156 protein-coding genes and 13 pseudogenes are annotated in these 180,265 nt (G+C 55.1%); 78 read left to right on the top strand and 91 right to left on the bottom strand.

Annotation, left to right across the window (positions count from 1 at the left end):
- The first annotated feature begins 70 nt into the window (after positions 1–70).
- The 3 genes from repA (at position 71) to repC (ending at position 3,614) form a co-directional block, all read left to right on the top strand.
- Positions 71–1,249 carry a plasmid partitioning protein RepA gene (gene repA / locus ACZ5FM_RS26720; protein WP_464041614.1) on the top strand — a complete coding sequence of 393 codons (1,179 nt, stop codon included), beginning with the start codon at positions 71–73 and terminating at the stop codon, positions 1,247–1,249.
- The gene (gene repB / locus ACZ5FM_RS26725) at positions 1,246–2,241 is read left to right on the top strand and encodes a plasmid partitioning protein RepB (RefSeq protein WP_464041615.1); all 996 of its coding nucleotides are present in this window, start codon (positions 1,246–1,248) and stop codon (positions 2,239–2,241) included. Before repA ends, repB begins: the two co-directional genes overlap by 4 nt.
- A gap of 158 nt (positions 2,242–2,399) precedes the next feature.
- Positions 2,400–3,614 carry a plasmid replication protein RepC gene (gene repC, locus ACZ5FM_RS26730; RefSeq protein WP_464041616.1) on the top strand — a complete coding sequence of 405 codons (1,215 nt, stop codon included), beginning with the start codon at positions 2,400–2,402 and terminating at the stop codon, positions 3,612–3,614.
- A 184-nt stretch (positions 3,615–3,798) separates the two neighbouring features.
- On the opposite strand, the gene ACZ5FM_RS26735 is transcribed toward repC, so the two are convergent.
- From ACZ5FM_RS26735 to ACZ5FM_RS26745, 3 genes are all read right to left on the bottom strand, one after another.
- Entirely contained in the window at positions 3,799–4,272 is a 474-nt protein-coding gene (locus ACZ5FM_RS26735; protein ID WP_464041617.1) for a hypothetical protein, read from the bottom strand.
- 25 nt (positions 4,273–4,297) lie between these two features.
- Positions 4,298–5,779, bottom strand: a complete 1,482-nt coding sequence (locus ACZ5FM_RS26740) for a helix-turn-helix domain-containing protein (protein WP_464041618.1) — start codon at positions 5,777–5,779, stop codon at positions 4,298–4,300.
- Positions 5,780–5,854: 75 nt separating this feature from the next.
- Positions 5,855–6,040: a hypothetical protein gene (locus tag ACZ5FM_RS26745; protein WP_464041619.1), complete on the bottom strand. Its 186-nt coding sequence runs from the start codon at positions 6,038–6,040 to the stop codon at positions 5,855–5,857.
- 280 nt (positions 6,041–6,320) lie between these two features.
- Between ACZ5FM_RS26745 and ACZ5FM_RS26750 the strand changes: the two are divergent.
- From ACZ5FM_RS26750 to ACZ5FM_RS26765, 4 genes and pseudogenes are all read left to right on the top strand, one after another.
- A pseudogene (locus ACZ5FM_RS26750) lies at positions 6,321–6,539 on the top strand (type IV secretory system conjugative DNA transfer family protein); the annotation flags it as partial.
- Between the two features lie 85 nt (positions 6,540–6,624).
- Positions 6,625–7,566, top strand: coding sequence for a HamA C-terminal domain-containing protein (locus ACZ5FM_RS26755; RefSeq protein ID WP_464041694.1), 942 nt, complete (start codon positions 6,625–6,627; stop codon positions 7,564–7,566).
- The gene (locus ACZ5FM_RS26760) at positions 7,566–10,169 is read left to right on the top strand and encodes a DEAD/DEAH box helicase (protein ID WP_464041620.1); all 2,604 of its coding nucleotides are present in this window, start codon (positions 7,566–7,568) and stop codon (positions 10,167–10,169) included. Before ACZ5FM_RS26755 ends, ACZ5FM_RS26760 begins: the two co-directional genes overlap by 1 nt.
- A 2-nt stretch (positions 10,170–10,171) precedes the next feature.
- Positions 10,172–10,906, top strand: a complete 735-nt coding sequence (locus ACZ5FM_RS26765; RefSeq protein ID WP_464041621.1) for a DCL family protein — start codon at positions 10,172–10,174, stop codon at positions 10,904–10,906.
- Between the two features lie 140 nt (positions 10,907–11,046).
- On the opposite strand, the gene ACZ5FM_RS26770 is transcribed toward ACZ5FM_RS26765, so the two are convergent.
- Positions 11,047–11,394, bottom strand: coding sequence for a ribonuclease E inhibitor RraB (locus ACZ5FM_RS26770; RefSeq protein WP_464041622.1), 348 nt, complete (start codon positions 11,392–11,394; stop codon positions 11,047–11,049).
- A gap of 251 nt (positions 11,395–11,645) precedes the next feature.
- Between ACZ5FM_RS26770 and ACZ5FM_RS26775 the strand changes: the two genes are divergently transcribed.
- From ACZ5FM_RS26775 to ACZ5FM_RS26815, 9 genes are all read left to right on the top strand, one after another.
- Positions 11,646–12,218, top strand: a complete 573-nt coding sequence (locus tag ACZ5FM_RS26775; RefSeq protein WP_464041623.1) for a hypothetical protein — start codon at positions 11,646–11,648, stop codon at positions 12,216–12,218.
- Between the two features lie 405 nt (positions 12,219–12,623).
- Entirely contained in the window at positions 12,624–12,956 is a 333-nt protein-coding gene (locus ACZ5FM_RS26780) for a type II toxin-antitoxin system PrlF family antitoxin (RefSeq protein ID WP_464041624.1), read from the top strand.
- Between the two features lie 2 nt (positions 12,957–12,958).
- A complete protein-coding gene (locus ACZ5FM_RS26785) occupies positions 12,959–13,441 on the top strand; it encodes a type II toxin-antitoxin system YhaV family toxin (protein WP_464041625.1) in 483 nt (160 codons plus the stop codon).
- A gap of 654 nt (positions 13,442–14,095) precedes the next feature.
- Positions 14,096–14,515, top strand: coding sequence for a hypothetical protein (locus tag ACZ5FM_RS26790; protein ID WP_464041626.1), 420 nt, complete (start codon positions 14,096–14,098; stop codon positions 14,513–14,515).
- Positions 14,512–16,686, top strand: coding sequence for a relaxase/mobilization nuclease domain-containing protein (locus tag ACZ5FM_RS26795; RefSeq protein WP_464041627.1), 2,175 nt, complete (start codon positions 14,512–14,514; stop codon positions 16,684–16,686). Before ACZ5FM_RS26790 ends, ACZ5FM_RS26795 begins: the two co-directional genes overlap by 4 nt.
- Before the next feature lie 134 nt (positions 16,687–16,820).
- Positions 16,821–17,075, top strand: a complete 255-nt coding sequence (locus ACZ5FM_RS26800) for a type II toxin-antitoxin system VapB family antitoxin (RefSeq protein ID WP_464041628.1) — start codon at positions 16,821–16,823, stop codon at positions 17,073–17,075.
- Positions 17,076–17,419: 344 nt separating this feature from the next.
- Complete coding sequence (locus ACZ5FM_RS26805; protein WP_464041629.1) at positions 17,420–17,827, top strand: DUF805 domain-containing protein; 408 nt, start codon at positions 17,420–17,422, stop codon at positions 17,825–17,827.
- A gap of 134 nt (positions 17,828–17,961) precedes the next feature.
- Positions 17,962–18,708: a hypothetical protein gene (locus tag ACZ5FM_RS26810; RefSeq protein ID WP_464041630.1), complete on the top strand. Its 747-nt coding sequence runs from the start codon at positions 17,962–17,964 to the stop codon at positions 18,706–18,708.
- Between the two features lie 388 nt (positions 18,709–19,096).
- Entirely contained in the window at positions 19,097–22,072 is a 2,976-nt protein-coding gene (locus ACZ5FM_RS26815) for a Tn3 family transposase (protein ID WP_464041631.1), read from the top strand.
- A 317-nt stretch (positions 22,073–22,389) separates the two neighbouring features.
- On the opposite strand, the gene ACZ5FM_RS26820 is transcribed toward ACZ5FM_RS26815, so the two are convergent.
- The 7 genes from ACZ5FM_RS26820 to ACZ5FM_RS26850 all read right to left on the bottom strand — a co-directional run bounded on the left by ACZ5FM_RS26820 (position 22,390) and on the right by ACZ5FM_RS26850 (position 29,843).
- Entirely contained in the window at positions 22,390–22,995 is a 606-nt protein-coding gene (locus ACZ5FM_RS26820; protein WP_464041632.1) for a DUF1419 domain-containing protein, read from the bottom strand.
- A gap of 75 nt (positions 22,996–23,070) precedes the next feature.
- Positions 23,071–24,096 (bottom strand): DUF3991 and toprim domain-containing protein, encoded by a 1,026-nt coding sequence (locus ACZ5FM_RS26825; protein ID WP_464041633.1) that lies wholly within the window; start codon positions 24,094–24,096, stop codon positions 23,071–23,073.
- A gap of 596 nt (positions 24,097–24,692) precedes the next feature.
- The gene (locus ACZ5FM_RS26830; RefSeq protein ID WP_464041634.1) at positions 24,693–25,352 is read right to left on the bottom strand and encodes an acyl-homoserine-lactone synthase; all 660 of its coding nucleotides are present in this window, start codon (positions 25,350–25,352) and stop codon (positions 24,693–24,695) included.
- A gap of 75 nt (positions 25,353–25,427) precedes the next feature.
- On the bottom strand, positions 25,428–26,162 hold the full coding sequence (locus tag ACZ5FM_RS26835; RefSeq protein WP_464041635.1) for a helix-turn-helix transcriptional regulator: 735 nt from the start codon (positions 26,160–26,162) through the stop codon (positions 25,428–25,430).
- A 275-nt stretch (positions 26,163–26,437) separates the two neighbouring features.
- Positions 26,438–27,811, bottom strand: coding sequence for an ISNCY family transposase (locus ACZ5FM_RS26840; RefSeq protein WP_312951373.1), 1,374 nt, complete (start codon positions 27,809–27,811; stop codon positions 26,438–26,440).
- Between the two features lie 206 nt (positions 27,812–28,017).
- Positions 28,018–28,440 (bottom strand): ArsR/SmtB family transcription factor, encoded by a 423-nt coding sequence (locus ACZ5FM_RS26845; protein ID WP_464041636.1) that lies wholly within the window; start codon positions 28,438–28,440, stop codon positions 28,018–28,020.
- Positions 28,441–28,865: 425 nt separating this feature from the next.
- A complete protein-coding gene (locus ACZ5FM_RS26850) occupies positions 28,866–29,843 on the bottom strand; it encodes a GlxA family transcriptional regulator (protein WP_464041637.1) in 978 nt (325 codons plus the stop codon).
- Positions 29,844–30,006: 163 nt separating this feature from the next.
- On the opposite strand from ACZ5FM_RS26850, the gene ACZ5FM_RS26855 reads away from it, so the two are divergent.
- Positions 30,007–30,435 (top strand): RidA family protein, encoded by a 429-nt coding sequence (locus tag ACZ5FM_RS26855; protein WP_464041638.1) that lies wholly within the window; start codon positions 30,007–30,009, stop codon positions 30,433–30,435.
- A gap of 667 nt (positions 30,436–31,102) precedes the next feature.
- Here the strand turns inward: ACZ5FM_RS26855 and ACZ5FM_RS26860 are convergent.
- Together ACZ5FM_RS26860 and ACZ5FM_RS26865 are read right to left on the bottom strand one after the other, a co-directional pair.
- The gene (locus ACZ5FM_RS26860) at positions 31,103–31,876 is read right to left on the bottom strand and encodes an MBL fold metallo-hydrolase (RefSeq protein WP_464041695.1); all 774 of its coding nucleotides are present in this window, start codon (positions 31,874–31,876) and stop codon (positions 31,103–31,105) included.
- A gap of 122 nt (positions 31,877–31,998) precedes the next feature.
- Positions 31,999–32,541 (bottom strand): cysteine hydrolase family protein, encoded by a 543-nt coding sequence (locus ACZ5FM_RS26865; protein WP_464041639.1) that lies wholly within the window; start codon positions 32,539–32,541, stop codon positions 31,999–32,001.
- 102 nt (positions 32,542–32,643) lie between these two features.
- Here ACZ5FM_RS26865 and ACZ5FM_RS26870 point away from each other — a divergent pair, with 102 nt between their 5' ends.
- Positions 32,644–33,612, top strand: coding sequence for a GlxA family transcriptional regulator (locus ACZ5FM_RS26870; protein ID WP_464041640.1), 969 nt, complete (start codon positions 32,644–32,646; stop codon positions 33,610–33,612).
- Between the two features lie 105 nt (positions 33,613–33,717).
- On the opposite strand, the gene ACZ5FM_RS26875 is transcribed toward ACZ5FM_RS26870, so the two are convergent.
- A complete protein-coding gene (locus ACZ5FM_RS26875; RefSeq protein WP_464041641.1) occupies positions 33,718–34,095 on the bottom strand; it encodes a winged helix-turn-helix transcriptional regulator in 378 nt (125 codons plus the stop codon).
- An 87-nt stretch (positions 34,096–34,182) separates the two neighbouring features.
- On the opposite strand from ACZ5FM_RS26875, the gene ACZ5FM_RS26880 reads away from it, so the two are divergent.
- Positions 34,183–35,040 (top strand): NAD(P)H-binding protein, encoded by an 858-nt coding sequence (locus ACZ5FM_RS26880; RefSeq protein ID WP_464041642.1) that lies wholly within the window; start codon positions 34,183–34,185, stop codon positions 35,038–35,040.
- A gap of 132 nt (positions 35,041–35,172) precedes the next feature.
- Here the strand turns inward: ACZ5FM_RS26880 and ACZ5FM_RS26885 are convergent.
- From ACZ5FM_RS26885 to ccoN, 11 genes are all read right to left on the bottom strand, one after another.
- Positions 35,173–35,945 (bottom strand): IS5 family transposase gene (locus tag ACZ5FM_RS26885; protein WP_432292971.1). Its coding sequence is split into 2 segments (ribosomal slippage): positions 35,173–35,622 and positions 35,625–35,945, totalling 771 coding nucleotides; the frame shifts between segments, so codons are not numbered across the junction.
- A 122-nt stretch (positions 35,946–36,067) separates the two neighbouring features.
- A complete protein-coding gene (locus ACZ5FM_RS26890) occupies positions 36,068–36,772 on the bottom strand; it encodes a sulfite exporter TauE/SafE family protein (protein WP_464041643.1) in 705 nt (234 codons plus the stop codon).
- Positions 36,773–36,775: 3 nt separating this feature from the next.
- Positions 36,776–37,354 carry a hypothetical protein gene (locus ACZ5FM_RS26895; RefSeq protein WP_464041644.1) on the bottom strand — a complete coding sequence of 193 codons (579 nt, stop codon included), beginning with the start codon at positions 37,352–37,354 and terminating at the stop codon, positions 36,776–36,778.
- Complete coding sequence (ccoS, locus tag ACZ5FM_RS26900; protein ID WP_464041645.1) at positions 37,347–37,508, bottom strand: cbb3-type cytochrome oxidase assembly protein CcoS; 162 nt, start codon at positions 37,506–37,508, stop codon at positions 37,347–37,349. Before ccoS ends, ACZ5FM_RS26895 begins: the two co-directional genes overlap by 8 nt.
- Complete coding sequence (locus ACZ5FM_RS26905) at positions 37,508–39,733, bottom strand: heavy metal translocating P-type ATPase (RefSeq protein ID WP_464041646.1); 2,226 nt, start codon at positions 39,731–39,733, stop codon at positions 37,508–37,510. The genes ccoS and ACZ5FM_RS26905 overlap by 1 nt, the downstream gene beginning before the upstream one ends.
- The gene (locus tag ACZ5FM_RS26910) at positions 39,730–40,221 is read right to left on the bottom strand and encodes a FixH family protein (protein ID WP_464041647.1); all 492 of its coding nucleotides are present in this window, start codon (positions 40,219–40,221) and stop codon (positions 39,730–39,732) included. The genes ACZ5FM_RS26905 and ACZ5FM_RS26910 overlap by 4 nt, the downstream gene beginning before the upstream one ends.
- Positions 40,218–41,690, bottom strand: coding sequence for a cytochrome c oxidase accessory protein CcoG (gene ccoG, locus ACZ5FM_RS26915; RefSeq protein WP_464041648.1), 1,473 nt, complete (start codon positions 41,688–41,690; stop codon positions 40,218–40,220). The genes ACZ5FM_RS26910 and ccoG overlap by 4 nt, the downstream gene beginning before the upstream one ends.
- Positions 41,690–42,559: a cytochrome-c oxidase, cbb3-type subunit III gene (ccoP, locus tag ACZ5FM_RS26920; protein ID WP_464041649.1), complete on the bottom strand. Its 870-nt coding sequence runs from the start codon at positions 42,557–42,559 to the stop codon at positions 41,690–41,692. The genes ccoG and ccoP overlap by 1 nt, the downstream gene beginning before the upstream one ends.
- On the bottom strand, positions 42,546–42,710 hold the full coding sequence (locus tag ACZ5FM_RS26925) for a cbb3-type cytochrome c oxidase subunit 3 (protein ID WP_464041650.1): 165 nt from the start codon (positions 42,708–42,710) through the stop codon (positions 42,546–42,548). The genes ccoP and ACZ5FM_RS26925 overlap by 14 nt, the downstream gene beginning before the upstream one ends.
- Before the next feature lie 3 nt (positions 42,711–42,713).
- A complete protein-coding gene (gene ccoO / locus ACZ5FM_RS26930; RefSeq protein ID WP_464041651.1) occupies positions 42,714–43,454 on the bottom strand; it encodes a cytochrome-c oxidase, cbb3-type subunit II in 741 nt (246 codons plus the stop codon).
- A 10-nt stretch (positions 43,455–43,464) separates the two neighbouring features.
- The gene (gene ccoN, locus ACZ5FM_RS26935; RefSeq protein WP_464041653.1) at positions 43,465–44,931 is read right to left on the bottom strand and encodes a cytochrome-c oxidase, cbb3-type subunit I; all 1,467 of its coding nucleotides are present in this window, start codon (positions 44,929–44,931) and stop codon (positions 43,465–43,467) included.
- A 149-nt stretch (positions 44,932–45,080) separates the two neighbouring features.
- On the opposite strand from ccoN, the gene ACZ5FM_RS26940 reads away from it, so the two are divergent.
- Complete coding sequence (locus tag ACZ5FM_RS26940; protein ID WP_464041654.1) at positions 45,081–45,338, top strand: hypothetical protein; 258 nt, start codon at positions 45,081–45,083, stop codon at positions 45,336–45,338.
- A 15-nt stretch (positions 45,339–45,353) separates the two neighbouring features.
- Positions 45,354–45,656 (top strand): hypothetical protein, encoded by a 303-nt coding sequence (locus ACZ5FM_RS26945; protein ID WP_464041655.1) that lies wholly within the window; start codon positions 45,354–45,356, stop codon positions 45,654–45,656.
- A gap of 147 nt (positions 45,657–45,803) precedes the next feature.
- Here the strand turns inward: ACZ5FM_RS26945 and cydX are convergent, their stop codons facing one another.
- From cydX to cydD, 5 genes are all read right to left on the bottom strand, one after another.
- A complete protein-coding gene (cydX, locus tag ACZ5FM_RS26950) occupies positions 45,804–45,932 on the bottom strand; it encodes a cytochrome bd-I oxidase subunit CydX (protein WP_464041656.1) in 129 nt (42 codons plus the stop codon).
- Positions 45,933–46,008: 76 nt separating this feature from the next.
- Complete coding sequence (gene cydB / locus ACZ5FM_RS26955; protein ID WP_464041657.1) at positions 46,009–47,163, bottom strand: cytochrome d ubiquinol oxidase subunit II; 1,155 nt, start codon at positions 47,161–47,163, stop codon at positions 46,009–46,011.
- 6 nt (positions 47,164–47,169) lie between these two features.
- Positions 47,170–48,747, bottom strand: coding sequence for a cytochrome ubiquinol oxidase subunit I (locus tag ACZ5FM_RS26960; RefSeq protein WP_464041658.1), 1,578 nt, complete (start codon positions 48,745–48,747; stop codon positions 47,170–47,172).
- A gap of 85 nt (positions 48,748–48,832) precedes the next feature.
- On the bottom strand, positions 48,833–50,527 hold the full coding sequence (locus tag ACZ5FM_RS26965) for an amino acid ABC transporter ATP-binding/permease protein (protein ID WP_464041659.1): 1,695 nt from the start codon (positions 50,525–50,527) through the stop codon (positions 48,833–48,835).
- Positions 50,524–52,320 (bottom strand): thiol reductant ABC exporter subunit CydD, encoded by a 1,797-nt coding sequence (cydD, locus tag ACZ5FM_RS26970; RefSeq protein ID WP_464041697.1) that lies wholly within the window; start codon positions 52,318–52,320, stop codon positions 50,524–50,526. The genes ACZ5FM_RS26965 and cydD overlap by 4 nt, the downstream gene beginning before the upstream one ends.
- A gap of 237 nt (positions 52,321–52,557) precedes the next feature.
- On the opposite strand from cydD, the gene ACZ5FM_RS26975 reads away from it, so the two are divergent.
- From ACZ5FM_RS26975 to ACZ5FM_RS27010, 8 genes are all read left to right on the top strand, one after another.
- Positions 52,558–53,853, top strand: coding sequence for an ATP-binding protein (locus tag ACZ5FM_RS26975; protein ID WP_464041698.1), 1,296 nt, complete (start codon positions 52,558–52,560; stop codon positions 53,851–53,853).
- A complete protein-coding gene (locus tag ACZ5FM_RS26980) occupies positions 53,853–54,380 on the top strand; it encodes a response regulator transcription factor (RefSeq protein ID WP_464041660.1) in 528 nt (175 codons plus the stop codon). Before ACZ5FM_RS26975 ends, ACZ5FM_RS26980 begins: the two co-directional genes overlap by 1 nt.
- A gap of 176 nt (positions 54,381–54,556) precedes the next feature.
- On the top strand, positions 54,557–55,000 hold the full coding sequence (locus ACZ5FM_RS26985; RefSeq protein ID WP_464041661.1) for a hypothetical protein: 444 nt from the start codon (positions 54,557–54,559) through the stop codon (positions 54,998–55,000).
- A 57-nt stretch (positions 55,001–55,057) separates the two neighbouring features.
- Positions 55,058–55,798: a Crp/Fnr family transcriptional regulator gene (locus tag ACZ5FM_RS26990; protein ID WP_464041662.1), complete on the top strand. Its 741-nt coding sequence runs from the start codon at positions 55,058–55,060 to the stop codon at positions 55,796–55,798.
- Between the two features lie 220 nt (positions 55,799–56,018).
- Complete coding sequence (locus tag ACZ5FM_RS26995) at positions 56,019–57,122, top strand: ABC transporter substrate-binding protein (protein ID WP_464041663.1); 1,104 nt, start codon at positions 56,019–56,021, stop codon at positions 57,120–57,122.
- Complete coding sequence (locus tag ACZ5FM_RS27000; protein ID WP_464041664.1) at positions 57,119–58,180, top strand: FecCD family ABC transporter permease; 1,062 nt, start codon at positions 57,119–57,121, stop codon at positions 58,178–58,180. The genes ACZ5FM_RS26995 and ACZ5FM_RS27000 overlap by 4 nt, the downstream gene beginning before the upstream one ends.
- A complete protein-coding gene (locus ACZ5FM_RS27005; RefSeq protein WP_464041665.1) occupies positions 58,177–58,929 on the top strand; it encodes an ABC transporter ATP-binding protein in 753 nt (250 codons plus the stop codon). The genes ACZ5FM_RS27000 and ACZ5FM_RS27005 overlap by 4 nt, the downstream gene beginning before the upstream one ends.
- 233 nt (positions 58,930–59,162) lie before the next feature.
- Positions 59,163–59,867 carry a DJ-1/PfpI family protein gene (locus ACZ5FM_RS27010; protein ID WP_464041666.1) on the top strand — a complete coding sequence of 235 codons (705 nt, stop codon included), beginning with the start codon at positions 59,163–59,165 and terminating at the stop codon, positions 59,865–59,867.
- A 247-nt stretch (positions 59,868–60,114) separates the two neighbouring features.
- Here the strand turns inward: ACZ5FM_RS27010 and ACZ5FM_RS27015 are convergent, their stop codons facing one another.
- The 5 genes from ACZ5FM_RS27015 to ACZ5FM_RS27035 are packed head-to-tail and all read right to left on the bottom strand — an operon-like array spanning position 60,115 to position 64,788.
- Positions 60,115–61,011, bottom strand: coding sequence for a phosphorylase family protein (locus ACZ5FM_RS27015; RefSeq protein ID WP_464041667.1), 897 nt, complete (start codon positions 61,009–61,011; stop codon positions 60,115–60,117).
- Positions 61,012–61,026: 15 nt separating this feature from the next.
- A complete protein-coding gene (locus ACZ5FM_RS27020; RefSeq protein WP_464041668.1) occupies positions 61,027–61,821 on the bottom strand; it encodes an ABC transporter permease in 795 nt (264 codons plus the stop codon).
- Complete coding sequence (locus ACZ5FM_RS27025) at positions 61,814–62,683, bottom strand: ABC transporter permease (protein ID WP_464041669.1); 870 nt, start codon at positions 62,681–62,683, stop codon at positions 61,814–61,816. Before ACZ5FM_RS27025 ends, ACZ5FM_RS27020 begins: the two co-directional genes overlap by 8 nt.
- Positions 62,680–63,729, bottom strand: coding sequence for an ABC transporter ATP-binding protein (locus tag ACZ5FM_RS27030; protein WP_464041670.1), 1,050 nt, complete (start codon positions 63,727–63,729; stop codon positions 62,680–62,682). Before ACZ5FM_RS27030 ends, ACZ5FM_RS27025 begins: the two co-directional genes overlap by 4 nt.
- A 15-nt stretch (positions 63,730–63,744) precedes the next feature.
- Positions 63,745–64,788: an ABC transporter substrate-binding protein gene (locus ACZ5FM_RS27035; protein WP_464041671.1), complete on the bottom strand. Its 1,044-nt coding sequence runs from the start codon at positions 64,786–64,788 to the stop codon at positions 63,745–63,747.
- A gap of 181 nt (positions 64,789–64,969) precedes the next feature.
- On the opposite strand from ACZ5FM_RS27035, the gene ACZ5FM_RS27040 reads away from it, so the two are divergent.
- On the top strand, positions 64,970–65,992 hold the full coding sequence (locus ACZ5FM_RS27040; RefSeq protein WP_464041672.1) for a LacI family DNA-binding transcriptional regulator: 1,023 nt from the start codon (positions 64,970–64,972) through the stop codon (positions 65,990–65,992).
- A 130-nt stretch (positions 65,993–66,122) separates the two neighbouring features.
- Here ACZ5FM_RS27040 and ACZ5FM_RS27045 read toward each other — a convergent pair.
- The 7 genes and pseudogenes from ACZ5FM_RS27045 to ACZ5FM_RS27075 all read right to left on the bottom strand — a co-directional run.
- Positions 66,123–66,663: pseudogene (locus ACZ5FM_RS27045) on the bottom strand (transposase); the annotation flags it as partial.
- 604 nt (positions 66,664–67,267) lie between these two features.
- The gene (locus tag ACZ5FM_RS27050) at positions 67,268–67,741 is read right to left on the bottom strand and encodes a MarR family winged helix-turn-helix transcriptional regulator (protein WP_464041673.1); all 474 of its coding nucleotides are present in this window, start codon (positions 67,739–67,741) and stop codon (positions 67,268–67,270) included.
- Between the two features lie 380 nt (positions 67,742–68,121).
- Positions 68,122–69,153: a M29 family metallopeptidase gene (locus ACZ5FM_RS27055; protein ID WP_464041674.1), complete on the bottom strand. Its 1,032-nt coding sequence runs from the start codon at positions 69,151–69,153 to the stop codon at positions 68,122–68,124.
- Between the two features lie 43 nt (positions 69,154–69,196).
- Entirely contained in the window at positions 69,197–69,838 is a 642-nt protein-coding gene (locus tag ACZ5FM_RS27060) for an N-carbamoylsarcosine amidohydrolase (protein ID WP_464041676.1), read from the bottom strand.
- Positions 69,839–69,849: 11 nt separating this feature from the next.
- The gene (locus ACZ5FM_RS27065; protein ID WP_464041677.1) at positions 69,850–70,602 is read right to left on the bottom strand and encodes a maleate cis-trans isomerase family protein; all 753 of its coding nucleotides are present in this window, start codon (positions 70,600–70,602) and stop codon (positions 69,850–69,852) included.
- Positions 70,603–70,677: 75 nt separating this feature from the next.
- Positions 70,678–71,478, bottom strand: coding sequence for an alpha/beta fold hydrolase (locus ACZ5FM_RS27070; RefSeq protein WP_464041678.1), 801 nt, complete (start codon positions 71,476–71,478; stop codon positions 70,678–70,680).
- A pseudogene (locus ACZ5FM_RS27075) lies at positions 71,475–72,143 on the bottom strand (FAD-dependent monooxygenase); the annotation flags it as partial. The pseudogene ACZ5FM_RS27075 and the gene ACZ5FM_RS27070, both read right to left, overlap by 4 nt.
- Before the next feature lie 433 nt (positions 72,144–72,576).
- Here ACZ5FM_RS27075 and ACZ5FM_RS27080 point away from each other — a divergent pair.
- Positions 72,577–73,149, top strand: coding sequence for a hypothetical protein (locus ACZ5FM_RS27080; protein ID WP_464041679.1), 573 nt, complete (start codon positions 72,577–72,579; stop codon positions 73,147–73,149).
- Between the two features lie 626 nt (positions 73,150–73,775).
- Here the strand turns inward: ACZ5FM_RS27080 and ACZ5FM_RS27085 are convergent.
- Positions 73,776–73,939, bottom strand: a pseudogene (locus ACZ5FM_RS27085) (transposase); the annotation flags it as partial.
- 173 nt (positions 73,940–74,112) lie between these two features.
- Here ACZ5FM_RS27085 and ACZ5FM_RS27090 point away from each other — a divergent pair.
- The 5 genes and pseudogenes from ACZ5FM_RS27090 to ACZ5FM_RS27110 form a co-directional block, all read left to right on the top strand.
- Positions 74,113–74,449, top strand: a pseudogene (locus ACZ5FM_RS27090) (IS110 family transposase); the annotation flags it as partial.
- 1,228 nt (positions 74,450–75,677) lie between these two features.
- Positions 75,678–76,409, top strand: a complete 732-nt coding sequence (locus tag ACZ5FM_RS27095; RefSeq protein WP_464041680.1) for a Crp/Fnr family transcriptional regulator — start codon at positions 75,678–75,680, stop codon at positions 76,407–76,409.
- A gap of 1 nt (position 76,410) precedes the next feature.
- Entirely contained in the window at positions 76,411–77,310 is a 900-nt protein-coding gene (locus ACZ5FM_RS27100) for a copper uptake system-associated protein (RefSeq protein ID WP_464041681.1), read from the top strand.
- Entirely contained in the window at positions 77,307–77,903 is a 597-nt protein-coding gene (locus ACZ5FM_RS27105; protein ID WP_464041682.1) for an SCO family protein, read from the top strand. The genes ACZ5FM_RS27100 and ACZ5FM_RS27105 overlap by 4 nt, the downstream gene beginning before the upstream one ends.
- Before the next feature lie 135 nt (positions 77,904–78,038).
- Positions 78,039–79,196, top strand: coding sequence for an ABC transporter substrate-binding protein (locus ACZ5FM_RS27110; protein WP_464041683.1), 1,158 nt, complete (start codon positions 78,039–78,041; stop codon positions 79,194–79,196).
- A 450-nt stretch (positions 79,197–79,646) separates the two neighbouring features.
- Here ACZ5FM_RS27110 and ACZ5FM_RS27115 read toward each other — a convergent pair whose 3' ends face one another.
- The 3 genes from ACZ5FM_RS27115 to ACZ5FM_RS27125 form a co-directional block, all read right to left on the bottom strand.
- A complete protein-coding gene (locus tag ACZ5FM_RS27115) occupies positions 79,647–80,588 on the bottom strand; it encodes a GlxA family transcriptional regulator (RefSeq protein WP_464041684.1) in 942 nt (313 codons plus the stop codon).
- A gap of 134 nt (positions 80,589–80,722) precedes the next feature.
- The gene (locus ACZ5FM_RS27120) at positions 80,723–81,865 is read right to left on the bottom strand and encodes a DJ-1/PfpI family protein (RefSeq protein ID WP_464041685.1); all 1,143 of its coding nucleotides are present in this window, start codon (positions 81,863–81,865) and stop codon (positions 80,723–80,725) included.
- 273 nt (positions 81,866–82,138) lie between these two features.
- The gene (locus tag ACZ5FM_RS27125) at positions 82,139–82,900 is read right to left on the bottom strand and encodes an IclR family transcriptional regulator (RefSeq protein WP_464041686.1); all 762 of its coding nucleotides are present in this window, start codon (positions 82,898–82,900) and stop codon (positions 82,139–82,141) included.
- A 122-nt stretch (positions 82,901–83,022) separates the two neighbouring features.
- On the opposite strand from ACZ5FM_RS27125, the gene ACZ5FM_RS27130 reads away from it, so the two are divergent.
- From ACZ5FM_RS27130 to ACZ5FM_RS27155, 6 genes are all read left to right on the top strand, one after another.
- Positions 83,023–84,000, top strand: a complete 978-nt coding sequence (locus ACZ5FM_RS27130) for a mannonate dehydratase (RefSeq protein ID WP_464041687.1) — start codon at positions 83,023–83,025, stop codon at positions 83,998–84,000.
- A 5-nt stretch (positions 84,001–84,005) separates the two neighbouring features.
- On the top strand, positions 84,006–84,938 hold the full coding sequence (locus ACZ5FM_RS27135; RefSeq protein WP_464041688.1) for a carbohydrate ABC transporter permease: 933 nt from the start codon (positions 84,006–84,008) through the stop codon (positions 84,936–84,938).
- A 4-nt stretch (positions 84,939–84,942) separates the two neighbouring features.
- Positions 84,943–85,785: a carbohydrate ABC transporter permease gene (locus ACZ5FM_RS27140; RefSeq protein WP_464041689.1), complete on the top strand. Its 843-nt coding sequence runs from the start codon at positions 84,943–84,945 to the stop codon at positions 85,783–85,785.
- A gap of 30 nt (positions 85,786–85,815) precedes the next feature.
- Complete coding sequence (locus tag ACZ5FM_RS27145; RefSeq protein ID WP_464041690.1) at positions 85,816–87,099, top strand: ABC transporter substrate-binding protein; 1,284 nt, start codon at positions 85,816–85,818, stop codon at positions 87,097–87,099.
- A gap of 69 nt (positions 87,100–87,168) precedes the next feature.
- Positions 87,169–87,912, top strand: coding sequence for a ribonuclease activity regulator RraA (locus ACZ5FM_RS27150; RefSeq protein ID WP_464041691.1), 744 nt, complete (start codon positions 87,169–87,171; stop codon positions 87,910–87,912).
- A gap of 19 nt (positions 87,913–87,931) precedes the next feature.
- On the top strand, positions 87,932–89,014 hold the full coding sequence (locus ACZ5FM_RS27155) for an ABC transporter ATP-binding protein (RefSeq protein WP_464041692.1): 1,083 nt from the start codon (positions 87,932–87,934) through the stop codon (positions 89,012–89,014).
- Between the two features lie 323 nt (positions 89,015–89,337).
- Here the strand turns inward: ACZ5FM_RS27155 and ACZ5FM_RS27160 are convergent, their stop codons facing one another.
- The 13 genes from ACZ5FM_RS27160 to ACZ5FM_RS27220 all read right to left on the bottom strand — a co-directional run bounded on the left by ACZ5FM_RS27160 (position 89,338) and on the right by ACZ5FM_RS27220 (position 106,463).
- On the bottom strand, positions 89,338–90,060 hold the full coding sequence (locus ACZ5FM_RS27160; protein WP_464041693.1) for an MFS transporter: 723 nt from the start codon (positions 90,058–90,060) through the stop codon (positions 89,338–89,340).
- 188 nt (positions 90,061–90,248) lie between these two features.
- Positions 90,249–93,506, bottom strand: coding sequence for an error-prone DNA polymerase (locus ACZ5FM_RS27165; protein WP_464041555.1), 3,258 nt, complete (start codon positions 93,504–93,506; stop codon positions 90,249–90,251).
- Positions 93,503–95,014 (bottom strand): Y-family DNA polymerase, encoded by a 1,512-nt coding sequence (locus ACZ5FM_RS27170; RefSeq protein ID WP_464041556.1) that lies wholly within the window; start codon positions 95,012–95,014, stop codon positions 93,503–93,505. The genes ACZ5FM_RS27165 and ACZ5FM_RS27170 overlap by 4 nt, the downstream gene beginning before the upstream one ends.
- Positions 94,935–95,702 carry an ImuA family protein gene (locus ACZ5FM_RS27175; RefSeq protein WP_464041557.1) on the bottom strand — a complete coding sequence of 256 codons (768 nt, stop codon included), beginning with the start codon at positions 95,700–95,702 and terminating at the stop codon, positions 94,935–94,937. The genes ACZ5FM_RS27170 and ACZ5FM_RS27175 overlap by 80 nt, the downstream gene beginning before the upstream one ends.
- Positions 95,703–96,435: 733 nt before the next feature.
- Positions 96,436–97,875, bottom strand: coding sequence for an NAD(P)(+) transhydrogenase (Re/Si-specific) subunit beta (locus ACZ5FM_RS27180; RefSeq protein WP_464041558.1), 1,440 nt, complete (start codon positions 97,873–97,875; stop codon positions 96,436–96,438).
- A gap of 19 nt (positions 97,876–97,894) precedes the next feature.
- Positions 97,895–99,466, bottom strand: coding sequence for a Re/Si-specific NAD(P)(+) transhydrogenase subunit alpha (locus tag ACZ5FM_RS27185; RefSeq protein WP_464041559.1), 1,572 nt, complete (start codon positions 99,464–99,466; stop codon positions 97,895–97,897).
- A gap of 118 nt (positions 99,467–99,584) precedes the next feature.
- A complete protein-coding gene (mcpU, locus tag ACZ5FM_RS27190; RefSeq protein WP_464041560.1) occupies positions 99,585–101,672 on the bottom strand; it encodes a methyl-accepting chemotaxis protein McpU in 2,088 nt (695 codons plus the stop codon).
- Positions 101,673–101,836: 164 nt separating this feature from the next.
- The gene (locus ACZ5FM_RS27195) at positions 101,837–103,078 is read right to left on the bottom strand and encodes an NAD(P)/FAD-dependent oxidoreductase (protein WP_464041561.1); all 1,242 of its coding nucleotides are present in this window, start codon (positions 103,076–103,078) and stop codon (positions 101,837–101,839) included.
- A gap of 6 nt (positions 103,079–103,084) precedes the next feature.
- Positions 103,085–103,438: a RidA family protein gene (locus tag ACZ5FM_RS27200; RefSeq protein WP_112403143.1), complete on the bottom strand. Its 354-nt coding sequence runs from the start codon at positions 103,436–103,438 to the stop codon at positions 103,085–103,087.
- A 64-nt stretch (positions 103,439–103,502) separates the two neighbouring features.
- Complete coding sequence (locus tag ACZ5FM_RS27205; RefSeq protein WP_112403145.1) at positions 103,503–104,276, bottom strand: amino acid ABC transporter ATP-binding protein; 774 nt, start codon at positions 104,274–104,276, stop codon at positions 103,503–103,505.
- Between the two features lie 8 nt (positions 104,277–104,284).
- Positions 104,285–104,941 (bottom strand): amino acid ABC transporter permease, encoded by a 657-nt coding sequence (locus ACZ5FM_RS27210; protein WP_112403147.1) that lies wholly within the window; start codon positions 104,939–104,941, stop codon positions 104,285–104,287.
- The gene (locus tag ACZ5FM_RS27215) at positions 104,941–105,588 is read right to left on the bottom strand and encodes an amino acid ABC transporter permease (RefSeq protein ID WP_464041562.1); all 648 of its coding nucleotides are present in this window, start codon (positions 105,586–105,588) and stop codon (positions 104,941–104,943) included. The genes ACZ5FM_RS27210 and ACZ5FM_RS27215 overlap by 1 nt, the downstream gene beginning before the upstream one ends.
- 53 nt (positions 105,589–105,641) lie before the next feature.
- Positions 105,642–106,463: a transporter substrate-binding domain-containing protein gene (locus tag ACZ5FM_RS27220; protein WP_112403151.1), complete on the bottom strand. Its 822-nt coding sequence runs from the start codon at positions 106,461–106,463 to the stop codon at positions 105,642–105,644.
- A 310-nt stretch (positions 106,464–106,773) separates the two neighbouring features.
- Between ACZ5FM_RS27220 and hisC the strand changes: the two genes are divergently transcribed.
- Together hisC and ACZ5FM_RS27230 are read left to right on the top strand one after the other, a co-directional pair.
- Positions 106,774–107,889 (top strand): histidinol-phosphate transaminase, encoded by a 1,116-nt coding sequence (gene hisC, locus ACZ5FM_RS27225; RefSeq protein ID WP_464041563.1) that lies wholly within the window; start codon positions 106,774–106,776, stop codon positions 107,887–107,889.
- A 36-nt stretch (positions 107,890–107,925) separates the two neighbouring features.
- Positions 107,926–108,666 carry a TetR/AcrR family transcriptional regulator C-terminal domain-containing protein gene (locus tag ACZ5FM_RS27230; protein WP_464041564.1) on the top strand — a complete coding sequence of 247 codons (741 nt, stop codon included), beginning with the start codon at positions 107,926–107,928 and terminating at the stop codon, positions 108,664–108,666.
- A 38-nt stretch (positions 108,667–108,704) separates the two neighbouring features.
- On the opposite strand, the gene ACZ5FM_RS27235 is transcribed toward ACZ5FM_RS27230, so the two are convergent.
- The 5 genes from ACZ5FM_RS27235 to hutI form a co-directional block, all read right to left on the bottom strand.
- The gene (locus ACZ5FM_RS27235) at positions 108,705–109,271 is read right to left on the bottom strand and encodes a HutD/Ves family protein (protein ID WP_464041565.1); all 567 of its coding nucleotides are present in this window, start codon (positions 109,269–109,271) and stop codon (positions 108,705–108,707) included.
- 69 nt (positions 109,272–109,340) lie between these two features.
- Positions 109,341–111,014 carry a urocanate hydratase gene (gene hutU / locus ACZ5FM_RS27240; RefSeq protein ID WP_464041566.1) on the bottom strand — a complete coding sequence of 558 codons (1,674 nt, stop codon included), beginning with the start codon at positions 111,012–111,014 and terminating at the stop codon, positions 109,341–109,343.
- The gene (hutG, locus tag ACZ5FM_RS27245; protein ID WP_464041567.1) at positions 111,011–111,829 is read right to left on the bottom strand and encodes an N-formylglutamate deformylase; all 819 of its coding nucleotides are present in this window, start codon (positions 111,827–111,829) and stop codon (positions 111,011–111,013) included. The genes hutU and hutG overlap by 4 nt, the downstream gene beginning before the upstream one ends.
- Position 111,830: 1 nt before the next feature.
- The gene (gene hutH, locus ACZ5FM_RS27250) at positions 111,831–113,366 is read right to left on the bottom strand and encodes a histidine ammonia-lyase (RefSeq protein ID WP_464041568.1); all 1,536 of its coding nucleotides are present in this window, start codon (positions 113,364–113,366) and stop codon (positions 111,831–111,833) included.
- A 47-nt stretch (positions 113,367–113,413) separates the two neighbouring features.
- Positions 113,414–114,664, bottom strand: coding sequence for an imidazolonepropionase (gene hutI, locus ACZ5FM_RS27255; protein WP_464041569.1), 1,251 nt, complete (start codon positions 114,662–114,664; stop codon positions 113,414–113,416).
- A 98-nt stretch (positions 114,665–114,762) separates the two neighbouring features.
- Between hutI and ACZ5FM_RS27260 the strand changes: the two genes are divergently transcribed.
- The 4 genes from ACZ5FM_RS27260 (at position 114,763) to ACZ5FM_RS27275 (ending at position 117,961) form a co-directional block, all read left to right on the top strand.
- Positions 114,763–116,103, top strand: coding sequence for a formimidoylglutamate deiminase (locus ACZ5FM_RS27260; protein ID WP_464041570.1), 1,341 nt, complete (start codon positions 114,763–114,765; stop codon positions 116,101–116,103).
- A 96-nt stretch (positions 116,104–116,199) separates the two neighbouring features.
- Complete coding sequence (gene hutC / locus ACZ5FM_RS27265; protein WP_464041699.1) at positions 116,200–116,961, top strand: histidine utilization repressor; 762 nt, start codon at positions 116,200–116,202, stop codon at positions 116,959–116,961.
- 287 nt (positions 116,962–117,248) lie between these two features.
- Positions 117,249–117,515 (top strand): alpha/beta fold hydrolase, encoded by a 267-nt coding sequence (locus ACZ5FM_RS27270; RefSeq protein WP_464041571.1) that lies wholly within the window; start codon positions 117,249–117,251, stop codon positions 117,513–117,515.
- Positions 117,516–117,571: 56 nt separating this feature from the next.
- The gene (locus ACZ5FM_RS27275) at positions 117,572–117,961 is read left to right on the top strand and encodes a hypothetical protein (RefSeq protein WP_464041572.1); all 390 of its coding nucleotides are present in this window, start codon (positions 117,572–117,574) and stop codon (positions 117,959–117,961) included.
- A gap of 471 nt (positions 117,962–118,432) precedes the next feature.
- Here the strand turns inward: ACZ5FM_RS27275 and istB are convergent, their stop codons facing one another.
- Positions 118,433–119,245 (bottom strand): IS21-like element helper ATPase IstB, encoded by an 813-nt coding sequence (gene istB, locus ACZ5FM_RS27280; protein WP_464041573.1) that lies wholly within the window; start codon positions 119,243–119,245, stop codon positions 118,433–118,435.
- Positions 119,235–120,764 (bottom strand): IS21 family transposase, encoded by a 1,530-nt coding sequence (istA, locus tag ACZ5FM_RS27285; RefSeq protein ID WP_464041701.1) that lies wholly within the window; start codon positions 120,762–120,764, stop codon positions 119,235–119,237. Before istA ends, istB begins: the two co-directional genes overlap by 11 nt.
- Positions 120,765–120,876: 112 nt before the next feature.
- Here istA and ACZ5FM_RS27290 point away from each other — a divergent pair.
- Positions 120,877–122,271: pseudogene (locus tag ACZ5FM_RS27290) on the top strand (IS3 family transposase); the annotation flags it as partial.
- Positions 122,272–122,322: 51 nt separating this feature from the next.
- Positions 122,323–122,805, top strand: coding sequence for a LysR substrate-binding domain-containing protein (locus ACZ5FM_RS27295; protein ID WP_464041702.1), 483 nt, complete (start codon positions 122,323–122,325; stop codon positions 122,803–122,805).
- Between the two features lie 36 nt (positions 122,806–122,841).
- Here ACZ5FM_RS27295 and ACZ5FM_RS27300 read toward each other — a convergent pair whose 3' ends face one another.
- Positions 122,842–123,030 (bottom strand): hypothetical protein, encoded by a 189-nt coding sequence (locus ACZ5FM_RS27300; protein WP_464041574.1) that lies wholly within the window; start codon positions 123,028–123,030, stop codon positions 122,842–122,844.
- A 152-nt stretch (positions 123,031–123,182) separates the two neighbouring features.
- Between ACZ5FM_RS27300 and ACZ5FM_RS27305 the strand changes: the two are divergent.
- The 3 genes and pseudogenes from ACZ5FM_RS27305 to ACZ5FM_RS27315 form a co-directional block, all read left to right on the top strand.
- Positions 123,183–123,815: pseudogene (locus ACZ5FM_RS27305) on the top strand (IS5 family transposase); the annotation flags it as partial.
- A 148-nt stretch (positions 123,816–123,963) separates the two neighbouring features.
- Positions 123,964–125,523, top strand: coding sequence for an ABC transporter substrate-binding protein (locus ACZ5FM_RS27310; RefSeq protein WP_464041575.1), 1,560 nt, complete (start codon positions 123,964–123,966; stop codon positions 125,521–125,523).
- A gap of 128 nt (positions 125,524–125,651) precedes the next feature.
- Positions 125,652–127,007 (top strand): MmgE/PrpD family protein, encoded by a 1,356-nt coding sequence (locus ACZ5FM_RS27315; protein WP_464041576.1) that lies wholly within the window; start codon positions 125,652–125,654, stop codon positions 127,005–127,007.
- A gap of 7 nt (positions 127,008–127,014) precedes the next feature.
- Here ACZ5FM_RS27315 and ACZ5FM_RS27320 read toward each other — a convergent pair whose 3' ends face one another.
- Positions 127,015–127,938 (bottom strand): LysR substrate-binding domain-containing protein, encoded by a 924-nt coding sequence (locus tag ACZ5FM_RS27320; RefSeq protein WP_464041577.1) that lies wholly within the window; start codon positions 127,936–127,938, stop codon positions 127,015–127,017.
- A gap of 89 nt (positions 127,939–128,027) precedes the next feature.
- Here ACZ5FM_RS27320 and ACZ5FM_RS27325 point away from each other — a divergent pair, with 89 nt between their 5' ends.
- The 8 genes from ACZ5FM_RS27325 to ACZ5FM_RS27360 are packed head-to-tail and all read left to right on the top strand — an operon-like array spanning position 128,028 to position 136,678.
- The gene (locus ACZ5FM_RS27325) at positions 128,028–129,137 is read left to right on the top strand and encodes an NAD(P)/FAD-dependent oxidoreductase (RefSeq protein ID WP_464041578.1); all 1,110 of its coding nucleotides are present in this window, start codon (positions 128,028–128,030) and stop codon (positions 129,135–129,137) included.
- Positions 129,118–129,417 carry a (2Fe-2S)-binding protein gene (locus ACZ5FM_RS27330; RefSeq protein WP_464041579.1) on the top strand — a complete coding sequence of 100 codons (300 nt, stop codon included), beginning with the start codon at positions 129,118–129,120 and terminating at the stop codon, positions 129,415–129,417. Before ACZ5FM_RS27325 ends, ACZ5FM_RS27330 begins: the two co-directional genes overlap by 20 nt.
- Positions 129,414–130,787, top strand: coding sequence for an FAD-dependent oxidoreductase (locus ACZ5FM_RS27335; protein ID WP_464041580.1), 1,374 nt, complete (start codon positions 129,414–129,416; stop codon positions 130,785–130,787). The genes ACZ5FM_RS27330 and ACZ5FM_RS27335 overlap by 4 nt, the downstream gene beginning before the upstream one ends.
- The gene (locus ACZ5FM_RS27340; protein WP_464041581.1) at positions 130,784–131,905 is read left to right on the top strand and encodes an NAD(P)/FAD-dependent oxidoreductase; all 1,122 of its coding nucleotides are present in this window, start codon (positions 130,784–130,786) and stop codon (positions 131,903–131,905) included. Before ACZ5FM_RS27335 ends, ACZ5FM_RS27340 begins: the two co-directional genes overlap by 4 nt.
- Positions 131,902–132,843, top strand: coding sequence for an ABC transporter permease (locus tag ACZ5FM_RS27345; protein WP_464041582.1), 942 nt, complete (start codon positions 131,902–131,904; stop codon positions 132,841–132,843). The genes ACZ5FM_RS27340 and ACZ5FM_RS27345 overlap by 4 nt, the downstream gene beginning before the upstream one ends.
- A complete protein-coding gene (locus tag ACZ5FM_RS27350) occupies positions 132,840–133,718 on the top strand; it encodes an ABC transporter permease (protein WP_464041583.1) in 879 nt (292 codons plus the stop codon). Before ACZ5FM_RS27345 ends, ACZ5FM_RS27350 begins: the two co-directional genes overlap by 4 nt.
- 35 nt (positions 133,719–133,753) lie before the next feature.
- Positions 133,754–135,586 carry an ABC transporter ATP-binding protein gene (locus ACZ5FM_RS27355; RefSeq protein ID WP_464041703.1) on the top strand — a complete coding sequence of 611 codons (1,833 nt, stop codon included), beginning with the start codon at positions 133,754–133,756 and terminating at the stop codon, positions 135,584–135,586.
- A 45-nt stretch (positions 135,587–135,631) separates the two neighbouring features.
- On the top strand, positions 135,632–136,678 hold the full coding sequence (locus ACZ5FM_RS27360; protein ID WP_464041584.1) for an NAD/NADP octopine/nopaline dehydrogenase family protein: 1,047 nt from the start codon (positions 135,632–135,634) through the stop codon (positions 136,676–136,678).
- Positions 136,679–136,714: 36 nt separating this feature from the next.
- Here ACZ5FM_RS27360 and ACZ5FM_RS27365 read toward each other — a convergent pair.
- A pseudogene (locus ACZ5FM_RS27365) lies at positions 136,715–136,804 on the bottom strand (ATP-binding protein); the annotation flags it as partial.
- Here ACZ5FM_RS27365 and ACZ5FM_RS27370 point away from each other — a divergent pair.
- Positions 136,800–137,618, top strand: a pseudogene (locus ACZ5FM_RS27370) (IS110 family RNA-guided transposase); the annotation flags it as partial. The pseudogenes ACZ5FM_RS27365 and ACZ5FM_RS27370 sit on opposite strands and share 5 nt — an antisense overlap.
- 461 nt (positions 137,619–138,079) lie before the next feature.
- On the opposite strand, the gene ACZ5FM_RS27375 reads toward ACZ5FM_RS27370, so the two are convergent.
- Both ACZ5FM_RS27375 and ACZ5FM_RS27380 read right to left on the bottom strand, forming a co-directional pair.
- Positions 138,080–139,318, bottom strand: coding sequence for a Fic family protein (locus ACZ5FM_RS27375; protein WP_464041585.1), 1,239 nt, complete (start codon positions 139,316–139,318; stop codon positions 138,080–138,082).
- A 656-nt stretch (positions 139,319–139,974) separates the two neighbouring features.
- The gene (locus tag ACZ5FM_RS27380) at positions 139,975–140,382 is read right to left on the bottom strand and encodes a winged helix-turn-helix transcriptional regulator (RefSeq protein ID WP_464041704.1); all 408 of its coding nucleotides are present in this window, start codon (positions 140,380–140,382) and stop codon (positions 139,975–139,977) included.
- 153 nt (positions 140,383–140,535) lie between these two features.
- Between ACZ5FM_RS27380 and ACZ5FM_RS27385 the strand changes: the two genes are divergently transcribed.
- The 4 genes and pseudogenes from ACZ5FM_RS27385 (at position 140,536) to ACZ5FM_RS27400 (ending at position 143,146) form a co-directional block, all read left to right on the top strand.
- Positions 140,536–140,925 (top strand): DoxX family protein, encoded by a 390-nt coding sequence (locus ACZ5FM_RS27385; protein ID WP_464041586.1) that lies wholly within the window; start codon positions 140,536–140,538, stop codon positions 140,923–140,925.
- A gap of 37 nt (positions 140,926–140,962) precedes the next feature.
- Positions 140,963–141,709, top strand: a complete 747-nt coding sequence (locus tag ACZ5FM_RS27390; RefSeq protein ID WP_464041587.1) for an SDR family NAD(P)-dependent oxidoreductase — start codon at positions 140,963–140,965, stop codon at positions 141,707–141,709.
- 191 nt (positions 141,710–141,900) lie between these two features.
- Positions 141,901–142,302 (top strand): hypothetical protein, encoded by a 402-nt coding sequence (locus ACZ5FM_RS27395; protein ID WP_464041705.1) that lies wholly within the window; start codon positions 141,901–141,903, stop codon positions 142,300–142,302.
- A 62-nt stretch (positions 142,303–142,364) separates the two neighbouring features.
- A pseudogene (locus tag ACZ5FM_RS27400) lies at positions 142,365–143,146 on the top strand (IS5 family transposase).
- A gap of 199 nt (positions 143,147–143,345) precedes the next feature.
- Here the strand turns inward: ACZ5FM_RS27400 and ACZ5FM_RS27405 are convergent.
- Both ACZ5FM_RS27405 and ACZ5FM_RS27410 read right to left on the bottom strand, forming a co-directional pair.
- A complete protein-coding gene (locus ACZ5FM_RS27405; protein ID WP_464041588.1) occupies positions 143,346–143,897 on the bottom strand; it encodes an invasion associated locus B family protein in 552 nt (183 codons plus the stop codon).
- 49 nt (positions 143,898–143,946) lie between these two features.
- On the bottom strand, positions 143,947–146,877 hold the full coding sequence (locus tag ACZ5FM_RS27410; RefSeq protein ID WP_464041589.1) for an autotransporter outer membrane beta-barrel domain-containing protein: 2,931 nt from the start codon (positions 146,875–146,877) through the stop codon (positions 143,947–143,949).
- Positions 146,878–147,353: 476 nt separating this feature from the next.
- On the opposite strand from ACZ5FM_RS27410, the gene ACZ5FM_RS27415 reads away from it, so the two are divergent.
- Positions 147,354–148,076: a Crp/Fnr family transcriptional regulator gene (locus ACZ5FM_RS27415; protein WP_464041590.1), complete on the top strand. Its 723-nt coding sequence runs from the start codon at positions 147,354–147,356 to the stop codon at positions 148,074–148,076.
- Between the two features lie 293 nt (positions 148,077–148,369).
- Positions 148,370–148,687, top strand: a complete 318-nt coding sequence (locus tag ACZ5FM_RS27420) for a hypothetical protein (protein WP_464041591.1) — start codon at positions 148,370–148,372, stop codon at positions 148,685–148,687.
- Between the two features lie 374 nt (positions 148,688–149,061).
- On the opposite strand, the gene ACZ5FM_RS27425 is transcribed toward ACZ5FM_RS27420, so the two are convergent.
- The 6 genes from ACZ5FM_RS27425 to ACZ5FM_RS27450 form a co-directional block, all read right to left on the bottom strand.
- Positions 149,062–149,892 (bottom strand): carbohydrate ABC transporter permease, encoded by an 831-nt coding sequence (locus tag ACZ5FM_RS27425; protein ID WP_464041592.1) that lies wholly within the window; start codon positions 149,890–149,892, stop codon positions 149,062–149,064.
- Positions 149,889–150,767, bottom strand: coding sequence for a carbohydrate ABC transporter permease (locus ACZ5FM_RS27430; protein ID WP_464041706.1), 879 nt, complete (start codon positions 150,765–150,767; stop codon positions 149,889–149,891). The genes ACZ5FM_RS27425 and ACZ5FM_RS27430 overlap by 4 nt, the downstream gene beginning before the upstream one ends.
- 63 nt (positions 150,768–150,830) lie before the next feature.
- Complete coding sequence (locus tag ACZ5FM_RS27435) at positions 150,831–152,099, bottom strand: extracellular solute-binding protein (RefSeq protein ID WP_464041593.1); 1,269 nt, start codon at positions 152,097–152,099, stop codon at positions 150,831–150,833.
- 68 nt (positions 152,100–152,167) lie between these two features.
- A complete protein-coding gene (locus ACZ5FM_RS27440; RefSeq protein WP_464041594.1) occupies positions 152,168–153,238 on the bottom strand; it encodes an ABC transporter ATP-binding protein in 1,071 nt (356 codons plus the stop codon).
- Between the two features lie 10 nt (positions 153,239–153,248).
- Complete coding sequence (gene arfA, locus ACZ5FM_RS27445) at positions 153,249–154,760, bottom strand: arabinosylfuranosidase ArfA (protein ID WP_464041595.1); 1,512 nt, start codon at positions 154,758–154,760, stop codon at positions 153,249–153,251.
- Between the two features lie 135 nt (positions 154,761–154,895).
- Positions 154,896–155,828 (bottom strand): ArsR/SmtB family transcription factor, encoded by a 933-nt coding sequence (locus ACZ5FM_RS27450; protein WP_464041596.1) that lies wholly within the window; start codon positions 155,826–155,828, stop codon positions 154,896–154,898.
- 387 nt (positions 155,829–156,215) lie between these two features.
- On the opposite strand from ACZ5FM_RS27450, the gene ACZ5FM_RS27455 reads away from it, so the two are divergent.
- Complete coding sequence (locus ACZ5FM_RS27455) at positions 156,216–157,124, top strand: nucleotidyltransferase and HEPN domain-containing protein (protein WP_464041597.1); 909 nt, start codon at positions 156,216–156,218, stop codon at positions 157,122–157,124.
- Positions 157,125–157,324: 200 nt separating this feature from the next.
- Here ACZ5FM_RS27455 and ACZ5FM_RS27460 read toward each other — a convergent pair whose 3' ends face one another.
- The 3 genes from ACZ5FM_RS27460 to ACZ5FM_RS27470 form a co-directional block, all read right to left on the bottom strand.
- On the bottom strand, positions 157,325–157,639 hold the full coding sequence (locus ACZ5FM_RS27460) for a hypothetical protein (RefSeq protein ID WP_464041598.1): 315 nt from the start codon (positions 157,637–157,639) through the stop codon (positions 157,325–157,327).
- A gap of 94 nt (positions 157,640–157,733) precedes the next feature.
- The gene (locus ACZ5FM_RS27465; protein ID WP_464041599.1) at positions 157,734–161,033 is read right to left on the bottom strand and encodes a DEAD/DEAH box helicase; all 3,300 of its coding nucleotides are present in this window, start codon (positions 161,031–161,033) and stop codon (positions 157,734–157,736) included.
- Positions 161,034–161,232: 199 nt separating this feature from the next.
- Positions 161,233–161,790, bottom strand: a complete 558-nt coding sequence (locus ACZ5FM_RS27470; RefSeq protein ID WP_464041600.1) for a hypothetical protein — start codon at positions 161,788–161,790, stop codon at positions 161,233–161,235.
- A gap of 228 nt (positions 161,791–162,018) precedes the next feature.
- Between ACZ5FM_RS27470 and ACZ5FM_RS27475 the strand changes: the two genes are divergently transcribed.
- The 8 genes and pseudogenes from ACZ5FM_RS27475 to ACZ5FM_RS27510 all read left to right on the top strand — a co-directional run bounded on the left by ACZ5FM_RS27475 (position 162,019) and on the right by ACZ5FM_RS27510 (position 173,448).
- Positions 162,019–163,092 carry a hypothetical protein gene (locus ACZ5FM_RS27475; protein WP_464041601.1) on the top strand — a complete coding sequence of 358 codons (1,074 nt, stop codon included), beginning with the start codon at positions 162,019–162,021 and terminating at the stop codon, positions 163,090–163,092.
- 127 nt (positions 163,093–163,219) lie between these two features.
- A complete protein-coding gene (locus ACZ5FM_RS27480; RefSeq protein ID WP_464041602.1) occupies positions 163,220–163,987 on the top strand; it encodes a helix-turn-helix transcriptional regulator in 768 nt (255 codons plus the stop codon).
- Positions 163,987–166,617: an AAA family ATPase gene (locus ACZ5FM_RS27485; RefSeq protein WP_464041603.1), complete on the top strand. Its 2,631-nt coding sequence runs from the start codon at positions 163,987–163,989 to the stop codon at positions 166,615–166,617. Before ACZ5FM_RS27480 ends, ACZ5FM_RS27485 begins: the two co-directional genes overlap by 1 nt.
- A 648-nt stretch (positions 166,618–167,265) precedes the next feature.
- Positions 167,266–170,244: a hypothetical protein gene (locus ACZ5FM_RS27490; protein ID WP_464041604.1), complete on the top strand. Its 2,979-nt coding sequence runs from the start codon at positions 167,266–167,268 to the stop codon at positions 170,242–170,244.
- A complete protein-coding gene (locus ACZ5FM_RS27495) occupies positions 170,244–171,266 on the top strand; it encodes a hypothetical protein (RefSeq protein ID WP_464041605.1) in 1,023 nt (340 codons plus the stop codon). The genes ACZ5FM_RS27490 and ACZ5FM_RS27495 overlap by 1 nt, the downstream gene beginning before the upstream one ends.
- Before the next feature lie 587 nt (positions 171,267–171,853).
- Positions 171,854–172,218 (top strand): annotated as a pseudogene (locus ACZ5FM_RS27500) (type II toxin-antitoxin system RelE/ParE family toxin).
- 4 nt (positions 172,219–172,222) lie between these two features.
- Positions 172,223–172,600, top strand: a complete 378-nt coding sequence (locus ACZ5FM_RS27505) for an XRE family transcriptional regulator (RefSeq protein WP_464041606.1) — start codon at positions 172,223–172,225, stop codon at positions 172,598–172,600.
- Positions 172,600–173,448, top strand: coding sequence for a hypothetical protein (locus tag ACZ5FM_RS27510; RefSeq protein ID WP_464041607.1), 849 nt, complete (start codon positions 172,600–172,602; stop codon positions 173,446–173,448). The genes ACZ5FM_RS27505 and ACZ5FM_RS27510 overlap by 1 nt, the downstream gene beginning before the upstream one ends.
- 130 nt (positions 173,449–173,578) lie before the next feature.
- Here ACZ5FM_RS27510 and ACZ5FM_RS27515 read toward each other — a convergent pair.
- The 9 genes and pseudogenes from ACZ5FM_RS27515 to ACZ5FM_RS27555 all read right to left on the bottom strand — a co-directional run.
- Positions 173,579–173,809, bottom strand: a pseudogene (locus ACZ5FM_RS27515) (TetR/AcrR family transcriptional regulator); the annotation flags it as partial.
- Positions 173,770–174,822, bottom strand: coding sequence for an RHE_PE00001 family protein (locus tag ACZ5FM_RS27520; protein WP_464041608.1), 1,053 nt, complete (start codon positions 174,820–174,822; stop codon positions 173,770–173,772). The gene ACZ5FM_RS27520 and the pseudogene ACZ5FM_RS27515, both read right to left, overlap by 40 nt.
- A 112-nt stretch (positions 174,823–174,934) precedes the next feature.
- Complete coding sequence (locus ACZ5FM_RS27525; RefSeq protein WP_464041609.1) at positions 174,935–175,234, bottom strand: hypothetical protein; 300 nt, start codon at positions 175,232–175,234, stop codon at positions 174,935–174,937.
- Positions 175,235–175,317: 83 nt separating this feature from the next.
- On the bottom strand, positions 175,318–175,935 hold the full coding sequence (locus tag ACZ5FM_RS27530) for a hypothetical protein (protein WP_464041610.1): 618 nt from the start codon (positions 175,933–175,935) through the stop codon (positions 175,318–175,320).
- A 474-nt stretch (positions 175,936–176,409) separates the two neighbouring features.
- A complete protein-coding gene (locus ACZ5FM_RS27535) occupies positions 176,410–176,604 on the bottom strand; it encodes an autotransporter outer membrane beta-barrel domain-containing protein (protein WP_464041707.1) in 195 nt (64 codons plus the stop codon).
- On the bottom strand, positions 176,562–177,143 hold the full coding sequence (locus tag ACZ5FM_RS27540; protein WP_464041611.1) for an autotransporter outer membrane beta-barrel domain-containing protein: 582 nt from the start codon (positions 177,141–177,143) through the stop codon (positions 176,562–176,564). Before ACZ5FM_RS27540 ends, ACZ5FM_RS27535 begins: the two co-directional genes overlap by 43 nt.
- Positions 177,125–177,604, bottom strand: a complete 480-nt coding sequence (locus tag ACZ5FM_RS27545) for a hypothetical protein (RefSeq protein WP_464041612.1) — start codon at positions 177,602–177,604, stop codon at positions 177,125–177,127. Before ACZ5FM_RS27545 ends, ACZ5FM_RS27540 begins: the two co-directional genes overlap by 19 nt.
- A 101-nt stretch (positions 177,605–177,705) precedes the next feature.
- The gene (locus tag ACZ5FM_RS27550) at positions 177,706–178,317 is read right to left on the bottom strand and encodes a hypothetical protein (RefSeq protein ID WP_464041708.1); all 612 of its coding nucleotides are present in this window, start codon (positions 178,315–178,317) and stop codon (positions 177,706–177,708) included.
- 41 nt (positions 178,318–178,358) lie between these two features.
- Positions 178,359–178,520, bottom strand: a pseudogene (locus ACZ5FM_RS27555) (hypothetical protein); the annotation flags it as partial.
- A 496-nt stretch (positions 178,521–179,016) separates the two neighbouring features.
- Between ACZ5FM_RS27555 and ACZ5FM_RS27560 the strand changes: the two are divergent.
- Positions 179,017–179,943 (top strand): GAF domain-containing DNA-binding protein, encoded by a 927-nt coding sequence (locus tag ACZ5FM_RS27560; RefSeq protein ID WP_464041613.1) that lies wholly within the window; start codon positions 179,017–179,019, stop codon positions 179,941–179,943.
- Positions 179,944–180,265 lie beyond the last annotated feature (322 nt).

Below are 180,265 nucleotides of genomic sequence, written 5' to 3' on the forward strand. Positions count from 1 at the left end.
ACAACACCCCAGTTAAGGGTTTGTTAACCATGCAGGCGCTTAGTTAGATGAAAGAGATGAGGAAAGAATCGTGAACCGACATCTAAGCAGCCTGGATTTTATGCAGGAATTTTCCAGCAAGCTTGAGCTTGCTCTGCAAAATCTATCGATCGCTCAGTATCCGCCAGACGCAAGACGTGAGATGAGGAAATTCTCCTCGTCAGAGGTTGCGTCCCTTCTTGACGTGTCCGAGGCTTACATTCGCCAGATCGTGTTGAAAGACAAGGGGCCTTCACCCGAAGTCACATCCAACGGGCGTCGGATGTACTCGCTTGAGCAGATCCTTGAGTTGAGAATGGCTCTGGCTGAAAAAGGCCGCAAGAAATGGATGAACCCTCGGCGTACCGGCGATGAGGAATGTCAGATCATTGCTGTGACAAACTTCAAGGGTGGTTCGAGCAAAACATCGACCACCATTCATTTGGGACATTATCTTGCTTTGAAAGGCTATCGCGTATTGGCGGTTGACCTTGACCCTCAGGCGTCCCTGACAAGCCTCCATGGTAACCTTCCGGATTTCGACCCCAGACAAGATGACACATTGTATGCGGCAATTCGATTTGACGAGCCGCGTCCAACCGCTGAGCTGATTCACAAGACGCATATTCCAGGATTTGACGTTATCTGTGCGGGACTTGAGTTGACGGAATTTGAAACCGCTGTTGCGCTGGAAATGCGTAACAACGGCGGGACGAGCTTTCTATTGCGGGTTTCGCAAGCACTGGAACAGGTCGCCGAAAATTATGATGTCATTCTGATGGATTCTGCGCCATCGCTGAACTTCCTGACCCTATCTTCTCTCACTGCTGCTACGGGTGTGATTATTCCGGTTCCAGCACATATGCTTGATGTGGATTCCACAGGTAAGTTCTTGGAACTGGCCGGATCATACATGCAGATTCTGAATGATATGGGCGCTGCTTCGCGTTGGGACTTTGCCAAATTTATCGTCACCAAGTTCGAGCCCAACGATCATCCACAAGCTAACATGACCGCATTGATGAGGCAGGTGTTCGGAGAAGACTTGCTCCTGAACATGGTAATGAAATCGGCCGCAGTCGCTGACGCGCTGACCTGGAAGCAAAGTCTCTATGAAGTTCAGAGGTCGCGGTTCTCTGCACCAAAGACCTACGACCGTGCGATGGAATCGCTGAATGCCGCTAACGACGAAATTGAGAAACTCCTTTGGACCGCATGGGGGCGTGAATGAGTAGAAAAGATTCCCGGGGATTGTTTGCAAATGTCTTGAACCAGCAAACGACAGCTGCCCCTCAGACTTCTAAAACCTCCTCACCGCACCTTTTGAAGGTAGCTGCCGGAGTACGCCAGATACAGGAGAGGGGAGAAGCCCTCGACAAGCTATTGGCTGAAGGCGACAGGATTGTTGAGATTGATGCAGATGATGTCGCCCCGTCTTCGCTGCAGGATCGTTTTGACGGCTCCTATTCTGATGTAGCTATCGATGAAATAGCACAGTCGATGATGGAACGCGGACAGATTGTACCTGGTATGGTGCGTCCAACGAAGTCTGGCGACAAGCCTTACCAAATCGTGTTCGGTCGCCGCCGGTTGGCCGCGGCAAAGAGGCTTGGACTGAAGTTCCGTGCGATTGTACGTGAACTGACGGATGAGCAGGCAGTCATATTCCAGGGCGAAGAAAACACGAACCGGAATGATTTGTCCTACATTGAAAAATGTGTATTCGCCTTGCTCCAAGAGCAGGCTGGGTACGGTAGGGATACGATCATTGCATCTCTGGCCACGGGCAAATCTCACGTATCTGAGATGCTGCGCCTTGCCACCACGATACCTCGCGAGACACTGACGCTCATTGGTCGATCCCCTGATATTGGCCGGCGTCGGTGGATGGAATTCAGTGAATTATGGGTATCACGAAGCGACGCACAGGATGTCGTCCGGGACGCCTTGGAAAAGGTGAGCGGTAACGACAACGAGCGCTTTGGATTGGCGTTGACAGCACTCAAGTCCGCAGTTGTTTCGACACGCAGTCCAAACTCGTCAGAGCGTCGCGAGATTTCGTCGAATGGTCTTGTTCTGGCAACCATCGATCATGCAAAGGCAGGAGCGAAGCTGAACTTTACGAAAGCGATTTCCAGGGATTTCGTTGACTTCTTGGGTGGCCGTTTGCCTGAGTTGCATGCCGAGTTCCAGGAACAAATCAAATCAGGCTTGAAAGGATAACGAGCAAAAGAAAAAGGCCCCCAAACGTTTCCGTCGTGGAAGCCCTTCTCATATCCTTAAGCAAGACAGAGAATCGCATTTTCACGAATCACAGTCAAGAGTCTTTGGCATCGTTTTGGTGAGTAGATTTCTTTTGCCTTTTAGAAGGTGAAACGAAAATGCAGATAGGACATGTGACGACGCCTTTCGGGCGACGGCCAACTTCGCTTGCGCTCGTGAGACGGCAGTTGGCTGCGAAAGACATCAAAGCCGGTAAGTCAGTCGAGAAATGGAAAGTCTTCCGTGACGTTGCGGAAGCAAGAGAAGAGCTTGGCCTGCAGTCTAACAGTCTCGCTGTTTTGGATGCTTTGCTCAGTTTCTATCCAGAAAACACGTTGAGTCAGGATGCGCAGTTGGTGGTCTTCCCATCGAATGTCCAATTGATCCTGCGTGCGCACGGCATGGCGGGCGCTACGCTTCGGCGCCATCTGGCGATGCTGGTCGAAAGCGGTCTGATCGTTCGAAAGGACAGTGCAAACGGAAAACGATATGCGCGAAAGAACAATCAGGGAGAGATTGAAAACGCCTTTGGTTTCGACTTAGCACCCTTGCTGGCCCGGTCGGAAGAATTGGCGCAAGTCGCTCAAAAGGTTGTTGCTGCGCGATCCGAATTTCGCAAGGCCAAAGAGAACCTCACCATTTGCCGGCGCGATGTCCGCAAACTGATCTCTGCGGCTGTAGAGGAGGGGGCTGACGGCAATTGGGCAGCCATTGAAGCTGTCTATATCGAGCTCGTTGCACGCATTCCTCGCTCGCCGACACTCATCGACTTGAACAATATCCTCGATGAAATGGAGCTTTTGCGCGAAGAGGTCCTTAATCAGTTGGATCTCAAGACAAATTCAGCATTTAATAGCACCAATGCTGCTCGTATTGAGCAGCACATACAGAATTCAAATCCCGAATCCATGGATGAATTTGAACCTAGCTCTGAAAAGGAGCAGGGCGCAAAGTTAGTGAAACCCAACGTGCCAAAGAGTCAAACAGTTCGTGCCTTTCCTCTTGCTGTCGTCTTGAAGGCATGCCCGCAGATAATCGACTATGGGCCAGGTGGCTCCGTCGCAAGCTGGCGTGACCTCATGTCGGCGGCCGTCGTCGTAAGATCTATGCTCGGGGTAAGTCCGTCCGCTTATCAGGACGCCTGTGAAACCATGGGGCCTGAAAATTCGGCGATTGCGATTGCGTGTATTTTGGAGAGGGCAGGGCACATTTCGTCGGCCGGCGGATATCTGCGCGATTTGACCAGACGAACCGAACGCGGCGATTTCTCACTTGGGCCGATGGTCATGGCGTTGCTGCGCACGAACGGTCATCCAACGGTGAGGGCCGTATAGTGTTGGTTTGTGAGGGAAGTGGAGCGCATACCAAAGGGCTCGACATCAACTGCTACTTTGTTTTCCGTGGACTCGGTTGCGCTCGAAGTCGGTGGAATTGAACTTTGCATTTAGATCTAAGGGTGAGGGTGATTTTGGGACCTACCAATATTGGGTCGATTCGGGCTGGGGGCGGGATGATATTTTAAGCCGTTGCCGCTGTGGCATGGAGGTACTTAGCATTGAGGAGCGGGTCAAGCGTGCGGAACCCAAAAGTGCCCCCGATCGGGTTGACGAGATAATGCTCACCGGACGTCAGGGTCTTCGACAAAACAATCCTGCTCTTGCTGCCGTCCGCCCACTGAACGGTGTACTGTTTGTCACTCACATTGTGGCTACCGATACCGAGGACTAGAATAGTCGTCTCCGCGAGACGACGATAGAATACTGTGAAATTTCGATGGGGTTGCGTCCTGTGCATGCAGGTAAGCCGACGGGCGTTTGGACCAGAACCGATTCTTATATCGGCGATCCGCCCATCGAGGGCCTGGCTTGCCTGAGCGACATTTTTAATCCACATCCAGTCAGCGCGTTCGAACCTGGGCGGGTGCCACAATAATGGTACGACGACCTCACTGTTGAACTCTTTGGCAATCGACTCTGGTGTGTGGATTTTCATTTGATGGCCCCCCGGAGCCGCTGCTTCAAAGGCTGCGTGGTTTGAACACTAAGGTTGGTGCGAGAGTGACTTCTGCCTCAGAAGAGAGATCAACAAACGTCCACTGGCCCGCCATGTCGTAGTGCTTGAACGTCTCGCGAAACTCCTGCGTATCAAAAAAGCCCACAAGATTGCCGGTATCGCGCTGGGAGAATGGAATCGCGAAAACAATCATGTAAGGACCCAACTGGAACTGTCCGACAATGTGCGGCAATGCCGAAGTGACGTCCTTGCGACGGTAGAGGGTCATCACCGCAGATGGCCCTGTTGGTAAATTGATGAGCGCGGTCGCAATCTGAGGAAGCGGCACATCAGAATGCTCGTCGTAACGAAGCCAGAGCCGCGTCTTCTCAAGGACAGGCAGCTCACTCTCATCGACGATGGAAAGTGCCATCTTGACCAAAGCCTTATAGACCGCCACCGGCTTTAGGCTTGCTCGCCTTGCACCAAGGTTGACGGCGAGGTGACCGTCACCATGGTCCACTACAACATCGGTTGTTTGGATGTTAAGCTTCTCTCCGTCATGGAAGATCTTACCTTGGGTAAATTGTAACTCCGGTCGCCCGTCATATTTTCCGCGGCCCTTAGTTCCCAGGTAAGCCAAATGCAGGTCGAGAAACGCGATAAGCGACGGTTCAATCTCACGACCGAAGTACGAATTGCAGCCATCGCATTCTTCCGCAAGGATCAAAGTGTCATTGCCGAATGCAGTAGGGATCGCGTGAGCTTCGGTTTTGAATGTGACGCCTTTAAGCTTCGACTTCCTGCAAAAGCGGCAAACTTTCAAGTCGGGATCCTGCGTTCCGATGACTACCCGTTTATCCATCCTCGGCGAATCCATGTCGTACCGTTCAAGCAAGCGCCCGAAGAGTGCCTGGATGCCATCTGACCTGCCCGCCTCCTGCGGGTGATTCAGTTCATGCACAATTTCTTCGTAATGTAGCTGCTCCGCTGTTGAAGCCGGCTGCTCGGGGAGCAGAATAAAAAACTCATTGTCAGGGAGGGCCTGAACGTATTTCCGAAGCCGGTGCAGCTGTGGCACCTGATTTGACTTGCGATGAGCTATCGCGGCAAGAGCGGTCTTGAGTTCTGGCGTTGCCTTCTGTTCGGCAGCAAGCGTGTGTTTGACGCCGTCGAAGCTCCCAAACAGTCCGAGAAGCTCATCGACGTTTCCTTTGGCTTCAGGTGTGTATTGAAAACGGAGCTCCGCACCGCCTGCCGAACTGAGGAAGTACAAGCTTAGGACGAACACTCCTGCCCCTTCTCGACCAAATTCTATACCGGCCTGTTCCAGCGCTTCCCTGATTGAGCGGAGGTTGTTTGCGATCGGGATGCGCTCGCCCTTTTCGAACTCGGCTAGCGTCGATACCGCGACGCCAGCTCTCCGGGCAAGTTCAGCTTGTGACCACTGCAACAAGGCCCTCGCCGAGCGGACAGCCATTGCTTCTATAATCGGATCATCACGCATTTAAATCAACCTCAGTTATTTTCAATGACATTGGCATAATAACATGACTTTAGACTTTGACAAGGTGACTCGAAATTAGCGTCTGTTAATTCGAGATAGATCGATGCGCATTTCAGCCTCCGCAGGCTTTTCCTGCTCTAATGCGGGCAGAGCATCGTTGTCGCTTTCGGGATCATGAAGTGCGGACGCTGGCTCGACTTTTGCTTTGTCCGTGGCGGCCCCAAAAAACATCGGGCCACCTGGGTCCACGGCCAAAAACACGTTGTCCCCCTCAAATCTCTAGGTTTTCAAATTTTCATAGGCATCGAACATGGTCGACTGAAGGTGTAAGACCTGCGGCATCGTCATCGGCGAGCGATATCTCGTCGACAGGGATGATCCGGCGATCTGGGGTACGGGAGGCGCCGGGCCGGCTTTGTGTTTTGACGGTTCTTTTGGCTCGTTGCACGGGATCGTTTTCGCCGGTTCTGGCTTAAACGCGTTCGACTGGATCGGTCGTCATAGCGGCAAAAAGGAAGAAGATGTCGCCGCCTTTGCGCCACGGACCCGTTTGAAACAACTTGTCTCGAACAGTCGATCCAGCTGCACGAAGTCCTGCGCACGCGCGGCGGAGATCGTCTTTACGGCCAACAATGCCCCTTTGCGATGCGGTCCTGCTATCTGGTTCCGCCGACCGGACATGACGTCGTGCGTCAGGCAGAACAGGTTTCAGGCCACCTATCGTGAACCGACGGAAAAAGAGGAACATATACAAGGATAACCTTATACCACGCCGCCGATCTGCTTGCAGCGCTACACAGGGATTCGCAATATAGTTGAAAATGATTCTGTGGGAACACGTCAATATGGCGGAGATAAGCAGTGTAGACCTCGACGCAATTCTATCGGGCGATCCCGAGGAGTTGGGCGTCCATCTCCATCTGGTTGAACGCGATGTCGAAATCGATGGCCATAAGGTTTCTGTATACTGTCATTGTCTAACCACGGATGCGAATGCCAAGGTAAAAGTTAAGCGCCTGGTGGAGTTCATGCGCCATGCGGCAGCCGACTATGCAATTCCGCGGAGCCGGATCGAAGAGGCGCGGAAGCGCGATATCAAGTTTAAGTCCACGGCGGCGGTAGCAGCGTTGCACGATAAAGCCAGAGCTGTGTTCACAGATCTAGCTCAAACGGGGGAGGGCGGAGAGATGCTGCTCTTTCTTCTCGCAGAGAGGTTTCTCAAACTCCCTCATGTGCTTTGCAAGATGGATCTGAAAACAGACAGTCGGATGCATTATCACGGTGCGGACGGCGTTTATGCGGCTGTTGCCGACGATGGTCGTCTGAAGCTCTACTGGGGAGAGTCAAAAGTTTATCAGGATCCCACCGATGCGATTCGTGACTGCCTGAAATCGCTGGCACCATTTCTTGCTGAAGAAGATCATAAGGGTGCCTCCCGAGAACGGGATCTCGTTCTGTTGAGTGACAAGGCCGACTTGGGTGATCCACGGTTGTCGGATGCCTTTCGTCGTTACTTCGACACAACTTCGCCACTCTCGAACAGGGTGGAGTACTGTGGGATCGCGCTTGTCGGATTCGACGCGGATTTCTATGGTCCTGGTGATGGTCGCGTTGTCCTGGACGACATGGTCAAGGCAGCGAAATCTGGGATGGAAAACTGGCTCAAGTCGGTCGGCCGGCGGTTGGCTGCCGAAAAGCTCGAACACTTCGACATTCACTTTTTTTGTCTTCCCCTTCCATCGGTGGACGACTTCCGCAAGGCATTTCTAGAAGTCATGGGGCACTGATGTCTGAAACAGAACTTCAGGATTGGCTCTTCGACGTTTCGTTGCGGGATGAACTGAAACAGCTCGGTCTCGTGACCACTTTGCTCGAACTCGACAACGTGACGCGAGAAGTCAGTCTTGATGCCGTTGTTTTCGACTGGCCAAGACTGCTTTTCGCAGCAAGCATACTGGCGCGATCAAAAAAACGACCTCATCGGGAAGCGAGCTTGCGCATTGCCACTGGGGCGATGTTGCTGCCGACCCCTGAGCCAATCAGGGACGCCGCAGCCGTAGTTTTTGACAAGCTTTCCAATCATCGTTCTGTACTTTTAGCAGAACAACGAGGGCGCTTGCGCCCCAATGTCGCCTCCCGACTGGGTGTTGCCTTGCGTATCGAGGACGAACGCAAGCAACTAGAGAATTCGATCTTGCTCGAGGCGAGCGGGGAACGCGTTGCGGTCAACGATTTCCAGTTGGCGTTCTGGCGCGCGGCGGGTGAAGAAGGATCATGGTTGTCAGCGTCGGCACCCACAGCATCAGGCAAAACGTTCCTCGTTCTCAAATGGCTCGTCGACTGCCTGGCCAGCGACAAATGCAAACGGGCTGTATATCTTGCTCCGACCCGTTCGCTCGTATCCGAAATCGAAGCGTCACTAGCGGAGATCGTCAAAGGTTCGGGTGTCGACATTGAGATCACCTCCCTGCCATCTGCCCAAAAGTATGGTGCCGTCGAAAAGAGTGCCAAGAAGTGCGTTTTCGTTTTCACACAGGAGCGGCTGCACCTGCTTGCGAATCTGACGGAAGAGCGCCTCGATATCGATCTCGTGGTAGTCGACGAAGCACACAAGATCGGCGATCCGCAGAGAGGAGTCATCCTACAGGATGCAATCGAGCGTCTCCTGAGGTCGAGCCCGCACATGCGGGTCGCCTTCGTTAGCCCGGCGACGCAAAATCCAGAGGTTCTCCTTGACGATGCGCCGGACAGCACACCAAAGATACCCATCGACAGTGATGTTGCGACTGTCTTGCAGAATGTTATCACGGCACATCAAATGCCAGCGAAGCCGACAAAGTGGAAGCTACAATTTCAATATGGCGAGGAGTATCTGACGCTCGGCATCCTGACTTTGCCGAACAAGCCAAACACTCTTCGCAAACGGCTTGCATTCATCGCAGCTGCAGTCGGCGAACGCGGTGGGACCCTTGTATACGCAAATGGCGCAGCAGAAGCCGAAGAGATCGCAGGCCTGATCAGTCAGCTTGTAAAGAAAGCAGACGGGATCGAGCAGGAGTTGGCTGATCTAGCCGATCTAGCTCGAAAGTGCGTTCACAAAAGCTACTCTCTCGCACCGCTGGTCGAAGCCGGCGTGGCGTTTCACTATGGTAACATGCCGTCCTTAGTGAGGCTCGAAGTCGAGCGGCTGTTCAAAAACGGGAAACTGAAGTTCCTGGTTTGCACATCGACGCTGATAGAGGGTGTGAACCTTTCCTGCCGGACGATCGTCGTTCGTGGCCCAAGGAAGGGTAAGAACAACCCCATGGAGCCCCAAGACTTCTGGAATCTGGCAGGCCGCGCCGGTCGTTGGGGTGACGAATTTCAGGGCAACATCATATGCATCGACGCCGCAGACGAAAAGGCATGGCCTTCAGGCGTTCCGCAACGGACACGTTACCCGATCCGTCGAGAAACCGACGCGGCCTTGTCGAGAATCGACGATCTCGCGACATACATCGAACGCCGACCGCTGGGCGTCGAAATGGAGCCTGCCCAGGTGCGGGCCTTTGAACAGGTCAGCGCCTATCTCACGACGACCTACATGCGTGATAAATCGCTGGTAGTTGCACCTTGGGCGAAGCGACAGCCCGCTGAGAGTTTGGACCGTTTGGAGGCCTCGCTAGCAGTGGTGACAGACGGATTGTCGGTGGGTGCGGATATCGGAGCACGCAATCCCGGTGTGAGTTTGATCGGTCTGCAAAGCCTCCTAACCTACTTCCGCAACTATGACGGGGATCTCGAAGACCTTCTCCCTGCACCTTCAGAGAGTGATGATTCCTACGATCGGTTTTCGGACATGATGGAGCGGATCAACGAAAATGTCCTCTCAGTCTTTCTTCCCAAGACCTTGATCCCGCTTCATGCCCTTACCGTGTTGCAGTGGCTTAAGGGTTTCTCGCTTCCAACAATTATTCGCAAGCGGATTGATTACCTGCAGCGCCGAGACGGTGAAGTTGACACGGCGAGCGTTATTCGTAGTACGCTGGAAATGATCGAGACGACCGCGCGGTTTCTCGCACCACGCTACTTCTCGGCGTATGTCGATGTCTTGAACCAGCACCTCAGAGCGGTCAATCGAGAGGATCTGATCGACGAAGACCTCGACATTGGCGTCGCACTGGAGTTCGGTGTTACAGCGATCACGCTGCGATCGCTGATGGAACTTGGGATGTCGCGCATCGGCGCTGTCGCTCTCTATGAAGTCATCGCAGACGACAGCCTTGACGAATCCGCTTGCGTCCAGTGGGTCGTCGATCGACGCAATCAACTTGACGGAATGAGTCTACCGTCAATCGTGGTTCGGGAAGTGCGCGAAAAAGTCCTGACAAGAGCTGAACAAGGAGTGTAGTCATGGCGAAACCGGTAGAATTGTCTAACGGCAGGAGCTGGAAGACGAAGACAGCGGCTAAAGAGCATTTCAAGGAGATGCTCGGACGTTATAAGGATGGCGAAGTAGTTGGAGATGAAGACGACCATAGCGATTTGTCTGCGATGCTTGAGCGTTTCGACCTTCTCGTGACCGATGGTCCGACGAAGATCGGTCCGGGGATCAAACATTTTGAACGCCGTCTCAACAAAGGCGACGGTTGGTCTAGCCCAGGCTTTTGGGTCGTACGAACAGATAACGTCGACACGGATTTCAGTTATATAAAGGCTGTGGATGCTCTCCCGAAGCGCGATGCGCAGGAGTTCTCGGTTGCTTGCCATAACGCGGTATCGGCCGACTTGGTGAAAATGAAGCAGAGGCAGTTCGATCATTTTTCTGATTCCGAGGGCAAAATCTCCTGCGATATAACCGGCGCCTTTGTAAGTTATTCAGAAGCACAGCTGAGCCATGCTCACCCGTCTTTCGACTTAATCGTCAAAGAGTTCCGCAGATCGAAAGGTTGGGATGAAAATATTCCCTCCGGCACATTGACAGAATCGGCCGATGCTCAGATTTCAACCCATTTCGTGGACGGTAATCTGGCAAGAGAATTCTCTAAATTCCATCATGACATGGCAATTCTTCGGATTATTGCAAAGGCAAGGCCAGCGGGAAGCACCACGACAACTGCGCCCGTAACGAAGCCAATTCGGTTCTGATGACCGTTGGTGACGCTTTGTTTTTATCGCGCTGCGATCTACAAAATCCTCAACTCGGTGATTTATGCCAATGAAGCTCAAACTATCGAAAGCGATACTATAGCTGATCAATCAACTGCCTGTGCACAATTCGAAACAGTTCAATTTTCTATTGAAAAACATCCCCAACCGTCATTCTCACCTCCGTAAGGATTGGCTGAAGTTTCGAGAAAGTCTTCTATTTCGGAGAGATCTTTATGGCTGGGAACCATCACAACACAAGCGGTAACGTTCCAGTCAAGTCCATGCGTTCTGAATTCCTCATCACGCAACCTTATCCGAACCTCATCAAACTTTTCTTCGATGTCGTCTATAAATTGCCTCGCGGATCTCTCGTTTGGGAATACCACTTCGAAATCAATGTTTCGTGCGACAGAAAGGTCGTCACCTGATGCCAATAATCGCCGAAGCACATCTCTAGACGCGTCATTTGGAATTTCTGGCTGCATTTTGCCTCTCTTCGATCCATTTCAGCTTGCCAATATGCTTTTAGGTTCTATCGCTACGGACTTTTTGTGACCACTCAAATAGTGGAGGAACTTCGCGGGCTTTGCCGAGAGACAACTCTGCGTGTTTCTATTTTGTTGTGTATTGATGATTAATACAATTATAAGTGGTGTTTGTCGCGTAGTTTGTATTATGGAACTCATGCGAAGCCACTTTACTCAAACTTATCGAATTCGCTGTAAAGCGGGAGCCGATGCGTAGGGTAACATTCATTTTCGCTTCTTTGATTCATTTGACCTGGCCGGTAGAGTCCTTTGCTCAGGACCGTGCGCCTATCTTTTCCCAACTTTCTCCGGAATCAACGGCACAAACACATCTAGGAATGGGACTGCTCGACTACGGAAAGTTGATATTGCTCGATGCGGAAGACTTAGCGGAGCAAGGCATCGCCGACGCCTATCAACGCCTTCTTCCGGATCTCACCAAGTACGTGGCACACCCTGCAGATGTAATGGAACTCTTGGATGGAGATGTTCCAAGCTACAAAATCCGATACGGAGGTCAAGAATTTCTCATTTACTCCTTGCAGGAACGTGGCACTGAAAGTGAGAGTTGGGGAAGAGCCACATACTTTTTCTTCCATATTATAAATGAGCAACTCACCGGTACTGGCATACAACTTTACGCGATAGACAGTGGTAACGAACTAGGTGCCCTTTTTCTGACACCGGAGGAAGCGAAGGAAGCTCAAAGTGCTCTGCCGCATAAGACCGATTGGCCTTACATTCCTACGCTTGACGAAGGGTGGTACGGTCAATTTCATTGAGGTAAGTGGCCTCGAGACGCAGTTTGTCTAATCGGAGATTTCCCGGAGTTTGCTCGTCAAGTCATCGTTGATTTCGGATTTTCGGAGACCGTTTACGATGACATGTGCAGCGCGATTCAAGGTAGCTCTAAAGAGTGTAGACCTCGACAGTTCGGGTCTACTCGACAAACTAAGCTGCAATCGATCTCAATCGTCATTAAGACGGTTAAGCTGCGTTGGAATTACGGCAGATGCGACGTGTTCTCCTTATAGCGGTACTCCGAGGACGTTTAAAACTCAAGAAAACGCCGTAACCTATACCCCAGTCTGCAGAGTGCTTCAGCTGCTACTGCCTACGAAAGATGATTTCTTGACAGTGTAAGGAATATTCCTTACCTTTCTCATAGTTTAATATGGAGCGAACAGATGGGTGCGCTGGTTAAAGAAGAGAGTACAATCACAGCAAAGGGACAGACGACCGTGCCGAAGGCGGTGAGGCAGGCGTTGGGAGTTGATTACGGAGATCGCATCGCATTCGTCGTTGATGACCACAGGCGCGTCTATGTCGAGCGAGTGGATCAAAAGGAAAGCGATCCGGTGGTCGAGGGGTTCCTTGAATTGTTGGCACGGGACATGCTCTTGCGTCCCGCCGACTCTATTGTCGAACTTTCGGCACCGCTTCGGGATCGCGTGCAGGGCCTGGTAGGTAGCTTGGACATCGACCTTGATGCCGATATCGAAGGGGATGTAGCGCTCTAGTCATGCCTATTGTAAATGGTTGGACCATCTTAGCGCACCCTCTTTTTCTCGACCAACTGGAGAAGCTGACCTCCGCGGTTGAGGATTTAAAGTTCAAAAAACCAGGGGATTACCAAAGCCACGCGAATACCAAACTGCTTGCCGCTCTAAACAAGCTTGTGTTTGAGACAATCCCTACAGACCCAACTTTGAGCGTTTACAGACAGGGTGCGACTCTTGGTCCCGGATACAGGCACTGGTTCCGAGCAAAGTTTGGAAATGGTCGTTTTCGACTTTTCTTTCGGTATGACTCAAGCTCCAAAGTCATCATATTTGCTTGGGTTAACGACGATAAGACTTTACGAACATACGGTTCAAAAACTGATGCCTACGCGGTGTTCAAGGCAATGCTTGAGGACGGAAATCCTCCAGATAGTTGGGAAGATTTGCGTAAGATTGCATCAAACCCTGATGAAATCGATAGGATCTCAAAAGCCCGCCGTTAGCATAGTGATATCGGAAGCTGTGTGACCCCACATTCACGCCTTGGGATGCAGATTACGCGGCTCCCTCGCCCCACCACTTCGGATCCGCCCACGTGCTCGGCGGCCGTACGAACGCTTGTCGATTGCTTCTCTGCTGCTTAGTAAGCACTATGCCTCAATATTTTTTCGCCAAAAATCAGCGGCTAAAATGGGCTGGCGACGCGCGCACGGCTGGCTCTTAACGCATTGTCGCGTCAGAGGTAAAGCGGTGTGCCCTCACACCGCTTTACCCATTTACCCCTAGACCGGTGTGGCGGTGTACCACTTTGAAGGTAAAGGCCTAAAGAGTTGTGACGCCATATCGCCGAACCCGCATAACGCTAAACCGTTTATGCGGTAATAGGTTTTTAATGCAAACCCTCAAGCCCCTAGACCTGCATTATGGCCCCTCTACTGTGCAGGTTCAATGTTACACCCGTTTTGGGGTATCCTTCTCCCCTTTTTGAGTTTGGTATCTTAGGGCCGTATCACAGCCATATCTCAACTATTTTTAATGGCAGGATAGTACATTTTGTGATACAAAATTGTACGGGCGGTCCAGTCGGACCTTTGCGCGGCTTTCAGCCTTAGCGTGGCGTTCGCCACTAGGAGGCCTGATGGCCTCAGCGCCCAAGGATGGGCTTGATGAAAAAGACAAAAGCGGCGGAAAAACTTGCGCCGAAACGAGCGGGAAGATTGTCAGAGACGAAGCATATTCGCTTTGCTGCTGGCGAACTTGCGTTCATTGAGGCCATCGCGGAGCGCGAAAATTCGACGTTAAGCGACGTGGTACGCCGCATCATCCGTTCTGAAGCAGACCTTATTCCGATGGTAGACAGCGCACTGCGCCCTGAAATTCAGGCGATGAATGAGCAGCTGCGGAAAGTCGGTATCAACCTTAATCAGGCTGTCCGTGCAATGAACGAGGGTCGCGTAAACTATCAAGAGGATCTGGAGCGCGCATTGATCGCGGTTGGACGGTTGGTTGTTGAGCAGCGCAACGATTTGCGAGAGGCTTTGAAGCGGCCGAAAAAGCCGAAGGTGTCTCGTAAATGAGCACTCGTCTCGCGACATTTGCTGAGGAGATTGAACGGTATCTCGGTGTCAAACGAGAGCCTGAGAATGAGCGTGAGGAAAATCGCGTAGCTTCAGGACGTGAGCGTGGTGGCGTGGCGCAAGCCAGAAGATCTGGGCATACAAGTAACGCAGGAAAGTTCGAGCCGAAAATTATTAGAAGGCGTAGAGTTTCGTCGCCACAAAATAGTGGGCAGGGTGCTGTCAGCGGCGTCACCGCGAACATTCGTCAATCGGGTGGTGGGGCTAGTGCTTCAGCTGCGATTAATGGTTTACCTGCGCGCACGAAGCCGTCGGCTCAAATGGCGATCGGTGTATTCAACTCGGTCCTTGCTGCGCAGGAAAAAGACGACGAGGCAATGATGCGTGTGCGGGGCGGGTCGCGCCGGTCTGCTGAGGTTGCCATGTCTGGTAGTGGTTTCGCTGCGCCTCGACAGGTTGCGGCTCGTGCTGCGTATTCTGCTGGCGCGCAAGAGGCTGTGTTCAAGGTTATTTCGTCCACACCATCTAAGGTTCGTGCGGCCGCGCTGCTCGAATACGTTGGTACGCGCAAAGACGAGGATGGAAAAAAGCAGGATATCGCGGTCTACACCAATGACGGCCATGTGTTGAACAACGCCCAGGAGCGGAAAGACTTCTTGGAAGGCTTTGCGGAGAGCTTCGAAGCGGCGCTTCAGAACACAAATTTCATTGAAGTGAAATTCGTGCTGCAGGACCAGGTGAAAGATGATGAGCTGAATGACGCCCTCGCTCGGGTCTTTGGTAACAAGCCGTTTGTTTACGCCCGTTCCGGCCAGACGGTGAAGGCTTATGCCCTGACTGATAAAAAAGCAGCCGCAATCTCAAAGGTTCTGTCCGAGGGTCGTGAAAACTCGCGCAGCAAAATTGTTACGAAGATTGAGGCAGGGTTCGAAGATAGCCTCTCGCGTTCTAACATCGCTGCGTCGGCCGAGATCGTTGGCGCAGTCGGAAATGAGCGCCAGGCAGTGTATTTCCTGCAAAAGTTCATTCGCACCAACCGAAATGTCAAAACCGCTAACGGCGATCCGGCGAAGGTTGCCGGCAACCCACAGTGCGCAGCAACCAAGCTGTTCGATAGCTGGAAAAACGACATGGCCGGCAACGAGCGTCGCAATGCGTTCCATTTGCTGTTTTCCGCGAAGGCGGGGACATATCCGGAAGCCGTGAAGGCGGCGGCGAGGGCGGTTCTGGAAGAAAAAGCTCACGGCCATAAGTTTGCTTTTGCCCATCATGGCGACACGCAGCATGTGCATGTTCACGTCATGGTGCAGGCAGTCAGTGATATTGGTGAACGGCTGAACTTCAAAAAAGCTGACCTTTATGAATGGCGCGAGGCATTCGCTGAAAAGGCGCGGGAGAACGGTATTGCCATGGTTGCCACGCGGCGCCAGGAGCACGCTAAACCACGCCCATATACCAAGGAGCATGCTGGTGCGCTTAAAAGGGCGCAGCAGGACACAGGCTACAGTGTTTCATCTGCCACAGAAAACCGAGTGTTGGACAAGCGCTCTGGCATGATCGATCCGGAGACTTCGCGCCGTGATGGATCCTTGATCGGTGCGGTTTGGACACAAACAGCGCGTGCTATGGAGGCTGCCGGTGTGGAGCCACGCTTTGTCGCCAACGCTGACCGTTTTGCAGATAACGTCGTTCGGTTTGTGCCGAAAGAAAACAGGCCGCAAACGGAGACCTCTCTCGAGGACTTGGACATGGCCCCAACTGCCAAGTTGCTCAGGGAGATGGAGACCGCTTCTACCCCACACGCGATGGCTCGAATAATCAGTATGATCGATGAAACGTTGGACGCGCTTTATACAACACTCCGCGTATCGGACAGAGTGCGTTTCAACGAGATTCGTGCTGAGCTTTTCGAGGTTCTAAACGCACGTCGAGCAAACCTCGAGCAACGGCTTCAACTTCGTTCCGATGGCTCAGATAGTGGAGATGAAGGAGATCTAGATGATGTCCGTTCTGAGGACCAGAGCGTTGCAGCACCACTACCTGATATTGAAGCGCAGGTCGTTGATGCGACTGTTAAAAAAGATGATGAGAAAAAGCTTGAGGTCAAGAAGCACAGCGAGACTATCAAAACCCGGAGTCAAAGAGAGCGCGATAACGATAAGGGTCGGTAATTGGAGTGTTTGAGTAGCTGGTTCAGTTTTTTGACACCGGGGAGTAATGCGTGACGATTACCCGTATGGTAATGTTTTCAAAGTGTCATGAGATAGATGCAGGACTGTTCATAAGGTGATTGGGAGTAGCTAGGATGTCAGGACTTCACATCAGAGACGAGACTGTCAACGATCTCGCGATAGCGGTCATGAAAGCTACCAATGCGCCGAATAAGACTGAAGCCGTGCGACGCGCCTTGCAGAATGAGCTCGAGCGGCTGAGGAAAGAAGTTCCTTTGAGGGAGCGTATAAAAGAAATTCAGGATCGCGTACAAAACCACATAGGGCCAAATCCGCGAGCTGAGCCGTTCGACATGAAAGCTTTTTTGGACGAACAATGGGAAATATAGTTCTATTGAATAAGCTCGCTTGGCGGCATTTTCAGCATCTAGAGCCATCCGTGGTCGAGTATAACGTGCCGGGGGCAAACCTCAAAACGAGGGGTCTTCTGATCTCGGTCTGCACTTACGGATCTACGGCGGCAAGCCATGCTCACACCTTGCTGCCAAGGATACGTGAAAGTAGATGTCGGTCGGTATGTCATCCAGTGCCGTCGGTGCTGCAAACTGAAGTATTCGCCGTCCGTCTTGATAGGTGACTATTAGCTGCGGCGGATACATTGAGTTTCCTTGATTTCAAAGACAGAAATAAATAGCGCATTATTAGAAAAACTGATGCAGTGCAGAGGTGAGGATTGGTACAGATCTTTTCAGTTCGAGGCAGGCTCGATCGACTGCCTTATTTTTGGATAATTGTCGGCACCACCGTCTTTATATTGTTTGTCATTCTTTCGCTAAACGCGGTGGAATATATCTTCGGTGACGCTGCGGTTGTGCGAGTATCCGACGGCATAAGAATTGCGGCCTGCTTCGTAGCACTCATCGTGGTCACGTGCGCAACGATCAGGCGTTTACACGATTTTGATCAAAGCGGATGGTGGGTACCCTCGCTGTTCGTGATCGACCTCTTACGAGGCTACTTCGAAGTCATTGGCAACCGGTTCGCCAATGGTTTGACGGTCACGCTATTGATCGGGATTCTTGCGGTAATCGCAATGACCCCGGGCAGCAGACGATCGAACAGGTTCGGGGAATGTGCCTAGTGATGCTCTGATGGCTCTCACAACCCGCAAATGCATATTCCCGAAAATGCGGCAATTCACATGAAATGGCGCTAAACGGATCTGCTTCTTATACTCTGGATCTACGCCACTCGTCTGAAATGCATTGGTGAACCTTGAAAAACCTGCTGCTGAAAGTCGCTTTTTTCGCCGCTCCGTTGCTGGTGTTTGTGATCAATTCTCTTTTCACTCCCAGTAGTAATCCGAGGTCATTGGGCATGACTTTGGAGCGACACCAAGTCATTCGCTCTTGCGCTGGAAGTTCAAGTGCTGAGTGTTCTTATCCGGTGTTTTTCAGTTTCAGTGCAATGAGAGAAGCCACGGGAATATCCGAGAAATTACCAAAGTCAGTGGCAGCCCTTCCCGCCGGACTTGTGTCTGTTTTGACCTCAATTCAAAACACTGATGCCCAACAGAAATGTGTGCTTGAAGACCTTGATAAGTTTCTTGGAACCGCACGGGAGATATCTCAAACGGGAGAATCGGGAAGCATTGTGATAGGCTCGTTTCCGGGCAACTTGGATTGGTGCTTCAAAGCTGGCCCCAGTGACAAGACAGAAACCCATCTCTTCATCAGAAACGGTGAGATTCCTGGCTACATGATCTGTGCGCCTGACTCCGATGGAATTGATCTGTGCAACATCAATTTTTCCCGGGCGTCATACCCATCAGAAGGCAACAGCGAAGCTCTTATCGAACGGCTTTCCATTGGCGCGTTTAGCGCAAACCAAATTGAAGAGTTCTTTGCGCATTTTCCAAAGTTCAGTCCGCAGAGTGATACCGTCATCGAGACGCAGTTTTTGAATACCTTGTCTTGGGCCCGCGATTTGCTTTCAGACGGTATGAAACGGGTAGAATGGTAGTCAATAATCGAAATGGTCCCCGCAATCATCGATTCAATGACGGAACCACCGCAGTCAACTTGGCCCCACTTAGATCGGCTGTGAGCTTCACTCATCATCGTTGGTGAATCAACGCGAAAAATATCTGCAAGATCTTGATATTCGATAGCCTTCAGCGGCGATGATGTTTTACTGCGGAATGCACTCCCCTAAGCGATGCAAAAAGGGGTCGGAACAAGAGCAGTCCGAAATCGTACGCTAAGGTCGAACGAAACCGGAACGATGCCGTAGATCCGATGTGCAACATCCGATCTCTGTGGATTGCCACCGACATGCGCCAATTTTGATTTCTCTGTCCGGCCCGACTCGACAACGCTTCGAGCAGATTGCTCATCAATGGAGTCGGGCGATGGCAAAGCGCAAGCTTCTTAAAGATCAAGATCGCCGGAAGCTTGTCGACATACCAGTCGACGAGGATAACCTAATCCGACACTATTCGTTGTCATTGGCAGATCGCCTGGAGATTGAACTGCGGAGACGTAATCACAATCGGCTCGGCTTCGCCATCCAGCTATGTCTAATGCGATACCCGGGTCGAGTGCTTGGAGCAGAAGAAACTCCGCCTCGCGCCATGCTGAAGTATGTTGCTGATCAGATCGGCGCCGCTCCAGACGAATTTGCCCTCTATGCACGCCGCGAAGAAACCCGTCGGGATCATATGGCGCGGCTAATGGTGTATCTGGATACGAGAAGCGCGACGCTGCAAGATCGCCGCGCCGCGCTATTGGCGGCAATTCAAGCGGCGACCATGTCCGACGACGGTGCTGCGATAGCCAGTTCGACTGTCGCCGCGTTTCGCGAACGCGGCGCTCTTCTGCCGGCGATCGACACGATCGAACGCATCGGCCTTGCCGGCCGTGCCATAGCCCGGCGGCGAGCAGAAAGAACCCTGATTCAAGACATCCCACTCGATAGGCTTCAATCACTGGATAGGCTGTTAGAGGTTGACCCGTCGATCGGCCAGACCCGCTTTCATTGGCTGCGTTCGGCACCAGAAGCGCCGGCCGCGTCGAACCTCGTCGGGCTGACCGAGCGGATAGCCTTTCTGCGGCGGCTGGAGATCGATCCGGAACTGCAGGCGCGCGTGTCATCCGGACGGTGGGACCAGATGATCCGGGAGGGCAACGCAACGCCGGCCTGGCTTGCCAACGACTTCAACGCCAGCCGTCGCCACGCTCTGATCGTGGCCCAAGTCATCAAGCTTTGCCAGAAGCTCACGGACGATGCGGTGACGATGTTCATCAAGCTGATGGGTAAATTGTTCTCGCAAGCCAACAATCGAAAGAAGCAGCGACAGATGGACTGCAGAGCGAATACCGCCAAAGCGCTGCGCATGTTTCTAGATACGATCACCGCACTGCAGTCCGCCAACGACTATGGTCGGAACGCATTGGATGTTCTCGACCAAAAAGTCGGTTGGGACCGGTTGCTTCGGATGAAGCCTGAGCTTGAGACGATGGTCGACGACAACGAGGCACCGCCGTTGACCGTGGCAGCCGAACAATACGCGACCGTCCACAAATACATTGGTGCATTTCTTCAGGCCTTCACGTTTCGCTCGACGCATCGCCACGACCCGCTTCTGGCGGCAATTGCGCTGCTGAACCGGCTTTATGCCGAGAAGCGGCGGACACTCCCTGATCGCGTGCCGCTCACCCATCTCAGCCAAACTGATCGACGGCTTATCTTCGAACAAGTGAAACCTGATCGCCGTCTCTACGAGATCGCCACGCTAGCGGCTTTGCGAGACCGGCTTAGATCTGCGGACATTTGGGTCGACGGCAGCCGATCTTTCCGGCCGATTGACGAGCATCTGATGCCGCGGTCGACATTCATCACGATGAAGGAAGAAGATCGTCTCGGTTTGGGGGTCCAAGGCGACGGCGCGCAGTGGCTTGCTGAAGCGTGCCAGATGCTCGAGTTCAACCTGCAGCGTCTTGCGCACAGAGCACGATCCGGAAAGCTCGAAGGAGTTCGTCTTGAGGCCGGAACGTTGATCGTCACACCAACCGTCGGCGAAGTCCCCGTGGCAGCAGAGGAACTGAATGCCGAGATCAGCGATATGTATCCGTTGGTCGAGGTTCCCGACTTGTTAAGGGAAGTGCATGAATGGACCGGCTTTGCGGATCACTTCACGCATGTTCGCACCGGCGACATCCCGAAAAATGTCTCTGCCATGCTCGCTGGTGTACTGGCCGATGCGACGAACCTCGGCCCAAAGCGAATGGCGGGCGCCTCCAAGGGGATCAGCGCTCACCAGATTGGGTGGATGCGCACATTCCATGCCCGATCGGAGACCTACCGCGCGGCGCAAGCGTGCATCACCGATGTCCACACCCAGCATCCGCATTCGCGCCTTTGGGGCAATGGCACAACGTCGTCGTCCGATGGCCAATTCTTCCGTACGAGCGACCGGGCTGCAAAGCGCGGCGACATCAATTTGCATTACGGCAGCGAGCCCGGATCGAAATTCTATAGCCATCTGTCAGATCAGTACGGCTACTTCGGCATTTTGCCCATCAGTCCGACCGAAAGCGAGGCGGCCTATGTGCTCGATGGGCTCTTCGACCAGGACACGGTGCTCGACATTCAGGAACACTTTACCGACACGGGCGGTGCCAGTGATCATATCTTCGGGCTGTTCGCCTTGATCGGAAAGCGGTTCTCACCGCGACTGCGCAATCTCAAAGACCGGAAGTTCCACACGCTAGAAAAGAGCGGTGCATATCCGGCGCTGTCGAACCATATCGGGGCGCCGATCAACACCGCCCTGATTCTCGACCATTGGGACGATCTGCTCCATCTCGCGGCGTCGATCACGACGCGGTCCGTGGTACCGTCTACGATCCTGAAGAAGCTTTCTGCGTCTCCGAAGCAAAGCCATCTCGCGAAGGCGCTCCGCGAACTCGGTCGGATTGAGCGTTCGCTCTTCATGATCGAATGGTACTCAAGCCCGGCACTACGGCGGAGATGCCAAGCCGGTCTCAACAAAGGCGAGGCCGCCCATAAGCTGAAGCGCGCTGTCTTTTTCCACGAGCGAGGCGAGATCCGTGACCGGTCGTTCGAAGGCCAAGCTTTCCGCGCCTCGGGGCTCAATCTCGTCGTCAGTGCGATCGTGCACTGGAATACGGTTTATCTTGATCGCGCGGTCACACAGCTGAAACGAGCGGGGCGAGACATTCCTGATACTCTATTGAAACACATATCGCCGCTCAGTTGGGAACATATCAACCTTACCGGCATCTACACATGGGATGCCGAACATCAGATGCCGAACGGATTTCGATCGCTCCGCCTTCCGGCTAGGCTAAGGAACGCCGCGTAAGTTCTCATTCCGTTCGTCCTTAGCGTACGATTTCGGACTGCTCTTGTTCTGACCCCAGGGAGGAAAGCGCCTGGCAAGGCGGGTGCTGGCGCCGGTGGCATGGGATCCGGGTCGTCGTCATTTGCAGCATCAGGCGAGAAAGCGCCAAACGCGGTGACGCCGAACCCGATGCCGGAGGACAGGGCCGAGCTGCCGAACATGTCGAAGGTAAAAGGGTCATTACTCATGGGAAGCTCCTTTGAAATGATGGCGCGCGCCATCGCCCGGTCGGAAACTCGACCGGCTAAGGCGTCGGAGTTGTGAAGGCTGGTACTGGCTCAGGCAGCCAGGGGTGAGGGGAGGTGACGCAGATGCACCGGCAGCTTGGCAGCGATCTCGTCGTCGGTCAGCGTGTCGAGTAGCTTCAGGAACGTGCCTTCCTTTCCGCCATAGAGCATGACAGTGCGATGGCTTTGCATTGCCTTCGGCCAGCGGGTGCCAGCATAACCTCGATAATCGTCTGCGGTGGTGCTCCAGATGTGCTCGAGCCGTTCTTCGCGGCTCATCGCCCGAACGGGTCGGGTCTCGCGGTCGAGGATCGCAGACCGCATTGTCTCAACCGAATTCGGATCGGAGAGGTCGCAATAGGTATGGAAGTATCGGACCACATCATCGATGCGCATCGCGTAGAAAACAGAGGTCACAGACCCGGTCATGAACTCACGCATCGCAAAGATCGGTCCGCGCATCCAGAGCGGTGGCAGGATGTCGAGCATATAGGAGTAGGAGGTCTCATCGATCTCGAACCATTCGCCGGCGTAGACGGCAGACTGGTCATCATTAAAACGATCTGGGCGCTTCGCGTGCCGGTCGAACATACGGAACATGTCGCTACGCCTGGCAACGCCCTGAAACACTTTGCGGGGGAGGGATATCGAAGTCATCAGCTTGATCCTTTCGGGGTTTGAGACCGAAGCTGGTGCAGTCGTTTCGACCTCACTGTCCTCTTCAGTCCTTGATCACCCCTCCCGCGTTGCTGCGTCCGTGTCCGGACGGGTCAAGGGCCGGCGGATGCCGGGCGAAGCTTCCCTTGATGCGCCCGGCGCAGATGCGGCAGGCCTCTGCATTCTCTCCCCCTTTCTTTCCCGTTTTTCCCTTTCCTTATTCTGGAGGAACTGGTTCCAATCCTCTGCCGGTGGCCGGAGACGTTGCCAGTTGCAGCCCACGCTCTCCGCGATGATACGAAGTCGTTCCGCATAGGCGTCGCCTTGGGAGTTGGCATCGGTTGCGGCGACAAGATTGCTGCCCGGTCGGGCTGCCAGAGTTGCAAGAGCGGCATCTGTCGCTGGAGACCAACCGCCACCTGTGCTGAGATAGAGTGTTTCCGCGCGCGACCCCTCGAGCGCTGCAAGGCTCATCGCGTCGATCGCTGCCTCGGTGACGCAAAGCCGGGAAGCATCGCCTGGACCGAAGCGGAAAAGAACCTTCGAGCCTCCAGTAGAAAATCCCCGCCACTCGGACCCTCGCTCCTCCCAACCGACCACCCGACTATTGCTATCGACATGAGCCGCCCACATGCTGCCGAACGGTCCTTCGCGAAGGACCTCCTGCCGAACCGCCTGCCGTACGACAGCCGTCGGGACACAGCGCGCCCAAGACAAATAGGACCAGGCGCGGGAACCGGGCGAGGGCGCGCGCCGGGTTCGCCAGCGCTCGACAACGTCTTGCACCGGTCCAGACGTCCGCAGAGATTTCCATTCCGGCCGGGAAAGTTGAAATCCGATCAGCGATGCGACGGCTTGAGCTGCGGGCGGGAATGGTATGCTTTCGAGAAACATGGCCAGAGCGAAGACATCACCTTTTCCGTCGCTGAGGGGATCGAACCACCCACGCCCGTCGTGTGTCACTATAATTATGTTGCTGCCAAGCCGATATTTCACGGCACGGCGCGTGCTTTCTTTCAGGTCTATCTCAAAGCCGGACTTCTCGAGCACAGCTTCGCAGCTGACTTTGGCGCGCAGCGCCTCCAATTCTTCTCGTTTCATTTTTTCTTCGGCCGCAGCGCGGCCGTCCCTATTGCTTCCCGCAAATTGCGGGTCATCTTCAACCCGCCGCGAAGAGCGGAAGGGGCAAGGGCGCGGCAATCAAGGTGCAAATTTGCACCTGCCGCGGCGCAGCTTCCCTTGCGGCTGACGGGTCGCCAGCGGCAGGGACTAGCGGGTCTCAATGAGACCCGCGCGGGAGGTACTCATGCACGATCTCCAGATCGTCTTCGTCATCGAGTTCGTCGGACGGAAGGACGCCGAACTCGTCACCTGACCTGAAGAGTGTGATTGGGACCATCAGGTCATTGCAAAGGTGGAAGGCGTGGGACTGAGCGAGGGAAAGATCATGTGCCATGTTCGGATGCTCCATCGGAAGCGGGCCAATTCCCGCTGATGGCTCCTCAAAGGAACAGGTACGGTCGCGATCACCGCGAAGGCAAAGACGAAGCGGCGGCAGCTTGCTAGCCGACCCCTTGCGGGTTGATCGACGGAGATCCGGACCTGCTCCAGGACGCCATCAAATCAAAGCGGGTTTGGTCCGCCTCCGAGGTGATTTCGCAGTTCACATGTTCTGCCACCAGCGGCAGTAACTGGGCTCAAGCGCAAATGCTTTCCAGGCGCGTTTCGCGTGCGTTTTGGTGTCTGTTATAAAGTTCTTGGGAGACATCGAGTTTCCGTCGCATGTTGGTCAGGATTTGCGCTGATACTTCGAAAGCGCCACAGCAAACAGGGAAACGACCGTAGCCGACAGCTCTGCCCAGTTCGTCTGGCTTCGCGCCCGCCCGTTCATAAACCCTCTTTATATGTGGTTCGTAGTTCGAGATCAGCGTATCTATGCCGTTGTCGAGCGCAACTTCACAAAGCGCCAATAGTAGAAGGCCAAACGCTCTATCTGGACGCAAATCAGGCACCTTTTTCATCAAGGCTTCATCGTCGATGCACATTCGGGTTCCTTCCCAGATCGATGGCGCAACCAAGTCGCACGAGCTCGGAAATGTCTCCCGAAAGACGTCAAAGAGAAGGGTAGGGCCTGTGGTTGGCATCAAGCGAACGGACCCGTAAAGCTGAGACGCAGTTTCGTCGCACCAAATAAGGTAAACCGGGTTCAGCTCATCGTAAACGTCCCTTTCGTAAGCGCCCGACACACTCACTTTCCAGCCAAGCTGATCTGCAAAGACGCGCTTTCTCAAGCGGAACATCTGATCGAGAAGGGCTCCATATCGCGGGTACTGGTGAGCTTGAACAAGAAGATACATGTCGGTCTCCAACGTCTAAAGCGTTGCAACATGCAGATGTCACCGGTGAGCTGATATTCCCTCAGATCGGCACCCTCATTTCGGGGTATTGGAATAGGGATTAATAAGGCGGAGTTGGATTGCACGGGCCGTGGCGGCAGCCTTCGTCAGACAACCCAGTTTGAAACGGGCTGATTTCAAGTAGGAGGCGATGGTGTGTTCTGATAATCCCAAAATCACAGAAATGCCTTTCGCATCGTTGCCCAGCGCAGTCCAGTGAAGGCATTGCAGCTCACGCGGGCTCAGTTCTGGCATCGGCTCTGCGTCGCCGAAAACCTCAAAAACTGCCCGCTGGTGAATAAGATGGGCCAACTCGATCCATTCGGCACGATGTTCGTGTACGATATTCGACCATTCGTTCGCAAATACGAATGAATTCAGGGATAGAAGCGCGCGACGAGACTTATCGAAAATCGGAATGGAGAAACCGCTGGGTCCTACTCCATGTCGCATGGCATCTGCGAGGAACTCAGACGCCTCTGGCGAGGCTTCGATCTCTTGCCAGTCGAATGGCAACAACCGCGAGAACCCATGTTGGACAATTGGATCGACGAGCACGTATCCCCGCAGCAGATACCGCGAGACCCAGGCATCGTTATAGGTGGTTCGGACGAATGGAGCATCGACAAGATGCGCGGTTGTTTGGGATAGGTGATACGTCACGAAGTCGATCTTATAAGCAGATTGAAATGCTCGGATTGCTGCCGCGGTATCGGAGGCAGCGCGTATATCCTCAAAGGTCTGCAACAACCGACGTGACTTTATTTCCAATCTATTTGGGCTCCGTTGGTGGAACAGTCAATTAGGTGTGGCAACCTGCAGAAAGTAGCACCCAGTCATGCTTACTGTGTTATGTTATAACTGTGGCAGAGGAGTTGAAATGTCCGCCGCTGTGCAAAGTAGAAATGTCCAATTGAGGCGTCTCAGCCGTTCAGACATGCCACACTGACACCGCAGATCAGCCCCCGACCGAACCAGCTCTCCGATTGCAAGGAGAGGGCGGGGGCGGGTGATGAAACACCCTTTCGGCTGAGCTCTAGAACTCTTCACTCCGCCGCTTGCTGCTGCGACAACGCTTTCCGTCGCCGTGCAATGACGGCCGGATCGTTCGTGAAGTCTTTCCGACGACCGGGTCCACGAGCGCGTTTGATGTAGCCATTTTTATCGCTGCTGCTCTTGACCTCAGGCGCGGGGCGCTCGTCCTGGCGTTCTTTGATATAGGCCAGAATATCTCCAAGCCGCTTGTTCTCGGTGATCGCCGCATGCGTCACGCGTTGATCCTTGTCGAACACCGTGTAGGGCAGGGAATACCCTTTCCAGCGCACGTCCAGTCGACCATCCGTATAGGCATAGGTCTCAACATATTTGCCAACAAGGCCGCGCGTGACGTCAGTCTCCTCAAGCATGATGCGTTTGCGTTCATAGGAGAATGTCAGCTGTGATCCAACATAACGCTGTTCACGCTTGCAAAGGATATCGGATAAGCGATCCGGTGCGAGATTAACCGGTCGGTGCAGGTCATCAGATCGGGCAGGGACGACCGCAAATCGTGCGTTATAATCGTCCATGAAGTCAGGCAAAAATGCATTACCGGCGTCCATCGTGTCGATGCCAGCCAATCGCAACTCCTTGACCAGCCGATCCTGCAATGTCCGGTTCATCCGTTCCACACGGCCTTTCGCCTGGCTGGAATTTGCACAGAGAATCTCGATATTTAACTCACACAGCGCCCGCCCGAACTGGGTCATTCCCTGGCCACCTTTGGCGTCCTTCTTTGCCACCCGGAACACCGAATGCTTGTCGGAATAGAAAGCAATCGGCGCACCGTGACGCTTGAGATAAAGCGCCAGCGCCTCGAAGTAGGTGAAGGCGCTCTCGGAACGCACAAAACGCAGCTGCATCAACCTGCCGGTCGCGTCGTCGACGAACACCAGCAACGAACACGCTGGCCCGCGATCCTCAAACCAACGGTGCTCAGAACCATCAATCTGCACCAGCTCGCCATAGGCCTCACGTCGAAGTCGCGGCTGGTGAAACCTCCGCCGCTGCTTGCGCGACAACCAAAGTCCAGCATCGACCATCCAGTGGCGAACCGTCTCACGCGAAACCTGCAGGCCATCACGCTCGGCAAGCTTCTCGGTCGCCAGGGTCGGTCCGAAATCCGCATAACTCTCCCGAACGAGCGCCACAGCGTAGTCGCGAATACCATCATTGATCCGGTTGTTCGACGGTCGACCAATGGCCTTGTGCCGGATCGACGCCGCACCACCAGTTCGGATCCGATCAAGCAGCCGGCGAACCTGACGCTCACTCAGGGCAAGTACATGTGCCGCTGATACCATCGTCATTCGACCGGCGATGACTTTCGACAAAACCTCGATCCGCCGCAAATCGCGCTCGCTCATCGTAATCAGTCCCATCTGCAATCTCCCAGGTGTCAATCAGACCCGGGGAGTGTGACATTCCAACTTTGCAGAAACAGGACACTTTAACTTTGCGGCTACAATAACATATCGCATAATCAGCATTATGGAACTTTGTTAGCTTGCGAGGCGGATATGGAGCTTTGCGATGTCGGTCTAGGTTCGCGCGGATATTGCGCTCATCTGCAAATTCAACAATCCGCTTACACAGCGCGATCCGCTGGCTCGTTGCTCATCAGATCAGAGCGATGAACAGTGTGCACGGGATGGGATATATTTTTCTCAAGTCTGTCGCACTCCAACTCGAGAGTTTCCTTCGTTCCCAATATTCCAGCTATCGCCAAAACTTGCTTAACGTCTTCGGAACAACAGGTGTAGAATACTTGTTGAGCTATCTTTCGGCTCGAGACCAGCTTCATGTCCCTCATTTTCGCCAGGTGCTGAGAGGTCGCGGATTGGGTCAAGCCTATTGAATCAGCGAGAGAGTTAACGTCGGACTCCTGATCTATTAGTATCTTGAAAATTTCTATTCTCATTGAGTTCGATAGGATCAAAAGCAGATTAGCTGCCTTTTCCACGTCGAATGAAAACTTAGACGTTCGTTCCGGACTATCTACTTCAGTCATCAGCTCGTTACCCACATCCGGTGGTAAATTTCCACTAAATTTGCGTATTCAGTGTTTTGAACAAGCAAGACTGGCACAAGCATAGCATTCTCACTATTGGAGAGAACGACGCGCTCTTCTTAACTTCCTCATAATTATCATACTCGGTTGGGTTACGGCGAATATGACAATGAACTGACGATTTCCGCCAACTTCGCTGTTTAGGAACATGCGATGACGAACAGATATGATTGCTGCCAGAACGTGCTGCCTAGCCTTTCAGGCTGATCCTTTTGGTATCCTCCAGAAAACAAATTCGGTTCGAGTAGCCATACTCTGGGGTCTCTCTCCATCAAATAGAGGTTCCGGGCCTATCACAAAACTTCTGCAGGTCGCGATTGCATGCTGACGTTCTGGATTTGCGCGGTTTTCGACCATTGCACTGCTCAAGCGCGCCTTGCCGTTGGCGTTCCGAAATGTAGTCGATATTGACCAGGGCTCGTCCCAAACATATTGGAGAAACGTCGGATAAACGTCTCTTCGTTCAAAAAGCCACATTGGTGAGCAATCTCTTTGACTGAGCGATGGCTATCCACAATGAGATTGCGCCCGGCTTCCAGTCGCAGTGTCTCTACTACTTTGCTTGGGGTGAGACCCAACTGTGCCCTATATTGCCTCATGAAGGTCCGCTCGCTCATGTTCACCTGTCTAGCCAGCACTGGCACCGAAAGGTCTTGTGCGAGGTTGTCACTGATCCATACATGGAGTTCTGAGAAGCGGTCGCTTTTTGACTGCAGATTTAGCGGGCCACTGAACTGTGCCTGATCGCCCGGACGTCTTAGAAACATGACAAGCTGACGAGCTACCTGTAGTGCTATTGATTGACCAAGGTCTTGTTGAACCAGTGCTAGAGCCAGGTCGATACCCGCTGTGACCCCTGCTGAGGTCCAAACCGGGCCATCATTGATAAAGATCGGCCCACGCTCAACAAGTACGTTGGGAAACCGGCGCTCTAAATCGTCGTAGTGTGACCAGTGTGTCGTTGCTCGCCGCCCATCCAGTTGCCCAGCGGCCGCCAGTACAAAGGCCCCACTGCACACAGATGCCAATCGGCGCGCCTTTAGAGCATGAGATCGGAATGCTGACTGGAACTGGTTGTCTTCGACATCGTATGCCGTCGTAGGTCCACCTGGAACGATGAGCGTATGTGGCACAGACTTGGTTTCTTCAACTCTGAGCGTTTGTAAAGACATGCCAGGCGAAACTTTGACATTTCCGTCAAACGACACAACGGTAACATCGTAGGGTAGATCTGCACCCCTGCTAAGGTAATTGGCGGTTTGGAACACATCAAGAGGCCCGGAAAAATCCAATAGGCTCATGCCTGTGTAGGCAAAGAGATGAACTGAAATCTGCTTTGTCATTAGTTCCTACATGACCATACTATTGTGAGCGACTATGGCGGGAATCGTCAAGTTATTGTCATAACCGCCGAATTGCAATCAACTATGCTGAAATCGAAAACTGTAAGTCGGGTGGGCCAAAGCACACACCTGAACTCGTCCGGTCCAGCCAAAGGAAAATCATATGGTCAACGACAAATCGCAGAGAAAGCCATTCGAGTTAATTAACCCAGTGGAATTGTATGACCCTTCCGCACATGGTTATTCTCATGTCGCTCTAATTGCTCCGAATTCGCGCATAGCAATGCTCGCGGGACAAGGCGGCGAGACCCGCGATGGCGGCCTCTCCGCTGACTTCACCGAACAGGTCAGGCAGGCGCTTATGAACCTGGCATCTGCCGCTAAAGCCGCTGGCGGCAGTATGCAACACATTGTGAAGCATACCATGCTGGTCGTTGATTTTGATGATAGCAAGCTGCAAATATTGGCTCAGGAGCTTGAACGCGCATATTCAGGCCACAAGCCCACCGGGACATTAATCCCTGTTCCCCGACTCGCTTTGTCATCGATGTTGTTTGAGATTGATGCGGTTCTGGCCGTGCCATCCGCATAATAAAAATGCGAGAGTACGACAATTTTTCGGGTTCTGACAAGTGGCTTTCATTATATGGAGTAGGGCCACTCCTCTTCTAGCTCTCGATGCTGGGGTCTGACTATTTTTTCAGCCAGTTATTCCTGTGAAGCCCGTGTTTCGCCTCAATTCTGATAGCGTTTTCGGAATAATGTCGTGCAGGTGCAAGATGCCTCAACTGGATAAAAAGGTAGATAGGATTTGCGTTCGATTGGCCCGCGCAAAGATGTAATTTGATGCTCCGTGCGAGCTTGTCAGTATCTCCCCCAGTCCAGTATTGATGACCTCGTCAGCGGCACTGCGCATCCTTAGCGTCAACGCACAACGGTTCAAAGTCCTGGGAAACGCGCAGCCTAAGTTGACCAATGTAACGTTTGGCGTATTCATCCGCTAATTGCAGCGTTTTTCCACGCAAAAATTGAATTCCAAGTTGTCCGGCAGGTGGCATAGTATGCAATGCTCGGCCGCAAGGTTATCATTTACGGACCGCCTGCGACTGAGAAGGTCTTTTAGTGTGGCACCGAGTGGGACGGAAAGCGCCTCCGATCAGGAAACGCTATCAGTGTGCGGAGAAGTTCGAGCGAAAAGTACTGTGTGGTTGGGCTGAGCCTCGCCACAACCAAGCCCTGTACCACTGACACGACCAGGGTCAGACTACAATTGTCTCTCCATCGGCCGGAGTGCGAAGCTTATCGACGAAACCGTTGGCACGAGCAAACGCCCGAAGGTCAGCCCGGCTAACGGTGCAGTGGTTCACCGCTTCCATATGGCTGCCAATGAGGAGAGTGTCCGGAGCGGCTTTGTGGAACGAAAGTACATCTTGCGTTCCCATAATGATGCTCCCCTCAATTCCGACAATCATCGCATAGCCGGTGTTAAGTATCGCCACATCTGGACGATGGGCCTCCAGAGCGGCCGCCACATCTTTCTGCCAGATCGTATCGCCGACAACGTAGATCGTCTTTGCTCCGGCCTTCTTGAACACGACTCCACACGCCTCACCCAGAATATTGCCGATTGCAGCATAGTGCGCCTCAGTCCCATGGCGACCACCTGTTTTGATGAGTTGCACACCATTGAAACTGGACGTATCGGAGAGTACGCGCACATCGGAGAAGCCCTGTCCCCGGATCGCCTGGGCATCGGCACTGTTCTGCGCAAATATCGGCAGAGTCCTGGGCAATACCTTACGGGCTTCTTCATCCCAGTGATCTTCGTGCAAATGGGTGACGATTATTGCGTCAACGTCGATGATTTCTTCCTTTGTGATAGGAAGATGTACGAGCGGATTGCGCTCTTCGCTGTTCACCGTACCTTCAAAGCCCGGCCAGCTATGGCGATCCGAGAGCATGGGGTCGACAAGGAAGCGAACGCCGCCATATACTACATGAAGTGTGGCGTTGCGTATCTGGGTGATCGCTATGCCGCCTTGGGACACAGCTGCATTCTGCGCGCTTGCGGCAATGGCACTGGCTGCAAGTGCAGCGCCTGATAAAGCAAAAAGCTCTCTGCGGGTAGTCATGTCTTCTCCTCTTGTAAAGGTCGTTAGCGAGCGATGAAATCGTCTGTGGAGATCACCTCTCCATAAGCGAAGGAGAGCGCAGACATCAGCGTGGCATGAACCTGCGACGCCGGGGCGGCGACGCCGTTGAAGTCCAGATCGCGCGTGGCGCAAGCATCATGTATCGTGGTGGTGGTGTAGCCTAGATCATTGGCCGCACGTACGGTCGCATCAACGCACATATGGCTCATAGCTCCAACCACCACGACTTGCTCGATACCTCTTTCCTTGAGGAGATCGCTCAGCCCTGTATCGCGGAAAGAGTTCGGGAAGTTCTTGGTGATGACCGGCTCGCCAGTCGCCGGGCACACGGCTTCATTGATTTCGGCCCCTACACTACCGGGAACGAAAAGCGGACCGCCAGGCATTTCATGGCGGATATTCACGACGAGATCGCCTTTTGCCCGGGCATGAGCGATGACGCGGGCAGCATTGGCTGCGGCGGCCTCGATCCCATACAGGGAGAAATTACCTGATGGCCAGTATTCGTTCTGCAGGTCCACGACGATAACGGCTCGGTTCGACATGGAGATTCCTTTCGTGGTTTTTGTTTGATTGCATTTAGTATGGCTTTGCGTGATGGTCTCGACCAATGGCGCAATCGACAAAGTCAGGGGCAATATCGCCAAATGACGGACATCCAAATCGGTATCGTTCTCTACACAGATGTGCAGCTTTCGGCAGCCATGGGACTGACCGACCTTTTCAAGGTCGCCGGTCGAACGGCAGAGGGACTAGAAACTTCATCCACCCGCTTGCGGGTGCGACATCTGCGTGCTGAGGGTGAAGCCGAGCCAGTTGTCGTCTTCGATAGCGATCCGGATTCTATCGGGGAAGGCGTAGGTCCCTGTGATGTTCTGATCTTACCGCCCTCACTCGAGCCACCGATATCGGCTGTTTCGGCCATGCCGGTGGCGCGCTGGCTGCGAGCACGGCATAGCGAGGGTTCCGTATTGGCTTCCGTTTGCGCCGGGGCCTTCCTACTTGCGGAGACAGGTCTTCTCGCAGGTCGAGCGGTCACGACCCATTGGGGATCTGCCGATGCTTTCCGCAACCGCTTTCCCGATGTCGTGCTCGATACCGATCGGCTCATTATAGACGGCGGTGATATCATCTCTGTAGGTGGGCTGATGGCGTGGACCGATCTCGGTCTGAAACTGGTGGAGCGCTTTCTCGGTCCTGTCGTTATGGCCCAGACCGCGCGCATGTTGCTGGTCGATCCGCCGGGACGTGAACAGCGCTATTATAGCGGATTCGCCCCGCGACTGACCCATGGGGATGCGTCCATCCTCCGGGCCCAGCATTTTCTTCAGTCAAATGGAGGCAAAGAAGCCGGACTTGGAAACTTGGCCGAACAGGCAGGGTTGGAAGAACGCACCTTTCTGCGCCGCTTTCACAAGGCTACGGGCATGACTGCGACCGACTACGCTCAACGCTTGCGAGTCGCCAAGGCGCAGGAGTTCTTGCAGTTTGGGCTTTTGCCGATAGAACGCATTGCCTGGGAGGTCGGCTATGGCGATCCAGGCGCCTTTCGCAAGATATTCTTTAGGATTGTTGGCTTGACGCCAGGAGAATATCGCCAGCGATTCCGGGCCTAGCCAGAGCATGCGGAAGAGAAACGGCAGCAATAGTTGCTCGACAAGTGCAGGGTTTCTATGATCACGCCGGTCAATTTGCACCACGGCAAGCTGAGGTTTATTCCTTCACTTAGAGTTTTGATTTTGCTCGTTGTTGCGGACCAGAGAGATGGTGTGGCGCTTCAGGGTCTCGTCAGGAAGCGATTCGCCCCAGTCTTTCATGGCGTAAAGTATGTCGTGCAATGACATTCCGAGTTCGGTCAGTTCGTAGATCACACGCGGAGGCGTTTCTGCGTATGCCACTCGCGTCACCAGACCATGATCTTCAAAGCGCCTCAGGCGATGGGTAAGTGTGTGTGCGCTAATGCCGGGCAGCATGCTGCGTAGTTCGGTAAAGCGCCGCGGTCCGCCGAGCAATTCACGGACAATCAAGGTGGCCCAAGGGCCATCGAGTAAAAGGAGAAATCGCTCAACTCCACAACACGGTAGTTTCTTCGCAACCATCGAATTTTCTTCCATTAGTGCATTTGACGTAACTGATGCCCATAATGCACCAATGCACTCCGATCTTCAACGACAACGGAGCGAACAATGCCTTTCATCATTCACGGCGCGACCGGCGCACAAGGCGGTCCACTTTTTCACCTCTTGCTGGCCAAAGGGAAAACCGCACTTGCAGCGGTTCGCGACCCGGCCAAGTCCGAGGGAAAGCCTTCTATCGTCGTGGACAATAGTTCGATAGATTCCCTTGTCTCTGCCTATACAGGCGCGGATGGGGTCTTCTTCCATCTACCGCAGGCCCCTGAGCCTTTGCGCGTGGAGTATGCGCGCAACTTCCTGCAAGCGATCAAACAAGCAAATCCAGCGCGAGTGGTGATTTCGACCAGCGGTGCAGTCATCGATCAGCCCGCATCATCTGTTCAGGTGCCTGAAGACAGCGCCATGGGAGTGCTCGTAAGCGGTATCCGCGACAGCAACATATCCCACGCCATCGTGGCTCCCCGCCTTTACCTGGAAAATCTGCTTCTGCCGATGGTGGTAGGCGGGGTGAACCAAGATGGCATTCTTTTGTATCCGATCCGCGCGGATCTCCCCGTATCCTGGAGCTCGCATCTCGATATTGCTGACGTCGCTGAAAGATTGCTGGAAGACCATGCAGTCACCGGCATTGTAGGTGTAGGGCACTTACCCGGAATGAAAGGTGCTGTTCTAGCGGATGGTTTCTCAGCGCGGTTTAGTCGGCCAGTCCGATTTGAAGCGCAATCGCCAGACGAGTTCCGAAAGTTGCTGGAACCGATGTTCGGCCCAGCCGCTGCTAATGTTGCGGCATTCTATCAAGCTCTTTCAACGCTCGACGAAAATGTGATCACTGCGGACACAAGCGCCCAAGAGCTTCTTGGCCTCGCGCCACGAAGCGTCGAAAAATGGCTGAATGACGTTTCCGCCTGATCGCTGTTTGAACGACAACTAACGAAATCGTCCCGGTTTTAGTCGGGGCGATCGCATCTTCAGGTTCGTCAACTCCATAATCATTTTTTACATTCGTTTGGCGCCGGCCAACAACCTCAGATGCAAACAGACCTAGGACGCGGACTCATTAGCTGACGCAATCCATATCCTCGTCGCGGCAAGCTTGAGGGCGGCGAGATAGTTGTCGGCACGCCGGTCGTATCTCGTTGCAAGGCCACGCATCTGCTTGATACGGTTGAAGAACCGTTCCACAAGATTGCGCTGACGGTAGACCCAGCGGCTGAAGCTGAATGTCTGCTTTCGATTGGCCTTTGCAGGGATATTCGCCCAGCATTTACGTTGTTTGGCAAAGTTTCGAATTGCGTCGGTGTCATATGCCTTGTCGGCAAGGATAGTCGCGCCGGGCTGCAGGTCGCTCAACAGCTTCTCAGCCATCGGTGCATCGGCGGATTGGCCGGCGGTGAGTTCCAGCCGAACCGGTCTGCCATCTGCATCGACAAGAGCATGGATTTTTGTCGTTAGGCCGCCGCGAGAACGTCCCATGCAAGGATCGGCAGAGCCCCCTTTTTAGCGTTGGCACCATGCTGGTGAACGCGAACACAAGAACTGTCGATCATCACGATGTCTCCATCGTAACGCTTTGAAACGGCGTCCAGAAGACGATCCCATACGCCCGCCTTGCGCCAGCGGGAGAACCGATTGTAAAGCGTCGTGCGTGGACCATAACGCTCCGGCACATCTCGCCAGGACGAGCCAGTCCTGAAACGCCACAGGATGCCGTTGATCACCCGGCGGTCGTCGACGCGTTCAATTCCACGGCTATTGGTCGGCAAGAGAGGTGCGATGACAGCCCATTCTTCGTCGCTCAATTCGTGACGGCGCATGGCAAACTCCTTTCAAGGAGATTGAATCACACACCGCCAATAAGATGAACCCCGTTTATGAGGACACTGCCTAGTTCCTTGCCGTGGATACCCCATCGCTTCGAAGCAAAACTCTCGACAGTTCAAGCACACAAGGCCTCCCAACTAGTGGCAGGTATCAGAGCAGTAATGAGCGCTACCGATATGATGGCGATCCCTGCCATAACCCGTATCTTGGGGACCACTGACATCCTGCGAAGGGCTGAGATGCCAAGTGCTGTTCCAGCGACTGAAGGGATCGTGCCAAGCCCGAAGCCCGTCATCACCAGTGCGCCGTTTGATCCGGAGCCAGCCAGCATGGCGTAAAAAAGCGCGCCATAAACCATGCCACAAGGTAGAAATCCCCAGACGAAGCCCGACACGATGTGACTCAAGGCACCGCCTCCATATGCAATACCCGCGGGCCGCACCAGAATACGGGAGAGAGGAGCGATGAAGCGGTCCATTAGCGACAGCGACGGTGCTAGCCCGACCATAGAAAAGCCAATCCATCCGAGAGAAACAGCTGCAGCCCAGCGCATCACGCCATGAGCTTCAACATGGTTGAATGCACCATAAAACTCAGAACCGAGGGCACCGAGAAATGCCCCGGCCGTGATATAGGCAAAAACGCGGGCGAGCTGCATGGTCAGCAACACTTTCACCTGCGACCAACGTGAACCTTGCCGATCGAATGCTAGCATCAGGCTCGAAGCTATACCTCCGCACATCCTTGCACAGTGGAGGCTGCTTGCGAAGCCGAGCAGCAAGCCACCAATAAGGGTCAGATCACTTACATCGATAGACATCCACTATTTCTCTTCCGGTTCGTTGGTCGATTCTACCGCAACCATTAGCAGCACGCAGATAACGATCGGAACTGCCACTAGAGCGGCATAGAAAGCGACCTGGATACCGGCAGCTACAGTCCCTATAATAAGCAGGAGAAGGAAATTGACTGCAGTCCGTGGCAGCTCCGCGGGCTTGAAGAAGCCAGCCATGAACCGTCCTGAGCTCTGAATTCCTCCCACCAACGGTTGAGATAGAGAGACGGCAGGTATGGTTATGCGCCCGAAACTTCTCTCCCAGAGCCAAAGCGTCGCCATGGTTATCAAAGCAAGGAGGATCGTTGGTGGTAGGAGCACTAGTCCCGCGCAAGGTCTCAGAATTTTCAGCACGCGTGTTAGCAACTTTTGGATCAAAGATCGGTTGGCATAGGCCCTGCCAATGGACCAGACTATTGCTAGAAAGGTGACCAGCAACACGATGCCGATGCAGAGGCCTTGCGCTCCTGCGATGATCCAGCCCAGTGCGCCAGAAAGTAATGCGTTTAAAAGGAAGGGTAACGGAGCCGGGAGCGCAACCGGGCGTTCGGTGGAAATTTCACTCATGGCGTTTCTCCGGATTGTCATCTTCGATAAATATGCGCTCTGCTGCACCGTCGAGATCGTCGTACTGTCCGGTTCTCAACGTCCAAAAAAAAGCTAGCAGTCCCAGGGCGCCAAGCGCCAGTGCAATGGGAACGAGGAAAAGCAGCGGTCCCATTAAGCCCCCACATTGCGCAATGGAACGCCTGCCCTGAGGGCATTGAGCGTCACCGTGATCGAGCTAGCGGCCATGGCGACCGCCGCGCCGAGCGGTGTGACGAATCCCAGCATTGCAATCGGGATCAACGCAATGTTGTAGATTGCTGCCAGTACGAGGTTCTGCTTGATGATGCCTAGCGCCCGTCGGCTGAGACGCCAGGCCGTGACCAGCGCCGAGAGCCTATCACCGGGCAAAACGATGTCCGCGGTGCTCTGACTCGCGGGAGCGCCGTGGGTAAAACTCGCCGAAACATAGGCAGCAGCCAGCGCAGGTGCATCGTTGAGACCGTCGCCGACCATCAGCACGTGACGCCCCTCCTGCTTTAGCTTATCGAGATGGAGTAGCTTTTCACCTGGCAACAGTTCGCCCCAGAAATCCCTAACCCCTACTTGCGTGGCCACCTGCTGAACGGCGGACCGTCGGTCCCCGGAGAGAATCGAGATTGATGTGCCCGATTTCCTGAATTCTGCGACCACCGCCGCCGCATCATGACGAAGGGGATCCTCGAACAAAAACCGCGCTGGCTGGCGCCCTGAACCGACAAGCCAGACCTCACTGCTATCGTCCTGCCTGTTCGCATTTAGTCCGCAGAACGACGCTCGGCCGAGTCTCATTTCGCCATCTGGTCCGACGAAAGATACCCCCTCACCCGGATGTTCCACAGCATTTGCGGGGGGAATTCCAGGAGAGTGAGCTGCCTGAATGGCCTTTGCGGCAGGATGTGTGCTGGCCGCGGCAAGCGATGCAGCAATCCGGATGCTCTCGGAATCATCCGGCCAGGTGGTGATGCGTGGTTGGCCTGTTGTCAGCGTCCCGGTCTTGTCGAAAACAACATGATCGATACTGCCCAGACGTTCGATGGCATCGCCTGAACGCAAGAGTATGCCGCGCTTGAGGAGTGTGCCGGTGGCAACAACCTGTACCGCCGGCACAGCAAGACCGATGGCGCAGGGGCAAGCGATAATCAGAACGCTGACTGCGTGCAAAAGCGCTGCAGCGAAACCGATATCACTCATAAGCCACCAGCCCAATAGCGTCAGCAGTGCTAGCCCATGCACCAGTGGTGTCCAGATACCCGCAACGCGGTCAGCGAGAGTGACAGCCGGGCCCTTTCTCAATTCGGCCTGCTCGACCAGCCTGACAATCTCGGCGAGATGGCTGCACTCGACAGTTTCGAGTGCGCGAATGCGTAACGGGGATGTACCGTTGGTACTGCCAGCAAGGACCTTTATACCGGGCATAACCGCAAACGGTGTGCTTTCACCTGTCACGATCGCCACGTCGAGCGCAGATTGACCCTCAACAACAACACCATCAACCGGAACCCGTTCGCCGGCGCGCACCAGTACGATCATGCCAGGCTTCACAGCTTCGATCGGTAGGGTTTCTATACGTCCGTCTTCAAGGCAGACGGCGGCACCATGGGCCTTAAGCATCAGGAGCCGTTCTACAGCGCCCCGCGCCCGCGCCCGAACGCGAAAATCAAGATAGCGCCCGATGAGCAAGACAAAAAGGAGCGCCGCCGCACTGTCGAAATAGACGTCCCTGCCTTGGCGAACCAGTTCCACAAAACTGATAGCCGTTGTGAGAATAAGTCCTGCAGCGATCGGAACGTCGATGTTGGTGCGCCCGGCGCGCAGCGCTTGTAAAGCTGACCGGAAGAAGGGTTTACCTGCAAAGGCGATGGCAGGAAGCGTCACGAGTGCGGCGAGCCACTGGAAAAGGTGCTGGGTTGCGACTGCCATGTCCTGGGCCTGGCCTGCCCAGACGGCCACAGACAGCATCATGACGTTCGACGATGCAAAACCTGCGATGGCAAGTGCGCGCAAAAGTTCTTTTCCGCCGCGGTCGTCAACCCGTGTCAGATCCACCGGATCAAAGGGAGCAACCTGAAATCCCAGCGCTTCTACCGCAGTTGCGATCTGATCGGCATGTTGACGGTCACCTCGCCATTCGACACTCAACCGCCGGAGGCTGAGATTCAGGCGAGCGTTTATGACTGCAGGATCCTGAAGTAGGCGGGTCTCGATCCGGGAGATACATGCAGCGCAATGAACACCGTCCACCAGCAAATGCAAGCTTTGGCTATCACCATTGGATTTCACAAAACCGGAGACGGACCGCGTTGTCTTGTCCGTGAGCGCCTTGCCCTCGTTCAAACGAGTTGTTGCAGGTATCTTCATGGGTCAACCTCGATAGCATCTATTCGTTCGATTTCATCTCCGCCTGCCATCAACACCGTTCTGACTGTCCATTTGCCAGCCAGTGGCAAGTTCAGTTCCGCCCGGTAGTGTCCTGGAGCGACTGCACGGAACACAACCGGGACAACCTGCGGAAATTTCGTTGCCCTTTCAGCTGTCGCACGGACCAGTTCCATAATCAGCGGCTGGCCAGCTGTGTCTTTCAGATCGAGATGCAACGTAATTGTGAGGGGACCTTTGGGCTCATAGATCAGGTTCACTTTCCAGCCGAGTGCAGCATTCCGGGCGTTTGTATCACCCTCGTGAGCACGCCGGAGGCCGTAAGGCTGATCGGTCACAACGCCGGTGAAGGTGCTTTGTGCGAGCATGACGAACCACGCCTGTAGGCCTGCCAGAGCGATGAAGAAAAGCACAAATGCCGCAGGTATCCACAAATTCCTTCGTGTCTCCCTATCCTGTCCCTCGGTCATAATTCGGGCCCCCAGAAATAGCTCTTTAAACGGGCAAGCTCTGTACCATCGACGGCATCCTTCACCACAAATTCAAAGACCTTCCGGCCATCCGGGACCGCATCGCGGTCGAGCATGACCAGAATGCGTTCATCCAGTGTCCGGTCCTCGCCGACGGCCACGCGCAGGTTATCTGCCATTTTGTTCTCTTGAGACGCGAGCCTCAGACGAGCATTTTCCAGACCTTCCGCGTGGATGACTATGCCGTTCAGCCGAGCTTTCCGGTGGGCCAACCGCAAGTCATAGTCGTTTCTCACACTGCCGTCCGAGAGCTGCACGAAGGGCGAGTTGCGCTGTGGCTCGATATCGACGGTCGCCTCCGGCATGGTCATTGCGCCGTAGCCCGAAACGGCCAGCGCTATCGCTGCGGTTCCCGCAAATGTCATTGCCTTAGCCCGCCACCAGGCGATCTTTACAGGCTCGAAGCTACGTGCGCGCTCGGACGTTTCGTTGTCGAACCGGATGAGTCCTTTGGGACGTTCCAGCCGCGTCATGACATCGTCGCAGGCGTCGATGCAAAGGCCGCAGCCGATGCAGCCCATTTGTAGGCCATTGCGGATATCGACGCCGGTCGGGCAGACGTTGACGCATCGCGTGCAGTCAATACAGTCGCCGCGCACCTGATCCTCCACGTCACTGGCCTGACGCACAAGTGCCATGAGTCCTGTGCCGGAACAGGTCGGATCGGCAATGTCCCGCCTGAGGGGTACCCGTTTACGCGCCCGTGGTTCACCGCGCCACTCCTGATAAGTGACGACAAGACTCTGTCGGTCGAGAAGAGCGGACTGAAAACGGGGCCAAGGGCACATATGCAGGCAGACGCGCTCTCGTGCATAAGCGGCAAGCAGCCAGGTCGTACCGGTTAGCAAGAGGATTGTAACATAGGCAGCAGGCGGCGCCGATCCGGATAGCAGTCGAGCAGGCAGCGTGAACGCATTGGTAAAAAATGCTGTGAAGCCGAAAGCTGTGAGCAGCGCAATGCCGATCCAGGTGATATTGCGTATGAATCGCTCTCGGCTGCCATGGCCATAGAGCCGCACGATCAGGCGATCCACAGCAAAAAAAAGGTCTGACCAAACCGTCTGCGGGCAGGCAAAGCCACACCAGACGCGTCCCGCGAGCGTTGTGGCATAAAATAGAGCCAGCGCGGAAAATACCATGACCCCGACCGCGATCGGAAGGTCTTGCGGCCAGAACTCCCACCCGAACAGGAAGAGGCGTCGGCCTGGCAGATCGAAGAGAATTGCCTGATCGGGCAAGACCGGCCCACGATGCCAGCGCAACCAGGGTGCCGCAAAAAAAATTGTCAGGAGAACTGCTGTCGTTAGCGTCTTGATGTTGCGATAGCGGCCTTTCACGCCATGTGGTATTTCGGGCCTCTTAAAGGTCCGCCCCTTAACACGGCTTCCGAGCTGGTCTGTCAACGACATCAGCGTTCGCCCCCGCCAAGCGTGTGGACATAGACACCCAGCATCCGGATCGTTTCCTGATCGAGTTTGGTCGCAAATGACGGCATCACACCCATGCGGGGGGCAGCAACCTGCCGCTTGATGGCGTCTTTGGAGCCACCGTAAAGCCAGATTGCATCGGAAAGCCGCGGGGCGCCGAGATCTCGCCCACCCTGCCCTTTATCCCCGTGACAGGATGCGCAGTTCTGGACATAAACGGGTGCGCCTGGCAACGCCCCTCTTGTTGCGTCGGCGGCCGCCTCGGACAATGTCATGACATATGCAGCGACCGCGTCGATTTCGTCTGCCGACAGCATCTCTGCGAAGGCTGGCATCATGCTATCGCGCGTTTCCTCATGGCCGCTGCGTATCCCGTAGCTCACGGTCTGGACAATGTCGTCAATCTTGCCGCCCCATAGCCAGTCATCATCGATGAGAGCGGGAAACTGGCCAACCTGACCACCTGCGCCCACGCCGTGACAGGCCGCGCAGTTCTCGTTGAACGCTGCACGTCCGCCTGCTATCGCGAAGCGTCTGAGATCATCGTTATTTTCAATATCTTCCAGTGGCGTGGCTGCAAGGCCTGTACGCCATTCATGCTGTGCCTCGCGACCGACGGCCACATCATCTGCAAGTTGCCCTGCGCTCGTCCAGCCGAGCGTGCCTTTGTAGTATCCGACAGTCGTGGGAATGGATGGATAGAGCCAGAGATAGATCACGGCCACCAGGCAGGAGACGAGGAAGACCGTCACCCACCATCCCGGGATCGGCGTGGTGAGTTCCTTTATTCCGTCCCATTCGTGGCCGGTCGTGTTGTATCCTGTCAGCGGATCTCGCTCAGGCTTTGCCATCGACGTCCTCCTCCAGAAAAGGAATCCGCGCGTTGTCATCCATCTGTCGGCGTGTGCCGGGCAGGAAAGTCACGACGATGATGGCGGCAAAGAGTATGAAGGCTGCAACCAGCCAGCCCTTGAAAGCGACATTAATGATCCATTCGGGCATTGGTCACTCCTCCTTCGACTGAAGTTTGACATCGGAGAAGTCGACCATGGTGCCGAGCAATTGTAGGTAAGCGATGAGCGCGTCCATTTCGGTGATACGGTCTGGCTGACCGTCGAAATCCCCTACCCGGGCCTTCGGATAGCGCTCAAGCAATGCATCCGCGTCTTCACCGGATGCCTGCGCACGGATGTCCGCCGCAGAAAGATCGATCATTTCCTGAGTGTACGGGACCCCGACCTCGCGCAAAGCCTGCATATGCGGTGCGAATCCATCGATATTGACGTCCTTGTCTTTCAGGAAGGGGTAAGCTGGCATGATGGACACCGACACGACGCTTCGCGGGTCATCAAGATGCGCGAGCTGCCAGGCGTTGGAATACTTCGACCCTACGCGGGCGAGATCGGGACCGGTGCGCTTGGAACCCCACAGGAAGGGATGATCGTACATGCTCTCTGCAGCAACAGAATAATGACCGTAGCGCTCGACTTCATCCCGGAACGGCCGGATCTGCTGACTATGACAGGTGTAGCAGCCTTCTCGTGTATAGACGTTCCTGCCAATCTGTTCGAGCGGGGAGTAGGGACGAACACCGGCAACAGGTGTCACGGTTTCCTCGATCCTGAACAGCGGTACGATTTCGACGAGACCTCCAATGAGAACTGTCAACAATGTCAACACGAACAGCAGCGTGGTTGACCGCTCGATAATGGCATGCCCCTTGGGCGGATTTTGATCTTGGGCCATGTCCGGCTCCTCAGGATACAACGGCCGACGCTTGCGGCGAGGCAACCACGACGCCTGCAGGCTGGCGGATCGTCATGATAAAATTGATGGCCATGAGCACGCCGCCGGTAAGATAGAGAAGGCCGCCGACCAGTCGGATGACATAATAGGGGTGCAGCATGGCGACGCTGTCAGCGAATGAATATTGCAGGAACCCAAACTGATCGTAGGCTCTCCACATCAGGCCCTGAGCAACACCTGCAACCCACATGGCAGTGATGTAGAGGACGATTGCGATTGAGGCGATCCAGAAATGCCACTCAACGAGTTGAACCGACCAGAGCGGACGCTTCCAAAGCCGTGGGACCATGTAATATAGCGCGCCGAAACAGATAAAGGCCACCCAGCCGAGCGCTCCGGAGTGCACATGCCCGACTGTCCAGTCTGTGTAATGGCTGAGCGAGTTCACCGATTTCAGGGCCATCAGGGGACCTTCGAACGTGGCCATGCCATAGAAGGCAACCGCCACAACAAGGAAGCGCAGGATGGGATCTGTCCGAAGCTTTCCCCATGCACCGGACAGCGTCATGATGCCATTGATCATTCCGCCCCAGGACGGCATCCACAACATGATGGAGAACGCAACACCGACTGTTTGTGCCCAGTCAGGAAGTGAGGTGTAGTGGAGATGGTGTGGTCCGGCCCAGATGTAGAGGAAAATCAGCGCCCAGAAATGCACGATTGAGAGTCGGTAGGAATAGATCGGTCTCTCGGCCTGCTTTGGTACGAAATAGTACATGATGCCGATGAACCCGGCAGTGAGAAAGAAGCCTACCATGTTATGGCCGTACCACCACTGGATCAGTGCATCCTGGACGCCCGAAAACGCGGAATAGCTCTTGGTCCCGACAAAGGACACGGGGATCGCCAGATTGTTGACGACGTGCAAAACCGTGACGGTGATGATGAAAGCCAGAAAGAACCAGTTGGCGACATAGATGTGCGGTTCGCGGCGGCGCACGAGCGTGCCGACGAAAATTGCCAGATAGGTTAGCCAGACGATGGCAAGCCAGATATCCGCGTACCATTCCGGTTCCGCGTATTCACGACTTTGGGTGATGCCCAGAACATAGCCAGACATCGCGATCAAAAGGAAAGCCTGATAACCCCAGAACAGAAAGTTCACAAGCCTGGGGCCACCCCACAAGGTGACCTGGCAGGTCCTTTGTACAACGTAAAGCGAGGTGGCGATGAGCGCATTGCCGCCGAAGGCCAGAATGACACCAGATGTATGAACTGGCCGTAGCCTGCCGAAGGTGAAATGCTCACCCAGATTAAGAAGGGGAAAGGCGAGCTGTGCCGCCACAACAACGCCCGCCGAGAACCCGAAAATGGCCCAGACCACTGTCGCTATCGTAAAGCGGCGGACTATATCATCGTTATAGTCAGGAATGGCAGCAGCGCGCGCCACACCGCCGGTCATCGATACCGCGCTCATGCTTTTACCTTCGTGGATATATTGTACTGATCGATGTATAAATCGCCTATTATTGTTTCTAATAACAATAATATCAGTTTTAACATGGGTTTGTATTGATAATATACTGACGATATGCTTCGATTGAAAAATCGAAAAGGAGAAAAATAATGGGCTCTCTCGTCTTCTACACCTGCGCCTTTGCGACAACGCTTGTCGTTTTCCTTACATTGAAAAGACGAGGCGATACTGTCGGCTGGTGGCTGGGTGTCACACATGGTGTGCTTTGCTTGTTGGCTCTTGCCGGATGGACAGAGACAACAGATGCGGATTTTGCTGTCTCCATGGCCTTGTTGGCCATCTATGCCGGGGCGATGTGCATCAACGAGGTCGTGGCGCAATTGCGCGCAACAGGCACAGGGGCCTGAAGGGAGTAGAGAACCATGCCAGACCTTGTGCGATTTCTTGGTCTTCACGCGCTGATAGGCTTTTCGATAGCGATTGCTCTCGTCATCGCGTTGATCGTGATGGATATTGGGGGACTGCGTGGACTTGCTATGGCCTCGGCAAGCGGTCCTATTACGGTTGGCTCGCTTGCTCTGGTGCTCGGCCTCACGTTTGCAAGTGTACAGATGGGATTTGCTGTCATGCTGCTTGGTCGAGGTGCCAAACACAATGGCGGATTGAGGGACACCACGGCCAAACCTGTATCTGTCGAGCCCGTGCAACCTGTTACGCAGAAATGATGTGGCGTTCAGCGTCAATTGCATTGAGTTCCCCAAACCAAGCTCACCAGCTACGGCCAGCGTTGTGGATTTAGGACTCTCAATACCAGTGCCAGATAGTGAGCGCCCTTGGACATTTTGTCCAAGGGCGCTGGTCACCGGTGTGGATCAGTTGTGATGCCGCCGCGCCAGCTCGCCAGAGCGGGCGGCATCGTCCATGAGTTCGTACCACATGGCATTGAGTATGGCGAAGGCGGCTGCCAGCGGCAGTCCTAGAAGCCAGGCGAAGTACCACATAGATTTTCTCCTTTTCAGACACTGACGGGGCTCTAGAGGCCTGCTTTAGCCTTGGTCCCTCCCCCGTATTGAACATTTAATATGCGTGGCCGCCCTTCCTTGCGACGGAGGTCTCGTCCACCTTGCCCCACAGGACATGGTAAACCCAAGTTGTATAGGCGACGATGATCGGTACGAAAATGAGGGTGACGATGAGCATTATAAACAGGGTGATGTGGCTCGAAGAAGCATCCCACACAGTCAGGCTTGCTCGCGGAGCTATCGACGACGGCAGAATGAACGGGAACATCGATACCCCGACCGTGGAGATTATACCGATGACTGACAAGGCACTTAACAGGATCGTACTCTTCTCGCGCCGCGACCGAAGCCCGATAAGTGCCAGCGCGGCTCCGATAAAGCCGAGAGCAGGTGCTGCCATCAGCCAGGTATGGCTACGGTAATTCTCGAACCAGGCGCCAGTTGCCAGATCCACAGTCTTCAGCAGCGGATTGGACGGGCCCGTCGGATCGGTAACGCTGGTGATCTTGTAGCCGTCAATGCCTGCCCACAGAAGGATGCCGCCGAGCGCAAACAGGGAGATTGTGACGACTGCCGCGACGCTGCCATAGATCCGGGCTCTGTCGGCGATCGGGCCGGAGGTCTTCAGTAGCAGCCAGGCGGCACCATGCATGATGAGCATTGAAACAGACAGTAGCCCGCAGAGCAAAGCGTACGGGTTGAGCAGTCCAAAAGACGACCCGTCATAGAAAATGCGCAGGTCTTCATCAAGGCGGAATGGCACACCCTGCAGAACGTTGCCGACAGCAACGCCGAAAATCAGCGCTGGGACGAAGCCGCCGATGAACAGCGCCCAATCCCAGCACGCCCGCCAGAGACCGCTTTCACGCTTTGAACGGTATTTGAAACCTACGGGCCTTAAAATAAGCGCAACCAGGACCGCGAACATGGCGAGATAGAAGCCGGAGAACGAAACCGCATAGAGCGGTGGCCACGCGGCAAAGAGCGCTCCCCCTCCCAAGATAAGCCATACCTGATTGCCCTCCCAAACGGGGCCGATCGTATTTATCACAACACGACGCTCCATATCGGTTCGTGCCACGAAGGGCAGTAGCGTACCGACGCCGAGATCAAAACCGTCGGTAACGGCAAAGCCAATCAGGAGGACGCCGATCAGCAACCACCAGATCATGCGAAGGATATCATAGCTGATAAGTTCGTGAAGGATCATCTGTTCTTACTCCGCAGGGACAAAGGTTTCGGAAATCAGTTCGGCTTGAGGTTCGTTGTCCGGTTCCGGGCCTTTCCTGATGGCGCGGATCATCAGCCCCATCTCGACGACGAAAAGGACCGTGTAAATTGCAACATAACCGAATATTGTGATCAGAAGTGTTGTTGCCCCGAGACTGGAGACGGCCGCAGCCGTGGGCAGGACACCTTCGATCACCCAGGGTTGTCTGCCGACTTCCGCCACAATCCACCCGGCTTCGATTGCGACCCAGGGAAGTGGTATGGCAAAAACCGCGACCTTCAGGAGCAGCGGATAACGGTCAAGCTGGCGCCGGGCCGAAAGGAAGAAGAATGTCGCTGTCAACGCGATAAAGAACATGCCAAGACCGACCATGATGCGGAACGACCAGAACAGCGTCGGTACATGGGGGACGGTGTCCTCTGCCGCCTGCGCGATTTGCACTTCAGTCGCCTGGCGCGGATCATCGACATAGCGCTTCAAAAGCAACGCGTAACCGAGGTGGTGTCCATTTTCCTCGAAGGTTTCCTTCATCTCCGGTGTAATTTTTCCGCTGGGGCCGGCCTGGCGTATCTGAATCATGGCGTCGTAGGCCTTGATGCCATCCCGGATGCGGGTCTTGGCATGCTCGACAAGTTCTGCGATGCCCGGAATTTCCGTGTTCAGCGATCGCGTTCCGATAAGGCCCATGACCCATGGAATATGAACGGCATAGTGTGTCTCACGGGTGTCCTGGTCGGGAAAGCCGAATGCGGTAAAGGCCGCCGGTGCGGGTTCCGTTTTCCACATGCCCTCAATGGCTGCGAGCTTCATTTTCTGGTGTTCGGTGGAAAGGTAGCCGCTTTCGTCACCCAGAACGACAACGGACAATGACGCTGCGAGACCGAATGAGGCGGCAACCGTCATTGAACGTCTTGCGATCTCGATATGGCGACCCTTGAGAAGGTACCATGCCGAAACACCAAGCACAAAGATCGAGGCTGCGACATAACCGGCCGAGACCGTATGGACGAATTTGGCCTGTGCTACGGGGTTGAATAGGACAGCGAAGAAATCGGTTACCTCCATGCGCATGGTTTGCGGGTTGAAGGCGGAGCCAGCCGGATTTTGCATCCAGCCATTGGCGATGAGGATCCATAGTGCTGAAAAGTTCGAGCCGAGCGCAACGCACCACGTCGCAACCAGATGACCCACTTTCGAGAGCTTGTCCCAGCCAAAGAAGAAAAGGCCAACAAAGGTGGCTTCAAGGAAAAAAGCCATCAACCCTTCGATTGCCAGGGGCGCTCCAAAAATATCGCCAACATAATGACTGTAATAGCTCCAGTTCATGCCGAACTGAAACTCCATGACAATACCAGTAGACACACCGAGCACGAAATTGATGCCAAACAGCGTCCCCCAGAATTTTGTCATCTGCCGCCATATGGTTCGGCCAGTCATGACATAAACTGTCTCCATAATGGCGAGCAGGACCGATAGACCAAGTGTCAAAGGTACAAACAGAAAATGATATAGAGCCGTGATAGCGAATTGCAGACGTGAAAGATCGACTATGTCGAGTTCCATGGTCCCATCCTTTGAAATTGACGTTACTGATATTTATGGCGTTCAGAACGAGCGAACGCCGGTTAAACGACCGCAAGCCGGAGCATCAGTCCGGTTTGAGCCTGGAAAGCACGGCTTCGAAACTTGTTTCGCCACGCCTATGCGATGCAACGAGGCATCCGTGCTCAAGAACCAGCAGGCGATCTGCGATCATCGCTTCCCGTCGGATGTGGGTAGCGATTACGAGGGTCCGCCGCCTGCCAACGACATTGAGGCGAGCAATGACGTCGCGGGCAATGTCGCCGTCGAGGCCCTCCGTCGGCTCGTCAAGCAGCCAGACCGGCGTGTCACGCAGGAAGAGACGGGCGAGCGCCAGTCGTCGTGACTGGCCACCGGAGAGGCCAATCCCGCCCTCGCCTAGCATTGTGTCAAGGCCGTGCGGCAGGGTATCTACGTGCTCACGAAGGCCCGCGGCGGAAAGCGCTGCCATGAAGCGACTATCGTCGGCTACCGGATCGGCGAGTCTCAGATTGTCGCGTAAGTTATCGTGAAAAAGTTCAGTCCGCTGCGTCATCAATGTGCTTGCAAGGCATGAGATCGAACCGGAGGCCGGTTCAATCTCGCCAGCGACGATCGCCAGCAGTGTTGATTTACCCGCGCCACTTGCGCCGACCACGGCCAGTCGTTCGCCGCGGGCTACCCGCACCGTGATGTCGGACAACGCCGCCGTCCTGCCCGAGCCTTCATGCCGGACCGTCAGTCCATTCAACTCAATCGCGAGAGTGCTGGACGGACAGCTGTTCTGCTTCGCTTGCGATATTGGTCCTAGCCGTGGGGTTATGCGACGCGCCGCAAGAATCGACCGACCGAGTTCCAGTGCCCCACGGCGAAGGCCTGCGAAAGGTTCGATGGCGGCGAAAGCGACGAGCACGCCGAGGGCTGCAACCGGTGCACTGATTGCGCCAGCTTCAGCAAGTGCTGCCACGGAAACAAGTGTGCCAGATAGCAACAATGAGGTTGTTACGCCGAAGCCGAACGTAACACCGGTCTCGATTCGGTTGAACTCGTTGTCAGCTTGCGAAAGCCTGCTTTCGGCAAGTAATACTGCCGCCCGCGCGGCGACAAGGCGGCCTGTCATGATCAGATCGGTCTGTCCGGCAACCAGATCGATTGTTCGTGCGCGCAACGCTTCGAGCGTATGTGTGCGGCGGCGGGCTGGACGTCTGCCACGGCTCGCGGCGAACACGGGAATCCCGAAGCCGGCAAACACCAGAAGCAGGCCAACGCCAAGGCCTAGCGGCAGATACATCAGCCCGAGAACAATGGCCGCGACAATGGAGGTGCCGAGCGCTACGGCAGCGGGAACCAGCACGCGCAAGTAGAGCGCGTCGAGTGCGTCAATGTCGGCCGTTAGCCTGAACAGAAGCCTTGCCGGACGGAGAAGCAGAGTGCGCGCGGCGTTGGGCGCAGCCCATCCGCGAAACAGCCGCTCACGCAGCGCGGCCAAGACGTACAGCGTTGCATCATGAGTGATAAGTCGTTCACCATACCGCGATGCGGTGCGTGACAACGCCAGAAAGCGAATGCCCGCCGAAGGCGCAAAGACGTCGAAGACCAGAGCTGTTACCGACGACAGCCCGGCAACCGCCGTGGCGGTGATGAACCAACCGGCCAAGCCGAGCAGAGCTATGCCGGCGAATCCTGTGACAGCTGCAAGCAGCGCTCCTGTCAACAGCAAGCGGCGACGCTCTGTCAAAAAGAGGCCTAGAACGGGGCGAAGATCGCGATAGAGCCTGCTCATGCTCGCACCTTGGATTGGCTAGAGGCAGTGAGGCGAAGATCAATAGTACGGTCGAGTCTCGATGCGAAAGCCGGGTCGTGAGTAGCGACAATCATCGTGCGGCCCTTCGCCAACGCCAGCAGGCTCCCGGTGATTTCATCAGCGGTCTCACGATCGAGGTGGGCAGTCGGTTCGTCTGCGAGAATCAGATCCGACGAGGGGTCGACTGCTGCACGTGCAAGGATCAGGCGAAGTGCCTCGCCGCCAGAAAGACCTGAACCGTTTTCCCCGACCAATGCATTGCCATGTCTGTCGGCAACTGCCTGCAGCAAGGTAACACCCAGAACAGAGGCGATCTCCTCAGAGCCGATACCAACGCGTCCGACACTGATGTTGCTCGCGATGCTGCCAGCAAACAGATATGGCGTTTGACCAACCCAGGCCATGCGCTTGCGCAGGGCATTGGCTGTGTCATCGTCAAGGGGAGTATCTCCGATGACGACGCGCCCTCTATCGGCTGGCGCAAGACCAGCCAGAAGCGCCAGAATGGTCGATTTTCCGCATCCACTTGGGCCAAGCAAGGCGACGTGCTCACCCGCTGCCACAGACAGGGTGAAGTTATCAAGGACGGGGGCACGACTTCCAGGATAGCAAAATCTCAGACCATCGATATCTATCGATGGCGGCGCTTTCACGATGGATGCCTGCGCAACGCCATCGTTCGTTGCTCCCGGTAGCTCGGTTCCCTTGATGTCAAAATCTTCGAGCGCTTTCAGGGCAGCCTCGCCACTGGCACGGTCGTGCCAAACGGCCGAAAGTTCCCGCAAAGGTTCGAACATCGCAGGTGCCAGAAGCAGAATAAACAGGCCTTCGGCGAGGGTGAGCTTGTTACCCCAAGTGCCGAAGCCAATTTGGCCGAGCAGGTGAAAGCCGACATAGACGGCCGTCATTGCGACGCCGAGCGCTGCAAAGAGTTCGAGAACGGCAGATGAAAGGAAAGCAATTCGCAGCACCGTCATCGTTCGCAGACGCAGCGATTGAGCTTCTGACCGCAGCCGCAGAGCGGTGAAATCAACTGCACCGAGCGCGCGAAGTGTGGAAAGGCCCCGCAGCCGGTCGAGCAGAAATCCATTCATTCCACCGATCTCCGCAAGGTGCTTTTCGCTTGCGGCTTTGGCCCGCCAACCGATCAGGGCCATGAACACCGGGATCAAGGGTGCAGCCACGAGCAACACGAATGCAGCTGCCCAGGAAAGCGACAGCACACACATCAATATTGCCAACGGCACGAGCGTTGCCTTTAATCGTGCGGGCTTGAAACGGGCGAGATAGGGGACAATCATTTCCGCCTGCTCGGCAACTGTGCTGGCAGCGAGACCCGAGGCCGGGCGGGCGACATCGAGCGGTGAGCGTGCCGCCAGCGCCGTGATTGCCCGTTCTCTTATACGGGAGAGGGAAATGCGGGCGCTTTTGAAGGCGAGCCGCGTCCCTGCGGCGTCCAGTCCGGCCTTCAGAAACCCCAGAAACAATACCGCAATGGCTGGCAGGATCACCGCGCCCAACGGTGCACCTTCGGCGATGCCACCGATTGCGTAGCTGAGTGCTGCTGCCTGTGGCAACCAGACCAGAGTCGCTGTTGCCTGCAAAAGGGGAGGCAGGAGCCCGAGATGCGTGGACGCATTTGCAACTGCCGGATCCACTTCAAAACCATCGCCAGTCGTTACCCTCCTGGAACGATGCAGGGAGGAGGCTACCTTAACTTCGGACGAAGTAAATCTCCCGATGACTTTCGGTCTGCCTGCTATGTTGCTCATCATTTTTCCAACCTTGCTTCGCCGCGCCCAAGTGGGGTGCGACGCTTTTGGTCGTCTGAAGTATCAGAGCTGCAACGGTATTGCCCTTGGACAGAATGCCCAATGGCAGCATATGCCATATACTAGTATTGCGGTGCAGGAGGACATTGGAAGCGAATTGGTCGCATTGATAAAAAAGCCGGAAGCTGAAAGTGATATCCAGGAAAAATGTATAACGAAGGCCAATTAGCAGATGCCATGCCTCTGACCTCACCGTCACAAATTCGTTCCGTTGGAAACGTCACTAACAAAAAGAACCTGCTGCTACTAATCCAGCTACGCTGGATAGCGGTTACAGGACAGGTCGTCACGATCGCGTTTGTTCATTGGTGGCTGGCTATAAGTCTACCAGTTGCACACATGTTGGCGGTAGTGGCTTTTCTGGTCGGGCTAAATCTTGTCAGTCTGCTACGCCATCATCGACAGGAGAGCGTCACCAACACCGAGCTCATGCTGGAGCTTCTTCTTGATGTCGCTGCACTGACGGTACAGCTCTATCTCAGCGGTGGGCCTTCCAATCCCTTCGTGTCCCTGTTTCTGCTTCAGGTCATTCTCAGCTCGATTCTTTTGGAACCATGGTCAACGTGGATTCTGGTTGCGATAACCGCAGCTTGTTTCATCCTGCTCGGTTTTTATTACAGGCCTATTGAAATGCCGCATGCACACGGCAGCGATTTCTTCAACTTACATATACAGGGCATGTTTATCTGCTTCCTTCTCGCTGCTTTTCTTCTGGTGCTTTTCATAACGAGAATAAGTTCGAACCTGCGCGATCGTGATGCGCGTCTTGCGGAGCTTCGCCAGCAATCTGTGGAAGAGGATCATATCGTACGGATGGGCCTGCTGGCGTCCGGTGCTGCCCACGAATTAAGTACGCCGCTCTCTACGCTATCCGTTATACTCAATGATTGGCAGAGGATGCCAAAACTGAAAGACGATAGTGAACTGTCACAGGAAATCATTGAGATGGTCGCGCAGCTTGAACGCTGCAAGACTATCGTATCGGGTATTCTGATGTCTTCAGGAGAAGCCCGCGCGGAAGGCACGGTTCACACAACTCTGAACCAGTTTATGAATGATACAATAAGTGAATGGCAGTCACTGAAGCAGCCTGTATCATTTGACTACACGAATGTTATCCGACCTGACGAAAAGATTGTTCTGGACCTGGCGTTGCGGCAGATCATTTTCAACGTACTCGACAATGCATTCGAGGCGTCGCCCGAATGGATCGGGGTTGCGACAGGTAAAAAGAATGGTGATCTGGTAATTTCCGTCAGCGACGGAGGCTCCGGTTTTCGGAAGGACCTCCTCGACGATTTCGGCAAACCTTATCGAACCACCAAGAAGCGTACAGGCGCAGGGCTTGGTCTTTTCCTCGTGGTAAACGTCATCCGGAAACTCGGCGGAAGTGTCGCAGCAAAGAACGGCGATGAGGGCGGTGCGTGCGTCACATTAACACTGCCACTTTCCGCTTTGAAAGGCACGCCTTGATGGCAGGGTCCTTGTTTGTTGTCGAAGATGATGCATCGTTTGCAACGGCACTCAAACGATCTTTTGAACGCCGTGGCTACAAAGTAAACCAGTGTGCAAGCCTCAACGAATTGCAGAGACTGTTGGAGCTTAACTGTCCGGAATTTGCCGTCGTTGATCTGAAACTGGCCGGCGAGTCCGGGCTCGAGTGTGTGAAGGCAATTCATGAGCGACACCGCGAGACGAAAATTGTCGTTCTTACCGGCTTTGCCAGCATCTCAACTGCAGTTGAGGCCATCAAACTCGGCGCGTGCCACTATCTTCCAAAGCCCTCTAATGCAGATGATATCGAAAAGGCCTTTCGTCGGGTGGAGGGCGACACATCAGTGCCGCTAGAAGGGCGCCGCACATCCCTGAAGAACCTTGAATGGGAGAGGATACACGAAACGCTTGTTGATACCGGTTTCAATATCTCGGAAGCGGCCCGACGTCTGGGTATGCATAGGCGCACGCTCGCCCGAAAGCTTGAGAAACGCCGCGTACCGTAGGCCACACCAATCCCGATCCGGATGCTGCTGTTGAGAAAGTCCCCTCCACGGACTAACTGATAGAAAGAACAACCATGCTGCCCGTTTCGGACGCAAATTCTTGTAAATCCAGGAAGCACCATTTTCAGCAATTGCGCGAATTTTGAGAAAGCTTTATTGAGCGTGTGGGGGTGTGAATGATGAGAGATACTACGGGCATCATGGCAAGATTTGTGCGTATTATTTGCGCGCTTGCGTTGATGTGCGTTGCCTTCTCGCACAGGGCACCGGCAGGGTTTGTCACCCAATCTTCATTGCCAATAGAAGAACTAGCGCAGTATGTGCTTCCAGATGGTACGCTGCCGGTCCTTTGTGTGACGGGCGAAGATAAAGATCCGAAGCAGCAGCACCACCTTGGCGGAACAGACTGTGAAGCCTGCCGCCTGAATGGTTCTACCACTATCCCCTCCCCCGTAGATTTGACGGGAGTACTTGTATTGCGCGAACGGGACACCATCGTCGCGTCGCGGGTCGAAGCGCATTATCGTCAGACTTTTCCTCCTAACTCATTTCCACGTGGGCCTCCACCGGCTTTGTCGCCAGAACTTCCACTGCCAATGGCAGTGGCCTGTTTAGCCTGAGCCGGTATCTGTCCGATTTAAATGGATGATAGCCGGCGCCATAGCCGGACTATTTTCATGTTTAACACAACTGCGGTGAGCGAAAGCTCGCATTCTCTGCCTGTAAATTATCTGGGCTCGTACCCTCACAGTAATCCTGGCCCGACAGTGAGGCTCGCCGGACCTGGAGAGACCATTTTCTCTCGCAACACCCAGCAGGATGCGACATTCAGGCTCGTTGATGGGTGCATTTGTCTCTTCCAGACGCTTGCCGATGGCCGACGGCAGATTCTGGATGTGCTTGGCCCGGAGAGGTTTTTCGGGAAAGCACTCGCAGACGTAAGCCCATACAGTGCGGCGGCTCTGACATTCACGCAAATCGAAACTGTTGATCCCAACGCCGAACGGGCCAATGTCGAAAAAGCCCTTCGACTGATGCTGCATCGCTCCCATGCGCACGCTTTGCTTCTAGGCCGCAAGACGGCTCAGGAAAAAGTCGCAACTGCCTTGCTCGACCTTTCCCGGCAATTTGCGCGACCTTATTCTGATGCACAGTCTGAACAGATAACGTTTACCCTTTACCTGACGAGAGCCGACCTTGCCGATTGGCTCGGGCTAACTTTCGAGACTGTCAGCCGGTGCGTAGGCAAACTTAGGAACAGTGGTCTCATTGCGTTCAGTCATCCTGAAATCATTACAATCATAGATAAGAAAAAGCTTGGCCTTCTGGCAAGCGGACAAGGCTTTTCCACAAACACCGCCACTTTAGTCCGCCAAGGACCTCGCCAATCTTCTGACATGGTTGAACAGATGACATGATGATCATCAACGTCAGATCCCGTGCACGAGTTCGAACGGATTTTTCTCGAACATATCTTTCTGTCGCATGGCGTTGTGCTGGTGAGCTTGACCGCAATCAACGCTCTCATCTTTCCGCGTGTCGAGCCGCCTTGGCCGCACGCTCAGACGACTCCTTTCACCCCACCCAACTATGGCCGGCACGACTTCAGCGCCTGCCAAGTCTACTTTGAGGAAAACAATGAAAAAAAGTCTAGTATCCGCCTTCATCGGGCTGCTGGCCGTGACGGGCACGGCATTTGCCGATATCACAGTCACGGATGTGAAGGGACGCACCGTCACGGTGCCCAAAGTTCCGGAACGCATTGTTCTCAGCTTCTATTACGAAGATTATCTGGCCATTGCCGGGCCTGATGCACTCGATAAGGTCGTGGCCCTGTCGCTGTCTACCTGGAAGGACTGGAGGCCAAACCAGTTCGCGGCCTACGAAAAGGCGCTGCCCAGGCTCGCCTCTATGCCCGATGTCGGGAATACCGAAGACAATACGTTCTCTATCGAAAAGGTGATTGCGGCCAGGCCCGACCTGCTCATTCTGGCGGCGTGGTCCTATGATTCGCTGGGTGAAGGCGTAAAGCAGATCGAGGCTGCAGGCATTCCGATCGTGACGCTCGACTACAATGCCCAGACAGTGGAAAAGCATGTTGCATCCACGTTGGCGCTCGGCAAACTGATGGGGACGGAAGACCGTGCCGAAAAGCTCGCCAAAAACTATGAAGGCGCGATGGCCGACATTCACGCCCGTATCAAGGCTTCCGGTCCGACAAACAAGAAGGTCTATGTCGAGCTGGCTCAAAAAGGGCCGGACGAGGTCGGAAATTCCTATGGCGATACGATGTGGGGCGCGCTGATCGATAGATTGGGTGGCCATAACATCGCCAAGGGCCAGATCGGCAACTGGGGACCGCTTAGCCCGGAATATGTGCTGGCGCAAAAGCCCGACCTGATCTTTCTTGGCGGCTCCGAGTGGCTTAACAGGCCGCAATCAGTTCCTGTCGGTTTCGGCGCTGATCAGGCGGTCACACGCGAACGCATGAAGGCCTATCTCGGTCGCCCTGGCTGGTCGGATCTTCCGGCGGTGAAAGACGGCGACGTGCATGCGATCTACCATGGCGGCGCACGCACGCTGTCCGACTATGTTTATGCGCAGTACATTGCCAAACAGCTCTATCCGGATGCCTTCAAGGAAGTCGATCCGGCACGCAACATTGCCGATTATTACGATACCTGGCTGCCGATCAAGGCCGAAGGCGTTTTCGTGCTGCCCTATAAAGCCAACGGCCAATGACGTCGTTTACAGAGATTGACGGGATGCGCGACGATTATCGCCGCGCATCCGCGCGCCGGACTTTCATGCTCATCGTCGCGCTCATCTTTCTTGTTATGCTGATGGTGCTCGATCTCACGACTGGCCCATCAGGGATGCCGCTGGCCGATGTCTGGCAGGGGCTTGTTGCCGGCCCGCATGGTGAGGACCGCATGGTGGCAACCATCTTATGGCAATTGCGCATGCCGCAAACCGTTATGGGTATTCTGGTCGGTGCGTGTCTCGGGCTTGCTGGCCTCCAGATGCAGACAATTCTCGGAAATCCGCTTGCCAGCCCCTTTACGTTGGGATTCTCCGCAGCCGCTGGTTTCGGTGCAGCACTGGCGATTATGTTCGGATCGGTTATTCCATTACCGTCCTTTATCGTGATCCCGGCCTGCGCGTTTGCGATGACGCTTGTGGCGTGTGGGCTGGTTTACATCATCGCCCGTCTGCGTGGCGCCAGCCCGGAAATTCTGGTTCTTGGGGGCATTGCCGTTCTGTTTTTCTTTCAGTCGTTGCAATCGCTGCTGCAATTCCTGGCGTCACCAGAAGTTCTCCAGCAAATCGTTTTCTGGCTGTTCGGAAGTCTTCTGAAGTCAACCTGGACGAGCGTTACAGTCACAGGTGTAATTGCCATAGGGTGTCTGCCCTTCATTGCTCGCAGCACTTGGGCGTTGACCACACTACGGCTAGGGGATGCCAATGCGCGTAGCCTTGGCCTTTCTGTCGAAAAAATTCGACGTCATACCTTCCTGAACGTGGCTCTTTTGACGGCGGCGGCGGTGTCATTTGTCGGAACGATCGGTTTTGTCGGACTGATTGCGCCGCATCTTTCCCGCACGCTGGTTGGCGAAGATCATCGCTTTTCCCTTCCGCTTGCAGCCTTAACCGGCTCGATCATCCTGATCGGCGCATCCGTGTTCGGAAAGTTCATTTCACCCGCGGCGGTCATTCCCGTCGGCATAATCACGGCCGTTGCCGGTGTGCCCATGCTTTTTGTGGTCATCGCAAGGCGCGGCCAGAAAGGCATGTCATGACGGGCAGGCTCGTTTTGGAAAACGTGGGCGTCAAGCATGGCGGAACCCAAATATTGACCGGAATTTCGGCCTCTTTACCGTCTGGCCAGATTGTCGGGTTGATTGGCCCCAATGGCGCTGGCAAGTCGACGCTTCTGAATTCGATTGCCGGCCAGATCGGTTTATCGGGCATGTGCTCCTGGAACGGCAACCCTGTCGCCATGAGCGACATCGGCTTTATGCCGCAGCAGTGCCAGGTACGCGCGGACCTTTCTGTACTAGAAGTCATTCTGCTTGGTCAGCACGAAAAGCTCGGTTGGCGGTTAAGCGACGACACCCTCGACCTCGCAAGGAACATTCTGCAGTTTTTCAGCATTGCAGATTTGGCTGCACGGAGCATGCAGACCCTTTCAGGAGGACAACAGCAACTGGTGCTTTTGGCGCAACGCCTTTTGCGCAAGCCTCAACTTCTATTGCTTGATGAATCCACCAGTGCACTCGATATCAGGCATCAGATGCGTGTGCTCAAACTTCTCAACGATTATGTCGCTGAGACTGGGGCACTGGTTATGGCTGCCGTTCACGACTTGAATCTCGCAACCCGTCACTGCGATACTGTCATGTTGCTGAATAACGGTAAAATTGTAGGGTGTGGCGCCTTCGAAGAAGTGGTAACGCCTGATATCCTTAGATCCGTCTATGGAATTGAGGCGGAATTTATACGAAGCCAGTCGGGCATACCTGTCATTTTTCCTCTTTCACCTGTTTGATTGACGCCACGCGCGGTGAGATAACACCATGATTTTATCAGCCGCCAGAACCAGACCTCTTAGACCTTGAAGTCGTTCCTTTTCTTGTCGGCGGACGTTGCCAGTCAGACGAAATTCTCGAATATCGCGTGGTTCATGTCGAACGCAATGTGGCAGGATCCGTCAGTAGAATGTCATCTTTGCTCACCAAAGATAGGATACAGTGAGGCATATTTGACTACAGGAAAATGACTATGACAGAGACAACAAGTCGGCCTTTGAAGGTTGGTATTTTAATTGAGCCATCGGTCGTCTTGATGGACGTTGTCGGCGTGCAATCCGTGTTCGGCATGAATCCAGATGTCGAGCTTTATCACATTGGGAAGACGTTGGACGCAACTCCTGCGTTCGGAGGCCTCAACGTCAGTCCATCGACTACCTATGCCGATTGCCCTGTCCTTGATGTCCTTGCAGTTGGAGCGATGGCGCCAAACGTTTACTCTGATCCGGAGACAATTGCTTTCGTTCAGGCTCAAGCAGAACACGACCCCTACCTGATTGGCATCTGTGCTGGCGTTCTTCTTTTCGGTGCAGCCGGTCTTCTAAAAGGCAAGCGTGCGACAACAAATTTGCAGTGCATCGATCGTCTTGCTGAACTTGGTTGCGAGGTTATCGAAGGGGGCTCAGTCGTTGAGGATGGCAAGCTCTTCACGGCGGGTCCGGCAACGGGTGGGTTTGAAGCTGCCCTCGTCGCACTTTCACGCCTGAGAGGTGTGCATGCTGCAAAGTTACAAGAACTTAATGTGGAATATCACCCTAAACCTGTGTTTGGCGTGGGCACAGTGGAATTGGCAGGGCCCGAATTAACAAACGAAGTCAAAGAATTCGGAAGAGCGGTATTCACAGCCAGCGCGGACGAAGCGGCCTTGGCGTTCAGCCGACTGCCGTCCAGCTGTTGATTGCCCACTGATGGGTTCGATGCCTCCTCTGTTTTAGGTGACGTAAAGCATCACCATCATGGCACCGTGCGATGCCGGTGGGAGGGGCACCCAACCTATCATTGGCAATCAACAGTCAACGATTTTCACCTACGCTTTGATGCACCAAGTGCAATCATCCTCTAGAGAAGCCTCGGGATGCCACATTATCATCACGCCAGAACTTTGCCGAACACCCGAGTAACCCGTTCTTAAGCTTGAGGTGGTGTTAGAAACGAGCGTAGTTTTCTACGGGACGGGGGGATTTCAACGCGTGGCATTCACAATCCTGGTTTTCGGGAAAACGAGCGACAGTCTCTAATGCTACACGCGAAGCGATCATCGATAGTGTGGGCAGCACGTCGTCCTGCAGAAGCTTCCCCTGACTGCGGTCCATGTAATCGTTGAATTCAGCCGTGACAAAAGCACACGGAGTGAAGCAAGCGCCTATCTCACGCGATAGGGTCGCTTCCGGTGCAATTGAATGGTTGATCACGTCAGCGCCCAGGGAACGAAAAGCGATTGCTTCCGCAGGACTGGTCAGCCGTGGTCCATAGGTATGTCCCGCGACGAGGCCAAGCTCCACGCCATGGATGCGACGCGACGCTGGCCAGTGCTGTTGTGCGGTTTCCATTAACTGTTTCGCGCAATGTGGGCAGACCAGCTGCTTTCCGGAGCAGTCGAACTGCTGCCGACCCTCGAGGAGGGAATAGGGCGTCTGTGTGAGTTCTATTATGTCTGCGTTGATCACCATGTCGCCAGCCTGGATCGCCTTGTTAACGGCACCAATCATCGAGCAAGCCAGCACGCGGCGCACGCCAGCCTGTCTAAGGACCCAGAAGGCTCGTCGATGACAAGAATGATCGATGTAGTCACGTGGGTTTCCATGCGAGTACATGCAGAGGACCTGCTTCGTACGCCCCTCGAGTGTCAACGACGCATCAAACTCAAGGAGCTTCCAATTCTCCGTCAAACCATAAGGAGTATCAAAGACTAGATCTCGCGCCACTACACGGACGCCAGCCATCCCTACGTCTTCGGGAAAGGCAAGGCCCCAATTGGCTGACCCTGTAATCACAGCGGTTAGGACGGAGGGGATAGCAGAGATTTTCTGTTTATCGCTCATTGTGGGAATTCACTTTCAATAATCTTTTGAACGCGCGTTGAGAATCAGGATGACGACTCCGACGAAGACCGTCCAGAGTGTTGAAATGGCCGCGATGGTGGGGTCGATCTGATCACGAAGAGATATGAACATAAGCTTGGGTAGCGTCGTGTTCGGCCCATTAGCGATGAATATGGAGATAACCGCTTCGTCGAGAGAAGCCAGGAATGCCATCAAGCTCGCTGCGACGAGGCTCAGAGCAAGTTGTGGTGCAATGACCCCTCCGATCACCCGTGGCCAGCCAGCGCCCAAGCTTCGGGCCGCCTGCGCCTGCTGCCAATCGAAACGATTCATTGCTGGCTGTAGAACGACGACGGCCACCGGTATGGCGAGCGTCACGTGTCCAATGAGTACACCGGAAAAAGACCCTAGCAAACCCAGTTTTGCCAGGACGATGAAAAGTCCGATGGCAAGCAGAATGCCTGGTGTTACAGATGGCGTGAGCAGGAAGCCGTAGACCCCTGCAGCCAGCGGATGAGTCAGCCGGTTGACAGCGACTGCAGCCAGGAAGGCGACGGGAACAGCGATCAACGCGGTTAGAGCCCCTAGCATGACGCTCGTCTTCAGCGCTCCCATCCATGCGGCCGAGGTAAAGAAGGTTTCATACCAGCGAAGAGACCATTCCCTCGGTGGAAACTCCAGCAAGTCGGAGGCGGAGAACGACAGCGGCACGACGATCAAGGTTGGCAAGATTAGGAACAGGAGGACAATGCTCGCGACGGTCCAAAGCAGGCCGCGTGAAATCGAGCTGTCGTGATAGGCGTCAAGCATGGTGCATCCTTTCACTAGTCAACCGGCGGATCGCGACGAACATGGCTCCGGCTATAACGACGAGCAGTAAAAGTAAGACGCCGAGAGCGCTTGCACTTCCCCAATCCTGAAATGTCGACAATGTCCGTTCAATGCGGATCGCAATGGGGTTGACCTTGCCGCCACCAAGAACAGCGGGTGTAATAAAAAAGCCGAGCGTGTAGATGAAGACGATTGTGGCGCCTGATGCGATGCCACTTGACGAGAGAGGCAATATAACCGTCCTCACGCAACGCCAGAAGCCCGCGCCCAGGCTCGCCGCAGCTCGAACTACGTTAACGTCGATGTCGCGCATAGCGGCATAGACCGGCAACACGAAGAGCGGCAACATGTAGTGAACCATGCCGATCAGCGTACCTGTGAAATTATACACCAGCGGCAAGGGCTGGTCCGTCAATCCAATCGACTCCAGGGTGGTATTGATCAGGCCCTCGCGCCTCAAGAGGACGAGCCATCCATAGGTTCGCACAAGAATAGACGTCCAAAGTGGTAGCATGACCAGGACCAGGACGCGGTTTGCGACGCGACGCTTGGTGCTGGCCAGCGCGAGAGCCAGCGGAACGCCCAGTATTACGCACAGACCAAGGGTCGATAGCGACAGTGCTAGTGTGACACCGAGTGCCGACCAAGTGAGATTGCTCAAAAGTACCTTTTCGTAGTTACTGAGCGTTACCTCACCAGCCATACTCAAGAACGATTGACCGATAATCCACAGCACTGGGGCCATGGCAGACAGGCCGACCAAGACGATGGCCGGCCCGGCTAGGGCGATAAAGAAGTAGCGTTCGCGTCTTTGTTCGCTTAGGACCCCTGAACGGTTCATCGAGCATCCACCTCGTCCAGCAGGTGAACGTGGACCAGTTCCGCGTGTGCACGAATCTCTGCCCCGATCTCAAGCTTGCCACAGATGCCGCTTTGGTTAGCGGCAATGCTCAGCATGAACTGGTCTCGGGTGGAGGTTTCAATATTCAGAAGCCAGTTTTCACCTCGGAATGCTTTCGAGGTGAGGCGGCCGACAACCTCAACTCGGCCATCGCCGACTTCGCTGGGATCAAGCACAAAATTTTCGGCCCTCACCATCGCTAAACGGTCGCGTGGCAGGGCCGCCGCCCCCGGCCCTTGGAATTTTCCGGCTAGGGCGATATTCGCTTCGCCCATGAACTCTGCCACGAAGCGATTTCTGGGTAACCGGTAGATTTCCTGGGGCGCGCCGATCTGTTGGATGCGGCCGGCGTTCATCACTGCGATACGGTCGGACATGGTCAACGCTTCGCGCTGATCGTGCGTCACATAGATTGTGGTAACACCAAGGTCGTCATGCAATTTCCGGATTTCGAATTGCATGTGCTCGCGCAGGTTCTTGTCGAGTGCCGAAAGTGGTTCGTCCATGAGCATCACCCTTGGCTCGAAGACGATAGCTCTCGCAAGGGCAACGCGCTGGCGTTGGCCGCCTGACAACGCAGCGATGTCGCGCGCACCAAATCCAGAGAGTTTCACGCGCGCAAGCGCGGCCTCAGCCTTTTCGCGCGCCTCGGCCTTCGAAAGCCCGCGTAGCCTCAGAGGGTATTCCACGTTCCCCGACACGCTCATATGCGGAAACAGCGCGTAGTTTTGGAACACGACGCCAATGTTACGTCTATTAGGCGGCAGGGGGGTGACCTCCTGCACGCCAATGGTCAGGGTGCCTTGTTCCGGCCGCACGAAACCTGCAAGCGCCATCAGAAGGGTTGTCTTGCCGGACCCAGATGGGCCCAGCAAGGTCAGGAACTCTCCGGCGGCTATATCCAGCGAAACATTGTCCAGGGCGACATAGTTCCCGTAGCTCTTCCTGATGTCTTTAATTGATATTGGTAGGGACGTGGCCGACATTGTGGACATCCGGCTTCAACGATTCATCATATCATCGAACGCACGCTGAGCTACTTCTCCATTTTTTACCCACCATTCGGCATTGGAGAACAAAGCGCCATCGACATTACCCGGTGCCGTAGCAAGAAGCTTCATCTTGTCGGGCGTGATGAGTCCCAGTTCATAGGCCTTCGGGTTGACTGGTCCATAGGCGATATAGTCAGTTAGTTTGGCTTCGCGCTCTGGCTTAGTCATCGCCGCGATAAGCTTCATCGCACCATCAATATTGGCCGCACCTTTCGGCACTGCGAGACAGTCGGTGCCAATCACCGAGCCTTGAAACTTGAAATCCACTGGGCCACCGTCGGCTCTTACATTTTCGGCACGACCGTTCCATGTAACTACCAGATCGGCTTCGCCGTCCTTCAGGATTTGGGCTGATTGCGCGCCCGATGTCCACCAGACCGCGACATTGGGCTTGAGAAGCTCTAGCCGAGCAATCGCGCGCTCGATGCCACCGGGTGCGCTCAGTTCTTTGTAAATGTCGGCTGGCGCTACGCTTTCGGAAAGAAGTGCAATTTCGATCAGGTCCTGCGCGTTTGAGCGTAGTGCCCGTTTACCAGGAAATTTCTCGGTGTTCCAGAACTCTGCCCAACTGGCCGGAGGGTTCGTTCCGATCGCCTTGGTGTTCCACGCCATCACCGTGCCGTAGGAGCTAAACGGGTAGCAAAATTTCGACTCAGCGCCCGGGGGAAGTGCCTTTGCATCAATTATCGTGTAGTCCAGTGGCTCCAAGAGACCTTGTTCGGCAGCTTGCGCGCCCTCCGGCGAACCGAGGTGGATTATATCGGTCAACACTGCCCCAGAGGTGACCTGCATCTTTAGCGACGCCAAAGTGTCGCTCTGGGTCTCCTCGCGGACATTATATCCCAACTCGGCTGCTGCGGGCGACCACATTGCCTTCTTGATCGCATCGCCATAGTCACCGCCAGCAGTCGTAATGGTTACATCCTGAGCAAGCGCGGGAACGGTTGCGACGAGTGCTATCGCAGCAACAGAATAACTAAAAATCTGCATCATCGGTTTATCTCCTCAGTTCACCTTTAGATGACAATTTCCCGGGCATAGCCGTTTTTTGCGAAATCGTAACGTTACGATTATGCTAAATGTTGACTCAGTCAAGCTGATTCTTGCTCGCACGTCCTTTGCGAGCAGAGAATGCCGACTTATAAGAGAATAAATTAGGACGAGCGGAAGCGATATGACTGCAAAAGCAAGACCCAACCTCCGCATGCTGGCGGACAAGCTTGGTCTTTCCGTTACGACGGTGTCGAGGGCACTTAAGGACGGACCTGAGGTTCGTCCAAATACCATTAGCCGCGTGAAGGCGGCTGCGGAGGCGGCCGGATATATACCCAACTTGCATGGCAGGGCGCTCCGAACAGGTCTGACCCGCAATCTGACCGCCATTCTTCCTATGGAGACAAGGGACTATCTGTCAGACATCTTGAAGCTTCCTTTGATGGAAGGCATGACGATGGCGGCGAGGCAGCTCGGTTATACGCTGACGATCTTTTCTACCACCCCTGACGAGAATCCACAGGAGAACCTAGAGCAAGTTCTCCGCTCAGGCGCAGCCGACGGAATTGTCATTACCCGAATGCTGGCGGAAGACCCTCGAGTTCCGTACCTTCTCGAGCGCCGCGTCCCGTTCATCGCATTCGGGCGCAGCAGCGTCGCTTCCAACTATGCCTATGTCGACATCGACAACAAACGCATTACTTATGAAGCGACGTCATTATTGATCGAAGGCGGGTGCACCCGCATCGCAATGCAATTACTGATCCGCGAAGATCAGTACAGCGCTACGCGTTTCGAAGGCTATCGCAAGGCGATGGAAGACCATGCTTTGAATGTGGATCCCGCGCTGATCGGGCAGGAAGATTTTACAATGGAGGCGAGCGAGCGGTGGGTTGGGCGGTTGCTTGACAGCGCCGATCCCCCAACCGGGCTCGTTTGCGCCAACGAATTGGGGTTACTCGGCGCAATAAGCGCACTACGAAAGCGCGGGCTCGCAGTTGGCACTGACTTCAGTATCGCGACCCGAGACACGACCCGGATTGCCCATTACCTTTCAACGCCACTCGTGACGCATTCGGTGGACATGGTCAGCGTTGGCCGTTCCCTGGTCGATGGGCTCGTACGCCAGATTGAGCGACCGGTCGATCCGCTAACGCAAGAAGTATTCGGAGGCGAGATGGCTATAATCGGACGTGATCGATGATTATGACTCCACCCGATGGGATCATCAGTGAGCGCTTCGGCGCTGATGTCCGGGCCGTTATCAAAACGAATATGCCTCGTAACTTCTGGCACGATGAACACCTTGTTATCTCCTGAACATGAAGTCCGACTCAATGTTTCTGGCAGAGCCGTCTCACAGAGACGAGTATTTGGTCAGCGGATTTCACCCATTTGTATGGCTTGAATTCTTGTTGTGCATTTGAATGAAGGCTTCAATATCGGCGTGAGGCCCACAACTGCTTGCGCGTTAGCTCTGGCAAACCATCGCTCGAAATGACTTATCCAAGAGGCGGAAGTTGGCGTGAAGTGAACGTACCAATGCGCGCGGCGTACGAGCCGGGCGCTGAGCCGCGTCGTCTTGTGAGTGGCACAATCATCCACCACCAGATTCGAGTCCTGCTTGGGTATATCCGCGTGAAATCCGCTTCGCAAAGTCGAGAAACTCGCAAGCTCTGTGACATTTGTGGAACTGGTAGCGCAGAGAACCTGCCGCGACGTCGAGGGTGCGAACAGGTACGTCGTACCGTTACGGACATAGGTGTGGGTGTGTCTATCAGCCATGCCCGGCGCCATAGGCAGAACCGGTTGCTCGCGATCCAGCGCCTGGATTTGCAATTGTTGATCCACGCAGAGCACGACCGCTCGGTTTGGAAAGTAGGTTTTTACCTGATCCGCAGATCACCATACCGACCAGCGGCCTTTCGAAATGCCGCAACGTTTAGATGGACAAGGGCATCTTGCATCGCGTTCGGCAACCACTGCGGTGCTTTTGATATCGACAGCTTTCAACTCCGTTCGACCTTAACGGCATGTGATTCGTGAATTCATCGCATATAGAGCATTTGGTTTTCCCCACCATTGCGATACTCGAAGCATTCGTAAGACCAGACTGTTTGGGTAATTCCGGAAGAAGCCGCATGAAGAAGGTGTCGGCCGCCGTAGCGGGCGTTTGATCTCGAACTTTTAAGGCCCTTAACCTGTTAGACATTCAGGCCACCGTTTTCTTCGTCCATGCAGCTGGATTTGCCAGCTGCCAAAAGGATGACCGCGGCCGCTGCCTTATGCTCACGCGGTTCAATCTATAGGAAATCCTATAGTGGTTTTTGTATTACCGTGCCCTTTCAGCTTCCTGCTTCGTTTTCCCGTTTGCTCCGATCACCATCAGTTTAAGTCATCAGCCGAGATAGTCGGCATTCATCAGCCAAAACCGCTAGCCATGGAAAGTTGTAGAACCTACCTAATACTGTCTTGGCTCTTATGTGCCATGTTCGTCATCCTCTGCGATCTTGCGCAGAAGGAAGAGTAGTGCCACACGTTCGGCGGGATTGAGACGCCGCATGGTCTCGTCACTGATTAAATAGCCCTTTGGATACATCTGCTGTAGTACTGCTTCGCCCTTTGGCAATAGCGAAATCACTACCTTGCGGCCGTCAGATTCATCTCTGTTGAGATCGATCAGACCGCGAATTTTCAGCCTTTCGACGATGCCGCGTATCGTTGCCTGGTCGACAGAGGTGGCCTTAACGAGTTCGACCTGCGAACTTGGTCCGAGGTCGTGTAGGGCGCAGAGCGTCACGAACTGCACCGATGTAAGGTCGGGATCACTCGTGTTGCTCTGGAAGATGGCGAGATGCCTCTGATAAGCCTTGCGTAGTAGATGGCCCACTTGCTCGGTGACCAAGTAAGGGTCCCGCAGCCCTGCATCTTTTATGTCCTCGTCCTCAGTCATTCTTGTGACGCTTCCTCCTATCTTAGATCTGTATTCTTCTAAAACGCTGCAAATCGCAAGCAGATCGATCCACACTATCGGGTAGACATGAGCAGTAACTGACGAGTGAGGCACCCGCAGCACACCTTTTACGGGTGCCGCGAGATATCAGAAGATCGTAGGCGTCGAAAAAAGCGACTAGAGATTTTTTGAAAAGCGCCTACACTGGCCATTCTGCGACCGTCTTCGACTGTGACGGCGAATGCATAGTACACCTCCGCTTGTCGAATGCTGTGGTTCACAAGCAGTGGTGTTTGCCGCGTCCTGGTCTCCACGCACGGCGGCCAGAGTTTCTGAATTACTCCGTTTCTTCGATTACAATCCGGCTGGAGGCCAAAGGATCAGCCGAATTTATATTGCATTTCCTTGACGGCGATATCGCCATTGAGAACCATCGGTTCGTCATCAAGGAAGAGCGAGCAATTGCGCATCGGGATATCCAGATGGCATGCGGTGTCATTTGGGCCGCCGAGTTCGTTGTTCGGGCCGGTGGAGAACATGACGTTGCCGTAGAACGAACGCGCCTCCATTCCCATGCCGCCGGGGAACTCGCCAGGCACCATACGATGCCACTTGGCGTTCTGATTAAGGCCCCAGCCAACATGGCTCATGCCCAGACCACGGGGGTCATTGAACCCCGCCATATAAGACTTGACCAGTTCTGCATCGAGACCACCACGAATGTCGGTGATCCAACCGTTTTCGATTGTATAGATGATCGGATCACGCACGTAGATGTTCTGCGGCAGAAGGATATCGCCCGGAGCAACAACAATCGTACCATCAACGCCATCGTCATCACCACCTGTGAACACAAAGCCAGATGGCCAATGGTCCCAGCGGCCAGGCTCGTCGGTGCATGCATATTCCGTGACGGCGGGGTAAGTGTTGAGCTTATACGTCACATCGGTGCCGTGCTCTGAGGTGATCCGCATCATCTTAGCCTTGGACAGCAAGTCACCAGCAAATTCGACGCGCTCGCGCAGTTCCTTGGTCGGCAACATGCGTGCGAGAATCTCTGGCGGTTCAACGGCAGTCAGGATGCGTGTGCCAGCTGCCTGGATTGCCATCTGCTCCGGGCTGAAAAGCAGGAAAATGCAATCGATCAGCATGTCGGCGGCTTTCAGGGCCTCCACGGCTTCCGGCATGGCTGCCAGTCCGGTCTGACCAACCGCCCAAGCACCTGCTGGTGGCACCGGCGGCAGGCGCATGTGATACATACTTGCGCCAAGACGCATGCCAGCCGCCATGAAGGCGTCGGCGTAATCAAGGCGCTCATTGCCTTGGGTAAGGACAATGAGTTTTTCGCCCTCGTGAACGCCCGACATCTTCAACTGATGCAGGCAGATTTCCGTGAAGCTAAATTGGTCCATGTTCGTTCCCTTTATTGCTTGAAGGCTTAGGTTTTTCCTACAGTTACGGACAGTCTGATTTCACGCTTGAGATTGCGGCGATGGTTTCCTCCCGGGAAATAACGTCGCCGTATTTGCTATCGATATCGAAGAGATTGGCATTATGCGGATCAGGATGGCGGTCCCCTACACAGTCACGCACGACAATGGCCCGGAAACCATGTTGTACAGCATCAACCGCACTTGCCCGGATGCAACCGCTTGTCGAGCAACCCGCCATCACCACAGTGTCGACACCTAGTGCATGCAGGTGCGATGCGAGACTGGTGCCGAAAAAAGCGCTTGCATATTGCTTGACGATGACAAGCTCGTTCTTGGCGGGCTCCACTTCATCGCAAAACTCGGCAAGTACATTGCCTTGCACCATGGCCTTCATGACGGGGGACTTTTTCACCCACATGCCACCGTCAGCGCAATCTTCGGCCAGATAAAGAATGCGCGTGTGTATGACAGGAATTCCAGCCTCGCGTGCCGCCACAATCAACTCAGGCGTATTGGCAACAGCTTCAACAACACCCGGTGCATAAAGTGGAGCACCCTCGATAGTGTAGGCTTTCAGAAAATCAATGACGACGAGGGCGGGACGCTGGCCGAAACCAATGCGGTTGCCCCAGACACCCTGATAATTGGCTTCAGCGCTTTGCATGTCAGCTCTCCTTAATAAGCGCCAGACAAAAGCGCACCCGCGCCGGGCGAAACGGCTTCCAGACCCAACGATTTCAACATGCAATAAGTCGTGGCAACGGCAGCGGTTAGAACTGGCTTGCCAGTCATAGCTTCTACCTTGGCGATGACCGGAAGCGACGGCATTTGTACGCAGGCAGAAAGCACGATCACGTCCACATCGCTTAGATCAAGCGTTTGTACAATCGCTGGCAGGTTTTCCGGATCATGACGCGCAACATCAAGATTGTCGGGAATTTCAAGCGCCCGCCAATCCATCACTTCAAAGCCTTCCTCGCGGATGTAGTTCACCACCAGCTCGGTCAGCGGCTTCATATAGGGGGCAACAACGGCAATCTTTTTCGCTTTCATCACCTTCAGGCCCTCTATGAGAGCACCAGCGCTGGTGACAACAGGAATATTGGTACCCTCGTCAATCGTGCGGCCTGTCAACCGCTTTTCCGATTCACGGTGGTATCCCAGCCCCATTGCCATGATTGCGACGAGGCAAGCATAGCCAAGCACATCAACACGGGCATCAGAAAGTTCGATAGCGCAACGGTCAGACTCAGCGTCCATTGCCGCAAGTTCTTCCTTCACCACTTTTTTCATGCGCATACGGCTGGAATGGAATGTGAAACGCTCAGGACGGATGGATTGACGCGCCGTCAACATGGCGGGAATTTCAGTTTCCATTGTCGTGTTGGAGCTCGGAACAATCTGGCCGATACGATAAATTTTCTGCACTGGTGTAGTCCTCTGCAAGATAAACCTGACATCAAACAAAAACGGCGAGTTCAAAACCCGCCGCAGTCTTCATTTTCAACGGGAGAGGAAATCTCCGAGAGCGACAAAAAAGCCGTCAAAATCGTCCCATGGGATCATATGTCCAGCATTGGCGACATGAGTGATTTCCAAAGCGGGGCAAAGCGCTTGCGCTTCATCCTGATCGACTTTTTCAATCACGCCGCCGCGTGCCGCCACCATAAGCATGGATGGTACAGACAATTTGGCGATATCTGGAAAAATGTCGTCCTTGTGGAAATCCTCAAAAGCCGTGACGATGGCAGGCTCATAGCAGGTGTGCAGCCATTCGGCCCGCAGCTTGAGTTGCTCATCAGTCCATGTCGGGCAGAACGCCTTCATGTCTTCAGCGGTCATGCCTTTCAGCGACTGGCGAATAGAGTCCACGTACCAAGGCAATTTACTCGGATAGGGACGACGTTCAGGACCTGACACTGGCGGATCAACCAGAACCAATCGCGAAAACGCACCGGGCGCTGATACGGAGGCGCGCATTGCGATGCGCGCACCCATGGAGTGTCCTAGAAGAGCAGGTTTAGACAGGCCAAGCGCCTCTGCCAAACCAACGACATCGGCTGCCATGGCATCAAGACCGTAATCGAGGTCCGGCCCCGTGGATGATAGTCCACGACCGCGAACATCGAGAACATAGACGTCATATCGTTCGGCAAGCTTTTCAGCAACAAAACCCCAAGTGATGGCAGGGCTGGTTATGCCGGGGATAAGGACAACGGGTTGCCCTTTGCCACCATAACGCAGGTAGTGCTGGCGAATGCCATTGGCGAAGATATTGGCACCATAGAGAAACGCGCTGCTCATGCCGCGGACTCGCTTTTCAGCGGTTCGGCGTAAACGTCATAGCCATAAACCCAGGATGGATCTTCCTGTTGCAGAAGGAACGTGTTGGCGTTGGAAACGGTCTGAACGCGGGTTGAGCGGTCGCGACGGTTGATTTCATAAAGTTTGAAAGCCGTCTGGAAATCGCTGAGACCAGTTTCCTGCAGGCAACGTGTCAGCATCGCACCGTCTTCGATCGCCATGGCGGCACCCTGTGCCATATGTGGCTTCATCGGGTGACATGCATCACCAAGCAGAACCAGCCGTCCCTTGCTCCACAACGGCAATGGATTGCGGTTGAACAGCGGCCATTTGGTAACTTCGTCGGTGCTTTCGATAAGCGCCTGAATAATCGGGTGATAATCGGGGAAGGCTTCGGCCATTTCCTCGCGGCTGCTTTCGACGAATGCGGAATCAAACTCCCAAGCGGGGTGCGGAACGCCGGTAACGTAATAGTATTCGTCCTTACGAGCTGTCGTGAAATAGGCCATCATGTGGCGGTCGGGACCCCACCATTTGACGCAATCTTCAAATTCAAGATTGAATTTTTTCAGCTTTTCAGCCGGAATGAGTGCACGATGCCCGACCCAACCGCTGTAATTGGGTTTTTCCACACCCAGAAGGGTTTCGCGTACACGGGAATTGATCAAGATGGGATCAATTTTTTCGACCATGTATAAAACCAAGACCTGGAACTTTCTGAGCCAACGTTTCTGCATATTATCTTCGAGGGCAACCACCGCGGCCATGTATAGCCGCATGATGTCCGAGCCGCCCTGTTTTACGATCACGCCGACAATGCGGAAATCGTTGATGAAGCTGGCTTCCTCAACGGAAAATTCCATAAGCGAATTATAGATGTGACCAAGCCTCATCGTGGCGTTGCAGTGACGAAAGCACGCCATCTGCTCGGCTTGGTCCCGAACAGAAGAAAGAAGCGAAGCCGGATAAATTGCCCTCGCGCGTAGGTCGTGGTGTTGTTTACGAGAAAGGCAATTAGGCTAGCGACACAGCCATCTGCACCGACCATCATGGTAAGGCGATCTCGGCCCACTTCGTAGCCTTCGGCTGTATGCCACCATGGTTCACAAGAGAAAGGGCGCCACCGTCGATCGGGCGAAGGTTCTGGCATCGAGCACTCTGGATCGACATCTCGCCTATGTCGCCATGACCCGCCATCGCGAGACGGCCGAGCTATATGTCCGGCTGGAAGAATTAGCCCAACGACGCGGCGGCGTGCTGACCGCTCATGGTGAAGCACCCTATGAGAACAAGCCGGGCAACCGGGCCAGTTACTACGTCACGCTCGGCTTCGTCGATGGCCGGGAGCGCACCGTGTGGGGCGTCGATCTTGCCGGTGCATTGGCGGCGGCGGATGCCAGCATCGGTGATCGCATCGGGCTCCAGCATGCCAGTTTCGAGCGCGTCACTCTGCCGGATGGCACCGAAGCCGATCGCAATTCGTGGAAGGTCGTCGCCGTCGAGGAACTGGCAATAGCGCGACTGCATGAGCGGATGTCGCGCGACGGATCGAAGGAGACGAAGCTCGACTATCAGAACGCGTCTTCTTATCGCGGAGCGCTGCGGTTCGCGGAATCACCCGGCCTGCATCACTTCATTTGTAAAATCCAGCAAACAATCGCCCGACCATAGGTCAAGGAATTCAGAGACCTAAAGGCGAGCACCAAACCGGTGTTCTTGGGGTTACAAAGCCCGGAGATGGCGCGCACTGCCTCGCAGCCGCCTATAACGGGTGACTTTCGAGTCTTCCACTAAAGTTTTGCACATTGTCCGCATTCGCCCCCGATGCGAGTTCTGGCTCGTTCATTCATGGAGCGGAGAGAGGCCAATGGGGAAGATGGAAGCAAGGTCGTCGATCGACGATATGCTGAGGAGTATTCTCTCCCGGGCAGACGATGGTTTATGAATAATGCCGGGCACTGACGGCATTACGACCTATCTTGCGCGGTCCGCAGATCCAGCTTATCCACCCCTTCGGCAGGCCCACACGTCGATCGATGGGGAGGTGCTTGTTTCGGTGAGTGTGCCCGACGTGTTTGTTATCGCGCAGAACAAGCACCTATTGCTACCCCCCGCCAAACCACTAATAACGGCACTCCCATGAGATCACTTCTGGGAGTGCTAGTTTACAGCCTTTCCAATTGCTTGCCGCTCTGCCAGTTCGCCGTGCAGCGTTGCGTAAATCTCGCCGCGCCCCGGCCGCGCGATGCCTCCGCCGCTTTCTGTCGGTTTTCCCTGCTGTTGAGCGCTTAGGTCGACTGCCGCATCTCATGAGGTAGCAGGCCTGCATACTTATTGCGCCAATTGAAATAGGTCGCCGGGCTGATCCCCGTCTTGCGCAAGATCTCGCCACCGGCACGCCATCGACAACCTCCTTGAGAATGGACGCCTTTTGGGTATCCGAAAAAATCGATGCTTTCATGGTTCCAGCTCTTGTCCTAAGCCGGGAATCTAGTGCGAGAAACTCTAATCAAAAACGGTCCAGTTTTTGCGGGATCAGAGCAACAAGCTGAAACTTGGGCTAATCGTTGAAACCGAATCCGTCAGGGTGACAATAGAGCAGGCGCGGACGCTCCCACTGCAATCTCGTCGCATATTGCCGAAGCGGCATTTCGACCGACGATGCGGTTTGTCGAACTGAAGAGCCAGGAGCAGTTGGAAATCCAGACGTCGCATCGGATTCGATCACGGCTGGTTGCGGAGCGAACGACCTTGATCAAGCAGTTGCGTGCCGTTCTTCTTGAGAGAGGTGTCATATTCGCCGCAGGCCGCGTGAAGTTCGAGCGCGCTCTGGGCGGTCTCCTTGCCGAAGCTGATGAGGTTTGTCAGCTTGGTCATCGAATTGCGGGACGAATGGCGAATGCTTGACAGGAAGATCGAGGCGTTGACCGCGGAGTTCTTAGCACTCACCAGGCAAAACAGCGCGATGCGGGTCAATCAGCACCGAACATTCACCCCTACAGGATGACACCAAATGGAACTGAAGCAATCGTTGGGATTATGACGAAAGGCCAAAGTCTCGGTGAGCCAGTCGCTCTGCGGAATGCAAACTATTTGGTCTCGGCTGAAGCTGTGACAGACTGTTAGATCGTTGGCATCCCATCAGAGACGTTGCTTTGCCTCATAAAAACTCACCCCGAACTGGCAATATCGGTTCCCGAATCTACTATGTTGCATCAGCAAGGTTTGGTGGAGCACATAGAGCAACTCAAGGCACGTTCAGGTGCGCAACTCGTGGCGGAATTTTTTCTCGAACTGTGTCTCTGTGGCGTTGATACTTCCACAGTTCCGTTTGCCCTACCATAAAGCTCTTATCGAGGGTCGACTGGGGAATGAAGCCAGCGAGTTTGAGCAGGACATTTGCACGCTTCTATGAATACGGCGTAAGTATCAGGCATACTGATGCCGTCATCAGATCTGTCGCAATGTTGCGCGGCCTGGCAAGATCCGATCCGGCAGAGCTCTGGGCACCAGCGATGTAGCTAAGTGGGTAGACACAGATTCAAAGGGTTTCCCGAAAGGTGAAAGCGTTGAAACCCTGTCGTCTGTAATCAGCTTTACATCACAGAATGACGGGTTGCGGTATCATGGCGCGATCAGATGACACATGGCCAAAGGCGGTAAATATGCTATTCTTATTTTGCCTTGGGGAGCACTACATGAAATATTCGACGCAAAGATGGGGCTGGTGGTTGCGCTTTGTGTGCGCCGTTGCCCTGGTTTGCACAGCATTTACGCATCGAGCCCCGGTCCTTGCATCTGGTTCCGTTTCGACAATGGAGCTCGCGGAATATGTCCTGCCGGATGGTACGATACCGGTACTTTGCCTACCCGATGATGACAATAAAGGAAAACCCCACGACGGCATGCCCGCATCAGGGTGCGAAGTTTGCCGTCTGACAACATCTATAATCTTGCCTCCTCCTGCACATGCGGGGGGCTGGCCAACACAATTTACACGGATGATGGCTTTGCCGCCCCTTGTTGAAGAGGCGTATTACCGTCAACTTTTTCCTCCCAATGCCAGTCCACGTGGACCACCAGGTCCCGATTTGATTGCCTGAACCGCGGCCGTGTCTTTCACGGCTGCACCCTTCAGCATGTGACGGAACATGTCGCTTTAGAGTGATGTGTTGCGCTGCAAATCTGGACTATTCCCCATGCCTGTCATGTCGTTTTCCGACCCGTCCTGGGCGGAACAATCCACTGTTCCCGAAACTATGTTTGGTTATACCGGACCTCTGAAAGGTCGCGGTTATAACCTTCCACCACGCACCGAAGTTCCCTTTTTGGGAGATTCGACCTTGTTCGAAATCCAGGAAGGCTGCGTTGCGCTATTTTCGAGGCTGCACAACGGACGACGCCAGATTTTAGATGTTCTTGGCCCAGGACGTGTATTTGGATCAATGATCACAGATTGGAGCAGTTGTTCCGCCATAGTATTGTCGCGGACACGGCTGACGAGTGTCGTTGCGGATGAGAACAGAGCGATCATTCTATCTGCTGAAACAAGGACAATGTTACGCAGAGCTCAAGATCATGCGTTGCGGCTCGGCCAAAAGACGGCCTACGAGCGGGTTGCATCTGCTCTTTACGAGCTTTCTAAGGAGTTCTCCAGTCGTGTGGACCGTCCAAAACGAAAGAACGTAACGTTTACACTTTATCTGACACGCGGCGATCTGGCGGACTGGCTTGGCTTGACGCTTGAGACTGTGAGCCGTTGCATAGGCGGATTGAAACGTTCAGGCATTATTGACTTTCGATCCCCGGAATTCGTGACGATCACTGATCGGGAGCGCCTGATATCGCTTGCAGCAGGCGATACACGATTAGCTGACACATGCAAATCTCGCGGTCTTCAGGAGGCACGCGGACACAATAAGGGGAAATAAAATGAAGAAATTTGCCACAGGAATTGCCGCAACCACTTTCTTCACCTTGTCTTTTGCCCTTGCCACCTTCGGTCATGACTACAGACTTGGGGAAATGGAAATCAATCACCCATATGCCCGGGCAATGCTGCCAGGAGCTAAAGTGGGGGCTGGTTACCTGAAAATCACCAATCATGGCAAAGTCAAAGACCGGCTGGTAAGTGCTACCGCATCTCGCGCTGGCGACGTCCAGCTTCATGAAATGGCCATTGTAAATGAGGTCATGAAGATGCGCGAACTTGAGAATGGTATCGCTATACCAGATGAAGGGGCGGTGGAACTCAAACCCGGCGGTCTTCACATCATGTTTATGGATGTGAAAGAGCCGTTCAAGGAGGGCGAGAAGATAAAAGCTACGCTTGCATTCGAAAGAGCCGGATCGATTGACGTAGAATTCAATGTGAGCACCGCAGCAGGTAAGAGCAGTGCCCATTCTACCCATCAGCACACCGACGCGACACAATCAGATGCTCAACAGGCAATTCCGTCTGTCCTGAAAGGTATTTTTGAAACCGCTGACAACCGCCTAGATGTCGCGCCGGTCATAGCCTCCGACAATTGGGCCGTAGCTGGATGGGTGCAAGGAGAACGTGGCGGGCGTGCTCTTTTGAAGAGGTCAGATGATGGCTGGACGGTATATCTGTGCAGTGGTGACAGTCTAAAGGATGTAGACGCCCTGAAGAAAATCGGTGTGCCCGACGATGAGGCGAACCAGATTGCCTCTGATCTCGCAGTTGCTGAGGGCAAACTGGAAAGCCGAACGCTTAAACTCTTCTCCAGTTTTGAGGGCACAGTGTTGGTCAACGGAGAGAGTGATCAACATGGTCATGGTCACGGGACGCACAAGGGGCACAAAAAGTGACGCATAATCGGCGGATCGTTTTTTTTACAACTTTGTTAGGAACCGTAATTCTTGGACTTTTGGTCGGGATAGTGTGGCTGTGGCTGAACCAGCCGGTCATGAACATGGGGCGTCTTGGCGCCCCATTCACCCTTATCGACGGCCGCGGTGAGCCCATCACCGATAAGGCATTAGAGGCGCACCCTTCCCTGCTATATTTTGGCTTTACGCGTTGTCCTGAGGTGTGCCCGACTACACTTTATGAAATGGCTGGCTGGTTTAAGACACTTGGAGCCGAGGCTGATCCTCTCAAGGCATTTTTCTTTTCGGTCGACCCCGAGCGTGACAACCCTGAACTTATGCACAGCTACACGTCTGCCTTCACCGACAGGATTACAGGCATTACCGGTAGTCCAGATGAAATGCAGAAAGTCATCAGGGGATGGCGGGTGTATGCGGCAAAAGTACCGACGGGGGACGGTGACTACACCATGGATCATACAGCCTCTGTCTTTCTTGTGGGGGCTGACGGCGCGTTGAAGGGCACGATCGCCTACGGTGAAGAGGCCTCTCTGGCCGTTTCAAGGATTCAAAAGCTTCTCAGGGAGCCGTGATGCTGAAGGGGATAGTCTGTGGCATTCCAGTGAGCGGCTGGGTGTTGATGATTATCCCGTTTGGTCATCTGGCAATCACAAATGTGGCTCTGTGCACTGAACAAACCGTCTTAGTCATTCTGATTATGGTTGCCGATGGTCGGCGTATTCATTCAGCCGCCAGTCATTCCAAAAAGGATAGTAATTATGATTTGCAAATTGAGAGAAGCAGTGATGATCATCTGCTTGCTGTTCGGTTTTGTGTCGCCAGCGTTGGCAGAGATCAGGGTCACGGATCTTTACGATCGCCATGTCACTCTGGAGAAGCCGGCCAATCGCGTTTTGCTTGGCTTCCACTTCGAAGATTTTATGGCCATTGTTGGTCCGGACGCTATGAACAGGGTTGTGGCCGTCTCGCTTGAGCCATGGAAGGACTGGCGTCCTGCACAATATGCTGCCTACATCAAGGCGATGCCCGCGATTTCAGATCTGGTTGACGTTGGGAGTACATCAACGCAAACGTTTTCTATCGAAAAAGCTCTCACTGCGAGGCCTGATCTGGTGATCCTCGCAAACTGGCAATTCAAAGCGTTGGGTGAATCGGTCACACAGTTTGACCAGGCCGGAATTCCCATCGTCGTCGTTGATTTCCAGTCGCAAACACTTGAAAAACACTTGGCGTCAATTCTGTTGATCGGTCAGGTTATGGGAGCTGATGGGCGGGCAAAAAGAATTGCTGATAATTATCGTCGTGCCGTTGAGGACGTTCTCGAAAGGATCGGAAAAGCCGGACCATCCAGTAAAAGGATTTACGTCGAGTTAGCGCGCGGCGGACCATCCGAAATTGGCAACAGCTATGGCAAGGCAATGTGGGGCGGGATTATCGCGCAACTCAGAAGTATTAACATAGCAAGCGACTATATTGAAAACTGGGGGCCATTGCGCGCCGAGTTCATTCTGCGCAGGCAGCCTGACGTCATATTCCTCTCCAGTGCTGAATGGGCCAGCTATCCTGAGGCCGTTATCATCGGATTTGATACCGGGCATAAGCTGGCAAATGAACGCATTGATGCATATCTGCAGCGGCCCGGCTGGAGGGATTTGCCCGCAGTAAAGACAGGGGACATCCACGTTGTCTATCATGGAGGTTTGGGGACAGTGTTTGACTATACGTATATTCAATATCTCGCCAAAGCGATCTACCCTGAAGTGTTTACGGATATGGACCCGGCCGGGGAACTCAGCAAATTTTATGAAGATTGGATGCCGATAAAGGCGCGTGGTGTCTTCATGATGAAGTATCGTGATAATTGATCTGGAAACGATGGCACCGAAGGTTTGCGCCGGCCAGAAGAAGCGATAACTATAGCGCGATCTCGGAGGGTCATGCCGATACGACAGACGCAGGAAGGATAGGATTGATCTGCCGTGCCTGCATTCCAGCGGCTGAGCTTTGCTACAAGCAACCTTCACTTCGATTGATTTGTCCATCAGCATCTGATCACAACGGTTTCGGTCATGTCATCGCTCCCCGACTTCCAGCACAGAGCCACTACACGCCCTCATCGCTGACGACTTTGGGTCAATCGCGCAGGTCAAAAGCAATCCGGCAGCGCAATCTCGCTCCAGATCATGCGCAGTTTCAAAAAGGCTCGCTATAAGACCAAGCGCTGCTGAAAAAAGCTCACGGGCTTCGCTATGGCATGTTGCATATTGAGTTTGGCCATTTCTGAGGAAAATGACATGAAAACACCACCAGTAGGATCACTCTGATCTAGAGACGCGCCGAATAGCCTGTGGCGGATGTCCGAAAATCCGGATGAAGCTCTGTCGCATCCGGCTCGCATCACTGAAGCCCACCGCACGGGCGACTTCCTCCAGCGACTCTCGGCCTTCCTCTATTCGGGGTCGAGCGGCTTCGGCTCTCAATCGCTCTATAGCCTTGGCTGGCGTTACGCCTGTCGCAGCATGAAAGGCCCTTCCAAATTGCCGTGCGCTCAGGTGGGCGACTTCGGCCAGTCGCTCCACCGGCAAGGGATCACTGAGATGAGTTCGCACGTAGGCGAGCACCAATCGGATTCTATCGGAGTCTGGATTTAGATGGAGCAGCGAGGAATACTGCTGCTGACCTCCGGCTCGACGATGGTAAACTACCAACATTCTGGCTATTGCCAAGGAGGCTTCCCTCCCGAGATCCTCTTCTACAAGCGCCAGAGCCATATCGATACCGGCGGTGACGCCGGCCGAGGTCCAGATATTGTCGGCTTTTATAAAGATCCGATCTGCCTCGACGCGCACGGCGGGGTGCATGGCCTGCAGTTTCGCGGCATCCATCCAATGAGTTGTAGCGCTGACCCCGTCCAGAACACCTGCGGCCGCCAAGACGAACGCGCCAGTGCAGACGCTTGTCGTACGTCGAGCGAGAGCGGAAGCTTCTCGCACATAGTTGATTATGTCTGGCGCCAGGGCGCCCTCAACCAAAGTTCCACCAACAACAAGCAGGGTATCCAGGGGTGTTTGGATCAACGGTTTGGCGTTGATAGTCAGCGCTGATTCACTCACAACCTCGCCACCATTTAAAGACATCACTGTCAAATGATAAGCGCCAGGATTCTGGCGTTCTGCCCACAGAAACACTTCAAGCGGGCCGCTCAGATCAAGCAGGTTAAAGCCGGGGAATACAAGAAAACCTATTTGCCGCGTCATGATTGAACTCGAACGATTATTTCAACTCCAATCTTCACCAAGTCAGTCACCGGAACTCTAGTCAACACGTATATGCCTCGCTCGACGGTTCGCCAGCGAGGCATAGGAATACAAACCTTTGGCGAGTTTCCGAGTTAACCCTCGAAACCAGGATACTCCATAAAGAGCGCAACGTGCCGCGCGGCCTTCCGACCATACGTCTTGGAGATATCGCTCAGCGCGATGTCGAGCGCACGGGTCGCCTGATCTGCATCGAGCGGTGCGAGTGTGCGGTCAACGGACTCCGGGCCACCTGCAACGAGGTCAGGGAGGACAACTAGGCCGTGCGCCAATTGGAAAGGTGCGGTACTCTCTGCAACCGTGACGGCCGTGGTTATGCCCGTCGTGCTATAGGCTTCCGCAGTCAGCGAGAGTGCAATTTCGTCGTCACCAGCTTTTACCGGAATGCCAATTGTGAATTGGGGCTTTGTATCGCCATTCGGCATGTCTGCATTGTCTGGATCGGATTTGAAGACGTCGCTGTTGTGCCTAGAGTCCCACCTGTCGATGCCGACATCACGGGCCACCTGAGCGGCCTTTTCCGGACCAGCGATTGCTTCGACAAGTGCGATAGAGGTCGGCATGGACGCGGTGACGCCTGCGCTGGAAACGAGCCTACCGTCGGCAACATAACGAATATTTTTCTCCCATTTCACCTTCGGGAAAAGCTTCGCGCGCATCTCCTCATTACTGTAGTGTGAGGTTGCCCGATGGCCATCAAAAAGACCTGTGTTGGCGACTGGCAATGCACCATAACAAATGCTGATGATGGTACCCCCCTTCTCGCTCTGCGCCTTGACCCATTGCAAGAGGGTGGTGTCATTAAAGTCTGAGACCGCTGGTACAAACAGATAATCGGCGCCCTGCGGATAACGTTTGTCGAAATCATCGATAGTCGATTGCAGTTCAAAGGTGAGAGGGTGCATTTTAACGGGACCGGGTCTCACAGAGACCGAGACGACATCTGCCACGTCCGCGCGCGCCATTACGCCAAACGGGATACAAAAGTCGCTGATCACAGTGCCCTCATTGAGACCGACCACCGCTATCAATGGCTTTGTGCGGCCAAATCGCGCTTTATATGGCGCGATTTTTTCCAGATTTGGATTATTGGAGGCGTCGATTGCTGGAGATACTTTTGAGCCCTCCTGCGCGGTCGCGGCTCTGGCGCCGAGGGCCAAGCCTCCAATTGCCACGATCCCGGAAACGATTGCTGTCCTTCGAGTCACATATTGCATAGGAAATCCTTCTCATCACTGCCTGGTGCAAGTATTTATCTTGCACCCTGCCGATGTCGTAAAGGACGTAAATCGGTGGTTTTCAGACATTTTAGCTCCCACTCAATTAAGACTGGTGTCGTCGATCCGACGCTGCTATTTTTGGCCAAATCGAACCACATTGTGTATCAGGTAGAGTGTGACGGAACGCCTTGGCTGTCCAAAGCGAAGTGGACGGCTTACTAGAAATGTTCACACAAAGAGCGACGGCGGTACGGTGGTAATGATCTTCATTCACCCGAACCGGCAAAATTCCTCGGAGAGCTTGCAGGCTCCGATAATAGTGCCTCGGAGAATTTCTGCTCTGTCATCGTCGCTTGTGCCTGATATGAATGGAACGCTCAAAGCGGCGATCACTTCGGTGCCGGTGCCACGGATCGGCGCGGCATAGGAGCATACACTCAGGCTGTATTCGCCAGGATCTTCGGCCCACTCCCGCTCCCGCACCAAGGCCATCTCACGTTCGAAGTCATCCATGTTGACAATCGTCCGCTCGGTGAGCGGTGGCCTGTTGCTGCCCAGAAGCCGCTGGCGTTGCCCGTTTTCGAGATAGGCCATCAGCACCTTACTCGCACCACCGGCATGAAGCGGCAAATATTCGCCGATTGTGTAGCTCATTGCATGCGGCGTGCGGGCGCTGGCTCCCGCGACCACCATGATTGCGCCTCTCTCGAACACTGAAATCTTGCATGTCTGGCCGATATCCAGCGCCAGTTTGTCGAGGACGGGTTGCAGGAACCGCAGCCGTGAAATGAAATCGGACCCGGGCGTGACCTTTTCAGCAAGCTGCAGCAGCCTGCCACCAAAAGCGAACCGGCCCGCCGAAACCTCACGAAGCATTCCGCACTCGCTCAGGGAATTCAGCAGCCGGTAAACCGTCGAGCGCGCAAGCCCTGTCCTTTCAACGAGTGCAGCCTGCGAAACGGCATCGCCGACGCTCTCGATGACCTCGAAAATCTGCATCATTCTTTCAATCGTCGGATTGCTGTTCGGCATCGGGCCTCCTGCGTCTTGACGGACGGGCAAATTTTGCGCTATTGTTCATATAAGAAGCATTTAGGTTCATATATGAACTTTTGTTGCGTGTCCAGCGGAAAATGCTGGTTTGGGAGGAAGTCATGAGAATTGCAATGTGCCTTGAGCCCGAGGTCAACTCCAAGTGGCATTACGGCCGTGAAATGGGCGTCGTCGATGGCGTAACGATCCGAGACGTCACGCTGGACATCCCCATCTGGGACCTGCCGACATTGGCAAAGGTACAGCAGTCCTACGAAGATTTCGGCTTCAAGATCGGTGTTATCGAAGGCTGGGTGCCGATGAACAACATCAAGCTCGGTCTTCCCGAAGGTGAGGAAGAGATCGAGCGCGTCATTCGTGTGATCGAAAACATGGGTGCGCTGGGCATCGAGGTGTTTTGCTATAGCTGGATGGCGATCCATGGCTGGATGCGGACCTCGACGACGACCCGCCTGCCAGGCGGCGCGCTGACCACCAGCTACGATCACTCGATTATTGAGAAAGACCAGCGCTCGAAAGGCGAGGTTACGGTTTCGGAAGAGCTGCTCTGGGGTACGCTCGAATCCTTCATCAAGCGCGTCTCGCCAATCGCTGAAAAGGCTGGCGTCAAGCTGGCAATGCACCCCGACGATCCGCCACTCTCGCCCCTGCTGGGTGTCGGTCGCATCATGCGCAGCGTCGACGCTTTCGAGCGGCTTTTGTCGATTTCCGACAGCCCGGCAAACGGCATCACCTTCTGCCAGGCGAATTTTGCCGCCATGAACGTCGATGTTCCTGCAACGATCCGGCAGCTTGGCCGCGATGGGCGTATCCATTTCGTTCATTTCCGCGACATCGATGGCGACGCGAAGCACATCACCGAGACCTTCCACGGTCAGGGCAAGACCGACATGTACGCGACCATCAAGGCCTATCGCGACATCGGCTTCAAGGGCGTGATGCGACCTGACCACGCCCCGGTGATGTGGGGCGAACCCAATGCCAATCCGGGATACGAGGGATTGGGGCGCATCTACGCTGTCGGCTACATGCGCGGCTTGATGCAGGCGGCAGAAGCCGAAGCAGCAAGCACGAGGTAATGGCCATGGCTACGTCATCGGTTCCAGCGGGCTTTTCCAGCCCGCCACTCCCCTCGCGCAAGCGTCGTCACAAGCCGGACTGGCTGGTTGCGTATCTCTTCCTCGCACCGGCTGCCGCAATCTTTGCAGCCTTCGTCGCCTATCCGCTGATCGATGGTATCTCGACGGCATTCACCAGTCGTGCCGTCGCCCAGCCGGGCGTCTTCGTCGGTCTGGAGAATTTCGCAAAACTGTTCGCCGACCCGCAGTTCCGTCTCGCCGCCTGGAATTCACTGGTGCTGACACTGGGTACGGTCGCGGTCAAGCTGGTTCTCGGCCTGACTTTTGCGGTGCTTTTATCGCAGCCGATGCCCATGCGCGGTGTTATCCGTGCTCTGGCGTTCCTGCCCTGGGCCGTGCCGGGCATGATCGCCAGCCTTTCATGGAAATGGATATTCGACGAACAGAGCGGCGTGCTTCAATATCTGGTCTTTTTGCTCGGCGTGTCTGACAAGCCGGTCTACTGGCTGTCCGATCCCTCCGTTGCACTCTTTGCAGTGGCGATCGCCATGGTCTGGCAGGGCCTGCCTTTCTTCACCATGATGTTTGTGGCAGCACTGGCGTCCATTCCATCCGATCTCAACGAAGCGGCGGCCATTGACGGTGCCGGTGTCGTTCGCCGCTTCTTCTCTGTCACGCTACCGCAAATGCGCGGTGTCATGGCGGTGACGGTCATGCTGTCCACCATCTGGACATTCAATTCATTCGAAATGGTCTTCGTGCTGACGGGCGGCGGTCCGGCCGGACGAACGCATATCATGCCGACGCTGGCCTATGACTTCGCCATCGCCCAGAGCCAGCTTGGCCTCGGTTCGGCCGTCATCGTGTCGGTCGTGCCGGTATTCGTCATCCTGATCTTCCTGCTGACCAAACGAATGCTCAACCGGGACGGAGAATAAGACCATGGTGGAGAGAAAAAGAACAAGACTCATCCGCAACATCGTGACCGCAATCGGCATCATTATCGCCCTGTTCTGGTCGCTTGCTCCGGTCTATTGGGTTGTCGTCACCTCGTTCAAGATCCCGCGGGAAATCTACGCCCTGCCGCCGACGCTGTTCCCGTACGAGCCGACGCTGGACAATTATCGCGAAGCGCTGTTCGGTTCACCGTTCCTGCGATACCTGTTCAACAGCTTCGTGGTTGCCGTGGGTGTAACCCTGATATCGGTGTGCCTCGGTGCACTGACGGCCTATCCGATTGCCCGCATGAAGTTCAAGGGTCGCGTCAATGCCGCGCGCCTTATCGTGGCCGCTTACCTTCTGCCGCCATCGCTTCTGTTCATCCCGTTGTTTCTGGTCTTGCAGAACCTTGGTCTGATCGACACCCGCCCCGGCCTGATCGTCGCCTATCTGACATTCACCGTGCCGTTCTGCACATGGATGATGATCGGCTACTTCCACACGATCCCGATGGAGCTGGACGAGGCAGCGCAAATGGATGGCGCGACACGTTTGCAAACGCTGGTCCGCGTGGTGTTGCCGATTGCCACGCCAGGGCTCGCCGTCGTTGCGCTCTTTGCCTTCACCCACGCCTGGAACGAGTTCCTGTTCGCGCTGGTCTACGTTTACTCCGACCAGGCAAAAACCTTCACCGCCGGTCTTTCGGGACTGGTGATGGGCGACACGTTCATCTGGGGCCAGCTCATGGCCAGCTCGGTTCTGGCGATCATCCCCATACTCGTTATCTACCTTGGTGCCCAACGCTACATCGTCGAAGGACTGGCAGCGGGAAGTGTCAAGGGCTGAGATTTTTTATCACCCTGAGGAGGACATGACATGATAAAATTCAGAACAACCCTGATGGCATCTGTGCTGGCGCTATGCGCCGCAACTGCCGCAAGTGCTGCAGATCTCACCGTGTGGGGCCTGCAGGCGTTCAACAAGGATGCCGATGCACTTATCGGCCAGATGGCCAAAGACTTCGGCAAATCGAAGGGCATTGACGTTCAATATGTCGTCGTTCCCGCAAACGTTCTGACCGAACGCCTGGCCTCGGCATTTGAAGGCAAGGCTGCGCCGGACGCCTTCATGCAACTCGGCCAGAATTCGCAATATTACGCGCAGAGCGGTCTCACAAAGCCGGTCGATGACATTCTTGCCGCCATGCGTGCGCGTGACGGCGGCGTTTACGAGAGCATGGTGCCGCAGGCCATCTATGAAGGCCATGCCCATTCCGTTCCGATCGAAATCGACCTCGTGCCGATGTTCGCCCGCAAGGACCTGATCGCCGAAACCGGCCTGCCGGTTCCTGAAACATGGGAAGACCTTCGCAAGGTCAGCCAGGCCATCATAAGGAAGAACCCGCAATATGTCGGCCTTGGCATACCGCTGTCCAATGCCAACGACGCTGAATCGCAGTTGCGCATGCTGTTCTGGTCGTTTGGCGCTGCGATGTTCTCCGAAGACAGCAAAACAGTCACCTGGAATACCCCGGAAACGGTGGCAGCATACCAGTTCATCAAGGACATGTATGAAGAAGGCACCATTCCGCGCAATGTCGTGACCTGGGACGATGGCGGCAACAACACCGCATACCAGACCGGCCGCGCAGCTTTCATCATGAACCCGCCGAGCGTTTATTCCTGGATGCTGGAAAACGACAAGAAGCTGCTGGAAAACTCCGTTCTGATCAATATTCCGAAGGGTCCCGGCGAAAAGGGGCGCTCCGCAACGTTGCTCGGCTCCTTCTCGTGGCTGGTCAGCAGCCAGACGCAGCAGGAAGCGCTTGCCAAGGAATGGATTCAGTATTTCTTCCAGCCGGAAAACTATGAAAAGCTGATCCAGACCACCGGTGGCCGCTGGTATCCGATCTTCCCGGCTGTGGCGAAGAGCATGCCGCTCTTCAAGGACAACCCATCCTTCGCAAACTTCGACAAGCTGGCGACAGACGGCCTGACGATCGGCTTCAAGGGCGCTCCGACACCCCTCGCATCGCAGGTTTATACCGCCAAGATCCTCTCTACATCCGTGCAGCAGATGATCGTTGATGGCAAGTCCGCACAGGATGCCGCCGCCTGGGCGCAGGCCGAGGTCGAAAAGCTGGCTTCTGCAAAGAAGTAATCATTGATCGCCGGGCGGAGACATCAGCCCGCCCGGCTCCCCACCCTCTTTAAAGATGCAGGATCTTCCATGCAGATACCCACGATTGTCCGCCCTCCCAAAGACCTGATCCGGGCGCTTGCCGAAATCGGCACCGCCACGCTGAGCGGCGAAATGAGTAAAATCGGCATAAGAGATGCGCATATTTGCGGACCTGTTTCCGTCTCTCCCGGCAAGACCATTGCCGGCCCGGCGCTGACCTTGCAGTTTCTTCCCAAGCGCGAAGACGTCTACGACATCGATGAATACGGCAACCCCGAAGCCCAGATGCACCGCCAGGTTCTCTACCAGGTCGAGGAAGGCGATGTCGTGGTGGTCGATGCGCGTGGCGATATGCGCAGCGGCGTTTTCGGCGAGATGATGATTACCTATCTTCAGGGCCGCGGCGGCGCCGGTGTCATTGTCGATGGCTGTATTCGCGACTCCCGCAAGGCGCGTGAAATCGGCCTGCCGATATGGAGCCGTGGCACGACCCCTAATTTCCATACGCAGACCGGCCTGTTTCCCCATGCCGTGAACGTTCCCATCGCCTGTGGGGGCACGCTCGTCATGCCAGGCGATATCATCGTGGCCGATGATGACGGCGCCATCGTCGTTCCCGTCAAGGTGGCCGAGCAAGCGTTGAAAATATCCAGTGAACACGCGGAATGGGAAGACTTCTCCCGCCTTCGCCTCTCGCAGGGCGGCGATCTGCGCAAATATTATCCCCTCAAGGACGAAGCACGCGCCGAATACGAAGAATGGCGCGCCGCCCAGGCCACTACCGGTCTGTAAAGGGTAACGGGAGGAAATCATGTCTGGAATTTCGTTACAGCAGATCAAAAAGTCGTTCGGGGCCGTACCGGTGCTGCATGGCATCGATCTCGATATTGCCAAAGGCGAATTCGTCGTGTTCGTTGGGCCTTCCGGTTGCGGAAAATCGACGATGCTGCGCATCATTGCGGGTCTCGAAGAAATTACCTCCGGCACGTTGAAGATCGGTGAAGCCGTCGTCAACGAGGTGCCGCCCGGAGAGCGCGGCATCGCAATGGTCTTCCAGTCCTACGCGCTGTATCCGCATATGTCGGTCTATGACAACATGGCCTTCGGGCTGAAGGTCAGCGGCATGGCGAAAAACGAAATCGATACCCGCGTCCGTCGCGCCGCCGATATGTTGCAATTGACGCCTTATCTGGAACGGCGCCCGAAGAACCTTTCGGGTGGCCAGCGCCAGCGCGTTGCCATTGGTCGCGCCGTTACGCGCGACCCCGAGGTTTTCCTGTTCGACGAACCCTTGTCGAACCTCGACGCCGCATTGCGGGTTGCGACCCGCATGGAAATCGCCAACCTGCACGAGGCGATGCCGGATACGACGATGATTTACGTCACCCATGATCAGGTTGAGGCCATGACGCTGGCCGACCGCATCGTGGTGTTCAATGCAGGCCGTATCGAGCAGATCGGCACACCGATGGAGCTTTACGACACTCCCCAGAACCTCTTTGTCGCCCGCTTCATCGGATCACCTGAGATGAACATCGTTCCGGCAAAACTGCAGAAGAAGGACGGTCGCGCCGAAATCGTAACCGCCGGCAATATCATCGACGTAACCGACAGGAGCGATCTGGCAGCAATCGCAGACAATTCGGATATCAGCGCCGGTATCCGGGCGGAACATCTCTTTCCCGCGACTGCAGAGACGGCCAGAATCAACGGCAAGGTCGTCCATAGCGAAAAGCTGGGCGAAGTCACCATTGTCTATTTCCATGTCGGCGGCTCCACATCTGTGGCGGCCAAACTCCCCGGCGTCGCCTCTCCTCGCAAGGGGGATGAAATCATGTTGACCTTCGATAACGCCAACTTGCATTTCTTCGGCAGCGACGGCTTGAGGATATGAATGAAATGACGTTTTAAGTGCAACTACGCCTTGGTGGGAGTCCAGGTTCTTGCTTTTATCAAATGAGTTGCATGCCCCTCACAGTGGCTTTTTTAGTAGCGCTTCAAATTCTTGGCAAAGGAGGAAACATCCACCGGTGAAGTCAACTGTGAGACCAAAATCAATGTAGCGGCTGTTCGGTAACCTGACGGCCAAGAATTTTACTGACTAGAGTTACTGCCTGCCATACGAATATCTGCTCGGCAAGCTTGCCGCCGCACCCGGCCAGTCTTGTTGACGCTTGCGCAGAAGTTTTACGTGAAAATACAATAGCATTGGTGTTCTTATTCAGAGACGCCAGTGCTTTTTGACGCGCTTTGGGTGGAGAATTGTCGTGTGGTGCGAAAACATATAGCCAACGCAGAACTAGCAAAACAAATTATGCCGCAAGCGATCAAAACTGCATCGCGGCCGTACGTACTCACGAGTGAGGTCATCAGCGTCAGCCCTGCCGGGGCCAGTCCATAGGAGAAGAGAAAATCGAGCGATGAAACACGCGATAGCCTATCCCGTGGAATTTCCTTCTGGATCGCCGTAAACCACGACACGTTGAATATCTCGATACCAACCCCTGCGAAAAAGAAGGCAGTGACCGGTACGGCCAAGTGCTCTGCAAACATCAGGCTGAAAGGGACACACCCGTATAGCGAGAGGCCAACAAGAGCCGCCCAACTTTTATTTATCGGGTGCCAGCGTGTGACAATCACCGCTCCAACAAGCGCACCGACCATGTAGGCGGTCGCTGTCGTGGTCATTAGGGTTGCTCCTCCCGAAACCTCTCTGCTGATACCGGGGACAAGTATTGCGGTTACAGAGTAGCCTGTTGCGATGACGACCGTTAGCGCGGCAAGCCCTGCAATAAACCAGAGATGCCGCTTCGCTTCATGCACGCCCGCAAAAAAGTCGTGAAAAAAAGAGAAAGCAAGGTTCTCTGCAACTGCCTTCCTTGGCAATAAATTTCCAGATGGCGGGATCGTGGCACTGACGAACCAAAGGAGTGCGATCATGCTATTAGTCGAAGAGATCGATCGGAATATGGCTTTGCTGGGGGTGAGCAATCTCGGCGATCTGGACGGGCGATTCTTGCGAGGAGTTGGATAGAATACGCATTGACGTCCGCGGATGCCAATTCTTTAAAGTCCTATAAGCTCTTGATACCAATCGAACCTCCGACCGCTGGCTCTCAAGGTGTAGGTCACTGAAAATTCCGACTTTTCACCTTCAGCGTATCGATGTGTAGGTCACGGACATACATATCTCGAGGAGTCACTACCGGCTTTGGCCTGTCTCTTGAATCTGGCCCACCACCATGGGCAAACTCATCGCCTCGTCCGGTCGGCAGCTTGAAGTCGACATCCCTATCAGCGAGACCAACGAGGTCTGCTGATAAGTCGAACAGTTGTTGTGCGACCAGATGGACAACTTCACCCTCCCGCTGGATCCGGCCATTGATCGCCATCATGCTTGATCCAAGCACAACGCGCCGGCGCTTCTCGAACAGGCTGGGCCAGACAACGATGTTGGCCGGCCCTGTTTCATCCTCAATGGTAATGAACATGACGCCTTTGGCAGAACCCGGCTTCTGGCGAACGAGAACCAGGCCGGACGTGTAAACCCATCTGCCGTCACGCGCCGTCATCGCCTCATTGCAGGTAATGATATTTCTGTGCTGAAGGTCCTTGCGCAAAAATGCCATCGGGTGCTGTCGCAGCGTCAGCCCTGTATGCCCATAGTCTTCGATGACATTGTGCCCCTCGGTCATTTGCCTGAGCGCAACCTCTGGCTCTTGCTGCTCGGCGATCGTCGCCATCTCGCGTTCTGCCGCTGCGGCAAAAAGGGGTAGAGGTTCATCGCGCAACGCTTTGATAGCCCAGAGCGCATCACGGCGCTCAAGCCTCAGGCTTGGACCATAGGCGTCAGCTTGGGCGAGTTGGACGAGCGCTTCCGTTGGCACGCCGGAGCGGCGCCACATATCGTCAACTGAGATGAAATTGCTGTTCATACGTGCGGCGACGATGCGCGCCGCGTCAGCGATCGCCAGTCCTTTTACCTGCCGAAACCCGAGACGGACAGCATGCCGACCGGTGTCGCCGATCGGCTCAAGTGTGCAGTCCCAACGGGACCGGTTGATACAGACGGGCCGAACTTCGACGCCGTGGACCCTGGCATCGCCGACGATCTGGGCTGGCGCATAAAAGCCCATAGGCTGTGAGTTGATCAGCGCCGCGCAGAAGACGTCCGGATAGTGGCACTTGATGAAGTTGGAAGCATAGGCGATCAGCGCGAACGACGCTGCATGGCTTTCGGGAAATCCATAAGAGCCGAAACCTTCGAGTTGGCTGAATGTCTTTTCTGCGAATTCTGCCGTGTAGCCGTTCTTCACCATACCGGACACCAGCTTGTCCTTGAACCTGCTGACACCGCCGGTGAATTTAAAGGTCGCCATGCTCTTTCTAAGCTGATCGGCCTCACCGCCTGTAAAGCCGGCACAGACCATGGCGACGCGCATGGCGCTTTCCTGAAACAGCGGTACGCCGAGCGTCTTTCCAAGGACCGCCTCCAGTTCGGGCGTAGGATACTCGACCGGCTCTTTTCCCTCGCGGCGCCGCAGATAGGGATGGACCATATCTCCCTGGATCGGCCCGGGGCGAACAATAGCCACCTGAACAACGAGATCGTAAAACGTCCGCGGTTTCAGGCGCGGCAACATGGCCATTTGCGCTCTGGACTCGATCTGGAAGGTACCGAGCGTGTCAGCCTTGCGGATCATCGCATAGGTCGCGGCATCCTCCTGCTCGATCTTCGACAGATCGAGATCGTGATCCTTGTGTTCGCGGATGAGCTCGAAGGATTTGGCCATGCAGGTCAGCATACCAAGTGCCAGCACGTCGACCTTCATGAACTTCAGCGCTTCGACATCATCCTTGTCCCATTCGATGATCTGGCGGTCCTTCATGGTCGCCGGTTCGATCGGGACCAGATCATCGAGCCGATCATGGGTCAGCACAAAGCCGCCGGGATGCTGGCCGAGATGGCGCGGCGCTCCCATCAACTGCTGGGCCAGTTTCAGGGTCAGGACGAGCCGGCGATCATCTGGATTGAGATTGAGCTCGCGGACATTGCGGTCAGGGACTTCCTCTGACCATGACCACATGCCCGATGACAACGCCTTGATGACATCCTCTGGAAGACCAAGCGCCTTGCCGACATCACGGATCGCGCCCTTTGCCCTATACCGGGTGACGGTAGCGCAGAGAGCTGCCTTTTCTCGCGTATAGGTCTTGTAGATCCATTGAATAACCTCCTCACGCCGCTCGTGCTCGAAATCCACATCGATGTCCGGCGGCTCATCGCGCTCCTGGCTGACGAAACGCTCGAATAGGAGATCATTGGTGGATGGATCGATGCTGGTCACACCGAGAATATAACAGACGGCGCTGTTGGCAGCAGAACCGCGGCCCTGACACAGGATCCCTTCAGACCGCGCAAAGCGCACGATCGAAAACACCGTCAGGAAATACGGCGCGTATTTCATGGTGCGGATGAGATCGAGCTCATGGCGGACGGTTTTCAGCACATCTGGAGGCAGACCTTCCGGATATCGCGATGGCACACATTCCCAGACATAATGTTCCAGCGAGGCCTGGGCATCCTTGCCGGGCACAATCGCTTCCTCCGGATATTGATAGGTCAGTTCCTCAAGCGAGAACTTGCACCGATGCACGATTTCCATGGTCCGCGCCAAGGCTTCTGGATAACGCGGAAACAGCCGCTCCATCTCCTCCGGTGGTTTCAGGTAGCGGTCGGCATGGCGCTCGCGCTCGAACCCGACATCGTCAATGGTCGTTCCGGTTCGAATACAGGTGACAATGTCCTGAAGCTGCCGCCTGCCCGGTTCATGAAACAGCACGTCATTGGTGACCACCGTCTTCACCTTGAACCGCGTCGCCAGATTGGAAATCTCATGGAGCCGCATCTGGTCATTCGGCCGACGGCGCAGGCAGAGCGAAACATAGGCGCGATCAGCAAATACATCGGCCATTTTCCGCAGGCGCACGGCGCAGATATCGTCGGCAAGATCGGGCACCAGTATGCCGATCATCCCATCGCCATAGGCAATCACATCATCCCAGTGCAGGATGCAATTGTTCTTGCCGCCGCGCGATTTGCCGAGTGTGATGAGCCGGGTCAGCCGGGAGTAAGCGGCGCGATCTGTGGGATAGACCAGGACGGACATGCCCTCAGTGAGATCCAGGCGACAGCCGACGACCAGCCGCACACCTGTTCCGCGAGACGCCTCAAGCGCTCGAACGATGCCCGCCAGACTGTTGCGATCAACAACGCCGACAGCATCGATACCAAGGATCTTGGCGGTTTCGAACAGTTCCTGCGCCGAGCTTGCCCCGCGTAGAAAGGAGAACTGCGTCGTGACCTGAAGCTCGGCATATCTCATGCGAATATCCCGTGTACGAACCACCGGTGGTTTCCGGTCTCGGGATCGACGCCGTCGCCTGATCGGAACACCCACAGGCGCTCGCCGCTCTCATCCTCGACAACGAAATAATCGCGCACCGCGTCCATTTCGCTGTCGCGTTGCCACCATTCACCAAATATGCGCTCAGGCCCATCTGCCCGTTTCACCTTGCGGCGCTTGCCGCGCCAGGTGACCGAAACGGGCGGATGGTCCGGCATAAGGGCGATCACCTCGATCAGTTCTGGTCGCACAAGCAACCTGACCGGTCGTCGCCAGTGATGGACCCACGACACTCCGACCGGGTCGGCCGCCGCACTGATACGCTGGACTGAACGCTCGGGAACGTCCGAGGCCACCGGCGCCACCCGGAAAACCCTGTGGCCGCGGTTGCCGTAAATGTCGATCAGCGGTGAAACGTCGGTGACGTCCTCATCCACCAGGCCAGACGATTTCTGCTCGTCTTCCAGTGGTTCGGTCATAACGGCGACCAGTGTCAGTTTCTCGATACCGAAGCCCGGTTCGATCTTTTCCGTGCGATCGCGAAACAGCTTGGTCAGCCAGGCGACATCACGAGCCGGTTTGACCGTACCAGCGCGGATCGCCTGCCTGACGCCGTCGACCTTGTCGACGATCAGGTCCGCACGTCGCACACCAAGCCCCTTTTTCTGAAGCTCGTCGATCAGTTGGATGACAAGCCGACCGACATATTTGTCGATCGTCTCAGCAGCACCGATCGGCTCGGCAAACGCGCGGGCAACCTCGATCAGATCGACGGTCCGGATCGGCTCGATCGGCTCGGGGGCCCGTCCGAACATCTGATCAAGGCGGCGGCCGATCTCCGGACCGAAGCGTAGGGTCAATGGCGCGCGGGCGGTATTTGCCAGCTCTCCGATGGACTGGAATCCAAGCGTGTGCAGGTCACTGACGATCTTCGGCGGCAAACGCATGAGCGAAATCGGCAGTTTTTCGACAGCACGCATGGTCTCTCCGATCGGCACGATAACGGTTTCCCGGCTGATGGCACGCGCGCAGGCATGCGCGGCACCCCAGCTATCGGCGACGGCCACCCGGGCTGTCAGCTTTTTTGCCATGAACTGGTTTGCGATCTTCGTCACCATCGGCAGTTCACCACCCTGCAAGTGATCGGCACCCTCGGTGTCCATGACAATCCCATCTGCACCGTCGACTGCGACGATCGGGGAATAGAGCGTCAAAGCCCAAAGCGTGATCCGCTCCAGCGCCGCGGCGTCCGTACTCAAATCTGCATCGACCATCATCAGTCCGCGAAATAGCGCCTGCGCTTTGGCTGCCGACATGCCGACACGAACCCCTGCCCTTTTTGCAGCCGCATCGGCGGCCGACACCCAGCGTTTCGAGCCGCTTCTGGCAATCACGGCGATGGCCTGTTCAGGCGGAATAGCCGGATCGTCGCGGCGAATGCGATCGGTCGGCAGATCGGGTAGATAGATCGAGACGACCCTTGTCATCACACGCCCTCACGAGAAACTCAGCACACTCACCCGCTTTCACGCGCATCAACTCCACAAACCAACGCGGCCTGCCAACACCTGGAACCGGCAGTTCGTCCGACGGCATCACGCTCACCCTCCACCGGGTGGTCGAGGCCGTCGGCTGCCCGAAATCACTGGCTTCCGTCTGTCGCCTCCAGCGGCGAACAGCCAGTGCCATCGTGCCGGTACGCTCGGCCGCGAGCTGCAGTCGGCGCGAGCCGACCATCGGCAAACGGACGAGTTCACCGACAACGGCGCCGAGGCCTCCGAAGGAAAGCCCCTCCTCCATATTGGCAAGCACGTCCTCCTCCTTGTCGGACTCGACAAAGATCACCCGATCGGCATGCAGGTCGACCTGCGCCAGCGCCGGGAAAAACAGATCCGGTCGTGTCAGGCACCAGACGATCGGTCCCTTCGTGCGTGCCGCGATGCCCGCCACGAAAAGAGCAGCGGCCGCACCATCGACAGTCCCCGATCCACCTCCGGCAAACTCATGAAGCGCACCATAAGCCAAGCCGCCGCCCGGCAGGGCAGCATCCATTTCGGGCAGGCCAAAAGACAGGCAGCCGGCTTTTTTCTCCGTCGTGGTTTCGAGCGACGCGATGCGCTCACGCAGATCAGCAATCACACCGTCTGACACCCTTGGGGCGCGGGCAGCAGTCATCGTTCACGGCTCCCTTCAAGGTCGTGTTGGCAGGCCGACATCATGTCGTGCAAGTGTAGATGTTCTGTTTTTGTTCCTGCGCAAGAAAAGAGTCAAGGCAGCGAATTTGCTTAAAGGCTATTCCAAACACTACAAATTAGAGAATCTGCATGAGAATCAGCTGCGTAGCGACAACAAAGAAATTTTGACCCTTCCGGCGCTGCCCGGTGGATAGCGGGGACAACATGTAGATCGTCACAATGTCCTTAAGGTTTTTCTGTTGAACTGGTGGCATGACGAAGCCTCCGAGATCCAAACCGCTCCTTCGTGATACCGAAGGAACTGCTCGCTCGATGCGCGAAAATCCAAGACAAGGCCAATGCCAACGGCTGAGAAAAGCGTCCATGATCGCGGGAAGCCAACTGAGATGACAATTCACGCGATGGCCGACCCGTGATTTTCAATCGCTACACCACCTATCGGCCCGGCCTTTTCGCCCGCCTGCTTCCTTCCGGCAGATGGAAGCTCCGGCTAGACGTACTGATACTGACAGCATTCTCCCATCCGTTCGATCTCACAAAGCTTTGCGTAAGGCACCATTCCCTGCCCTATTCACTGGGACGTACGACTAGTGAGATCTCACCAGCTTCGATTTCAACCTGTGCGGCGAGCCCACAAAATCTCCCGAACGAATTTAGCTTGGGGCATGCCTCCTCCGGGGCATCGGGTCCCCCCAAGGCTTGGCGTCCCCAATCTACTCAATTGCCGTCAACAGCCGGTCGAGGCTGTTTCTCGCATCGCCATAGAACATGCGCGTATTGTCCTTGTAGAATAGCGGGTTCTCGATGCCGGAATAGCCGGTGCCCTGGCCACGCTTCGATACGAAGACCTGCTTTGCCTTCCACACCTGCAGAACCGGCATGCCAGCGATCGGCGAGTTCGGGTCCTCTTCGGCGGCTGGATTGACGATATCGTTGGAGCCGATGACGATAACAACGTCGGTATTGGGGAAATCGTCGTTGATCTCATCCATCTCCATGACGATGTCATAAGGCACCTTGGCTTCCGCCAGCAGCACGTTCATATGGCCCGGCAGACGGCCGGCGACCGGGTGGATGGCAAAACGCACCTGCTTGCCGGCGGCCCTCAGCTTGCGCGTGAGCTCCGAGACGACCTGCTGCGCCTGGGCCACCGCCATGCCGTAGCCGGGCACGATGATGACGCTGTCGGCTTCGTTCAGGGCGTTGGCGACACCTTCAGCATCGATGGCGATCTGCTCGCCTTCGATTTCCATCGCCGGACCCGTCGTGCCGCCGAAACCGCCGAGGATGACAGAGACGAAGGAGCGGTTCATCGCCTTGCACATGATGTAGGAGAGGATCGCACCCGAAGAGCCGACCAGCGCGCCGGTGACGATCAAAAGATCGTTGCCGAGCGAGAAACCGATAGCGGCGGCAGCCCAGCCCGAATAGCTGTTCAGCATCGACACGACCACCGGCATGTCGGCGCCGCCGATGCCCATGATCAGGTGATAGCCTATGAAGAAGGCGAGAAGCGTCATCAGGACCAGCGTCCAGATGCCGGCACCGTTGAAGAACATCACCATGAGGATCAGCGAAGCGATGGCCGCGCCTGCATTGAGGAAGTGGCCGCCGGGCAGTTTCTTCGCCTTGCCATCGACCTTGCCGGCAAGCTTGCCGAAGGCGATGACCGAACCGGTGAAGGTCACGGCGCCGATGAACACGCCAAGGAAAACCTCGACCTTGAGGATGGCGATTTCCACCAGATCCTTGTGTGCCAGCTTATCGGCAAAGCCCGCCAGTGTCGAAAGATCACCGCCTGCGCCCTTCAGGGCTAGAACCGTGCCGAGTTCCAGTTCGGCATTATAGCCGATGAACACGGCGGCCAGACCGACGAAGGAATGCAGCGCCGCGACAAGCTGCGGCATGTCCGTCATCTGCACGCGGGCAGCGACGTAATACCCCATGACCGCGCCACCGGCGATCATCAGAACGATGATGAACCAGTTGCCGACACCCGGGCCGAAGACCGTGGCCGCAGCCGCCAGCGCCATGCCGACAATACCGTATAGGACGGCGCGCTTAGCGCTTTCCTGGCCGGACAGGCCGCCGAGGGAAAGGATGAAGAGAACAGCAGCGGCGATGTAAGCCGCAGATACTATACCGATAGTCATTGTCTTTTCCCTTCCCCGATCACGACTTCTGGAACATGGCGAGCATGCGCCGTGTTACGAGGAAGCCGCCGACGATGTTGATCGTCGCGATCAGCACGGACAGAGACGCCAGAATCACCACCAGCCAGTTGCTGGAGCCGATCTGCAAAAGCGCGCCCAGGATGACGATGCCGGAAATGGCATTCGTCACCGCCATCAGCGGGGTATGCAGCGAATGGCTGACATTCCAGATCACCGAGAAGCCGATGAAGCAGGAAAGGACGAAGACGATCAAATGGCTCATGAAGCTTTCCGGCGCATAGGCACCGACGACCAGCAGCAGCGCCGTGGACACGACCAGCAGGCCGGCCTGGTTGCGGGTTTGCGCCTTGAACGCGGCAATTTCCTTGGCGCGTTTTTCTTCCGGTGTTGGCTCCTTCACCTTTTCCTTCGGCTTGGCAGCTGCGATCGCCTGGATCTTCGGCGGTGGCGGCGGGAAGGTGATCTCGCCCTGATAGGCGACCGTTGCACCACGGATGACGTCGTCTTCCATGTTGTGCACGATCGCACCGTCCTTGGCCGGTGTCAGGTCGGTCATCATATGGCGGATATTTGTCGAATACAGCGTCGAGGCCTGAGCGGCCATGCGGCTCTGGAAGTCGGTATAGCCGACGACGGTCACGCCATTTTCCGACACGATCTTCTGATCGGCAACCGTCAGGTCGCAATTGCCGCCGCGCTCGGCGGCAAGGTCGATCACGACCGAACCCGGCTTCATCGCGGCAACCATATCGGCGAGCCACAGCTTCGGCGCATCACGACCTGGGATAAGCGCCGTGGTGATGACGATGTCGATTTCGGGCGCCAGCTCGCGGAACTTCGCCAGCTGCTTTTCGCGGAACTCCGGCGACGAGGGAGCCGCATATCCACCGGCGGCAGCGCCGTCCTGGCTTGCCTCAAACTCGAGATAGACGAATTGTGCACCCATCGATTCGATCTGCTCGGCCACTTCCGGGCGAACGTCGAACGCATAGGTGATTGCGCCAAGCGAGGTTGCCGTGCCGATGGCGGCAAGGCCGGCTACGCCGGCACCGATCACCAGAACCTTGGCCGGCGGCACTTTGCCCGCAGCCGTCACCTGGCCGGTAAAGAAGCGACCGAAATTGTTGCCCGCCTCGATAACGGCGCGGTAACCGGCGATATTGGCCATCGACGACAGTGCATCCATTTTCTGGGCGCGGCTGATGCGCGGCACCATGTCCATGGCGATGACATTGGCGCCGGTTCCCTTGGCCTGTTCAAGCAGGTCCTTGTTCTGCGCGGGATAGAAGAAGGAGATCAGCGTCTTGCCGGCAGACAGATGCCCGACTTCCGAGGTTTCCGGTGGCCGCACCTTGGCAATAACATCAGCCGCCGAAAACAGCGCCTTGGCGTCATCGACAACGGTGACACCCGCTGCACGATAGGCATCATCCGAAAAGCCCGCTGCTCTGCCAGCACCAGTCTCGATCAAGCAATGGTAGCCGAGCTTTTGCATCTGGACAGCGCTGTCCGGCGTCATCGCGACCCGCGCCTCCCCTGGATGAACCTCCCGGGGTGATCCAAACTTCATGACTTATCCTCCAAAGTTGAGTGGATGGAGACGGGGGAATGCCAGCTACCCTTCTCGCGATTTAAACGAAAGCGCTCCCTCTCGAGACGCGCCCTTTTTTTGGCCAGACCTGAGACATTCAGGCAGCACGACCCCATGTCTTTTCCGCAACCGCCGTAGTTTCTAAAAGAAACTGGTCGAGCAATGCTTTGAGCGCACTTGCTTCTGTTGCTAAGCCATGGCTGGCAGCAGTCTGCTCTTCCACCATAGCCGCGTTCTGTTGTGTATTCTGATCCATCGTATTGATCGCAGTGTTGATCTCGGTCAGGCCTGTCGATTGCTCGCGGGTGGACGTAACAATGGCGCTGACATGGGCGTTGATTTCCTGCACCTCGGCTACGATTGTCTCCAACGCACGCCCGGTCTGGCCGACAAGCGCCACGCCGGACTGAACCTGGGCACCAGAAGAGGTTATCAACGTCTTGATCTCGCGAGCCGCATTCGCGGAACGCTGGGCAAGTTCACGCACTTCCTGCGCCACCACAGCGAAACCCTTGCCTGCTTCACCGGCACGGGCCGCCTCCACACCAGCATTAAGCGCCAGAAGGTTGGTCTGGAAGGCGATATCGTCGATCACACCGATGATGTTTTCGATCTCACTTGAGGATTTCTCGATCCCTTCCATTGCATTCACCGCTTGGCGTACAACGTTGCCCGAATTTTCGGCATTGCATCTGGCCCGGCTCACCAACTTGCCCACTTCCTCGGCGCGCTGTGCGGAATCGCGCACAGTTATGGTTATCTGTTCAAGGGCGGCGGCGGTTTCTTCGACCGATGCAGCCTGCTGTTCCGTGCGGTGAGCCAGATCGTCGGCCGCATTGCGGATTTCATTGGCCCCGGAATCGATGGCTGTGGCATTTTCGCCTACCGCCAACAGCGTGCTGTTGAGATTCGCAATGGAGTCGTTAAAGTCGCTGCGAAGACGGTCGAGATGAGGAACAAAAGGTGTGACAATGCGGTGTCGCAAATTTCCCTGCGAGAGCTGGGCCAACCCTTCGGCCAGAGCATCGACTGCCTGTTGCGTAGTGGCCGCATCACGGGCGGCGGCTGCCTCGCGCTCGTGGCGTTCCTGCTCGGAGAGCGAACGGGTATGTTCTGCAGCACCCTCAAGCCGCATACGTTCCTGTGCATTGGTACGGAAAACCGCCACTGCTGCGGCCATCGAGCCAATCTGATCGGAACGCTTTTCACCTGGAATGGCGACATCGAGCTTGCCCCGAGCCAGCTTTTCCATCGCAGCAGTCATCTGGGTGACTGGATTGATGACCAGACGACCAAGAAGAAACGTCAGGAAGGCAATCATTGCTGCCACGGCCAGCACGGTCGCAAGTGTCGCGGCAACGCGGAACTCGTTGATAGACGCATAGGCCTTGTCGGCATCAACAACAAAGCCGATATACCATTCGACGCTCGGCAGTCCGCTGACTGGCACAAAACTTACCAGCGCACGTTTGCCTGCCATTTCGGTAAAGATCACATCTTGCGACACAATAGGTTCGTCAAATGGCAGCATGCTGCTCATGGGTTTGTTTGCAAGTGCCGCATCGGGATGGATCAGGATCTGGCCACCTTTGTTGACGAGAAAAGCAAAGCTCCCATCACCAAGATTGATAGAGTTGATGATTTCAATCAGTGTGGTCAGAGTAACATCTGTTGCGGCCATGCCAGCCAGCTTGCCATCACGCTTGACAGGAACGGCAACGCTGACAACCAGATCGCCGGTCGCGGCATCGATATAGGGCTCCGTCAGCACGGTCGTGTCGGCTTTTGCCGTGGTCTGGTACCATGGACGCTTGCGCGGGTCATAGCCGTCGGGCATCGGGGTTTCGGGCCAGTTGGTAAAGCGGCCATTTTCATCGCCGAAAGCAGTCGATCTGAATTCCTTCAGAAGCCTGTCATTGAACAGCGCGGCCTCCATGGCGGCCTGATCGGGTGCCTTGGCAATGGCCGCAGCCACAAATTCTGTGAGAATGACGCGGCCGTTCAGCCAGTTGGCGATGCTGTGGGCAGCTTGCTTGCCAGAGGACTGGATATTGCTCTCCACTGCTTGCGTTGTTGCGCTGTATTGCAGACTATCAATGTAGCTAGAGAAACCGGCAAAAGCCGCCACAACGACAAGCGAGGCGGCAACCAGTATACGTGTCATGAGATTTGATTTACGAGACATGGAAAGCCCTTCAGATGCGCGGCAGCGAGCACAGCAGCGCCCGGTCATTACCGGTAAGATAACGGGACATGCCCCCAGGGGCGTCGTAATCCACACGCATCATGCGGCTTCTTCATAGTCACTTCTAAAACTGGCAGGAATTTCAAACGCGGTGAGAGACGCGCTTACTGGAAGCGCGCCGGAGAAAATCTTGAAGACAGCGCGTTTGAAGGCTTACCAGATATCTCGCCCACCAAGACCTGTGCCGTGGACGGCCCTAGTGTAAAGCCGTGATGACCATGGCCAAAGTTGCACCAGATGCCGTCTGTGCCATGCAACTTGCCAATGACGGGCAACATGTCAGGCATGCAGGGTCTCCAGCCCGCCCAGGGTTCATGTTCGACCGGGCTTCCCAGATCCAGCACTTCACGTGCCGACTTCTCACCCCGTTCCAGTTGCTTCGAGGTTTTGGGTGCATTCGGAAAACGCGCAATTTCCGCACCCGTTGTCAGCCGCAGGCCCTGCCTCATGGGGCAATACAGAACCGCCGCTGCCACATCGAAAAGCGGACGGGTGGGGAGAGAAGGAGCATCATAATGACGGTGATAACCGCGCTTGTATATCATCGGGAAGACATGCCCGAAGCGGCGCAACAAGTTTGGCGACCAGCTTCCGAGAGCTACCACAACCTGCTCGCCGCTCGCCATACCGCCATCGTTCAACGTCACCTGCCAGCCTGCCCCCGATGAGACGAGCGTTGTGGCATCTCCCTGTACGAGGCTACCGCCCCGGCTCTGAAAGAGATCGGCATAAGCCCGCACCAACGCCGCAGGGTCGACGCAACTGCGGCTTGCACGCCAATGAATAGCTCCGGCGAAATCCCGTTGCAGCACGGGTTCTTCTTTCCGCAAGTCTGCGTTGTCGAGGATTGTGGTCTGTATTCCATACTCGCTCGTTAAACGCTCTGCGTTCCGTGCGTCCTTGTCGAACGCTGACGCACCCCGATGCATCTGGATGTATCCTGTTCGTCTGATGAGCGCCTCGGCTCCGGACGCCTGGATGAGTTGATCGTGGGTTATGCCGGAGGGTTCGATGATGGTGCGGTAGACAGATGAAATCTCCCGATGCCGACGAGGTGCCGAGTTCAGAAAATACCCTGCCAGCGAGCTGGCAGCAGCGGGAAGAGCAGCCAACTGGTAGTTTACGGAGTTATCCAGCCCGAAGGCCAGACGGATCAGGCCCAAGGGATCGCGTGGAAAGCCGTAGGGTTCTGTGGCTTCAACCTGGATAATTCCTGCGTTCCCGTAACTGGCCTCACAGGCTGAGGGATTACGGTCCACTACAGTGACGTGATGCCCGCATTCCTGCAAAGCCAACGCGGTCGTCACGCCAACCATGCCCGCGCCGAGAACGATAAAGTCAGTCATGTGCGATCACAATTCCTGCGCCTGGGCGATAACCGTAATTTCGATCAGTGCATCAAGCACCAGATCAGTGACGATCGTGGTTCTTGTCGGTAGTTCACCTTCTGCGAAAAATGTCCGGTATGCCTGGTTGAAGCCTGCAAAATCATGTTTGTGAACCAGATAGCAGGCGCAAGAAACGATATCCCGGCGCGAAAGGCCAATGTTGGCAAGCGTGGTTTCTATCCGGTTCAGGGTGGTCTCTGTTTGCTGGACAATATCGCCGCCGATCTGGCCTGACGCGTCAAAGCCAAGCTCTCCCGACAGATACACCGTATTGCCGACACGGCGGAGCGGCGAAAATGGCAGTGTTGATGTTGTCATTCTGATTTGTCTTTCTTGTCTATGTCTTCACGAAATCTGCCGTTGCGGTGACTTCGAACCGCGTTCAGATGTCATTACGTTCATGATAGCTGTGAAGGAACGCTTCCAGACGAGGGTCCGAAGGGTTTCTGAAAATCTCGGACGGACTTCCGGTGGCAACCATTTTTCCTGAGACCATGAAGGCCACCTGATCGGCGACATGCGAGGCGAAACCCATTTCATGGGTGACGACAACCATGGTCATACCTTCCGCTGCAAGTGTCTTCATCACCTGCAGAACTTCACCGATGAGTTCAGGGTCAAGCGCGGATGTAGGCTCATCAAACAGCATCAGCCGAGGCTGGATTGCAATGGCGCGTGCGATTGCCACCCGCTGCTGCTGTCCGCCCGACAGGCGGCTCGGATAGTTCTCACCTTTGTCTGAGAGACCGACCTTGGTCAGGGCCTCCATGGCCTTTTCCTTCGCCTCGCGAGCGGACAGGCCACGCACTTGCACAAGCGGTTCCGCAACATTCTGCAGCGCCGTCATGTGGGGCCACAGATTGAATTGCTGGAAGACCATTCCGATCTTGCGGCGCATTTCGCGCAGTCTCGCAGTGGACATTTTAGGACCACCGGGGCTGTCATAGCCTATCAGTTCGCCATCGATACGCACTTCACCGGAGTCATATTGCTCCAGAAAATTGATACAGCGGAGCAACGTGGATTTGCCCGATCCGGATGGACCGATAAGGCAGGTCACCTTGCCGGGCGGAACATGAAGCGAGACTTCATGCAGCGCCCTAAAGGTGCCGAAGCTTTTTGAGACCTTCAAAAGGTTAGCAGAAGACATGGACATAAGGGTTCTCACTTAATCAGATAATGGGTGACACGGTTTTCGAGCATCCGCCCGAAACGCGATATGGCCTCAACGAAAATCCAGAAAAAGAGCGCCAGTGCGAGGTTCGCTTCAACGAAAGCGAAAGTCTCTGCTGACATGGTCTGCACCTGGTACAGGAGTTCCGGCACGGTAACGACCGACAGGATGACGGTTTCCTTTGTGAGGATAATCGCAAAGTTGGTCAAAGCCGGTAGTGTCGAAACTAGCAGGATCGGGATCATGATGCGGCGAATGATGCTTGCTTCCGAAAAACTCATCGCCCTGGCGGCCTCGATCTGTCCATGAGGGACCGACTGAAAACCGGCACGGAATATTTCTGCGAAATATGGGCTTCCATAGATGATCAGGCCAACGAGACCTGCTTCAAGACTTCCCAGCCGCAAGCCCAAATGGGGACCACCATAATATAGCAAAAAGAGCTGTACGAGAAACGGTGTACCTCGAATAACCTCGATATAGGTCTGCAAGAGTGCCCGAACAAAGCCGTTCGAGTAGCGTTGTATGATGGCGATCGTGAACCCTACAACTGCGCCGCCGACTGTGCCTATTGCCCAACACAGGATCGTCATTCCGAAACCAGACAAGAGCGCCGGACCGTATTCAATGAAGAGGTTGATATCCATCAGATCGCGCTCCTTTTTTCAAGAAAACGCCCAAGTAGCGCGAGGGAGAGATTGATAAAGAGATAGACCGCAGCGGCCGAACTGAAGATTTCAAGCGGACGATAGGTTGCGGAAGACAAGGCCTGGCTCGTTCGGGTCAACTCTGTGATGCCGACAAGCGAAACCAGGGACGAGGCTTTCACCAGCAAGATCAGTTCATTGATGAGTGCTGGGAGGGAAATCCTAAACGCCTGCGGTAGAATGATCCGTGTCCAGATCCGCGTTGGCGCAAACCCGAGCGTGACCGCCGCTTCGCGCTGTCCCGGCGGAATCGCGTTGATCGCACCACGCAGGTATTCTGCGACATAGGCTGACGAACATAAACCGACTGTGCCGACGGCAGCCACCATCGCTGGAACGTTTAAACCGATTACCGGGAGCATATAGTAGAATAGAAGAAGCTGAACGAGCAGCGGTACGCCGCGGAAGAAGCTCGTGTAGATAGCGCTCGCCGTACGGATACTACGGATCGGCGATATTCTGGCCGCACAGAGCACAGCGCCAAGAACAAGCCCGATGGCCACTCCAAGGACTGAAACCAGAAGTGTCAGCCGCGCAGCCCAGAGCAACTGGGGTAGATTGTCGATGATGACCTGAAATGAGAACATTGTCGCCTCCCGACTGACGGGCAGCTATAAAGCTGCCCGTGACGAAGTCTCTATTACTTGACGTCCGGAAAAGTCTTCGGCAGCTCGATGACCTGTCCGAACCACTTCTTTTGAATCTCGCCAAGTCGTCCGTCGTCCTGCAGCTTGATCAGAATGGCGTTGATTTCCGTGACCAGAGTGGCGCTCTTTTCTCCCTTGCGTGCTGCCCAGGCGTAGTAGGATTTTTCACCGAACGGTGGGCTGACGGTTGAGAAAAGTTCTGGACGCTTGGAGGCGGCGTAAGCACCAAGCGGCGCGCCGTTGGCAACAGCATCAATCCGCCCTGCGGCGAGATCGGCATAGGCATCTTCGGTAGAGGCATATTCCTTGACCGTCACATCTTTGAGCTTGGCTGCAAACGCCTTCAACTCGCCAAGTTCTGCCGAGCCCTTCTGCGCAGCAATCGTCTTGCCTGTGATGTCTTCAGGCTTTTTGATCGTATCATCGCCAGTGCGCTTGACCAGCCCAACGGTCGCGTCGGAAATCGGAAGAGTAAAGGTATAGCGCTCCATACGCTCATGCGTGATCGTGACCGGAGCATTCGTCATGTCGAATTTGCCAGCTTCCAGGCCTGGAAGCACAGCCGTCCATGGAAGGTCCTGGTATTCAGGCTTAACACCCAGTTCTGAAGTTACGAGATCCGCCAGATCGCGGCAGAAGCCTTCGTACTTGCCATTCACAAGCATATCGAAAGGTGGGTAAAGCATTTCGGTTGCGAAATGGATTTTACCGCTCGCCTTGATGTCGGCGAGTTGGTCGGCATGCGCGGATGAAAAACCGATGGCGACCCCGGCAAGGCAGATTGCCGCAGTTTTCACGAATGTTGAAATGCCCATTATGGCGCTCCCTATTGTTGTGAGGGCACTGATGCATCACTTCGCGCGCCCTTATTCGCGAAATGGTCTTTCTCAAAAAAATCACTTTCCTTTTCCCAGAATGATTTTTTTGTTCACTGGCCAATTGATATTATGTATATACCTATTATTCTGTCAATGATGTATTTCTGACTTCGCAATTTTCCCCGGTACCCGGCAGGGGCGACCGCTTGAATGGCGAAACCAGATGTTGTGGCAGGCAAAACTCCTGCTTGGCATGGGAGTGCATCGGAATGAACAACCGGAACGTCATCTTGTGGAAGGTCCAGACATGTCACTAATCGAGGAAAATGCCCTCAAGTCCCGCCCGGAAGTCGCGGCACTTCCTGCATACAATGCCGGAATAACGGCATCTGTCGCCAGGCGGGTCAGCGGGCGGCAGGATGTTGCAGCACTTGCAAGCAATGAGAATCCATACGGTGTTTCACCTGCCGTCACGGCAGCGCTTAGTGGCGTAGACCCTTCCCGCTACAGTGATTCAGCCGCATCGACATTGCGCCATGCCCTGTCAGATAAGCTGGGCGTCGGTATTGAGCGGATCACCTGCGGCAACGGGTCCGAGGAACTGATCGCAGCACTCTCCCGAGCCTATCTGCAAAAGGGTGATGTCGTCCTGACCGTATCCCCCAGCTTCGGGCTTCATGAGATAGAGCCGATGGCAGCGGGTGCACGGGTCGTAAAAGTGCCTATGACGGATAAGCTTGAATTCAATATCGACGCTCTGGAAGAGCAGCTTGCCCGGCGACCGAAGATCGTCTTTATCTCTTCTCCCTCCAATCCTGTCGGTGTAGCCCTTGCACTGCCAGAACTTGAACGACTTCTAGACGCAACGTTGCCCGGAACCCTTTTCGTTCTGGACGAGGCTTACTTCGAACTCATCGATTCCGACTATCCCGATGGTCTGAAGGTGCTGCAAAACCGCACGGGCCTTTCCTGGGTCGTGCTGCGCACCTTCTCCAAGGCCTATGGTCTGGCCGGTCTGCGTGTGGGGTATGGTGTTGCCTCGGATGCCGGCATTGCCCGCGCCATGCGCTCGACACTCACGCCATTTAACGTCAACTCCGTTGCACAGGCGGCGGCGACTGCTGCCTTGCAGGATGAAGAGTGGATGCAAAATGTCACTGCAAGAATCAAGGCCGATAGGGTCATTCTCACAGAACGCTTGCGTAAAATGGGCGTTCGCGTCGTTCCATCCCAGACCAATTTCCTGTTTCTCGATCTGGGAAAAGATGCCGCAACCGTGGCGAAAGCCTTGCTTCAGAAGGGAATCATCGTCAAACCCTGGATGGAGGCGAATTACACCAACTTCCTGAGAGTCAGTATTGGAACGGCAAAAGACAATGACAGATTTGCTCAGGAACTCGAACTGCTCCTCGCACTCACATAGTCACAACGGATGACAGTGTCGAAGAAGGATTCTATCTTGAAAAAACGTCCCCTTGGCCGCGCTGCGGCCATCGGGCTCACCCGCGAGCGTATCGTCGAGGAAGCCATTGCCCTCATCGATGATGAGGGTCTGACAGGATTTTCAGTGCGTGCGCTTGCGCGCCGCCTGCAGGTTTATCCAACCGCTCTATATTGGCATGTCGGTGGCGCGAAGGCGGATCTTTTCGCTGAAATTTCCGGCTCACTGATCGCAACTCTGGTCATGCCGGACGAAATTTCGGACGACTGGCGTGAAACGATCAGGATACTGTTCAGGCGCTTTCGCGCGCGCATTCATGAGCACCCACGGGCAGCACCTCTATTGGGACCGCATATCCGCTCCAATGGAGCACCAAACGCTCCGTGGGTTGAGGTCATCCTGCACGCACTGACCAAAGCAGGTTTTGACGGACAGGGTCTGATCAACGCGTTCAACGCTATAGTCGGCGCGCTTGAAGGTTACGTCACCATCGAGCTCGCCGCAGACAGTGCAGTTCCGGGCTCGGAGTGGATTACAGCCTTTGACAAGGGGCTGGAAGACCTCGACCGGAAGGAATTTCCGCTTGTTACGCAGCACCTGCCGCAGATGTACAACCGGGCATTCGTCATGCGCTGGCAAAATGGCGAAGCCGCCCCTCTCGATGATGGATATGACTTTTTGCTCGAAACCCTCATTCTGGGTCTTGAGGCACAGGTCAGGAATAACCGGGAAACGCAGCCACAAATCCGGAGTCTGTGAGGTTCATACAGAACCAGGCAGACTCCGGCGTCTCGCGCTCAGACCGGGGTGATGCGGATCAGGAAGGAATCCACCGGCATATCGGAGGTGATCGTCATGGTGCCGTCCAGTATGGCGCAATCGAGCGCGTCAAGTTCCTCTGCATGATCTCCATGGCCGATCCGCAGATGGCCGAGAACGAGAAGCAGCGTGACACCACCATCGGCATAAAGGTCATGCTGGCCCTCGAATGTCCGCCGCTCCACCTTATGCGTCCATTGTCCGCGCCGGGTCATGATGTTGAGATCGGTGATGGTGCCCGCTACAAGGCGAGCGGATGTTGCAGCATCGGCGGGAAAGGCCAGTGGCTCCGATGCCCGGGTTAACACGACAGGCTGGCGCCCGGCAATATCGAGTTCCATCCCCTCGCCTTCAAGGATCGACAGGGTGCGATCTATCCCGGAAAATACAGAGAAAGGCCCGTCGCTTGCGACCGTTGCCATGCTGACGCGCCAGCCAAATTCAGACAGATCGGCATCCGGTGGAAAAACTGCGATCTCTGTTGTCTCACCGCCACCATTCTTCCATGGCATGCGTCGATGGTCATTGTTGCGCAGTATCTTCATGGTAGCGGCCCAAATGTTTTGACACGGTCGGCCGGGCTTCAAACCATAGCTCGAAGCCCGGGTTTTTGTTTACTTACCGAGAATGCCCGGCAGACGCAGGCCCTTTTCCTTCGCGCAATCGAGCGCGATATCATAGCCCGCATCGGCATGGCGCATGACGCCGGTTGCTGGGTCGTTCCAGAGAACGCGGTCGAGACGGCGCGCTGCATCATCCGTGCCATCGGCGCAGATGACAACACCGGAATGCTGACTGAAGCCCATGCCGACACCGCCGCCGTGATGCAACGAAACCCATGTTGCGCCGGATGCTGTGTTGAGTAGCGCATTTAGCAATGGCCAGTCGGACACGGCATCAGAGCCGTCCTTCATCGCCTCGGTTTCGCGGTTCGGCGAGGCGACAGACCCGCTATCGAGATGGTCACGACCGATGACGACCGGAGCAGAGAGCTCACCACTCCTGACCATTTCGTTGAATGCCAGGCCGAGGCGGTGACGATCGCCGAGACCGACCCAGCAAATGCGTGCCGGAAGACCCTGAAACGCAATGCGTTCCGCAGCCATGTCAAGCCAGTTGTGAAGATGCTTGTTGCCCGGTGTCAGTTCCTTCACCTTGGCATCTGTCTTGCGGATATCTTCCGGATCGCCAGACAGCGCCGCCCAGCGGAATGGACCGATGCCACGGCAAAACAGCGGACGGATATAGGCTGGCACGAAGCCAGGGAATGCAAAGGCGTTTTCGAGACCTTCTTCCTTGGCGACTTGGCGGATGTTGTTGCCATAATCGAAGGTGGGGATGCCCATGTCCTGGAACGCGATCATCGCCTCGACATGTTCGCGCATCGAGGCGCGGGCAGCCTTTTCGACAGCTTTCGGATCGCTTACGCGCTTTTCTTTCCACTCGGCCATTGTCCAGCCCTTTGGCAGGTAGCCGTTGATCGGGTCGTGCGCCGAGGTCTGGTCGGTGACCATATCGGGGCGAATACCACGGCGAACCATTTCGGGAAGGATTTCTGCAGCATTGCCCAGCAGACCAACGGATTTGGCTTCACCAGCCTTAGTCCAGCGGTCGATCATCGCCAGCGCTTCATCGAGCGTTTCGGCCTTTTCGTCGATGTAGCGGGTGCGCAGACGGAAATCGATCGAATCGGGATTGCATTCAATGGCAAGGCAGCAGGCACCGGCCATCACGGCGGCAAGTGGCTGGGCGCCGCCCATGCCGCCAAGGCCGCCGGTCAGAACCCATTTGCCTGTGAGATCGCCGTTATAGTGCTGACGACCGGCCTCGACGAAGGTTTCGTAGGTGCCCTGCACGATGCCCTGGCTGCCGATATAGATCCACGAACCGGCGGTCATCTGGCCATACATTGCCAGACCCTTCTTATCCAGTTCGTTGAAATGGTCCCAGGTTGCCCAGTGTGGCACGAGGTTGGAATTGGCGATCAGCACGCGTGGTGCATCCTTGTGGGTGCGGAACACGCCGACAGGCTTGCCGGACTGCACCATCAAGGTTTCGTCTTCGTTGAGGTCGCGCAGCGTGTCGACGATCTTGTCGAAATCCGCCCATGTGCGGGCAGCGCGGCCAATGCCGCCGTAGACCACCAGCTCATGCGGGTTTTCTGCGACCTCCGGATCGAGATTGTTCATCAGCATCCGAAGCGGTGCTTCGGTCATCCAGGATTTTGCGGTCAGTTCTGTCCCGCGAGCGGCGCGGACGTCGCGGATATTGTGACGAGGATTGGTCATTTTGTTCCCTTTTTCGTATTTGCCAATGTCAGCGCTGCTGTTTCGATGCGCGTGAGAATGTCTTTGAGGTGAATGCGAAGCTGTTCCGCCTTGCTTTCGTCGTACGCGAAGGGCGGTGTCTCAGTGATCAGATGGGTGGCTTGCGCCAGTTCCATCTGGATTGCATGAACTCTGGTTTCGGGCTGACCATAATGCCGCGTCGTCCAGCCGCCCTTGAAGCGGCCGTTCAGAATGCTGGTATATCCCTGTGCATTCGAAACGACATCGATAGTTGCATCCTGAATTGTGAGGTCGCAGGTTTTGCCCGAATCTGTGCCAATGTTGAAATCGGGCAATGTGCCTTCGAACAGGAACGGGATGCCCGACCGGATCGAATGGCAATCATAGAGCACCGCAACGCCGTGGATTGCCTTCACCCGCTCGATCTCGGCAGCAAGTGCTGCGTGATAAGGCGCATGGAACCCGGCCAGGCGGGATGCGATGTCCGTTTCGGTCGGCTCCTCGCCATCCTTCCAGATTGCGACGCCATCGAAATCCGTATCAGGCACAAGCCCGGTCGTATTCTGACCGGGATAGAGACTGTTCCCGGCGGGGTCACGATTGGCATCGATGACATAGCGATGGAATGTGGCGCGCACCGTCGTCACATCCGGCAACAGGCCATCGTAGAGATGATGGATATGCCAGTCGGTGTCGGCGAGAACCCGTCCGTTGTCGTTCAGCCGCTCCCATATCGCGGGCGGAACATCCGTACCGGTGTGGGGAAAGCCAAGAATAACGGGGGAACTACCCCGTCTGACTTCAAAGACGCTCACCTCACGCCTCCAGAACCGGAAGAATACCGCCGGAAACCGCAGCGTTCAGAGCACCGGTCGCAACAAGCTCGCTTGCTGCTTTGAGGTCGGTTGCCATGTAGCGGTCGACGTCCAGTGTCGGTACGACCTTACGGATCGCTGCGATGGCATTAGTCAGTTCCGGGCTGGTGGCGAGGGGGCTGCGGAAATCGATGCCCTGGGCAGCAGTCAGCGCCTCGATGCCGATGATCGCAAACAGGTTGTCGGTCATCTGCAGCAGACGACGCGCACCGTGGCAGGCCATGGAAACGTGGTCTTCCTGGTTGGCCGAGGTCGGGGTAGAGTCAACCGAGGCCGGATGCGACATCTGCTTGTTTTCCGACATCAGCGCTGCCGATGTCACTTCGGCGATCATGAGACCGGAGTTGAGGCCTGGTGTTTTGGCAAGGAATGCCGGCAGGCCGTAGGAGAGCGCCGGATCGACCAGCAACGCGATGCGCCGCTGAGCAATGGCACCGATTTCGCAGATGGCAAGCGCGATCTGGTCCGCCGCAAAAGCCACAGGCTCGGCATGGAAGTTGCCGCCGGAAACCACCGAGTTATCAGACAAAACCAGCGGATTGTCTGTCACCGCATTGGCTTCGATTTCGAGTGTACGGGCCACAGAGCGCAGGAGATCGAGGCATGCGCCGTCAACCTGCGGCTGGCAGCGGATGCAATAAGGGTCCTGAACCCGCTCGTCGCCTTCGATATGGCTATCGCGGATTACCGATCCCTTGAGCAGGCCGCGGAGCGCCGATGCCGCATCGATCTGACCCTTATGGCCGCGCAGAGTGTGAATATCGGGATGGAACGGCGCCGAAGAACCCATGGCGGCATCCGTCGAAAGCGCACCGGTAACAAGCGCCGATTGTGCAGCACGATGAGCGCGGAACAGGCCAGCCAATGCGAGAGCTGTGGAGACCTGCGTACCGTTGATCAGTGCGAGGCCTTCCTTGGCTGCCAGCACGACCGGCTTGAGGCCCGCGCGTTCAAGGGCTGTACGTCCGTCAAGCTGTTCGCCGTTGAAGAAGGCTTCACCTTCGCCCATCATCACCGCTGCCATATGAGCCAGTGGCGCGAGGTCGCCCGAAGCACCAACGGAACCTTTTTCAGGGATAACCGGGATGACACCCTTTTCGAGCATGCTTTCAATCAGCCGGATGAGTTCGAGCCGCGTGCCCGATGCGCCACGACCGAGCGAAACAAGCTTCAGCGCCATGATCAGGCGAACGATGTTCTCGGCAAGGGGCTGGCCCACGCCACAGCAGTGCGAGAGGATAAGGTTACGCTGAAGGATGGCCACATCGGCGGCGTCAATCTTGATGCTCGCCAGTTTGCCGAAGCCGGTATTGATGCCATAGACGGGCGCGTTTCCGGCGGCGATCTCGGCGATACGGGCCGCGGCCTTTTCGATGCTCTTGTCGAACGAGGGATCAAGCCGGGCCGGCTCTCCGGTCCAGTAAATTGTTTCAAGGGTCGAAAGCGGGACAGAGCCCGGCTGAAGAATTAGCGTCATTTTGAAGTCCTCACCAATACACGGGATCTAGACCGTGTGCCTCAAATTCAGTGTCCGTTGCGTATGCGCGCATGCAGCGGGTTAAAGCCCATGCGGTAGACGAGTTCTGCCGGTCGCCCGATATTCCAGATGGCGAAGTCGGCCCGTTTTCCGGCCTCCAGCGTCCCCACTTCATCGACCAGACCCAATGCACGCGCCGCTTCCCGCGTCACGCCGGCAATACATTCGTTCACCGTCATGCCGAACAGGGTCGCCGCCATGTTCATGGTCAGCAGCAGCGAGGTCAGCGGTGAGGTGCCAGGATTGCTGTCGGTGGCAATTGCCATGGCAACGCCCGCCTTGCGGAACAGATCGACCGGCGGCTTCATCGTTTCGCGAATGAAATAGAAAGCACCAGGCAGAATGACGGCAACTGTACCGCTCCTTGCCATCGCCTCTGCGCCTGCTTCATCGGTATATTCCAGGTGATCCGCCGACAGTGCGCCATATTCTGCCGCAAGCGCTGCGCCATGCAGATTGGAAAGCTGGTCGGCATGCAGCTTGACCGGCAGACTGTGGGCCATTGCAGCCTCAAACACCAGCCGCATCTCATCAGTCGAAAAAGCAATACCTTCACAGAAACCGTCAACCGCATCGGCCAGGCCTTCCGCCGCTATGGCGGGCATCATCTCGTTGATGACTTTTTCGATGTAACCTGCCTTGTTATCCCTGAATTCAGGCGGCAAAGCGTGAGCGCCGAGGAAGGTCGTGCGGACGGTAACGTCGCGCTCTTCACTCAATCGTCGCGCGGCGCGCAAGGCCTTGGCTTCGTTTTCAAGGTCAAGCCCATAGCCGGATTTGACTTCTACAGTGGTCACACCCTCAGCGATCAGCGCATCCAGCCGTGGCAGCGTCTGCGCTACCAGTTCGTCTTCGCTGGCTTCGCGCAGTGAGCGGACGGAAGAGACGATGCCGCCTCCCGCGCGGGCAACCTCTTCATAGGTAGCACCGGCAAGGCGCATTTCAAACTCGTTGGCACGATTCCCGGCATGGACCAGATGCGTGTGGCAATCGATCAGACCAGGTGTGATCCAGCGTCCGCCGCAATCGATAATTTCCGCAGCGTTATCAATCGGGAAAGGCAGATATTCTTCAGCGCCGACATAGAGAATGCAACCGTCCCGAACGGCAATGACACCGTTTTCGATGAGGCCAAGCCCCGGCAAAGAAGGGTTTAGCGTTGCAAGCCGGGCGTTTCGCCACAGGCAATCACAGTCGCTTGATGGCTGGCTGTTCGGTGCCGAATTTATGGAAGACATCGTTTTCTGGCCTTTCCTTTTCGTGCCATTATGTATAGACATAAAGAAAATGAGCGCAAGTGTTTTTTTAAGAGAAGCAGTCAGGAAGGGATGAGGTCATGACCAGCATTCATGTGAAATCGGCTCTGACGCCAGCGGGATGGCAGAAGAATGTGCGGCTGAAGATTGAGGATGGCTGCATCGTTTCCGTCGAGGCGAGCATTGCGGCGCAGCCGGGTGACGAGCGCCATGATATCCTCGTGCCGGGCATGCCAAACCTGCATAGCCACGCATTTCAGCGCGGCATGGCAGGCCTTGCCGAAACCCGGGGTCCCGGTGCTGACAGCTTCTGGAGCTGGCGCAATGTGATGTACCGTTTTGCGCTATCGATGACGCCGGATCATGCCGAAGCCGTTGCCAGCCAGCTCTATATGGAAATGCTGGAAGCAGGTTTTTCGCGTGTTGGCGAATTCCATTATCTGCACCACGATATTGATGGCCGCCCTTACGCCGACATTTCTGAAATGTCTCAGCGGATTGCGGCAGCAGCGTCCCATACGGGGATCGGTCTGACGCTGCTTCCGGTTTTCTATGCCCACTCGACTTTCGGCGGTGCGGCACCCAATGAAGGCCAGCGCCGGTTTATCAACACTGTCGAGAGCTTCGAGCGGCTGCTTGATGGCTGCCGTTCTGCGGTAAAAACTCTGCCGGATGGCCGTGTCGGCGTTGCTCCGCACAGTCTGCGAGCAGTCACACCGGACGAGCTTGCTGCGGTCGTTGCAATGACCAAAGACGGGCCTATCCATATTCACGTGGCCGAACAGGTCAAGGAAGTCGAGGATTGCATCGCCTGGTCCGGCGCGCGCCCAGTTGAATGGCTGCTCGAAAATGCCAGTCTTGATGGCCGCTGGTGCCTGATCCATGCAACCCATATGACCGACAATGAAACCCAGCGCATGGCTGAAAGTAAAGCGATCGCCGGCCTCTGCCCGATCACCGAAGCCAATCTTGGTGATGGCACGTTCAACGCGGTGGTGTTTGGCGAAGCAGGTGGCAAGTTCGGCATCGGTTCGGATTCCAACGTTCTGATCGCTTTGCGTGACGAGTTGCGTCAGCTGGAATATTCGCAGCGCCTGGAGCATCGCTCCCGCAACGTTATGGCGGCACCCGGTCAGTCGACAGGACGTGCGCTGTTTGACGGTGCGATCGAGGGCGGTTCGATTTCCATGGCGATCGAAACCGGTATCGCCGCCGGTAAACCTGCCGATTTTGTCAGCCTGCGCGCACCGGACGGCGATCTCACCGACGATGCGGCTCTGGATTCCTGGCTGTTTGCCAATGGCACGAAGCCTGACAGCGTCTGGGTAGCGGGCCGCAAACAGGTCGAAGGCGGCAGGCATCACAAGCGCGACGAGATATCAGCCCGGTTCCGCAGTGTGATGCATGAGCTTCTTGCGTGAGCCGCTCAACTTCAGGCACTACATTTTTTACCGACAAAAGTTGCTGAATAATGTCTAAAGACTGAAGCGATTCGTAGAGGTGGTCATGTGGTGAAAATGCAGGATGATGATGCGGTCGTTGATGTAGCGCTTGCCGAGAGCGCCGGCGACATGTCGCTGCATCAGCGTATCCTCGGCGATATAGAGCAACGCATTTTATCCGGAGAATGGCCACCCGGTTTTCGCATTCCGTTCGAAATTGATCTGGCCGAGCAATATAAGTGCTCACGCATGACTGTGAACAAGGCTTTGACGCAGCTGGCAAAAACCGGGTTGATCGAACGTCGGCGCAAGTCAGGCAGCTACGTCACACATCCACAGGCGCAATCAGCGGTGCTGGAGATCCGCGACATCAAGCTTGAAGTCGAGTCGCTCGGTTTACCCTATCGTTACAAACTGGCGACACGGACCAGGCGTCGGAGTTCAGCCGAGGACCGGCGGCGCCTTGGCCTTGAGGTTGCAGCACCTGTGCTCGATATTCAATGTACGCATTTTGCCGGTCACAGACCATTTTGCGTCGAGCACCGTCTCATCAACCTGGCCGCGGTCCCTGATGTTGCAGCCGAGACATTTGAACAGGAAGCGCCCGGTCAATGGCTGCTGAACAGGGTTCCCTGGAGCGCGGCCGAGCATACGATACGGGCAGTTTCCGCTGACGAAGGCATTGCATTGGCTTTGGGCGTTGCGATTGGAACTGCATGCCTTACAGTGGAGCGGCGGACATCAAGCAATGGCGCCTACATAACGCATGTTCGCTTTATCTACCCCGGCGAGCGGCATGCGCTTGTTGCAAACTTCATGCCCTCACAGCCGAAATGAGAGTCCACCGACAGCGTACGCGTCCAGGCGCAGGCTTATTCTCACGCCTTCGCCGGAGACTCTCTGGTTATACCGAATGTACAATCGAGAATGGAGGTAGGTCGCGACTGGGTTGATGGACATCCCGCGATGATGAAACTCCCAGACGATGCTACTGTCCGCCGCCGACATACCGCCACATCCGAATTGCAACAAACCGCTGCGGCTTGCATGACGGAAAACGCGAAATGCAAGACTAGAACGCAACCTCACGACGCGGCCATGCAGAAGAAGGAGCGCGGGGCATAGTGGATATAGTTTTGGTTCATGGAGCTTGGCACGGCGGCTTGTTCTGGGACCGGGTTTTTCCGCTACTCGAAAAGGTCGGACACAGTGTTTCAGCCCCTACCCTAACAGGATTGGGCGAACGATCTGATCTGCTATCACGCGAGGTGAACCTGTCTACTCATATCGAGGACATCGTACACTGTGTTAAAACGAGCAGAACCGCGGACATTGTTCTGGTGGTCACAGCTATGGTGGATTTCCTGCGACTGCCGCGGCGCACCGACTAGGGTCCTCGATACAGCACCTTTTCTTACTCGATGCATTTTTGCCTTTTGACGGGGAGATGTTGCTGGATCATGCACCGTCGATACGCGAAAAATACAGGGAGAAGGCGAATGCTGATCCCAACTGGCACATTCCACCGCTCTCGTCTGCCGCCTTCGGGGTTAAAGAGCAAGATCAGCATTGTGTGGATGCGGATGCGGAATTGACGCCCCATCCTGTCGAAAGCTATTTCGAACGTGTGATGCTGTCCGATGAGCCATCAGCAGTCCGCAAAACTTATCTACGATGCTCGCAGGCGCCAGGTGCCTTGCTTCTGAAATCGATCGACCGCGTAAGAGCGGACGATCGTTCGGAATGCCTGGAGATCGACGCTCCTCACGATGCAATGATCAGTCATCCAGATCTCTTGAGCGATACATTGCTTAGGCTTTTGAACGTGGGAAAATAGCAAAACGCTTCCGGCTAATCACCGATCCCCTGTCCAGAGCAGACTTCAATCAGCGCTGGCGGAAGATGTATTGCTCTTGGAAGGTAGCTGAAGCAGCGTTCACAAACCGATTGATGATCAGTCAATAACTGTAAGCCCACGGCAGCATTGCACCATTTGCGGACGCCCTCGTTGTCAGGCAGTAGGTCTTCACAGCCACGCAGCGGCTGGTAGAGATGTAGTCCTTCGCCTTCGAATAAAAAACGGCGGTATCGAGCGCCCCCTTGTCCATAACGGACCCCAATTTTCAAAATTACGCGAAAGTGCTGCCTCAATTTCCAGATTTCCGTAGGGTGTACCCTTCCGCCAACTAAGCGGAAATAATCTCATATTAGCAAGGGCATTTTCCCGCGATAATTCGTGTTGTGATAAACGTCTGTTGATTTTCACTGAGAAGTGACCCGGTATTTCCACCGAGATTTGACCCGCCTTTTAGATATGTTTCGGGTCTTGTGATTTGGTCAAGTCGCTGTTTTTCTCCTTTGTATTTTTCGGTTCGTGGGCGGAGCTGTTCTTGAAGCGGAAGCTGTCGTTTCCGGTTTCGAGAATGTGGCAATGATGAGTGAGCCGGTCGAGCAACGCGGTCGTCATCTTGGCGTCGCCGAAGACGCTGGCCCATTCACTGAAGCTGAGGTTTGTGGTTATAACGACACTGGTGCGCTCGTAGAGTTTGCTCAGAAGATGGAAGAGCAACGCGCCACCTGATGCACTGAACGGCAGGTAGCCAAGCTCATCGAGGATCACCAGGTCGGAATGGACAAGTCGATTGGCGATCTGGCCTGAGCGACCTTGCGTCTTCTCCTGTTCAAGCGCGTTGACCAACTCGACGGTCGAGAAGAACCGGACGCGTTTGTGGTGATGCTCGATTGCCTGGATGCCGAGAGCGGTCGCGATATGGGTTTTGCCTGTGCCTGGTCCGCCGACCAACACGATGTTGTTGGCATCATCGAGAAAGTCGCAACGATGGAGCTGTCGCACGAGGGCTTCGTTGATCTCGCTGCTGAAGAAATCGAAGCCGTTGAGATCGCGATAGGCTGGAAAGCGAGCAGTCTTCAGCTGATAAGCGGTTGAACGAACTTCACGTTCTGCTGTCTCGGCTTTGAGAAGTTGTGACAGGATTGGAATGGCAGCTTCAAAGGCAGGTGACCCCTGTTCGGTGAGCTCACCGATTGCCTGAGCCATGCCGTGCATCTTCAGTTGTCGCAGCATGATGACGATTGCGCCGCTGGCTGGATTATGACGCATGGCGTACCTCCTTTGTCTTTCTCAGGGAATCGTAGCGTTCGACATTGGCCTTTGGCTCGTTGGCAAGTGTGAGAGCTTGGGGCGCAGCTATCGTCGGTGGCGTAGAAGATTTACCGTCGACCAAACGATGCAGCAGGTTCAAAACATGGGTCTTGGTCGGAACCCCGGACTTCAAGGCCATATCGACAGCCGAGAGCACAGCCTGCTCGTCGTGCTGGAGGACGAGCGCCAGAATGTCGACCATCTCGCGATCCCCGCCCGGCTTTTTGAGCAGGTGCTGCTGCAGTATTCTGAAGGCTTCCGGAAGCTCGATAAACGGCGCACCATTGCGAAGAGCGCCTGGTTTGCGTTGAACGACGGCGAGATAGTGCCGCCAATCGTAAATCGTTTGCCCAGGACCATCATGCGAACGGCTGATGATGCGACGATGCTCGCATATGATCAGACCTTCTGCTGCAACAGCGATACGATCTGGGTAAACCCGAACACTGACAGGCCGATTGGCGAAGGATGCCGGAACACTGTAGCGATTACGATCAAAGTGGACGAGACAGGTCGGGGAAACCCGCTTGGTATGTTCGACAAATCCATCGAAGACACGTGCTGTTGGCATGAGAGCCTGCGCTTCCTCGGCCCATAGCTCAGCGATGGTCCCACGCATCTTTCCATGCGGGGTCTGCTGCCAAAACTCCTTGCATCGAAGTTCCAGCCAGTCGTTCAGGGCTTCCAGCGATGGAAAGCGTGGTGTTGGTTGAAAGAACCGATGGCGTGAATCCTGAACATTCTTCTCGACCTGGCCTTTCTCCCAGCCCGACGCTGGATTGCAGAATTCTGGCTCATAGAGATAGTGGCTGGCCATTGCCATGAAGCGGACATTGACGTCGCGCTCTTTGCCGCGACCTATTTTGTCGATTGCCGTGGGCATGTTGTCATAAATGCCACGTCGAGGAACGCCGCCAAAGACACGGAATGCGTGGTTATGGGCATCAAACAGCATCTCGTGTGTTTGGAGAAGATATGCCCGAACGATGAACGCGCGGCTGTAGCTCAGCTTCGTATGGGCCACCTGCAGTTTGGTACGTTCATTGCCGATGATTGCCCAGTCTTCCGACCAGTCGAACTGAAAGGCTTCACCCGGATCGAAAGCCAGCGGAACGTATGTCCCACGTCCCGAGGTCTGCAGTTCTCGCTGAAGATCGGCCTTCCATTCCCGAGCAAATGCAGCAACACGACCATACGACCCATCGTAGCCGAGGCTCATCAGGTCGGCATGCAACTGCTTCATCGTCCGCTTCTGCTTGCGGTTCTTCTTCGCTTCCGTCCTCAGCCAGGCCGTTAATCGATCAGCAAAAGGGTCAAGCGTACTCGGTCGCTCTGGAACTTTGAACTTCGGTTCCACACTCCCCAGACGCAGGTATTTGCGGACGGTATTCCGAGACAGACCGGTCCTGCGACCAATCTCCCGGATCGATAAATGCTCTCGAAAATGCCAGCGTCGGATCACGCTCAATAACGCCATGTCGATCACTCCATAGCCCTCGCTGAAAACACGCAGGGCAAAGTTCAAACATGGGTCAATTCTCGATGGAAATATCCTGTGCTACCGGGTCACTTCTCAGTGGCAATCAACACTGCGTACTCAGGCGGTAGCGCGAGCGCCAAAATATTCCGAGGCCGAGAAACAGGCTGCACTTGAGCACTATCGCACCCATGATCGTTGCATCTCTGCGACGATGAGGGCGCTTGGCTACCCTGGTCGAGGAACTCTCACCGCATGGGTCCGGGAGGACTTTCCGGAGGCGCGCTCATCCATGGTGGGTCGATCGTGGCACCCTGGCTATTCCGACAAGGTCCGGCAAGCGGGGGTCATCGGACTATGCAGTGGAGATGAAAGCGCTCAACAGGTCGCTGACCGGCTGGGCGTCTCGCGGCCGACATTGTACAGCTGGAAGGACCAGCTTCTCGGTCATGAGGCCCCATCATCCATGAAACGCCGCAAAGCCAACTCCAAAGCGCCAGAACGTGAGGAACTCGAGCGACAGCTTGAAACCCTCCAACGCGATGTCCGCCAGTTGCAACTCGAACATGATCTCCTGAAGAAGGCCAACGAACTCATAAAAAAAGGCCTGGGCGTCGATCTGCAGATCCTGAGTAATCGGGAGAAGACACAGCTGATTGACGCCCTCAAGGAAGTTTACCGCTTGCCAGAACTGCTCGCCGAGCTGCAAATTGCGCGAAGCTCGTACTTCTACCATCGCGCCCGTATGTGCCTGGCAGACAAGCATGCCGCCGTCCGCCTCTGTCTTTCAGAAATATTTGAAGCGAACCGTCGTTGCTACGGCTATCGGAGACTACAGGCGTTGCTGGCCAGGCAAAGCGTGATGATCTCGGAAAAGGTTGTTCAGCGCTTGATGAAGCAAGAACAACTGGTCGTTGCCAGACCGCGTCGACGGCGGTTTGGATCATATCTGGGAGAAATCAGTCCGGCACCCGAGAACCTGATCAACCGCGACTTCCATGCGAAAGCGCCGAACGTGAAATGGCTGACAGATATCACCGAATTCCAGATCCCGGCTGGCAAGGTGTACCTTTCGCCCATCATCGATTGCTTTGACTTCATGGTCATCAGCTGGTCGATTGGAACGCAGCCAGATGCGGGCCTGGTGAATACCATGCTGGATGCAGCCATCGGGACCGTGACCGATGGCGAAGAACGGCCAATCATCCATTCTGATCGCGGAGCCCATTATCGCTGGCCCGGCTGGCTAACCCGTATCAGCGAAGCAAAACTGGTTCGCTCAATGTCCCGCAAGGGTTGCTCGCAAGACAACGCCGCGTGCGAAGGCTTCTTCGGTCGGCTGAAAACCGAACTCTTCTATCCACGAGATTGGAAAACCATTACGATCGAACAGTTCGTCGCCGAGGTGGATGCATATATTCGATGGTACAATGAGAAGCGTATCAAATTATCACTGGGATCGCTCAGCCCGGTTGAGTATCGTCAGAGCCTCGGCCTGAACTTATGAAGCAGTCCAACTTTTTATCCGCACCCCCTTATCTGCCTAACCGGCTCAGTTCTGCGTGGAAACCAACAGCTTGGGGTTTTTCCAGACCTCTCGCCAGAGATAGACCAGACGCCGTTATTTGAAGAACGATTTTCCTGTCTGGCGTCGGCGGATACCCTTCAACATAAGACGTCTCTTAGTCTGGATCAGTATTTGAAGCACCCTCACATTCTGGTGACGATGGAAGATGGCTCTCCAAGCGAGATCGACAGTGCACTTTCCAAAATCGGCAATGTACGGCGTATCGCGACGACCCTGCCACACTGGGGTCTGGCTGCGCGCCTTGTTGCAGGCACGGATCTCGTCCTGACGGTTGCCCGTCGGGCATTGGAAGCACATGCGCCAGGGCCGGACGTCCGTATGTTCGAGCCACCGTTCGATATTCCGCCATTTACCTTCACCCAGATCTGGCACAGCCGACGAACACAAGACCCCGCGCACCAGTGGCTCAGAAACGTGGTTTTGCGCGCAGCTGGCAATGATCAGCCAAGCTGATTTCAGTTTCTGGACAATTTTGCGCTCAGGATGAGACTACTGTCCGTCCGTTGCAAGTCGCTGCACCTCGCGTATGAGCGCTTCAAACTCCTGAAGGATATTGTCATGTTCTGCCCTGTTGGACCATTCGTATCCGTCGTCAGACCCGGACTGATAAGCGCGCTGGACAAGATTGGTCCCCCGGTCATCATCCCGGATGCCTGCATTCGCGTTATCGGAGTCCATAACCTCAGTCACTGAGGGAGCCACAGAGACAGATTGCGGCTCGGCAGCACTGGTTGAACCCTCAACAGCAATAGCTTGCGCATATTGGGCGGCTGCAGATCGCAGTTGCCCAACCAGTCGCGAGGCAAAATTCGCGATCACATCCGATGGAAAACCGCAGCGGCTTGCGCTGGCGGGATGCCCCACGGGAATACGGGCCACACAAGACGCTCTACAACAGATGGAAACGATGGAGCGAGATGGGTGTGTTTGGCCGGATGATGGAGGGACTTGCCTCCGAAAGTGCCGATCCGAAGACCGTCATGATTGATGCGACCTATCTGAAAGCGCACCGCACGGCCTCAAGCCTGCGGGTAAAAAGGGGGACCTTGGGCGGCTGATCGGACGCACCAAAGGCGGTATGAACACAAAGCTCCGCGCCTGGACCGATGCCAATGGCCGGCCGCTCAGCTTCTTCATGACAGCCGGTCAGATCAGCGACTATACGTGTGCGGCAGCCTTGCTCAATGAACTGCCAAAAGCACAATGAATGCTTGCCGACCGCGGATATGATGCCGACTGGTTCAGAGCGGCTTTGCAACGAAAAGGAATAAAAACCTGCGTTCCGGGCCGAAAATCCCGAACCACAACGGTAAAATACGACAAGAAAAGATACAGACGTCGCAACCGTATTGAGATCATGTTTGGCCGCCTCAAGGACTGGCGTGCGTGGTCGCGCGATATGATCATCAGCAACCGTCATTTTCTCTGCGATTGCCTTGGCTGCAACCGTTATCTTCTGGCTTCGATCAACGAGACCTGACCCTAACTGGTGCGAGGATTACCGTGCCACGTCGACAATTATAACATAACTGTATACCCCACCGAAAAATTCGACTTTGACGGATGTGATTTTTCATAACTAGAACTATTAAAACTATAATGGAGTGGAACATGAAAAAAGCCTCGAAATTTGCTACTTTATCTGCCCTCACCCTGTGTATTGCCGGCGTCGCCGTGTCGCCCGGAATATCCTACGCCAATAGTTTGCGGGTAGGTGTGGCGGCCCCTGATATTTCAAATATGGATCCCGCGCGCGCGACAACCACTCAGGATCTTGCGGTCGTATCCTGGATGTTCAACGGCCTTGTCCGTTTCGCCCCGGGCAGTGCTGATCCGGGTAACATCGAGCCAGATATCGCGGAGAGCTGGACGAACTCTTCCGATGGTCTCGTCTGGACATTCAAGCTGCGCTCAGGCGTGAAGTTCCACGGCGATTACGGCACAGTGACCGCCGACGACGTCGTTTATTCGCTTCAGCGCGCAAAGGACTCGAAGACTTCGGCCTATGCAAGCGACTATGCAGCTTTCAAATCAATCGAGGCAGTCGATCCCGCCACCGTGCGAATTACACTCAGCGAACCGGTTCCCGGGTTCCTGGGCCTTGTGTCCAATTATCACGGTGGCAATATTGTCAGCAAAAGCGCTGCGGAGAAACTTGGCGCAGACTTCAAAAGCAACCCTATCGGAACCGGACCGTTCTTTTTCGAAAAATCGGTCACGCAACAATCGGTGTTTCTGAAAGGGTTTCCTGAATATTTCCGTGGTGCACCCAAGATCAACGATATCCGGGTCGATCTGATCCCATCGGATTCAAGCCGCGAACTCGCGTTCCGTTCGGGAGAGCTTGATCTGATCTATGGCAAGCGCGAACAGCGTTGGGTCGATCAGGCCAAGACGTGGGACGATGCGTCGGTCGATATCTTTGCGCCAGGCGAATATCGCACGGTTTTCATCAACCGGAATCACAAGCCGCTCGACAATGTGAAAGTTCGTCAGGCTGTCGCCCACGCAATCAATGTTGATCAGATCATCGAGCTCGTCGGGTCGAATGTTGGCCTGAAGGGATGTTCTGTAGTGCCTACAGGTTATCTCGGCGAAGAATGCACATCGCCCTATAAATATGATCTTGAGCTCGCCAAAAAGCTTTTGAAAGAAGCTGGCCTGGAGACTGGTCTCAAACTGACTTCAATTTCGTCGTCCAATTCGGCCCAGCTCCCTATCATGGAAGTATTGCAGGCACAGTTGGCTGAAGCGGGGATTACACTGGAGCTCAAGGTTGTCGACCATCCGACATATCATGAGCAAATCCGGAAAGACCTGAGTGACCTCGTCTTCTACGGCGCCGCACGCTATCCTGTTGCCGACAGCTACCTGAGCCAGTTCTATCACTCGGATGCTGCAATCGGCAAACCGACTGCGGTTACGAATTTTGCTCATTGTGACGCCGGAGATGCTGATATCACAGCTGCACGCAAAGCCGCGACAGATGAAGAGCGGATGAAGTTCTGGTCAGCGGCCCAAACGAAGATTCATGAGCAGGTATGCGGTGTACCGCTCTTTAGTCTCATGCAGGTCTGGGTCCGTAATAATTCTCTCAACTACGGGTATGAGCTTAAAGGTTCTCTGAACCTGGCACCGCCGATTACCGAACTGACCACTATTGATAAGTGATATTGATTGTTATTTTGCCCCGGGTGACAGCGATGCTGTTGCCCGGGGACTATAGCTTGCCCAACTAACGGCGTCGTCTGGTGTGACTGACAGGCGGTGTTAGCCAATAAGAAAAAGCAGGACGCGCCATGACGACACATCATGTTCCAGGCTACCAAAGTGGAAATGTTGGAAAAATATGTTCTTATATCGTTCAGAATCGCGAGCAGGTGTCTAACCAGAGCGTTCGGGACGCCGCACTCAAATGCATCTTTGATCTTGTTGGCGCGACTGCAGTGGGTATCGAAGACGTTGGTCCTGCAGCTATCCGCTCGGTGGCAGACGGCGTATTCGGGGGTGGCGATGTGCCTATATGGTTCACGGGGGAAACGAGTTCAGTAATCGGTGCTGCCTGGGCAAATAGTTCGGCGGCAGCCGCACTTGATCTTGATGACGGAAATCGCTTCGCACGAGGTCATCCAGGGGCCGCTATCATTCCTGCAGCCCTGGCCGTGGCCAAAGACATGGGCTCGTCGTTGGAGGAAATACTGACCGCAATCATAATTGGTTATGAGGTCGGGGTAGCTGTCGGGGCCGCTCGCACAACCTACGGAAGTTCAGGAACCTGGACCCCGTTCGGAGTCGTTGCCGCAGTGTCAGCCTTGCGTCGGACACCCTGGCAGGCAATTGAACACGCGCTGGCAATCGCTGGAGAAAGTGCTCCCAGCCAGTCTTTCGCAGGAGGACCTGCACCACGCATTCCGGCCCCGGAGGGAGCGGCGGTAAAAGAAGGTATCCCATGGTCAGTGGTAACTGGCATGACAGCCGTTCTCCTTGCCGAAGCAGGGCATACAGGTCCGCGTAATATCCTGGACAGCGTCAGGCATTATAACTTTCCTGACAATTATGTTCCAGGTTCAGCAGAGCACATTTGCGCAACATACTTCAAACCCTATGCATGCTGCCGGCACATACATGCTCCGCTTGCGGCACTGGAGACGCTCCTCGCGCAACATTCAATCGCTGGTAAAGATATCGAGCGAATTGACGTGGAGATACACTCCGCTGGCTTACGGATTTCTAACCGGGCCGACCCGGAGAATCTGATTGACGTCCAGTATAGTATCCCGTTTTGCATGGCGTTATTCAGTCTGTACGGTGGTCAGAGCCTTGTTCCTGTTACGCCAGAATTTATTGGTCGCCCGGAAGTCGTTAATCTTGCAGGCAAGGTTCATCTTCTTTTGAGTGAAGAATTTGACGCGGTATATCCAGACCAGATTCTTGCGCGAGTTATAGTCACCGCAAATGGTCAGCGATTTGTGTCGGATCCGACACCGCCTCAGGGTGAGCCGCTGATGACATGGGGCGAGCTTGACACCAAATTCAGGATGGCGACAAGACTGACGATGACACCAGAAAAGGCGGATGCAGTTTTAAATGCCGTCTCGACATTACGCTCTGGCAAGTTGACAGCGTTTATGGACTGCCTCTCCCAACCAATTTAACCTGGTTTTATGACCTTGCTTGAATATCACCCGGGAGCATTGTGCTGCTTCTTGCGGCAGAATGCAGTTCCTCCACGAATGCCTCAGCCAGTTTGCTGTTCCGTGCCCTGACCGGCCTGAGTATCTGGTTGTCGATCGAGAGCGAAGGCTCGAAGGGACGTGTCACGACACGATTAACAACGGACTCCATCGATAACGGGTCGGCGATAGTAATTCCCAGTCCTGCAGCAACAAATTCTGCAACATTGGGCGCAGTCGTCGCCTCGACTACTATGTTCGGTCGCAAACCGTACTCCTCGAACGCCGCATCGACCTTGCGGCGCGAGATGCCCGACGGGCCAAAACCAACGAAAGCCTCATCCGCAAGATCGTGCGGAGTTATGATCGCTTTCTCGGACAGCCTGTGCCCTATGGGCATAACGACCACGGCGCTTGGGCTTTTCAGGACATCAACGAGGAGAGAGGTGTGTTCGAGGCCGCTTATGACGAGTGCAATGTCAATCCTGCGTAGCAATACCGCCTCGGCGAGGTACTGCGAACTCCGCGATTCCACAGAAACGAAAACGTCCGGATGTCTGGCTCTGAAGCCGGCCAGAACGCGCCCCATGTAACGCCCGGACAAAGCAGGGAGTGTGCCAACGACCAGGTGGCCATGTTCCTCACGACGGATAGACTCTACCGCGCGTGCCATCTGCCTGACTCCACCAAAGATGCGCTCAACCTCTTCATAAAGGCGCATTCCCCGACCGGTTGGCACAAGCCTTCCACTCTCCCGCTCGAATAATTGCAGGCCGGTATCCGCCTCCAGATCCTGAATGAGCTTGCTCGCTGCCGGCTGGGATATGCGCAGGATTTCAGCGGCCCGGCTGACTGTGCCTGCTTCCACCACAGCCATTAAAGCTTCGAGTTGTCTTAGGCTTGGGTCTCTCATTATAACCTGGCTGAATACATGCGAAAAGAAAACGACTTTGACTATCTAGCCCCTTGCCTCAAAAATGGCAAGGTACAAGGGAGATCAAGGTGGACGCAGATGTCATCATCGTCGGAGCGGGTGTCGTTGGGGCAGCATTGGCTTATGGAATTGCGCGTCGCGGAAGCCGGGTCATCATGCTCGACGGAAATGATCGTGATTTCCGCGCGGCTCGCGCAAATTTTGGACTTATCTGGGTTCAGGGCAAAGGAAGCGACAATCCTGAATACGCAGAACTGAGCAGGAACAGCGCGGATATCTGGCCGACGTTCCGGAATGAACTTGTAAACGTCAGCGAAGCAGGCATCGACTATGAGCGCCGCGGGGGGCTGGTATTCAGTCTTGGCGAAAGTGATTTCGTAGCGAGGTCCAGGCTTGTCGAAAGGTCGCACAACCAACGATCAGACGTTCATACCGAAATGGTCGAGCGCGCCGCCCTCGAACGGATGCTGCCGGCCATAAAACTGGGGCCGGATGTTGTCGGTGCGAGCTACTGCAAGCTTGATGGGCATGCAAACCCACTTCATCTCTATTCGGCTCTGCTGCGCGCAGTTCCTCATCTTGGTGGCGTGGTACGTTTTCGCTACCCTGTTACAAAGATTACCCCTGTGAGTGGCGGGTATAGTGTTGGAACGAATGGGGATGAACTCTCGGCGCCTCGCGTGATTGTTGCTGCCGGTCTTGCAACCCAGGCTCTGACCGAACCGCTTGGGTTCAATGTACCGGTCCATTCCGAGCGTGGGCAAATCCTCGTAACCGAGCGGCTTGCACCGATGCTGCCGTTCCCGGCGAGCGGACTTCGCCAGACCGCGGATGGAACTTTCATGATCGGTGCGACCAACGAAAAAATCAGAAATACTGCGGTGTCTGTTGATGCTGCCGTAAATCTCGCAAGGCGAGCCCAAAGGATTATTCCGGCGCTCGGCTCTGTGCGTCTGGTCCGCCAATGGGGAGGGCTGCGAGTGCTATCCCCTGACAAGGCACCTGTTTATGCTGAGTCGGAGCGACACCCGGGTCTGTTTGCGGCGGTGTGTCATTCCGGTGTGACGCTGGCAGCGGTGCATGCGGAGATTGTCGGGCCTGCCATGGCTCAAGGTCACCTGCCGCCAACACTGGCAGCGTTTTCAAATGGAAGATTCGATGTTCAAAAGTGTGCTTGAAGGGGCGGCGGGGTTCACTGGAATGACCGTTGTCGTAAATGGAGTCGACACGCCTGCCTGGCAAGGTGAGACTGTTGCGAGCGTACTGTTGCGCATTCCTGATGCCGGTCGCTCGACACCGGTTAGTGGAGCGCCGCGGCTTCCTTACTGCCAGATGGGCGTGTGTTTCGAGTGTCTGGCGATTGTCGATGGAGAGGCGTCTGTACAGGGCTGTCTTGTCCCGGTTAAGCCGGGCATGCGGATTGATAGCCAGCGCGGTGCGCGAGGAGCCGCACGATGACTTTCTGTGATGTCGTTATTGTAGGTTCCGGGCCCGCAGGCATGTCGGCTGCAATACGGTTGCGAAACTTTGGCTACTCGGTCACCGTTGTCGACGAACAACCTTCTCCGGGCGGGCAAATCTGGCGAGGTATCGAGCGCAATCGGAATGATATCCTGCTTGGCGCATTGGGCGAAGACTATCGCAAGGGAGAGGCGCTGGTTGCAAGCTTTCGGGCATCCGGCGCGGTTTACGTTCCGGAGACCCAGGTCTGGCAGATCGAAGATGGCTGGAAAGTCTTTCTGACGTCGAACGGCCAGGCGCGTTGCGTCCGGACTCGCGCCGTATTGCTTGCCAATGGTGCGCAGGAGCGTCCGGTTCCCTTTTCAGGCTGGACGCTTCCCGGCGTCATGACGGTAGGGGCTGCGCAGATACTCCTGAAATCGGGCGGTATGCTACCGCAGGGACGTGTATTTATCGCAGGGGCCGGGCCACTGCCATTGCTATATTCGATCCAGAACCTCCACCTTGGGGCAAACCTGGCAGGCTATCTCGATACTTCAAAACGCCCGTCGCTTTCAGCTCTTTTCAGGCTTGCTGCCGGATGGCGCGATCTGGGCAGTCTTGTGAAAGGTCTGAAATGGCTTGGGAAACTCGGACGCAAAGTACGTATCGTAAAGAACTTCAGTGGCCTCAAGGCTGGAGGCGAGGGACGACTTGAATATGTTGAATGGAATGCTGGCGGCAAGACCATACGCGAGAGCGCGGACGTCCTTCTGGTCCATGAGGGCGTAGTTCCACGTGTACATGAGACACTGGCACTGGGATGCGAGCACGAATGGCACGAGGCTCAAGGCTACTTCCGTCCTACACTCGACATCTGGGGTGAGACAACCCGACGGACGTTGTTCGTTGCGGGAGATGCAGGTGGTATCGGGGGATGGGTAGCAGCAGCAGTATCTGGAGAGATTGCGGCTCTGGGTATTGCAAAGTGCCTCGGTTCGGAATCGGACATGGAGGAGATACGTCGCGAGGATAAACTCGATGAGCGCCGCAGCAAGGCGCTTTCTCTCCGCCCATTTCTGGATACTGCCTATCCGCCACCACGGGAGCGTCTGGACGATGACGTTATTGTTTGTCGATGTGAGGAGGTTACTGCAGGAACGATCCGCAAAGTCACCCGAGGTGGAGTTGCTGATCCGAATGCCGTCAAGGCGGCAACCCGCTGTGGTATGGGTCCATGCCAGGGGCGCCAGTGCGGGTATACCGTGCAGGCGATCCTTGCCGAAGCTCACGACGTCCCTGTCGGTGATGTAGCCTTCTTCAACATCCGACCGCCGTTCAAACCTGTCACGCTCGGCGAGATTGCCTCGCTGGAGGAAGAGGCATGACATCGGACGTTGTGGTTATTGGTGGTGGATTGCATGGATTGTCGGCCGCTCTCAATTGCGCGCGGCGCGGCGCATCCGTTACGGTGCTGGAAAGACATTTTGTTGGCCGGCATGCATCCGGATCGACAGCAGCTGGCGTGCGCACACTGGGCCGCGACATCGCCGAGCTACAGCTCAGTCTTGAGGCAGCTGCTCTCTGGCATGAAATGGAGGCAATAGTTGGCGACGATTGCGGATTTGTTGCTTGTGGCCAATTGCAACTGGCAGAAGACGAGGCCGCGCTATCATCCATGACTGCGCGCGTATCGAGGTTGAAGGATATGGGCCACAACCATGAGCAGGTCATCGGTAGAGACGATGTACGCGAACTGCTCCCGGATGTTTCCGATCACTGTCTGGGCGGCGTCTGGGTTCAGAATGATGGCTCTGCCGACCCGCATCAGACGATCCGGGCGTTTCGAACGGCGGCAGAGAAGGCGGGCGTCACAATTTATGAGCAGTGCGATGTCAAGGGGCTGCGGCGTACCGCAACCGAATGGCATTGTGAAACAACAAAAGGCACTTTTGAAGCCAGAACTCTTGTCAACGCAGGGGGCGCCTGGGCAGAACAGATATGTGCACTGGCTGCCGATCCGGTGCGCCATGCAATTCGCACTTCCATGATGGTCGTGACTGAACGGACCTCCACACATATCGGCCCTGTCGTAAGTTCGCTGGGCCGAAAACTGTCCTTCAAGCAAACTGGTCAAGGCACGCTCCTGATCGGCGGCGGCTCACAGGGAAAGCTATCGGCAGACAGGCAGTCTGCAAGTGTGGATGTTGCTTCACTGGCCGCATCGGTCAAGGCAGCGTTACGGCTTTTCCCGGCAACCCATAGTCTTCGTATCATCCGTACGTGGGCTGGCATGGAAGCAATGACTGCGGACCATTTGCCGGTTATAGGCTTCTCGCGTGTTGCCGAGGGGCTAGTCCACGTGTTCGGCTTTTCCGGACATGGTTTCCAGCTCGTTCCTTCTGTTGGAAAAGTGCTGGCCGATCTCGTCTGTGAGGGTAGAACTACGAAAGATCTCAGTGCGTTTGAACCGCAGCGCACTGCTACAAAAGGGGTTGCGGCATGATCAATTATACTATCCGAAGGTTGCTATTGGCGATACCGACGCTACTGGCAATGTTGACCGTCGTCTTCATTCTGGTCCGGCTTGTGCCGGGCGACGCGGCAATTGCCATATTGGGAGACAGGGCGAGTGGTGAGGCACTGGCTTCCCTGCGTGCAGAACTGGGGCTCGATCAACCGCTTACCGTTCAGTACTTCCGCTTTATAACGGATATTCTGAGTGGTGATTTTGGCCGCTCTTCTGTGACAGGCAAGTCGGTGTTGCATGAAGTGGCGATTGTCATTCCTTATACACTTGAACTGGCGCTTGCAGCGGTCGTAATTGGTGCTGCTTTTGGTATACCTCTGGGGGTTCTCGCTGCTGTCAGACGCAATCAGTGGCCGGATTACGTAAGCCGCTTCCTTTCCCTCGTGGGCCTCTCTTTTCCAGGTTTTGTGTCGGCAATCCTTCTGCTGCTGGCCTTTGCAATCTGGTTACGCTGGCTGCCCGTCATGAGCCGTGCCAGTACCGACCCTATCGATCATCTACGCAGCCTGGCACTGCCGGCATTCAATCTTGGCCTGATCATGACGGCTTACATCGCACGAGTAACCCGATCCTCGATGCTGGAAGTCCTCGGAGAGGATTACATTCGTACAGCACGCGCCAAGGGCGTCAAGCCAATGAAACTGGTTACCCGGCATGCTTTGGGCAATGCATTGATCCCGATCGTTACGGTTATCGGCCTCTATTTCGGAACGTTGATCGGCAACTCGGTCCTGACAGAGATCGTCTTCACGCGACCAGGTCTGGGCAAGCTTATTCTCGGCGCTCTTCAGTCACGAGATTACACGATGCTACAGGGGCTCATGGTGGTCTTCGCCACTTTTGTCATCATCGTGAACACGATTACAGATCTGATTTACGGCCTTGTCGATCCAAGAGTGAGTTACGCAAAATGACAAATGCAATCGTGACCGCAAGCACAGCGGAAAGCCGAACCAGTCCGGTATGGGAGGCACTCCGTCGCAATCGACTTTTCTGGCTTGGAACGGGGCTTCTCTCTGCGATAGTGTTGGCAGCTGTGCTGGCGCCACTCATCGCTCCGTACGATCCGCTGCAACAGAATATTGTGCATCGTCTCAGCGGTCCGTCTGCGCAGTTCTGGCTCGGGACCGACAGCTACGGCCGAGACGTACTATCGCGCCTTCTCTATGGAGCGCAGATTTCGCTTTCGATCGGCTTTCTGGCCGTTATGATCGCCATGATCGTCGGTTCTACACTCGGTATCATCGCCGGTTATGTGGGGGGCATTTTTGACCAGATCGTAATGGGCCTGGTTGATGTCATGCTGTCGTTTCCAACCCTTCTGCTTGGCCTGATGGTTGCCGCCATGCTTGGAGCGAGTTACGAAAACCTTATCATTGCGATTGCAATTACCGAGACTGCACCCTTTGTGCGCGTTGCGAGAGCGCCGACGATTGCAATGAAGCAGCGCGAATTCATTGAAGCCGGTCGCTCCATGGGTTTCAGGCCACGCCGCATCATGACCAAACATATTCTGCCGAACATCTCGTCAGATATTGTCGTGGTTACCTCGCTGTGGATGGCATCGGCGATCCGCACCGAGGCATCACTTGCATTTATCGGACTTGGCGTGCTGCCCCCAACCGCCACCTGGGGCGGCATGATCAGAGAGGGGTTCGAAAATATTCTCAGTGCGTGGTGGCTGGTTGTCTTCCCATCTCTGGCGATCCTTCTGACCGTTCTGGCGCTGAATATCCTCGGGGATGCGTTGCGTGATGCGATTGATCCTAAAACAAGGGGCGAAAGTTGAGCATGACCGCCAACGAGAAAAACGGGTACCAGATCATGACTTCTGAAAGCGCTTTATCCAAACCATCACCAGTATTGTCGGTCGAAAACCTCACTGCGTCATTTCGAGTGAACAATGAGTGGAAATCGGTAATCCGTAACATCTCGTTCGACGTTGCGCCTCGCGAAACCGTTGCGATCGTTGGTGAGAGCGGCTCGGGAAAATCTGTCACGTCGCTGTCAATCATGCGGCTATTGCCTAAAGCAAATAGCAAGATCGAGGGCAAGGTGACGCTCGGCGGCAAGGAGCTTCTCTGTTTGTCTGAGGAACAGATGCGGCGGGTTCGGGGTAACGACGTCTCGATGATTTTTCAGGAGCCGATGACGTCGCTCAACCCGATATTTCCAATCGGCCATCAAATCGCGGAAGCGCTGATGGTGCACAGCGATATTTCGAGGACGGCTGCCAAGGCGGAAGTGATCAGGCTCCTGGAAAAGGTGCGCATCCCGAACGCCGCGAGACGTTTCGATGAGTATCCGCACCAGTTTTCGGGAGGAATGCGCCAGCGAGTGATGATTGCAATGGCGCTGGCAACGAAACCGAAGCTCTTGATCGCCGATGAACCGACGACTGCGCTTGATGTGACAATCCAGGGCCAGATCCTGGACCTGATCAAAATTTTGCAAGACGAAGAGGACATGTCCGTACTGTTTATCACCCACGACATGGGTGTTGTGGCCGAAGTCGCAGACCGTACGATCGTGATGTTTAGAGGTGAGCAGGTGGAAACGGGCGCCACCGAGGACATTTTTCACCGCGGGCAACATCCATATACCCGCGCGCTCCTTTCCGCGGTGCCTAAACTGGGCTCAATGAGCAGTCAGAAGCTGCCGCGGAGGTTCCCGATAATTGACATCAAAACCGGTGAACAGGTGCCGATGGCTGATGTGGTGGACACTGTAGCCAGGGGTAGTTCGCCAATCCTCGATGTGAAGGATCTCACGACGCGTTTCGACGTCCGCTCCGGCCTGTTGTCGCGCAAATCAGGAGCCGTGCACGCGGTTGAGAAAGTCTCGTTTCAACTTTTTGCCGGGGAGACGCTTTCTCTGGTTGGGGAGTCCGGTTGTGGCAAGTCGACAACTGGCCGTTCGATAACCAGACTGATCGAGCCAATGAGCGGGGAAGTGACACTTGACGGTCAAAAGATCAGGCAACTTGATCGATCTGCATTGCGTACAATGCGTCGCTCGATCCAGATGATATTTCAGGACCCGTTCGCATCACTTAACCCGCGCATGAGTGTGGGTGCGGCTATCATGGAGCCATTCCTTGAACATGAACTGGGCACAAAGCAACAGGCACGAGACAAAGCCGCGGACCTGATGTTGAAGGTGGGGCTTTCGCCGGAGGTCATGCGACGTTTCCCGCACGAGTTTTCTGGTGGCCAGCGCCAACGCGTTGCCATTGCCCGTGCACTGATGCTCGATCCGAAAGTAATTGTTGCAGATGAGGCAGTGTCGGCGCTCGACGTCTCGATCAAGGCGCAGGTTTGCAACCTCCTCCTGGACCTGCAGCAGAGCTTAAAACTGGCGTTTTTGTTTATCAGCCACGACATGGCTGTAGTGGAACGCGTCAGCCATCGGGTGGCGGTAATGTATCTGGGTGAAATAGTCGAGATCGGTCCACGCGCAGCGGTTTTCGAGAATCCACAGCATCCTTACACGCAAAAACTGATTGCTGCTGTTCCCGTGCCGGATCCGTCGCGTCGATCGATAAAACGCAACATAGTGACAGACGAACTCAAGAGCCCGATCCGTGGTGTCAATTATTTGCCGCCAGTGCGGCAATACCGGGAGGTTACCGATGGTCACCTTGTGCAGATTGCGTGAGCTAAGGATATGTCTGGCACTCCGGTCACGAAAAGGGTCATTTGAATGAGAGTTGGTATCGCAGGTGCCGGAGCAATCGCTATGGGCTATTCGGCCATGCTTCTGGGTAGAGGGCACTCGGCTGGAGTCTGGTCGCCATCGGGGGGCAGAACGGGCGATCTGCTTGCGGGTAAGCCGTTGACTGTAGCCGGTGCGATAGAAGGAGAGTTTCACCCCGACGTTTATGTGAGTGTAACGGACCTTGCGCGTGTGGATGTTATTATCCTTGCGCTGCCCGCCAACGGCCATCGCGATGTCATCGATGCGATTGTACCTTTCATCGAACCGAGGCATACAGTCATCTTCAGTGGCCATCTGTCATTCGCCGGGCTCTATCTCAAGAAATGCCTTGCCGGGCGTGGAATAGAAATTCCGATTGTCGTCTGGAATACCACGGCACTGACCTGCAAGGCACAAGCCTTCAATCAGGTCCGCGTCGGTACCCTTCGGAAGACGGTTTCAATTGCAGTCGAGCCCGCCAGAATGGCAGAGCGGGGTCTTGCTATTTGTATCGAACTATTCGGCGAACGATTTTCATTAGAAGACGACATGCTGACCATAACGCTGAGCAATCTGAACCCGCAGAGCCATCTCGCTATCGCCCTTTGCAACCTGACCAGGTTTGAACGAGGTGAAAATTGGGGCCAACGGGAGAATATCACTAATGTAGTTGGCCGACTTATCGAGGCTCTTGATCGTGAGAGATGCGTATTGGCTACCGCCCTTGGCAAGAGGGTTGGCACTGTATTTGATCACTACGAGAATGCCTTCGGAATCGTCGGACATTCAGTGGCCGGGATGTCAGCCGAACAACTCAGGCGTGGCTCTGACATTGCGGGGCCAAAGACTATCGATAGCCGCTATGTCCTTGAAGATGTACCATTCGGTCTCGTGCCGCTGCAGTATCTGGCAGATATCGCAGGGGTTGATCTCCCGTTGCACCGTAGCGGTATTTTGATCCTGAACGCTTGCTACGATCGATCATTTTCTCTGGAAAACAATCTGCTGCCAACTATCGCGGCCAGCGACATCAAAGGTTTCCTTGCCTCGTAGGGCCGATAAACAAAGTATCTGTTGGCTATCCTTTTACGCCGGGAAACGAGCGACCTTCATGTGATGGGCGATGGACCGGAGCTCGCGCTCGGCCATCTCGGCTCTTAGCAACTGTGACAGGATAGGCATGCCACGCCGCCATCGTAGGGCGAGACCGACCGTATCGACGGCGAAACGCTGATCCGCGCCTTAATGGCATGGAAACGTGGCGAGCCCCCTGCGTGCTCAATGGTTAAGCTCCTTACACCGGAGGAAGACGACAACCGACGGCTTGGACGGGAGCGGAAAACGCTAATTGCCGAACGCGTCTTCCACGTCAATCGCATAAAGGGGCTGCTCTTCACACAAGGAATTGGGGATTACCAACCTGTCAATCGAGATCGCCGCCAGCGTCTGGAGGAGCTTCAGACTGGCGATGGTCGGCCGCTCTCAAAACATCTGAAAGCAGAAATCCGCCGAGAACTCGATCGCCTCGAATTGTTGATCACTCAGATCAAGGCTGTTGAAGCCGAGCGAGAAGCCTTGATCGTTCAGGAGACGCCGGAAACGCCGAAAGAAGCGACCGCACTTTTAGGCATCAAAGGAATAGGCCCAGAGTTCGCTACGATACTCTACACCGAAGGGCTGTTCCGACACTTCGACAATCAACGGCAAATCGCGTCCTATGCGGGCCTTGCGCCCTCCCCCTGGCAAAGAACAGGGCGTGTCTAAGGCGGGTAATCCGCGTTTGCGATCAACCATGGTCGAGCTCGCCTGGCTATGGTTACGGCATCAACCGAAATCGGCGTTAACATTATGGTTCAAAGAGCGTATCGCGCAGAACGCCGGCCGCTTGAAGACGCCGATGATTGTTGCACTCGCGCGTAAGCTGCTCGTGGCCCTTTGGAAGTATGTGAGCTCCGGCGTGGTGATCGAAGGCGCAATCATGAAAACCGCCTGAAACACAAACTGCTGCGAAACACAGTTCTAATCCTCGGGGCTTGATCAGCCCTGACGGATCCAGGTGAACGGACCGGGAATCCTTTTGGCCGATAAATGCCGATCTTGAGTTTGGTCCCGTTCTCCTGAGCCCGTGCCCGTCGAATGCGGGATAATGGTGCAGCCGCATGAGAGCGGCGACCGGATGTGAGGTTGTATAGGCCCGAGAACCGGGCCGGTAATTGCTATGGGCTCAGACCGTGGATCCGCGTACAAAGGAGAAATTCGATGCCACTCGAATGAACAATTGACAAAAATCCTGATGTGAACGGATTCGAACCGGCGACCGTAGTTGCAGGTCGGGGTCATCGTATTCAAAATACACGATAATGTTCGCTATGATGAATCACCTTTCGAACGCAGACTCCCCGTTGTGATCGACATTCTCACACAGCAGCAAGAGTCTGCTAGTGCACGAAGTAGTCATGCGCCTTCGGGATAGAGACGAGGGAAAAGAGTATCGAGCGCCTGGGCCGGGAACCGCAGTGACACGGCCCCCTTATCGGTAATTGACGCAAGCAGGCCTTCATCGATCAGAGCCTTCAGAACCCGTCGTGCCGATCGATCTGGCAGGCCGGTGATCCGCGAAGCCTCTCCCCGTTCAAATTCGCCTCGGACAAGGGCCTCCTGAAGCAAGGGAGCGCATTCGTCTGGCAAAGCCTCCTGACGATGGACATAGCGCTTGAGGCGTCCTCCAAGTGTTTTGAGGTCAAAAAGACTATCCATGTATTCGAGCTGATCGAGACACACGCGCAAAAACCAGCTGGTAAACAGTTCCAGTCCCTTGAGTGACAGGTTGCCCCGCCCATCGCGGTCGCCCTGACGCGATTCGTCTGCCCAGGCCATATGCTGCTTATATTCAGCGCGTCCGTCAGGCCCGTCGGCCAGGCCGCGAGCCAAACCGCGGGAAACTGACCAGAGACCATGAGCTCCCACACCCGCTGCTTGTGCCATCGCGTGACTCATCAAACGGCTGACCCGGCCGTTGCCGTCCGGAAACGGATGGATGTAATTGAAGCGGTGATGCGCGGTCGCCATTGCAAAAAGGCGGGCACTGCGGCTCGTCCCAACCGCCAGCATCGCTCCTCCTGGAGCCGGTTGGAAAGCGAACCGCTTGTGAAAATAGGCCATAAAATCGGGCACGCGATCGCTGGCGGGAGGCAGGTGCCGACCCACCTCGACGTCTTGCTCTTCCCCTCGCCGCCATTCACCAGGCGTCATAATAAAGGTGTGGTGGTTACCGACAATCGTCAGCATCTTTTCTGTCGCCCCGTCATAGAATGCGCGGTGGAGGTAACGGATGAATTCTAATGATGCCGGATCCGGCAGAGTCCCAGCCGCCTCTCGCTCATCAATCTCCTGCTGAACACGATAGTGCGCGACGGCTTCGATCTTAAGGTCGCGCCGATCGTCCTCAAGCCTAATTCCCTGCAGGGCCTGCTCGATCTCACGCGGCCGGGTATTGTGACCTTCGATCAGGTTGCTGTAATAGGTATTCATAATCCTGACGGTGCGGGCCAGTTGGGCTGCCGTTTCAGGATGGAGAGCTCGTCCAAGTCTTTCGGCCCTGGCAACAATCTCAAGCGAAAGGTCCAGTAGCTCGCCGTTGGGATGCTCGATACGCGCCGGCTCGATGCGGGTGGGCGCTTCTTTGATGGTCATTTTGGCCGATATCCAATTTTCCTATATCTTTTATGTATATAGGGTTTTTGCCAATTTTCCATCATTTTTGGCCGATCTTTTGGCCGATCTTTGCACATATGTACGACATCGTTCATCACCGGAGTTACAATCGTTATATCGCCGAATACGAACCCATCATAGAACTTGGGACAATCACTACGAGCGTGAGTCAAAGGGGCCTGCCGAAAGACCATATCGTGCCACCAACGTACACATTGATGGAACGCATTTTGCTGCAAATCGAAATCGAGAGTGGAGACGATCCCAACAATACATCCCTGATAGTCTCATCCTCCCAATGAAAGCCACAAGTATCCAGCAGGCCGTCCGGATGGCCAATTGGCCGATATTCAACATTCAATTTGCTAAGAAAACTCAAGCATATTCAGAGGATCTCCATCGATTTTGGCCGATCATCTGGCCGATGTTCTCACTAGGGCGCAGAGCATCAATTCAAGGATCTTCTTGCGCCCCATAAATGCCGCGCAGCATCCGCCATCCAGCGCGACCCCGCGCCATGCGCATTTTACGCACCGTCCTGGATGGACCTCACGGTTGGTGAAATAGGCTCTTGAAAGGATCAGAACCGTTAACCGGTCAAATTGCGACACAGGCTAATAGTCATGTCGAAATCCTCAGGTCCTCTTTTTGATTGTCCGGGGAGAGATAGCGGCAGGTTTTCGACCACGGCCGCCCGGCCTCTCCGGGACCGATTTCCCGTATTCTTCCCACCATGCCATCAGCGCCTCCATCGTCGGACCAAGCCCACGCGCCTTCGGGGTCATCTCGTACTCAACACGGGGCGGCACCTCGGCGAACACGGTGCGTGACACGAGGCCATCAGCCTCAAGCTCACGAAGCTGCGCCGTCAACATATGCTGGGTAATACCCGGTATGGCCTTCTTCAACTCGCCAAACCTGTAGATCCGCTGGTTGAGCAGCCACATGATTTCCAGCTTCCATTTGCCCGAGAGAAGCGAGAAAGCACGGCGCATTTCTTCGTGCATATTGATCGCGTCATCATCCATGGTCTGGTTTTCCATACTAGCCACAAGTAATTCATCCTACTTGCAAGTATTCATATTAGAATACATTTTCACCTCACACACCAGAGAGCATTGACGCTTTTGGCACCATGCAACTCGCCCTCGACCGGCGAGCGAGCTGTTGCGCGTTTTTCGATGAGGAATAACAGGATGGACTATTATATTTACTGGACGAGCACCGGACTTTTAGCCCTGCTCTATCTCACTTCAGCATTCATGTACGCCACAAAAGGGGAGTGGGTGAGGAATGCCCTTGGCGATCTTGGCTACAAGGCCGCTTACCTCGTTCCATTCATAATCGCAGTGAAGATCCTTGGCCCGCTGGCGATCCTGTCGCGGGTGAGCATTCCTCTCAGCGACCTCGCATATGCCGGCATCTTCTATCATCTGCTGCTGTCCGGCATGGCACATCTCGGGGTGCGCAAGCCTGCGGGCGCTATTCCCACAATCATCGGACTGGCACTTCTGGCTACGTCGTTTGTAACCCAGAATGATGCCCGTGAGATGCAATCCCCTTACCTCCAGGCAACGACATACTGATTGCCAATCAATCATCAAACACGAAATGGAGCGAGAAATGGCACGACTGGATGGAAAAGTTGCGATTGTCACCGGCGCAAGCCGCGGCATCGGGCGGGCAACAGCAAAACTCCTTGCTGCGGAAGGTGCGAAGGTCGCAGTGCTTTCGCGAAGCCAGGAAAGCGTCGATCTCGTGGTCAGGGATATCGTCGATGCCGGTGGTACAGCACTTGCAATAGCCTGCGATGTCGGCGAGCCCCATCAGATTACGGCTGCGGTCAATCTGGTCGCAGAGACCTGGGGCAACATCGATATTCTCGTGAACAATGCATTTGATGGGTCTGCTGTCCTTTCATCGGTCATCGATCTTCCGGTGGAACAGCTACAAAGGAATTTCGATACCGGTCCTGTGTCATATCTGCTGTTCATGCAGGCTTGCTATCCTTACCTCAAGGCAAGCGGTGAAGGCCGGATCATCAATTTCGGGTCCATGGCCGGGACTGTCGGTCTTGCCGGGTACACACCCTACAATATGGCAAAGGAGGCCTTAAGGGCGTTGACCAGAACCGCCGCGCGGGAATGGGGTGCCGACAGGATCACGGTCAATAATGTGCTGCCGATAGCAGACACATGGGGTGCCGCAGAAATGGATGTTCCGCCACCTGCAAATGCCCTTGGCCGGTTCGGATCTGCAGAGGACGATATTGCCCCTGTCGTTCTTTTCCTTGCCAGCAAGGATTCGCAATTCATCACCGGTTACACCCTGACACCGGACGGTGGCGCAATCATCGACAGTGCTCGATAGCACCTAGCGAGAGGCCCAGTCTCGGGCTTCTCGCTTTCCGCGGAAAAAAGAAGGCGCGCACCACATCGCGACATTCGCAATGGAGCAAAAGCCATTCCATATCGATCCAGCGTTCTAAGTCCTGTTGACAAAGTGACCATCCACATGGAACCGAGCGTTGTAGTTCCACCAATCCAGAAATGCGTTTGATTATGAAAGTATCAACTCCCCTAGAAGCTTTTCCCGAATTAGGAACGGTCGAAAACCCTGCCGTACTGTATGACGGGAACGACGCATTCGTTTGTTATGAAGTCTCGGTGCGTGCGGGAGGCGGCAATGTGGTGCTGAAATTTGGAGGTGTTATCGATTTCAGAATAACGCCGATGAATGCTGAGGGCCTGAAAGAGTGCCGGTATGCGGTCCACCCATGGAGTTTTAACGAAATTGTTGGCGGCGAAGAGACCTCCAAATGGAAGGCCCTGAACCCGAGATTCTGGCTTATATCTTTCAATGACGTAATGATCGAAGTTCTATTTGAAACGATTTCCCTCATACACCGCGACATGGAAGGTGGGCCGCAACACAAAACGTTGATTAGTGCCCTACCTGATTGAAGTGCGCAGGGATTCTAAAATCGGTGAGAACATGATTCAAAGCTGCCTTTTAGGAGGTAGCGTTGGCGCGAGGCGATTTGAGCGAAGAGGAATGGCATATCATCGAGCCATTCTTACCAAGAGAACGCGGGCGTAAGTGGCGCCCCGCTTACGATAATCGGCGTTTTCTAAACGGGATGCTGCATGTTCTACGCGTCGGATGCCCCTGGCGCGATATGCATGAGCGTTATGGTGAGTGGAACTCGATTTATGTCCGGTTCCGTCGATGGACCGAACAAGGTGTCTGGGACGTTCTTCTCGAAACGCTTGTTGAGCTGGGGTTGACCGATGACTGGCAGCATATGATCGACAGCACCACCGTTCGGGGCCATTAGCAGGCTGCGGGCGCAAAAGGGGGACTTATCAGGAGGCATTTGGTCGATCACCCGGCGGCTTTACGTCGAAAATCCACGCCCGTGCAGACGGTCAGGGACGCCCTTTCGGCTTTATCCTGACGGGTGGCGAAGCGTCGGATTACAGTGCCGTTCCAGACCTGCTGACAATGCCGGTCGGCAGACCGAAATTGTTTCTTGCCTACAAAGGTTATGATGGTGATTACCTGCGCGAAGAACTGCTGATCCACGGGATAAGGCCCGTGATCCCGCCGAAGGCTAACAGGAAGAACCCGCCTCCTTGCGATTTTCGAATCTACAAAGATAGAAATCGCATTGAACGGATGTTCAACCGGCTCAAGCAGTTCCGCCGTGTGGCAACCAGATACGACAAGACCCGGAAATCCTTCTCAGCATTCCTTGCCCTGGCCGCGGCGAAGATATGGTTGCCGTACTTTGCCAACAGGACCTAGTGAGACACAACCTCCTTTTACCGGTTGCATTTAGCCAGTAAGCCTTTGCAAGGGTGTTGGGGGGGTGAGGATCACTATGCATTTTAGTCGCGATCAGATATTTACCGGGTATGACACCGAAGTCCGCACTGGACCAATTTGCCAAATGGCTCTGATCAAAAACACTAGCTCCAAGGCTATTTCCTTGCATGTCGGTAGGTCAACTTCCATTAAGTGCCACCAAGCGGTCAAGCGCGGTGGAAAACCCCTTCAATGACAGGCCTAATAGCACATTCTGCCCGCTGTCATGGGCTTTGGCGACCAGCTTGACATTGCCACCACCCCGCAGTGTTTGCAGAGTAGGCGCATCAAAAAGCACTTGCACGATGCAGCCCGTTGGCAAGCAGGTTGCAAAAGGTGACGGGTTCGACACCACGCCTTCATCGACCTGAACCGTCACACCCGCCACCAGTTGCAGTCCGAATGGCAGAATAATCGTTCCACGTATTTGGTCATTCTGGTCAGTAGTGATTTCGGCTGCAATGACCAGCTGCTTGGTGTCGTTCTTACGTTGTTGTTGCGTCATCAAACAAATTTGTTTTGCCTCAGCCTGCGAACACAGCACGATCCAGTCGCCATGGGTTTCGTTGATCGACAGTATATTGTTGTCAGCGGCCGGTGGATTTGGTGTCTGTGCATCTGCGGGCAATGCCACCATCAATCCCGAGAGAAGAAGAACTGCGGTAACCGCCGTGTGGTTTTTTCCGAACATGGCGGATACCTGTCTCTTGTTTGGTCTGCCTCTGCCAGGCGCCTTAAAACTAGAATCGAAACTGCAGCTTGGCGTTGACCCCATGTTCATACGCCTTGGCACTGAATTGTCCATTGTAGGACACACTCAGGGTTGATGCAGGTGAAAGGGTAAAATCGACACCGGTCTGGACGAGCGCTGTGTTGCGATCAAGGGGTGTGCCTGTCACGATGAAACTGTCACCAGATGAAAAGCGCGCCGTCGTCTGAGGATCCATATCACCAAAGGCATGCAACCAGCCAAGCGAACCACGCAAGGTCGCCGGTACAGAACCGATATCAAGATCTGTCGAGGCACGAATGCCAAGTGTCGTGAAGGTGGTGTTCAGTTTATTCTCGTCAACCGTCAAGGCTGAAAGCCCGCCGGTCTCGGTAAAACCATCTGTCTTCACATGTGTGTGGCTGAGACTGACAAAGGGTTCAAAAGATGCCGGCGCGACATCAACACGATAACTCAACTCACCGAACATATTCAGGCTGCTGGCATCGTAGTCACCTCGTAAGGTTTCGCCAAGAAAGCTGACTTCACGCGCGGTATCAACTCTGTGCCAGGTGTAATTAATCCCTGTGCGGAAGGAGACGGCATCCCACCTGGTGCCAGCATAAGCACCGAGGTGATAATTGTCGCTGTCTCCATTGCTGTCTGATGTGTCAAACGAGGATCGGCTGTAGCCTCCGAACATGCCGACGCGCCAATGTTCAGCGACAACGGCATCACCACCAATAATCACACCAGCGCTGGAAATATCTGTGTCAGGGCTGCCGAAAACACCATCGACCTGGCCCCATGAACCAAAACCGTTCGTCCAAACCGAGAAACGATCCTGATCGAAAATCCGGGATTTTTGCTCAAAGGCCGTAAACTGGTTGGCCTTTGCCGATTTACTTTCTTCGGTATAACCAAGGGCTGGCATAGAGGGTGCTGCAACACCATCGGTCACCGAGCGAATACGGCCATTGACCGTGTTGTTAACCGAATGAGAAGTCTGGATAAAGGACGCTCGTGGCGCAGTGTGGGTTTCGCCTGAAAGCTGCTGCAAAGCTTCTTCTTGCTCATTTGCAGGAAGGGAGGCGACGAGAGACCCAAGGGTTGATGGCGCACCACCAGACTTCAACGCGGACAGTACCGCCGACCGGTTCGGTGAAGACGGCACGCCATCGATGGCACCGCCACCTGTAGATGTCAGCGTAACAAGACCACCATCATAGGAAATTTGGTAGTTGGGAAGGCCACCCCAATCGATGCTGGAGAACGTGCCGGATATGCTCGTCGCTTTCAGAATTGTGTAGCTGCTAGCGGTGGTCGATCCGGTGAGTGCGATCTGCAACGAGGTTCCGGGGTTGATCGTAACGCTGCCACCCGTCAGAACCACAGAGGCATTGCTGACACCGTCCACGTGCACGACAAAGGTTGAGCCCGAAGAAAATGCCAGATTTCCGGCAACCGACAATGCTCCTATGGAATTGCCGGCACCAGGCGACAGTATCCCGCCACTGTTGATCGACACGGTCGAACCAGACCTACCAACAGTGCCAGTACCACCCAGCGTACCATTGGTTAGGACGTTAATCGCACCACCTAGAGAACCGGTTACCAGCGCCGTTCCACCGAAGATATTTGTGGTACCGCCGAGACTGGAACTGTTACCTGAAAATGTCGTCACACCGGCAAGATGAGTAGTTGTGCCAGTACCGGAGATATTCGCAGAGAAATCATAAGCTGTATTTGTGTGATTAAAGACGAGTTTGCCTACACCTGCATCAAAAACGACATTAGCTGAGTTGATATGTCCGGCAGCTTCAGCCACATCACCTTCTGCTGCACCGATATTTACTGTTCCTGTAGAGCCCGCCATGTAGGCAATACGTAGTCCTAGATTACTGGAAACAGTAAGCGTAGCGTCATTACGCACTGTGACTTCGCCACTACCGTACTGGCCGAGCATGAGGTAACCAGTATTTTCCCATTTCGTGTTGGCACCCGACAAATCGAGAGCGCCGTTACCGGACACGGAGAAGCCCAGAATGCCTACGCGGCTGCTGACTGACGCACCATCAGTCAACACTACTTGGCCATCACCCAAGTTGCCGACTGCCAGATATATGTCGTTGGTTGTACCATTGACAACGAGGCTACTGCCAGTTCCTGAAATGCTGATTTCCCCGTTTGAGCCCTGCTGGTCACCAACCACTACCCGCTTGTAGGCATCGACCTGCGCACCACTTGTGACAGCGAGTTCTCCCTCGCCGTAATATCCTACGTTTAAAGCGCCACCAGTGACATTCCATTGAGTATCTGCGCCGTCAATGAACGCTTGACCTTTTGAACCTTGATTATAACCTATCTGAACGGCGTGGTCAGCGGCTACAGCGCCCCCACTGACAGTATACTTGCCTTCTCCCGAAACACCGATAGCGGTTGCTCCAATGCCACCGGTCCAGTTTGTGCCGTTCCCGTCTACAGTGAAGTCCCCATATGAACCCGCCTGAGAACCGAGACTTAGCGTGTTTGATGAGCCTGACGCCCCATCTTGGAAAGTAATCGAGCCGCTTCCTTGAAATCCGGAATATAGAAATTGCGTACTTAATTCCGCTGTGGTGCCAGAGACTATAAGAGTGGATTCGGTACCAGTCGCGTGCCCAACAATCAAACTGCTGCCTGTCAGACTGCCGGAGCCGTAAACGTCTATTGCTACGCCGCTGGAAGAGCCTGTACTCATTGATCCAAAACTTGCATCACTTGTGACCGAGGTATGACCACTGACGTTGATACGGACAGTGTTAGGGCTCACCGGGATAATGCCGCCAACCCAGTTGCTGGGGTTATGCCAGTCGTCCGATGCTGACCCTGTCCAATCAATTGCTTGTGCGGGTGTTATCCCACCCACACTTAGTGCCAATATTGCGGCGGAGCCGAGTAACATTTTTTGGTAGCGCCGCATGTTTCCCCCGAACGCGATATTTCTTACCCTTGCGGTCAACGTCAGAAAAATTGACCGAATCCAACTACTGATTGCATAAAGATGTGGCACATTTGTAAAATTATTAATAGTTACTTAATAAAGATATTCTTGCTTAAGCTGTGCTTTTTTCCTCGGTCGAGGTCGGCTGCAAAAGAAAACCGCGATATTTAGCAGAATGCTACTCCAGTGATCATGAAATCACATCTGCGTGATCGATGGGGCCGTGCATGCCAGCCAACTCTAATCATTGCGCTATTCATCATTGGCGTCTCGCGCGCAGGTGAAACAAGGCTGAACGACACTCATGCACTTACTGATATGCATGTGTGAAATAACGGCAACATGAGCCTGCTGTCGTCCCTCTCTCGCTACGTGGTGGAACCAAGCAGCATTCAGAAATTGCACGGGTTCTTTCTTGCAATTGATAATTGACGTGTCGATTGCGATCCAACGTTATGACACAGGTCATCTTGACCAACACCTTCATTTACCCTGGGGAGATCGCCGCAAAATGCCTGGCGTGCCCCGTTCGGTTTGCGGGAATATGCGCAGCGCTGTCCTCGGATGAGTTAAACGAGGTCGGTCTCAAGACAACCAGACGGAAATTCACCGCTGGGACGCCCATATTCTTTGAGGGCGATGATGTGCTAATACACGGCAACATCGTGACCGGCGTGGTGCATTTGTCAAAAGGTCTTTCTGACGGCCGTCAACAGATCGTCGCCCTGCAGTTCTCCCCTACGCATTTGCCAGTTAAAACAGCACGGGTCACCGCACAGGCGGCAACGGATAGCGAGATCTGTGCCATACCAAATTCGCTGCTCAACGAGATTGTTGGTAGCAACGCCAAGGTTGAAGAAACAATCTATAAACAAACCCTTGATGAAGTTGACGAAACTAGACACCGGATGCGGTCTATCGGGCGGAAAACCGCCTTCGAAAAGATCGCAAACCTGATCCTGATGTTTGTTTTGAAGGGTGACCCGGGCGCGGGTAACGGCTACCGCTTCGAGTTGCCACTGACGAGATCGGAGATCGCCGACTTTCTTGGACTGACAGTGGAAACCGTTAGCCGTAAGCTGACAAAGCTCAGAGCGACCAAAATCATCCGCATAGACAGCGGGCGAAGCGTGACCCTAAACAGTCTATCGCGCTTACACGATGTCTCGGGATGTTGATTGGCTTCGAACGGTTGATCATTCCAGTACGCGCTCAAAAACGAGTCTCGGGGCCTGTCGAAGCGTTGCAAATGCGTTGCATCAGCCGCGACGTGGATTGTGTGGTCGGCTTACCAGAATGTGCAAATATTGCTGTTCGTTGTGATCGCTCAACCAGCTCACTAATTCAGGGTTGTGTCGAATGTGGGCTCTAGTATGACTTGGGTTGCTGAATTCACTCAGACTTTAAGCCGGGTGCAAATCGCTGCCGTAACTTCCATCGTTTTAAAGGTACAACTATGTCAAATTTCCCAATGCCAAGACATGATCAAACCTACGGTCGTGTCGAAAGAGACGATGGAGAGACGTTTGAAGTGGTCGGTTTGATCTGGGACAGCCCAGACGAATATGATTACTGGCCCGGGTCCTACGTCGTAGAGCATCCGATGTGGGATCGGACGAATATGGCTCTCATTATTCCAAAGAGCATTGCCCCCACAGTCGAGAGTGCGATCTCGCTAGCGGGTGCGGCGCCGCTTGAACAGGTCAAGTCACAGGTCTTGAACATCACGAAAGAGCGCGGAGACATCGTGTCTTACCCCTCAACAGACGGTTGGATACTGATTGCTTGATGAGCAAACATACCTCTCGATAGCTGGGTACGGGACCTCAGTGCCAGTGGTGATGTGTTGCGCTTTAGCCGAGCTTGCCATCGGTTTTTAATGGCCTCAAGGTGACAAAGGTTTACGGAACGTGAGTTGTTATTCGCTCGCTCCTAACAATCCCATGCGAGAACTGTTTAACCGCCGATGTAAAGTCGGGTCGAGAATTTGATTGGTAGTCAGGAATTTTGCGCCTTCGCTGGTGCCAAGGATAAACCTCCGGTGATAAGTCAGAGATGACGCAGGCCCGCGTTGCTACGCCATCTTCAACGTTACTCCAATTAATGCGCCATCTTAAGTACTGGGTCAGCATTCAAGATGGCGTATTAATCATGCAGGGATTGTCAGCCTTTGACGCCTGACGAAATCATCACCGCCTCGGTGACCTTTTTCTGGAAGATCAGATAGGCGATTGCGACTGGCATCGCGCCGAGCAGTGCCACGGACATCAGGCGGGCATAGAACACGCCGAATGCATCATTGACCTGAGTAATGCCAACCGGAATGGTCATCATGTCCTCGCTTGTGACGGCGAGGAAAGGCCAGAGGAACTGGTTCCATGCCATGATGAAGGTAATGATGGCGAGTGCTGTTGTGATGCCCCAGTTCAGTGGCAGATAGACCTTGAACAGCAGTGTGTAGTCGCCGCCGCCATCCAGAACCACTGCCTCGCGCATTTCCTTGGGAACGGCATCGAAGAACTGCTTGTAGACGATAATGACCACTGGCACGACCAGCTGCGGCAAGATGATGCCAGCCCAGGTGTTGATGAGTCCGAGATCATTCATCAGGATGAACTGCGTCACAACCAGCGCCTGAGAAGGCACCATGAAGCTACAGAGCACGATGCCGTAGAGAATGCGACGTCCGGGGAACCGAAGCTGCGAAATGGCATAGGCGCACATCATGCCGGAGATCAGCACCGTCACAGTGATGATGACAGCAGTGCCAATCGAATTGATGTACCAGGTGACGAGATTGGTGTTCCACAGAATGTCGATGTAGTTGGCGAGGTTGAACTCATCCGGAATGATACCCGCCTCGTTCGACACCACCCGGTCTTCGGAGCGGATGGAGGTGATGAAGGCCCAGTAGAGCGGGAAAATCCACAGCGCTGCGGCCAGAAACGTACCGAGCGTCAGTACCCAGTTCTCAAACAATCTGACGGATTTCATCGACGTCCTCCCATGCGGACCAGCTGGTACTGCAATACCGAAAAGGTGGCGATAATCATAAACAGTACTAGTGCTATGGCGGAGGCGTAACCGCCGTGGTTGAGCTGGAATGCCTCGCGATAGACCATGAGCAGCAGGACGTAAGAGGAATTGAACGGGCCGCCACTGCTGAGCAGGTAGATCTGATCGAAGATTTTCAGCTGCAGGATGAGCTGCAATGTCAGCACCAGACCGGTAACCGGCCACAACAATGGCCAGGTGACTTTTGTGAACAACTGCACGCGGCTGGCGCCATCCAATGATGCAGCTTCATAAAAATCCTTTGGAATGTTCCGCAGCCCGGCAATGAACAGCAGCACGTTAAACCCATTGGTCCACCAGATCGTTACTGCCGCAACCGTCGGCATGACCCAATACGGGTTCTTGAACACCGGGACCGGCTTGCCGGTAAAGAACGTAAAGACCGGTTGCAGAACACCGAACTGGAAATCAAGCATCCACATCCAGATTTGTGTCACGACCGATACCGGCAGGATGTAGGGCAGAAAGAAAATCGCCAGTGCCAGGGCCTGCAGCGACCCTTTAAGACGCGTTACCAACAGCGCGATGGTCAATGCCAGCGCCGTGGTAGGGACAACGGTCAGCAGGATGAAATAGCCATTGTTCTTCAGCGACGTCAGGAACAGCTTGTCCGAAAGCAATTTCTTGAAGTTATCAAGGCCAACCCACTGGCCAGCGCCGATGAGAGGAGCATCCGTCATGCTCAGAAGAACCAGTCTTATTGTCGGATACAGAAACACCAACGCGAAAATCAGAACGAATGGCGCCACCAGTGAGGCGGCAACCGCCACCTCTTTGCGCCGGTTAGTCAACATAGCCAAGTCGGAAACCTCCCGATGAGAAAGACGGCCGCGCATTTAGCGCGGCCGACGTGCCGCTTATTTCAACCGGTCTTGCAGATCCTGCTTGACCTGCTCGGCTGCCTGCATTGGCTCGGCGTAGCCGTGAATTGCCGGTGCAATCACGTTGACCGAAGCGTCATAGACCGGAGATGCTACGCCGGCGATGATCGAACGTGGATCGTAGGATGCCGAGTTGGCCAGTGAGGAATAGGTAGCGTTTGGTTCCATCTTCTTGAAGTTTTCGCTGTCGACGACGGCTTTGAAGGCCGGGATATGGCCAGCTTCAGCCCAGGACAGGGAGTTTTTCTCCATCCAGCCTATAACGGTCATGACGGCTTTGCGCTTTTCCGGGGACATCTTGTTGTTGGCCGGAATGGTAAAGGCGTGCGAATCCGCCCAGGTTGTCTGGGTGCCCATTAGGTTCGGTACCTGTACCGCGCCCCAGTGGAATCCGAGTGAGCCCTTTTTCTCCAGGTCGATCATCGTCGGGACTTCCCAGACGCCGCCTAGCATGAAGGCAGATTTGCCAGAGGTGAACAGGGCAACAGCGGCTTTCGACTCAGCCTGCTCAGGCTGCCAGCCATTGTTGCGCCAGTTGGTCATGACTTCGATTGCCTTGGCGGCTTTTTCGAGGTTGTCGCCTGCCAGAACTTCCTTGCCGGATATCAGTTCGCCGCCCTGCTGACGCAGAAGGGTATAGAATACGCGGTAAGTGCCTGCCGCAGTGGCCGTCGGGTAGGTAACCGGCGCTTCAGCACCCTTTTCCTTGGCGTAAGCCAGTGCTTCTTCAAAGTCCTTGAGGTTGCTGATGCCTGTCAGCTTGTTGTCGCCGTCAAGGAATCGTGAACCTTCAAGAAAGGACTTGTTGTAATAAAGCGCGATCGAGTGAATGTCGAAAGGCACGGCGTAAAGCTTGCCATCATCGGAGGTCGATGCTTGAACGGACGCCGGGAAAAAGTCTTCCTTCGTGAGGCCGGCGTGCTGCAGATCTTCCGCGGTGATCTCACCGAGCACACCTTCGGACAGGCCAAGCGGCAGGCGTGACAGGGCATAGGTCATCACATCAGGACCCTGTCCGACGGCAACAGCCGTGCGAACTTTGGTGTAGAAGGGGATGCCCCACTCAAGCGTCGTGCTAGTGATTTTGATATCAGGATGTTCTTCGTTGAAGCGTGCAATCAGCGCCTTCATGCGGATACCGTCGCCGCCGGCGAGAAAGTCCCACCAGGTTACGTTTTCCTGCGCCACTGCAGGTATGGCCATCAGCGTCATGGCTGCGGCAGCAAACAATCTTTTCATGCGCATGTCAGTTCCTCCATTTTTTTTTGCCAGCGATCTCCCGTCGATGGCGGTTTACCCAAACTCAATTTCAATCAGCGAAGTCTGTGGCCGCTTTCAGAGAAGACCAGCACATCGCCGGGGTCAGCGCCGAGATGAAGGGAACGGCTTTCAACGCGCGCTTCACGTCCTCGGGTTTCAACAACGAGTGCACGGCCATCGGCCAGACGGGCGTGCAGATAAGAAACGCCGCCTAGGTCTTCCTCCATGTCGACTGTTGCCGCGAAGCCGCCATTCACGGGGTGCAGATGCTCAGGGCGTATGCCGACTTTCACAGTCGTTCCATCACTCACATCACCGGAAACCTTGGCCAGCAATTGGCTTTGAATGCCGTCCAGACCGATCTTCAATGTTTCTCCCTGACGCCCGAGCACACGTCCAGGCAGGAAATTCATGGCCGGTGAACCGATGAAGCCGCCGACGAACTGGTTGTCGGGATTGTCGTAGAGGTCGAGTGGTCTGCCGGTCTGCTGTACCACACCGTTTTTCAGGACGAAGATGTGATCGGCAAGTGTCATTGCCTCGACCTGATCGTGGGTCACGTAGATCATCGTCGCGCCAATCTGCTTGTGAAGCTTGGCAAGCTCCAGCCGCATCTGCACGCGCAGTTCTGCGTCGAGGTTCGATAGCGGTTCGTCAAACAGGAAAACCTTTGGCTGCCGAACGATGGCTCGGCCGATTGCGACACGCTGGCGCTGGCCGCCGGACAATTCGGAGGGGCGCTTTTTCAGATGGGCGTCGAGGTGCAGAATGCGTGCAGCCTCATGCACCATCTCGTCGATCTTGGCCTTTGGGGTTTTCTTGAGCTTGAGCGAGAAGGCCATGTTCTCGTAAACCGTCAGATGCGGATAGAGCGCATAAGACTGGAAAACCATCGCCACTTCGCGTTTGGCGGGCTCGACTTGAGTGACGTCGCGTCCTTCGATCGAGATCGTGCCGGAGATGGTGTCCTCCAGCCCGGCGATCATGCGCAGCAGGGTCGACTTGCCGCAACCGGAAGGGCCAACGAATACCGCAAAAGATCCCGTTGGAATTTCCATGCTGACATTGTTGATGATGTCGACTGCGCCGAAACGCTTGCTAACATTGTGAAGCGTAATGCCCATCGCCGTCTCCTTAATCGATCTTCACACGCAAGACGTGGTATGACAGTGGAGCGATGGAGCCCTTGAGGTTACCGTCTTCGACACCCACGCCGGAACCGCCTTTGGGACTGATATGGTCCGGGCGATCCGGTCCATTGGTGTCGTTGAGGTCGTATCCTTCCATCGCGTGGTGCTCCAACAGCACGGCGCCGGTGAAGCCGGTCATGCTGAAATCAACCTCGGCATTTTCAGTCAAATGGCGGTTGACCACGAAGAATGTCAGGATGCTTTCATCGCGATTGCGCACGGCCGCAACGTCAAGATACGGAACATCATTGGCAACGTGGCAATCATAAGTCGGCACATCAACGGCGACATTCAGTGCCTCGCCGCGACCGTAGATCGAGGCAAAACGGTAGGGATGATAAATGGTCTGGCGCCAGGCCGGACCATTACGTTCTGCGCGGATTGGTGCTATAACATTAACGAGCTGCGCAATGCACGCGATGCGCACACGGTCCGAACGACGGATGAACTCGTTCAGGAGACCGGCGACGAACAACGCGTCTTCAAAATTGTAGGTTTCTTCAAGCAGTTCAGGAGCTTCCGGCCAATCCCAGCTCTTCCAGCGGCGACGATCGTCTTCGCGGATGTGATACCAGACGTTCCACTCGTCGAAGCAGATATGCACGTCGTTATTGGCTCGCTTCTTCGCTTTCACATAATCTATGGTGCCGGCAATTGTCTGAATGTAGCGGCCGGTTTCAACGACCTTGCCGAAATAATTCAGTGTGTCCTTGCTTGAGTTTCCGAAATATTTGTGAAGCGAAATGTAGTCGACATTCTCATAGCACTCTTCGAGAACTTCGCGCTCCCATTCAGGATAGGTCGCCATTTCATCGTTGGAACTGCCACAGACGATTGTTTCAATGGTGCTGTCGAAGCCTTTGAACGCTTTAGCCGTCTCATTGGCTAAGCGGCCATATTCTGTGGCGACCTTGTGGCCAATCTGCCAAGGACCGTCCATCTCATTTCCGAGGCACCACATCTTGACGCCATAACCATCATTGTCGACGTGCGAACGGCGCAGATCACTCCAGGCAGTTCCGCCGGGAAAATTCACATACTCCAGGAAGTTACGGGCGTCTTCGAGGCCACGCGAACCGAGGTTGACGGCCAGCATCATTTCGATGTCGGCTTGTTTTGCCCAGTCGGCAAATTCATTAATGCCGATCTGATTGCTCTCTTTCGAACGCCAGGCAAGATCAAGGCGAACCGGACGATTTTCCCGCGGGCCAATACTATCTTCCCAGCGATAGGCCGAGACAAAATTGCCTCCCGGATAACGGATCGCAGGGATCTTAAGGTCCTTAACAAATTTCAGTACGTCTTTGCGAAACCCCTGCGCATCGGCCTCAGGGTGACCCGGTTCGTAAATGCCGCTGTAGATCGCCCGACCCATGTGTTCGATGAAAGCGGAATATAGCCTTTCGTCGATGTCGCTAATCTTAAAATCGCGGTGAACGGCAATACGGGCCTTCATGAATGTCTCCTCCAAGCTATCCAATTATACGATATAGATCGTATTTTTCGATAAACATCGACTTACGAGATCGCCTTGTCAATGGGGCTTTTGTGCTGCAGCGCACAATATGAAGGGGAATAAATGCGGACCTGGTCAGTCGCGCTTTGTTTTCAAACGCAAAACAATATCTTGGTCGTAGTTTCCAAAGCCACGTCCGAAGATGTTTATGCCACCAGGGTGTTTGCTTTCAGCTTTGACTTCGACCCTCAGGCGGATCGATCTGTGCTCATCAAGTGCAAGGTCGCCAATGGTTACATCAGAGATCTTATGCCCATCGACGTAGGTGCCGCCCGACCCAACGGACCATGTTTTTAGCATGCCATACTGCGAGCCTTTAAGCTTCCACCAGGCGGGTGTGTAGGTGCCACGACGGTCACCAAAATCGCCCGGAGATGTCCATGCGCCAATCTCGGTACCATTGATAGAAATAAGGATATCGGAGGGCCAGTTAGCCATGGTGCCCGGCACCTCCGAACTGACCTCCATAACAATATCGACGGACTCGATAAAGTCGCCGCGCAGCTTGGCGTTGTTGGGGAACTGATATTCGACAAAGCCGCTGGTAAACCACAACAAACTGGTTTTCATGCGTTCCGGATCCATAAAGGTTTCCGGTACGTCGAGAAGCCCGATGATCCCCTCATTCGAGCATATCCCGCACGGCGCTGTTACGCCATTGTTGGTGTAAAGACCAAGCGGCATTGAGACTTCGATAATGTTGTCTGTGACGGCTTCTGGAGCCGGCTGAAGGGTGACGATGAGTTCGTCATAAACCGCGAAACAAACCTTCTGGTTGCCCTTCTTTGCACGGCGGGCTTCAGTACGAACAAGGCCCGCTTTTTCTAGAACTTTGAGGTGGGCCGATACGGACGATTGCGGCAGGACCGCCGCCTCAGTCAGTTCGTTGACATTGATGCCGGGGCGATTGGCGATCAATTGTAGGAGCTGAATGCGATGTAACGAAAAAATCCCCTTGAGCGCCGCCAAGTCTTTGCGCGGATCAATCACTAAAAATTTAGAACTCATCCATGCTCCCCACATCGACATGAGAGATCTATATCCGATTATACGATATATTTGCAATGGGTGGATCTAAAAGGGTGCTTAAACGAAGGGGCGGCTGGAGAAGCTTTCGCGTTGCACTGGTCGCCCGAGTTACCTTGGCTCTGGAGTGGTAGTCAATAATTGCAGACGGTCCCAACAACCGTTTGAGCGGAAACCACACGGTCTTGAAGATCCATGGTTCAGTCCCAACCTCCGACCCTGGCAACATTCCCATCCGCCACTCGCTGTTTGCTTCAGCTCCGCACTCGCGCCGAAGGTTCTCCTGACAACCACTACAAGATTGTGGAGTAGCAATAGCCTGCCGATCACGGCTAAGGTGACGGTTCAGAAGAATCGATGGTGAAGGCGATGAAATCGGATATCGGACATCTTCCGCAGGCAAAGCAGGTCGAACTTGAAAAGGTCGTCCGCATCATCCATGAAGAGTTTGCTGGCGTGGTCGAGCGTTCGAAGTCGGATGCGAAGAAAGACGGCCGGATCTACAAGATCATCCTGTTTGGTTCCTATGCCCGCGGTACCTTTGTCGACGAACCGCATACCTCGAAAGGCTACCGTTCGGATTTCGATATTCTTGTCATCGTCAGCAACAAGGAACTGGCCGACCCGAAATACTGGGACAAGGCCACCGACCGGCTGATGTGGGATAAGGAGATCGAAACGCCTGTTGGTCTGATCGTGCATGGCGCTCGCGAGATCAGCAATTTCCTGCATGACGGGCAGTACTTCTTTGTCGATCTTGCCCGTGAAGGCATCATTCTCTACGAGTTCGATGACCGACCATTGGCAGAACCAAAGACGCTCAGCCCAGCGGATGCGCTCAGGGTGGCAGAGGACCATTTTGAAAAGCAGTTTCGGAATGCGATGGGTTTCTTGGAAGGTGCGGACTTTTACATCAAATCGGGCTACCTCAACCTTGCAGCCTTCACTCTGCACCAGGCAGTCGAATCCGCCTACTCCTGCTACCTCCTGACGCTGACCAACTACTCCCCACCCTCACACAATCTGAAATTCCTGCGCGGGCTTTCCGAGGATCGTGACCGGCGGCTGGTCGATATCTGGCCGCGTGAGCAGCAGCGCTTTACCGCATGGTACAACATTCTCAACGAAGCCTACGTCAAGGCGCGCTACTCAAAACAGTTCGAGATCAGCGAAGAGGCACTTGCCTGGCTTCAGGAGCGAACGGCTGAACTTCATACCCTGATTGAAACACTCTGTAGGGAGCATATCGAGAAGCTGCGGCAGGAATCGAAGTCCTGACGTCGCGGATACAGCCTGTGCGCAACGGTTCAGTTTACGGCATCATAGGGGTGATCATCGACCTGTAGCTCTTGAAAGGATACGGACCTAAGACCCGTAGTCTCGGCATCATTGAAATGATGTATCCATATGATTTTGTTGGAGACAACCGGTCTTGCGCCTCTGACGGCGGAATTGATGAAACCTGACCATCAACTACACTATTTTCGCGTGGGGCGCGCCACTCCATCAACGATTTGCTTACCCTCAGCAACTCGTTCGCCCGCGTCTGTGATAGCGACGATCACATCGTCCTCGACCTTGTCTGTGCGTACCAAGCCGGATCGCTCAAGAAAACTTATGACCGACCGAATTTCTTCTGGGGTTCCGTACATACCACATTTGTCCAAGCATACGCCCAAAATGCTGTCATTGGAGCGACCACATGCGACAGGGAGCACTAGCACCTGCAAAATCTGCAGAGCTTGAAATTCCGCCTTAGCTTTGCGAAAGACGCCTTCTTCATTCCCGGCCATTCAAATTTCCTATCGAAGCGGGAGCTGGGCCGCCCATATCCAGTACTATCGAGGACTGACGCTTTCCAATTACCCGCAGGTTCAAATCTTCAATTCAAGGACTGCATTGGAACGTGAATGGTATGGCCCACGTGTCCATTAGCAGGGATTGTGTTGCGGCGAGAATTTCCAGCTGCCCTTTATCCTGCTGTCGGATTGCCTCCGATTTCGAGTACCCAGGCTGGACCGCGGTCATCTCAAAACGATAGTCGAACTCGCTCCAGCGGTTATGCCATTGGATCAGATCGATAACGCTGCCCTTCTCCAACCTTGAAAGCCCAAACTTCTTCTGTATCGCCGTCTCGCGTTTTCTTAACCGGGCGAACAGGAGATCCGGCCGTTCCCTCCAGCGGATCGCCTTTTGTGTTTGGCCACATACCTCGTAGAGATCATCAACCCTGGCGGACGGGGTAGGATCGCTCGAGTACTTGCAATGGAACATCGCCACCGTGATGACGTCCCCCTCTTTCTTGATCGCTACGACGTCTGCGGATTCGCCAGAACCGTCATCGTCGAAAACAACATCGAACCCACCGTTCTGCAGCAGTTCGTCGATGACGCGGCGCTGGATGCTTGTCGCATCCTTCTTTCTGCCCTGTGACTCCTTCCTGATGTTGACGCCTGACCAGTCCCGGACGACCAGGCGGTCGGGATCGAACGGCGGAGCATGGTCATCAGGCAGCTTGAGCAGCTCGGACGCCAAAAGCATGTTTCCGTCAGCGAAGTAGATATGGGGCGGATCGTCCTTAAACCAGGAGACCAGATCCGTGGTCTTCTTGCCGATGCGGACGCCGCTCGCGGCGGTCGGGGTATAATGCGCACCGGAACCGTCTATGGTCATCATGACATCGACAAACCTGTCATCTCCGCCGACCCTCATGACGATCTCGGTTCCGGGCACCTGGGATAGGATGCGGATCTCGCAATCGTAGAACGGGACCGAGACAGCGCCGAAAACTAGATCGACACGGTCATCATCTACATGGAGGACCGCCTCCGGCCAATTAATGGCGACGGCGTGCTTTTCGGGCATCGAGGTGAGCTTGGTGGGCTGAACCAAGCGACGCAGAATACCGTCGGGCTGGATTGATGAGTCCTGCAGCTTCGCACCGATGACCTTGCACCACTCCATCCAGCCTGCAAAGCCATGCACCGACTCGTAAGACCAGATCTTTCCCTTCGTGGAGCAACCGATCGTCGACTTGCCACTCGCGGTGTAACCCTGGCCAAAGATGTTCGTCTTCATCCGACCGCGATTGGCGGGGTCGTCGGTAAGCTGGGGAGCGATGTCGCTGCCCATGAACTGGGAATACCTGATTGGCTTCCGGACCGCTTCCGAAAGGCCAAGATGGCTTAGGATTAAACGCTTGTAGCCGTCCAGCACCCTGAAGACGTCGTCTCCGCGAATTCGCTTCGCATCGGCGCCGGCAACCTTTTCGGCCAGCCTAGCGTGAAGATCGCTCAGGTTCGAACTGCTGACGTAGAGAAGCTGCCGCTCGTCATCCCAATGGCATGCGTACAGGTGATACGCCGAATTTACGGGCTGGCGCATCGACGTCCACTTGAGCTTCTCTTCGGTTTTCAGAACCCAGACCGCAAGCCGCTCGGCGTAGTTGATCGACGGACCTTCGATGATAGAGCCAGGTCCATAGGCTTCGACGATCCTGTTTGGATCCCATCGTTCGCAAGTGGTCTCGTATACGACCGCGCCGAGGCGAGGTGTCACCTGATCTAGTGGAAAATCCGTCGGCGGCTGATCGAAACCCTCGAACACTTCCTGCCGCCGCTCTTCGCGGGCGGTGTTACGGGTTCCGAGACCTTCGAGCAGATGGTTCCAGTCGGCGTCTTCATTATAGAGTGCCTGAAGACTGTCCCGCATGCCGGCGGCCACGACGTTGGCGATCACCGTCGCATCGCCGAGGTCTTTCCGCGTTCTGGTGAACCGCCCGACGAACTGAACGGTAATTGCTTCGCTCTGATGCTTGTCGTGAAGCGCCGCAATCTTGAGTTCGGGAAGGTCGAAGCCCTCACCTAACATGTCTACGCACACCACGATCCTGCTCTCTCCAGACCTCAGCTTCCGGAGCGCCTCCAGCTTCGCCTTGGCGGAGAGGCTGCTGTAAACGATGACGGGATTGTACTCCGGCAGAAGCTGGCAATAGAGACGATGCAGCTTGACGGCGGTATCGATTATCCGACAACGCGCCATCGCAAGATGAACATGGCCCTCGGCTTCGTCTTGGACCAATGCAGCCTTTACGGCCTGGATGATCCGCAGGTCGGCGTCGTCCCGGTCGAGACCGTAAATTGGCTTGAAGTGGATTTTCTTGAAGTACCCCTCGGCATACGCCTTGGCGAGCGGGTAGTTGTATATGAACTTGCCGTCGACGCGTCGCCCGTCGGTTCGGTACGGCGTCGCGGTGAACTGCAGGACGGTGCGGCTCGCAAACTGCCCCCTAAATTCCCGCCACATCTTGGCGGCGATATGGTGTGCTTCGTCGACGAAAAGGTGGCTGATAAGCTCCGCCATCCTCAACTGGACTTCCCCGTTTGCCTTGGCGACCGCGTCCATCGTCGTAACGACGACGTTGACCCGCCTGAAGATGCCGTCGACCTCTTCGACCGACTTTGGGACTTTATCGAGGGTCGCAACGATGGGCAATTTCGCGTCCACAGCGAGACAGCCGCTATCCTTGAGAACCCCGAGGCTCAGGAACTTTTCCGAGATCTGCGTCCGCAAGGCATCGCTTGGCACGACGACAAGAAGCCGCTCGACCTCGGCGACGGCCATCAGCGCTAGCATCGTCTCGGTCTTGCCAGTTCCGGTTGGCATTACGATGGTCGCTGGGGCGGAAGAAGCGGTCCAATGGCCGAGGGCGGCATGTATCGCACCTATTTGCGGCTTCCTAAGACCGGGCTGGACAACGATGTCGCCGACGATACGCTCTTCGGTAAAGGTGAACGCCCCTCGCCAAGATCGGCGGATTTCGTCGCACCTGCCTTCGAATTCCTTGATCGAGATGCCGGTGGCATTGGCTGCGACGGGTTTGATCCAGACGCCAGGGGTCGAGTCTTTCCGGAATTCCGCGAGGCTTGCCGCCGCCGGATGGCGCAGTATCTCGTCGCTGGGCAGAACCACGTCGGTCCTTCGGGGGATCACTGCCACCTCGCGCCGTCCATCGGGACTGCGGAGAAACAGTCCCCGAACTCGCTTTTCGGTAAACTCGTTCGCAGTGGCGATCAGCTTGCGCCCGGGATGGCCGAGTTTCCTGACAGATGCACCGTGGATTTTACCAGCTATCGCGAATTGCGGCGGAAGCGAAATTTCCAGATCTTCTTTGAAAAGCGTATCCACGTCGCCTCCTGGCAAATGAAATGCGGACCCTTGACTGTACCCTCAAAGGTAGTATGGCTCCCCGGCCGCCGCAACGCCGAGAAGGTCGGGCGACCTCTTGCAAGCCGCCTGTTCCACAAGAGAGTTCGAACGGAACGATTGCACTACACGGCCGAATGCTGCCCGGCTGGCTCGATGGTATCTGCGACCCGGAAAGCGTCTACGGGTCCATGTCGGGAACGTCAAAGCTGAGATTGCTGACGTTGCGACGATCGACCCAGACGTGCTCCCGTTTTACCGCACCCGGATCAGCGGCTTTCGTCGTGATGGCGAGTATGGCGACTTTCACATCGGGAAATCGTGGCTGGGGAGCGTCCATAACACCAACGAGCACCGTCAGCCCTTGCCGCTCCATTTCGGTAACATGGTCCTGAATGTCCCTATAGAGGCGACGCCTATTGGGTTCCTGACCATCCCTTTCGATTTCCTCGCTCAATATGAACCCAGCCAGGTCAATCCATTCGGGCAGGTTTGCGATATAGTCGTCGTGCCCCTCCGGGACGGCGTGCTTGTGAACCAGGATGCCGGCGCACTTCGCCGCGTCTCGAATGGCCTTCTGGGTTTTCAGTGGCACGACCGACACCTGTTCGAGGTAGCCGTAAGTCTCGATCAGATCTTCCGCCGCCTTGTTTGCACCAAGCGGTATGCGCGGAGCGTGAAGCTTGCCCGTCTCGTACCCCAGCGCGACAGCGATCCTGTCGAGATTTTCCACGCTCACCTTTTCACCGCGCTCGACCCGCTCTGCGGTCGATACCGAAACAGTCAGACGCCGAGAAGCCTGGCCTGATGGCGAATTTGTGCAACAGGCTGTTGCACTATTGCCCTGGGGCCATAGAGTATTTGTTGATTACTCATCACCCGCTTCACCGTGGAATCACATGCACGGTGAAGCTGCGGCAGGCGGTGGGGCGGTCGTGAGCCGCTTTGTCGAATTCGATGCACCAAATTGGAAAGTGCTGATCTGATGCGGCTCATTTTACCGCTCGCCGAACAGCTAGACAGAGCGGCGTCCGAGCTTTTGGCCGGCGGTCCGCTGAGCAGTCGATTGGCTCTCATACTGATCGACAACGCATTCGAGTTGATGTGCCACCAGCGGTGTGTGGAACTAATCGAGGAAGACGGCCGGGCTTCGATACCCGCATTGACTCTGAAAGATAAAGCTGCCGGACGAGGTCAGGCGTTTGACGCGAAAATTACTCTCTTAAAACGCGCTGACTTTCTCTCCGAACCAGACGCAAGATCGGTTTTAATTCTACATAGCTATCGCAATCAGCTCTATCACGTGGGCTTGCAAGACGATCCCGTCATCGGACCTCTCGCCGGCCTGTATCTCAAGCTCACGCTTGCTCATGCGCCACAGCTGCTTCGGCCCATCCGGTTCCTCCGTTGGGAGGAGCCTCTCGCAAACGGCAAGATCGTTGTACATTTTCCGGAGCTAGAGGGCGCCCGTAAATATTCCTGCAAAGCGGACATCGCTGCTTTTTGCGGTCGAGTCGCCGCGCGCACCGCACCTTATCAGCCATCGCTGAAGAACGCGCTTGCCGACCATCTGTCTGCTCTCGCCGACAGGTCTGAGGCCGACTTCAACTTCATCGCCCTGGGGCGCAGCGGTAAGGATGATCCCATATCGACGCTGAGACGCATTCAACTCGAAGCGGACACGATCGACGAAATTGTGCGCAGTCATCGCGAACGCGAGCGGCAATTAAAAGCCAGGCAGCTCCCGTTCGAACCTTTCGATCCGGGCAAGCTCTCAATCGCGCGCGGAAGTCGTGTTCTTGTTGAGGCTAATGAAAAGCTTCTCCCCAAGTGGAAACCTCGCCACGCGAAATTGCCGTTTCCGAGCTGGCGCCGGCAAGCCGAAAAGCTGCGGCAAGGCGCCGACAATCTCATCGTCCTCGATCAGTATGACCGCCTGCATCGCCAAATCGACGAGTTCGACGAAATTATGGTCGAACCGATCCAAGATATGCACGGGTGGCATCAGTATCAGGAGGACATCGCGATGGACCGCCGATGATGCCAGTCCTTCCAAGTGATCTCTCAGATTCGCCGTCCGATTGCCGGTGCGCTGCCGGTTTGTTGCCGACCGTCCTGAATTTGATTGTTATACTGTGCCTAAATCAGCAATTACAGCAGAGGCAACAGTGAAGAAAGTCATTCCGGATGGAAGTAAAATCAAGACGCTCAGGACTAACGCTGAGCATGTCTCGACCCAAAAAGAGCTGGCCTATGAAGTGCGCGTCAGTGAGCGAACGCTGCGCGAGATCGAGAACAAAAATGCGCCGGTAACAATCGGTGTTCTTGATCGTCTCGCGAAGGTTCTAAACGTCCGCCGCGAGCAGATTTCGTTTCCTTGTGACAATACCCCGCCAGAGCCGCCACCTAGCGGGAATATCTTTTCTGAAGCCTTAGCCGAGTTTCACAAAGAGTGCTTGGTCCCCAGATATGATTACGACCTCGCGAACGTGACGATGGACGAAGGTTTGTTGTTCAAGCAGGCAAATAGCTCGAACGACTTTGCCTGTGAGATCATGATCTCTCTAACAGATGAGGCAGCCGAATATACGCAAGAACTTGTCGCTATTCTGGACGGCCTAACCTGGTCAGTTCGCAGCATTCTTGAGAAAGTATCACCAAGCGAAGAAATCGCCATCCGCCGTAGGATCAAACAGCTTCTCGTGCTCCTCAGAGGCAACGACGTATGGGTTTACCACACTCATCTATTCCGTCGGCTGCCAGAACGGCACACTCCACTTCCCGAGGGCGAGTATGCCGACCTCTCCTCGCGCTTCATCATCGCGCTTGCAGCCCCCGCTGAGTGGGGAGAAACGTCAATCCGCGTACCCATCGACCATGGCCAGCCGTTCATTCTCCCGGCTTTGAACTACGAAAAGAAAGGTGGCAAGGACTGATGGTTGACGCACAATCTACCAACGAAGAGACCCTCACCGAGAACCTTGCTTTCGCCGAAGTGCTCGCGTGGTCCACGACGCGACCGGCGTGGCAACGGGACGCGTTGCGCCGTCTCGTGCAAAACGAGGGTCTGGATGCCGAGGCGATCGGCGAGCTTCTCGAAATTTGCCTTGATCCGACGCTGCCGCATACGCCACTCTCAGACGCAGACGTGTCATCTCAAACTATTCTGGGCTCGCCGGTAAGCGTGCTCAGAATTGAGAACCCCACCGGCGTCAACGCCCTCGCCTTCGATCAAAAGCTTGAATTTGCGCAAACCGGACTGTCGATCGTTTATGGAGATAACGGTTCAGGCAAATCTGGCTACGTCCGCATCCTGAAACACGCCTGCCGCACCCGTGATCGCAACATCACAATTCTGCGCGACGTCGAGGATGCAGCCGCCACCCCCCAGAAAGCAAATATCGTTTTCCTTCGGGGCGCCACAGAGGATGAGTTCGCGTGGAGCGCTGACGCGCCGAGCCATGCCGATCTGCCGTCGATCAGCATTTTCGACTCCAGGAGTGCCAATGTCCACGTCGAGAAGACGAACGCAGTGGCATATATCCCGCAACCAATGCGAGTTTTGGAGGCTTTGGCCTCAGCGTGCGATCAGTTGAAGGCAAAGCTCGACGATAGGCTAGCCGATATTGATGCCAAGACACCATTGGCGATCAAATCGCCTCAACTTCAGACCGATACCGCTGCCGGCGCCTTCGTTCACAACCTTTCCGCAAAATCCAGCGTCGCGCAGCTTGATCTGCTGGCGCAGTTGTCAGACGCCGAGACGGCCCATCTTGCGACAGTCGAAAGCGATCTGGCGCAGGATCCCAAACGTGCCGCGGCGAAAATCACTTCCCAAAAAGCCAGGCTCGACGACGCTATCTCCAAACTCAAAAACCTGGTGGATGCGGCCTCTCCAGCGGCCTTTGCCACGCGCGCGGTGCTGAAGTCCGAATGGGAAACGAAAGCCGACAGTGCCAAGCTTGCTTCAAGCTCGCTCTTTGCCGCATCGCCACTGCCCGACGTGGGCAAGGCGACATGGCGCGCACTATGGGAAGCCGCCCGCAAATATTCGGACGAGGTTGCCTATCCGACCAGGACGTTCCCGCACCCAACCGGTCTTGATGAGCTTTGCGTCCTATGCCAACAGCCTATGGGACATGACGCTGTAGCGCGCCAAATCACCTTTGAGAGCTTCGTCAAAGGCTCGACTAAGGCTGACGAAGAGGCTGCGGAAAAGGCTCACAGCGACGCGCTAAAAAAAGCAGCTGGCAAAGGCATGGATGTTGGAGCGCGCCGTCAGTTCATCAGCCTCGTCGCCAATGAAATTGGCGATGCTGCGCTGGCGGCCTCGCTTAAAGCCTGCTGCATTCAAGCCGCGTGGCGGCTTCGTGCCCTCCTCCGAGGCGCAGCTGCTCCAGGCCAACCCGCGATGGTGCCCGAGAATGAACTTGCCACCTTATCGGCCGGTTTAGCGACGCGTGCCCAGCAATTGTCCGCCGACCAGAACAGCCCAGAGCACCTTGCGCTGGTCAAAGAGTTTCGAGAACTCAAGGACAGAGAAGCGCTTGGGCCGTTGCTCGCGGACATCAAGGCGGAGATCGAACGACGCAAAACGGCGGAAGTTATAGCCAAGGCCGCGAAAGATACGGCGAAGCGGTCCGTCACCACAAAGAATAAGGAACTTTCCGACAAGCTCGTGACGAACGCTCTCCGCGGTCGATTCGCGCGTGAGATCGATAAGTTGAAACTTGCTCGCATGCCGGTAGAACTTCGAAAAGTAAAAGACTCGAACGCCGTTTCCTATTTTCAGGTTTGTCTTGTTGAAAAGCCTAACGAACCGGTAGGCGAGATCTTCAGTGAAGGGGAGCATCGTTGCGTCGCGCTCGCAGCGTTTCTGGCTGAGCTCGTTACCTCCAAACAATACTCCAGCATTGTCTTCGATGACCCGATGTCGTCGCTTGATCACATCCATCGCAAGGCGGTGGCCGCACGGTTGATCGAAGAGGCGGAACACCGGCAGGTCATCGTGTTCACGCACGATCTGACGTTTCTGTTTGAGCTTCGTCGTGAGGCCGATGCAAAGGCCCGACCGGTTTCATATCAGACCGTTTGCCGAAAACAGAGCCGGCCCGGCTTCGTCGAGGCTGAGTTGCCGATGAAGGCCAAGTCCGCGCAACAGTTGGCGCATGCACTGCGTTCGGAGCTTAAAGAGGCAAAGTATCAGTTTGATTCCTGGCCGGACGCAAGGCGAACTATATTCAGCAAAGGAATCATAGAACAGCTCAGGGAATCCTGGGACCAAGGCATCGCAGACTTCGTCTTCCCGGTCCTTGCGCGGTTTGACAATGCGATAAAGGGCAACAGCCTATTCAAGCTCGCGATCATTACCGACGACGACGTTAAGACTGTGACGGCCGCTCGCGGTCGCTTGTCGGAAGAGATGCACATTGCCGCAGAAACGCTTAATCCTGACACCGTCTCGCATGCCGACCTCGTTGCCGAGGTAGTAAAACTCGAGACATGGCTGGTAAGCATTCAGCAACGCCAGAAAGACGCGAAAGCGCCGGTAACCTCTTATTCCTAACAGCGAAAAACATACATCGACGGGTGCGATTAAGGCGGCAACCAGCTTGGTTATCTGTATGTCCGGTATCCTAGGTCTTTAAAATTCAGAGACAGAGCGCAGATGCTTCGAAGTTTTGCGAGATGGATTGAGAAAAGGCGCAATATCCGGCGCCGTTGCCAGGCTGATGCGCGGACACTCATCCGCGATGACGAACACGCCGCTTACTATAGCGCACAGCGTCTGGCTGCGCGCAGTCGTTCCGCAGGAGACATGGCTGAATTCTGGCATTGGGCGAAGGTTGCCTCCGAAATCGCACGCGTGTTCCCCCATGCCGGAATGGATCTACGCATTGTTTAGGCGATAGCAGACGAAGATCGATCGAACGGCCAACGTTAGGCGTCCCCCGCGGTCGAACGAACGCTTTGGCTAGCACAAACATCGAGTCCGCTCGCGGGGGGAAGTTCCTATCCTTCTGAAACGGATCACGATTTTGCGCCAGTCTATTTCATCATGTTTGGAGTTCCGCATGCGCATTGTACAGCCGTTGACGCCTCTTCTGGCGCAAGCAACGTATTTGAACTGTCAGCACGTATAAATTTATAAAGGATCCATTGCCGTCACACGAATTACGTGCATTAATTACTCTATGTCCGGGGGGATGGTGATATGAATGACGTTGTCAAGACGACAGATGGCGCCGAATTTCAGGGACTGAAAGGAACAAGGTCGCTAGGCGATGCCTTGTTCTTGTCCGGACCTTATAAGGTCGAAGACGCACCCAACGCTTACTCATTCTCACGATCGAATGCGATCGATGTAGATGGTAAAGACTGGACCGAGATACTTAAAAAAATTGGCGTTGCGGTCTCGGCGACAAACTCGGCGTTGCTACGAGCCTATGTCGAGAAGGCATGGAAGCTCGCCGGTGTGGCGCCCGACAACGCAACGATCGACGCAAACGTTTTTGATCTTGTCGAGCCTTGGCCGGCTTACGTGCCCGATCCCAGCGCAGCACGAAACGCCGTTGCAACCCCAGCTGACTATCCCACTTTCTTCAAGGGTCGGCTTGCTGCGTACAAGCTACCTCCAGAAGTCGATAAGACAATTGCGATTGTCCAAGGCTGCGTTTTGCAGGTGCCGACCAATGCGGGAATACGTTGGTACCAGCCGGTAATTGAAACCGATACCGGCGTCACCTATCCGCTACTAGCAGCCTTTCGTGATGGCGCTTGGGAAGCGCAATGGGACAAGATCACTGCTCTTGTCCAGGTGTTCTACCCCGGCGCAAAACCGGCCGATCAGGCGGAGCAGGACGCGGCTACGGCCAAAGCGATTGATCGCGCCAGAAAGCATTTTCCCGCTGTCGAGAACGTCAGAGCGGATGCAGCGACCATAGCGCGTCAATATCGAACACTGATTAATGAGGACGAGCTCGCTACAAGTCTTTCGGCGAAAGCGTCTGATGTCAGCAAGGCAATTCAAACATCTCAAGTTGAGGTCATTCCCGCTCTGATCGCGCAGTTCCGCGACCTGAAAAATTTCGGATCGGAACTTCAAGCAAAGAAACGCCAACTCGCTGATGCGGCGTCTGACCTCAACTTCCATCTTTTCACGGCGCCGACAACAATCACCGTTTATCAGGACGGGACAGGCGCGCCGGTGGCCCTCGATCTCAAAGAAGGTGACCTCTATGTGAAATCTAGCAAAACAGCATGCTGGACGACCTATCAGACCGTGACGCGCTCAAGCAGCGGATTCTTCGGGATCGGAGCAAGCAGCCGTAGCTGGCAGGTGCCGATCTACAACTCCAAAACCTTCGACTATTATGAGGCGGCAAAGATCGACTACGATCCATGGATCGAGGTGCTCGAACTTTACAAATCTAAAGGGTACAGCACGTTTCTCTTTCAATTTACTGAGCTCGGTCTCAGAGCTGCTGACGGATCGACACCCAGCGAGATCCTCTCGTTATGCCAAGAAAATGAGGATTTTCGCATCCACTGCGTCATCGCCCTGCCGCAGAAGGAAATCACTTTGATCGGTGAGACCTTCATTGTTGGTTACAATCTTTTCGTTCGACCCGTTCCCGATATCGTCGTCACTTCCTTCCCGGAGATCAGTCTACGGGAGCGTCTATCCTATCGATTCACATGGAGTGGGGTTTCTCTTGGGGAACTCGCTACGACGATCCCGCTGAGCCCGGGTGAGCAGCGGGAAGTCACGCTGAAGACCTCTGAACGATACAATAGCAGCCGAAGTGAAACTGCCACCTCTCTCGTCGACATTACGCGTATCGACCGGGCAGACTTTGAGACAGTGTTCGAAAAAGAGGTCCGCAAAGAGAACGAGACGACCACGTCGTTCAGCGGTGGACTATCAGGCTCTTATGCGGGGATCTCCGGAAGCGCAAACTTCTCGAAAACCAACACGACGAAGGAAGTGGCTCGACAGCTTAATCGTTCAGTGCAACGCGCCTCACAGGAGGTGAACCGCCGATCCAAGGAAGAGCGGAGCGTTTCTGTTTCGGAGTCGATCGAGACGACCAGCGAAAATACGACAACGTTCCGCGTGCGCAATATCAACGAGGGAAGCACGCTCAACATCGCGTTCTATCGCCTTTACAACGCGTTCGAAAGCGTCCTTAAACTCGATGAGTTCGAATATATCGTGCGAGGGGGGCGCTCGATTTTCGCATCGACCGATCTTGTGGACGAGATGGTGTTTGCTCGCGACGAGCTAACAGACCTTGTCGACTGGCTAACCGAGGAAGGTAGGTTCCCGTTTGATCTCACCAAGCTTACCCAAGAGCAAAAAGCAGCGCTTTCAGCAGAACTGCATGCCTTGGTTTTGGAAAAGTACAAAGAGTACCCTGGAAAGCCGCCAGAAGAACCGAAAGACGGTGATGGAGCCAGCGACGGCGCGCTTCACCTCTTGATCTCTGACAGAAAGAGTTCGCGTGACCAACGCATCATGACACTTCAGCAGAAGTTCCGGGACGTGGCAAACACTCTGATCGACACCAGCCTGATCGCAGCGGAAGATGGCGACCGAAGCAATTGGCTGTCCATGGTGCGCGAAAAAGAGGAAATTGACGATGATCTGATCGGGCTACCGTTCTGGCAAGAGAAAACTAATTTTGCGTACGATTCAGGCGGGCTCTATGTCGATGTCTACGTTGGCCAACGCCCCGCTACAGAGAAATACTCGGAGAATATGAGACGTCTCGAAGAAGGCCGAGTGGAAAGGGAAAACAAGCTCCTTGATGCGCGCGCCAGATATCTGGATGCTCGTGCCTCCAAGCAAATCGTGGGATTGGGGGGGCTGGTAGATCCCAGCAAGGTGTTCGTAACGGATCGCGATACGCTTCTTATGGACGACGGTCATGTAGAAGTGAAGCTCCGCCTTGTTCCGGGGTTATTGTGGAACCGCGGTTGGACATTGATCTTGTCGTCGCCTGTCAAATTCAAAGGTGGAAGCTTCTTGCAGGAAGCAACTAAAGTTGACGGCATTCTAATTTTCAAACTGCCTCGTCGCTTTTCAGAAGGCGATGATAACATCATCGACAGAACGCATACATGGTTCAAGCAAAACGTCACTCTTCGAAATGAGGACCTCGGCTTTAGCGTCAAGTACAAGGAGCCTTAATGATGCTCGCAAGCCCCGACGAAGGAGGCACGAATGGACCAAACATCTTTTCGGCGGCGCTGAAAGCCTCAACGACAGCTGCAAAATCCGTTGTAGCTTTAACTTGGAGCAGTGGCAATCTGAAAGGGAGCGAGCTGCCTGCAGAGCTGCTGACGAACCGCGCGCATGTTGCAATCTATTTGCTGCCCCGCACCTTCGGCACGAAATTTCCGATGGCAAGCGAGTTTGCAGAACTTTGGCAGTACGGCAGTTCCAAAAAACACCAGCTTGAGCGGGTAGGCCAAAAGCCGACGCGGTCAATCTGCCGGTTTCAGCTAAGCGAGTTCGACGGGAGCGCGACTGTCAAACGGGTGGTCAGCGCCACGCTCGAGAAGGCCATTGCCACGCTTCCACAGATGAGCCGCGGGGAGACAGCGTTCGACGAACGGTGGGAGCACCTTCGCACATTCGCAGCAAATGTCGCCGCGCGCCGTAAAAAAGAAGATGAGTGGACCGAAAAATCTCCGGACTTCGAGGCGACAGTCGAAAATCCGATGATCTTACTGGAAACGCGTGGCCCCGGAACGGACACCTACGCTGCCAATGGCGAAAATCCATTGAATTCGGACGCCTATGCAGCGATTGGTCCCTTCGCTGCGCGCGCCTATCTCGAGGCCGAAATATCGAAGAAAGCGGGCGACGATCGAATCTTCGTGAAGCCGACCCGGGTCGGGGTAAGGATCTGGGACGACTACGATTTCAACGACAACCGAGCAATGAGCATATTATCGAGCGTCTTTGGCAAATACGCTTCTCAATTCCTAGGTTTGTGGAACGACGCGGATAAAGATGAAGTCATCGTTTTACAGAATTCGGACTTCCGAACGTTTCGAGAGCAGTTCATGCCAGTGTACAACAATCAAAAGCCACCTCCCGAGAGAAAGATGATTTGCCAGGATTTTTCGCCTGTGTCGAACTTCGCAACCCGGGCGATAGATACCGGTGTCGAGTATGAACTGCTTGGGATGAGCGCCACCGCCTAATCCGCTTTGATTTGGACTTAGCCGGGTCGATCAAGATAATCCGCTGTCTTGCTCAGCATCGGAGTCCGAAAAGTTTATGCAAATCTCGGACAGGGTTTCCCTCATACCCGCTGTCAGGTCGAACAGTGACCTTGCGGCCGCTCCTTCTCTCCGGCGTGTTTGTTCTCGTTTGCCAGTTCGTCCCCGCCTATGCGGACCCGTGCAAAGCACCTCTGCCAGCCTAGGCTGGCGTGCAGTTCTCTGGCACGGTTCGCTATGTCGGTGATGGTGACAGCCTTTGCGTGGGCAAGACGGCCGACCCAAACGCCTGGATCGAGGTCAGGCTCGCCGACTTCAACGCCCCCCGAGCTTCACGAAGACCGGGGGGCTCAAGGAAAGGTCGCGCTCGAACGCATTGCGCTTCACCGTGAGGTGACATGCACGACGGAGCGCGGCCGCAGCAGGCGGGTGATCTCATTCGATCGCGTCATTGCTCGCTGCCGCGTCGGCTCTCAGCCCATTGGTGACATGCTTCGCCAGGCCGGAGCGCCGGAGGGCGGCAACTGATGCCGGCTTCCACCATTGACTTAAAATAGCCTGGAAGCTATATGGATTGGGACGTCAGACTGCATGATGCCTTCGAGGCGGAGTTTCAGGCTTTCGCGAACGAGGTGCAGAACGAAATGCTTGCCCTCGCAAAGCTGCTGGCCGAATTCGGATCGCAACTTGGTCGACCTTACGTCGACACACTGAAGGACTCGAAGCATTCCAACATGAAGGAAATGCGCTTTTCAGCATGCGATGGCGAGTGGCGAGCCGCATTGCTTTCGACCCAGCGCGAAACGCAATCCTGCTTGTAGCGGGAGACAAGTCGGGCGGAAGTCAGAAGCGTTTTTATAAGCAGCTTATCGCAAAGGCGGACAAGCGGTTTTCCGACCATCTGGAAAACCTGAAATCCGTAAAGAAGGAATAGCCCGATGGGACGCAGCATTACGGACGTCATCGCTTCGCTGCCCCTCGACCAGCGGGAGCAGGTTGAGGCCCGCTACCAGGAGCTTCGGCAGGAGGTCGAGGGTCTGCGCGAACTGCGCCAGATCGCGGGGAAGGCACAGGAAGATGTTGCCGGTGTCTTGAACATCAAGCAGCCCTCGGTTTCGAAGATGGAAAAGCAGGCCGATATGTATCTATCGACGTTGCGCGGCTACATCGAGGCGATCGGCGGCAAGCTCGAACTCACCGTGAAGCTGCCTTCGCATCCGCCCCTCAAGCTTCACAGCCTGGGCGACGTGATTGCATCGAATACGCCGACGCGCGGCCCCACCCGCGTGCGTAAATCCGCCAGTGTCCGCTCTTGATGCTTCAGTTCGACGGCAATTGGCGGTTCGACAGTCCCGGCGCGATAGAGCCCACCGTACAAAAGGGCTTTCGCGACCTGATCAATCGCATCGGCGGACAAGGCCAACGGAAGGCCATTCTGGAGCATTTCAAGGCGCGGTTCTGTGCGGCCGCCAGCGCCGAATATTGGCCGAGCAGCAACGAGCGCTTCGCCTCCGAAGATCTCGACCGAGATATGGAACGCGCCGGTGAGAACGCTCCTGTCTTCATCGAAGCATTCTGGGACGCATGCCGGGAGCTTCGGGCACGCAATCCAGCGATGACCATGCCCGACGCCGCGCGGATCAATCGCATCCTTGCCGACGCCAATGCCGGCTATCAACTCAATCCCCCCATGCTGATCGCCACACGCGTCCACATTCCGATTACCGTCCCGGACGCGCCGCCGTCGCTCGATATCCAGGCACGAGCGCTCATTCATGAGTCCCTCGACACGTCTCAGCGGTTCCTGAGCGAAGGCAATGGCCGTCAGGCGGTCCAGGAGGTCCTTTGGCTGCTGGAAACCATCGCCACCGCCTTCCGCGGCCTCAATGTCGACGACGCAAGTATCCAAGGACGCTACTTCAACAAGATCATTCCCGCCTTGCGTCAGCGCGGCCGAGGGCATCAGGAGCAGATCCTGAGCTGGATGATGACGTTGCACGGATACCTTTCGTCGCCCACTGGCGGCGGCGTGCGCCACGGTGTCGACTTGCGAGAAGGTCTCGCGCTTGAGATCGATGAAGCGCGACTCTACTGCAATCTGATCCGCAGCTACCTGACGTTCCTTATCGCGGAGCACGAGCGACTGGGCAGGCAGTTCTCCTGACGATCTGGATAACGGAGACCTGGGGCTTTTCTTCGCCTTCGGGACGACCCCAGATCAGCCAGCGCGGGCGGCGCGATCGAGCGCACAACACGACGAACATCTCGTTGGCGATCAAGAAAGTGAGGCGTGATCACGCCTCAGCAGGCACCGCAGTTCCGACAGGCCAGCTCGACATTGCCTGCTCGGCCACCGCCTGCAGCATCTCCCGGCTGAAGCCGCCTTTCGCCTGAACCGCCAGGCCATGACCCATGGCCAGCACGAACGCCGCGAGCGCTGCGGGATTGGCGCTCTCCGGCAGATCGCCGGAGGCTTTCGCCCGTTCTAGGCGTTCGACAAGCTGCGCTTCCGCGGCCAAACGGAATCAGCCGCTCTCACAAAGGTGGCAATGGAGGAAGGCGAAGATATCCCAATTGATCCTTCGACACAGAATTTTTGGGAACATCGTGCCAGCCGGTCATGTTCTTTTAAGCCAATCTCGGCTGTCGCGACGAACGCTTCGGCGATTGCCAGCAGCCGAACTTCGCGACTGCGATGGCGGCGGCGATCAACGGGAATGGTTTTCAGGCCGGTGTTGATGGCGGCAAGATGGTTTTGCGTGGTGATGCCGGCCTGCCGCAGAAGCGACGCAGAGAGTAACCGACCAAGCCACGGCGCGTGCTGCAACACATCAACACTGTTCCAGGCGTCCAACACAACAATCGCCTGCAGCATCGGTGGCAAGTCCTTGGACTGTCGCAACACTGTCCGCCATTCATCAAGCCGCGCGTCTTCGTCCCAATCGAGATCGTAGACCAACGGATCTTTTTCGGCCGGGTCTACCCGGCCCGGTGTTTGAGCTTGGGCAATGGCGGCCTCGGATCTGGCGAGTAGCGCATCAATTTCAGCGAACTCATCGAGCAGATCTGGATCATCGTCTTCAGACGCCCCATGCCCTGCCGCGAACGGTTCGTCATCCGCGATCTCATTTTTCGCGTCGGCTCCTGCATCACCCAACGATGTTGCAGACCACGCCTGCTCGGTTCGGTCCTGGCGTAAGCTACGAATACCGTCCGGCGACAGCGCCCAGTCGGGCGGTTGTGCAACAATCCGCCGGCGTGTTTTCAACACGTCGCGGGCGATGGTCAGTTCATGGGTCGGGGCACGCACATCGCGGGTCGCGTCGTGCAGCACCAGGTCTTCGAGATGCACCAGCTCACCATCGATCCATAGCGAAGCACACGCGTCGCTGAAATTCTGGCGTTCACACCAGCCTGCGCCGACGGATGAGCGGGCAATGCGCTCATCGAGGCGACAAAATGCTGCCGTGGCATCGCTGAGCGGTCTCAGCAGGGTGTGGATGGGCAATTTGGAGAGATCGTAAACCATTGAAATCATGGTAAATGATTTGTTAAACGAATGCTATTCGTATTTTAGTGTTCGCCAGTGGGTATGGTTACCAGTTGGTATATGTACCATTGATAAGTAATGCTTATCAATGGTTGATTTTTCAGAACTTCCAGTTGGGCTTATCGCTCTCGGTGAGCGTGATCAGCCACTTATCGGCAGCGATCTTCTTGGAGATCTGCTCGACGCATTCCAAGCCGATAGACATATCTCCACCGGCATTCCGATCACAGTAATTGGCTACGCTATCTACGGGGTAGAAGCGCCAGAAGTTCGTTCCAACCACAATTCTGGAATTGTGCCCTTCGGTCTCTGCGATGGAAATCACCCTGGTCGTGATCACCAAGTAAGCCAGCACCACGCAGCCCACCCACTTCACGATTTTTTTCGTGTTATCGTCCATAATACCCCCTTTTCAATGAGGGGCGTTTCGCACACCTTCGTTTAAATTTTGATAGCGGCGAGGATGCGATTTTAACAGTTGGGTTAGTAGTAGCGTTTGAGGACAACTTCGGCTTCCATCGCCAAATGTTCATCACTTGTTGCCGTGGGATAATCCGATTGGACCCATCTTCGGAGAGTTTGAATCACGACGGGTTCCATAACTGCGCTCGACACTTTCATTAACGCACCGCGTGGCATCGTTCTAAATAGATACGCTTCTTCTCGGAGGATAAGACGTCTGTCAAAAGCCGAGTCGAGTGGGCCATTTTCTCCTGGTGATGTGAATCGACCGGCTGGATGCAGTGTTAGACCATACAAGAGTAGCCGAGCTTCGGCTGGTAGGAGATAAATGTCTTCTAGTGCCCGTTTCCGGTTTTTCCTTTTGACGAATGGACGGAGCACCAATTTTAGTAAACCTCGAGAGATTGCTATAATCAGTCGAACGAGCCAGGTGGCAATTCCTACAGCAATTACCCCGAGCGATACAGCTGCGGCTAAACGCGCCCACTTCAGAGCCTCGATATAAAACTCAGTTGGAGGAAGAAGACCAATCCAGAACAACAGCCAATACGTGCTGGATATAATCAACACGGTGACGCCGTAGACAATTGCGTTTTTGAAGAGTTTTTCCAGGCCGTTAAGAAGTTCAATTGGATTCAAGATGCACGTCCCGATTGTTTTATGATTGTATACGCCCGGAAAGGTGAAGTGTTGTTTAAGGTGAGCCGCGTCAGAATCTCCCGTATTAGACGGTGGAGCGCAGCCGCTGCTCGTCTACAGGAACTGTTGCTCTTTCCACGGTTCCTCACCGTAGACGTTCTCTCCCCCCCGCGATACACGCGCTCATCGAGTGTTTTGAAAGATTGCACTTGGACAAAACGTCCGTCACCCTGGGGCTCTTCGAACTGACTAAAACGTATCCAAGAATGGCGATGAGTACGCGGTAGAAGGTGAACATTAGGACTCCCCGGATGCCGAGAACCTAAACTCACAGAAGCGTTTGTTTCAACCAAATATTGCGACGTTGATTAATGCACAGCTTCACAAACGAGTTGAAGCATCAGCTACAAAGCTCCATTGCCACAAGAATTCATGGTTCCAAGGCAAGGGGAGGTAGCCATGATCGCCCGTCGTTCAGAAAACCACATTCAGCTTCGCATTGGCGCTATGGTCTCGGGCATCCGCACCGATGCGACCGCTGTAGCTGAGGCCAAGTGTGGCGTTTGCACTAAGGCTCAAATCGACCCCTGCCTCAATAACCAGGGCGTTCTGATCCCTCGGTGTATTTAATATCGTGAAGTTATCACCCGTCGCAAAACGCGCGTCGATGTCGTTGCAGTGTCACCAAAAGTATGCTGCCAACCTACCATGCCGCGTAGTGTCGCTGCACCCTCACCCAGCCGGACGGTACGCGCTGCGCGAGGACCCAGCGTCGTGGTGGTGGTATCGGTAGTATCGCCATCAACGCTGAGTGCAGCGGAACCACCGGTTTCCGAGAAACCGTCGGTTTTGATGCGGATATGTGCCAGATTGACGAAGGGCTCAAGCGCGGTTACAGCAAGCGCGAATTTGTAGCCAAGTTCGCCAAAGAGGTTCACTGTATCGGCATCGTAATCCGAAATTAGACGCTGATTAAGACTGGTGACCGAGCGTGCCGTATCAATGGTGCTGAAGGTGTAACCCGCGCCGGCACGGAACGAAAACGAACCCCATTCGCGCCCCGCGTAAATCCCGACATGATAGTTATCGCTTTCGGCTTTCTCACGGTCAGTTCGCGCCGTCGAACCACTGTAACCGCGGTAAAGGCCGAGTTTCCAGTCATCGGTTATCATCCCGTCAGCACCGATGATCACGCCGCCTGTCGACACGTGCTCGACAAAGTCCCGTCCGTACCATCAATGTCGCTCCACGCGCCAAATCCGCTGGCCCAGACGCCAAAACGTGTGGGGTGCGTTCCCTGCCCTGTCGGATCATCAAAACTCGTGAAATGTTCCGAGTTGGTTGAGGGTGCTACCTCCCGAGCGTAACCAAGAGGCTGAAGACCATTGCCGGTTACTGGAGGTAGATTGGGGCCCTTCATACGATCATTGATCATGGTATTGAGCGACTGTGCGCCGCCAATCAGCATAGGCGAGGTGTTCGCGTGAATTTCGCCGGACAATTCACGAAATGCGAACCTCGCGTCTTCTGCATTCATTGGCAGAATAGCATTGTAGAGTTCGAGTGATTGTCCAGATTGCTGCAACGTGTCGAGTGACCCGGCGACAGCTTTTTCATTTACTGTCTGCGCAGCACCTGAGAAGCCTCCAAACCCGTTGTCGATGCCCAAAGTTAGAACAAGGTCGTCGCCGACAATTTCATAGGAAACGTCAAGAAAAGCCGAATTGTGGGCATGCGTGGTGAAGTCACCGTTAGTGCCGCCGGTTGAGGTCAGGATCTTATAGATCTGGTAGTCGCGGTAGCTTGTCTGCGGATCAAGAAGGGTGACAGCAAGTGTGCGCCATTGGTCACGTCCCCCGAAACCGAGGTCAGGTCACTGGTAGCAGTGGAGACATCAACGGCATAGGTGGAACCTGCGTCAAACACCAGATCGCCAGCGACGTTCATAACACCGATCGCGCTGGCCAGACCTGGTGACAAGATGCCGCCATTGCCGATGGTATTAGTGGCCCCTGCCCTGCCAGCCGTGCCATTGCCGCCGAACACACCCGTGCCCAACACGTCGATCGTGCCACCCAGCAGAGCGTCGTCATAGATGAGACGGCCGCCGCTGACAGTGGTGAGACAGGTGAATGCCGTGCTGTCAGCGGAAAGCAGCGTTGTGCCGGCCAGATGTTCGATTGTGCCGTTACCTGCAAACGCGGAATCGAAGCTGTAATCCGTGTCCGTGTGGTTGAAGACTAGGCTGCCATTGCCTGCACCAAACAGGATGCGTTCGGCGTCGATAATACCCGCTCTTGTCGCGGTATCTCCGATCGCCGAGCCAATGTTGATCGTGCCAGTCGAACCGCTGTACACCGCGACTTGGATTGTGTTGTACAAAATGTTCGTAGAAGTGCTTCAACCCCGAAGGCACCTCCATCAGAAACCGTTAGAGTGCCATCGCCGTATCGGCCTATTTCATAGTACCAGTTATTTTTCCAACTTGAACCGTCACCCGTTACGGTTATTGTCCCGATCGCCCCGGTTTCCTTTCCCGTTTCACCCAAATACGTATTGACTTCGCCACCGCTTTCGTCTGTCACCTTTCCTTGCCCGTCATGTCCATGTATTAGCGGTAAGTTTTGTACCGGGGCCGGAAACCAGTACGTCGCCCACTCCGTCGGAAGAGTAGCCGATCCACGTGTACGTTGATGACACCGTGCCGCCGCCTGTGATCAGCAAGCTTCCTGACGCGTCTCTCCCCACATAAACGTTAACAGTACTCCAATCCGGCAACGTTGCCCCACCCGGCGTCACATCCCCCGTGACCGTAACCGACTGCCCGTAAACCGGCTTCATCAACGCGGTGGAGCCCAAAAAAGGCCAAAACAAACATGCGAAGCGTGTGGCTGGTCTTGTGGTGCATATTGGTCCCCGGTGGTGGTCCTGACGGCGTATCGAGACAATTCAAACACGACTTGGACGTGCGTCAATATGGTAATGCCAAACCGACATGAGTTGCGGACGAGTGGACAAAGTTTTTGCGTTTTGCCTCTTTCAAGGTTTCTGAACCCTGTGGTCTGATGAGGTGATTCGTCCATGCACCAACAGAAACGACATCGAAGCTGGCCTGTCGGGGAGTTGAAGCACCAGGCAGCGCTCGACTGTGTGGTCGCGTGCGGTGACCTGTTGGTCGGCCGTCCGCATGATCCGGCAATTGGTGATGTGCTGGCCCATCTCGGTTCGCGGCTCGGTGTCGATCGTGCCTGGATGTTTGAATATAACGAAGACCTCACGCGCTTCCGTTATACGCATGAGTGTTGCGCGAGAAATGTTTCATCCCATGTGGAAGACCTGCAGGATACGCCGGTATCGATGATTGCGTGGTTGCATGCAGCTTTGCTTGAGGGCAGGGCGGTGATGATTGACGACGTGACCACGTTACCGTTTGCCGCCAAAACGCTGAAACGTGAAATACTGCGCCAAGGCGACCAGAGCGTTCTCTCGGTGCCGGTGTTCCATGCCAATGTGCTGAGGGCTTGTATCGGCTTTGACATGGTCAAGGCGCAGCGCAACTGGTCCAATGATGATGCGGCTCTTTTGGCAGGTTGCGCACGGTTGATCGCTACGGCCCGTTACCATGATGGGCAAACTGATGTTTTGGTTACCGCAGAAGAGCCTGGTGCGCCGCTCGTCTATATCGGCCATCAAGGGGGCAATCGTGGTGTGACGCTTCGGCAAATTTTCGGGGTACGCTCCCAGCGAAATGAGACGCTGGTCTGGCTTGAAGATGGAACGACGGCACTGGATCGTCGAACCCTGACTGAGTGGCGCGTGCTTCTCCCGCCTGCGCTATTTCCCTCCATTCATCGCACGGCCATCGTTCAGCTCAATCACATTTCCGCCCTCGATAAACATGGTGGCAACGGCGTTAGCTGGTTTGTGCGTATGCGAGTAATTGATGAGCACTGGCCGGTTTTGCGGACCTATCGCCGGGAATTGGTGGAGAGGTTGGGGCTGAAGTAGTTTTGTTGGTCCTGTCGCCAAGCGCTCAACCTAGACGTTGATCTTGTGGGGCAGGGTAGGGCGGAACTCCACTTTTGATGATTATGCGAGAATTACTCGACCCGATTCCGTCCCCAGCGCCTCGGTGTTCCCCGCGGGGAACTCATCCATATGGCGCTTCACCAGAGAGAGTTCCCCGCGGGGAACTTTTGACATCTCTTCAAACTAGCCGAACGAACTGTGAGTCATGCTCTGAGCGCTCGGCCTCCGGTTTGCCGCCATTTGCGAATCGATATAGGTTCCGTAACTACGCAAAAACTAAAAACTATCGATTATTTGCGAA

The organism is Agrobacterium sp. 5Ca50 (assembly GCF_055381905.1).

Coding starts and splice junctions, on each gene's coding strand:
- ACZ5FM_RS26775 (WP_464041623.1), top strand. CDS start 11,646: ATGCGTAGGGTAACATTCATTTTCGCTTCTTTGATTCATTTGACCTGG.
- ACZ5FM_RS27380 (WP_464041704.1), bottom strand. CDS start 140,382: ATGGAAAACCAGACCATGGATGATGACGCGATCAATATGCACGAAGAA.
- ACZ5FM_RS26855 (WP_464041638.1), top strand. CDS start 30,007: ATGGTCAACGACAAATCGCAGAGAAAGCCATTCGAGTTAATTAACCCA.
- hisC (WP_464041563.1), top strand. CDS start 106,774: ATGTCACTAATCGAGGAAAATGCCCTCAAGTCCCGCCCGGAAGTCGCG.
- ACZ5FM_RS26875 (WP_464041641.1), bottom strand. CDS start 34,095: ATGGTTGCGAAGAAACTACCGTGTTGTGGAGTTGAGCGATTTCTCCTT.
- ACZ5FM_RS27300 (WP_464041574.1), bottom strand. CDS start 123,030: ATGGACTCCGATAACGCGAATGCAGGCATCCGGGATGATGACCGGGGG.
- ACZ5FM_RS27050 (WP_464041673.1), bottom strand. CDS start 67,741: ATGACTGAGGACGAGGACATAAAAGATGCAGGGCTGCGGGACCCTTAC.
- ACZ5FM_RS26815 (WP_464041631.1), top strand. CDS start 19,097: ATGGCAAAGCGCAAGCTTCTTAAAGATCAAGATCGCCGGAAGCTTGTC.
- ACZ5FM_RS26895 (WP_464041644.1), bottom strand. CDS start 37,354: ATGAGTGAAATTTCCACCGAACGCCCGGTTGCGCTCCCGGCTCCGTTA.
- ACZ5FM_RS26905 (WP_464041646.1), bottom strand. CDS start 39,733: ATGAAGATACCTGCAACAACTCGTTTGAACGAGGGCAAGGCGCTCACG.
- ACZ5FM_RS27135 (WP_464041688.1), top strand. CDS start 84,006: ATGGCTACGTCATCGGTTCCAGCGGGCTTTTCCAGCCCGCCACTCCCC.
- ACZ5FM_RS27350 (WP_464041583.1), top strand. CDS start 132,840: ATGACAAATGCAATCGTGACCGCAAGCACAGCGGAAAGCCGAACCAGT.
- ACZ5FM_RS27360 (WP_464041584.1), top strand. CDS start 135,632: ATGAGAGTTGGTATCGCAGGTGCCGGAGCAATCGCTATGGGCTATTCG.
- ACZ5FM_RS27260 (WP_464041570.1), top strand. CDS start 114,763: ATGACCAGCATTCATGTGAAATCGGCTCTGACGCCAGCGGGATGGCAG.
- ACZ5FM_RS27375 (WP_464041585.1), bottom strand. CDS start 139,318: ATGACCATCAAAGAAGCGCCCACCCGCATCGAGCCGGCGCGTATCGAG.
- ACZ5FM_RS27165 (WP_464041555.1), bottom strand. CDS start 93,506: ATGAGATATGCCGAGCTTCAGGTCACGACGCAGTTCTCCTTTCTACGC.
- ACZ5FM_RS27200 (WP_112403143.1), bottom strand. CDS start 103,438: ATGACAACATCAACACTGCCATTTTCGCCGCTCCGCCGTGTCGGCAAT.
- ACZ5FM_RS27005 (WP_464041665.1), top strand. CDS start 58,177: ATGACGGGCAGGCTCGTTTTGGAAAACGTGGGCGTCAAGCATGGCGGA.
- ACZ5FM_RS26755 (WP_464041694.1), top strand. CDS start 6,625: ATGGCGGAGATAAGCAGTGTAGACCTCGACGCAATTCTATCGGGCGAT.
- ACZ5FM_RS26975 (WP_464041698.1), top strand. CDS start 52,558: ATGCCTCTGACCTCACCGTCACAAATTCGTTCCGTTGGAAACGTCACT.
- ACZ5FM_RS27035 (WP_464041671.1), bottom strand. CDS start 64,788: ATGATGCAGATTTTTAGTTATTCTGTTGCTGCGATAGCACTCGTCGCA.
- ACZ5FM_RS27235 (WP_464041565.1), bottom strand. CDS start 109,271: ATGAAGATACTGCGCAACAATGACCATCGACGCATGCCATGGAAGAAT.
- ACZ5FM_RS27320 (WP_464041577.1), bottom strand. CDS start 127,938: ATGAGAGACCCAAGCCTAAGACAACTCGAAGCTTTAATGGCTGTGGTG.
- hutC (WP_464041699.1), top strand. CDS start 116,200: ATGCAGGATGATGATGCGGTCGTTGATGTAGCGCTTGCCGAGAGCGCC.
- ACZ5FM_RS27405 (WP_464041588.1), bottom strand. CDS start 143,897: ATGTTCGGAAAAAACCACACGGCGGTTACCGCAGTTCTTCTTCTCTCG.
- ACZ5FM_RS27160 (WP_464041693.1), bottom strand. CDS start 90,060: ATGATCGCACTCCTTTGGTTCGTCAGTGCCACGATCCCGCCATCTGGA.
- ACZ5FM_RS27145 (WP_464041690.1), top strand. CDS start 85,816: ATGATAAAATTCAGAACAACCCTGATGGCATCTGTGCTGGCGCTATGC.
- ACZ5FM_RS26800 (WP_464041628.1), top strand. CDS start 16,821: ATGTCAGGACTTCACATCAGAGACGAGACTGTCAACGATCTCGCGATA.
- ACZ5FM_RS27125 (WP_464041686.1), bottom strand. CDS start 82,900: ATGCCGAACAGCAATCCGACGATTGAAAGAATGATGCAGATTTTCGAG.
- ACZ5FM_RS27455 (WP_464041597.1), top strand. CDS start 156,216: ATGAAATCGGATATCGGACATCTTCCGCAGGCAAAGCAGGTCGAACTT.
- ACZ5FM_RS27030 (WP_464041670.1), bottom strand. CDS start 63,729: ATGTCGGCCACGTCCCTACCAATATCAATTAAAGACATCAGGAAGAGC.
- ACZ5FM_RS27420 (WP_464041591.1), top strand. CDS start 148,370: ATGCCAAGACATGATCAAACCTACGGTCGTGTCGAAAGAGACGATGGA.
- ACZ5FM_RS26980 (WP_464041660.1), top strand. CDS start 53,853: ATGGCAGGGTCCTTGTTTGTTGTCGAAGATGATGCATCGTTTGCAACG.
- ACZ5FM_RS27485 (WP_464041603.1), top strand. CDS start 163,987: ATGGTTGACGCACAATCTACCAACGAAGAGACCCTCACCGAGAACCTT.
- ACZ5FM_RS26995 (WP_464041663.1), top strand. CDS start 56,019: ATGAAAAAAAGTCTAGTATCCGCCTTCATCGGGCTGCTGGCCGTGACG.
- ACZ5FM_RS27100 (WP_464041681.1), top strand. CDS start 76,411: ATGAAGAAATTTGCCACAGGAATTGCCGCAACCACTTTCTTCACCTTG.
- cydB (WP_464041657.1), bottom strand. CDS start 47,163: ATGATCCTTCACGAACTTATCAGCTATGATATCCTTCGCATGATCTGG.
- ACZ5FM_RS27355 (WP_464041703.1), top strand. CDS start 133,754: ATGACTTCTGAAAGCGCTTTATCCAAACCATCACCAGTATTGTCGGTC.
- ACZ5FM_RS27525 (WP_464041609.1), bottom strand. CDS start 175,234: ATGGACGATAACACGAAAAAAATCGTGAAGTGGGTGGGCTGCGTGGTG.
- ACZ5FM_RS26770 (WP_464041622.1), bottom strand. CDS start 11,394: ATGCAGCCAGAAATTCCAAATGACGCGTCTAGAGATGTGCTTCGGCGA.
- hutU (WP_464041566.1), bottom strand. CDS start 111,014: ATGACCAATCCTCGTCACAATATCCGCGACGTCCGCGCCGCTCGCGGG.
- ACZ5FM_RS26825 (WP_464041633.1), bottom strand. CDS start 24,096: ATGAAACGAGAAGAATTGGAGGCGCTGCGCGCCAAAGTCAGCTGCGAA.
- ACZ5FM_RS27395 (WP_464041705.1), top strand. CDS start 141,901: ATGAAAGTATCAACTCCCCTAGAAGCTTTTCCCGAATTAGGAACGGTC.
- ccoS (WP_464041645.1), bottom strand. CDS start 37,508: ATGGGACCGCTGCTTTTCCTCGTTCCCATTGCACTGGCGCTTGGCGCC.
- ACZ5FM_RS27425 (WP_464041592.1), bottom strand. CDS start 149,892: ATGAAATCCGTCAGATTGTTTGAGAACTGGGTACTGACGCTCGGTACG.
- ACZ5FM_RS26740 (WP_464041618.1), bottom strand. CDS start 5,779: ATGCGTGATGATCCGATTATAGAAGCAATGGCTGTCCGCTCGGCGAGG.
- ACZ5FM_RS27205 (WP_112403145.1), bottom strand. CDS start 104,276: ATGTCCATGTCTTCTGCTAACCTTTTGAAGGTCTCAAAAAGCTTCGGC.
- ACZ5FM_RS26795 (WP_464041627.1), top strand. CDS start 14,512: ATGAGCACTCGTCTCGCGACATTTGCTGAGGAGATTGAACGGTATCTC.
- ACZ5FM_RS26850 (WP_464041637.1), bottom strand. CDS start 29,843: ATGACAAAGCAGATTTCAGTTCATCTCTTTGCCTACACAGGCATGAGC.
- ACZ5FM_RS26785 (WP_464041625.1), top strand. CDS start 12,959: ATGCCTATTGTAAATGGTTGGACCATCTTAGCGCACCCTCTTTTTCTC.
- ACZ5FM_RS27140 (WP_464041689.1), top strand. CDS start 84,943: ATGGTGGAGAGAAAAAGAACAAGACTCATCCGCAACATCGTGACCGCA.
- ACZ5FM_RS27130 (WP_464041687.1), top strand. CDS start 83,023: ATGAGAATTGCAATGTGCCTTGAGCCCGAGGTCAACTCCAAGTGGCAT.
- hutI (WP_464041569.1), bottom strand. CDS start 114,664: ATGTCTTCCATAAATTCGGCACCGAACAGCCAGCCATCAAGCGACTGT.
- cydX (WP_464041656.1), bottom strand. CDS start 45,932: ATGTGGTACTTCGCCTGGCTTCTAGGACTGCCGCTGGCAGCCGCCTTC.
- ACZ5FM_RS27440 (WP_464041594.1), bottom strand. CDS start 153,238: ATGGGCATTACGCTTCACAATGTTAGCAAGCGTTTCGGCGCAGTCGAC.
- ACZ5FM_RS26890 (WP_464041643.1), bottom strand. CDS start 36,772: ATGTCTATCGATGTAAGTGATCTGACCCTTATTGGTGGCTTGCTGCTC.
- ACZ5FM_RS27180 (WP_464041558.1), bottom strand. CDS start 97,875: ATGACTATCGGTATAGTATCTGCGGCTTACATCGCCGCTGCTGTTCTC.
- ACZ5FM_RS27430 (WP_464041706.1), bottom strand. CDS start 150,767: ATGTTGACTAACCGGCGCAAAGAGGTGGCGGTTGCCGCCTCACTGGTG.
- ACZ5FM_RS26960 (WP_464041658.1), bottom strand. CDS start 48,747: ATGGAACTCGACATAGTCGATCTTTCACGTCTGCAATTCGCTATCACG.
- ACZ5FM_RS27000 (WP_464041664.1), top strand. CDS start 57,119: ATGACGTCGTTTACAGAGATTGACGGGATGCGCGACGATTATCGCCGC.
- ACZ5FM_RS27460 (WP_464041598.1), bottom strand. CDS start 157,639: ATGGCCGGGAATGAAGAAGGCGTCTTTCGCAAAGCTAAGGCGGAATTT.
- arfA (WP_464041595.1), bottom strand. CDS start 154,760: ATGAAGGCCCGTATTGCCGTTCACCGCGATTTTAAGATTAGCGACATC.
- ACZ5FM_RS27115 (WP_464041684.1), bottom strand. CDS start 80,588: ATGACGCGGCAAATAGGTTTTCTTGTATTCCCCGGCTTTAACCTGCTT.
- ACZ5FM_RS27210 (WP_112403147.1), bottom strand. CDS start 104,941: ATGGATATCAACCTCTTCATTGAATACGGTCCGGCGCTCTTGTCTGGT.
- ACZ5FM_RS27025 (WP_464041669.1), bottom strand. CDS start 62,683: ATGAACCGTTCAGGGGTCCTAAGCGAACAAAGACGCGAACGCTACTTC.
- ACZ5FM_RS27275 (WP_464041572.1), top strand. CDS start 117,572: ATGTTGCTGGATCATGCACCGTCGATACGCGAAAAATACAGGGAGAAG.
- ACZ5FM_RS26940 (WP_464041654.1), top strand. CDS start 45,081: ATGGGCTCTCTCGTCTTCTACACCTGCGCCTTTGCGACAACGCTTGTC.
- ACZ5FM_RS27155 (WP_464041692.1), top strand. CDS start 87,932: ATGTCTGGAATTTCGTTACAGCAGATCAAAAAGTCGTTCGGGGCCGTA.
- ACZ5FM_RS27110 (WP_464041683.1), top strand. CDS start 78,039: ATGGTCGGCGTATTCATTCAGCCGCCAGTCATTCCAAAAAGGATAGTA.
- ACZ5FM_RS27060 (WP_464041676.1), bottom strand. CDS start 69,838: ATGCAAAGCGCTGAAGCCAATTATCAGGGTGTCTGGGGCAACCGCATT.
- istB (WP_464041573.1), bottom strand. CDS start 119,245: ATGCGTCATAATCCAGCCAGCGGCGCAATCGTCATCATGCTGCGACAA.
- repB (WP_464041615.1), top strand. CDS start 1,246: ATGAGTAGAAAAGATTCCCGGGGATTGTTTGCAAATGTCTTGAACCAG.
- ACZ5FM_RS26765 (WP_464041621.1), top strand. CDS start 10,172: ATGGCGAAACCGGTAGAATTGTCTAACGGCAGGAGCTGGAAGACGAAG.
- ACZ5FM_RS26910 (WP_464041647.1), bottom strand. CDS start 40,221: ATGACCGAGGGACAGGATAGGGAGACACGAAGGAATTTGTGGATACCT.
- ACZ5FM_RS27340 (WP_464041581.1), top strand. CDS start 130,784: ATGACATCGGACGTTGTGGTTATTGGTGGTGGATTGCATGGATTGTCG.
- ccoO (WP_464041651.1), bottom strand. CDS start 43,454: ATGGCCCAAGATCAAAATCCGCCCAAGGGGCATGCCATTATCGAGCGG.
- ACZ5FM_RS27450 (WP_464041596.1), bottom strand. CDS start 155,828: ATGAGTTCTAAATTTTTAGTGATTGATCCGCGCAAAGACTTGGCGGCG.
- ccoG (WP_464041648.1), bottom strand. CDS start 41,690: ATGTCGTTGACAGACCAGCTCGGAAGCCGTGTTAAGGGGCGGACCTTT.
- ACZ5FM_RS26760 (WP_464041620.1), top strand. CDS start 7,566: ATGTCTGAAACAGAACTTCAGGATTGGCTCTTCGACGTTTCGTTGCGG.
- ACZ5FM_RS27055 (WP_464041674.1), bottom strand. CDS start 69,153: ATGGACCAATTTAGCTTCACGGAAATCTGCCTGCATCAGTTGAAGATG.
- repC (WP_464041616.1), top strand. CDS start 2,400: ATGCAGATAGGACATGTGACGACGCCTTTCGGGCGACGGCCAACTTCG.
- ACZ5FM_RS26945 (WP_464041655.1), top strand. CDS start 45,354: ATGCCAGACCTTGTGCGATTTCTTGGTCTTCACGCGCTGATAGGCTTT.
- ACZ5FM_RS27315 (WP_464041576.1), top strand. CDS start 125,652: ATGACGACACATCATGTTCCAGGCTACCAAAGTGGAAATGTTGGAAAA.
- ACZ5FM_RS27510 (WP_464041607.1), top strand. CDS start 172,600: ATGCTTCAGTTCGACGGCAATTGGCGGTTCGACAGTCCCGGCGCGATA.
- ACZ5FM_RS27010 (WP_464041666.1), top strand. CDS start 59,163: ATGACAGAGACAACAAGTCGGCCTTTGAAGGTTGGTATTTTAATTGAG.
- ACZ5FM_RS27490 (WP_464041604.1), top strand. CDS start 167,266: ATGAATGACGTTGTCAAGACGACAGATGGCGCCGAATTTCAGGGACTG.
- ACZ5FM_RS27080 (WP_464041679.1), top strand. CDS start 72,577: ATGGTTCACAAGAGAAAGGGCGCCACCGTCGATCGGGCGAAGGTTCTG.
- ACZ5FM_RS27390 (WP_464041587.1), top strand. CDS start 140,963: ATGGCACGACTGGATGGAAAAGTTGCGATTGTCACCGGCGCAAGCCGC.
- ACZ5FM_RS27095 (WP_464041680.1), top strand. CDS start 75,678: ATGCCTGTCATGTCGTTTTCCGACCCGTCCTGGGCGGAACAATCCACT.
- ccoN (WP_464041653.1), bottom strand. CDS start 44,931: ATGAGCGCGGTATCGATGACCGGCGGTGTGGCGCGCGCTGCTGCCATT.
- hutH (WP_464041568.1), bottom strand. CDS start 113,366: ATGACGCTAATTCTTCAGCCGGGCTCTGTCCCGCTTTCGACCCTTGAA.
- ACZ5FM_RS27435 (WP_464041593.1), bottom strand. CDS start 152,099: ATGCGCATGAAAAGATTGTTTGCTGCCGCAGCCATGACGCTGATGGCC.
- ACZ5FM_RS27070 (WP_464041678.1), bottom strand. CDS start 71,478: ATGAGCAGCGCGTTTCTCTATGGTGCCAATATCTTCGCCAATGGCATT.
- ACZ5FM_RS27505 (WP_464041606.1), top strand. CDS start 172,223: ATGGGACGCAGCATTACGGACGTCATCGCTTCGCTGCCCCTCGACCAG.
- ACZ5FM_RS27040 (WP_464041672.1), top strand. CDS start 64,970: ATGACTGCAAAAGCAAGACCCAACCTCCGCATGCTGGCGGACAAGCTT.
- ACZ5FM_RS27120 (WP_464041685.1), bottom strand. CDS start 81,865: ATGCAATATGTGACTCGAAGGACAGCAATCGTTTCCGGGATCGTGGCA.
- ACZ5FM_RS26820 (WP_464041632.1), bottom strand. CDS start 22,995: ATGACTTCGATATCCCTCCCCCGCAAAGTGTTTCAGGGCGTTGCCAGG.
- ACZ5FM_RS27310 (WP_464041575.1), top strand. CDS start 123,964: ATGAAAAAAGCCTCGAAATTTGCTACTTTATCTGCCCTCACCCTGTGT.
- ACZ5FM_RS26735 (WP_464041617.1), bottom strand. CDS start 4,272: ATGAAAATCCACACACCAGAGTCGATTGCCAAAGAGTTCAACAGTGAG.
- ACZ5FM_RS27015 (WP_464041667.1), bottom strand. CDS start 61,011: ATGAGCGATAAACAGAAAATCTCTGCTATCCCCTCCGTCCTAACCGCT.
- ACZ5FM_RS27215 (WP_464041562.1), bottom strand. CDS start 105,588: ATGTTCTCATTTCAGGTCATCATCGACAATCTACCCCAGTTGCTCTGG.
- ACZ5FM_RS26965 (WP_464041659.1), bottom strand. CDS start 50,527: ATGAGCAGGCTCTATCGCGATCTTCGCCCCGTTCTAGGCCTCTTTTTG.
- ACZ5FM_RS26780 (WP_464041624.1), top strand. CDS start 12,624: ATGGGTGCGCTGGTTAAAGAAGAGAGTACAATCACAGCAAAGGGACAG.
- ACZ5FM_RS27410 (WP_464041589.1), bottom strand. CDS start 146,877: ATGCGGCGCTACCAAAAAATGTTACTCGGCTCCGCCGCAATATTGGCA.
- ACZ5FM_RS26870 (WP_464041640.1), top strand. CDS start 32,644: ATGACGGACATCCAAATCGGTATCGTTCTCTACACAGATGTGCAGCTT.
- ACZ5FM_RS26990 (WP_464041662.1), top strand. CDS start 55,058: ATGTTTAACACAACTGCGGTGAGCGAAAGCTCGCATTCTCTGCCTGTA.
- ACZ5FM_RS26865 (WP_464041639.1), bottom strand. CDS start 32,541: ATGTCGAACCGAGCCGTTATCGTCGTGGACCTGCAGAACGAATACTGG.
- ACZ5FM_RS26845 (WP_464041636.1), bottom strand. CDS start 28,440: ATGACTGAAGTAGATAGTCCGGAACGAACGTCTAAGTTTTCATTCGAC.
- ACZ5FM_RS26880 (WP_464041642.1), top strand. CDS start 34,183: ATGCCTTTCATCATTCACGGCGCGACCGGCGCACAAGGCGGTCCACTT.
- ACZ5FM_RS27170 (WP_464041556.1), bottom strand. CDS start 95,014: ATGACAAGGGTCGTCTCGATCTATCTACCCGATCTGCCGACCGATCGC.
- ccoP (WP_464041649.1), bottom strand. CDS start 42,559: ATGGCAAAGCCTGAGCGAGATCCGCTGACAGGATACAACACGACCGGC.
- ACZ5FM_RS27195 (WP_464041561.1), bottom strand. CDS start 103,078: ATGACTGACTTTATCGTTCTCGGCGCGGGCATGGTTGGCGTGACGACC.
- istA (WP_464041701.1), bottom strand. CDS start 120,764: ATGGCGTTATTGAGCGTGATCCGACGCTGGCATTTTCGAGAGCATTTA.
- ACZ5FM_RS27175 (WP_464041557.1), bottom strand. CDS start 95,702: ATGACTGCTGCCCGCGCCCCAAGGGTGTCAGACGGTGTGATTGCTGAT.
- cydD (WP_464041697.1), bottom strand. CDS start 52,320: ATGAGCAACATAGCAGGCAGACCGAAAGTCATCGGGAGATTTACTTCG.
- ACZ5FM_RS27220 (WP_112403151.1), bottom strand. CDS start 106,463: ATGGGCATTTCAACATTCGTGAAAACTGCGGCAATCTGCCTTGCCGGG.
- mcpU (WP_464041560.1), bottom strand. CDS start 101,672: ATGTCTCGTAAATCAAATCTCATGACACGTATACTGGTTGCCGCCTCG.
- ACZ5FM_RS27495 (WP_464041605.1), top strand. CDS start 170,244: ATGATGCTCGCAAGCCCCGACGAAGGAGGCACGAATGGACCAAACATC.
- ACZ5FM_RS27345 (WP_464041582.1), top strand. CDS start 131,902: ATGATCAATTATACTATCCGAAGGTTGCTATTGGCGATACCGACGCTA.
- ACZ5FM_RS26925 (WP_464041650.1), bottom strand. CDS start 42,710: ATGCCCGAATGGATCATTAATGTCGCTTTCAAGGGCTGGCTGGTTGCA.
- ACZ5FM_RS27335 (WP_464041580.1), top strand. CDS start 129,414: ATGACTTTCTGTGATGTCGTTATTGTAGGTTCCGGGCCCGCAGGCATG.
- ACZ5FM_RS27020 (WP_464041668.1), bottom strand. CDS start 61,821: ATGCTTGACGCCTATCACGACAGCTCGATTTCACGCGGCCTGCTTTGG.
- ACZ5FM_RS27330 (WP_464041579.1), top strand. CDS start 129,118: ATGTTCAAAAGTGTGCTTGAAGGGGCGGCGGGGTTCACTGGAATGACC.
- ACZ5FM_RS26790 (WP_464041626.1), top strand. CDS start 14,096: ATGGGCTTGATGAAAAAGACAAAAGCGGCGGAAAAACTTGCGCCGAAA.
- ACZ5FM_RS27415 (WP_464041590.1), top strand. CDS start 147,354: ATGACACAGGTCATCTTGACCAACACCTTCATTTACCCTGGGGAGATC.
- ACZ5FM_RS27385 (WP_464041586.1), top strand. CDS start 140,536: ATGGACTATTATATTTACTGGACGAGCACCGGACTTTTAGCCCTGCTC.
- ACZ5FM_RS27520 (WP_464041608.1), bottom strand. CDS start 174,822: ATGATTTCAATGGTTTACGATCTCTCCAAATTGCCCATCCACACCCTG.
- ACZ5FM_RS26840 (WP_312951373.1), bottom strand. CDS start 27,811: ATGGGACTGATTACGATGAGCGAGCGCGATTTGCGGCGGATCGAGGTT.
- ACZ5FM_RS26830 (WP_464041634.1), bottom strand. CDS start 25,352: ATGTATCTTCTTGTTCAAGCTCACCAGTACCCGCGATATGGAGCCCTT.
- ACZ5FM_RS26985 (WP_464041661.1), top strand. CDS start 54,557: ATGATGAGAGATACTACGGGCATCATGGCAAGATTTGTGCGTATTATT.
- ACZ5FM_RS27185 (WP_464041559.1), bottom strand. CDS start 99,466: ATGAAGTTTGGATCACCCCGGGAGGTTCATCCAGGGGAGGCGCGGGTC.
- ACZ5FM_RS27150 (WP_464041691.1), top strand. CDS start 87,169: ATGCAGATACCCACGATTGTCCGCCCTCCCAAAGACCTGATCCGGGCG.
- ACZ5FM_RS27560 (WP_464041613.1), top strand. CDS start 179,017: ATGCACCAACAGAAACGACATCGAAGCTGGCCTGTCGGGGAGTTGAAG.